The sequence below is a fragment of the Corynebacterium heidelbergense genome (assembly GCF_028609845.1).
GTDB classification, from domain to species: Bacteria; Actinomycetota; Actinomycetes; order Mycobacteriales; family Mycobacteriaceae; genus Corynebacterium; species Corynebacterium heidelbergense.
Window position 1 is genome coordinate 917,318 of sequence record NZ_CP063191.1, and the last position, 230,686, is coordinate 1,148,003.

198 protein-coding genes, 3 tRNA genes, 3 rRNA genes and 1 pseudogene (2 of these 205 cut by a window edge) are annotated in these 230,686 nt (G+C 65.7%); 117 read left to right on the forward strand and 88 right to left on the reverse strand.

Annotated features, from left to right (window positions below):
* The 5 genes from CHEID_RS04055 to CHEID_RS04075 form a co-directional block, all read left to right on the forward strand.
* Nucleotides 1-109, forward strand: the 3' end of a protein-coding gene (locus CHEID_RS04055; protein ID WP_112769439.1) for a DivIVA domain-containing protein. It extends 956 nt beyond the left edge of the window; only the last 109 of its 1,065 coding nucleotides appear in the window; its start codon lies off the left edge, out of view; it ends in the stop codon at nucleotides 107-109.
* A gap of 125 nt (nucleotides 110-234) precedes the next feature.
* Nucleotides 235-561 carry a hypothetical protein gene (locus CHEID_RS04060; protein ID WP_112769438.1) on the forward strand — a complete coding sequence of 109 codons (327 nt, stop codon included), beginning with the start codon at nucleotides 235-237 and terminating at the stop codon, nucleotides 559-561.
* Between the two features lie 190 nt (nucleotides 562-751).
* Complete coding sequence (ileS, locus tag CHEID_RS04065) at nucleotides 752-3,892, forward strand: isoleucine--tRNA ligase (RefSeq protein ID WP_112769437.1); 3,141 nt, start codon at nucleotides 752-754, stop codon at nucleotides 3,890-3,892.
* Between the two features lie 270 nt (nucleotides 3,893-4,162).
* Nucleotides 4,163-5,638, forward strand: coding sequence for an amino acid permease (locus CHEID_RS04070; RefSeq protein WP_112769436.1), 1,476 nt, complete (start codon nucleotides 4,163-4,165; stop codon nucleotides 5,636-5,638).
* Between the two features lie 28 nt (nucleotides 5,639-5,666).
* Nucleotides 5,667-7,106, forward strand: a complete 1,440-nt coding sequence (locus CHEID_RS04075; RefSeq protein ID WP_273661328.1) for a DNA polymerase IV — start codon at nucleotides 5,667-5,669, stop codon at nucleotides 7,104-7,106.
* Here CHEID_RS04075 and CHEID_RS04080 read toward each other — a convergent pair.
* Complete coding sequence (locus CHEID_RS04080) at nucleotides 7,103-8,008, reverse strand: asparaginase (protein WP_238599424.1); 906 nt, start codon at nucleotides 8,006-8,008, stop codon at nucleotides 7,103-7,105. The genes CHEID_RS04075 and CHEID_RS04080 overlap by 4 nt on opposite strands.
* A gap of 233 nt (nucleotides 8,009-8,241) precedes the next feature.
* Between CHEID_RS04080 and CHEID_RS04085 the strand changes: the two genes are divergently transcribed.
* Entirely contained in the window at nucleotides 8,242-8,898 is a 657-nt protein-coding gene (locus CHEID_RS04085) for a WKL family lipoprotein (protein ID WP_238599422.1), read from the forward strand.
* A gap of 112 nt (nucleotides 8,899-9,010) precedes the next feature.
* On the opposite strand, the gene CHEID_RS04090 is transcribed toward CHEID_RS04085, so the two are convergent.
* Nucleotides 9,011-9,982, reverse strand: a complete 972-nt coding sequence (locus CHEID_RS04090) for a DUF6263 family protein (protein WP_112770249.1) — start codon at nucleotides 9,980-9,982, stop codon at nucleotides 9,011-9,013.
* 90 nt (nucleotides 9,983-10,072) lie between these two features.
* Between CHEID_RS04090 and lspA the strand changes: the two genes are divergently transcribed.
* The 3 genes from lspA to CHEID_RS04105 are packed head-to-tail and all read left to right on the forward strand — an operon-like array spanning nucleotide 10,073 to nucleotide 12,361.
* The gene (gene lspA / locus CHEID_RS04095) at nucleotides 10,073-10,642 is read left to right on the forward strand and encodes a signal peptidase II (RefSeq protein ID WP_238599423.1); all 570 of its coding nucleotides are present in this window, start codon (nucleotides 10,073-10,075) and stop codon (nucleotides 10,640-10,642) included.
* Nucleotides 10,642-11,577: an RluA family pseudouridine synthase gene (locus CHEID_RS04100; protein WP_112770251.1), complete on the forward strand. Its 936-nt coding sequence runs from the start codon at nucleotides 10,642-10,644 to the stop codon at nucleotides 11,575-11,577. The genes lspA and CHEID_RS04100 overlap by 1 nt, the downstream gene beginning before the upstream one ends.
* Entirely contained in the window at nucleotides 11,570-12,361 is a 792-nt protein-coding gene (locus tag CHEID_RS04105) for a hypothetical protein (RefSeq protein ID WP_181645973.1), read from the forward strand. Before CHEID_RS04100 ends, CHEID_RS04105 begins: the two co-directional genes overlap by 8 nt.
* A gap of 31 nt (nucleotides 12,362-12,392) precedes the next feature.
* On the opposite strand, the gene CHEID_RS04110 is transcribed toward CHEID_RS04105, so the two are convergent.
* Nucleotides 12,393-13,751: a D-arabinono-1,4-lactone oxidase gene (locus CHEID_RS04110; RefSeq protein WP_273661334.1), complete on the reverse strand. Its 1,359-nt coding sequence runs from the start codon at nucleotides 13,749-13,751 to the stop codon at nucleotides 12,393-12,395.
* 65 nt (nucleotides 13,752-13,816) lie between these two features.
* Complete coding sequence (locus CHEID_RS04115) at nucleotides 13,817-15,100, reverse strand: alanine racemase (protein ID WP_273661336.1); 1,284 nt, start codon at nucleotides 15,098-15,100, stop codon at nucleotides 13,817-13,819.
* A 119-nt stretch (nucleotides 15,101-15,219) separates the two neighbouring features.
* On the opposite strand from CHEID_RS04115, the gene dnaE reads away from it, so the two are divergent.
* Complete coding sequence (gene dnaE, locus CHEID_RS04120) at nucleotides 15,220-18,786, forward strand: DNA polymerase III subunit alpha (RefSeq protein WP_112770048.1); 3,567 nt, start codon at nucleotides 15,220-15,222, stop codon at nucleotides 18,784-18,786.
* Between the two features lies 1 nt (nucleotide 18,787).
* On the opposite strand, the gene treZ is transcribed toward dnaE, so the two are convergent.
* Nucleotides 18,788-20,653, reverse strand: coding sequence for a malto-oligosyltrehalose trehalohydrolase (gene treZ, locus CHEID_RS04125; protein WP_112770047.1), 1,866 nt, complete (start codon nucleotides 20,651-20,653; stop codon nucleotides 18,788-18,790).
* 23 nt (nucleotides 20,654-20,676) lie between these two features.
* Between treZ and CHEID_RS04130 the strand changes: the two genes are divergently transcribed.
* Genes CHEID_RS04130 through CHEID_RS04140 form a run of 3 tightly spaced genes read left to right on the forward strand, consistent with a single transcriptional unit; the run spans nucleotide 20,677 to nucleotide 21,975 of the window.
* The gene (locus CHEID_RS04130; protein ID WP_112770046.1) at nucleotides 20,677-21,375 is read left to right on the forward strand and encodes an IMPACT family protein; all 699 of its coding nucleotides are present in this window, start codon (nucleotides 20,677-20,679) and stop codon (nucleotides 21,373-21,375) included.
* Nucleotides 21,376-21,378: 3 nt separating this feature from the next.
* The gene (locus CHEID_RS04135; RefSeq protein WP_112770045.1) at nucleotides 21,379-21,615 is read left to right on the forward strand and encodes a hypothetical protein; all 237 of its coding nucleotides are present in this window, start codon (nucleotides 21,379-21,381) and stop codon (nucleotides 21,613-21,615) included.
* Nucleotides 21,616-21,975, forward strand: a complete 360-nt coding sequence (locus CHEID_RS04140; RefSeq protein ID WP_112770044.1) for an RNA-binding S4 domain-containing protein — start codon at nucleotides 21,616-21,618, stop codon at nucleotides 21,973-21,975.
* Here CHEID_RS04140 and CHEID_RS04145 read toward each other — a convergent pair.
* The 4 genes from CHEID_RS04145 to glgX form a co-directional block, all read right to left on the reverse strand.
* On the reverse strand, nucleotides 21,972-22,967 hold the full coding sequence (locus tag CHEID_RS04145) for a GTP pyrophosphokinase (RefSeq protein WP_112770050.1): 996 nt from the start codon (nucleotides 22,965-22,967) through the stop codon (nucleotides 21,972-21,974). The genes CHEID_RS04140 and CHEID_RS04145 overlap by 4 nt on opposite strands.
* Nucleotides 22,968-23,053: 86 nt before the next feature.
* A complete protein-coding gene (treY, locus tag CHEID_RS04150; RefSeq protein WP_273661339.1) occupies nucleotides 23,054-25,429 on the reverse strand; it encodes a malto-oligosyltrehalose synthase in 2,376 nt (791 codons plus the stop codon).
* A 78-nt stretch (nucleotides 25,430-25,507) separates the two neighbouring features.
* On the reverse strand, nucleotides 25,508-26,383 hold the full coding sequence (locus CHEID_RS04155) for a BRCT domain-containing protein (RefSeq protein WP_238599336.1): 876 nt from the start codon (nucleotides 26,381-26,383) through the stop codon (nucleotides 25,508-25,510).
* Complete coding sequence (glgX, locus tag CHEID_RS04160) at nucleotides 26,380-28,584, reverse strand: glycogen debranching protein GlgX (protein ID WP_112769641.1); 2,205 nt, start codon at nucleotides 28,582-28,584, stop codon at nucleotides 26,380-26,382. The genes CHEID_RS04155 and glgX overlap by 4 nt, the downstream gene beginning before the upstream one ends.
* Before the next feature lie 114 nt (nucleotides 28,585-28,698).
* Between glgX and CHEID_RS04165 the strand changes: the two genes are divergently transcribed.
* From CHEID_RS04165 to CHEID_RS04190, 6 genes are all read left to right on the forward strand, one after another.
* Entirely contained in the window at nucleotides 28,699-29,337 is a 639-nt protein-coding gene (locus CHEID_RS04165) for an Rv0361 family membrane protein (protein WP_112769642.1), read from the forward strand.
* The gene (locus CHEID_RS04170; protein WP_112769643.1) at nucleotides 29,337-29,873 is read left to right on the forward strand and encodes a hypothetical protein; all 537 of its coding nucleotides are present in this window, start codon (nucleotides 29,337-29,339) and stop codon (nucleotides 29,871-29,873) included. The genes CHEID_RS04165 and CHEID_RS04170 overlap by 1 nt, the downstream gene beginning before the upstream one ends.
* A 221-nt stretch (nucleotides 29,874-30,094) precedes the next feature.
* Complete coding sequence (locus tag CHEID_RS04175) at nucleotides 30,095-30,931, forward strand: carbohydrate ABC transporter permease (protein WP_112769657.1); 837 nt, start codon at nucleotides 30,095-30,097, stop codon at nucleotides 30,929-30,931.
* Nucleotides 30,932-31,774 (forward strand): carbohydrate ABC transporter permease, encoded by an 843-nt coding sequence (locus CHEID_RS04180; protein ID WP_112769644.1) that lies wholly within the window; start codon nucleotides 30,932-30,934, stop codon nucleotides 31,772-31,774. It begins immediately after the preceding gene.
* A gap of 156 nt (nucleotides 31,775-31,930) precedes the next feature.
* Nucleotides 31,931-33,235, forward strand: a complete 1,305-nt coding sequence (locus CHEID_RS04185) for an ABC transporter substrate-binding protein (protein ID WP_112769645.1) — start codon at nucleotides 31,931-31,933, stop codon at nucleotides 33,233-33,235.
* Nucleotides 33,236-33,298: 63 nt separating this feature from the next.
* Nucleotides 33,299-34,384 (forward strand): ABC transporter ATP-binding protein, encoded by a 1,086-nt coding sequence (locus CHEID_RS04190; protein WP_112769646.1) that lies wholly within the window; start codon nucleotides 33,299-33,301, stop codon nucleotides 34,382-34,384.
* A 72-nt stretch (nucleotides 34,385-34,456) separates the two neighbouring features.
* Here CHEID_RS04190 and CHEID_RS04195 read toward each other — a convergent pair whose 3' ends face one another.
* Nucleotides 34,457-36,157 (reverse strand): hypothetical protein, encoded by a 1,701-nt coding sequence (locus CHEID_RS04195; protein WP_273661343.1) that lies wholly within the window; start codon nucleotides 36,155-36,157, stop codon nucleotides 34,457-34,459.
* A gap of 122 nt (nucleotides 36,158-36,279) precedes the next feature.
* On the opposite strand from CHEID_RS04195, the gene hisD reads away from it, so the two are divergent.
* The 15 genes from hisD (at nucleotide 36,280) to pyk (ending at nucleotide 50,868) form a co-directional block, all read left to right on the forward strand.
* Nucleotides 36,280-37,590, forward strand: a complete 1,311-nt coding sequence (gene hisD, locus CHEID_RS04200; protein ID WP_112769648.1) for a histidinol dehydrogenase — start codon at nucleotides 36,280-36,282, stop codon at nucleotides 37,588-37,590.
* 72 nt (nucleotides 37,591-37,662) lie between these two features.
* Entirely contained in the window at nucleotides 37,663-38,814 is a 1,152-nt protein-coding gene (locus CHEID_RS04205; protein WP_112769649.1) for a histidinol-phosphate transaminase, read from the forward strand.
* 88 nt (nucleotides 38,815-38,902) lie between these two features.
* On the forward strand, nucleotides 38,903-39,502 hold the full coding sequence (gene hisB, locus CHEID_RS04210) for an imidazoleglycerol-phosphate dehydratase HisB (protein WP_112769650.1): 600 nt from the start codon (nucleotides 38,903-38,905) through the stop codon (nucleotides 39,500-39,502).
* A 39-nt stretch (nucleotides 39,503-39,541) separates the two neighbouring features.
* Complete coding sequence (gene hisH, locus CHEID_RS04215) at nucleotides 39,542-40,222, forward strand: imidazole glycerol phosphate synthase subunit HisH (RefSeq protein ID WP_112769651.1); 681 nt, start codon at nucleotides 39,542-39,544, stop codon at nucleotides 40,220-40,222.
* A 39-nt stretch (nucleotides 40,223-40,261) separates the two neighbouring features.
* Nucleotides 40,262-41,011 (forward strand): bifunctional 1-(5-phosphoribosyl)-5-((5-phosphoribosylamino)methylideneamino)imidazole-4-carboxamide isomerase/phosphoribosylanthranilate isomerase PriA, encoded by a 750-nt coding sequence (priA, locus tag CHEID_RS04220; protein WP_112769652.1) that lies wholly within the window; start codon nucleotides 40,262-40,264, stop codon nucleotides 41,009-41,011.
* Nucleotides 41,008-41,955, forward strand: coding sequence for an inositol monophosphatase family protein (locus CHEID_RS04225; protein WP_112769653.1), 948 nt, complete (start codon nucleotides 41,008-41,010; stop codon nucleotides 41,953-41,955). Before priA ends, CHEID_RS04225 begins: the two co-directional genes overlap by 4 nt.
* Nucleotides 41,952-42,725, forward strand: a complete 774-nt coding sequence (hisF, locus tag CHEID_RS04230; RefSeq protein WP_112769654.1) for an imidazole glycerol phosphate synthase subunit HisF — start codon at nucleotides 41,952-41,954, stop codon at nucleotides 42,723-42,725. The genes CHEID_RS04225 and hisF overlap by 4 nt, the downstream gene beginning before the upstream one ends.
* Entirely contained in the window at nucleotides 42,725-43,087 is a 363-nt protein-coding gene (gene hisI / locus CHEID_RS04235; RefSeq protein WP_112769655.1) for a phosphoribosyl-AMP cyclohydrolase, read from the forward strand. Before hisF ends, hisI begins: the two co-directional genes overlap by 1 nt.
* 30 nt (nucleotides 43,088-43,117) lie before the next feature.
* Entirely contained in the window at nucleotides 43,118-44,731 is a 1,614-nt protein-coding gene (locus CHEID_RS04240; protein WP_273661349.1) for an anthranilate synthase component I, read from the forward strand.
* Nucleotides 44,728-45,417, forward strand: coding sequence for a TIGR02234 family membrane protein (locus CHEID_RS04245; RefSeq protein WP_112769955.1), 690 nt, complete (start codon nucleotides 44,728-44,730; stop codon nucleotides 45,415-45,417). Before CHEID_RS04240 ends, CHEID_RS04245 begins: the two co-directional genes overlap by 4 nt.
* A 133-nt stretch (nucleotides 45,418-45,550) precedes the next feature.
* Entirely contained in the window at nucleotides 45,551-46,360 is an 810-nt protein-coding gene (trpC, locus tag CHEID_RS04250; protein WP_112769954.1) for an indole-3-glycerol phosphate synthase TrpC, read from the forward strand.
* Nucleotides 46,361-46,387: 27 nt separating this feature from the next.
* Nucleotides 46,388-47,743, forward strand: coding sequence for a tryptophan synthase subunit beta (gene trpB / locus CHEID_RS04255; RefSeq protein ID WP_112769953.1), 1,356 nt, complete (start codon nucleotides 46,388-46,390; stop codon nucleotides 47,741-47,743).
* A complete protein-coding gene (trpA, locus tag CHEID_RS04260) occupies nucleotides 47,740-48,546 on the forward strand; it encodes a tryptophan synthase subunit alpha (protein ID WP_112769952.1) in 807 nt (268 codons plus the stop codon). The genes trpB and trpA overlap by 4 nt, the downstream gene beginning before the upstream one ends.
* Entirely contained in the window at nucleotides 48,543-49,394 is an 852-nt protein-coding gene (gene lgt / locus CHEID_RS04265) for a prolipoprotein diacylglyceryl transferase (protein ID WP_112769951.1), read from the forward strand. The genes trpA and lgt overlap by 4 nt, the downstream gene beginning before the upstream one ends.
* A gap of 34 nt (nucleotides 49,395-49,428) precedes the next feature.
* Nucleotides 49,429-50,868 carry a pyruvate kinase gene (pyk, locus tag CHEID_RS04270; protein ID WP_112769950.1) on the forward strand — a complete coding sequence of 480 codons (1,440 nt, stop codon included), beginning with the start codon at nucleotides 49,429-49,431 and terminating at the stop codon, nucleotides 50,866-50,868.
* Here the strand turns inward: pyk and CHEID_RS04275 are convergent.
* Together CHEID_RS04275 and CHEID_RS04280 are read right to left on the reverse strand one after the other, a co-directional pair.
* Nucleotides 50,865-52,115: an amidohydrolase gene (locus CHEID_RS04275; RefSeq protein WP_112769949.1), complete on the reverse strand. Its 1,251-nt coding sequence runs from the start codon at nucleotides 52,113-52,115 to the stop codon at nucleotides 50,865-50,867. The two genes, pyk and CHEID_RS04275, sit on opposite strands and share 4 nt — an antisense overlap.
* Nucleotides 52,112-53,557: a DUF4921 family protein gene (locus CHEID_RS04280; RefSeq protein WP_238599377.1), complete on the reverse strand. Its 1,446-nt coding sequence runs from the start codon at nucleotides 53,555-53,557 to the stop codon at nucleotides 52,112-52,114. Before CHEID_RS04280 ends, CHEID_RS04275 begins: the two co-directional genes overlap by 4 nt.
* A 79-nt stretch (nucleotides 53,558-53,636) precedes the next feature.
* Here CHEID_RS04280 and CHEID_RS04285 point away from each other — a divergent pair, with 79 nt between their 5' ends.
* Nucleotides 53,637-54,017 (forward strand): hypothetical protein, encoded by a 381-nt coding sequence (locus tag CHEID_RS04285; RefSeq protein WP_112769947.1) that lies wholly within the window; start codon nucleotides 53,637-53,639, stop codon nucleotides 54,015-54,017.
* Between the two features lie 55 nt (nucleotides 54,018-54,072).
* On the opposite strand, the gene ehuA is transcribed toward CHEID_RS04285, so the two are convergent.
* From ehuA to CHEID_RS04300, 3 genes are read right to left on the reverse strand one after another with little or no spacing between them, the layout of a single operon-like run.
* Nucleotides 54,073-54,864, reverse strand: coding sequence for an ectoine/hydroxyectoine ABC transporter ATP-binding protein EhuA (gene ehuA / locus CHEID_RS04290; RefSeq protein ID WP_112769946.1), 792 nt, complete (start codon nucleotides 54,862-54,864; stop codon nucleotides 54,073-54,075).
* Nucleotides 54,865-54,883: 19 nt separating this feature from the next.
* On the reverse strand, nucleotides 54,884-55,828 hold the full coding sequence (locus CHEID_RS04295) for an amino acid ABC transporter permease (RefSeq protein ID WP_112769945.1): 945 nt from the start codon (nucleotides 55,826-55,828) through the stop codon (nucleotides 54,884-54,886).
* A complete protein-coding gene (locus CHEID_RS04300; RefSeq protein WP_273661355.1) occupies nucleotides 55,828-56,775 on the reverse strand; it encodes an ABC transporter substrate-binding protein in 948 nt (315 codons plus the stop codon). The genes CHEID_RS04295 and CHEID_RS04300 overlap by 1 nt, the downstream gene beginning before the upstream one ends.
* 22 nt (nucleotides 56,776-56,797) lie before the next feature.
* On the opposite strand from CHEID_RS04300, the gene CHEID_RS04305 reads away from it, so the two are divergent.
* A complete protein-coding gene (locus CHEID_RS04305) occupies nucleotides 56,798-57,418 on the forward strand; it encodes a methylated-DNA--[protein]-cysteine S-methyltransferase (RefSeq protein ID WP_273661357.1) in 621 nt (206 codons plus the stop codon).
* 270 nt (nucleotides 57,419-57,688) lie between these two features.
* Nucleotides 57,689-59,059 (forward strand): glycosyltransferase 87 family protein, encoded by a 1,371-nt coding sequence (locus tag CHEID_RS04310; RefSeq protein WP_146743868.1) that lies wholly within the window; start codon nucleotides 57,689-57,691, stop codon nucleotides 59,057-59,059.
* A 904-nt stretch (nucleotides 59,060-59,963) separates the two neighbouring features.
* Here the strand turns inward: CHEID_RS04310 and CHEID_RS04315 are convergent.
* Nucleotides 59,964-60,037, reverse strand: a tRNA-Leu gene (locus tag CHEID_RS04315).
* Between the two features lie 99 nt (nucleotides 60,038-60,136).
* Here CHEID_RS04315 and polA point away from each other — a divergent pair.
* Nucleotides 60,137-62,770, forward strand: coding sequence for a DNA polymerase I (polA, locus tag CHEID_RS04320; protein WP_112769771.1), 2,634 nt, complete (start codon nucleotides 60,137-60,139; stop codon nucleotides 62,768-62,770).
* A 300-nt stretch (nucleotides 62,771-63,070) separates the two neighbouring features.
* Nucleotides 63,071-64,531, forward strand: coding sequence for a 30S ribosomal protein S1 (gene rpsA, locus CHEID_RS04325; RefSeq protein ID WP_112769770.1), 1,461 nt, complete (start codon nucleotides 63,071-63,073; stop codon nucleotides 64,529-64,531).
* Between the two features lie 208 nt (nucleotides 64,532-64,739).
* Here rpsA and CHEID_RS04330 read toward each other — a convergent pair whose 3' ends face one another.
* The 3 genes from CHEID_RS04330 to CHEID_RS04340 form a co-directional block, all read right to left on the reverse strand.
* Complete coding sequence (locus CHEID_RS04330; protein ID WP_112769769.1) at nucleotides 64,740-65,933, reverse strand: aminotransferase class I/II-fold pyridoxal phosphate-dependent enzyme; 1,194 nt, start codon at nucleotides 65,931-65,933, stop codon at nucleotides 64,740-64,742.
* Nucleotides 65,934-66,115: 182 nt separating this feature from the next.
* Nucleotides 66,116-66,991, reverse strand: coding sequence for a MaoC/PaaZ C-terminal domain-containing protein (locus CHEID_RS04335; RefSeq protein WP_238599353.1), 876 nt, complete (start codon nucleotides 66,989-66,991; stop codon nucleotides 66,116-66,118).
* 98 nt (nucleotides 66,992-67,089) lie between these two features.
* Nucleotides 67,090-68,439, reverse strand: coding sequence for a 3-oxoacyl-ACP reductase (locus tag CHEID_RS04340; RefSeq protein ID WP_112769767.1), 1,350 nt, complete (start codon nucleotides 68,437-68,439; stop codon nucleotides 67,090-67,092).
* 243 nt (nucleotides 68,440-68,682) lie between these two features.
* Here CHEID_RS04340 and CHEID_RS04345 point away from each other — a divergent pair, with 243 nt between their 5' ends.
* Genes CHEID_RS04345 through CHEID_RS04360 form a run of 4 tightly spaced genes read left to right on the forward strand, consistent with a single transcriptional unit; the run spans nucleotide 68,683 to nucleotide 73,184 of the window.
* The gene (locus CHEID_RS04345; RefSeq protein WP_112769766.1) at nucleotides 68,683-69,999 is read left to right on the forward strand and encodes an acetyl-CoA C-acetyltransferase; all 1,317 of its coding nucleotides are present in this window, start codon (nucleotides 68,683-68,685) and stop codon (nucleotides 69,997-69,999) included.
* The gene (gene coaE / locus CHEID_RS04350) at nucleotides 69,977-70,627 is read left to right on the forward strand and encodes a dephospho-CoA kinase (protein ID WP_112769765.1); all 651 of its coding nucleotides are present in this window, start codon (nucleotides 69,977-69,979) and stop codon (nucleotides 70,625-70,627) included. Before CHEID_RS04345 ends, coaE begins: the two co-directional genes overlap by 23 nt.
* Nucleotides 70,628-70,636: 9 nt before the next feature.
* Nucleotides 70,637-72,739: an excinuclease ABC subunit UvrB gene (gene uvrB / locus CHEID_RS04355; RefSeq protein ID WP_112769764.1), complete on the forward strand. Its 2,103-nt coding sequence runs from the start codon at nucleotides 70,637-70,639 to the stop codon at nucleotides 72,737-72,739.
* Between the two features lie 10 nt (nucleotides 72,740-72,749).
* Nucleotides 72,750-73,184: a universal stress protein gene (locus CHEID_RS04360; protein WP_420536383.1), complete on the forward strand. Its 435-nt coding sequence runs from the start codon at nucleotides 72,750-72,752 to the stop codon at nucleotides 73,182-73,184.
* Here the strand turns inward: CHEID_RS04360 and CHEID_RS04365 are convergent.
* The 3 genes from CHEID_RS04365 to CHEID_RS04375 all read right to left on the reverse strand — a co-directional run bounded on the left by CHEID_RS04365 (nucleotide 73,181) and on the right by CHEID_RS04375 (nucleotide 77,179).
* A complete protein-coding gene (locus CHEID_RS04365; protein ID WP_112769762.1) occupies nucleotides 73,181-75,481 on the reverse strand; it encodes a HelD family protein in 2,301 nt (766 codons plus the stop codon). The two genes, CHEID_RS04360 and CHEID_RS04365, sit on opposite strands and share 4 nt — an antisense overlap.
* A gap of 129 nt (nucleotides 75,482-75,610) precedes the next feature.
* Nucleotides 75,611-76,381: a DoxX family protein gene (locus CHEID_RS04370; RefSeq protein ID WP_112769493.1), complete on the reverse strand. Its 771-nt coding sequence runs from the start codon at nucleotides 76,379-76,381 to the stop codon at nucleotides 75,611-75,613.
* Nucleotides 76,382-76,495: 114 nt separating this feature from the next.
* Nucleotides 76,496-77,179 carry an MBL fold metallo-hydrolase gene (locus CHEID_RS04375; RefSeq protein WP_112769494.1) on the reverse strand — a complete coding sequence of 228 codons (684 nt, stop codon included), beginning with the start codon at nucleotides 77,177-77,179 and terminating at the stop codon, nucleotides 76,496-76,498.
* Nucleotides 77,180-77,400: 221 nt separating this feature from the next.
* Between CHEID_RS04375 and uvrA the strand changes: the two genes are divergently transcribed.
* Complete coding sequence (gene uvrA, locus CHEID_RS04380; RefSeq protein WP_112769492.1) at nucleotides 77,401-80,235, forward strand: excinuclease ABC subunit UvrA; 2,835 nt, start codon at nucleotides 77,401-77,403, stop codon at nucleotides 80,233-80,235.
* Here uvrA and CHEID_RS04385 read toward each other — a convergent pair.
* Together CHEID_RS04385 and CHEID_RS04390 are read right to left on the reverse strand one after the other, a co-directional pair.
* Nucleotides 80,211-80,735 carry a hypothetical protein gene (locus CHEID_RS04385; RefSeq protein WP_112769491.1) on the reverse strand — a complete coding sequence of 175 codons (525 nt, stop codon included), beginning with the start codon at nucleotides 80,733-80,735 and terminating at the stop codon, nucleotides 80,211-80,213. The genes uvrA and CHEID_RS04385 overlap by 25 nt on opposite strands.
* Nucleotides 80,699-82,054: a DUF2339 domain-containing protein gene (locus CHEID_RS04390; protein WP_112769490.1), complete on the reverse strand. Its 1,356-nt coding sequence runs from the start codon at nucleotides 82,052-82,054 to the stop codon at nucleotides 80,699-80,701. Before CHEID_RS04390 ends, CHEID_RS04385 begins: the two co-directional genes overlap by 37 nt.
* A gap of 427 nt (nucleotides 82,055-82,481) precedes the next feature.
* Between CHEID_RS04390 and infC the strand changes: the two genes are divergently transcribed.
* The 35 genes from infC (at nucleotide 82,482) to der (ending at nucleotide 122,841) form a co-directional block, all read left to right on the forward strand.
* Nucleotides 82,482-83,030 carry a translation initiation factor IF-3 gene (gene infC, locus CHEID_RS04395; protein ID WP_112769489.1) on the forward strand — a complete coding sequence of 183 codons (549 nt, stop codon included), beginning with the start codon at nucleotides 82,482-82,484 and terminating at the stop codon, nucleotides 83,028-83,030.
* Between the two features lie 54 nt (nucleotides 83,031-83,084).
* Nucleotides 83,085-83,279: a 50S ribosomal protein L35 gene (gene rpmI / locus CHEID_RS04400; RefSeq protein WP_112769488.1), complete on the forward strand. Its 195-nt coding sequence runs from the start codon at nucleotides 83,085-83,087 to the stop codon at nucleotides 83,277-83,279.
* 117 nt (nucleotides 83,280-83,396) lie between these two features.
* A complete protein-coding gene (gene rplT, locus CHEID_RS04405; protein WP_112769487.1) occupies nucleotides 83,397-83,780 on the forward strand; it encodes a 50S ribosomal protein L20 in 384 nt (127 codons plus the stop codon).
* 125 nt (nucleotides 83,781-83,905) lie between these two features.
* A complete protein-coding gene (locus CHEID_RS04410) occupies nucleotides 83,906-84,751 on the forward strand; it encodes a TrmH family RNA methyltransferase (RefSeq protein WP_112769486.1) in 846 nt (281 codons plus the stop codon).
* A gap of 108 nt (nucleotides 84,752-84,859) precedes the next feature.
* On the forward strand, nucleotides 84,860-85,909 hold the full coding sequence (gene pheS / locus CHEID_RS04415) for a phenylalanine--tRNA ligase subunit alpha (protein ID WP_112769485.1): 1,050 nt from the start codon (nucleotides 84,860-84,862) through the stop codon (nucleotides 85,907-85,909).
* Nucleotides 85,910-85,993: 84 nt separating this feature from the next.
* Nucleotides 85,994-88,603 (forward strand): phenylalanine--tRNA ligase subunit beta, encoded by a 2,610-nt coding sequence (gene pheT, locus CHEID_RS04420; RefSeq protein ID WP_112769484.1) that lies wholly within the window; start codon nucleotides 85,994-85,996, stop codon nucleotides 88,601-88,603.
* Nucleotides 88,604-88,730: 127 nt separating this feature from the next.
* Complete coding sequence (argC, locus tag CHEID_RS04425; RefSeq protein ID WP_112769483.1) at nucleotides 88,731-89,753, forward strand: N-acetyl-gamma-glutamyl-phosphate reductase; 1,023 nt, start codon at nucleotides 88,731-88,733, stop codon at nucleotides 89,751-89,753.
* Between the two features lie 6 nt (nucleotides 89,754-89,759).
* Entirely contained in the window at nucleotides 89,760-90,974 is a 1,215-nt protein-coding gene (argJ, locus tag CHEID_RS04430) for a bifunctional glutamate N-acetyltransferase/amino-acid acetyltransferase ArgJ (protein ID WP_112769482.1), read from the forward strand.
* Nucleotides 90,975-91,031: 57 nt separating this feature from the next.
* Nucleotides 91,032-91,964: an acetylglutamate kinase gene (gene argB, locus CHEID_RS04435; protein WP_112769481.1), complete on the forward strand. Its 933-nt coding sequence runs from the start codon at nucleotides 91,032-91,034 to the stop codon at nucleotides 91,962-91,964.
* Nucleotides 91,957-93,252, forward strand: coding sequence for an acetylornithine transaminase (locus CHEID_RS04440; protein ID WP_112769480.1), 1,296 nt, complete (start codon nucleotides 91,957-91,959; stop codon nucleotides 93,250-93,252). Before argB ends, CHEID_RS04440 begins: the two co-directional genes overlap by 8 nt.
* Before the next feature lie 21 nt (nucleotides 93,253-93,273).
* Nucleotides 93,274-94,200 (forward strand): ornithine carbamoyltransferase, encoded by a 927-nt coding sequence (gene argF, locus CHEID_RS04445; RefSeq protein ID WP_112769479.1) that lies wholly within the window; start codon nucleotides 93,274-93,276, stop codon nucleotides 94,198-94,200.
* On the forward strand, nucleotides 94,185-94,649 hold the full coding sequence (gene argR / locus CHEID_RS04450) for an arginine repressor (protein ID WP_112769478.1): 465 nt from the start codon (nucleotides 94,185-94,187) through the stop codon (nucleotides 94,647-94,649). Before argF ends, argR begins: the two co-directional genes overlap by 16 nt.
* Nucleotides 94,650-94,720: 71 nt before the next feature.
* A complete protein-coding gene (locus CHEID_RS04455) occupies nucleotides 94,721-95,917 on the forward strand; it encodes an argininosuccinate synthase (protein WP_112769477.1) in 1,197 nt (398 codons plus the stop codon).
* Nucleotides 95,917-97,362, forward strand: coding sequence for an argininosuccinate lyase (argH, locus tag CHEID_RS04460; RefSeq protein WP_112769476.1), 1,446 nt, complete (start codon nucleotides 95,917-95,919; stop codon nucleotides 97,360-97,362). The genes CHEID_RS04455 and argH overlap by 1 nt, the downstream gene beginning before the upstream one ends.
* Nucleotides 97,363-97,427: 65 nt before the next feature.
* Nucleotides 97,428-97,616: a Trm112 family protein gene (locus CHEID_RS04465; RefSeq protein WP_112769475.1), complete on the forward strand. Its 189-nt coding sequence runs from the start codon at nucleotides 97,428-97,430 to the stop codon at nucleotides 97,614-97,616.
* Nucleotides 97,617-97,838: 222 nt separating this feature from the next.
* A complete protein-coding gene (tyrS, locus tag CHEID_RS04470) occupies nucleotides 97,839-99,215 on the forward strand; it encodes a tyrosine--tRNA ligase (RefSeq protein WP_112769474.1) in 1,377 nt (458 codons plus the stop codon).
* A 499-nt stretch (nucleotides 99,216-99,714) separates the two neighbouring features.
* Nucleotides 99,715-101,245 (forward strand): 16S ribosomal RNA (locus CHEID_RS04475).
* Nucleotides 101,246-101,567: 322 nt separating this feature from the next.
* A 23S ribosomal RNA gene (locus tag CHEID_RS04480) occupies nucleotides 101,568-104,692 on the forward strand.
* Between the two features lie 262 nt (nucleotides 104,693-104,954).
* Nucleotides 104,955-105,073: ribosomal RNA gene (gene rrf / locus CHEID_RS04485) — 5S ribosomal RNA — on the forward strand.
* Together the 16S, 23S and 5S rRNA genes form the textbook arrangement of a ribosomal RNA operon.
* A gap of 310 nt (nucleotides 105,074-105,383) precedes the next feature.
* Nucleotides 105,384-106,346 carry a tetratricopeptide repeat protein gene (locus CHEID_RS04490; protein WP_112769155.1) on the forward strand — a complete coding sequence of 321 codons (963 nt, stop codon included), beginning with the start codon at nucleotides 105,384-105,386 and terminating at the stop codon, nucleotides 106,344-106,346.
* A 69-nt stretch (nucleotides 106,347-106,415) separates the two neighbouring features.
* A complete protein-coding gene (locus CHEID_RS04495) occupies nucleotides 106,416-107,444 on the forward strand; it encodes an HAD-IIA family hydrolase (RefSeq protein ID WP_112769156.1) in 1,029 nt (342 codons plus the stop codon).
* Entirely contained in the window at nucleotides 107,441-107,662 is a 222-nt protein-coding gene (locus CHEID_RS04500; protein ID WP_146743834.1) for a hypothetical protein, read from the forward strand. The genes CHEID_RS04495 and CHEID_RS04500 overlap by 4 nt, the downstream gene beginning before the upstream one ends.
* A 12-nt stretch (nucleotides 107,663-107,674) precedes the next feature.
* Nucleotides 107,675-108,511 carry a TlyA family RNA methyltransferase gene (locus tag CHEID_RS04505; RefSeq protein WP_112769158.1) on the forward strand — a complete coding sequence of 279 codons (837 nt, stop codon included), beginning with the start codon at nucleotides 107,675-107,677 and terminating at the stop codon, nucleotides 108,509-108,511.
* Nucleotides 108,508-109,452 (forward strand): NAD kinase, encoded by a 945-nt coding sequence (locus CHEID_RS04510; RefSeq protein WP_112769159.1) that lies wholly within the window; start codon nucleotides 108,508-108,510, stop codon nucleotides 109,450-109,452. The genes CHEID_RS04505 and CHEID_RS04510 overlap by 4 nt, the downstream gene beginning before the upstream one ends.
* A gap of 7 nt (nucleotides 109,453-109,459) precedes the next feature.
* Nucleotides 109,460-111,178 (forward strand): DNA repair protein RecN, encoded by a 1,719-nt coding sequence (gene recN, locus CHEID_RS04515; protein WP_112769160.1) that lies wholly within the window; start codon nucleotides 109,460-109,462, stop codon nucleotides 111,176-111,178.
* 74 nt (nucleotides 111,179-111,252) lie between these two features.
* A complete protein-coding gene (steA, locus tag CHEID_RS04520; protein ID WP_112769161.1) occupies nucleotides 111,253-112,443 on the forward strand; it encodes a putative cytokinetic ring protein SteA in 1,191 nt (396 codons plus the stop codon).
* Nucleotides 112,444-112,466: 23 nt separating this feature from the next.
* On the forward strand, nucleotides 112,467-113,435 hold the full coding sequence (locus CHEID_RS04525; protein ID WP_112769162.1) for a copper transporter: 969 nt from the start codon (nucleotides 112,467-112,469) through the stop codon (nucleotides 113,433-113,435).
* 87 nt (nucleotides 113,436-113,522) lie between these two features.
* Nucleotides 113,523-115,190, forward strand: a complete 1,668-nt coding sequence (locus CHEID_RS04530; RefSeq protein ID WP_112769163.1) for a CTP synthase — start codon at nucleotides 113,523-113,525, stop codon at nucleotides 115,188-115,190.
* The gene (locus CHEID_RS04535) at nucleotides 115,190-115,846 is read left to right on the forward strand and encodes an NUDIX domain-containing protein (protein ID WP_112769164.1); all 657 of its coding nucleotides are present in this window, start codon (nucleotides 115,190-115,192) and stop codon (nucleotides 115,844-115,846) included. The genes CHEID_RS04530 and CHEID_RS04535 overlap by 1 nt, the downstream gene beginning before the upstream one ends.
* Nucleotides 115,847-115,909: 63 nt before the next feature.
* Entirely contained in the window at nucleotides 115,910-116,824 is a 915-nt protein-coding gene (locus tag CHEID_RS04540; RefSeq protein ID WP_112769165.1) for a site-specific tyrosine recombinase XerD, read from the forward strand.
* Nucleotides 116,825-116,883: 59 nt separating this feature from the next.
* Nucleotides 116,884-117,810 carry a ParA family protein gene (locus CHEID_RS04545; RefSeq protein WP_112769166.1) on the forward strand — a complete coding sequence of 309 codons (927 nt, stop codon included), beginning with the start codon at nucleotides 116,884-116,886 and terminating at the stop codon, nucleotides 117,808-117,810.
* Entirely contained in the window at nucleotides 117,807-118,640 is an 834-nt protein-coding gene (locus CHEID_RS04550; protein ID WP_112769167.1) for a segregation and condensation protein A, read from the forward strand. The genes CHEID_RS04545 and CHEID_RS04550 overlap by 4 nt, the downstream gene beginning before the upstream one ends.
* Before the next feature lie 96 nt (nucleotides 118,641-118,736).
* Nucleotides 118,737-119,345, forward strand: coding sequence for an SMC-Scp complex subunit ScpB (gene scpB, locus CHEID_RS04555; RefSeq protein ID WP_112769178.1), 609 nt, complete (start codon nucleotides 118,737-118,739; stop codon nucleotides 119,343-119,345).
* Nucleotides 119,346-119,468: 123 nt separating this feature from the next.
* Nucleotides 119,469-120,377, forward strand: coding sequence for a pseudouridine synthase (locus tag CHEID_RS04560; RefSeq protein ID WP_112769168.1), 909 nt, complete (start codon nucleotides 119,469-119,471; stop codon nucleotides 120,375-120,377).
* A 73-nt stretch (nucleotides 120,378-120,450) separates the two neighbouring features.
* On the forward strand, nucleotides 120,451-122,841 hold the full coding sequence (der, locus tag CHEID_RS04565; RefSeq protein WP_112769169.1) for a bifunctional cytidylate kinase/GTPase Der: 2,391 nt from the start codon (nucleotides 120,451-120,453) through the stop codon (nucleotides 122,839-122,841).
* Nucleotides 122,842-122,879: 38 nt separating this feature from the next.
* Here der and CHEID_RS04570 read toward each other — a convergent pair whose 3' ends face one another.
* Nucleotides 122,880-123,650 (reverse strand): PAQR family membrane homeostasis protein, encoded by a 771-nt coding sequence (locus CHEID_RS04570; protein WP_112769170.1) that lies wholly within the window; start codon nucleotides 123,648-123,650, stop codon nucleotides 122,880-122,882.
* Nucleotides 123,651-123,692: 42 nt separating this feature from the next.
* Nucleotides 123,693-125,441: a formate--tetrahydrofolate ligase gene (locus CHEID_RS04575; protein ID WP_273661377.1), complete on the reverse strand. Its 1,749-nt coding sequence runs from the start codon at nucleotides 125,439-125,441 to the stop codon at nucleotides 123,693-123,695.
* An 88-nt stretch (nucleotides 125,442-125,529) separates the two neighbouring features.
* Here CHEID_RS04575 and CHEID_RS04580 point away from each other — a divergent pair, with 88 nt between their 5' ends.
* Nucleotides 125,530-125,967 (forward strand): cytochrome c-type biogenesis protein CcmH, encoded by a 438-nt coding sequence (locus CHEID_RS04580; protein WP_146743835.1) that lies wholly within the window; start codon nucleotides 125,530-125,532, stop codon nucleotides 125,965-125,967.
* Nucleotides 125,968-126,054: 87 nt separating this feature from the next.
* Here the strand turns inward: CHEID_RS04580 and CHEID_RS04585 are convergent, their stop codons facing one another.
* The 3 genes from CHEID_RS04585 to CHEID_RS04595 all read right to left on the reverse strand — a co-directional run bounded on the left by CHEID_RS04585 (nucleotide 126,055) and on the right by CHEID_RS04595 (nucleotide 129,223).
* Entirely contained in the window at nucleotides 126,055-126,318 is a 264-nt protein-coding gene (locus CHEID_RS04585; protein WP_146743836.1) for a hypothetical protein, read from the reverse strand.
* A gap of 387 nt (nucleotides 126,319-126,705) precedes the next feature.
* Nucleotides 126,706-127,431 (reverse strand): DUF5129 domain-containing protein, encoded by a 726-nt coding sequence (locus CHEID_RS04590; RefSeq protein ID WP_181645891.1) that lies wholly within the window; start codon nucleotides 127,429-127,431, stop codon nucleotides 126,706-126,708.
* Nucleotides 127,432-127,603: 172 nt separating this feature from the next.
* Nucleotides 127,604-129,223 (reverse strand): aspartate:alanine exchanger family transporter, encoded by a 1,620-nt coding sequence (locus CHEID_RS04595; protein ID WP_112769174.1) that lies wholly within the window; start codon nucleotides 129,221-129,223, stop codon nucleotides 127,604-127,606.
* A 252-nt stretch (nucleotides 129,224-129,475) separates the two neighbouring features.
* On the opposite strand from CHEID_RS04595, the gene CHEID_RS04600 reads away from it, so the two are divergent.
* Entirely contained in the window at nucleotides 129,476-130,120 is a 645-nt protein-coding gene (locus tag CHEID_RS04600) for a DedA family protein (protein ID WP_181645892.1), read from the forward strand.
* A gap of 66 nt (nucleotides 130,121-130,186) precedes the next feature.
* Here the strand turns inward: CHEID_RS04600 and CHEID_RS04605 are convergent.
* The 3 genes from CHEID_RS04605 to CHEID_RS04615 all read right to left on the reverse strand — a co-directional run bounded on the left by CHEID_RS04605 (nucleotide 130,187) and on the right by CHEID_RS04615 (nucleotide 131,899).
* Nucleotides 130,187-130,263: transfer RNA gene (locus CHEID_RS04605), tRNA-Pro, on the reverse strand.
* A 150-nt stretch (nucleotides 130,264-130,413) separates the two neighbouring features.
* Nucleotides 130,414-131,028 carry a ribonuclease E activity regulator RraA gene (gene rraA / locus CHEID_RS04610; RefSeq protein WP_238599274.1) on the reverse strand — a complete coding sequence of 205 codons (615 nt, stop codon included), beginning with the start codon at nucleotides 131,026-131,028 and terminating at the stop codon, nucleotides 130,414-130,416.
* A gap of 25 nt (nucleotides 131,029-131,053) precedes the next feature.
* Entirely contained in the window at nucleotides 131,054-131,899 is an 846-nt protein-coding gene (locus tag CHEID_RS04615; protein ID WP_112769175.1) for an alpha/beta hydrolase family protein, read from the reverse strand.
* Nucleotides 131,900-132,031: 132 nt separating this feature from the next.
* Here CHEID_RS04615 and secA2 point away from each other — a divergent pair, with 132 nt between their 5' ends.
* The 4 genes from secA2 (at nucleotide 132,032) to CHEID_RS04635 (ending at nucleotide 136,524) form a co-directional block, all read left to right on the forward strand.
* Entirely contained in the window at nucleotides 132,032-134,410 is a 2,379-nt protein-coding gene (gene secA2, locus CHEID_RS04620) for an accessory Sec system translocase SecA2 (protein WP_112769176.1), read from the forward strand.
* 97 nt (nucleotides 134,411-134,507) lie between these two features.
* The gene (gene odhI, locus CHEID_RS04625) at nucleotides 134,508-134,942 is read left to right on the forward strand and encodes an oxoglutarate dehydrogenase inhibitor Odhl (RefSeq protein ID WP_112769177.1); all 435 of its coding nucleotides are present in this window, start codon (nucleotides 134,508-134,510) and stop codon (nucleotides 134,940-134,942) included.
* Between the two features lie 5 nt (nucleotides 134,943-134,947).
* Nucleotides 134,948-135,682 carry a transcriptional regulator FtsR gene (gene ftsR, locus CHEID_RS04630; protein WP_181645893.1) on the forward strand — a complete coding sequence of 245 codons (735 nt, stop codon included), beginning with the start codon at nucleotides 134,948-134,950 and terminating at the stop codon, nucleotides 135,680-135,682.
* Nucleotides 135,683-135,987: 305 nt separating this feature from the next.
* On the forward strand, nucleotides 135,988-136,524 hold the full coding sequence (locus CHEID_RS04635) for a MerR family transcriptional regulator (protein WP_112769890.1): 537 nt from the start codon (nucleotides 135,988-135,990) through the stop codon (nucleotides 136,522-136,524).
* A gap of 48 nt (nucleotides 136,525-136,572) precedes the next feature.
* Here the strand turns inward: CHEID_RS04635 and CHEID_RS04640 are convergent, their stop codons facing one another.
* The 3 genes from CHEID_RS04640 to gndA all read right to left on the reverse strand — a co-directional run bounded on the left by CHEID_RS04640 (nucleotide 136,573) and on the right by gndA (nucleotide 140,823).
* Nucleotides 136,573-137,820 (reverse strand): vWA domain-containing protein, encoded by a 1,248-nt coding sequence (locus CHEID_RS04640; protein ID WP_112769891.1) that lies wholly within the window; start codon nucleotides 137,818-137,820, stop codon nucleotides 136,573-136,575.
* A gap of 135 nt (nucleotides 137,821-137,955) precedes the next feature.
* Nucleotides 137,956-139,050, reverse strand: a complete 1,095-nt coding sequence (locus CHEID_RS04645; RefSeq protein ID WP_112769898.1) for a DEAD/DEAH box helicase — start codon at nucleotides 139,048-139,050, stop codon at nucleotides 137,956-137,958.
* 276 nt (nucleotides 139,051-139,326) lie between these two features.
* A complete protein-coding gene (gene gndA / locus CHEID_RS04650) occupies nucleotides 139,327-140,823 on the reverse strand; it encodes an NADP-dependent phosphogluconate dehydrogenase (protein WP_112769892.1) in 1,497 nt (498 codons plus the stop codon).
* 130 nt (nucleotides 140,824-140,953) lie between these two features.
* Between gndA and CHEID_RS04655 the strand changes: the two genes are divergently transcribed.
* Nucleotides 140,954-141,472, forward strand: coding sequence for a PaaI family thioesterase (locus CHEID_RS04655; RefSeq protein ID WP_112769899.1), 519 nt, complete (start codon nucleotides 140,954-140,956; stop codon nucleotides 141,470-141,472).
* Between the two features lie 67 nt (nucleotides 141,473-141,539).
* On the opposite strand, the gene CHEID_RS04660 is transcribed toward CHEID_RS04655, so the two are convergent.
* Nucleotides 141,540-142,967, reverse strand: coding sequence for an NAD(P)/FAD-dependent oxidoreductase (locus CHEID_RS04660; RefSeq protein ID WP_112769893.1), 1,428 nt, complete (start codon nucleotides 142,965-142,967; stop codon nucleotides 141,540-141,542).
* 286 nt (nucleotides 142,968-143,253) lie between these two features.
* On the opposite strand from CHEID_RS04660, the gene CHEID_RS04665 reads away from it, so the two are divergent.
* Nucleotides 143,254-144,528, forward strand: coding sequence for a cyclopropane-fatty-acyl-phospholipid synthase family protein (locus tag CHEID_RS04665; protein WP_112769894.1), 1,275 nt, complete (start codon nucleotides 143,254-143,256; stop codon nucleotides 144,526-144,528).
* Between the two features lie 9 nt (nucleotides 144,529-144,537).
* Here CHEID_RS04665 and CHEID_RS04670 read toward each other — a convergent pair whose 3' ends face one another.
* A complete protein-coding gene (locus CHEID_RS04670; protein WP_112769895.1) occupies nucleotides 144,538-145,902 on the reverse strand; it encodes an MFS transporter in 1,365 nt (454 codons plus the stop codon).
* A 307-nt stretch (nucleotides 145,903-146,209) separates the two neighbouring features.
* Here CHEID_RS04670 and CHEID_RS04675 point away from each other — a divergent pair, with 307 nt between their 5' ends.
* The 3 genes and pseudogenes from CHEID_RS04675 to CHEID_RS04685 all read left to right on the forward strand — a co-directional run bounded on the left by CHEID_RS04675 (nucleotide 146,210) and on the right by CHEID_RS04685 (nucleotide 149,233).
* On the forward strand, nucleotides 146,210-146,350 hold the full coding sequence (locus CHEID_RS04675; RefSeq protein ID WP_181645934.1) for a hypothetical protein: 141 nt from the start codon (nucleotides 146,210-146,212) through the stop codon (nucleotides 146,348-146,350).
* A 29-nt stretch (nucleotides 146,351-146,379) separates the two neighbouring features.
* Nucleotides 146,380-147,844, forward strand: a pseudogene (locus CHEID_RS10550) (FAD-binding dehydrogenase); the annotation flags it as partial.
* Nucleotides 147,845-148,003: 159 nt separating this feature from the next.
* The gene (locus CHEID_RS04685) at nucleotides 148,004-149,233 is read left to right on the forward strand and encodes a YkvI family membrane protein (RefSeq protein WP_112769896.1); all 1,230 of its coding nucleotides are present in this window, start codon (nucleotides 148,004-148,006) and stop codon (nucleotides 149,231-149,233) included.
* On the opposite strand, the gene CHEID_RS04690 is transcribed toward CHEID_RS04685, so the two are convergent.
* Both CHEID_RS04690 and CHEID_RS04695 read right to left on the reverse strand, forming a co-directional pair.
* Nucleotides 149,230-149,724: a cytochrome P450 family protein gene (locus tag CHEID_RS04690; protein WP_112769897.1), complete on the reverse strand. Its 495-nt coding sequence runs from the start codon at nucleotides 149,722-149,724 to the stop codon at nucleotides 149,230-149,232. The genes CHEID_RS04685 and CHEID_RS04690 overlap by 4 nt on opposite strands.
* 30 nt (nucleotides 149,725-149,754) lie before the next feature.
* Nucleotides 149,755-149,916: a hypothetical protein gene (locus CHEID_RS04695; RefSeq protein WP_273661385.1), complete on the reverse strand. Its 162-nt coding sequence runs from the start codon at nucleotides 149,914-149,916 to the stop codon at nucleotides 149,755-149,757.
* A 555-nt stretch (nucleotides 149,917-150,471) separates the two neighbouring features.
* Between CHEID_RS04695 and CHEID_RS04700 the strand changes: the two genes are divergently transcribed.
* Entirely contained in the window at nucleotides 150,472-150,657 is a 186-nt protein-coding gene (locus tag CHEID_RS04700; protein WP_112770358.1) for a beta-class phenol-soluble modulin, read from the forward strand.
* A 132-nt stretch (nucleotides 150,658-150,789) separates the two neighbouring features.
* On the opposite strand, the gene CHEID_RS04705 is transcribed toward CHEID_RS04700, so the two are convergent.
* The 5 genes from CHEID_RS04705 to CHEID_RS04725 all read right to left on the reverse strand — a co-directional run bounded on the left by CHEID_RS04705 (nucleotide 150,790) and on the right by CHEID_RS04725 (nucleotide 157,365).
* Nucleotides 150,790-152,490 (reverse strand): ABC transporter family substrate-binding protein, encoded by a 1,701-nt coding sequence (locus CHEID_RS04705; RefSeq protein WP_112770357.1) that lies wholly within the window; start codon nucleotides 152,488-152,490, stop codon nucleotides 150,790-150,792.
* 159 nt (nucleotides 152,491-152,649) lie between these two features.
* Nucleotides 152,650-154,551, reverse strand: a complete 1,902-nt coding sequence (locus CHEID_RS04710; protein ID WP_112770311.1) for a dipeptide ABC transporter ATP-binding protein — start codon at nucleotides 154,549-154,551, stop codon at nucleotides 152,650-152,652.
* Nucleotides 154,551-155,522 (reverse strand): ABC transporter permease, encoded by a 972-nt coding sequence (locus tag CHEID_RS04715; RefSeq protein ID WP_112770312.1) that lies wholly within the window; start codon nucleotides 155,520-155,522, stop codon nucleotides 154,551-154,553. The genes CHEID_RS04710 and CHEID_RS04715 overlap by 1 nt, the downstream gene beginning before the upstream one ends.
* A gap of 1 nt (nucleotide 155,523) precedes the next feature.
* The gene (locus CHEID_RS04720; protein ID WP_112770313.1) at nucleotides 155,524-156,507 is read right to left on the reverse strand and encodes an ABC transporter permease; all 984 of its coding nucleotides are present in this window, start codon (nucleotides 156,505-156,507) and stop codon (nucleotides 155,524-155,526) included.
* A gap of 492 nt (nucleotides 156,508-156,999) precedes the next feature.
* Nucleotides 157,000-157,365, reverse strand: a complete 366-nt coding sequence (locus tag CHEID_RS04725; RefSeq protein WP_238599370.1) for an ArsR/SmtB family transcription factor — start codon at nucleotides 157,363-157,365, stop codon at nucleotides 157,000-157,002.
* Nucleotides 157,366-157,531: 166 nt separating this feature from the next.
* Here CHEID_RS04725 and arsB point away from each other — a divergent pair, with 166 nt between their 5' ends.
* Nucleotides 157,532-159,064 (forward strand): ACR3 family arsenite efflux transporter, encoded by a 1,533-nt coding sequence (arsB, locus tag CHEID_RS04730; protein WP_112769910.1) that lies wholly within the window; start codon nucleotides 157,532-157,534, stop codon nucleotides 159,062-159,064.
* Here arsB and CHEID_RS04735 read toward each other — a convergent pair.
* The 4 genes from CHEID_RS04735 to CHEID_RS04750 all read right to left on the reverse strand — a co-directional run bounded on the left by CHEID_RS04735 (nucleotide 159,061) and on the right by CHEID_RS04750 (nucleotide 163,682).
* Nucleotides 159,061-160,431, reverse strand: a complete 1,371-nt coding sequence (locus CHEID_RS04735) for a DUF2254 domain-containing protein (RefSeq protein WP_112769909.1) — start codon at nucleotides 160,429-160,431, stop codon at nucleotides 159,061-159,063. The genes arsB and CHEID_RS04735 overlap by 4 nt on opposite strands.
* Before the next feature lie 31 nt (nucleotides 160,432-160,462).
* Nucleotides 160,463-161,404, reverse strand: coding sequence for a polysaccharide deacetylase family protein (locus CHEID_RS04740; protein ID WP_146743878.1), 942 nt, complete (start codon nucleotides 161,402-161,404; stop codon nucleotides 160,463-160,465).
* A gap of 12 nt (nucleotides 161,405-161,416) precedes the next feature.
* Nucleotides 161,417-162,832 carry a magnesium transporter gene (mgtE, locus tag CHEID_RS04745; RefSeq protein WP_112769907.1) on the reverse strand — a complete coding sequence of 472 codons (1,416 nt, stop codon included), beginning with the start codon at nucleotides 162,830-162,832 and terminating at the stop codon, nucleotides 161,417-161,419.
* Between the two features lie 151 nt (nucleotides 162,833-162,983).
* A complete protein-coding gene (locus CHEID_RS04750) occupies nucleotides 162,984-163,682 on the reverse strand; it encodes a YceI family protein (protein WP_112769905.1) in 699 nt (232 codons plus the stop codon).
* 164 nt (nucleotides 163,683-163,846) lie between these two features.
* Between CHEID_RS04750 and CHEID_RS04755 the strand changes: the two genes are divergently transcribed.
* Nucleotides 163,847-164,230 carry an RNA polymerase-binding protein RbpA gene (locus CHEID_RS04755; RefSeq protein ID WP_112769904.1) on the forward strand — a complete coding sequence of 128 codons (384 nt, stop codon included), beginning with the start codon at nucleotides 163,847-163,849 and terminating at the stop codon, nucleotides 164,228-164,230.
* On the opposite strand, the gene CHEID_RS04760 is transcribed toward CHEID_RS04755, so the two are convergent.
* The 14 genes from CHEID_RS04760 to CHEID_RS04825 all read right to left on the reverse strand — a co-directional run bounded on the left by CHEID_RS04760 (nucleotide 164,227) and on the right by CHEID_RS04825 (nucleotide 180,056).
* Nucleotides 164,227-165,027 (reverse strand): polyprenol monophosphomannose synthase, encoded by an 801-nt coding sequence (locus CHEID_RS04760; protein WP_112769903.1) that lies wholly within the window; start codon nucleotides 165,025-165,027, stop codon nucleotides 164,227-164,229. The two genes, CHEID_RS04755 and CHEID_RS04760, sit on opposite strands and share 4 nt — an antisense overlap.
* Nucleotides 165,014-166,696, reverse strand: a complete 1,683-nt coding sequence (gene lnt / locus CHEID_RS04765; protein ID WP_273661392.1) for an apolipoprotein N-acyltransferase — start codon at nucleotides 166,694-166,696, stop codon at nucleotides 165,014-165,016. Before lnt ends, CHEID_RS04760 begins: the two co-directional genes overlap by 14 nt.
* The gene (locus tag CHEID_RS04770; RefSeq protein WP_112769902.1) at nucleotides 166,693-167,139 is read right to left on the reverse strand and encodes an FxsA family protein; all 447 of its coding nucleotides are present in this window, start codon (nucleotides 167,137-167,139) and stop codon (nucleotides 166,693-166,695) included. The genes lnt and CHEID_RS04770 overlap by 4 nt, the downstream gene beginning before the upstream one ends.
* An 82-nt stretch (nucleotides 167,140-167,221) precedes the next feature.
* Complete coding sequence (locus tag CHEID_RS04775; RefSeq protein WP_112769901.1) at nucleotides 167,222-167,986, reverse strand: SDR family NAD(P)-dependent oxidoreductase; 765 nt, start codon at nucleotides 167,984-167,986, stop codon at nucleotides 167,222-167,224.
* Nucleotides 167,979-170,699: a DEAD/DEAH box helicase gene (locus CHEID_RS04780; RefSeq protein ID WP_273661396.1), complete on the reverse strand. Its 2,721-nt coding sequence runs from the start codon at nucleotides 170,697-170,699 to the stop codon at nucleotides 167,979-167,981. Before CHEID_RS04780 ends, CHEID_RS04775 begins: the two co-directional genes overlap by 8 nt.
* A gap of 31 nt (nucleotides 170,700-170,730) precedes the next feature.
* A complete protein-coding gene (tatC, locus tag CHEID_RS04785; RefSeq protein WP_420536384.1) occupies nucleotides 170,731-171,777 on the reverse strand; it encodes a twin-arginine translocase subunit TatC in 1,047 nt (348 codons plus the stop codon).
* A gap of 46 nt (nucleotides 171,778-171,823) precedes the next feature.
* A complete protein-coding gene (gene tatA, locus CHEID_RS04790; RefSeq protein WP_112770107.1) occupies nucleotides 171,824-172,135 on the reverse strand; it encodes a Sec-independent protein translocase subunit TatA in 312 nt (103 codons plus the stop codon).
* Between the two features lie 42 nt (nucleotides 172,136-172,177).
* On the reverse strand, nucleotides 172,178-173,245 hold the full coding sequence (locus tag CHEID_RS04795) for a WYL domain-containing protein (protein ID WP_181645956.1): 1,068 nt from the start codon (nucleotides 173,243-173,245) through the stop codon (nucleotides 172,178-172,180).
* A gap of 2 nt (nucleotides 173,246-173,247) precedes the next feature.
* Nucleotides 173,248-174,309: a helix-turn-helix transcriptional regulator gene (locus tag CHEID_RS04800; protein ID WP_112770106.1), complete on the reverse strand. Its 1,062-nt coding sequence runs from the start codon at nucleotides 174,307-174,309 to the stop codon at nucleotides 173,248-173,250.
* 42 nt (nucleotides 174,310-174,351) lie between these two features.
* Complete coding sequence (gene pafA, locus CHEID_RS04805; protein WP_112770109.1) at nucleotides 174,352-175,761, reverse strand: Pup--protein ligase; 1,410 nt, start codon at nucleotides 175,759-175,761, stop codon at nucleotides 174,352-174,354.
* 29 nt (nucleotides 175,762-175,790) lie between these two features.
* On the reverse strand, nucleotides 175,791-175,988 hold the full coding sequence (locus tag CHEID_RS04810) for a ubiquitin-like protein Pup (protein WP_112770105.1): 198 nt from the start codon (nucleotides 175,986-175,988) through the stop codon (nucleotides 175,791-175,793).
* 86 nt (nucleotides 175,989-176,074) lie between these two features.
* A complete protein-coding gene (gene dop, locus CHEID_RS04815) occupies nucleotides 176,075-177,616 on the reverse strand; it encodes a depupylase/deamidase Dop (RefSeq protein ID WP_112770104.1) in 1,542 nt (513 codons plus the stop codon).
* Entirely contained in the window at nucleotides 177,613-179,190 is a 1,578-nt protein-coding gene (gene arc, locus CHEID_RS04820) for a proteasome ATPase (RefSeq protein WP_112770103.1), read from the reverse strand. The genes dop and arc overlap by 4 nt, the downstream gene beginning before the upstream one ends.
* 32 nt (nucleotides 179,191-179,222) lie before the next feature.
* On the reverse strand, nucleotides 179,223-180,056 hold the full coding sequence (locus CHEID_RS04825; RefSeq protein ID WP_112770102.1) for a tRNA (adenine-N1)-methyltransferase: 834 nt from the start codon (nucleotides 180,054-180,056) through the stop codon (nucleotides 179,223-179,225).
* A gap of 186 nt (nucleotides 180,057-180,242) precedes the next feature.
* Between CHEID_RS04825 and CHEID_RS04830 the strand changes: the two genes are divergently transcribed.
* The gene (locus CHEID_RS04830; protein ID WP_273661398.1) at nucleotides 180,243-180,920 is read left to right on the forward strand and encodes a YoaK family protein; all 678 of its coding nucleotides are present in this window, start codon (nucleotides 180,243-180,245) and stop codon (nucleotides 180,918-180,920) included.
* 108 nt (nucleotides 180,921-181,028) lie between these two features.
* Nucleotides 181,029-181,838, forward strand: coding sequence for a RecB family exonuclease (locus CHEID_RS04835; protein WP_112769728.1), 810 nt, complete (start codon nucleotides 181,029-181,031; stop codon nucleotides 181,836-181,838).
* On the opposite strand, the gene CHEID_RS04840 is transcribed toward CHEID_RS04835, so the two are convergent.
* From CHEID_RS04840 to CHEID_RS04870, 7 genes are all read right to left on the reverse strand, one after another.
* Complete coding sequence (locus tag CHEID_RS04840) at nucleotides 181,835-182,767, reverse strand: Sir2 family NAD-dependent protein deacetylase (protein ID WP_238599346.1); 933 nt, start codon at nucleotides 182,765-182,767, stop codon at nucleotides 181,835-181,837. The two genes, CHEID_RS04835 and CHEID_RS04840, sit on opposite strands and share 4 nt — an antisense overlap.
* A gap of 9 nt (nucleotides 182,768-182,776) precedes the next feature.
* Nucleotides 182,777-183,622 (reverse strand): ATP phosphoribosyltransferase, encoded by an 846-nt coding sequence (hisG, locus tag CHEID_RS04845; RefSeq protein ID WP_112769727.1) that lies wholly within the window; start codon nucleotides 183,620-183,622, stop codon nucleotides 182,777-182,779.
* A gap of 91 nt (nucleotides 183,623-183,713) precedes the next feature.
* Entirely contained in the window at nucleotides 183,714-183,995 is a 282-nt protein-coding gene (locus tag CHEID_RS04850; protein ID WP_238596973.1) for a phosphoribosyl-ATP diphosphatase, read from the reverse strand.
* 13 nt (nucleotides 183,996-184,008) lie between these two features.
* A complete protein-coding gene (locus CHEID_RS04855) occupies nucleotides 184,009-184,734 on the reverse strand; it encodes an HAD family hydrolase (protein WP_238599345.1) in 726 nt (241 codons plus the stop codon).
* A complete protein-coding gene (locus tag CHEID_RS04860; protein ID WP_112769724.1) occupies nucleotides 184,724-185,170 on the reverse strand; it encodes a hypothetical protein in 447 nt (148 codons plus the stop codon). The genes CHEID_RS04855 and CHEID_RS04860 overlap by 11 nt, the downstream gene beginning before the upstream one ends.
* Before the next feature lie 67 nt (nucleotides 185,171-185,237).
* The gene (gene mshC / locus CHEID_RS04865) at nucleotides 185,238-186,509 is read right to left on the reverse strand and encodes a cysteine--1-D-myo-inosityl 2-amino-2-deoxy-alpha-D-glucopyranoside ligase (protein ID WP_112769723.1); all 1,272 of its coding nucleotides are present in this window, start codon (nucleotides 186,507-186,509) and stop codon (nucleotides 185,238-185,240) included.
* Nucleotides 186,510-186,546: 37 nt separating this feature from the next.
* The gene (locus tag CHEID_RS04870; protein ID WP_112769722.1) at nucleotides 186,547-187,386 is read right to left on the reverse strand and encodes an undecaprenyl-diphosphate phosphatase; all 840 of its coding nucleotides are present in this window, start codon (nucleotides 187,384-187,386) and stop codon (nucleotides 186,547-186,549) included.
* Nucleotides 187,387-187,512: 126 nt separating this feature from the next.
* On the opposite strand from CHEID_RS04870, the gene CHEID_RS04875 reads away from it, so the two are divergent.
* A complete protein-coding gene (locus CHEID_RS04875; protein ID WP_146743863.1) occupies nucleotides 187,513-188,682 on the forward strand; it encodes a hypothetical protein in 1,170 nt (389 codons plus the stop codon).
* A gap of 64 nt (nucleotides 188,683-188,746) precedes the next feature.
* Nucleotides 188,747-189,883 (forward strand): quinone-dependent dihydroorotate dehydrogenase, encoded by a 1,137-nt coding sequence (locus tag CHEID_RS04880; protein WP_112769720.1) that lies wholly within the window; start codon nucleotides 188,747-188,749, stop codon nucleotides 189,881-189,883.
* A gap of 25 nt (nucleotides 189,884-189,908) precedes the next feature.
* Here CHEID_RS04880 and CHEID_RS04885 read toward each other — a convergent pair whose 3' ends face one another.
* Nucleotides 189,909-190,463 (reverse strand): YbhB/YbcL family Raf kinase inhibitor-like protein, encoded by a 555-nt coding sequence (locus CHEID_RS04885; protein WP_112769731.1) that lies wholly within the window; start codon nucleotides 190,461-190,463, stop codon nucleotides 189,909-189,911.
* Nucleotides 190,464-190,614: 151 nt separating this feature from the next.
* On the opposite strand from CHEID_RS04885, the gene CHEID_RS04890 reads away from it, so the two are divergent.
* The 3 genes from CHEID_RS04890 (at nucleotide 190,615) to CHEID_RS04900 (ending at nucleotide 192,075) form a co-directional block, all read left to right on the forward strand.
* Nucleotides 190,615-190,700: transfer RNA gene (locus tag CHEID_RS04890), tRNA-Leu, on the forward strand.
* 78 nt (nucleotides 190,701-190,778) lie between these two features.
* Nucleotides 190,779-191,441, forward strand: coding sequence for a TVP38/TMEM64 family protein (locus CHEID_RS04895; RefSeq protein WP_112769719.1), 663 nt, complete (start codon nucleotides 190,779-190,781; stop codon nucleotides 191,439-191,441).
* A gap of 10 nt (nucleotides 191,442-191,451) precedes the next feature.
* A complete protein-coding gene (locus CHEID_RS04900; RefSeq protein ID WP_112769718.1) occupies nucleotides 191,452-192,075 on the forward strand; it encodes a DNA-binding protein in 624 nt (207 codons plus the stop codon).
* Here the strand turns inward: CHEID_RS04900 and CHEID_RS04905 are convergent.
* The 3 genes from CHEID_RS04905 to CHEID_RS04915 are packed head-to-tail and all read right to left on the reverse strand — an operon-like array spanning nucleotide 191,978 to nucleotide 194,584.
* On the reverse strand, nucleotides 191,978-193,258 hold the full coding sequence (locus tag CHEID_RS04905) for an SPFH domain-containing protein (protein ID WP_112769717.1): 1,281 nt from the start codon (nucleotides 193,256-193,258) through the stop codon (nucleotides 191,978-191,980). The two genes, CHEID_RS04900 and CHEID_RS04905, sit on opposite strands and share 98 nt — an antisense overlap.
* Before the next feature lie 4 nt (nucleotides 193,259-193,262).
* Nucleotides 193,263-193,703: an NfeD family protein gene (locus tag CHEID_RS04910; RefSeq protein WP_112769730.1), complete on the reverse strand. Its 441-nt coding sequence runs from the start codon at nucleotides 193,701-193,703 to the stop codon at nucleotides 193,263-193,265.
* A 29-nt stretch (nucleotides 193,704-193,732) separates the two neighbouring features.
* On the reverse strand, nucleotides 193,733-194,584 hold the full coding sequence (locus CHEID_RS04915) for a DUF3097 domain-containing protein (protein ID WP_112769716.1): 852 nt from the start codon (nucleotides 194,582-194,584) through the stop codon (nucleotides 193,733-193,735).
* A 25-nt stretch (nucleotides 194,585-194,609) separates the two neighbouring features.
* Here CHEID_RS04915 and CHEID_RS04920 point away from each other — a divergent pair, with 25 nt between their 5' ends.
* Nucleotides 194,610-195,452 (forward strand): hypothetical protein, encoded by an 843-nt coding sequence (locus CHEID_RS04920; RefSeq protein WP_112769715.1) that lies wholly within the window; start codon nucleotides 194,610-194,612, stop codon nucleotides 195,450-195,452.
* Between the two features lie 4 nt (nucleotides 195,453-195,456).
* Here the strand turns inward: CHEID_RS04920 and CHEID_RS04925 are convergent, their stop codons facing one another.
* Nucleotides 195,457-197,202, reverse strand: a complete 1,746-nt coding sequence (locus CHEID_RS04925; protein ID WP_369126447.1) for a DIP1281 family NlpC/P60 protein — start codon at nucleotides 197,200-197,202, stop codon at nucleotides 195,457-195,459.
* A 424-nt stretch (nucleotides 197,203-197,626) separates the two neighbouring features.
* Nucleotides 197,627-198,151, reverse strand: coding sequence for an Rv1476 family membrane protein (locus CHEID_RS04930; RefSeq protein WP_112769714.1), 525 nt, complete (start codon nucleotides 198,149-198,151; stop codon nucleotides 197,627-197,629).
* 237 nt (nucleotides 198,152-198,388) lie between these two features.
* Between CHEID_RS04930 and CHEID_RS04935 the strand changes: the two genes are divergently transcribed.
* The 5 genes from CHEID_RS04935 (at nucleotide 198,389) to CHEID_RS04955 (ending at nucleotide 204,327) form a co-directional block, all read left to right on the forward strand.
* Nucleotides 198,389-201,199 (forward strand): aconitate hydratase, encoded by a 2,811-nt coding sequence (locus CHEID_RS04935; RefSeq protein WP_273661409.1) that lies wholly within the window; start codon nucleotides 198,389-198,391, stop codon nucleotides 201,197-201,199.
* 51 nt (nucleotides 201,200-201,250) lie between these two features.
* On the forward strand, nucleotides 201,251-201,814 hold the full coding sequence (locus tag CHEID_RS04940; protein WP_238599373.1) for a TetR/AcrR family transcriptional regulator: 564 nt from the start codon (nucleotides 201,251-201,253) through the stop codon (nucleotides 201,812-201,814).
* Nucleotides 201,815-201,825: 11 nt separating this feature from the next.
* Nucleotides 201,826-202,095, forward strand: a complete 270-nt coding sequence (locus tag CHEID_RS04945; RefSeq protein ID WP_112769924.1) for an ACT domain-containing protein — start codon at nucleotides 201,826-201,828, stop codon at nucleotides 202,093-202,095.
* A 67-nt stretch (nucleotides 202,096-202,162) separates the two neighbouring features.
* The gene (locus CHEID_RS04950) at nucleotides 202,163-203,566 is read left to right on the forward strand and encodes a PFL family protein (protein ID WP_112769925.1); all 1,404 of its coding nucleotides are present in this window, start codon (nucleotides 202,163-202,165) and stop codon (nucleotides 203,564-203,566) included.
* Nucleotides 203,567-203,598: 32 nt separating this feature from the next.
* A complete protein-coding gene (locus CHEID_RS04955; RefSeq protein ID WP_112769926.1) occupies nucleotides 203,599-204,327 on the forward strand; it encodes a glutamine amidotransferase in 729 nt (242 codons plus the stop codon).
* Here CHEID_RS04955 and CHEID_RS04960 read toward each other — a convergent pair.
* Nucleotides 204,324-205,955, reverse strand: a complete 1,632-nt coding sequence (locus CHEID_RS04960; RefSeq protein WP_112769927.1) for an ABC-F family ATP-binding cassette domain-containing protein — start codon at nucleotides 205,953-205,955, stop codon at nucleotides 204,324-204,326. The two genes, CHEID_RS04955 and CHEID_RS04960, sit on opposite strands and share 4 nt — an antisense overlap.
* Nucleotides 205,956-206,023: 68 nt before the next feature.
* Between CHEID_RS04960 and CHEID_RS04965 the strand changes: the two genes are divergently transcribed.
* A complete protein-coding gene (locus CHEID_RS04965; RefSeq protein ID WP_181645937.1) occupies nucleotides 206,024-207,211 on the forward strand; it encodes a lycopene cyclase family protein in 1,188 nt (395 codons plus the stop codon).
* On the opposite strand, the gene CHEID_RS04970 is transcribed toward CHEID_RS04965, so the two are convergent.
* From CHEID_RS04970 to CHEID_RS05000, 7 genes are read right to left on the reverse strand one after another with little or no spacing between them, the layout of a single operon-like run.
* Nucleotides 207,162-207,572, reverse strand: a complete 411-nt coding sequence (locus CHEID_RS04970; RefSeq protein WP_112769929.1) for a metal-sulfur cluster assembly factor — start codon at nucleotides 207,570-207,572, stop codon at nucleotides 207,162-207,164. The two genes, CHEID_RS04965 and CHEID_RS04970, sit on opposite strands and share 50 nt — an antisense overlap.
* A gap of 12 nt (nucleotides 207,573-207,584) precedes the next feature.
* Nucleotides 207,585-208,055, reverse strand: a complete 471-nt coding sequence (gene sufU / locus CHEID_RS04975; RefSeq protein ID WP_112769930.1) for a Fe-S cluster assembly sulfur transfer protein SufU — start codon at nucleotides 208,053-208,055, stop codon at nucleotides 207,585-207,587.
* Nucleotides 208,052-209,335 (reverse strand): cysteine desulfurase, encoded by a 1,284-nt coding sequence (locus CHEID_RS04980; RefSeq protein WP_112769931.1) that lies wholly within the window; start codon nucleotides 209,333-209,335, stop codon nucleotides 208,052-208,054. The genes sufU and CHEID_RS04980 overlap by 4 nt, the downstream gene beginning before the upstream one ends.
* A gap of 58 nt (nucleotides 209,336-209,393) precedes the next feature.
* On the reverse strand, nucleotides 209,394-210,152 hold the full coding sequence (sufC, locus tag CHEID_RS04985) for a Fe-S cluster assembly ATPase SufC (RefSeq protein WP_112769932.1): 759 nt from the start codon (nucleotides 210,150-210,152) through the stop codon (nucleotides 209,394-209,396).
* A gap of 56 nt (nucleotides 210,153-210,208) precedes the next feature.
* Nucleotides 210,209-211,441, reverse strand: a complete 1,233-nt coding sequence (sufD, locus tag CHEID_RS04990; protein ID WP_112769933.1) for a Fe-S cluster assembly protein SufD — start codon at nucleotides 211,439-211,441, stop codon at nucleotides 210,209-210,211.
* Between the two features lie 5 nt (nucleotides 211,442-211,446).
* On the reverse strand, nucleotides 211,447-212,880 hold the full coding sequence (gene sufB / locus CHEID_RS04995) for a Fe-S cluster assembly protein SufB (protein WP_112769934.1): 1,434 nt from the start codon (nucleotides 212,878-212,880) through the stop codon (nucleotides 211,447-211,449).
* Nucleotides 212,881-212,884: 4 nt separating this feature from the next.
* A complete protein-coding gene (locus CHEID_RS05000; protein WP_273661416.1) occupies nucleotides 212,885-213,604 on the reverse strand; it encodes a helix-turn-helix transcriptional regulator in 720 nt (239 codons plus the stop codon).
* Between the two features lie 136 nt (nucleotides 213,605-213,740).
* Between CHEID_RS05000 and mptB the strand changes: the two genes are divergently transcribed.
* The 5 genes from mptB (at nucleotide 213,741) to CHEID_RS05025 (ending at nucleotide 219,151) form a co-directional block, all read left to right on the forward strand.
* Nucleotides 213,741-215,312: a polyprenol phosphomannose-dependent alpha 1,6 mannosyltransferase MptB gene (mptB, locus tag CHEID_RS05005; RefSeq protein WP_273661418.1), complete on the forward strand. Its 1,572-nt coding sequence runs from the start codon at nucleotides 213,741-213,743 to the stop codon at nucleotides 215,310-215,312.
* Nucleotides 215,313-215,323: 11 nt separating this feature from the next.
* Nucleotides 215,324-216,310 (forward strand): ABC transporter ATP-binding protein, encoded by a 987-nt coding sequence (locus tag CHEID_RS05010; protein ID WP_112770331.1) that lies wholly within the window; start codon nucleotides 215,324-215,326, stop codon nucleotides 216,308-216,310.
* Nucleotides 216,303-217,142, forward strand: a complete 840-nt coding sequence (locus CHEID_RS05015; protein ID WP_273661420.1) for an ABC transporter permease — start codon at nucleotides 216,303-216,305, stop codon at nucleotides 217,140-217,142. Before CHEID_RS05010 ends, CHEID_RS05015 begins: the two co-directional genes overlap by 8 nt.
* A gap of 55 nt (nucleotides 217,143-217,197) precedes the next feature.
* Nucleotides 217,198-218,139, forward strand: coding sequence for a COX15/CtaA family protein (locus tag CHEID_RS05020; protein ID WP_238599436.1), 942 nt, complete (start codon nucleotides 217,198-217,200; stop codon nucleotides 218,137-218,139).
* A gap of 289 nt (nucleotides 218,140-218,428) precedes the next feature.
* Nucleotides 218,429-219,151, forward strand: a complete 723-nt coding sequence (locus CHEID_RS05025) for a hypothetical protein (RefSeq protein ID WP_273661422.1) — start codon at nucleotides 218,429-218,431, stop codon at nucleotides 219,149-219,151.
* Nucleotides 219,152-219,231: 80 nt separating this feature from the next.
* Here CHEID_RS05025 and CHEID_RS05030 read toward each other — a convergent pair whose 3' ends face one another.
* A complete protein-coding gene (locus tag CHEID_RS05030) occupies nucleotides 219,232-220,164 on the reverse strand; it encodes a heme o synthase (RefSeq protein WP_112770372.1) in 933 nt (310 codons plus the stop codon).
* Nucleotides 220,165-220,338: 174 nt separating this feature from the next.
* On the opposite strand from CHEID_RS05030, the gene tkt reads away from it, so the two are divergent.
* The 5 genes from tkt to pgl all read left to right on the forward strand — a co-directional run bounded on the left by tkt (nucleotide 220,339) and on the right by pgl (nucleotide 227,325).
* Nucleotides 220,339-222,432, forward strand: a complete 2,094-nt coding sequence (gene tkt / locus CHEID_RS05035) for a transketolase (protein ID WP_273661425.1) — start codon at nucleotides 220,339-220,341, stop codon at nucleotides 222,430-222,432.
* A 47-nt stretch (nucleotides 222,433-222,479) separates the two neighbouring features.
* On the forward strand, nucleotides 222,480-223,610 hold the full coding sequence (gene tal, locus CHEID_RS05040; protein ID WP_112769508.1) for a transaldolase: 1,131 nt from the start codon (nucleotides 222,480-222,482) through the stop codon (nucleotides 223,608-223,610).
* Nucleotides 223,611-223,656: 46 nt separating this feature from the next.
* The gene (zwf, locus tag CHEID_RS05045; RefSeq protein WP_112769507.1) at nucleotides 223,657-225,243 is read left to right on the forward strand and encodes a glucose-6-phosphate dehydrogenase; all 1,587 of its coding nucleotides are present in this window, start codon (nucleotides 223,657-223,659) and stop codon (nucleotides 225,241-225,243) included.
* 50 nt (nucleotides 225,244-225,293) lie between these two features.
* Nucleotides 225,294-226,322, forward strand: a complete 1,029-nt coding sequence (locus CHEID_RS05050) for a glucose-6-phosphate dehydrogenase assembly protein OpcA (RefSeq protein ID WP_112769506.1) — start codon at nucleotides 225,294-225,296, stop codon at nucleotides 226,320-226,322.
* Between the two features lie 94 nt (nucleotides 226,323-226,416).
* Nucleotides 226,417-227,325, forward strand: coding sequence for a 6-phosphogluconolactonase (pgl, locus tag CHEID_RS05055; RefSeq protein WP_420536386.1), 909 nt, complete (start codon nucleotides 226,417-226,419; stop codon nucleotides 227,323-227,325).
* 11 nt (nucleotides 227,326-227,336) lie between these two features.
* Here the strand turns inward: pgl and CHEID_RS05060 are convergent, their stop codons facing one another.
* The 4 genes from CHEID_RS05060 to ppc form a co-directional block, all read right to left on the reverse strand.
* Nucleotides 227,337-228,245 (reverse strand): serine hydrolase, encoded by a 909-nt coding sequence (locus CHEID_RS05060; protein ID WP_238599320.1) that lies wholly within the window; start codon nucleotides 228,243-228,245, stop codon nucleotides 227,337-227,339.
* The gene (locus tag CHEID_RS05065) at nucleotides 228,242-228,955 is read right to left on the reverse strand and encodes a hypothetical protein (protein WP_238599319.1); all 714 of its coding nucleotides are present in this window, start codon (nucleotides 228,953-228,955) and stop codon (nucleotides 228,242-228,244) included. Before CHEID_RS05065 ends, CHEID_RS05060 begins: the two co-directional genes overlap by 4 nt.
* A gap of 53 nt (nucleotides 228,956-229,008) precedes the next feature.
* On the reverse strand, nucleotides 229,009-229,245 hold the full coding sequence (secG, locus tag CHEID_RS05070) for a preprotein translocase subunit SecG (protein ID WP_112769505.1): 237 nt from the start codon (nucleotides 229,243-229,245) through the stop codon (nucleotides 229,009-229,011).
* An 83-nt stretch (nucleotides 229,246-229,328) separates the two neighbouring features.
* Nucleotides 229,329-230,686, reverse strand: the 3' portion of a protein-coding gene (gene ppc, locus CHEID_RS05075; RefSeq protein ID WP_273661485.1) for a phosphoenolpyruvate carboxylase. Its footprint extends 1,450 nt past the window's final position; the window shows 1,358 of its 2,808 coding nt (coding positions 1,451-2,808); its start codon lies off the right edge, out of view — the gene reads right to left on this strand; it ends in the stop codon at nucleotides 229,329-229,331.

Here is a 230,686-nt window from a genome sequence, read left to right on the forward strand (position 1 = left end):
GTACCGCACCCGCTTGAAGACGTTCCTGGAATCCCAGTTGGAGGAACTCAACAGCCGCGGGACCGCCGCGCCCACCGGGTCCATCGGATCCGAGGGCGGGCGCAACTAGCCGGAGACGGATTCGTGGCCAGGTCCCGCCTTATGCTCAACGAGAGCGCAGGCGGGGCCGCATGGCCCCTCGCGGGGCCAGCTTCTCCACGAATTCACCACACCGGAACGGTGGCCTAACCAGACATGTTGGCTCTATCCCTGGCCCTGGCAGTGCTCGGCTTCGTAGCACTGCTGGGGGCTTTGTATTTCGGGTCCACGGTGTGGGCCTGGGTGTGTGTGGCGGTAGCGGCCGCGGGCATAGCCCTCCTCATTGTGGAATGGCGCCAATCCCGGCGTAACCCCGGCCGAGCTTCCGGGGAGGGGCGTCCCAAAGCCAAACCACGGCCGATACGCACCACCGGGCCGAACCGCCCGGCGCAGGAGGAGGACAAGATCCCCACCAGCTCCGAGCGGCTCAAGGCCTACTCCAAGCGCTCCCGCGCCCAGGGCAGCCGCCGACGTTGGCGCTGAAACTTCCGCTCCCCACCGGGGTGCCGGGGGTTCCCCTCCCGAAGATCGCAGGAGAGGGCGGCCGGTAGGGGACTGCAACACTGCGGGGGGTTACCATGGCCCCGCTTGCATTCTTTTCCCCATTTTCCTCTATCCCGTATGTGCGAAAGAGGGCCAGACCTACGTTTTTCTAGAAAGAGGGTAGTTTTCCATGAACACGCCCGCAGGCGGGGCGTACCCGCGCGAGGACATGACCGGCGGTTCCAATTCCTTCCCCACCATGGAACAGGAGGTGCTGGCGTACTGGGCTGAGGATGAGACCTTCGCCCAGTCCATCGCGCAGCGCGAGGGCCAGCCGGAATATGTCTTCTACGACGGGCCCCCTTTCGCCAACGGTCTGCCGCACTACGGCCACCTGCTCACCGGATACGTCAAGGACATCGTGCCGCGCTATCAGACAATGCGCGGCAAGAAGGTCTCCCGCGTCTTCGGCTGGGACTGCCACGGCCTGCCCGCCGAGCTGGAGGCGGAAAAGCAGCTAGGGATCTCCGATCGCTCCCAGGTGGAGGAGATGGGGATGGCGGAGTTCAACAACTACTGTGCCTCCAGCGTCCTGCGTTACACCGACGAATGGAAGGCCTACGTTACTCGTCAGGCCCGGTGGGTGGACTTCGACAACGGCTACAAGACGATGGACCTGGACTTCATGGAGTCCGTCATGTGGGCCTTCAAAACCCTTTACGACAAGGGGTTGATCTACCAGGGCTTCCGCGTCCTGCCGTACTCCTGGGCCGAGCACACTCCGCTGTCCAACCAGGAGACCAAGCTCGACGATTCCTACAAGATGCGCCAGGATCCCACCCTGACGGTCACCTTCCCCATCACCGGGGTGCGCGAGGGCTCCCAGGCGGACCGGGACCTCGTGGGCGCCTACGCTCTGGCCTGGACTACAACCCCCTGGACCTTGCCGAGCCACCTGGCCCTAGCCGTCAACCCCAGCGTCACCTACGCCCTGGTCCGCTCCGGCGAGCAGCGCTACCTTCTGGCCAAGGACCTCGTCGGCTCCTATGCCAAGGAGCTGGGGGAGGACCACGAGATCCTGCGCGAGCTCCCGGGCAGCGAGCTTGTCGGCCTGACCTACACCCCGCCGTTTAGTTACTTCGCCGACCACCCCAACGCCTTCCAGATCCTCGCCGCGGATTACGTCACCGTGGAGGATGGCACCGGCATCGTCCACCAAGCCCCCGCCTTCGGTGAGGACGACATGGACACCTGCGCCCGGGCCGACATCGACCTCGTCATCCCCGTGGACACGGACGGCAAATTCACCGAACAGGTCCCTGATTACGCCGGCCAGCTCGTCTTTGATGCCAACAAGAACATCATCAGGGACCTCAAGCAGGCCGGGAGGGTCTTCCAGCACAAGACCATCGAGCACTCCTACCCGCACTCCTGGCGCTCCGGGGAGCCGCTGATCTACATGGCGCTGCCCTCCTGGTTCGTGGCCGTGACGAAGTTCCGGGACCGGATGGTCCAGCTCAACTACGAGGGGATCGAGTGGATCCCCGCCCACATGCGCGACGGCCAATTCGGCAAGTGGCTGGAGGGTGCCCGGGACTGGAACATTTCCCGCAACCGCTACTGGGGTTCCCCCATCCCAGTGTGGGTCTCCGACTCGGCCGAGTACCCCCGGGTGGATGTCTACGGCTCCCTCGCGGAGCTGGAGCGGGACTTCGGCGAGCGACCGGCCAGCCTGCACCGCCCGGACATCGACAAGCTGACCCGCCCCAACCCGGACGACCCCACCGGCCAGTCCACGATGCGGCGCGTACCGGAGGTGCTGGACTGCTGGTTTGAATCCGGCTCCATGCCGTTTGCCCAGAAGCACTACCCCTTCGAGAACAAGGAGTGGTTCGACACGCACTCCCCGGCGGACTTCATTGTGGAGTACTCGGGGCAATCCCGGGGCTGGTTCTACACACTGCACGTCCTGGCGACCGCTCTGTTCGACCGCCCGGCGTTTACCACGGTCGTGGCCCACGGCATCGTCCTTGGCGATGACGGCCTGAAGATGTCCAAGTCCAAGGGCAACTACCCGGACGTCAACGAGGTGTTCGACCGCGACGGCTCCGACGCGATGCGCTGGTTCCTCATGGGATCCCCCATCCTGCGCGGCGGCAACCTCATCGTCACGGAGCAGGGCATCCGCGAGGGCGTGCGCCAGGCCATGCTGCCGATGTGGAACGCCTACTCCTTCCTGAGGCTCTACGCCTCCACCCCCGCGCAGCGCAGCACTACCTCCGACAATGTGCTGGACCAATACATCCTGGCGAAGTTGCGCGAGGTGGTGGCGTCCATAACAGACCATATGGACCGGACGGACATCGCCGCAGCTACCGATGACATCCGGCAGTTCTGCGACGCCCTGACGAACTGGTACGTCCGCCGTTCCCGGGAGCGGTTCTGGGCCGGTGACCAGGTACATCCGGAGGCCTTTGCCACTCTCTACACGGTGCTGGAGACGCTGACGCGGATTACCGCCCCCTTGCTGCCGATGACGAGCGAGGTCATCTGGCGCGGGTTGACCGGCGGGCGCTCCGTGCACCTGACCGATTGGCCCAGCGCCACCGAACTGCCGGAGAATCCACAGTTGGTGGCCGCCATGGATAAGGTTCGCGCGATCAGCTCCGCCGCGTCCTCGCTGCGCAAGGCCCACAAGCTGCGGAACCGTTTGCCGTTGCCCATGCTCACGGTCGCTCTTCCGGACGCCAGGGACCTCGCGCAATTCCAGGACATCCTCGGCGACGAGGTTAACGTCCAGCGGGTGGAGCTGACCGAGGACGTCGCCGCGGTGGGACGTTACGACGTGGTGGTCAACGCCCGCGTCGCGGGACCGCGGCTGGGCCGAGACGTGCAGCGGGTCATCAAGGCGGTCAAGGCCGGAAACTACGAGGTGGACGCCGACGGGGCCGTGGTGGCGGACGGAATCGCCCTGACCGAGGGGGAGTACACCCGGCGGCTCGTAGCCACCGACCCGGACCACACCGCGGAGATCCCCGGCTACCCCGGCCTGGTGGTGCTGGATACCACCACCACCGAGGAGCTGGAGGCTAAGGGCTGGGCGGCGGATCGGGTGCGTGCCCTCCAGGACGCTCGCAAGGCCGCCGGACTGGAGGTGAGCGACCGGATCACGGTGACGATGAGCGTGCCTGAAAACATGCTGGCCTGGGCTGAGAGGCACCGGGAGTACATCGCCGGGGAGGTGCTGGCCACCGAGTTTAGCGTGAGCACGGACCAACAGCTGCCGGTGGACCTTGCCGATGGGTGCAGCGCGGAGATCTCGCGCAGCTAAGCGCGCGCCTCCCCGGGGGGTGTGGCGGCCGGGCGGTGGGGCCGTTGTAACATAATCTTCACTTAAGGCCGACTCGACGGGTGCGGGTGGGCCTTTCGTGCTGCTCAGGGGCATATTTGCAGCGGGTTAGGGGGTGGCAGGGGGGTGGACTTTCCCGATTGTTGGAAGTGCGCACTGTCGGCACCCCGGGCGTATAGTGACCGCAGCTAAAACTAGCGACCAGGCAAGACAGTCCTCTCCCTTTAAGGCACGAAAGGGGTTGTGGCACCCATGGCACAACCAGAATCGGCGCGGCACACCGCACCGCCGAACACCTCCAACGGTTCTTTCCTCACGGCAGACCAGGACGGATACCACAAGGGGCTCACCACCCGGCACATCCAGATGATCGCCATTGGTTCCGCTATCGGAACCGGGCTCTTCCTCGGCGCCGGTGGTCGGCTCGCATCTGCGGGCCCCTCCCTCATCCTCGCCTACCTCGTGTGCGGCTTTTTCGCCTTCCTCGTGCTCCGCGCGGTTGGCGAACTCGTCCTCCACCGGCCCAGTTCTGGGGCCGTGGTGAGCTACAGCCGCGAGTTCCTCGGGGAATCCCCGGCGTACTTTATCGGCTGGATCTATTTTCTGTGCTGGGCGTTGACCGGCATTGCGGATACCACCGCCATTGCAACGTACTTGCGATTCTGGCCGATCTTCCAATCGATCCCACAGTGGGTGCTGGCATTTGCCGCGCTGCTCGTTGTCCTGGCCCTCAACACCATTTCGGTGAAGGTCTTCGGCGAGATGGAGTTCTGGTTCTCCCTGTTGAAGGTCGTTGCGATCATCGCCTTCCTGTGCGTCGGCCTGTACTTCGTGCTGACCGGCCACGTCGTCGAAGGCCAGGCGGCTGGGCTGCACAACATCACGAGCCACGGCGGCTGGTTCCCCAATGGGTTGCTGCCCATGGCGTTCGTGACCTCCGGCGTGATCTTCGCCTACTACGGCATCGAGATCGTTGCCACGGCCGCCGGGGAAACCAAGGACGCTAAGCACGAGATGCCGCGCGCCGTGAACAACGTCGTCTGGCGCATCATCGTCTTCTACTGCGGCTCTGTGTTCCTGCTGTCCATGCTGCTGCCCTACACGGCATACTCCAGCGGCGAATCCCCGTTCGTCACGTTCTTCTCCAAGGTGGGCGTGTCCCAGATCGGGGACGTGATGAACTTCGTGGTCATCACCGCCGCCCTGTCCTCGCTCAACGCCGGGCTGTATTCGACGGGCCGCATCATCCGGACGATGGCCCACGCCGGTGCTGCGCCGGAACGTCTGGCCAAGATGAATTCGCACGGTGTGCCCTTCGGCGGGATCGTGCTGACGTCCGCCGTCATCGTCATCGGGGTGGTGATCAACTACCTCAACCCCGGCAAGGCCTTCGATATCGCCATGAATATGGTCGCGGTGACCATCGTGCTGGTTTGGTCCTTCCTGCTGATTTGCCAGATGCGGCTGAAGGCCGCTGCCGACAAAGGCCTGGTGGAGCGGCCGAGCTTCCGGATGCCGTTGTCCCCCTTCTCCAACTGGGTGACCCTGGCCTTCCTCGCCGCGGTGATGGTACTCATCGCCGTGGGCGACGACATCGGACGGTGGACCGTGATCGCGGCTGTACCGGTACTTGGGCTCATTGCCGCCGGGTGGTTTCTGGTGCGCAACCGCATCGACCGTCGGCGTTCCGAGCACGAAGCTGGCGAGCTGGAGCCCACTGCGGTGTAACTGCAACCACCGGCTAGCATCTTCAGCTATGCCTCGCTGGGTCGCCCACATCGACATGGATGCGTTCTACGCCTCCGTGGAGCAGTTGACCCGGCCCACTTTGCGCGGCCGCCCCGTCCTCGTCGGAGGATCGGGCGGCCGCGGTGTCGTTGCCGGCGCCTCCTACGAGGCCCGGGCCTACGGGGCCCGCAGTGCCATGCCCATGGGGCAGGCCATCCGCCTGTGCCGGTCGAAAGCCGTGGTGGTGCGCCCCCGCGCCGTCGTCTACGCGGCCGCCTCGGAGCGGATCTTCCAGGTGCTCCGGGAACACTCCGGTATCGTCGAACAGCTTTCGGTGGACGAGGGCTTCGCCGAACCGAAGGTGGAGACCGCAGAGCAGGCCCGGCGGTGGGCCGAACAGTTGCAGGGGGCGGTGGAGGAAGAAACGGGGCTGCCCTGTTCCATTGGTCTGGCGCACACCAAGATGGACGCCAAGATGGCCAGCGATATCGCCAAGCCCCACGGCATCACGGTGGTGACCGATCGAGAAGAGCTGTTCTACCCGCGACCAGTGGGGGAGGTGTGGGGGATTGGAAAGGTCGCGCAGTCCCGTCTGCGGGCTTTGGGGGTGCGCACTATCGGGCAGCTCGTCGCCATGGATCCCCGGGACGTGGAAGCCACCCTCGGGTCCGTGGGCCTGGAAATCCAGCGCATGGCCGCGGGGCACGACGAGCGGCCGGTGGCGCCCCGCGGGCGGGCCAAGCAGATCAGCGCGGAGCGCACCCTGGCCACGGATGCCCGCACCTACGCAGAGGCCGTGGACGTGCTGGAACAGACCGCACAGCATGCCCACCGGCGGTTGCTGAGGGACGGGCGGGCGGCGCGCACCGTCACAGTAAAGACCCGCTCGGCAGACTTCAGCCTGCACACAAAGTCCAGCACGCTCGGGGTGCCGACGGATAACTTGCCGGTCCTGCTGGCCGCCGCACGCCAGTTGCTGAGCCGACCGGAAGATACTGGCGCCATTCGCCTCGTCGGGGTGGGGTTCTCCGGCCTCGTGGACAATCGGCAGGAGGCTCTGTTTCCGGATTTGGGAACGGCGGGAGTGGCCGCGCCGGGCGGGGAGGGGGCGTTGGTGAGCGCAGTTACGCCGGGCGGGGAGGGCGAGTCGGTGAGCGCCCCGGAGCCACCCCCCATCGCGGTGCCAGGGGTTGCGGTGGATCCCCAACTCACCTCCGGAAGTCCCGCGAACTACTCCGGCACCCCCACACCCACGGTGAACCCGGCTGCATCACCGACGCGGTGGGAAGCCACCCGGGACGTCTACCACCCGGACTACGGCCATGGGTGGGTGCAGGGTTCTGGGGTGGGCCGCGTGACAGTGCGCTTTGAAACGCGGGCCACCGGGCCCGGCCGAATTGTCACCTTCCCGGTAGAGGACGAAAAGCTCCGCTTCGCGGATCCCCTGGACAGCTTGGCCTGGGGTTAGTGCGTCGGCGCGCCCGCCGACGAACGGTTTCTCTGTCGCTCCACGGCTAGCTCGCACAGCAACTTGATGCGAGCCTGAGCGGGGCGCAGGGTGCCCCCGGAGCGCACACCCGCTCGCTGCAGCTCGGCACCACCCCCCGGTCCCCCGTAGCGGAAGTGGACCCCTCCGGCGGGAACTCGGGAACACACAACGATAGGACCGGCAAAGCGGTCCAACGTCCCGCGCATCGCCGGGGGGATATTGCCGGAGCCCAGCGCGACGACGACGAGCCCATCGGCGGCCGGGTCCACGGCGGACCCGTCGGCACCTGCGTAGGCCGGCACGATATCCACGCGTAGCCCGGCTAGTGGTGCCAACTGCCCCAGTGGTGCCGGCGCGGGGCCCTCGATGCGGGGGTCGTAGGCACACCCGAAACCAGCGTCTGCGGTGGTGTGGTTCTTGGTCGCGCCGTAGGCGGGGACGATCTGGCCCCCGAAGCAGACCACCGGCCGAGTGTGCTTGCCCAGGGGGATGTCCAGGGCTGCCCGCAGATTCGCGGGCCCGTCGGGCGCACAGTCATCGGCGGGACGCTGTGCCCCGGTGAAGATCACGGGCGCGCCCGGTTGAAGTAACCGGTCGGCGGCCATTGCCGTTTCCTCCAAAGTGTCCGTTCCATGGGTCACAATCACCCGATCAGCACCCTGGTCACGGGCCCCGGCGATCGCCGCGAGGATGCGATCGATATCCGACAGGGTGAGTGCGGACGAGTCCAGTTGGGCCACGTCAACGACCCGGATCTCTTGGTGCTCTGAATTCGTATCTACCCCTGCATTTTTTAGGACGCCCCTCCCACCTAGTGTGGGCCGCAGATCCCCGTGGGAATCCTGTGTGCACGCGATGGTTCCGCCGGTTGCCAGGAGCACCGTGTAGCCCGGAGACCGCGTGGTCGGAGCAGTGGCCGGACCAGGGGCCGGACTGGTGGTCTGTCCAGTGGAATGACCGGTTGGGCGATCGGCGGCGGGGCCGGGCAAGGGTGATGGGGAAGTGGGCATAGCTTTGCAGGGTAGTTGCCAGCGGCGTTGCGATGTGTACCATCTGCACAGAAGAACCCGGGGGTACGTTGCGCCGGAAGTAGTCGAGCAAGAGGAGAACACACGTGAAAACCACACGGGCGATGGCCGTCATCGCCGGGTTGTCTCTGGCCCTGGTGGGCTGCGGCAACAACGAGGATTCTCAGCAGCAGACCACCGCCTCCAATGAGGCCACGGCTCCCAGTGCAAGTGAGTCCGCTCTGCCTTCTGCCGCACAACTGCAGGACATCTTGAACAAGGCGGCGGATCCCCAGGTGCCGACTGATCAGAAGGTTCAGACGGTTGTGGGCGGGGAGCAGGCTCCGGCGATCTTCGATGCGCTGACCGCCTCGCGCGAGCAGACAAAGGCGCAGCTTCAGGTCGTAGACCCGGTGCTACCGGGGATCCTGCCGAATACCGTCAGCGCCACTGTGAATCTGGTGCTGCCAGAGCGGGAACCGCAGGTCATCAGCGGAGTGGAGTTTGTTAACGACGGGGGGACGTGGAAGCTGGACCAGCGCTGGGCATGTTCCCTTGTGGAATCCGCCCTGCCGGATCAGGTCCCGCCGCTGTGTAAGGAGATTGCCAACCAGCGCCCGGCACCGGACGGGGGAGCCCCCGCACCGGCCCCTGCGCAGGAGGGCCAACCGGCTCCCGCCCCTGCCCCGGAGGGTCAGCCCGCGCCGGCTCCGGCTCCGGCACCGGAGGGTCAGCCTGCGCCGGCCCCAGCTCCGGCGCCCTAAGTCCGCCAGACACGGCTGCTCCGTGACTGCAGCACCGCCCCCGTGCCGAGGTCAGATGACTCGACGGGGGCCGCGGCGCCTTAGAGGCAGCAAGAATTCAATACCGCCCGCCCTAGGGCCGGGTGGGCTGCCACTGGGACTTCCCGGTGCTGGTCTGCACGACCCTTGTGGGGCTGCCTTGCTTGCCATAGGTCACGTCCGTAGTCACGGTGATGTGGCCCTGAGTCGGAAGCGCTCGGGTGAGGTCGAGGGTCACCTGCCCCGAAGAGGAACTGTGGACGTCTTGTACCTCTAGATCCGTCCCGGGCAGGCTCGCCACCGCAGGTTTGCGTTGAATGTCCACGTCCAGCGTGACGGTGGAACCCTGCCGCTCCAACAAGGTGTACGTGGTGGTCTGTTGCATGGAAACACCATCGTCTACCCGGCTCGAGACCTTCCACTGGGCCCCGCGGCCCACCGGTTCGGCGGGGAAGACCAGGGGAAGTTGGTTCATCTGCGTCAGGGATTCCTCCACCCCGGCCCGCGCACTGGTCGATGCAGACTCGGGGGCGGCGAAGGAGCGAGTTTGCGGGCGGCCGTCAACGGTGGACTGGGTGGTCATCACGAAGCCCTTGGCGGTAGCGATGTCGGCGTTGCGCTGCTCATTGTCGCCGGTGGGCGTGCCCACCGTCACCTTGGTGGTGCGTGTTTTCCCGTCGCTGTCCACGCTGGCGGTGAGCGGTAGCAGCATCGTGGTTTCCTGGTAGGGCACGGCGTCCACGCCCGGGGCCTGGGGACCGTTCGACGGTGTCGGTGACGCACTGCTGTTCTCGGAGCTCGAGCCCGACCTCGGATCAGAGCTCTCGGTGCGCTGGGCTAGGCCCTTGGTCGCGGAGAAAGTGACGGATTGTTCACCGTCGGAAGCAAACCACACCAGCGGTTCCGTGGGATCCTCGCCGGGGGAGATTAGCTGGACGTTCACGCCGTCCACCGGCGCGCTCACGGGCGCGGAGTCCTTACTTGGGTTATCCGAGCAGGCGGCGGCAAACCCCGACAGCGCCACAAGGGCGGCTGCGGCAATGCGCTTCGTGCGGGCTGCGTTCACACTGCAAGAGGGTAGCAGGCAGGGCGGATGGGTCCGTCAGCGCGCGGTGGGGAGATTGCCAGGGGCAGGTGGGGCATTAGACTCGATCGGGTGAAACACCGCCGCTGCACCGCCACCGCCCTGACGTTGATGTCTGCGGTGGTGTTGATCGACCAGGTCAGCAAACTGTGGGCCGTCCACGCTCTTACGCCGGACAAGCCCCTGCCGGTGCTCGGTGAGTGGTTCCGCCTCTACCTTGTGCGCAACCCTGGGGCGGCCTTCTCTATGGGCACTCAGGTCACGATCGTGTTCTCGCTCATCCAACTGGCAGCGGTCATCCTCTGCTTAGTGTTGTCGCTACGCAGCCGCTCGATGTGGTCCGCGTTGAGTATCGGTCTCATCGGTGGGGGAGCGGCGGGGAACCTGCTGGACCGCATCTTCCGCTCGCCGGGCGGAATGCATGGCCATGTGGTGGACTTCTTCAGCTTCTGGAGCTTTGCCGTCTTCAACGTCGCAGATTCCGCGATCACTGTGGGGGTGGCGGTGTACCTGCTCTACTCCCTCGTGGTGGAACCGGCCCGCACCCGCCAGGTGGCAGTGGCTGCCGAGGGGCACGGGGACCTGTCCGTCGAAGGGGGAGCGGCGGCGCCCGCCGGTGGGAAAAAGGAGGTGCACGGCTAATGCGGGAATCCAAGATGCTCCCCGTCCCCGACGGTTTGGCGGGCCTGCGGGTGGACGCGGGCCTATCCAAGCTACTGGGTCTGTCCCGAACCGTCACCGCCCAGTTGGCGGAGGCCGGGGAGGTCCGCCAGGACGGCGTGGTCGTCGGCAAGTCCGCCCGCCTGCTGCCCGGTTCCTGGCTGGACGTCCTCCTGCCCGAGCCGCAACGCGATCTCGCTGCGGAGCCGCCCAGGGAAGTGGAGGGCATGGACATCCTCTTCTCGGATGACGACGTCATCTGCGTGGACAAGCCCGTGGGCGTTGCGGCCCACCCCACCCTCGGCTGGGAGGGACCGACGGTGACCTCCGGTCTGGCCGCCGCGGGTTTTCGGATCTCCACCTCCGGCCCCCCGGAGCGCAAGGGAATCGTGCAACGACTGGATGTGGGAACCTCCGGGGTCATGATCGTGGCCGCCAGCGAGCGGGCCTATACCCAGCTCAAGCGTGCTTTTCGCAACCGGGAGGTCACCAAGACGTACCACGCCCTCGTCCAGGGGCATCCCGATCCTTCCGCGGGGACGATCGACGCCCCCATCGGCCGTCACCACTCCGCCGGTTGGCGCTTCGCGGTGCGGGAGGACGGTAAACACGCGGTGACCCACTACGAAACGCTAGAGGCCCATCGGCAGGCCAGCTTGTTGCGGGTGCGCCTGGAAACGGGCCGTACCCACCAGATCCGCGTGCACTTCGAGGCACTCCACCACCCGCTGTGCGGCGATCCGATGTATGGCTCGGACCCGGAGCTTAACGCCCTGCTGGGGTTGAACCGGCAGTGGTTGCACGCTGTGTCCCTGGGGTTTACTCATCCCAGCGGCCAGTGGATGACGGTAAAATCGCCCTACCCGGAGGATCTGGATCGGGCGCTTACCCGGTTGAGGGAGGCCAACGGTGGTTAAGCCAGCAGGGGATTCCGGCGGCTCTGCTGGCTCCCGTCGCCCGCCCGGCGCGGCTGCGGCATATCGGGCCAGGGCTTCCCAGGCGGTGGCGCGCGATACCCGCCGGAGCCGGCAGTTGGATTGGCAGGCCACCCGCCGCCCGGCGTGGGTCATGTGGGTCTCGGCGGTATGTACCGCCCTGCTGGTCCTCGCGGTGGTTGCGCTGAGTCAATCCGATCGAACCTCCCGGGTTCCGCTGCCGATGGGGGACCAGCTTGGCCCAATCGGGATGGAGGGGCGGGAGTACCAGCAGTTCGCTGACCGGCAGCTCGCGAGCATGCAGGGCGAGGAACCCCGCTGGGCGCTCGTCACCCCCGATGCGCCCTGGGACGCGGGCGGGCTCAAGGCGGCGTTGGGGGATGTGCCGGGGCGGGTGAGCACGCTGCTGGTGGGCCCCAATGTGCAGTGGGTGTTGCCGGAGCCGGTGGCGGGGCATACCCGCGCGGAGGTGTTCGACCGGGCCCTCGCGGATCTCTCGGCTAAGGCGGGTTTGCGCCCGGGTGATCCACGCCGGGTGGTCGTCAATGGCGTGCTCATCCGCGCCACGCCGGATGTTCTTCGGGGTGTCGACGCCAAGACGGGGGTTCGCCTCGTAGAGCCCGCCGATCCGGGGGCGATCTACGGGCGGATGGGGGTGCGGGCAGATGTCCCCCCGCAGGACGCGGCGCCGGACGTGGGAGGATCCGTGGACCTGGACGGGGTCTTGCGCACTGGTGGCCAGAACCAATACTCCGGGGCCCTGTAGGGGCACACGCAGATCCCGGTTCGTCGGCCGACTACAGCCCGAAGATCCGGTCCACTTCGCCGTTGCGGAAAACTCCGGTGGGATCCACCTGGGCCCGCAGCTCCGCCACGGCCGGCAGGTCTGCGTGGCGCTCCAGCAACTCCTCGTGGGTACAGGTGTGGATTTTGCCCCAGTGCGGCCTGCCACCGGCGGCTTTAAGAATGGGCTCGATGTGGCGGAACAGCGCCCGATAGTCGTCGCGGTGGAACCGGTGGACGGCGATGTAGCACGTTGTCCGCCCCTTGGCGGTGGACAGGGGCACGTCGTCCGCGGCGGCTGCGCGCACCTCGATGGGGAAGAGCACCCGTTGGTCGCAGGTGTTCATCGTGCGTTGCACTTCCGCTAGGACCTCGGGGGCGTCCTCGAGGTCGATGGCATACTCCATCTCGTTGAAGCGGACCCGCCGGGAGGAGACGAAGACGTCGTGTGCGAGGTCCGAGTACTCCCGCTGGGCGAGCGTCGCGGCCCCCAGCCGTGCGAGGGGTCCGGTGGTGCGGGGCAGGACGGTGGCGAGGTTGCACATGGCCCCGAAAACCACGTTGTTCAGCAACTCATCCTCGATCGCGGCCTTGAGGGGGGAGATGGGCTGGGTGGGGTGGTCGGCGGGATGCCGGGTGTTCGTTTTCACATGGGCCACATCGGTTCCCGGGAACCAGTAGAACTCCACGTGGTCTGCCGCGTGCACGCGGTTGGGGAAGTTCCGGGTAATGTCCGCCACGGGCTCGGCGTGTTCTCGGGCGGCGAGGACAAAGCTGGGGGCGACGTCCATGTCGACCTGGGTGACAATGCCCAAGGCCCCCAGCCCAATACGCCCGTAGTGGAACAAATCCCGGTCCAGCTTGTCCGGTGCATCGGGGTGGGCCTGGCGAATCTCCCCAGAGGCCAGGGCGATCCGGAAGCCGCGAACCAACCCGGCGAAACCCGTGTAGCCCACGCCGGTGCCATGGGTGCCGGTGTTGATTGCCCCGGTAATGGACTGGGGGTCCACATCGCCCTGGTTGGGCAGGGCCACCCCGTGGGGCCGCAGCAAGTTCGGGATCTTGCGCAGGCGGGTGCCGCCCGCAAGGGTTACCCGGCGCGCCGCAGGATCCACCCCCACTAGCCCCTGCATGCGATCGAGGTTCACAAGGACCCCTTCGGTGGCGGCCAGTGCCGTGAACGAATGTCCCGCCCCCACTGCCCGCACCCGCTCGGCGCTGCGGGCGGTGGTGGCCAACAGCTCGGCGAGTTGGGCCTCCCCGCGGGGTTGAACGATGTCTTGCGGGGTGGCGCGGACCACGCCGGACCAGTTGCGCCAGCGCCCCCGTCCCCTTCGCAAGGTGGTGTTGATCCCTGCTTGCAGCTCGCTCACGATGTGCTACTCACCCTTTCCCGGGAAATTTGTTGCGGTGCTCGCTATCGTTTTCCTTCTTCCCATTAGGAGAAGGCGTACCCCGCACCGCGGTACGTAGCCCAGCGGTCGACGATCCGACCGGCGCTAACGACCACTACATGGTTGTAGAATTCGCTGGCCTCCCCAGCCTTTGCGTGGCGGAACCACACGTGGTCGCCGAGGTTCAGCCCCGCTGCCGGCGCGCCGGTCAGGGGCGTCTGCACCTCTCCTGGCCCCTCCAGACGGGCATAGGACAGGCCCGGGGGGAAATCGACGGTGGGCAGACGATCCCGCCCCACCGGCCCCGAGGCCACCCGGCCGCCGCCGGCCACCGTGACCGTCCGCGGGTTGGGGCGGCGCACGACGGGCAGCACGAACCACAGGGCAGGGCGCGGGCGGAAGGACCGATAGTGGTCGAACAGACCCGGGCCGATGACCCCGGAACCAGCGCCGATCTCAGTGATGACCGCCTCCCGGTGGGTGGACTCGATGCTGCCGGTGCCGCCGCCGTTGACGAACTCCAGCTCGTCCCTGCCACCAGCGGCGGCGAGCGTTTGCTGAACCGCCCGGACCACCCGAGCCCGCCGGCGGCGCAATTCCGCCGCGGACACCCGCTTCATGGCACGGACGGCCCACCCAGTATCTGCCGTTCCCGCGATCTGCCCCTCGTAGGCCATCACACCTCGAAGGCGCAGCCCGTCGCGTCGCAGAATCTCCGCCGCGAGGTTAGCCACCTGGGCCGGCCGGCGCAGGGGGGAGCGCAACCCCCCGAGGCGTGCCGGGCCCACGGCAAGGCTGGCGTCCACGTCGATGCACACCTGAATATCCGGGCGGCCGCCGGGGGGACACGCTGCGTTCATGGCGTCCAGATGATCCATCGAATCGACCATGAGCGTGATCGCCGCCGCACGGCGCGGATCCGAAACCAGCGCGCGCAGGGCGGCTGCGTGCACAGTGGGGTAGGCCACTACGACATCGGTGGACATCGACGTATCCACTAGCCAGCAGGCCTCCGCGAGGGAGTACGCGAGGATCCCGCGGAAGCCCTCCTGGCGAAGAACCCGCCGCATCAGCTCCGGGATGCGGATGGACTTGCTGGCTAGGCGAATGGGCGTACCTGCAGCTCGAGCTGCCATGTCCCGGGCATTTGCGAGGGCGGCATCTACGTCGAGAACCGCAAAGGGGGCGTCCAGGTGGGCCACGGCAGCTCGGACCGACTCGGGCGGGTGGGGATCGGAGGGTTGCCTCTCGGATGTCTGCGTGGTTTTCCGGCCCCCGTCAGACGGGTTTCCCGGGTGGGAAGCACGGGTGGGGTCGGCCGAATTCATGCCCACCGATTCTAGATTTCCTTGCACTGCTATGTCCCCTACTTAGCCGCTGACGGGGAAAGATTGCGCCCGGAATGCGAGAAATTGGGTGTCCGGTGAGGCCGCTAAGATAGCGCAGCATGAGCGGCTCCTCCTTCGTCCACCTCCACAACCACACCGAGTACTCCATGCTGGACGGCATGGCCAAGGTGGACCTTCTGGCCGAAGAGGTCAAACGCCAGGGCATGCCCGCCGTGGGCATGACCGATCACGGCAACATGTTCGGAGCCGATGCCTTCTACCGGGCCATGACCGCCGCGGACATCAAGCCCATCATCGGCATCGAGGCCTACCTGGCCCCGGACTCCCGCTTCAACATGGATCGCGTGCGCTGGGGAAACCCGGAGCAGAAGAAGGACGACGTCTCCGCCTCCGGGGCCTACCTCCACCAGACCATGATTGCGGAGAACGCCACCGGTCTGCGCAACTTGTTCTACCTGTCCTCCATGGCCTCCTACGAAGGACAGTTGGGCAAGTGGCCCCGGATGGACGCCGAGCTCATCGCGGAGCGGGCGGAAGGAATCATCGGCACCACCGGGTGCCCCTCCGGGGACGTGCAGACGCGGCTGCGTCTCGGCCAGTTTGATAAGGCCCTCGAGGCCGCCGCGATGTGGCAGGACATCTATGGCAAGGACAACTTCTTTCTCGAGCTCATGGATCATGGGCTGGACATCGAAAAGCGGGTCCGCGACGACCTGCTAGAGATCGGCCGCAAGCTCGAGCTTCCCCCGCTGGTGACCAACGACTGCCACTACGTCCTGCAGCCCCAGCACAAGGCCCACGAGGTCATGCTGTGCGTGCAGACCGGGTGCACCATGAGCGAACCGACCGTGGACCAGGGCGGTAAGCGCTTTGCGTTCACGGGGGACAGCTACTACATTCGCTCGGCCGCGGATGTTCGGGCCCAGTGGGATCACATCGTGCCGGAGGGCTGTGACAACACACTGTGGATCGCGGAGCGGGTCGGGGACTATTCGGAGGTGTGGGCCGAGCACCCCCACGACCGGATGCCCATCGCCGACGTCCCCGAGGGGCACACGCCCACCTCCTGGCTGCGCCACGAGGTCCTCAGCGGACTGAGCGAGCGATTCAACGGTGGGGACGTTCCCCAGCACTACTTGGATCGGGCCGAGTACGAGATCAGCGTGATCGACATGAAGGGGTACCCCTCCTACTTCCTCATCGTCGCTGAGCTCATTAAGTACGCCCGCAGCGTGGGAATCCGGGTGGGCCCCGGGCGTGGTTCTGCCGCCGGGGCGCTGGTGGCCTACGCCCTGACGATCACCAACATCGACCCCATCGAGCACGACCTGCTTTTTGAGCGCTTCCTTAACCCGGAACGCCCGTCTGCGCCGGATATCGATATCGACTTCGACGACCGCCGCCGGGGCGAGATGATCCGGTACGCCTCCGATCGTTGGGGTGAGGACAAGATCGCCCAGGTCATCACCTTCGGCACGGTGAAGACCAAGCAGGCGATCAAGGATTCGGCCCGGGCCCACTTCGGTCAGCCGGGGTTCCAAATGGCGGATCGGATCACCAAGAAGCTGCCGCCCGCCATCATGGCCAAGGACATCCCCCTATCCGGCATCATGGATCCCCAGCACGAGCGCTACGCCGAGGCCGCCGAGGTGCGCGAGCTCATCGAGACGGACCCGGACGTGAAGAAGATCTACGACGACGCCCTCGGCTTGGAGGGCGTGATCCGGCAGGCGGGCGTGCACGCCTGTGCCGTCATCATGTCTTCCGTCCCCCTGCTGGACTGCATCCCCATGTGGAAGCGCAAGCAGGACGGAGCCCTCATCACCGGCTGGCCCTATCCCGCCTGCGAGGCCATCGGCCTGTTGAAGATGGACTTCCTGGGTCTGCGCAACCTTACGGTCATCGGCGATGCCATCGAAAACATCAAGGAAAACCGCGGGGAGGACCTGGACCTCGAAGCGCTAACAACCGAAGACGAACCCACCTACCAGCTACTCGCCCGGGGGGAGACCCTCGGCGTTTTCCAATTGGACTCCAGCGGCATGCAGGACCTGCTGAAGCGCATGGCCCCCACCGGGTTCAACGACATCGTCGCCGCCCTCGCGCTATACCGCCCGGGGCCGATGGGGGTAGGGGCGCACTGGGAGTACGCGGATCGCAAGAACGGCCGCAAGCCCATCGTGCCCATCCACCCGGAACTGGCCGAACCCCTCGAGGAGATCCTGGAGGAAACCTACGGGCTGATCGTCTACCAAGAGCAGATCATGCGTATCGCCCAGAAGGTGGCGAATTACACCGCCGGCCAGGCCGATGGCTTCCGCAAGGCCATGGGTAAGAAGAAGCCGGAGGTGCTGGAAAAGGAGTTCGTCGCCTTCGAAAAGGGCATGCAGGATAACGGCTACTCCGCGGCGGCGATCAAGACGCTGTGGGACACGATCCTCCCCTTCGCCGGATACGCGTTCAATAAGTCGCACGCCGCCGGCTACGGGCTGGTGAGCTTCTGGACGGCCTATCTCAAGGCCAACTACACCGCCGAGTACATGGCTGCGCTGCTCACCTCCGTGTCCGATAAGAAAGACAAGTCGGCGATCTACCTGGCGGACTGCCGCCACCTGGGCCTGCGGGTGCTCTCCCCGGACGTCAACGAGTCCAAGTACACCTTCCAGCCGGTGGGCTCGGATATCCGGTTCGGCCTGGGCGCAGTGCGCAATGTGGGCGAGGACGTCGTGGAATCCATCGTCCGGACCCGTGAGGACAAGGGGGAGTTCAAGGACTTCTCCGACTTCCTGGATAAGATCGAGGCCGCCGCCGCGTCCAAGCGCGTCATCGATTCGCTCATCAAGGCGGGGGCCTTCGATTCGCTCAACCACCCTCGGAAGGGCCTCGTGCTCATCCACGAGGATGCGGTTGATGCGGTGATCTCCACGAAGAAGGCCGCCGCGAGAGGGCAGTTCGACCTCTTCGCGGGGCTGGAGGAGGAGTCTGCCGGGGACGTGTTCCGCGTCAACGTCCCCGACCAAGAGTGGGAGCGGAAGCACAAGCTCGCGCTCGAGCGGGACATGCTGGGGCTCTACGTCTCCGGGCACCCCCTCGACGGTTTCGAAACGGCCCTGGAAGCCCAGGTAGATACGCCGCTGACCACCGTCCTGGCGGGGGAACTGCCGGACAACAAGGACATCAAGATCGGCGGGATCATCTCCTCCGTCGACCGCCGGGTGGACCGCAACGGTAGCCCCTGGGTCATCGCCACGGTGGAGGATCATCATGGCGCCCAGGTTGAGCTGCTCGTCTTCCCCCGCACCTACCAAATGGTGGCCCCCCACCTGGTGGAGGACAACATCATCCTCGCCAAGGCCAGCATCAAGTACCGCGACGACCGGATGAGTGTGTTCTGTCAGGACCTCAAGCCCGCGGAGCTGAGCACCGGAACGGGAACCGGCGTGCCGCTGCGCCTCAACATCAGGGTGGACCAGGTGACCAAGGACAATATCGACCGGCTGCGCCACGTCCTCCAGCGCAACCGAGGGGACTCGGATGTGTACCTCACCGTCGTGGACGGGGAAGAGGAAGTGCAGTACATGCTGGACCCCTCCATGCGGGTCAACAAGTGCGCAAACCTCATGGGGGATCTCAAGGCCAGCACGTGGGAGGGCATTTTTGCCTGAGTTAGTGGGACGCGGCCCAGAACAGCGTGCCCCACGGGCCCAGCCGCAACTGTCCGGCCGGGTCCAGGTGGCTGGCATCCACGCCCAGGTCCGCCCACGCGCTGTTGGGGGCGTCCGAAACAGGGATGGACACCGGATCCGCCGAGAGATTGGCCACGACAAACACCGTGCTCACCGGGGTCCGATACGTCAGTTCAATCCACCGGTCCGCGCCGTCGGAACTGGGGCCGAAATCGGCTTCGGGGCTGTGGCCGGTTTCCGTCCCGGACCCAGCGCTCGTGCGGACCTCCGGCAGGCCCGCCTGCGCCAGCCGGTTCTCCTTCCGGAACCGCAACAGTTCCCGGTACCCCGCCAAGATCGCTGCATGCGGTGGCTCCTGCAGCTCCCCCCACACCAGCATGGAACGCCGGAACGTCTCCGGGTCCTCCGGCGCGGGAACATCACTGGCCCGCCACCCGAGGGCCTCGAACTCCCGCAGGCGGCCCTCGCGGGTCAACCGGTTGAGCTCCGGATCCTCGTGATCGACGAAGAAGGCGAAGGGCGTGCTGGCGCCCCATTCCTCTCCCATGAACAGCATGGGGGTGAAGGGGCTGGTGAGCACGAGAACGGCCTTGAGCATTTGCTGGGCGGGGGAGAGGTTCATGCTCGGCCGATCCCCGCGAGCTCGGTTTCCGGTCTGGTCGTGGGTGGTCGTGTACACCACAAAGCGCCAGGGCTTCGGGACGGTCAGCGCGCGGCCGTGGGTGCGTCGGCGGAACGAGGAATACCGGCCGTCGTAGTAGAAGATCCGGCGGAACACCGCCGCTAGCGCCTCCACCGAGCCAAAGTCCGCGTAGTAGCCGTCCGTCTCCCCGCTCACCGCGGCGTGGATGGCGTGGTGAAGGTCGTCATTCCACTGGGCCAGGCCGAAACGCTCGGTGATCTTCGGGTCGTTCTGGTCGGATTCGGCGATGAGATAGCTGGGCGCGGCGGCCTGGCGCATCTGCTCCATGATGGAGACCGCTCCCGTGTCGTCGTAGGCGTGCACCGCGTCCAGGCGCAGCCCATCCACCCCGAACTCCTGGGTCCAGATGCGCACCGCGTCGAGGATGTAGCGACGGACCTCGTCGGAATCCGGTTGGTTGAGGTTGACCGTCTCCCCCCATCCCGTAGAACCCCCGGCGGTGTAGGGGCCGAAAATCCCCGTGTAGTTCCCGTCTGGCCCGAAGTGGTTGTAGACCACGTCCAGGATCACGGCCAGTTCCCGCTCGTGGGCGGCGGCGATGAACCGGGCCAGGCCGTCCGGGCCGCCGTAGCCCTCGTGCACGGCGTGCCAGCTAACCCCATCATAACCCCAGTTGCGCGCGCCACCGAACGGCTGGACGGGCATGAGCTCCACCGCGGTTACCCCGAGATTGCGTAGGTAATCCAGCTTGGCGATGGCCCCGTCGAAGGTGCCCTCCGGGGTGAAGGTGCCGATGTGCAGCTCGTAGAGGACCTCCCCGCGCAGGGGGCGCCCGAGGGGGCGGGGGCGCTGTGCGGTGTCGGCGTGCCGCTCGGACCGAGCGTGCTGCTCGCCGGTTGGGTCCGACGGCCGCAATGCCGGGTGTGTCCAGATTTGGGAGAGCCCGTGGATACTATCTGGCTGCCGCCGGGACCTGGGATCCGGGAACACCGGGGAGCCGTCGACGCTGTAGCCGTACCGCTGACCCTCCACCACCGGCTCTGCGGAGGTGAACCAACCCCCTTCGCTGGGCGTCATCGCAATGCGGCGCTCGCCCTCCGCGCAGTCGGCCCCCGAATCTCCCCCAGATCCCGTGCGCCCGAAGCCCGCGAGAACGAGGTCCACCTGATCGGCCTTGGGTGCCCAGACGGCATAAGAGTCCATGCCCGTAACCCTAAGATGGGGCAATGCCCGCTTCAACTCCGCAGACCGACCCGACTGGGCAGCACCTCACCCCCGGCGAGAGCTACCTGCGCCCCGCGGATGGGCAGTGGGAGGCCACGATCGAGGTGCGCCGATCCACCTTCATCGCCATCGCCCGCCGCGTGACCTCCGAGCAGGAGGCGCGGGCTCTCGTGGAGGAGGTCCGCAAGGCCTACCCGGACGCCCGTCACCACTGCAGCGCGTTCATCCTCCACACCCCTGGGGCCCAGCCGGTGGCACGCTCCAGCGACGACGGGGAACCGGCCGGCACCGCGGGCCAGCCGATGTTGGATATGCTGCGGGGCCTGCAGGATGTGGCCGTGGTCGTGGTCCGCTACTTCGGTGGGGTCCTTCTGGGCACCGGGGGGTTGGTGCGGGCCTATTCGGATGCGGCGCGGGAGGTGTTGCGGTTGGTGGATGTGGTACGACGCCAACCCGAGCGCCTCTTCCACTTCCGCCTGGACCATGCCGAGGCGGGGCGGGTGGAGGCAGAGCTGCGTTCCGCGGGAGAGGCCGGGGTGCGAGTAGTGGACGTGGAGTACGGGCGCGACGTGAAGTTCACCGTCGCCGGTCCGGGGGTGCCGGAGCTCGTGGCTCGGTTGTCGGGCGGGCGGGTGAGCGCGGACGCGGCTGGGATGGCGTGGGTGGAGGTGCCCGTGAGCCGTGGGGCGTTAAACTCTTGACCCATGAGCCTGAACCAATATCCGGGCAATAACCCCATTGCCCTGCGCAAAGCCGCTGTCCGCAAGCACAGCAGGGCGATTCAGATCGCGGTGGCCGGGGGAGCCGTGGGCCTCGTGGCCGGGTTGGTCTTCCAGTGGGCCATGTTCTTCACCCTGCTGTTTCCCCTGATCGCGGCCGTCGTGGTGGGGTATAATGCCTCGAAGATTCGCAAGATCGTCAACCACGTGGACCGGTGGTAGATGGTCCGCGTTGACGCCTGGGTGTGGGCGGTGCGGTTGTGTAAGACCCGCTCGCAGGCCGCCCAGGCATGCCGCGCCGGGCATGTGAAGGTCAATGGGGAGGCGGTCAAGCCGGCGCAGCCGGTGGTGGTTGGCGATCGGGTGCGGGTGTGGGTGAATCACCGGGAGCATGTGGTGGAAGTGCGGGAGCTCGTGGCTAAGCGGGTGGCCCCGGCGGTGGCGCGCCAGGCGTATGTGGATCATTCGCCGCCCCCGCCGCCGAAGGAGGTTCTCGCGTCCCTGCCGCAGCGGGATCGCGGGGCCGGACGGCCGACGAAGAAGGAGCGTCGCGAGCTGGAGCGTTTGCGGGGGCGCCGTTAGTCGGCGGACCGCTCTGCGGTTCGCTCGCTGCGGGTGCGCTGACCCAGCTTCTGCCAGCGGTTGCCCAGTCGCCCGGGGCGCGTTGCGGTGTTGTCGCCGATGCGCACGGTGCGCCGGATGTGGTCGCGCCCGTAGGTGAACAGCAGCATGTCGTCGAGGAAGCGCACCTGCCCGGGGCGGTAGGGGTACGCCATGACCGCATTGAGTTCCGCGATGGCCTCCGGTGCGAGCAGTTGGCACAGCTCCCCGTGTGTGGTAATGCCGTGCGCGGCCAGCATGTCCACGGCCCAGGTGTAGTAGTCCACGTTGGAGGTGGGGTACCCGGGCCCCAAGAGGCGGCTGAGTTCCCCGGGTAAGCCGGCGGCGGTGATCTCCGTCTCGGCTGCGCGTTCGCTCTCCTCCGCGGTGATCGCGGCGATCTTGTCGAATTGCTGGTCGGCCAGCTCAATGAGCCCGGCGGCGAGCGTAAAGGCCCGGTCCACTTCGGGGTTGGCCCCGGCCCCGCCGTTTTTGTACCGCACATCGTGTTCGAATTCGGCCCAGGCGTGCTGCAGTACGGTTCGTAGTTGGATCTCGACGAGGGCCCCGCCGAGCTTTTCGGAGCGGACGATGATGTGCTGGGAGGCGTAACCGAAGCCGCCGCTTTGCGCCGTCTGGGCGGTTTTGTCCTCCATGCGCTGGACCGGGAACATGCCGGTGATCACATCCACGAGCTGGGGGATAGCGGAGGAGTTATAGGTGGTGACCCGCACTCCCAGGATGTCGTGGGCGGTGTTGATGTCCTCGTAGTGGGGGTAATCCGGGTTTGCCAGCTTCGCCAGAAAGCTGGACCGGGCCTTCACCCGCACGGAGACCTGGTCATAGGCCAGGCCCGCGTCGTCTAGGGCATCCGTGATCTCCGACTGCAGCTCCCGCACGGCGTGGGGGTGCTGGTGGATCCACTGCTCGTAGGAGGCAAGGTGGTCCGTGCTGCGGTCTTTGCGGCGCTTCAAGTGGTGTTCCGTGTCCTTTCGGTGGGGCAGGGGATGGTAAAGGGTTGGGCCGTTGGGTGGGGCTGGGCGGTTGGGCGGGGCTGGGTTCAGTTGCTCGTGGTCATGCGGGTCAGCAGCGCCTGGCCCCGGGCGGAGAACAGGTCGTCCAGCCGCACCTGGCCCTCGTGAACCCGGCACCGGTTGAGCTGGTCCTCCCAAATGCCGGCGGGCAGGGCCACGGTGGTGTCCCCCCAGCCGCCGGCGTCCTTAAGCCCAATGGGTTGGCGGGTCACCAGGGCGATCATGTCCTCCCCGCGCATCATGCCCAGCATGTAGCGATCTTTCTCACCGGAGGCCATGACTGGCAGGTAGCTGGCCGCCGGGTCGATGTTCTTTCGGATGCGCAGCGCGGTGGAGATGATGTGCAGCTTTTCGTGGTCGGGGGAGTCGATGGCCCCGCGCCCAATCCGATCCAGGGCGGCCTGCCGGGCGGCGTAGTCCACTTTGCGCCGATTATCCGGGTCCACCAGGTAGTCGGTGTGAAACTCCGTGCCCTGGTAGATGTCCGGCACTCCGGGACCCAGCAACTGCAGAAGCTTCTTGCTGATGCCGATCTCCCGCCCAGCCCACGCGATACGGCGGACGAAAGAGGTGATGGCGGCATGGTACACGGGGGAATCGATGAGCTCGTCGATCCAGTCCTGGATGCTTCGTTCGAAGTCCTCGTCCGGGTCGAACCAGGTGCTGTGCAACCCGGCTTCCCGCATCGCTTTGGTGGCGTAGTCGTGCAGCCGGGTGCGCAGGGAATCGGAGACCGCGCCGTCCTCCGGCCACACGCCGATGATGTTCTGCAACAGGAAGTGGCCGGTGGTCCCGTCTGGGTAGTGGATGCCGTCGCACAGGGCCGCGAACTCCTCGGGTACCTCCGCAATGCAGGTGATCCGGGAGCGAACATCCTCGCCGCGTTTCGTGTCGTGGGTGCTCAGGCTTGTCATCGTCCGCGGCCACAACCGGGCCCGCTCCGCCTGCAGCAGGTGGAACTCCGCGGGGGAGACCCCGTAGCGCTGCGGGGCCCCGCCGACCTCCTGCAAGCTAACCAGGCGAGATCCCCGGTAGAAGGCGGTGTCCTCTACCCCCTTGGCCATGACCGCCCCGCAGACCTGGGCGAAGCGCACGTTCGCCTCGCGTCGGGAGATCAGGGCGGTGGCGATGAGGTCCAGGGCATCCGCGCAATGCGGCTTGTCGATGGCCATGTGGGCGATGGCGGTGGATGTGACGCGGGACAGCGATTCGTAGTCCGCACGGTAGACCGGCATGGAGGCCACGAGTTCGATGAGCGTATCCCGCAGCTCCTCCGCGCTGACGGCATCCCCGCTCGTCGACCAGTTGTCGTTGCGCACGGCCCGGGCCAGGCGGCGGATTTCGGCATCCAGTTCCTCGGCCGCCACCTCGGCCTTCAGATCGTGCTGGGCGGCCAGGAAGGCACTTCGGTTCCACCTGCTGCCGGTGTGCTTCTCCGCAATGTCCGATAGCGCCCGCATGGAGGGGCGGTGGATGAACACGCCGTCGAATTCCCGCAGCGCGTCATAGCCCGTGGTCCCGTCCACGTCCAGGCGGGGATCCAAGGGCTCCGAAACCCCCAGGATCTTCTCCACAATGAGCCAACGATCCGGCCCGATAAGGGCGCGCAGTTTCTGCAGGTACTTGAAGGGGTCCGCCAGGCCGTCGGGGTGATCCACCCGAATGCCGTCGATGAGGTCTGCGGCGACGAGCTGGTTGAGCACCCGGTGGGTGTGCTCGAAGACAATGGGGTCCTCCTGGCGCAACCCGGCCAGGTCGTTGACGCTGAAGAAGCGGCGGTAATCGATGATCCCGTCGCGCCAGTACATCAGCTTGTAATGCTGGCGGTCGTGGACCTGCTGGGGACTGTCCCCCTCCGTCGCGGTGCCCTCGGCAACGGGGAACTCGTGTTCGTAGTAGCGCAGGACCGTCTCGTCGCCCCCGGGGCCGCCGTCGGTGGCCAGGCTCAGCGCCGCCACGTCCTCGTGGGAGCCCAGCACGGGCATCCCCAGCCGTCCCTCCGCGCCGTTGTCCGGGGACCAGTCGATGTCGAAGTAGCTGGCGTATTCGGAGTCCTGGCCCCGCTTGAGCACATCCCACCACCACGCGTTGAGCTTGGGTGTGGCCACGCCCACGTGGTTCGGCACGATGTCCACTACGACCTTCAGCCCGGCCTCGCGGCAGGTCTCCACGAGCGCGCGGAAGCCCTCGATCCCGCCCAGCTCCGGGTTGACAGTGGTCGGGTCCGTCACGTCGTAATTGTGCGTGGACTCCGGGGCGGCGGTGAGGATGGGGGACAGGTAGAGGTGGGTGACCCCCAGCCGCTGGAAGTACGGCACCTGAGCGGCGGCGTCAGCAAAGGTGAACGCGTTGTCCGGGTCCGATGCGGGGCCGCGGAGCTGGACACGGTAGGTGGCAGACATGGTCCCCACTCTAGGTCACCGGCTTGCTGCCCACCGGGAGCCGGAGCTTGTCCCCCGTGGTCCACCGTGGGGCCGTCGCTAATCCCCCTTGCCCACCGCGTCCAGGAACTTCTCGAACGACCAGATCTCGATCTCCTGGCCCTTGTCCTGCAACTCCCGGGCGCGCTTTTCCTTCGTGGTGGTGGTAGCCCACTCGCCGATGATCAGCAGGGTGGTCTTCTTCGTGACATTCTTCGCCACCGTGCCCCCGGCGGAGGCGATCATTTGCCACACCTCGCCCTTGTCATAGGGCTCCACGTCCCCGGTGACGGTCACGTTCTGCCCGTAGATGGGGTTGGCCATGTCCGCGTTGGGGTCCGGTTCGGGCACCGTGTCGGGGGTCGCCACCTTATCCCACGGTGCCGGATGTGCCGCGGCCGTCTTTTTCTTTCTTGGGGACGCCCCGGTCACCTCAGCGCCGCGCGAAGCCTCCCCGATCTCCCACAGGGTCCCCTGCCGGGGCTCGGCCAGCCACTCCTCTTCGGAGACGGGCTCCCCAGTGCCCCCAGTGCCCCCGGGCGCGGGGTCGGATGCGGGGTCGGATGCGGCCTCGTGCTCGGCCGCGCCGGGAAGGCCATATCCGGCCTGCACGCTGGTCAGCGCCCGGTCCAGGGTGGCAAACGCCTCCGTCGCAGCCGGGGCAAAGCGCACCACCGCGGGGTTGGTGCGCCCCTCCACGTCGCTTCGGACTAGCGCGTTGGTTCTGGCGTCCATAAGAAGAAGATGGATCCACCCCGGTGCCGCGGGCGTGGGGGCCTGACGGCGCCACCCCAGCAACCGCGCCACATCCACCTCGAGGTCCGGAAATAGGGAGCTGGCCAGGGTCGAGCGGCGGAGTACCAGGGACTCCTCGGACAGCGTGACCTCCCCACCGCGGACCGGAATTCGCAGGCCAGCGTCGGCTACCCCGCTCACATTGCCACCTCGTTGAACGGGCGCTGCAGCAACACCGTGCTGCGCGGAGCCACAACCACCGTATCCCCAGGTGTGTAGGTGGTGGACTCCTCCGGAACCCCGGTGGGCAGATCCGTATCCACGGCCACGGTCCACACGTCCTCCTCCGCCGGCTCCACGTGCATGACGTTGTGGCGCTTGGGCAGGGTGAAGTTGATCGGCTCGTGGAAAGCGTTGAAGCAGAAGATGAAGGAATCATCCGAGATGTCCCGGCCCTGGGTGTCCGGCTCGTTGATCGCCTGGCCGTTGAGGTGAACCATGAGAGACCGGCCGAACTCCGTGTTCCAATCCTGATCCGTCATCACCCGGCCATCCGGGGTGAGCCACGCAATATCGCGCGCGGCAACATCCTTGCCCAACGGCCCGCCCTCTAAGAAGCGGCGGCGGCGGAATACCGGGTGCTGGCGGCGCAGGCGGACCAGGTAGCGGGTGAAATTGTGCAGGTCCGCCTGGGTTTCCAAATTCCGCCAGTCGATCCAGGACAGCTCGTTGTCTTGGCAGTAGACGTTATTGTTGCCCTCCTGGGTGCGGCCCAGCTCGTCGCCGTGGGAGATCATCGGCGTGCCCTGGCTGAGCATCAGGGTGGTCAGGAAGTTGCGGCGTTGCTTGGCGCGGAGCTTGCAGATCTCCTCGTCCTCGGTGGGGCCCTCCACGCCGCCGTTCCAGGAGCGATTGTGGGTTTCCCCGTCGCGGTTATCCTCCCCATTGTCCTGGTTGTGCTTCTCGTTGTAGCTGACCAGGTCGTTGAGGGTGAAGCCGTCGTGGGCGGTGATGAAGTTGATGGAGGCGGTGGGGCGGCGGCCGTTGTGCGCATAGAGGTCCGAGCTGCCGGTGAGGCGGGAGGCGAACTCGCCGAGGGTGGAGGGCTCCCCGCGCCAGAAGTCGCGGACGGTGTCGCGGTACTTTCCGTTCCATTCCTTCCACAGGCTGGGGAAGTTCCCCACCTGATAGCCGCCCTCGCCGACGTCCCACGGCTCGGCGATGAGCTTGACCTGGGAAACCACCGGGTCCTGCTGGACGAGGTCGAAGAAGGCCGAGAGGCGGTCCACGTCGTGGAACTCGCGGGCCAGGGTGGAGGCTAAGTCGAAGCGGAAGCCGTCGACGTGCATCTCCGAGACCCAGTAGCGCAGCGAGTCCATGATCAGTTGCAGGGTGTGCGGGTTGCGGACGTTGAGGGAGTTGCCCGTGCCCGTGTAGTCCATGTAGTGGTTCTCGTCGCCATCGACGAGGCGGTAGTAGGCCGCGTTGTCGATGCCGCGGAAGGAGTAGGTGGGGCCCATGTGGTTGCCCTCCGCGGTGTGGTTGTACACCACGTCCAGGATGACCTCGATGTCCGCATCGTGGAAGGATCGAACCATCTGCTTGAACTCCGCCACGGAACCCTCGGCGGAGTTGGAGGCGGCGTAGTCCCGGTGCGGCGCGAAGAAGCCCAGAGTGTTGTACCCCCAATAGTTGCGCTTGCCCATCTCCCGCAACCGGTCATCGTGAACGAACTGATGCACCGGCATGAGTTCGATCGCGGTGACGCCGAGGTCCGTGAGGTAGTCGATGACGCTGTGGTGGCCCAGGCCCGCGTATGTTCCCCGCAGGTGCTCCGGCACCCCGGGGTGGGTCATCGTCATGCCCTTGACGTGGGCTTCATAGATGACCGTGTGCTGGTCCAGGGTGTTCGGGCGGCGGTCGTGGGACCAGTCGAAGTAGGGGTTGATCACCACCGAGCGCATGGAGTGCTTGGCGGAATCGGCAGTGTTCGTTTGCCCCGGGTTGTTCAGGTCGTAACTGAAGAGGGAGGGATCCCCGTCGTAGGCGCCGTCAAAGACCTTGCCGTAGGGGTCCATCAGCAGTTTCGAGGGATCGCACCGCAGCCCCCGGCTGGGGTCCCAGGGGCCATGAACCCGGTAGCCATAGCGCTGTCCGGGCACGATGCCCGGAATGTAGACGTGCCAGATGTGGTGATCGACCTCGTCCAGGGGAATCCTGTTTTCGATATCCTCGCTGTCGAACAGACACAGCTCCACTTTTTCGGCACACTCGGAGAAGAGGGCGAAGTTCGTCCCGTTGCCGTCAAAGGTGGCGCCTAGAGGGTAGGGTTCACCCGGCCACACCAGCAGGGGGCCACCGGGGGGTCGTAAGCCACTTTTATCGGACAAGCCAGAAGACATAGGGACAATCTTATCGCTGTTGGCCCAAGATCAACGCTTCTGGGCGACGCGGCCAAGGCAGTACCCGGCGGACTTTTTGGTTCCACCGCCGAGGGACCTTGTACCCTTAGGAGCATGAAACTTGCCCCCCACACCGCCCGTACTGTGCTGATCAGCGCGGCTCTCGCCCTGCCTCTGGCCCTCGCGGGCTGTGGGTCGGACGAGGACTCGCAGCAGGCCGCGTCCTCCGCCTCGTCGGGTGTGTCCTCGGCTCGCGGGTCCAGTTCCGCCTCCTCCGAGACCACTGGAGTCGGGGAGAAGCAGCAGCGCCCCGACGGTCAGAAGCCCTCCGGGGAACCCTCGCCGGGCAACCCCGCGCCTCCCGCCGGGGCACCCAACGGCGGCGGGGGTGCCCCGGACCGGCCGGGGGCGGTGCCGGTGCAGGGGTCGGACCAGGACCAAATCCGCAGCATCGTCAACGGCTTAGGCAATACGGATCGCTCGGCGGCCGATTACCAGCTCTACATTGCGGACAACTCCTGTACCGCCTACCTGGACGCCAACGGGGGGATGGAGAATCTGCGCCAGAACGCTGAGGGCGCCCGCGACCGGCCGGCCTCGGAGGTCGCCCCGAGGATTACCGGTGTGGATCCGATCACCGTCAACGGGGAACGGGCCACCGCCACGGTCACGGTGGAGCAAAATGGTTCCCCGGCAACGCAGGACATGCAGTTTGCCAGGGAAAACGGACGGTGGACCATTTGCCCGTCCTAATGCCCCCGCGCCGCCGCGGTGGTTCTCCGCTAGTCCCCAAACCCTTGGGTGCGGGGGCCGTGGTCTTTCTCGTGGCGATGCTCAGCGCGTTGGTGCTGGGGTCCCTGTGGGGCTGGTTCCAACCCACGGGTGAGGTTGCCTTCGCTGCTACCCGGCAAGTCGAGCCGGTGCCCGGCTCCGAAGGGAACAGCTTCGCCGCGTTTGGGTGGCTCGTCGTCGTGTGTGCTCTGCTGGGCCTAGGCACGGCGGTAATCGCACTTCGCATGGGTGAGGGGCCCAGCCTCGGCATGTTGATGTGGGCTGCGGTATCCGCAACCGCGAGTGGGATGGTGTGCGGCACGATCGGCCACATGATCGTCACAGCCCGCTACGGCCGGGTGCCCGACCTGCACGGGAATTCGGAAACGGTCGTCCACGTGGTGGATCCGATCGCCGCCGGCAGTTGGTGGTTGATCGCCCCTGCTATCGCCCTTGGTGGATATTGGCTCGTAGCGCTCGTGCTGGCGCCGGTGGCGGGGGAGAGGCGCGGGCGCTAGCAAAAGATCACCGCACAAAAGCGGTGTTTACCAATAATTAAGTCGGCGTTCCTGATTGGTTTAGCGCTGCGATACTTTCGGGTTGAACCGGACCGATAGGTTAGCCCCTCGTGATCAATTCAGACGACGTTTCGCAGGGGGCCGCAACTGCCGTTCAGGCGCGTCCTCAGGGCAACAAGACGCGCAAGTGGGAGGCCAAAGAGGTCCTCACCGCCATCGCCATGCTGGCGCCGAACCTCATCCTGCTCGCCGTCTTTACCTACCGGCCCCTGCTGGACAACATCCGGCTATCCTTTTTCGACTGGAACATTTCCGCTCCCACCGCAACCTTCGTGGGATTGAAGAATTACCAGGAGTGGCTGACCCGCGCGGATACCCCCAAGATTCTGGGCAACACCCTCTTTTTCACCTTCTTCGCGGTCGCTGGCTCCATGCTCCTGGGCTTGGGCCTGGCCCTGTTGCTCGATCAGAAACTGGCCGGGCGAAACCTCGTCCGAGGTGTCGTTTTCGCGCCCTTCGTCATCTCCGGCGCCGCTGTGGGAATCGCGCTGCAGTTCGTCTTCGACCCCAACTTCGGCATGGTCAACGACATCCTGCGCCGGATGGGTACCAACGGGCCCGACTGGTATGGCGATCCACACTGGGCGCTCATCATGGTCACCTTCGCCTTCGTGTGGAAGAACATGGGCTACGCCTTCGTGATCTACCTGGCCGCACTCCAGGGGCTGTCAAAGGACCTTTCCGAGGCCGCTCAGATCGACGGGGCCAGCCGCTGGACGGCATTCCGGCGCGTCACCCTGCCGCAACTGCGCCCCACGACCTTCTTCCTGTCCATCACCACGCTGCTGAGCTCGGTGCAGGTCTTCGACATCATCAACGTCATGACCGGCGGCGGGCCCCGCGGCAACGGGACGACCACCCTGGTGTTCCAGGTGTATCAGGAAAGCTTCGTTAACTTCCGGGCCGGCTTCGGCGCCACTATCGCCACCATCTTGTTCCTCATCCTGCTGTTCATCACCGTGATCCAGGTACGCGTCATGGATAGGAAGACCACCTAAATGGCCACCTCCGCTAACACCCCCAGCAAAGCCCGGCTCATCTTCGGCTACCTCGGCATGCTGTTCGCACTGCTCCTCGTCGGTGCCGCCTTGTACTGGGCGCTGATCTCCTCGTTCAAACTCCGCGCGGATATCTACACCTCCCCGGCAACGTGGTGGCCCGCCAAGTGGGCCCCGCAAAACTACAAAGAGGCCGTGACGGCGGTGCCCTTTGGTCGGTACTTCATCAACTCCGTGATCATCACCAGTATTCTGTGCACCATCAAGATTGTGCTTGGGGTGCTGTCCGCCTACGCGCTGGCCATCCTGCGCTTCCCCGGGCGCAACTTTGTCTTCATCGTCGTCATCGCCGCTCTCATGGTGCCGCCGGAAGTCACGGTCATCTCCAACTACGCCCTCGTGTCCCAGTTGGGTTGGCGGAACACTTTCCAGGGCGTGATCATCCCCCTAGCCGGTATCGCTTTCGGTACCTTCCTCATGCGCAACCACTTCATGTCCATCCCGAAGGAAATCGTGGAGGCCGCCCGGATGGACGGCGCGGGCCCAGTCAAGCTGCTGTGGAAGGTTCTACTTCCCATTTCCCTTCCCACGCTCATTGCCTTCTCCATCATCACGGTGGTCAACGAATGGAACCAATACCTCTGGCCCTTCCTCATGGCTGACACGGAAAAGGTGGCCCCCCTGCCGGTGGGCCTAACCATGCTGCAAAACAGCGACGGGCTCACCAACTGGGGCCCGGTGATGGCAGCCACCCTGCTCAGCATGTTGCCCGTCCTCGTCCTGTTCATCGCCCTGCAGAAGTACATGATCAAGGGCCTGACCAGCGGGGCGGTGAAAGGCTGAGGTCAGCCGGCCTCCTTCGCCGCCCACCTCACAGGCACGAAAACGGGCACCGGGCGGACGGGGACCGGCCAACACCCGCGCAGCCCCACCCCGCGCCGACCTCGGCAACACCCACCATCTCGTTCGACCCACATCAACCAAGGAGCACACTTACTTATGGCTACGATGTCCCGCCGCCACTTCCTCGCCCTCGCCGGGCTCACCGGCGCCGGCCTGACCTTGTCCGCCTGTGCTGGCACCGGCGGCAACAAGCCCCAGGAGGGTGACCAGAACACCATCACCTGGTGGTCCTCTCACCCCGGCACGTCCAAGGACGTGGAGATGGAGCTGATCAAGCGCTACCAGGAAAAGAATCCGGACATGAAGGTCAACCTGGTAGACGCCGGCAAGAACTATGCCGAGACCGCCCAGAAGTTCAACGCCGCCCTGTCCGGTGGGGATCTGCCGGACGTTGTGCTGCTCTCCGATGTGTGGTGGTTCAACTTCGCCCTGAACAACCAGATCGCCGAGATTGGCTCCCTGGCCAAGGACAACGGCGCAGACACCTCCACCTTTGTCACGTCCCTCTACGACGACTACAAGTACAAGGGCGGCCACTACGCCATGCCGTTTGCGCGCTCGACCCCGCTGTTCTACTACAACAAGGACGCCTGGGCAGCAGCCGGCCTCCCGGACCGCGGCCCGCAGAGCTGGGAAGAAATGGCCGAGTGGGGTAAGAAGTTGCAGGGCAGCCTCGACGGTGGCAAGAAGGCCTTCGGCTGGGGCGACGCGGCCAACTACCTCTCCTGGTACTTCGAGGGCCCCATGTGGACCCTCGGCGGCTCCTACTCCAAGGAGTGGGACTTCACCCTCGCCTCCGATGAGACGGTCAAGGCTGCCCAGTTCCTGCGCAGCTCCGTCAAGGATGGCTGGGCAACCATCAGCAAGGACATTGCCAGCGACTTCTCCGCGGGCCTGCTCGCCGCCACCGTTGCCTCCACCGGCGACCTGTCTGGCGTGACCAAGAACTCCAAGTTCAACGTGGGCACCGCCTTCCTGCCGAACCCCACCGGGCAGGGCGGTTGCCCGACCGGCGGCTCTGGCCTGGCCGTCCCCTCCGGCATCACCAAGGAACGCCAGGTCAACGCCGTAAAGTTCATCGACTTTATCACTAGCGCCGAGAACACCGCCTACTGGTCCCAGCACGTCGGCTACATGCCCGTTCGTAAGACCGCCCTGGATCTGCCCGAGCAGAAGAAGTTTATGGAGGACAACCCCAACTACAGCACGGCGGCCCGGCAGCTCGAGACCACCCGCCCCCAGGACAACGCTCGCGTGTTCATCGGCGGCGGCGACCAGAAGATCGGTGCGGCCCTGGAGACCATTGCCACCACCGACAAGGACATCAAGGCCGAGCTCTCTCGCGTGAACGACGAGCTCAAGAACGACTACGAGCGCGACATCAAGCCGAAGCTCAAGTAGTCCCGCTTCCGCCTCCACCGTCCTCCCTCCTCACCCCACCCAAGCCCACGAAAGGAAGCCGCCGTGGCTTCAGTAACACTGGAATCTGCCACCCGCCGATACGATGTGCCCCGCCGGGGCCATGCCGCCACGGCGGTGGACTCTCTCAACCTCACGATCGAGGATGGCGAGTTTCTCGTCCTCGTGGGGCCCTCAGGCTGTGGCAAGTCCACTACCTTGCGGATGGTGGCCGGCCTGGAGCCGGTCAACGAGGGCCGGGTGCTCATCGGTGGAAAGGACGTTACCGGGGTGGCCCCGAAGGATCGGGACATCGCGATGGTCTTCCAGAACTACGCCCTGTACCCGAACATGAGCGTTGCGGAGAACATGTCCTTTGCTCTGCGCAACGCCGGGGTGTCCAAGTCCGCCGCTCGGGCTCGAGTGGAAGAGGTCGCGGAAATGCTGCAGCTAACACCGTACCTCGACCGCAAACCCTCCGCCCTGTCCGGTGGTCAGCGCCAGCGCGTGGCCATGGGGCGGGCCATCGTTCGCGAACCCGCCGTGTTCTGTATGGACGAGCCGCTCAGTAACTTGGACGCCGCACTGCGCCTATCCACCCGCGCCCAGATCGCCGATCTGCAGCGCCGTCTGAAGACCACCACCTTGTACGTCACCCACGACCAGGTGGAAGCCATGACAATGGGTGACCGTGTGTGCGTGTTGCGCGGCGGCGTTCTACAGCAGGTGGCCGCCCCCCAGGAGCTGTACCGGCGCCCGGCCAACGCGTTCGTGGCTGGCTTCATCGGTACCCCCGCAATGAATCTGGTCCGGCGCGGCGACGTCATTGTCGGCGCGCGGCCCGAGGATCTCCACATCTGCACTGATGGCAGCGCCACCCCGGGCCCCCGGGACGGCCGTCCCTTTTCCTCCGCGTTCCGCGCTGAGATTCAGCACGTGGAGGACCTGGGCAGCACGGTGCACGTGTTCGTGGCACCGGTCGATGTGCAGGGATGGGAACTGATCAACTCGGAGGGTGCGGCCACGCCCACCCAGCGGCTCACCGTGGAAGCCGCGCGCCACAGCTCCCCGCAGGTGGGGGATGTCGTGGTCGTGGAGGCCAACCAGCAGGCGCTGCACGTGTTCGACGCGGAAACCGGTAACCGGATCTAGCCCCACCGCGCGCCTGTCATCCGGCCGCGCCGTGCTAGCCCCTCCGCGCGCCTCTCACCCGGCCGCGCAGCGCTACCCGCACTGCGCGATGCGCTCGGCGACGAGGCGATAGTTGCGGGCCACGCCCGCGAGAACCTGGTGCTCGGGGGACTGCGAAGTCCACTCGGCGCCGGGTTCTTCTGCTGTCCACCGCCGCAACCCGGGCTCGGCGGACAGGGACCGTTCCAGGAAAACCGCCGCCTGCCCCGCATTGCCCGCCTCCACGTGCCGCTCGGCGAGAAGTATCCACGCCAGTGCCTCTGCGGCCCGGTCTCCCGTCTCGTGGAAGCCGGTCGCTGCGGTGTGCGCGTAGTCGATAGCGTCCGAAATGGAATCCCCCACATCCGCAAGGTGCCAATGCATCTGGGAGGACAGTTGCAGCCACCGGGTGCGATCGCGATGCGGATCGTTGTGGGCGGAGGCGTCCAGGGCCTCGCGCACCTCCGCGAGGATCTCGGGGTGGCCGGGGAAGGAGAGGTAGTGGGATAGCAGCAGATCGGCGATCTCCAGGTGGGCCCCTTGCTGCCGGTAGATCTCCGCGCGGCGCCGCTGCACTTCCAACACGTGAGCCTCCACCTCGCCGCCCAGCCGGGTCCCGGCCTCGGCGGCGACGGCCAGGGCGGACGCGGTGCGCTCCACGTCGGGGGTGAATTCGGACCAGGAGGCCACCGCCAGGCTCTTCTTCCAGGCCCGCCCCACCTCTCCCTCGGCGAGCAGCGACTGGGCGTGCACCGCCGCCAGATTCAGCAACGCGGGGCTGACGGGCGCCCCGCTGACGGCACCCAGCACCCGCTCGGTCAGCCGGACCGCCGCGCCCGTGTCCTCCGCCGCGTAGAGCACCCGCGCCGCCAGCTCGGCCATCTTGATCCCCATGATGGGGGCGTTCATGTCCATCGCCGCGCCCACGGCCTTGATCCAGTGCTCGACCGCCCGGGTTGCGGCGGGCGCGGTGAGGTCCGAGTCCTGCGTGATCTCCAGCATCGCGCAGGTGGCCAGCATTTCGTGGGCCTCGTAGTCGCTATCGGGGCCTTGGCCGAGGGCCTGCGTCGCGTAGTTCGCTGCCAGGGTGTGTTCCCCTTCGGCCCAGGCCAACTGCGCATTCCACAACAAGCGGTCCGCGGCGGAGGGGGCCACGGTGCCGAAGCGGCGGACGAAGGTGGCGAATAGCTGGGCCAGGTCCGTGTTCCGCAGGTTCGTTGCCACGGTGAAGGCCGTGGTGGCGGCAGCGGTCAGTGCCGCGGCATCGGCGGGGGTGACCAGCCGGTCTGTGGCGCTGCCCGCGCTGCCGATGGGGGGATGGTCCGGGGAGGGGCGGAACGTGGTCAGGCCCTCGGCGACCTGGCTGAGGGCCTCCGGGGCGGTAGGCAGGTCGTAGCCGGGGGCGTGGGCCCCGGTGTCTGCGGTATCGAGTGCGTGGTAGGCCAGTTGGGCCTGGGCCACGAGGGCAATGGCGTGGCGGTTGCGTTCCCGGCCCCAGTGGCGCAGTTCGGTGAGCGCGACCACTGCCTCCTCGTCCATAGCTAGGTGTTCGGCGGCGGCGGCGCGGAGGTGGTAGAACTCCCCGCGCAGTTCGTCGGGGACGTCGGTGGGTTCCGCGAGCCAGTGGTGGCAGGCGAAGGTGCTGGTGCTGCGGTGGTTGGCAATGATGTCGCGGCGCTCGGCGGCGGCGCGGCTGGCGGTGAGTAGTTGGGTCAGCGCGGGGGGCGGGCGGAGGTTCTCTTCGGTGTTGCGCATGTGTCCTCCGGGGGCGGTGGTTGGGGCTCTGGCGAGGTTGGTGCTGGGCAGTAGAATGGCCAAGTCTAGACAAGGGGCCGCGTTGATCGGCCCGCCGCAATCCCGTCGAGGAGTTTCCCCCTATGCTGACCCGCATCGATCTGCGCGGCTCTCGCCCGTCGACCGCCGAGCTGCGCCGTAGCCTGCCCCGAGGCAAGACCGATGTAGAGTCCGTGCTGCATGTGGTTGAGCCGGTGGTCGCGCAGGTGCGCCAGCGGGGGGTGGCGGCCGCGGTGGAATTTGGGCAGCGTTTTGATCGCTGCTCACCGCAGTCGATGGTCGTTCCCGATTCGGTTATGGACGCCAGTCTGCGGGCGCTAGACCCCACCGTTCGCGCCGCGTTGGAGGAGGCCATTGCCCGGGTGCGGGCGTTCCACTCCAGCCAGATGCCCATTGGCCACAGCCTGGAGGTGGCCCCGGGCGGCATTGTGCGGGAGCGCTTCGTCCCGGTGCGGCGCGTGGGGTTGTACGTGCCCGGGGGGAAGGCGGTGTACCCCTCCTCGGTGATCATGAATGTGGTGCCGGCGCTCGTTGCTGGCGTCCAATCCCTCGTTGTGGCTTCACCGCCGCAGGCCGACAATGACGGCTGGCCGCACCCCACAATCCTGGCTGCTTGCAAGCTGCTGGGAGTGGAGGAGGTGTGGGCCACTGGCGGCGCTCAGGCGGTGGCGTTGCTGGCCTACGGGGACGAGGGGGAGGGGTTGGAGCCGGTGGACCTCATCACCGGGCCGGGCAATATCTACGTCACCGCCGCGAAGCGCCTGTGCCGGACGGTGGTGGGTATCGATTCGGAGGCTGGCCCGACGGAGATTGCGGTTCTTGCCGATGGGGCCGCCGACGCCGTGGAGGTGGCGCTGGACCTCATTAGCCAGGCCGAGCACGACCCCATGGCCGCCAGCGTCCTCATCACGGACTCCCCGGAACTGGCGGAGGCCGTGGACCGCGAGGTGGAGCAGCGCTATCGGGTGACGCTCAACGCAGACCGGGTGGCCGAGGCTCTTCGCGGCCAGCAGTCCGGCATTGTGCTGGTGGATAGCGTGGAGGACGGCATCCGAGCCGCCGATGCCTACGCCGCCGAGCACCTGGAAATCCACACGGCCGATGCCGCCGACGTTGCCGGGCGGATCCACAATGCCGGGGCGATCTTCGTCGGGCGCTACAGTCCGGTGCCACTGGGGGATTACGCCGCCGGTTCCAACCACGTTCTGCCCACCTCCGGCACGGCGGCCTTCGCCTCCGGGCTGTCTACCCACACCTTCCTCAAGTCGGTGCACGTGGTGGAGTACTCCAAGGCGGCGCTGGAGCAGATCGCGCCGACGGTCATCGCGCTTGCCGATGAGGAGCGGTTGCCCGCCCATGGCGAGGCCGTTCGCGCACGATTCGAGTCCCACTAGGGCCCCTTCTTCCTTAGCGCGTGCCCTGCGTTTCCTGTCCTCTTTGACACCTAGCGAAAGACCCCCACTCCTATGGCCTCCAGTGACGTGACCCCCGGGACCCAGCCCGGTGACCAGCCCCAGCTTGCCGATCTGCCCCTGCGCGAGGAACTGCGCGGCCAGCACGCCTACGGCGCCCCCCAGTTGACCGTGGCCAACCAGCTCAACACCAACGAAAACCCCTACGCGCCTGCGGAGGTCATCATGACCGAGCTGGCGGATAAGGTCCGGCACCTCGACCCAAGCCTGAACCGGTACCCCGATCGGGACGCCACGCAACTGCGCGCGGATTTGGCGGCGTATGTGTCCCGCCAGACGGGAGTGGAGGTCGGCCCGGGGCAGGTGTGGGCTGCCAACGGGTCCAACGAGGTCCTGCAGCAGTTGCTGCAAGCCTTCGGAGGGCCCGGCCGCCGCGCGATGGGGTTTACCCCCAGCTACTCCATGCACCCCATCTTGTGCGCTGGGACGCAGACCGAGTTCCTCTCCGTCGCGCGCCGGGAAGAAGAAAATTTCCGGCTCGATGTAGCCGCAGCGCTGGCGGAGATGGAGCGGGCCCGCCCAGATATCGTCTTCGTGACCACCCCCAACAATCCCACCGGCAACGTGACCCCTCTGGATGATCTGCGCCAGATCATCCAGGCCGCCGCGGGGATTGTCATTGTGGACGAGGCCTATGCCGAGTTCACGGACTTCCCCAGTGCCTGCACGCTACTGGCGGAGTTCCCCACCAAGCTCGTGGTCTCCCGCACGATGAGTAAGGCCTTCGACTTCGCCGGTGGTCGCCTGGGCTACTTCGTGGCGTCCCAGGCCTTCGTGGAGGCCGTGATGCTCGTGCGCCTGCCCTATCACTTGTCCAGCCTGACGCAGACCGCCGCCCGGGTGGCCCTGCGTCACAGCGCGGAGACCCTCAAAACGGTTGACATCCTGCGTGGCGAGCGGGACCGGGTTCTCAGCGAGCTGCGCCGCCTGGGCTACCGGACCATTCAATCCCACGCTAACTTCATCTTCTTCGGGCGTTTCCAGGACAGCCCTGCGGTCTGGCAGGAATTCCTGGACCGCCAGGTTCTCATCCGGGACGTGGGGGTGCCCGGGTGGCTGCGAGCCAGCGTGGGCCTTCCGGCCGAAAACGACCACTTCATCCGAGCTGCAGGTGAGTTGCGTCGTACCGTGTTGACTGAACAATGACCGAGCAAGCAGCACCGGCAACCGCATCCACTGTGCTCGCCCCCCAGTTCCTAACCCCACCTGCACCACGAGAAACGAGGCCAACCCCATGAGCCGCAGCGCCCGCATCCACCGCGCTACCCGCGAATCAGACATCACCGTCGAGATTGACCTGGACGGCAGCGGACAGACCACCATCTCCACTGGCCTGCCCTTCTTCAACCACATGCTTACCGCTTTCGGCGCACACGGCTCTTTCGACCTGGTGGTGCAGGCCCAGGGCGATACTGAGATAGACGCCCACCACACGGTGGAGGACACGGCCATCGTCCTCGGCCAGGCCCTGGCGCAGGCCCTCGGCGACAAGAAGGGCATTCGCCGCTTCGGGGATGCCTACATCCCTATGGACGAGACCCTGGCCCACGCTGCAGCGGATGTCTCCGGGCGGCCCTACTACGTGGGTACGGGGGAGCCGGAGGCGCTGCTCACCACGATCATCGGCGGTCACTACGCCACCGTCATCAACCAGCACTTCTTTGAGACCCTGGCGCTCAACGCCCGCATCGCCCTGCACGTGCGCTGCCTCTACGGTCGGGACCCCCACCACATCACCGAGGCCGAGTACAAAGCGGTGGCCCGGGCCCTGCGCGCCGCCGTGGAGCCCGACCCCCGGGTCAGCGGGATCCCCTCCACCAAGGGCACCCTCTAGGCGCGCCGGAGGGTTAACGGGACCAGTACAGTGTGCAGCATGCCTTCTTCCTCCACCGATTCCCCCAGCGTCGCCCTGCTGGACTACGGCAGCGGCAACATCCGGTCCGCCCACCGCGCCCTCGAGCGGGCCGGGGCAGAGGTCACCGTGACGCGGGACCCGGGTACCGTCCTGGCCGCCGATGGCCTCGTCGTGCCCGGGGTGGGCGCCTTCGCCGCCTGCATGGCAGGACTGCGGGAGGTCAAGGGCGACCGCCTCATCGGGCAGCGCCTGGCCGGCGGGCGCCCCGTGCTGGGGATCTGCGTGGGCATGCAGATCATGTTCGAGGGGGGAGTGGAATACGCCGAGGGGACAGGTGCTACGGCAGCCCCGGGCGCGGGGGAGTGGCCCGGTACGGTGGAGCGCCTCGACGCGGACGTGCTGCCGCACATGGGGTGGAACACCGTGGACGTCGCCGAGGGCAGCGCGATGTTCGCCGGGGCCCCGGCGAACGAGCGGTACTACTTCGTGCACTCCTATGGGGTGCGCCGATGGGAGCTGGAGACCGACGGGCGCACCCAGGCCCCCCTGGTGCACTGGGCGGAGCACGGTCGCTCCCGCTTCATCGCCGCCGTGGAGAACGGCCCGCTGTGGGCCACGCAGTTCCACCCGGAGAAATCCGGGGATGCCGGGGCCCGGCTGCTGCGCAACTGGGTGGGCACGCTGCGCCCCTCACCCTGACGACAAGAGCTAACAACATGTGCTTATAGGATGGCCGGTATGACTGCCTCAGATCAGAATTTGACCCTCCTACCAGCGGTGGACGTAGCCGATGGCCAAGCGGTACGGCTGGTGCAGGGTGCCGCCGGGACGGAAACCGGCTACGGTCAGCCGCTGGAGGCTGCCCAGCAGTGGCAGGCGGCGGGGGCGGAATGGATTCACCTCGTGGACCTGGACGCCGCCTTCGGTCGGGGCAGCAACTTCGAGCTGCTGCGGGACGTGACGGGGGCCCTGGACGTCAAGGTGGAGCTCTCCGGGGGCATCCGGGACGACGAGTCCCTCGAGCGGGCCCTATCCACCGGCTGTGAGCGAGTGAACATCGGCACCGCCGCACTGGAAGATCCGCAGTGGTGCGAATCCGTGATCCGCCGCTACGGGGAGAAAATCGCCATCGGCCTGGATACCCGCCAGGTTGAGGGGCAGTGGCGCCTGCGCGGCCGGGGCTGGACCTCCGACGGCGGGGATCTGTGGGAGGTGTTGGAACGCCTCGACTCGCAGGGCGTATCTCGCCTCGTCGTGACGGATGTCAGCCGCGACGGTATGCTCAACGGCCCCAACGTGGACCTGCTGCGGGACGTAGCCGCGGCCACCGAGGCGCCCGTGGTGGCTTCCGGCGGCATCTCCAGCCTGGCGGACATCGCCGCGCTGGCAGCGATTGTCCCGGAGGGCGTGGACTCGGCGATCGTCGGCAAGGCCCTCTACGCCGGCAAGTTCACCCTACAAGAGGCTTTGGAGGTGGCTCGCCGATGAACGAACCCCTGGACACTCGCGCCCTGCTGGCGATCGCCGAGGCCGCGGTGGATGAGGCGGAAACGACATTCTCGGCGGCGGTCGGCGCGGAGCCGGAGGTCATGAAGTCCCCCGGCGATTTCGCCACGGAAGCCGACCTCACGGTGGAGCGCCAGCTTCGCACCCTGCTCACGCAGTACACCGGCCTGCCGGTGCACGGTGAGGAATACGGCACCGTCCTACCGGGGGAGTTCCCGGTGGAACACAACCCCAGTGACGAGATGGCCGATGGCCTCGATGGGCCCCGCCGCCGGGATCGCCGCCCCCACGAGGACGAGGAGATGCCGGAGACCTTCTGGGTGGTCGATCCCATCGACGGCACAGCCAACTACGCGGTGGGCAATCCGTTCTGCTGCATCCTCATCGCCCTGGTGCATCACAATGAAATCCAGTTGTCCGTCACCGAAATGCCCCTTTTGGGACGCCGCATCACGGCGCGCCGGGGCCACGGCCTCTTCGTCGATGGTCACCCCGCCCGTTCCATGCCCCCCTCCGACCCGGGAGTCACGCAGATCAGCTTCGGCTCCATCCTTTCGCAACGCCGGGGTAACCTGCCGATCTCCTACCGCCAGGACATGCTCAACGAGATCGGCAAGTCCTACCCGCGCATGCGGGTGACCGGTTCCGTGGGCATCGACTTGGCCTTTACCGCTGCCGGTGTGTTCGGCGGGACCGTCACGTTTAGCCCTAACCTGTGGGATAACGCTGCGGGCATTCTCGCGGTGCAGGAAAACGGGGGGATTGCTACGGACTTCGCCGGCAATCCCTGGCGCCCGGGTGTCTCCGGGCTCGTCGCCGGGGAACCGGAAGTTCACGAGGCCCTGTTGGAGCACATCCAAAACGTGCCCATCGGCACGGCGGCGCGCAACGCCCAGGACGTCATGGATCGAGGGGGCATCCGATGAGCGTCACAGTGCGGGTCATCCCCTGTTTGGATGTGGATGAGGGCCGCGTGGTCAAGGGCGTGAACTTTACCGGGCTACGGGATGCCGGTGATCCCGTGGAGCTGGCCGCCCAATACGACGCGCAGGGCGCGGACGAGCTGACCTTCTTGGACGTCTCCGCCTCCAAGCAGGGCCGGGGCACCATGCTGGAGGTCGTGCGGCGCACGGCGGAACAGGTGTTCATTCCCCTCACCGTCGGCGGGGGTGTGCGCAGCGCGGAGGACGTAGACGCTCTGCTGCGGGCGGGCGCGGACAAAGTCTCCGTGAACTCGGCTGCGGTGGCCCGCCCGGAGCTGCTCCGGGAGCTCTCCCAGCGCTTCGGGGCGCAGTGCATTGTGCTGTCTGTCGATGCCCGGCGGGTCCCCGAGGGCTCCGCGCAGCAGCCCAGCGGATACGAGGTGACCACGCACGGCGGGACCACGTCGGCGGGCATCGATGCGGTGGAATGGGCCCGGCGCGGCGAGGAGCTAGGGGTCGGCGAAATCCTGTTGAATTCTATGGACGCCGACGGCACCAAGCGCGGTTTCGACCTCGAGATGCTGCGCGACGTGCGGGCGCAGGTGAGCATCCCGGTGATCGCCTCCGGCGGTGCCGGCCGGGCAGAGCACTTCCCCCCGGCCGTGGCCGCAGGCGCGGACGCGGTGCTCGCCGCGTCCATTTTCCACTTCGGGGAAGTGGCGATCAGCGAGGTCAAAGCCGCCATGGCAGCGGCTGGCTGCGAGGTGCGGTGATGACCCCCGACGCGGAGATCCGAGAGTGCAACCTGGATCCCGCCATCGCCGCCCGGTTGAAGCGAACAAACGACGGGTTGGTGGCGTCCATAGTGCAAGATGCCGCCGACGGGACGGTGCTGATGATGGCCTGGATGGATGACCACGCACTGGCCTACACCCTGGCCACCCGCAAGGGCACCTACTGGTCGCGGTCCCGCGGGGCCTACTGGGTTAAGGGGGAGACCAGCGGGCACGTCCAGCACGTGCGCCAGGTCCGGTTGGACTGCGACGGGGATACCGTGCTGCTCACGGTGGACCAGACGGGGGCGGCTTGCCACACGGGAACGCGTAGCTGCTTCGACGGTGATCAGCTTCTCTAGCTCCGATGGCCGTAGGGCACAATGGTTCCTATGTCCGAATCCTTCCTGACTACTCGGGAGAACTTCCGCGTTCTCGCCACCCATCGCCGTGTCGTGCCGGTGGTGTGCAAGGTCCTGGCGGATAACGAGACCGCGCTATCCACCTACCGCAAGCTCGCGGACAACCGCCCCGGGACCTTCCTGCTGGAATCTGCGGCCCACGGCCAATCCTGGGATCGATACTCTTTCATCGGCACCGGGGCTCGCTGCGCGCTGACGGCGAAGAACGGGCACACCCGGTGGATTGGGGAACCACCCGTGGACCTGCCCTGCCCGGCGGACCCCCTCGACGCGGTCCGAGCCACCCTCGCCGCCCTGCACACGGATCCCATGCCGGACCTGCCCCCGCTGACCAGTGGACTGGTGGGGTACATGGGCTACGACATGATCCGCTACATCGAGGACGTCCCGGACACCTGCATCGACGACCTCAACGTGCCGGACATGGTGCAGATGCTGGTGGACACGATGGCCGTTGCGGATCACCACGAGGGCAGCATCTGGCTCATCGCGAACGCCGTGAACTGGGATAACTCGGACCAACGGGTGGACGCCGCCTACGACGATGCCGTCGGGCGCATCGATGCGATGCTCGAGGATCTCGCGGCACCCATCCCCACCCCACCCCAGCGCTACACTGCAAGCCCGCCGGATCCCCGCCGCCAGCGCACGGAGGCAGAACACGCCCAGCGCATCGCCGAGTGTAAGGAACACATCCGCGCAGGCGACGCCTTCCAGATCGTGCTCTCCCAGCGCTTCGAGCTGGACACCGACGTGGACGGGCTGGATGTCTACCGGATGCTGCGCGTCTCCAACCCGAGCCCATACATGTTCCTCGTGAACATTCCGGACGAGGCTTTCGCCAATACCGCTTTCCAAATCATCGGTTCCTCCCCAGAATCCCTCGTGCGGGTGCAGGACCGGCGGGTGAGCACGTATCCCATCGCCGGTTCCCGGCCGCGGGGGCGCGACTACGAGGAAGACCAGCTCATGGAGAAGGAACTCGTCGGCGACGAGAAGGAAAACAGCGAACACCTCATGCTGGTAGACCTCGGGCGCAACGACGTGGGGAGGGTGAGCTCCCCCGGCAGCGTGGAGGTCCACGACTTCCGGCACGTGGAACGCTACAGCGCGATCATGCACCTGGTCTCCGGGGTGACGGGCACGCTGGCTCCCGGTCGGACCGCCGTCGATGCCTTCGCCGCAACCTTCCCGGCCGGCACGCTCACCGGCGCGCCGAAACCGTCGGCGATGAGCATCATCGACCGGTTGGAGCAGACTCGCCGCGGGGTTTACGGCGGCACGGTGGGCTACTTCGACTTCTCCGGGAACACGGACCAGGCCATTGCCATCCGCACCGGGCTCTACCGGGACGGCACGATGGTTGTCCAGGCCGGGGGAGGGATCGTCGCCGATTCCGACCCGGCAGCAGAGGACTTAGAGAGCCGCAATAAGGCCGCCGCGGTGCTGCGCGCGGTTGCCGCTGCCGAGGGGCTGCGGGAAGCCGGGGCGCGCGCGGACGGGCCGGCTCGCGCTGAGGAGCCGACTTGCTCCGGCAGGTCAGAAGCAGCAGTGGCCGCACAACCGCAGGAGTCAAAGCGATGAAGCGAACCCGGAAAATCACCCCCCGCAACGCCGCGCTCTCACTCGTCGCCCTCTCCGCCGTGGGCCTGTGGGGGGCCGGGCGTTTGACATGGGTGAGCGCCCATGCCCGTGATGAGCTTGCGGGGGATTCCACCCACAAACTCGTGGGCGCCGTGTGGGACCCGGCCACCACCCCCCTGGCTCTGGCGTTGCTGGCCACAGTGGTCCTCAGCCTGGCGGTGGGGCCGCTGGTTCGGCGGATCCTGGGCACGGTGATCGTCGCGTTGTCCGCCATTGCGAGCTTCCGGGCGGTGATGCTGCTTACCACCGGAGCCGATTCAGAACGGGCCCGCCAACTGCTCACCTCCGGAGCGGCCACCCAGATGCAGTCCAAGCCCGTCCAGATCGCGGACTGGGCGGGGGTCACGAGCGTCGACGTTCACTACCTGCCCGTTGTTCTGGCGCTGCTGGCCGCGGCCGCTGGCGTGGTGGGGGGCGTGCTGCTGGCGATGTGGCCCGGGCGTCCAACCACCGGATCCACCAGGTTCGATACCCCCGAAACGCGGCGCCGAACCGCCGAAGAGGACCTGGCGGAGAACCCCGACGAGCACCGGGTCCTGTGGGATGCCCTGGACGCCGGGGTGGACCCCACCCAGGAAGGCGAGGGTGAATCGACGGAGGGGAAGGCGACGGAGAATCGGGGATGACGGCGTATCGGGGATGAAGCCATCCGGCTCGACCGGCTAATTTCGTTCGCGCCTGATCCCCGGGATACGCTGACAGCGCAAGAGGTCCCCTCCCACAATCTCCGTTCCGTTCGCCGATCCAGCAGGAAGACCAATGGCTACAGTGTTAGATCAGATCATCGCCGGTGTTCTCGAGGACCAGGCGGAGCGGGAAGCGCGCATCCCCTACCGGGAGATCAAGGCGATGAGCCTGGACGCGCCCCCGCCGCGCGATGCGTTCGCCGCCCTGTCCGGCCGCAACGTCAAAGTGATCGCGGAGGTCAAGCGGGCCAGCCCCTCCAAGGGCAACTTGGCGGAGATCCCGGAGCCCGCGGTGCTGGCCAAGGCCTACGGGGACAACGGTGCCAGCGTGATCAGTTGCCTGACCGAGCAGCGCCGGTTCAAGGGCTCCCTGGCGGACTTCGACGCGGTGCGCGCGGCCGTAGACGTGCCACTTTTGCGCAAGGATTTCACGGTCAACCCCTACCAGATCCACGAGGCCCGGGCCCACGGTGCCGACGTCATCCTACTCATCGTCGCCGCCCTGGATCAGGTGCGCTTGGAGGCCCTGTTAGATCGGACGGAATCCCTGGGCATGACGGCCCTCGTGGAGGTGCACACCGCCGAGGAGGCGGAGCGAGCCGTGGCCGCGGGCGCTTCCGTCATCGGGGTAAATGCGCGGAATTTAAAGACGTTAGAGGTGGATCCCGGCGTGTTTTCCACCATCGCCCCGGCCCTGCCGACGGAAGTGGTGAAGGTGGCCGAGTCCGGGGTACGGGACAAGTGCGATCTGCTGGCCTACGCCGGGGCCGGGGCGGATGCCGTGCTCGTGGGGGAGGGGCTGGTCACGGCAGGTAATCCCGGCCAGGCCTGCAAGTCCCTGGTGGCTGCGGGCCTGCACCCCTCCTGCCCGTCGAAGCGGTAGCTGCCCGGTAGGGTTGAGCGCGTGAGTATGCAGCGCGAGCAACCTTCGACCCAGTCCCCGGCGGGGAGCCTGCCCACGGTGGCAGAAGTAATTGGGAACCCATCGACGTATCACCAGCCCGATGAGCGGGGCCACTGGGGGGATTTTGGCGGCCGGTATATTCCGGAAGCGCTTATGGCAGTGGTGGAGGAGATCAGCGACTCCTGGGCCAAGGCCAAGGCTGACCCGGATTACCTCGCGGAGCTTGATCATCTGCATCGCACGTATTCCGGCCGCCCCTCCCCGCTGTATTATGCGGGCCGTTTCTCGGCGGACATCGGTGCGAAGGTCTACCTGAAGCGGGAGGATCTCAACCACACCGGGTCCCACAAGATCAACAATGTGCTGGGGCAGGTGTTGCTGGCCAAGCGAATGGGCAAGCGCCATGTCATTGCGGAGACCGGTGCGGGTCAGCACGGTGTGGCGACTGCGACGGCCTGCGCTCTGCTGGATTTGAGTTGCCGCATTTATATGGGTGAGGTCGATGCCAACCGCCAGGCCCTGAATATCGCGCGGATGCGTCTGCTCGGTGCGGAGGTGGAGGTGGTCACCGTTGGTTCTCGAACCCTTAAGGACGCCATTAACGAGGCGATGCGTTATTGGGTCTCGCACGCGGATGATACGTATTACTGCTTCGGCACCGCCGCGGGACCGCACCCCTTCCCGGAGATGGTGCGCGACCTGCAACGGATTATCGGCGCGGAGGCTCGGGAGCAGATTCTGCAGGCCGAGGGCCGTTTGCCCGATGCCGCCATCGCCTGCGTGGGCGGAGGGTCCAATGCCATCGGCCTGTTCCACCCCTTCCTCCAGGACGAGCAGGTTCGCCTCATCGGGGCAGAAGCCGGCGGCACCGGGGTGGATTCCGGCAAGCACGCCGCCCCCATCACGGTAGGTTCCCGTGGTGTATTCCAGGGGGCTTACTCCGACCTGATGCAAAACGAGGACGGGCAGATCATCGAGTCTCATTCCATCTCCGCAGGGTTGGATTATCCCGGGGTGGGGCCGGAGCATTCCGCCCTGCATGAGGCCGGGCGCACGGAATACGTGGCCATCACCGATTCGGAGGCGATGGAAGGGTTCAAGATTATGTGCGAGAAGGAGGGCATCATTCCGGCGATCGAATCCTCCCATGCGATTGCGGCGGCTATCAAGTTTGCAGCGGTCCAAAGGGAAGCGAACGGGGATACGGAAAAGGCCCCGCTGTTGCTCATCAACATGTCGGGTCGGGGGGATAAGGATGTCAACACCGCGGCCCAATGGTTTGGCCTGCCGGATAAGAACACGGTCGTCACCCCCGAGAACGATGAAGTGACGTCCACCGAGGCCGAGGAGCAGGAGAAGTGAGCACACACAGCGCCGAGGGGCAGGGGAACACTGACCGGTTAGCGCAGGTGTTCCGGGCGGCTAAGGAAGAAGGGCGCGCGGTGTTCGTGGGCTACTTGCCCGCGGGGTATCCCACCGTTGCCGAGTCCGTCGAAAACATGGTTGCCCTGGCCCGCCACGCGGACCTGATCGAGGTGGGCATCCCCTTCACCGATCCCATGATGGACGGGCCCACGATTCAGGTGGCGGCGGATACCGCCCTGGCGCACGGCTTTCGGGTAGAGGACACCATCGCGGTGGTTCGAGACGTGGTCGCCGCCGGGGGCAACTGCGTGGTGATGAGCTACTGGAACCCTATCCTGCAGTACGGGCCGGAGAAGTTCGCCGCGGAGCTCGCCGCCGCGGGCGGGTTGGGGAGCATCATCCCGGACCTATTGCCGGATGAGGCCGGGCGCTGGAGCGCTGCTTGCAAGGCAGAGGGCCTGTCCCCGGTGTACCTCGTGGCCCCCTCCACCACGGAGGAGCGGCTGGCCATCACGTGCTCTGCCGCGAAGGGCTTCGTCTACGCCGCGTCGCACATGGGCATCACCGGTGCCCAGGAGCAGGTTGCCAGCAGTGCCGCCGAGTTGGTGCGTCGCACCCGGGAGCACACTGATCTTCCCGTTGCCGTCGGGTTGGGCGTCCGCAATGGACAACAGGCCCGAGACATCGCCGAGTTCGCCGATGGCGTGATTGTGGGCTCCGCCCTCATCCAAGCGGTGGAGGAAGGCACGCTGCCGGACCTCGCCGCAGAACTGGCCGCCGGGGTACGAGGGCGCGCATGATTCTCGCGGCGATTCCCTCCCCGCCGCAAGGCGTGTGGCACGTCGGCCCGGTGCCCATCCGTGCCTATGCGCTATGCATCCTTTTCGGCGTGATCCTTGCCTTCCTGTGGACCCGTCGGCGCTACGCGGCCCGAGGAGGTGATGCGGACCTCACGGTAGATGCCCTGCTCGTCGCGGTGCCCGCAGGGATCATTGGGGGCCGGGCCTATCACGTGCTCACCGACCACCAGCGCTATCTCGGCCCGGGCAAGAACTGGGTGGACATCTTCAAGATCACCAACGGCGGCCTGGGAATCTGGGGAGCCATCACCCTGGGCACCCTCGCCGTGTGGTTGCTCTTTCGCGTGAAGAAGGTGCCGCTGGCGCCGTTCGCCGATGCCGCCGCCCCCGCAATCGTGGTGGCCCAGGCGATTGGACGGCTGGGCAACTGGTTCAACCAGGAACTGTACGGCGGTCCCTCCACCAGCCCGTGGGCCCTGGAAATCTACCGCCGGGTGGATGAGACCGGCATGCCCGATCCCGTGCGCGGACACTCCACCGGGGAGGTGCTGGCCACGGTGCAGCCGACTTTCCTCTACGAGCTGCTGTGGAACCTGGCAGTCGCGGCCGTGTTGGTGTGGGCCGAACGCCGGTTCCGGATGGGGGCGGGGCGCGTGTTCATGCTCTATATCGCGGGCTACACGCTGGGCCGGTTCTTCATCGAACTGATTCGCTCGGACCCAGCGACGATGGTCTTCGGGAACATCCGCATCAACGTCGTGGTGGCCGCAGTGGTCTTTGCGCTGGCCGTCCTCGCGCTCATCGTGACCCGGGGACGGGATCGGCGCGGGGAGACCGCCTTGCGGTAGCGGAGTTCTCGGGGCCACGGCTATCCTCTGTGGAGTGAACAGAAGAACCAAGATCGTGTGCACCCTCGGCCCCGCCGTGGCCTCCCTCGAAAAGATCCGCGGTCTGGTGGACGCGGGTATGGACGTGGCTCGCCTGAACTTCTCCCACGGCGAGCACGCCGACCACGAGCGCAACTACCTGTGGGTACGGCAGGCCTCGGATGAGTCCGGCCGGGCGGTGGGGGTTCTTGCCGACCTGCAGGGCCCCAAAATCCGCCTGGGCCGGTTCACCGAAGGTGCGACGGTGTGGGCCACGGGGGAGACGGTCCGCATCACCGTGGAGGACGTGCAAGGTACTCACGACCGCGTCTCCACCACGTACAAGGGGCTGGCCAACGACGCCCGCCCGGGGGATCGCCTGCTGGTGGACGACGGCAAGGTCGCCCTCGTGTGCAAGGAGGTGGACGGCAACGACGTGGTCTGCGAGGTCACGGAGGGTGGCCCCGTCTCCAACAACAAGGGGGTTTCCCTGCCGGGGATGAACATTTCCGTCCCCGCCCTGTCCGAGAAGGACCGGGAGGACTTGCGCTTCGCCCTGAAGCTGGGGGTGGACTTCATCGCGCTGTCCTTCGTGCGCTCCCCGGCGGACGTGGAGCTGGTGCACGAGGTCATGGATGAGGTGGGCCGCCGGATCCCGGTGATCGCCAAGCTGGAGAAGCCGGAGGCAGTGGACGCGCTGGAGCCGATCATCCTGGCCTTCGACGCGGTCATGGTGGCCCGCGGGGACCTCGGTGTGGAGGTGCCCCTGGAGGACGTGCCGCTGGTGCAGAAGCGCGCGATCCAGATCGCCCGCGAGAATGCAAAGCCGGTGATCGTGGCCACCCAAATGCTGGACTCCATGATTGATAACTCCCGGCCAACCCGCGCGGAGGCCTCGGACGTAGCCAACGCCGTGCTGGACGGTGCGGATGCGGTGATGCTGTCCGGGGAGACCTCGGTGGGCAAGCACCCCCTGACCACGGTGGAGACGATGGCCCGTATTGTCACGGCGGCGGAGATTGATGGCGATGTTCCGCCGTTGACGCACCTGCCCCGGACCCGGCGCGGCGTTATCTCGTATGCCGCGAAGGACATCGGCGAGCGGCTCAATGCCCGGGCCCTGGTGGCCTTTACGTCCTCCGGAGATACGGCGAAGCGGGTCGCGCGCCTGCGTTCCCGGCTGCCGTTGCTGGTGTTCACCCCGTTCCAGGCCGTGCGCTCCCAGCTTGCGCTGACGTGGGGAGCGGAGACCTTCCTATCCGACCGCGTGCAGAGCACGGACGACATGATCTCCGCGGTGGACGAAGCCCTGCTCACGATGGAGGAGTACCAGTACGACGACATGATGATCATCGTCGCCGGTTCTCCCCCGGGGATTTCCGGGAACACCAACATGATTCAGGTGCACTTGCTGGGCCAGGAGCACGGCTCTCACAGCCAGTACACCGGCCGCTAAACCCCCAGGTAGGCCAGGACCCCGCACGCGGCGGCCCGGATGCCCGCCTCCACCGAGCCGGGGGCGGGAGCGAAGTCGCCGGAGTGGTTCCCGGGGACATCCGCCCCGGAGCCCCATAGATCCTGGTCGGTGATGCCCACGGTCCAGAACAGGTAGGGCACGCCGAAGTGCCGGGGGATTTCGGAGAAGTCCTCACTGGCGGTCCACCGCTCCGCGTCAACGGATTCCGAGCCGAAGACCGCATCAAAGGTCGGCCGGACTCGCGCGAAAACACCCTCGTCGTTGTCGGTGAGTTCCCCGTGGGCGGAGTACTCGATCTCGGGATCGGCGCTCACCCCGGAGGCCACGCATTCCCCGCGGACGACGCGCTCGATGGCCCGATAGACCCGGTCCCGCTGATCGGTGTTATAGAAGCGGCAGTTCAGCACGAGGGTGGCGGTCTGCGGGATGGTGTTGTTCGTATGCCCGGCGGAGAGCGTGCCCACGGTGATCACCGCGAACTCGTCCGGGGGCACCTCACGCCCCACGATTCCCTGCAGCCGGACGACGATCATCGCGGCGAGGTAGGTGGGGTCAATGGACTCGTGCGGTGCCGAGCCGTGGGCGGACTTGCCGTGCAGGGTGATCGTAATGGTGTCGCAGGCGGCGAGGACCGGCCCCGGCGCGGAAAAGACGCGTCCGACCGGCCCGGGCACGATGTGCTGGCCCAGGCAGACCTCGGGGGTGGGGATTTTCGCGGCGAGCCCGTCGTTGACCATGGCCTGGGCTCCGGCGGTGATCTCCTCGGCGGGCTGAAACAGGGCGATGAACGTTCCGGCCCACGCGCTGCGGTGGGCGTCCATAATGGCGCATAATCCCAGCAAGCTGGCGGTGTGCACATCGTGGCCGCAGGCGTGCATGACCCCCTCTACGGTGGAGGTGTAGCTCAGCCCCGTGGTTTCCGTCACGGGGAGGGCATCGAAGTCCGCCCGCATGAGCACGGTGGGACCCTCCCCGTTGCGGAAGACGGCGGTGATGCCGTGGCCCCCGATGCCGGTGGTTACTTCGCAGTCGAACTGCGCTAGTTTCTCCGCGATGGCTGCGGCGGTGTTTTCCTCGGCCCCGGAGAGCTCTGGGTGGGCGTGCATCCACTCCCGAAACTCCTCCACCCACTCCAGGCCGACCAGCCAGCTATCCTCGGCGCCCGGGCGCAGGTGGTCGGCGAAAGACGGGGTGGTGGCCTGCGGATTCTGTTCGGGGCTGCTCATCGTCTCTCCTCCGGTGCTGGCTGTTCAGCCCCTCCCTGCTGCTCCTCCTGGTCCGGCTGCGCAGGGTGCGGCCCGGGAGGTGTCGGCCTGATGGCGGGGTTGTACAGCAAAGTGTTCGGGGTGGATCCGCATTCCTCGCCGAGCCGGATACCGGAGGCCAGGGTGCCTTCCTCCCGGGCTTTCTCCAGCACCGCCAGCACCCGCCGCTGGAGGTCCTGGGGGGAGATGGTGTTGATGTAAATCTTCGTGCCGCCCTCGAACCCGGCCAGGGTGGACACTCGCCACTTGATGACGATCCGCCACGGCATCGGCACGTCCACGTCCAGGGGTCGGTACAGCCATTCTTCGTTGCAGGGGATCGTGGGCCCCGCCGCGACGTGGCAGGCGTGGACGAGGTCCGCGACAGCATCCCGCTCGGCATCCGGCATGAGCCAGGGCTCCGTCGTCGCGGACTTACTGAATACCTCCAGCGTGGGCCAGCGGTGCCCGAACCCGGCGAAGGCCACGGCGTGGTCGTTCTCCGCGATGATGAGGTTGTGACGCATGGCGTAGTCCACGGCCCACTCGTTGTACATGTTGGGGTTGGAGCGCACCTGGGCGATCTCCACCTCGTTTTGCAGCCCGTGCTCGTCGATCGCCACGAGCTGCTTGTGGAGGTGTTCGAAGCTGGCCCCGGCGGGTGCCAGCCAGTTCTGGAACACGGCCACGTAGCGCACGTAACGGTTTGCCCGGTAGAGCTGGTCCATGCTGTCGATGGTGAACTGGATGAACAGGCGGTGATCGCGCCAGTCCAGGGTGCCGCTGGCCGCCAACTGGTCGGTGTGTTCGGCGCCGGGAATGTAGTGGTCCCGGGCGATGATGACGTCGTGCCCCCCGGCGAATAGGGCCGCGCCCCGCTCCCGCAGGGTCTCCATGCGCCGGTCGGGCTCGAAGAGTTCGTTCAGTTCCTCCTCGCTGGTCCCGGCGGCGCGCAGCTTGACCCGCAGGATCTTCTCGACGTGCTCCTGCCCGGCTTCCTCGGAGAGGTAGTCCGTCATGTGCATCGCCGCAGCCGGGTTCATGTGATACCCGTAGTTGAGGTTCCAGTAGTCGTACGTGAGGATCTCGAAGAGGTTGGCTACCCGGCGGAATAGCGGTGTGGTCGCATCCAGTTCGCTGGTCCGCAGGCCCCGCAGGATCCGCGCGTGGTCATCGGCGTCCCGAATCATCCGGGACTTCTCCGGGGGAGTGTCGAGTTTGCGCTCAAGGCCAAAGGCCGTGACCGTATCCCGCTCGCCGATGGGCTTGCGCTCGGGTTCATAGTGGGCCAGGGGGCGGTTGCCGCGGCCTGGGACGGTCCACACTTCCGTGCCGGAGAAGGGGTTGACCTGCTTGATCGTGCCGTCCGGGAGTGTGGTGAGCGGGGGGACGGGGGCCGGTGAATGCGCGGGTTTTCCAATCACTCTTGCGATCCTAGCCGGTGGTTGGGACATTTCCTGGGCACGTCTCACGCGGCCGCCGGGATGTGGGACACTGCTTGGTATGCCAAAGATTGTTTTCCGTGTGCTGGCCTCCGCCGAGCAGCTCGAGGAGATCAGTGAGGATTTCCGGCGTCTGTTTGCCGCTATGGGGGAGGCTGTGGACGCCACCTTCACCCAGCGCACGAACCTCACCCCCGACCCGCAATTGCTGGCGACGTGGGTGGAGGTGTTTGGAACCACCCCGGCCGAGGCCCACGCGGAGGGCGCGGAACTGGTGGTGGAGGTGCGCCGGTACGACATTGGCAGCATCTCCGGCCTGTGCATGCACTTGGCGGAGCTGCTGACGACGCGCGACAAGCCCCCGGCCGAGCCCTTGCTACGGCAGGTGGCCGACGATTCGGGCCGCCCCCGGGTGCCGTGGCACGTAGAGGTCAGCCCGTAGCTTTAAGCCCGACAGCGGGTGGAGTCACGTTCGCCGGCGACCGGCTGCGGGCCCCCTAGAGCAGGCTGGACAGGAAGCCCTGGGTGCGCTCGTGTTGGGGGTTGGTGATGACGTCCCGGGCGGGCCCGTGTTCCACGACCACGCCCCCGTCCATGAAGGCCACTTGGTCGGCGACTTCCCGGGCAAAACCCATTTCGTGGGTCACGACGAGCATCGTCATCCCCTCCTCGGCGAGGTGACGCATGACGTTGAGGACCTCGCTGACCAGCTCGGGGTCCAGTGCGGAGGTGGGCTCGTCAAAGAGCATGAGCTTGGGCCGCATCGCCAATGCCCGGGCGATGGCCACGCGCTGCTGTTGCCCGCCGGAGAGCTGCACCGGGTAGGCCTTGGCCTTCGCGGCCAGCCCCACCTGGTCCAGCAGATCCAAGGCGCGTTTTTCGGCTTCGGCACGGGACTCGCCCTTGACCTGCACCGGGGCTTCCACAATGTTGTCCAACACGGTGCGGTGGGGAAACAGGTTGAAGTGCTGAAAGACCATGCCGATGTCCCGGCGCTGCTTGGCGGCATCCCGCTCTGAAATTTTGTAGAGGGTGCCGTTCTTCTCCCGGTAGCCGATGAGCTCCCCGTCGACCTCGATGCGCCCGGCGGTGACCTGCTCTAGGTGGTTTATGCAGCGCAGGAGGGTGGATTTGCCGGAGCCGGAGGGGCCGATGAGGCAGGTCACGCTACTGCGGGGGACTTCCAGGTTGATCCCCTTGAGGACGTCGAGGCGGCCGTAGCTTTTCCACACGTCCTTGACGGCGATCATGGGGCTTGTGCTGTTGGGTGCAGGTTGTGCGGTAGCCATGATGTTTCGCTGCGTTCCTCTAGTTCGATTCGGCGGTGTCGGCGACGGTGACGTTGCGGGGCAGGGCGCCTTCGGCATCGGCCAGGGCCGCGAGCTGGCGGGTGGTGACGGTGCGGCTGGAGCCGCGGGAGTAGTACTTCTCCAGGTAGAACTGGCCGACCATGAGCACGCTGGTGATGACCAGGTACCAGGTGGCCGCGACGAGCAGCAGCGGCACGGGCTTGAAGATGCTGTTGGAGATGTCCGTGGCACGGCCGAACAGCTCGGCGGCGTAGGGGACAACGACGACGAGGGAGGTGGTCTTCAGCAGGCTGATGAACTCGTTGCCCGTCGGCGGGATGATGATCCGCATGGCTTGCGGCAGCACGGTGCGGCGCATGTTTTGGCTCCAGGTCATCCCCAGCGCCTTGGAGGCCTCCGATTGTCCTTCGGGCACGGCCTGGATCCCGGCTCGCACGATCTCCGCCATGTAGGCCGCTTCGTTGAGCCCGAGGCCCACGACGGCCAGCAGGAACATGTTGGACAGCGCCTGCTGCAGGTCGATGTGGACGAACCCGGCGTTGATGCCCTGGTAGATGCTGCCCAGCAGCCCCCAGAACATGAGCTGGACGTAGACGGGGGTTCCGCGGAACACCCACAGGAACAGCCAGCTGACCCCCTGCAGCACAGGGTTGGGGGACATGCGCATCACGGCGATGAGGGCGCCGAGGATCACGCCCAGGGCCATCGCGAGGATGGTCATGAGGATGGTGTGCCCGGCGGCCGCGAGGATGCGGGTGTCGAAGAGGTATTGCCCGAAGGTGCCCCACTCGTAGGCGCTATTGCCGGCGGCGGAGATGATGAACCAGGCCAGCAAGCCCAGGACGATCGCCGCGGCAATCCACCGGCCGGGGTGGCGCAGGGGAACGGCTTTGTTGTCCTCCGGGCGGGAGGTGGTTTGGCTTTCCGTTGTGGGAGCGCTCATCACTGCGTTCTCCTGTCTGTCGTGGCGTTGTCCGGGCGGCGGTCGGGCACCGGTTCAAGGTTGAAGGTGATGGAATCCACGGCGCCCTTTTCCAGGCCCCACGGCTTGAGGATCTTGCGGTAGGTGCCGTCCGCGAGCATCTGCTGGAGGGCCGCGATGAGGGCGGTGCTCAGGGGAGAGCCCTTTTGCACGGCCCAGCCGAAGGGGGCCGTGTCGAAGGGTTCCCCGATGGGAGCTAGTTTCCCCTCGGCTCGTTTCGCGGCGAAGGCAATGACGGGCGAATCGGAGCTGTAGGCCTGGGCCCGTCCCAGCACGGTGGCGGTCGCTGCGGCATCGGCGGAGGGGTACACCAATTTGGTGATCTCCGGCTTGCCCGCGCCGGTGCATTTGTCGTTTTTGGCGGGCAGCTCGTCCGTGTCCGAGTAGGTGCCTTTCTGAACGGCGACGGTCAAGCCGCAACCATTGTCCGGGTCGATGGACTTTTCGGACCCGGGCTGGGTGGCCCATTGGGTTCCTGCCCTGTAAAAGTCGACGAAGTCGTAGGTTTGTTCGCGTTCTTCTGTGTCCGTGAACGAGGATGCACCTACGTCCACGGTGCCGGCGCTAATGGCGGGGAGGATGAGGTTGAAGTCCATCTGCCGCACGTCCACTTCTAGGCCCAGGAGGGAACCGGCGGCTTTGATGAGGTCCACCTCGTAACCGATGATCTTGCCGTTGGAATCCTTGAATTGGGCCGGGGCGTAGGGGGTGTTGGAGCCGACGGTGAGGTGCCCCTTTTGTCGAATGTCGGCGGGGACGAGTTTGGCCAATGCCGGGTTTGCGGCCGGGCTGATTTTCTTCCACCCGTCTGGGTTGCCCACCTCTCCATTGGTCACGCATGCGGACAGCGCCGTAGCTGTGACAACGGCGAGTACGGCAGCGCCGATCTTGCGGTTGCCAATAATCATGCGCGTCACTATATCTGACGGGGTGTCCGCTTCTACCCCCGCCGAAACCTTCCCGCATACCTACGTTTGCGAGTTCCCGACCCCGGTGGGGCCCGTTGCCGCGCGCGCTGCTGTGGGCGTCCCCAAGAAAAATGGGAGAGCATCCGATGGCAATGGTGACGCTGATTCGGCGGCATTGATCGGAATGTGGTTTGTGGATCCGGCCGATCCCAGCTCGGTTCCGGGGGACGCGGTGGCGGTCGAATCGATTGGGGACGCCAGAGCCCGGCGCCTTCTGGAGGATCTGCAGGCTGCCCTCACCGATTTGTTCGCTGGGCGGGATGTGCACTTCGATTGGCCTATCGAGCTGCGCGGCACCGAGTTGCAGAAAGCCGTGTGGGAACAATTGCGGGGCATTCCGTTTGGGCAGACGCGTACGTATGGTCAGTTGGCCGCGGCCATTGGGCGGCCCACTGCGGCGCGCGCGGTCGGGCAGGCGGTGGGGAAGAACCCCATCTGCCTGCTGCTGCCTTGCCACCGCGTCGTGGGGGCGGGCGGGAAGCTCACGGGATTCGCCGGTGGCTTGCAGCGGAAGCGGGCGTTGCTGGAGTTGGAGCGCACCATCGGGGAAAACGGGGCCGGGGTAAGGGCCGCGGCAGAGTAGCAGGGGGCCCGGGATCTAACACAGCCTTAACCTCCCGAAAGCTCTTCAGCACCCCCGGAACACGCCTGGCGCAAAATCCTGGCGGCGTGCCGTAGGGTAAGAATGTTTTGAAGCCCTAAAAGGGGTGAGCAAAGGGAGAGGCGAATAGTGCGCTGGCAGGGGAAGACGACGTGGCTTTTGGCCTTGGCCGCATTCCTATGGTGGCTGTTCAATGCGGAAGCGGCGGCTCCGGGTAACGATGTCTGGGGGGCACGGCCTCCGCTGGATTTCGTGATTTACCACAAGGCGGGTCTCGGAGTGGCCCAGGGGCATGACCTCTACGACGGGCCGGTTCTTCGGCATCTGCCCTTCACCTATCCACCGTTCGCCGGTGCGTTGTTCTCCCTGATGTCCCGGTGGCCCGTGGTGACGGCCGCTGCGCTGTGGCAGATGTTCAGTTTCTTGGCGCTGGTGGGCGTGGTTTTCGCTGTGCTGGTGGAGCGGAGGGTGAAGCTCAACGCACCCGTGGTGGCGATCGGCTTGGGGTTGTCCTTGGCGGCGCTGGCATTGGATGCCGTGCGGGGCACCTTCTACTTTGGGCAGATCAACCTGTTCCTGATGCTGCTGGTGGCAGTCGATCTGCTGCCGAAGTGGAGGCCGTGGGCCGGGGTGGGGGTTGGTTTGGCGGCCGGGATTAAGCTGACCCCGGCATTTATGGGCGTGAACTTCCTCATCGAACGCAATTGGCGGGCCGCGGTGGTGAGCGTGCTGACGTTCCTGGGGACGGTGTGGATTGGGTTCCAGTTCGTGCCGGATGCGAAGCGTTTTTGGACCGAATCCGTGTTCCAATCGCAGCGGATTGGGGAGGAATCCAATCCGGGGGCGCAGTCCATCAAGGCGGTGCTATTCCGTGAGTTCGGTGGGGTATCCACCTTGACGTGGCTGCTGATTGTCGTGGTTCTCGTGGCGCTGTGTATCGCGGGGCTGCTGCGCAGCATGAGGCTGGGGAACCGCTCCTTTGCCATGGTGCTGTCTGGGATGACGGCGGCGATTGTCTCCCCCTTCAGCTGGTTTCACCACTGGGTGTGGTTAGTGCCACTGGGGGTGTGCATCGTGTGTTTCGTCAACGAGAAGTGTGGGCAATTCCGGGAGCGTAGGAACCTTCACGGGGTGAGGGGCTGGGTGGTCTCGCAGCTCGGCGCGCTGCTGGCCATTGTGAATCTCGGCGTGCTGATGATCCCGTATTACAGCAAGGAGCTGTACGGCAAGATCGGCTGGACGCACCAGTCCATGAGCACCAACTCGTGGTGGCGGCAGAGCTTCATACTGGGCGGGTTGGTGCTGGTGATTGGGTACGGGCTGTGGTCTCTGGGGTGGTTCGCCCGGGATCGCAGGGCAGCGCGGAGGTCCTCGGCGGGCGCTTGGGGTACAGCGGCGGGGGAGAAGGCCGCTGGAAATGAGGGAGAGAAGGGCGCTGAGAAGCGTGATAAGGCTGGGCGTGGCAGGGTTGGTGCGGAATCGGTCGGTGATGTTGAAGGGGGACCGGAGGCGAGCGCAGTTAAGACCGCAGGGTCGGCCGTGGCAGCCAAAACGCGGATGAAGAAGCAGGGCTTAGGCCAAAGTGAAGACGACCAGAAGGGGAACACAGCGTTGGAGAAGTGAGGAGCGTCAGCCGGGGGAATTGGGGGCTGGCACTGGGGCTGACCTCGGGGCTGACACCGGGGAATGTCGAAGGACGGGAGTCAGCCGATGGAATCGCCCTGGTTAGGGGCCCACGCTGAGCCTAGGATGCTGCTCGCAGTTGCGAGTAGAGGGCTCCGAAGGCGACACCAATGACGGTCACGATGATGATCCCGGCTAGAAGATAAACCACAAGGTATCGGAGGAAAGCGGAGCGGTTTTCAAGTGCCCACAACCCAGGGGAAATAAGTGCTCCGGCACGTGCTAGCGCAAAGATCGACGTAACAGAGGTGGCGACGAAAACAGTCGGCCAGACCCACCACGGATAATCCGCAAGAAGGCCAAAGAATCCCCAGGAGATGGAAGTGAAACCGGCGCCAAGCACAGTGGCGAATAGCGGTACAGGGCAGGTCGTGCCCGAGGGGAGGCGTACCTCTGACCTGGGGCCAGGTAGGCGGTTAGACATGAGAGGGGATTCTCCCGGCAAAAGCGACAGGTTGCGGTGGGTCGCATCCACTGTACGGGTCTAACGGGTGCCGGGGGCGGCTCAGTTTTGCCGGGCTCAGGTGTCCGCTCTGGGTCTCGCGCGGTGGCGCCTATTGACGGTTCTTCCTTTCCCCTTGGATCTGAAACTTCAGACGTAGATGACCCCAGTCATCGGCACTCTCCTTACCAGCGGAGGGTCAACGGCTGGCGTCGATACCCGCAACCCCAATCGTGCGGTGCCCGTGGGTCAACCGGAAAGGCCGAGTGGACGAACTTCCCACGCGGAGGTCACAGACTAAACTCCCCGGGGACCGTTACAAGCCAGGGCGATTGAATGGACACTTCTTGGACACTTTGCCTGTCTTGGTCCGGCCGTGTTCACTGTCTCTGCTGGTCGTTGTGCCCCAGGTGAGACTCGAACTCACACTGGACGGGTTTTGAATCCGTTGCCTCTGCCAATTGGGCTACTGGGGCGCGAGTTGGAATCTTAGCCGACCATCGTTACCGCCCAAAAACCACCTGCCCATACGCGGCCGATGGGGCCTGTTCCACCCGTGAACTACACTCGCACCCATGACTCCGGCGGACGCGAACGACAAGCCCACGCTACTGCTCCTCGATGGCCACTCCCTGGCGTTCCGTGCCTTCTACGCCCTTCCAGCAGCCAACTTCTCCACGACCGGTGGCCAGCACACCAATGCGGTCTACGGTTTCCTGGGGATGTTCCTGGGGTTGATGGATAACGAGCACCCCACCCACGTCGCCGCCGCTTTCGACCTGTCCGGGCCTACGTTCCGGGAGGAGAAGTTCCCCGAGTATAAGGCGCAGCGCCCGGCCCCGCCGCAGGAATTCCGCGGCCAGGTCGATCTCATCCGGGAAGCCCTGCAGAGTCTGGGCATCGCCACGCTGGATTACGAGGCCCACGAGGCCGACGATGTCATCGCCTCCCTGGCCACCCAGGCGCAGCGGGCCGGAATGCGCACCCTCATCTGCACGGGGGACCGGGACTCGCTGCAGTTGGTCAGTCAGGACGTCACCGTCTTGTACACCCTCAAAGGCGTGTCCGATCTGCACCGGTTTACGCCCGAAGCCGTGGAGGAGAAGTATGGGGTGGCCCCCGCCGCCTACCCGGACCTGGCCGCCTTGCGGGGGGACACTAGCGATAACATGCCGGGGGTTCCTGGCGTCGGGCCTAAAACGGCGCAGAAATGGATCAACGAGTACGGCAGCCTGCAAGGGGTGATCGACCACATCGACGAATTCAAAGGCAAAGTGGGCACCAGCCTCCGTGAGCACATTGACGAGGTCACCCTCGCCCGCGAGATCACCGAAATGGTGCGCGACCTGCAGTTAGTGGATTCCCTGGAGGATCTGCGCCCCAAACCGGTCGACGCGGGGCAGACGCTGCAGTTCTTCGAACGCTTGCAGTTCGGCTCCAACCTTCGCAACCGGGCCTTCCGCATCATGGGCGTGGAATACGAGGACACCACCGTGCGCCCCATCACCGTGGACACCCCCGACCGCGGAAAACTGGCCTCGTGGCTGTCCAAGAACCTGGGTTACCGCCCCAAGGGCACCACCGCACCGGGTCCTGCCGCCGTGTGGGTCGCCGGGGAGCAGCTCGCCATCGTAGGTGGGGAAAACCACGGCGTGCTGCTGGACCTCGCGGATTCCGCGGAAAAGGACGAGGGCGCCGTCCGTCATTGGCTCGCGGATCCCGGTTCGCCGAAATGGGTGCACGACGCCAAAAGCAGCGCGCACCAGCTACACGCGCAAGGGCTGCACCTGGACGGCGTGGAGCACGATGCCGCCATCGCTGCGTATCTACTGCGTCCCGACCTGCGCACCGGGGAGCTGGCAGATGTGCTGCAGCGTTACGCCGGACGCGACCTGCCCGGCAACGCCAGCCCCCTGGACTGCGCCCAGGCCGTCGCCGAGCTCACCGGGATCCTCGCCGCCGAGCTCAACAACAACGACTTGGCCGAACTCTACTTCGACCTTGAGCTCCCCCTGACCATGATCCTCGCCCGCATGGAAACCGCCGGCATTGCGGTAGACCGGGAGGCCCTGGAGGACCTCTCCTCCGACTACGGGGCCAAGATCGACGAGGAGGTCACCGCCGCGCGCCAGGAGGTAGATCGGCCGAAGCTCAACCTCGGCAGCCCCAAGCAACTACAGGAGGTGCTGTTCGAGGACCTCGACCTGCCCAAAACCAAGAAGACGAAGACGGGTTACTCCACCGCCGCGGGGGAACTGGAGAAACTAGCCGCGCACACCGACCACCCCTTCCTGCGGCACCTCATGGCTCACCGCGAGTACCAAAAGATGAAGACAACCATCGACGGGCTTATCGAGGCCATCGCCGAGGACGGTCGGATTCACACCACCTTCAACCAACGCGGTGCCGCGACGGGGCGGTTATCCTCCGTGGAACCCAACCTGCAGAACATTCCGGTGCGCACGGACGCCGGACGGCGTATCCGAGAGGCCTTCAAAGTGGGGGAGGGATACGAAACCCTGCTCACCGCCGATTACTCCCAGATCGAGATGCGGGTCATGGCCCATTTATCTGAGGACGCCGGACTCATCGAGGCCTATACCCGCGGCGAGGACCTCCACAACTTCGTGGGCTCCAGGGTTTTCGACGTCCCCGTGGATGCGGTAACTCCCGAACTGCGGCGGCGGGTGAAAGCCCTCAGTTACGGGCTGGTGTACGGTCTGTCCGCATTTGGGTTATCGCAGCAGTTGAAGATCTCCGGCGGCGAGGCCAAACGCATCATGGAGAACTACTTCGAACGGTTCGGCGGGGTGAAGCGATACCTGGACCAAGTTGTGGAACAAGCCCGGGAGGATGGCTACACCCACACCCTCTACGGGCGGCGCCGGTACCTGCCGGAGCTAACCTCCGCCAACCGAGTGGCCCGGGAGAATGCCGAGCGAGCCGCGCTGAACGCACCTATCCAGGGCACCGCGGCAGACATCATCAAGCTCGCCATGATCCGGGTGGACCGCAGCCTGCGGGAAGCCGGGCTGAAAACTCGCGTGCTGCTCCAGGTGCATGACGAGCTAGTCCTGGAAGTGGCACCCGGGGAGCTGGAGCGGGCGAAGGAGTTGCTCGTGGAGCAGATGGACAATGCCGCGAGCCTGCGGGTGCCGCTGGACGTGTCCGCGGGGGATGGGGAGAACTGGGATTTGGCGGCGCACTAGGTTTGGGGGCCCTCAACCCGCAATCTTCGGGTCGCCTGACGCCTGCAACTCAGCGCTACAGCCTCACCTGCGGCAAGTACATTTGATGGCGTTTGCACAGCTCACCCCCAGGCGTGTAGCCTGTAATCCGTTGTGCGCCTTGACTGGCTGCAAGCTCGGGGGTAACGGCTACCGAACAGCCCAGACACCGTGGTTAGGGCTGTTCCCACCTTGCCCCCTTCAGCAGCCAGGCGATCATCGCGCCGCATGCAATCTAACTGTCCATTTCGAGTTTCAATCCGTTTCGGAGATCCCTTCCATATGCCAACCACTAACGCCCCTCAGGTCGCCGTCAATGACATCGGCTCCGCTGAGGACTTTCTTGCCGCCATCGACGCCACCATCAAGTACTTCAACGATGGTGACATTGTCGAAGGCACCGTCGTAAAGGTCGACCACGACGAAGTCCTGCTGGACATCGGATACAAGACCGAGGGCGTGATCCTCTCCCGCGAGCTGTCCATCAAGCACGACGTGGACCCGGGCGAAGTGGTTGAGGTCGGCGACGTCATCGACGCCCTCGTCCTCACCAAGGAGGACAAGGAAGGGCGCCTTATGCTCTCCAAGAAGCGCGCCCAGTACGAGCGCGCATGGGGGGCCATCGAGGAGCTCAAGGAGAAGGACGAGCCTGTCACCGGCACCGTCATCGAGGTCGTCAAGGGTGGCCTCATCCTGGACATCGGCCTCCGCGGCTTCCTGCCCGCCTCCCTGGTGGAAATGCGCCGCGTTCGCGACCTGCAGCCGTACATTGGCCAGCAGATCGAGGCCAAGATCATCGAACTGGACAAGCACCGTAACAACGTCGTGCTGTCCCGCCGGGCTTGGCTCGAGCAGACCCAGTCCGAGGTCCGTTCCGAGTTCCTCCACCAACTCCAAAAGGGCCAGGTCCGCAAGGGTGTTGTGTCCTCCATCGTGAACTTCGGCGCCTTCGTCGATCTCGGCGGTGTCGACGGCCTGGTGCACGTCTCCGAGCTGTCCTGGAAGCACATCGACCACCCCTCCGAGGTTGTCACCGTCGGCGACGAGGTCACCGTGGAGGTCCTAGATGTGGACCTCGACCGCGAGCGCGTCTCCCTCTCCCTGAAGGCGACCCAGGAAGACCCGTGGCGCGTCTTCGCCCGTACCCACGCGATCGGCCAGATCGTACCGGGCAAAGTCACCAAGCTCGTGCCCTTCGGCGCATTCGTGCGTGTGGAAGAGGGCATCGAGGGCCTCGTGCACATCTCCGAGCTCGCCGAGCGCCACGTGGAAGTTCCCGACCAGGTCGTCGGCGTTGGCCAGGACGCCATGGTCAAGGTCATCGACATCGACCTCGAACGTCGCCGCATCTCCCTGTCCCTCAAGCAGGCCGATGAGGACTACACCGAGGAATTCGACCCCTCCAAGTACGGCATGGCCGATTCCTACGACGAGCAGGGCAACTACGTCTTCCCCGAGGGCTTCGACCCCGAGACGAACGAGTGGCTTGAGGGTTACGACGAGCAGCGTCAGGAATGGGAGGCTCGCTACGCCGAGTCCGAGCGCCGTCACCGCCTGCACACCGCTCAGATCGAGCGCAACCGTGCTGCTGCGGCTGAGGCCGGTGCCGAGAACGAGGGCAGCTACTCCTCCGATTCCCGCTCCGAGTCCAGCCAGTCCTCCTCCAGCGAGGACACCGGAACGCTGGCATCCGACGAGCAGCTGGCCGCCCTTCGCGAAAAGCTGGCCGGTGGCGCAGAGTAATAACTCCGCACCATCCGGGCGGGTGGTCTGCCACCGCCCATGAAACAACTTAAGGCCCCGCACACGATAGCGGGGCCTTTCTCATGCACATCGGCGAAACCGCCCAGGTAGCCTTCGAGTCCCTACAGCCATGTTCACTGCGGGCGTCGTTGCTTGTCCCAGGCGGGAAAATTGGCCGCGCTCTGCAAGCACTCTCTTTACTTCTCAGTTACCGCCGCAAATATGCGTCCAGTCGTCGCAGGGCCTCCTCTACCGCCCCACGGTCCTTACAGAAGCTGAACCGCACCAGCGAAGAGAAGATCGGGTTGCCAGGATCGTCGACGAACGCCGTCACCGGGATTCCAACCACCCCCGCTTCATACGCCAGAGTATGTACTGCTTGTGGTGCGTCTCCAAGATTCCACGAGGACACATCCGCCACCGCGAAATACCCGGCGTGGGGATCGCACACCTCGGCCCCCAGATCTCGCAACCCGTTGACGAGGGCATCCCGATTGAGCTGTAGAGTATCGCGCAACCGTCCGACCCCGCCATCGCATTCGTTGAGCCCAACAGTAACCGCAGGCTGCATAGGGGCCGCTCCGGCGTAGGTCATGAACTGCTTAGCTCGCAGAATGGCCTCGATGAGCGGTTCTGGAGCCAATGCCCACCCAGTTTTCCACCCGGTAATGTTGAAGGTCTTGCCTGCGGAGGAGGCGACGATAGTGCGCTCCCGCATTCCCGCGCTTTCCGAGATCGAATGGTGTGACGCGCCGTCGAAAACGAGTCGCTCGTAAACCTCGTCCGAAAGCACCAGCGCACCAGCATCCCGGGCAGCCGCGGCGATGGCTGACAGTTCCTCTGCGCTGAGAATGGCTCCGGTCGGATTATGCGGAGAGTTGATGATGATCATTGCGGCCCGATCGTCCTCCCCGCGCCCCATAATTGCGTTCCGGATCTCGGTTGGGTCTAGACGCCAATTGCCGCGCGCATCCGGGCGTAGCGCCACGGTGGTTCGCCGCGCCCCCGCCAGGGAGATCGCAGCCTCGTAGGAATCGTAGTAGGGCTCCACGATGACCACCCGTTCCCCGGGCTCGACAAGTCCGATCACCGCAGCGGCGATGGCCTCCGTAGCACCGACGGTGACCAAACACTCCGTCCGGGGATCGAAGTGTTGGCCAGTCCGCCGGGCTCGCTCATCCGTAATGGCCGAGCGCAGTTCCATCGTGCCGCGCCCGGGAGCATACTGGTTGTTCCCGATAGCGATCTGGTGTTGCGCTTCCTCCAGTACAACCCGCGGCGCGGGAAAATCCGGAGCACCTTGTCCTAGGTTGATGCTGCCGGTTTCTGCTGCGAGGGCAGACATGGTGGCGAAGATCGTCTCACCGTAGTGCCGGAGGCGGTTGACTCCGCGGTTGTGCATGGGATGCTCCGTCTGAGATCGGGAAAGGGTGTGGGAGGGCTGCCCCGAAGGCAGCCCTCCCACACTAGCGAACTGTTTACTGTCGCCTGAGAAAGGTTCCCGGTCAACCGAGCAGAATTCTGGGTCGACGTCACTAACTTCTTCGCCGGTTCCGTACAGAGAGGATATCCAGATCCCCGTCGCTACAAGTTTAGACTCTCGATCGCTCCCGTGGCATGCAGGGTCTCCAGCTTGGAGGCCTTGCGCAACTGGATCTGCCACCCCTTCTGGGCGGACCCGTCGGTGAATACGGCCACGGTGCCGGGCAACGTTACGGGCTTCGCGAACTCCACGCTAAACCGTGCCGCCGGGGGAATCTGACCCTCAAGCACCGCCAGCATCGTCGCCGCAGACCACATCCCGTGCGCGATCACGCTGGGGAAGCCGAAGGCCTTGGCTCCCACGCCGGACACGTGGATCGGGTTCTTGTCCCCGGACGCGTTGGCGTACACCTTGATGTCCGCTGGGGTGACGCGAACCGTGGAGGTGGGGGTGGGGTCGGCGGGTAATTGCGCAGCCGGAAGGATGCGCCCGTCGGTCTTTTCCTTGCCTCCCAGGGTGGAAGAGCTCGACAGCTTCGCACCCTTGGAAAGGAACCCGCTGGTCTGCTTCCACACCACGTCACCGTCCACGGAGACGGTGGTAACGAGGTCGATCAGCAACCCCTTCGTGTGCTCCCGCAAGTTCTCCGCGTGGACGGAGAAGTCCACGACATCGTCCACCGTGAGCGGGCGGGTCTGCTCGATCACGTTGGTCAGGTGCACCACGCCCACTGCCGCAAAGGGAAAGTCCTTCGCGGTGAGCACCTTCATGACGATTGGGAAGGACAGCACGTAGGGGTAGGTCAGCGGCAGCTCGTTGTTCAGGCGCAGGCCCGTAGAACTGGTGTATGCCGCCAGGTGGGACACGTCCACCTTCACGCCGGTGACTTGGTAAGCCGTCTTCGGGTTTGCCTTGGCAGAGCGCTTGGTCCCCACCACCGGAAGCATGTCCTTAACGGCGCTGCGGTATTCCTCCATCAGCACCGGGATGTTCTTGAGCTCCTGGTAGGTGACGTGAGCACCCTGGGTCGGCTTTTGTTGTGCACTCACTTGAAAACTCATCTCCTCTAGGGTCTCTACGCGCCCAGCAGGGATTGACCGCACACGCGCACAACGTTGCCCGTCACTGCGGAGGAGGCGGGGGCGGCGAAGTAGGCGATGGCCTCCGCAACGTCAATGGTCTGCCCGCCCTGCTGCATGGAGTTCATCCGGCGTCCGGCCTCGCGGGTGGCAAACGGGATGGCGGCGGTCATCTGGGTCTCGATGAAGCCCGGGGCCACAGCGTTGACGGTGATGTTCTTCTCGGCCAGCTTCTCGGAGAGGGCCTCCACCATGCCGATGACAGAAGCCTTGGTCAGCCCGTAGTTGGTCTGCCCGCGGTTACCGGCGATACCGGCGATGGAGGATACGCCGATGACGCGTCCGCCCTCAGCCAGGCCGCCATTGTTGACCAGCCCCTCGGTGATCCGCACCGGGGCGATGATGTTCACGGCCATGACGGAGTTCCACCGGCCGTCGTCCATGTTGGCCAGCAGCTTGTCCCGGGTGATCCCGGCGTTGTGGACGATGATGTCGATCTTGCCGCCGTGGCGCTGCTCCGCATGCTCCTTGAGCCTGTCGGCAGCGTCGGGGGCGGTCACGTCCAGCGGCAGGGCAGTACCGCCGACCTTGTTGGCGGTAGCGGTCAGGCCGTCGCCGGCAGCGGGGATGTCCACGCAGATCACCTTGGCGCCATCGCGGCCCAGGATCTCTGCAATGGTCGCGCCGATACCGCGGGCAGCGCCGGTAACCACGGCGATCTTGCCCTCGGAGGGGCGGTTCCAATCGGCGGGCGCGGTGGCGGCGTCCTTACCAATACGGATGACCTGCGCATCGACATAGGCGGACTTGCCGGACAGAAGGAACCGGACGGTGGATTCCGCACCGGAGAGATCCTCTGCAGCATCGGGGGCCACGTACACGAGCTGGGCGGTGGCGCCACGGCGCAGCTCCTTGGCCACGGAGCGGGTGAAGCCCTCCAGGCCGCGCTGGACGATGTGCTCGTCGGCGTTGTCGATGAGCTCCGGGGTGGTGCCCAGCACCACGACGCGGCCGGAGGGGGCGATCTTGCGCATCAGCGGGTTGAAGAACTCGTAGATCTTGCGCAGATCCTCCGGGCGGGTGATCCCGGTGGCGTCGAACACAATGCCGGCCACCTTATCGTCGCCCGCGGCGTTGACTACCTGGTAGTCGGTGCCCAGCATCTCCTTCAGCCGGTTGACCAGGCGACCTTCACCACCGATCAGAACCCGGCCGTCCAGGGCGGGCTTGCCGGCTTCGTAGCGGTGGAGCTCCTCCGGCTGAGGCAGGCCCAGCTTAGGGGCCAGAAACTTCCCTGCACCCGACTTGATGAATTGGGAGTAGAGATCTTGGTTGGAGGACGACACGTAATTCTCCTTAGTGAAGTAGCATTCTGAGATAGGGCTGCATACCAGGTTAGGCGATTTTCGCGCGGCACATCGCGGCAACCAGCCACGTACCCGCCGTGGGCCTAACAATGTATGTTCGCAGCTGTAACCTTACGGTGTGACCTAGCGCACCGGTGCCTGCGGCGCGCTCGACGCCGCAGGCGGGACATTACCTAGGCGCTAACGAACACTCGACCAACTTCTTCGGAGTGAATAAAGAACATGACGAACGGAACCCCCCGCAAGGTCGCCATCCTCGGCGGTAACCGCATCCCCTTCGCCCGGTCCAACAAGGAATACGCCAACGCCTCCAACCAGGACATGCTCACGGCGGCCATCGACGGCCTGGTCGCGCGCTACGGCCTGCAGAACGAGCGCCTGGGCCTCGTGTCGGCCGGCGCGGTGCTGAAGCACTCCCGGGACTTCAACCTCACCCGCGAGGTCGTCATGGGTTCCGCTCTGAGCTCCCAGACCCCCGCCAATGACGTCCAGATGGCCTGCGGCACCGGCCTGGATGCTGCCGTGCAGGTGGGCGATGCCATTGCCATGGGCCGCATCGAGGTCGGTATCGCCGGTGGCGTGGACACCACCTCCGATGCCCCGCTGGCCGTCAATGATGAGCTGCGCAAGACCCTCATCAAGCTGAACAACGCCAAGACCACCGGCGCCCGCCTGAAGCTGGTCGGCTCCATCCGCCCGGGTCAGTTGGCCCCGGAGCAGCCAAACAACGGTGAACCCCGCACCGGCCTGTCCATGGGTGAGCACGCAGCGATCACCGCCCGCGAGATGAACATCAGCCGCGAGGCTCAGGACAAGCTGGCCATGGAGTCCCACAAGAACCTCGCCGCCGCCTACGACGAGAACTTCTTCGAGGACCTGATGACCCCCTTCCTCGGCGTGCAGCGGGACACCAACCTGCGCCCCGATTCCTCCATGGAAAAGCTGGGCAAGCTCAAGCCGGTCTTCGGCAAGCGCGACGCGGAGAAGCACGGCACCGAGGCCACGATGACCGCCGGTAACTCCACCCCGCTGACCGATGGTGCCTCCGCCGTCCTCCTGGCCAGCGAGGACTGGGCCAAGGAGCACAACATCCCAGTGCGCGCCTACCTGGTGGATTCCGAGGTCGCCGCCGTCGACTTCATTCACGGGCACGATGGCTTGACCCCCGACGGCCTGCTCATGAGCCCCACCTACGCCGTCCCGCGCCTCCTGGCCCGCAACGGCCTGAAGCTGCAGGACTTCGACTACTACGAGATCCACGAGGCCTTCGCTTCCCAGACGCTGGCCACCCTGGAGGCATGGGAGTGCGAGGAGTACTGCCGCGAGCGCCTCGGCCTGGACGCCCCCCTGGGTACCATCGACCGCAGCAAGCTCAACGTCAAGGGCTCCTCCTTGGCCGCGGGTCACCCCTTCGCCGCCACCGGTGGTCGCATCATCGCTACCGCCGCGAAGGTGCTGGAGCAAAACGGCGGCGGCCGGACCCTCGTGTCCGTCTGCGCCGCTGGTGGTCAGGGCATTGTCGCCATCATCGAGCGCTAAGCCCTTCATCGTTGGGCTCACGGGCGGCATCGGTTCGGGAAAATCCACCGTTGCCGCCCGGTTGGTCGAGCGCGGTTGTTTTCTTATCGACGCCGACAACATAGCGCGGGAAATCGTGGAACCCGGCCAGCCTGCACTCGCCGAGCTGGCGGAGAAGTTCCAGGGCATCCTCAACGCGGACGGCACCCTCAACCGCGCAGAGCTCGCCCGCCAAGCCTTCGCCACGCCGGAGGCCACCGCAGCCCTCAACGCGGCGACCCACCCGCGCATCCGCGCCCGCACCGACGAACTGTTCCAGCAGGCGGAGCGGGAGGGCGCGAGGGTAGTTGTCTACGACATGCCGCTGCTCATCGAAAACGGCGAGACCCACCGCGTGGACCATGTGCTCGTGGTGGATACCCCTGACGACCTCCGGGTCGAACGGCTGGTGCAGCACAGGGGGCTTGATGAGGAGGACGCTCGCCGTCGGATCGCCGCCCAGATCGGGCGCGCGGAGCGCCTCGCCGCCGCGGACACGGTGCTATCCAACGCGGGTTCCAAGGGCGCGCTGTTAGGTGGCGTCGATAGATTCTTCGACGACATCCTGGCACGGGCCCACCCCGGCGCAGGAACGGAACACCGCACCTAAACTGGCCGCATGGCATTTGCAGCGGAGAAACCGGAACTGTCCTACTCGGAGTTCCGCCCGGTTGGGGACATCAAGCGCAGCGGCGCGAAATTCAAGGTGGAAAGCGAGTACCAACCCGCCGGGGACCAGCCCGCCGCCATCGCCGAGCTGACGGAGCGGCTCAACCGGGGGGAGCGGGACGTGGTGCTGCTGGGGGCCACCGGTACCGGTAAATCCGCGACGGCCGCCTGGCTCATCGAACAGGTCCAGCGCCCCACCCTGGTCATGGCGCCCAACAAGACCCTCGCCGCCCAGTTGGCCAACGAACTGCGCAGCCTGCTGCCGAACAACGCCGTGGAGTACTTCGTCTCCTACTACGACTACTACCAACCCGAGGCTTACATCGCGCAGTCCGATACGTACATCGAGAAGGACAGCTCCATCAACGAAGATGTTGAGCGCCTGCGCCACTCCGCTACCTCCGCGCTGCTGTCCCGCCGGGATGTCGTGGTGGTCTCTAGCGTGTCCTGCATCTACGGCCTCGGCACGCCGCAGTCCTACCTGGACCGCTCCGCCGTGCTGGAGGTGGGCCAGGAGGTGGACCGCGACGAGTTCCTGCGGCTGCTTGTAGACATCCAATACTCCCGCAACGACATTGCCTTCACCCGCGGAACATTCCGGGTGAAGGGGGACACCGTGGACGTCATCCCCGCCTATGAGGAGTTGGCCGTCCGGGTGGAGTTCTTCGGCGACGAGATCGACGCGCTGTACTACATCCACCCCCTCACCGGGGAGGTCATCCGGCAGGTGGAGGATCTGCGGATCTTCCCCGCGACCCACTACGTGGCCGGGCCGGAGCGGATGGAGAAAGCCATCGAGGGCATCCGCGCCGAGCTGGAGCAGCGCCTCGCCGAGCTGGAAAACCGCGGCAAGCTCCTGGAGGCTCAGCGGCTGCGGATGCGCACGGAATACGACCTGGAGATGATCCAGCAGGTCGGTTTCACCAGCGGGATCGAGAACTATTCCCGGCACATCGACGGCCGCCCCGCCGGTTCGGCACCCGCCACGCTCATCGACTACTTCCCGGAGGACTTCCTCACGATCATCGACGAGTCCCACGTCACCGTGCCGCAGATCGGGGGCATGTTCGAAGGCGACATGTCGCGCAAGCGCAACCTCGTGGAGCACGGGTTCCGCCTGCCGAGTGCGCTGGATAACCGGCCGCTGACCTGGGAGGAGTTCGACGACCGGAAGGGACAGTGCGTCTACATGTCCGCCACGCCCGGGGACTACGAGATTGCCGCCGCCCAGGGTGAGTACGTGGAGCAGGTGATCCGCCCCACCGGGCTGGTGGACCCGAAGATCGAGGTGCGGCCCACCAAGGGGCAGATCGACGACCTCATCGAGCAGATCCGCCGCCGCACGGACAAGGACGAGCGGGTGCTCGTAACCACCCTCACCAAGCGGATGGCCGAGGACCTCACCGACTACCTGCTGGAGCACGGCGTACGCGTGCGCTACATGCACTCCGATATCGACACGCTCAAGCGGGTGGAGCTGCTGCGCCAGTTGCGGCTGGGGGAGTACGACGTGCTCGTCGGCATCAACCTGCTGCGCGAGGGCCTGGACTTGCCGGAGGTGTCTCTCGTGGCCATCCTGGACGCCGACAAGGAGGGCTTCCTGCGCTCCAACCGCTCGCTGATCCAGACGGTGGGCCGCGCGGCCCGCAACGTGTCCGGTGAGGTGATCATGTACGCGGACAAGGTCACCGAATCCATGCAATACGCCATCGACGAGACAGAACGCCGCCGGGAGAAGCAGATCGCCTACAACACCGAGCATGGGATCGATCCGCAGCCGTTGCGCAAGAAGATTGCGGACATTCTGGATCAGGTTGCGGCCTTTGGGGAGGGGGAGGACGCCACCTCCCCGAGCGCGGATCTCGCAGCCGCTTCGGGCCACGCGGGCGCGGGTTCCATGGCTCGGCCCGAGCTGGAGAAACTCATCGCGGACCTCACGGACCAGATGAAGTCCGCCGCACGGGAGCTGAAGTTCGAGCTGGCCGGCCGGCTCCGCGACGAGATTGCGGACCTGAAGAAGGAGCTGCGCGGCATGGTGGAGGCTGGTTTGTAGAATGGCCGCCATGTACACAACGATCGTGGTCGGCACTGATGGCACCGAGTCCTCGCACCTCGCGGTGCGGCGGGCGGCGGGCATCGCCGCTGCGGTCGGCTCGGAGCTCGTCCTCGCCTCCGCCTACTTCGCCGGGGCCCGGGACGCCGCCGCATGCCAGCGGGTGGACTCCACCCCGGTGGTGGGCGATGAGACGGCGGAGCACATTCTCGCGTCTGCAATTGCCGTTGCCCGCGAGGTGGGGGCGGAGGACGTGCGGGCCGTGATGATGGAGGGCAACCCCGTGGAGGCCCTCATGAAAATCGTCCACAAGGAGGACGCGGACCTGTTGGTGGTGGGAAACCGGGGCATCAACTCGCTGACCGGGCGACTGCTGGGCAGTGTCCCGGCCGACGTGGCCCGTCAATCCCGCTGTGACGTGATGATCGTGCACACCGTGGACTAGCTTTCGGGCCAGGGCAGGGGGGAATCGTGGACCACGCTGAGGCCCTGGGTTGCCCGGGTCAAGGCGACGTAGAGGTCCTGGTAGCCCTGGGGGGACGCTGCGGCAATGTCGGCGGGTTCGACGAGGACGACCTCGTCGAACTCCAGGCCCTTGGCTCCCGTGACATCCGCGATGACCAGTCGATCAGAATCGACATCGAGCCCGGCGGCAGCGAGCTCCCGCAGAATTGCTTCGCGGTCCACCGTGAGCACGCCGACGAGCCCCTGGCCGGCGAGTTCCGCCGCCGCCGCGACGGCCGCAGCGAGCTGGCTCCGCCGGGAGTAGCGCACCCCCGTTCCTGTGCGCCGCAGGGTAACCGCCGGGCGTTGATCGGGGGCGACGAGGGGGAGCAGACGTCCGGCTAGCTGCGCGATGTCCTCCGGCGTGCGGTAGTTAACCGTGAGCTCGTGCAGCTCCCAGCGGTCCTGAACGGCGGGGGAGAGGGCCTCCCCCCAGTCCTCCACGCCGCTGGGGTTACCCGTCTGCGCCGGATCCCCCACCAATGTCATCCACCGGTTGGGGCAGCGCCGGAAGATCATCCGCCAGGCCATGGCGGAGAGCTCCTGGGCCTCATCCACGATGACGTGGCCGAAGGCCCACCTGGCATCCGCGCGGGCCCGCTGGGCCGTGGATCGGGTATCCCGAACCCGCTGCCGGGCCGCGAGGGCCTCGGCATCCACCACGTCATAGGCCATGAGGATCTCCGGCGCGAAGCCGTCGTCCAGGTCCTGAGACGCGGAACCGGCGAGGATATCCAGCGCCTCCTGGGCCTCCGTGATCGTCTCTAACCACTCCGCCCGCTCTGCAGCGGCAGCCTCTTCGTCATCGACGAATCCCAGCAGATCGGCGAGTTCATCGAGCAGGGGGGTATCTGCATCGGTCCACCCGGTGACCTCCGGTGCCCGCCGCAGACCCTCCCACGTCTCCTCGTCGTACTCCGCCGCTGCCCGCTCGGGATGTGCATAGAGTTCCGTCAGCACATCCTCGGGGCCAAGGAGGGGCCAGCATTCCTCCAGGGCGCCGGCGATGTCCGGATCCTCCCGCAGCTCCTCCCGGAGCTGGGCCACGTCCGTGGAGCTGAGCAAGTTGTCCCCGCCCAGGGGATCCTCGCCCAGCCGATCGGCCATCTGACGCGCCAGTTGCTCCACGGCGGCATCCACAAAGACGGGGCGGGCGGCATTATGGCTGCGCCGCGAGCGCCGGGCTCGGGTTCGCGCCGAGCGTACGATCTGGGGCGTGAGATCCACGTCCACCCCATCCACTCGAAAGCGACGGGGCTGTTCCGGCACCCGCTGGAACAAGCGCACGGCCGAGCGCAGGATGGGCACCATCTCGATAGAACCCTTCACCTCTCGGGACAGCGGAGAGTGCTCCGGGCGCGCCTGCATTCCCGGCACGAGAGTCCCTGGCGTCGCCAAGACAACCCCGGTTTCCCCCAAAGACGGCAGAACCTGGGAGATATAGCGCAAGAACCGATCATTGGGCCCCACAATCAAAACACCGGTGCGGGCCAACTGCTCGCGCCAGGTGTACAGCAGATACGCGGCGCGGTGGAGGGCCACTGCGGTCTTCCCCGTACCCGGAGCCCCCTGGACCACCAGCACACCCCGGTGGGGGGAGCGGATGATGCTATCCTGCTCGGCCGCAATGGTTTCCACGATGTCCCGCATCACCGGGGTGCGAGCCCGGGTGACGGCCTCGACCAGCGCTGCCTCCTTGCCCACGTCTGTCGGTGCGGAGGGGGAGGCGCCCTCGGCCGCGAGAGCTTCGTCGGTGACCCCCACGACCGCGCGGCCCCGGGTTCGGATGTGCCGGCGGCGGTGTACCCCTTCCGGGTTCAACGTGGTGGCCAGGTAGAAGGGACGGGCCTGCGGAGCGCGCCAGTCCATGAGCAGCGTGCGCATGGTCTCGTCGTTGTCGTGCAGCCCGATCCGGCCGATATAGCGGCGGTCCAGGGCTACCGATTCCCCGTCTTCAGCCCCCGATTGCTCGCCTGCCACCGGGTTTTCCGGTTCTGGATCCTCCACGTCGATCCGGCCGAACATCAACCCCACCTCGGCGGCCGAGAAGTTCTCCAACCGCAGAGCAATCTCCTGGGCCTCTCTGTCTCGCATCATGAGGCCCTGGGGGTCATCGATATCGGCCTCGCGGCGGACTTCTTTAAGTCGGTTGATCAACCGTGCGCGGGCTTCGTCGACCAGAGCGAGTAACTCGTCGAGGTAGCTCTGCTCCGCGCTGATGGGGGTAGTTTCAGGCAAGGGGAGGGGGGACTTTCAGGTGGGGGTGGTGGGGAGGAAGGGGAGTGTGGGGGTAAGTGAGCAAACCCCCGACCCTTCTGAGGGGCGGGGGCTGTATGCGGGAAGCTGGAACGGGAGGGGAAGGAAAACCTACTTCAGCTTCTTGGCCTGCTTCTTCGCAGCCTTGCGGGCCTGCTTACGGGCTTTCGCCGTCTGCTTGCTGGCCTCGCCGTAGTACTCCTTAGCCACACCGGAAGCCTGCTCGGCGTAGTCCTGCGCGACATCGCTGGCCTGCGCGGCGTAGACCTTCGCCTTGTCCGTGAGACCCGCAGCGGTGGACTTCCACTCGTCGGAGTGATCGTCCACGTAGGAGGCAACTGCGGTGGAAGCCTGGTTGGCGCCGTCCTTGGCCTTGTGGAACAGCTCTTGAGCCTGCTCCTGGGCATTGGCAACCATCTTCTCCTGCTCGGTCTTGCCCGGCAGGGCCTTTTGGACGCGCCACGCAAGTCCCGGCTTGCCCTGGGTATCGGCCGTGGTGATGGCGAGCGCACCCAGCAGGGCCATGTCGGCCACAGCACCACGCTGCATTTCCTTCTTCTGGCGGGAATCCGTCGCGGTCCAGAAGGCGTGACGAGCCACCGTGGTGGGCAACTGGATGGCGGCGAGGGTCGCCGCAGCCAGGCGGGGCTTCTTACCCGTAGCGAGCATTGCAGAAGCGACGAGCTTGGTGGTGGCGATGATGCGAACGTTCTTCTCCGGGTCCTTCGGGATAGCCGTGGCCACGTTCGGGGGGAGGACGCCACGCAACGTGCCCACCACAGCCTTCGCATTATCGGTGTACTCGCTGCTGTTGGTCAGCATCTGCGCACCATCAAGGGCGAACGCGGATGCCAACAGGGGGCGGGCTAGGGTGCGGATCATAGGGTGCGGCTCCTTGGAAAGCTCAGTTCATCTTGCGGACTGTCGGTGCGCCGCAGTGCCCGAGGGGCAGTGACGGCGCGGGGGTATGCACACAACCTTAGCGAAAACCGGCCGCTACCAACCCCGGGAACGCCATTGTTCCACCTTGTCGGCTTCCTCCCCCACGGTCGTGCTATCGCCGTGGCCGGGGTGGATACGGGTGCCCGCGGGCAGGGAGAAGATGCGGCCCTCCACGTCGTCCAGGAGCTGGCAGAAGTCCTCCGTGGAGCTGGTCTTGCCCACCCCACCCGGGAAAACACTGTCCCCCACGAAAGCGCGGGGAGCATCCTCCGGCAGTTCCGCGATGACCGCCAGGCCGCCAGGGGTGTGTCCCCGCAGCTCCACGACGCGCAGGCCCAGTTCGCTAACGTTCCCCTTCAAGCGCAGGGCCTCCTGGGAGCCGTCGTCCTTGCCGTAGGTCTCGTCTGCTGGAACCGGCAGATCCGCAGCATCGAGGCGAGGGGCATGGTGGCGCGCCGATGTGGCGTCCACAATGTCCCGAAGGGCCCGGACATGATCGAAGTGCTGGTGGGTGGTGAGCACATCGGTGATCCGCACCTTTAGCGTGTCGGCAAGCGCCAAGAGGTGTTTTGCATCGTCGGCAGCATCGATGAGCAGCGCATCGCCGCCGGAGCACAGCAGGTAGCAGTTGTTGTCCATGGAGCCGACGGTGGTGACCGCAAGAGTGGTGGAATCCTCGACGATGACCTGGACATCGCGCGGATTTTCCAGGTGGCCAAACTCCGTGACGTTGGTGATATTCATGGTTACCTAACGTAGTGGCACTGGCTGGCAGCTCGGTGGGTGGTGAATGTGCGCATGGTGAGTAAGTTGAGGGAGGGGCCGCGACGGGCGGGGGATAGCCGATTGCGACTGTGCCGTACACTAGGTGCGGTAAAAATGTGAACCTGTGTTCGAGACCGGGGCCCAATGGTCACGGACCAGAGTCCCCCTGAAGGGGGTGAGTTCAGGAGTATGTAGTGGCTGACCAGCTAATTGTCCGGGGTGCCCGGGAGCACAACCTCAAGGGCGTGGACATCGACCTGCCCCGCGACAAAATGATCGTGTTCACGGGGCTGTCCGGGTCTGGCAAATCCTCCCTGGCCTTCGACACGATCTTCGCGGAGGGTCAGCGGCGCTACGTGGAATCGCTGAGCTCCTATGCGCGCATGTTCCTGGGCCGCCTGGACAAACCCGACGTGGACTTCATCGAGGGCCTCTCCCCGGCGGTATCCATCGATCAAAAGTCCACCAACCGCAACCCCCGGTCCACCGTGGGCACGGTCACCGAGATCTTTGACTACCTTCGCCTGCTCTATGCCCGTACCGGCACTCCGCACTGCCCCGTGTGCGGGGAGGTAATTCAACGCCAAACCCCCCAGGAGATCGTGGACCAGATTTTGGCCTACGAGTCCGGCACGAAGTTCCAGGTGCTCGCTCCCGTCGTGCGCACCCGCAAGGGAGAGTTCCAGGATCTCTTTGCCGAGCTGGCCGCCGGGGGTTACAGCCGCGTGCTCGTGGACGGGGAGATGCACCAGCTATCGCAGCCGCCGAAGCTGGAGAAGCAGATCAAACACGATATTGACGTCATCGTCGACCGCCTGCAGGTCAAGGAATCGCAGAAGCAGCGGCTCACGGACTCGGTGGAGACGGCCCTGCGGCTGGCCGACGGGCTCGTGGTGATCGACTTCGTGGCACAAAAAGAGCAGCGCCGTTTCTCCGAAAAGATGGCCTGCCCGAACGGCCACCCCGTAGTCATGGAGGAGATGGAGCCCCGGAGCTTCTCCTTCAACTCCCCCTATGGAGCCTGCCCCGAATGCGATGGTCTGGGTACCCGGCTGGAGGTGGACGAGAAACTCGTCGTGCCCGACGAGGACGCGCCCCTCGTCGGGGCCATTGCACCGTGGAGCTCCAGCCCGAACTCGAAATACTTCGACAAGTTGCTCACCGCCCTGGCCCGCGAGCTGGACGTGGACCCCAAGACCCCCTGGAAATCGCTGACCGCGAAGCAGCGTAAGGCCGTGCTGAACGGGCATCACGCCCAGATCAACGTGAGTTACAAGAACCGCTATGGCCGGGGGCGGCACTACTCTGCGCCGTTCGAGGGGGTCATGCCCTTCTTGAAGCGCAAGATGGATCAGACGGATTCGGATTGGTCCAAAGACCGCTACCGCAGCTACATGCGGGAGGTGCCCTGCCCCACCTGTCGCGGCACTCGACTAAAGCCCGGGGTGCTGGCGGTGACCATCGCCGCGAAGGGCAAGGAGCTATCCATCGCGGACGTGGCGAACCTCTCCATTTCCGAAGCCAGCGAGTTCCTCAGCAACCTCACCTTGGGCAAGCGGGAGGAGATGATTGCCGGGGCGGTGCTACGAGAGATCCAGGCGAGGCTCAAGTTCCTGCTGGACGTGGGCCTAAACTATCTGTCCATGTCCCGATCGGCCGGCACCCTGTCTGGTGGGGAGGCGCAGCGCATTCGATTGGCCACCCAGATTGGTTCCGGACTGGCAGGAGTGCTGTACGTCCTGGACGAGCCGTCAATTGGTTTGCACCAGCGGGACAACGAGAAACTGATCTCTACGCTCGCCCACCTGCGAGACCTGGGGAACACCCTCATCGTCGTCGAGCACGACGAGGACACCATTCGTACCGCCGACTGGCTGGTGGACATCGGCCCCAGGGCCGGTGAATACGGTGGGGAAGTGGTCTACCAGGGGCAACCGGGGGGCATCACCGACGTTCCCGAATCCCTGACCGGGGCTTACCTATCCGGTGAGCGCATCTTGGCCGTCCCGGAGAACCGCCGCCGCATCGACCGCACCCGCATGGTGACGGTGCTGGGTGCCCAAGAAAACAACCTGCGCAATGTGACAGTGAGCATGCCCCTGGGGGTCCTCACCTGCGTGACGGGCGTTTCCGGATCCGGCAAATCCTCCCTGGTCAACGGCATCCTGGCGAAGTCCCTGGCCAACGAACTCAACGGTGCGCGTCTCGTTCCCGGTCGGCACAAGCGGGTGACTGGCCTGGAACACTTGGACAAGCTGGTGCAGGTGGATCAGAGCCCAATTGGCCGCACGCCGCGGTCGAATCCGGCAACGTACACTGGAGTCTTCGACAAGATCCGCAAGCTGTTTGCGGAGACCACGGAAGCAAAGGTGCGTGGCTATGGGGCCGGGCGCTTCTCCTTCAACGTTAAGGGGGGCCGGTGCGAGGCGTGTTCGGGCGACGGGACACTGAAGATTGAGATGAACTTCTTGCCCGACGTGTACGTGCCCTGCGAGGTGTGCCACGGGGCCCGGTACAACCGGGAGACCTTGGAAATCCACTACAAGGGCAAGACCATTGCAGAGGTCCTGGATATGCCCATCACGGAGGCGGCGGAGTTCTTCGCGCCCGTGACGAGCATCTCCCGGTACCTAGACACCCTCGTGGACGTCGGCTTAGGCTACGTGCGGTTGGGGCAGTCCGCCACCACGTTGTCCGGCGGCGAAGCGCAGCGCGTGAAGCTGGCGGCGGAGTTGCAGAAGCGCTCCAACGGCCGGACCATCTACATCCTGGACGAACCCACCACGGGCCTGCACTTTGAGGACATTCGCAAGCTTATGTTGGTTATCCAGGGCCTGGTGGACAAGGGCAACACCGTCCTTGTCATCGAGCACAACCTGGATGTGATCAAGGCCGCGGACTGGATCGTGGACATGGGCCCGGAGGGCGGATCCGGTGGGGGGACCGTCGTGGCGGAGGGGACCCCGGAGCAAGTGGCGCAGGTGGAGAAGTCCCACACGGGCCACTACCTGCGAAAATTGCTGGGCTGACGCGAGTTGTCGGCCTGAGGCGGTTCGCCGGGCTGAGGCGGTTCGCCCAGCCTGGGCCGGCGCTCGCGGAAGGCGGCACCGCCCAGCAGCAGGAGGCCGCAGAGCATGAAGGCCACCATCTTGATGATCCCCGATAGCGCCGAGAGGTCGTAGAGGACGAGTTTGAGGGAAGCCATGACCGCAAGGAACACCCCCAACGAGGTCCGCCCTTGGTGTAGTACGCCCACCCCGAGGATGATCCACAGCACGGAGATGACGACGTGCGACACGTTGAAGGAGGTCCGCCCCTCCACCACAAATTGAGACAGCGCCGGAATCGCGGAGGAACCGACGATCAGGCAGATCAGCGCACCGATCTGAAACACCCAGCCGTAGCTCCGGGCGGTGGCGGGGGAATGCACGTAGATGGTCCGCCCCACGCTGGCGACGGTGAGGGCCAGGTCCGTTCCGCATAGCAGGACGGTCAGGGAAAGCGGCTTTTCAAGGCGGGGGTAGTCCACCCAGGAGTAGGCGAGGTGGGGAACAGGCAAAGCACTCCCACGGTGGTGGTCACGATGGGCACGAACCGCTCCAGCCTCCGGGCGAAGAACGCGATCCCGGTGGCTAGAACCACAGCGGGAACGGCGAACCACCCGGAAGCCGTGCCTCGCTGCGCCAGTGCGAGGACGAGGAGCACCAGGCTGGTGTTGGCCAGGACCACGTAGGCATCCGCAACGGTGGGCTGGTCCGTGTTGGGACTGAACTTCAGGGCCGGGCCACCCAGGGCAGACCCCGCACCCAAGCTGGTCATCGCGGCGCCGAGACCGATCAACGTGATAGTGCCGATGACACGGACCCCAAACCACCATTGAGCCGGGGCCAGGGCAATGAGTGTGGGGGCGAGAATCGCATACGTCTCCAGGTGAAGCTGGGTTCTGCTGGGACGCGGCAGCGTTCGCGCCAGGCCCAGCAGCACCAGCGCACCCACACTGCCGACCAGCAGAACGGGCAGCGGCCGAACGGTCAGCAGGAGTCCGATCGCCAAAACGGCTGCTCCCGTGCCGCTGAGGGCGAACCAGCGGCGGCGGTAACGTGCCGCCAGGGCCAGGGCGCCCAAAAATCCGACGCATACGCGCATCCCGCCCTCGTAGTCGCGGCCGGTGAGTTCGGAGACGGCGACGGGGAAGATGAACAGGGGTGCGAGCAGTGTGAACGAGATTGCCAGCGGCTGGTTTTGCCACCGATAGGCGATGCCCATTGTTGCGGCACGCAGCGCAACCGTCAGCGCGGCCCCGGCGAGCTCGGGGAACAGATCGAGCAGAAACACGGCGACCCACGTCGTGGCTAAGCCGCAGAGAGTGCCCGTGAGCAGAAGGGATGGAGCAACCGCTCCCTTCGGGAACTTGCCGTGCATGGGCAGGGCCGCGGCGAAAAGCACCGCAGAGAGCCCCGCAGCCAGGGCCGTGCCGCTGCGCGGTCCCAGCAGCCCGGAAGAAAAGGCGAAGAGCGCGAGGAAAGTCAGGCCCATGACCGTGATCACTCCGCCCAACACCGCGAGGATTCGAGTGGGCCCGGCCTCCCCTTCCCACCAGTGGGGGTGAGTTTCGCCGAGCCCTGGGTTCTGGGGTGGCCGCGGCTGCTGAAAGCCCTGCGGGTAGGGGAGCCGTTGCGGGGTGGGGGCCTGTTCTTGCGGCGCTGCGCTATCGGCGTCGGTAATCCGAATGAGTTCCTGCTGCGCCTGCTGAGCGCGCTCGGCCGCAGCACGCACGTCCGCGATGGATGGTGTCGGCCGCTGTCTCCGCTGAATTCCGCCCCCCTGGGCGATGTGGTGATCGTCCATGTATCTCAACCTAAACCTTTGCGGCGGATTTCATCTTGGGATAGCGAGATGCTAGTCTTGTCGGCACTACCGTCTGTGTCGGTTGCGGTTCGGGGTAAGTTTCGGTCCTTTTGCTTAAGGACGCCACCAACCCAGCGCAGCTAACGCGTTCCCCTTCATCGCTGAAGGTGCGGCCGCCGGGCACAGACTGCAAGTGGAGTTCCCTAGTAGAACCTCCCACCTGAGACCGTCCATTCGATTGGGCTCGGGTCATAGCCACAGCCGACTAGGTGCTGGGGGCAACTGCCGGATGTGTCCGGGAGCCATGCTCACTGCGTCACCCGGCTGGGGGTGTGATTCCGGGGTGTCCCTTGGGGGGAAGTACTAGCGAAAGCGGCTCTGACGAGTCGTCCGGGGGAGCTTCCACGAGCAGGAGAAACGGTATTCGATTACCACTGCTACTGGAGGAGTTCACATTAGCGCTGAAGCTCGCATAAACGACCGTATTCGAGTCCCAGAGGTCCGGCTCGTCGGTCCCAGCGGAGAACAGGTCGGCATCGTCAAGACCGATGATGCGCGCAAGCTGGCCTATGACGCCGACCTCGACCTCGTCGAGGTGGCACCGAACGCCAAGCCGCCCGTGGCGAAGATCATGGACTACGGCAAGTTCAAGTACGAGCAGGCCCAGAAGGCCCGTGAGTCTCGGAAGAACCAGCAGCAGACCGTGGTGAAGGAACAAAAGTTCCGCCCGAAGATCGATGATCACGACTACGAGACGAAGAAGTCCAACGTGATTCGGTTCCTGGAAAAGGGTTCCAAGGTCAAGGTGACCATCATGTTCCGCGGGCGGGAGCAATCCCGACCGGAGCTGGGTTTCCGCCTGTTGGAACGGTTGTCCAACGACGTCGCCGAGTTCGGCGTAGTGGAGACCCGGGCCAAGCAGGACGGCCGGAACATGACGATGGTCCTGGGACCTATCCGCAAGGGCAAGAAGTAAAGCCAACACCCGTTTGGCTCTTGCACGCCAACCACAGTTCAAAGGATTTCGAGAATGAAGCAAAAGACCCACAAGGGAACTGCCAAGCGCATCAAGGTCACCGGCTCCGGCAAGCTGCGCCGTGAGCAGGCCAACCGCCGGCACCTGCTGGAGGGCAAGCCTTCCAAGCGGACCCGCCGCCTGAAGGGCACCGAGGCCGTGGCACCCGCAGATACCAAGCGCGTCAAGCGCCTGCTGGGCAAGGGCTGAGCCACCTAGCTAACCCAGGTATCAGCTTTTCCCTTCCCCCTGCACTCGAAAGACTGCAACCATTAAGCGCACCGCCTTCCGGCAGGTAGCACAAAAGAAGCAAAGGACGTATTCACCGTGGCACGTGTCAAGCGCTCAGTGAACGCACAGAAAAAGCGTCGCGAAATACTCAACTCCGCGAAGGGCTACCGTGGTCAGCGCTCCCGCCTGTACCGCAAGGCCAAGGAGCAGATGCTCCACTCCAAGACCTACGCCTTCCGGGACCGTCGCGCCCGCAAGAATGAGTTCCGCAAGCTGTGGATTCAGCGCATCAACGCAGCAGCCCGGATGAACGACATGACCTACAACCGTCTGATCCAGGGCCTGCGCCTCGCCGAGATCGAGGTGGACCGCAAGAACCTCGCCGAGCTCGCCGTGAACGACTTCGCTGCTTTCTCCACCCTCTGCGATGCAGCCAAGGCCGCTCTGCCGGAGGACGTTAACGCTCCCGCTGCCTCCTAAGGCCGCAAGTTTCCCCGGTACAACCCCGGTACTCCCCTTCGCCCTAGATAGCGGCGCGGGCGGGATGCACCGGGGTTTCGCCGTCTTTTCCCCTCCTAGTGGAAGTGACTCTTTGTCCCCCAGCCATGGATATTCCCCACACCCCCGAACTCTTCACCGAGCGCACACCCCGGATCGTCGCCGCAGCGAAGCTGCACCGGGCCGCCGCGCGGCGCAAGGCTCAGCGTTTTCTCGCCGAAGGGGAAAACGCGGTCTCCGCGGCGCTGAGCTATGGATCGGTGGTGGAGGTTTTCGCGACTCCCGCCGCTGCAGAACGCTTCGGCAACGTGCTCCGAGGCAGTGACGTTCCGCTGAGCCTGATCACCGATCGGGCCGTCGAGCGGTTGAGCGAGACGGTGCACAGTACCGGGCTGTTCGCCCTGTGCCGGTTCCAGCTACGTCCGGCTGGCGACATTCTCCCCGGATCGCGGCTACTGAGCATCGCCGTGGAAACGGCGGAACCCGGCAACGCGGGGACCCTCATTCGCGTATCCGATGCGTGCGGGGCCAACGGCGTGATCTTCACCGGCAGCAGCGTGGACCCGCTGGGTGGGAAGGCCGTGCGCGCTAGTGCTGGGTCCGTCTTTCACCTTCCGGTGGCTCGGGAGGACGATGTCGCGGAGACCATCGCCCAGCTCAAGCAGGAGGGCCTCGTGGTATTGGCGACTGCCATGCGCGGAGATTGCAGCCTGGACGAGTTGAGCCGGGAAGCTGGGCGCGAGGGCGTATCCCGCCCGCTGCTCACGCAACGCACCGCCTGGCTCTTCGGCAATGAAGCCCATGGTCTAGGGGATTGGTTGGATCTCGCCGACGTTCGCGTCAGCATTCCCATGTACGGGCGGGCGGAATCCCTCAACCTCGCTACTGCGGCGAGCATCTGCCTGTACGAATCGGCCAAGGCGCACCACCGCGCCCCCTCAGCTGGCGACTAGGCCCACCCCCGTTGCTAAAATACTCGCGTCAAGACGCTGCTCACCAGCCCAGCCCGCAGGTGTCCGGTCACCACGCCGGAACCGCACTAACAACCGCCGAGGTGTACCTTGCCTGATTCCCCCTGCGCCGCCGACCTATCCCAGGAGGCCCTCGCGGCCGCTGCGGAGGCTGCCGAGAGCGCGTTCTCCGTGGCGTCCAACCTGGATGAGCTGGCCGAGGCACGCCGGGCGCACCTGGGTGAGGAAGCCCCCATACCGCAGGCGCGACGGGCCCTGGGCAGCATCCCCAAAGATCAGCGCAAGGACGCCGGGCGACGCGTCAACATGGCCCGTGGCCAGGCGGAAAAGGCCTACGCCGCAGCCAAGACCGAGCTGGAGGAAAAGCGCAACCAAGAGGTGCTGCGGGCGGAACGCATGGACGTCACCGAACCCACCACGCGCGGACAACTTGGCGCCCAGCATCCCATCACCATCCTCTCCGAACAGATCGCGGACATCTTCGTGGCAATGGGCTGGGAGATCGCGGAAGGGCCGGAGGTAGAGGCCGAGTACTTCAACTTCGATGCCCTGAACTTCATCCCGGACCACCCCGCCCGTACTTTGCAGGACACGTTCCACATCGCCCCCGAGGGTTCCGGTCAAGTCCTGCGCACCCATACCTCCCCGGTGCAGATGCGCACCATGCTGGAGCGGGAAGTGCCGATCTATATCGCCTGCCCGGGCCGCGTCTTCCGCACCGACGAGCTGGATGCCACCCACACGCCGGTGTTCCACCAGGTAGAGGGCCTTGCTGTGGACCGAGGGCTAACCCTCGCCCACCTCAAGGGAGCCCTGGATCACCTGGCCAAAACGCTGTTCGGCCCGGACACGAAGACCCGCATCCGGCCGAACTATTTCCCCTTCACCGAACCCTCCGCTGAGGTGGACGTGTGGTTTCCGAACAAGAAGGGCGGAGCGGGCTGGATCGAGTGGGGTGGCTGCGGCATGGTCAACCCCAACGTTTTGACCGCCGCGGGCATCGATCCGGAGGAGTTCAGCGGGTTCGCCTTCGGAATGGGCATCGAACGCACCCTGCAGTTCCGCAATGGACTGCCGGACATGCGGGACATGGTCGAAGGGGACGTGCGCTTCACCCTGCCCTTCGGCGTGCGGGGATAGCGTCGCATGGTGCGCGTCCCCCGTCAGTCCACCCTGGTAGCTCCCCGCCGAACAGAACTCCAAGGAAACGAGAAGTAGACACCGATGCTGATTTCCCAAGCCTGGCTCACCCGCATCCTGCGCACCGCCAACCCCAGTTGGTCGGTGAGCGCGGAGGACTTCGATGCTGGCTTCGTGCGGGTCGGCTTTGAGACCGAAGGCTATGAAGCCATCCCGGAGACCACTGGGCCCCTCGTGCTCGGCCGAGTGGAGCACATCGAGGAACTAGAGGGGTTCAAAAAGCCCATCCGCTACTGCGGCGTGAACGTGGGGCAGGCCAATGGCACCGGGGAACTGCAGCAGATTGTGTGTGGGGCCCGGAACTTCGCCGAGGGCGATTACGTGGTTGTCAGCCTGCCCGGGGCCGTGCTGCCCGGGGATTTCCGTATCTCCGCGCGCAAGACGTACGGGAAGGTCTCGGAGGGGATGATCTGCTCGGCCATGGAGGTTGGGCTGGCGAAGGTGCAGAACCCCGGGATTATGACCTTCGGAGCCGAAGACCTGGAGGAGGCGGGGGTTGGCGTGGGCGACGACGCCCGCGGCCTGCTGGGCCTGGAGGACACGGTCTTCGACGTCAATGTCACCCCCGATCGCGGCTACGCCCTGTCCGCTCGCGGCTTGGCCCGCGAGCTGGCGCACTCCTTCGAATTGCAGTTCCGGGATCCCTCCACGGATCCGGCGGCCGCGGCGCTGCCGGACGCCCTCATCGCTGGCCTGCCCAGTGCAGATGCGGGGGAGGTGCATGACCTCAGCGTGGCGGAAGAAGCGAAGTGTGCCATCTTCGGGCTGCGCAAAGTGGAGGGTATCGATCCCACGGCCCAGTCGCCCTTCTGGCTGCAGCGCGAGCTCATGCTGTGCGGCCAGCGGCCGATCAATGCGGCGACGGACGTGACAAACTACGTCATGTTCCTGCTGGGCCAGCCGATGCACGCCTTCGATGCGGACAAAATCACCGGGCCCTTGCGGGTACACCGGGCCGAGGGCGGGGAGAAGCTGGTCACCTTGGACGGGGTCGAGCGCACCCTCGACGCGGAGGATGTGGTGATCTCCGACGACAGCGGCATCCAATCCCTGGCCGGGGTGATGGGCGGATCCACCTCCGAGGTCTCGGAGGAGACCACCACAGTGCTGTTCGAGGCGGCCCATTGGGATCAGATCACTGTGGCTCGCACGTGCCGGCGGCACAAGCTGTCCTCCGAGGCCTCCCGGCGCTTCGAGCGGGGCACGGACCCGGCGCTCGTCGCCGAGGCCCTGGACTTGGCCGTGGCATTGCTGAGCCGGATTGCCGGCGGCCGGGTCGTGGCCGGTTCCACGGTGGTCGGTTTGGTGCCGCCGATGCCGACGATCACCATGCACACTTCCCGTCCGGGCAAGACTGCGGGAATGGTGTATCCGGATGGTACGACCATCGGGCGGCTGCGCGAGATCGGCTGCATCGTGCGCGAAACGGGTCGTCGGGATGCCAATGGGGCCCGCGAGATTCAGGTGACCCCGCCCTCGTGGCGCCCGGACCTCAATACCCCCGCTGACTGCGTGGAGGAGGTGCTGCGCCTGCAGGGGCTGGAGAACATCCCCTCCATCGTTCCGACGGCCCCGGCGGGCCGTGGCCTAAGCCCCCGGCAGCGGATGCGCCGGAGCGTGGGGCATGCCCTGGCCTGGGCCGGATACGCGGAAATCCTGCCCAGCCCCTTCATCGCCAACGATGTCTTTGACGTCTGGGGCCTGGATCCGGAAGATCCCCGCCGGAGCGCAGTGCGGGTACTCAATCCTCTGGAGAACGATTACGCCACCATCGGGACCACGTTGCTGCCGTCCATGATCGACTCACTGCGGCGCAATGTGGCCCGGGGGCAACGGGACGTCGCCCTGTACGGCGTGGAGCAGGTGTGCCTGCCGGATGCCGCCAAGCGGGCCGAGGAGCGGATCTCCCCGATGCTGGATGTCACCCGCCGCCCGGAACTCGAGGAGTTGTCCGGGCTGCTGGCTTCCCTGCCGGCCCAGCCGCTGCACGTGGCGGTCATCACCTCTGGGTCTCGGCAGTTGCAGGGAACCTGGGGCCCGGCGATCCCGTTTGCCGCAGCAGATGCCATCGAGGCTGCCCGGACAGTCGGCCGCGCGGCGGGGGTGACTCTCCAGTTCCGCAACGCCGATGATTACCTGCCGTGGCACCCGGGCCGCTGCGCGGAGGTGCTCGCGCCTGTGCCCACCTCCGGTGATACCGAGGAGTGGGTCACGGTGGGCCACGCCGGTGAGCTGCATCCGCAGGTGTGCGAGCGGGCGGACATTCCGGCCCGCACGTGCGCGGTGGAGATGGACCTCAGCGCGCTGCACATCGAGGAGTCGTTCCCGCGGCCGTTGTTGTCCCCGTTCCCGGCAGTGCTGCAGGACGTCGCAGTCGTGGTGGACGCCACCACCCCAGCGGCTGCCGTGACGGAGGCGCTGCGGGGCGGGGCCGGTCCGCTCCTCGAAGACATTCGGCTGTTCGATGTTTACACCGCCGAGTCGTTGGGGGAGGGCAAGCGCTCCCTGACGTTCTCCCTGCGGTTCCGCGCGCTGGACCGCACCTTGACGGAGGAGGAAGCTTCCGCCGCCCGGGAGGCTGCGGTCGCCGCCGCGGAAAGCGAGGTGGGGGCCACCCTGAGAGCGGTGTCCTAATCCCGCGGCTGACGAGTACGCCCAGAACAAGCGTGTCTAGAACCAGTGTGCCCAGAATCAACCTGCATAATTTACATGAGTCTGAATAGTTTGCACTGAGCAGTCCCGTAGGGCAAGATGGGGACCCATGAAACGCATCGCAGTTGCAGGAGCCAGCGGATACGCCGGCGGCGAGGCCCTACGCCTTCTGCTCAACCACCCCGGTTACAACCGGGACTTCACCATCGGAGCGCTCACCGGTGGCTCCAACGCCGGTGCCCGCTTCGGGGACCTGGTACCCGCGCTGCCGGCCCTGGCGTCCAAACGCCTGGAGGAGACCACGCCGAAGATCCTGGGCGAGCATGACGCGGTGATCCTCGCCCTGCCCCACGGCGTTTCTGCCGCCCTGGCCAAGGATCTCCCCGAGCACGTGAGCATCATCGACTGCGGCGCCGATTTCCGGTTAAAGAACACCTCCGCGTGGGAGCGGTACTACGGGACGGAACACGCCGGGACCTGGGTGTACGGCATTCCGGAGCTGCCCGGCAACCGGGAGGCCATCGCCCGCGCCCGCACTGTAGCCGCACCGGGGTGCTATCCCACCGGCGCCACGTTGGCTGCCGCCCCGGGCATCGTCGGGAGGGTCATGGCTCCGCAGGTCAGTGTCGTCTCTGTCACTGGCGTATCCGGGGCTGGGAAGAAACCCGCCGTCAACCTCCTTGGTGCCGAGACGATGGCCAATCTGCGGGCCTACTCCGTCGGCTCTCACCGGCACACCCCGGAGATCAAGCAGAACCTGGAGCAACTGGTGGAGGATACCGACGGTGTGCACGTCACCTTCACCCCCATCCTGGCCCCCCTCACGCGGGGTATCCTCAGCACCGTCACCGCCCCCGCCCGCGGGAGCGCCAGCGATGTGCGCCACGCCTACGAGAGCTTCTGTGCCGACGAACCCTTCCTCCACCTCCTGCCGGAGGGGCAGCAGCCGGAGACCCGTCACGTCATGGGTTCCAACATGGTTCACCTCCAGGTGGAGGTCACCGACGGGATGATCGTCGCCACCAGCGCCATCGACAACCTCACCAAGGGCACCGCCGGTGCCGCCGTCCAATGCCTCAACCTCATGCAGGGCTGGCCGGAGATCGCGGGCCTCCCGCAGACAGGACTGTAAAACGACATGGATCACGGCTCGTCCAGCTCCTCGAATCCCACCAGCCACGCCGCCCCGCAGCTCTGCGGCGTCACCGTGCCCAGGGGCTTCACCGCGGCAGCGACCACGGCGGGAATTAAGCCCAGCGGCAAGCCCGACATGGCCCTGCTGGTCAACGAGGGGCCGCTGTACACCGCCGCGGCGATGTTTACCAAGAACCGGGTGGTGGCGTCCCCAGTAAAGGTGACCCGCCAGAACAACAACGGCACCTTCCGCGCCGTGGTCATCAACGCCGGCAACGCCAATGCCTGCAATGGGGCACAGGGGGACCGGGACGCCACCGCCACGGCCGAGCACGTCGCCGAGTCGCTGTCCATATCCCCGCAGGACGTGGCGGTATGCTCCACCGGGCTGATCGGTGATCTTCTGCCGATGGACAAGGTGCACGCGGGTGTGAAGGCCCTCGTGCCCTCGCTCTCCTCGGAACCGGAAGCCGGCCACGCCGCTGCGCGTGCCATTATGACGACGGACACGGTGGACAAGCAGGCGGTCTACCACGGGGACGGCTGGTCTATCGGTGCCATGGGCAAGGGGGTGGGCATGATGGCCCCCTCTCTGGCGACGATGCTGGTGTTCCTCACCACAGATGCCGTTATGTCGGACGCCTCCGACCTCGCGCGGGCCCTGAGCGCCAGCACGGCCAGCACATTCGACTGCATCGACGTGGACGGCTCCACCTCCACTAACGACACGGTGATCCTCATGGCCAGCGGGGCCTCCGGGGTGACCCCAGACGCGGAGGAGTTCGCCCGGGCCGTGCACCAGGTCTGCCTGGACCTCACCATGCAGCTCCAGTCGGACGCGGAGGGGGTGACGAAGCGGGTGGCCATCACCGTGCGGGGAGCCGCCGACGATGACCAGGCCAAGATCGCCGCACGGGTGATCGGGCGGGACAACCTGTTCAAGTGCGCAATGTTCGGGTCCGACCCCAACTGGGGCAGAGTTCTGGCCGCAGTCGGCATGGCTCCGGTGGACATGGACCCGGAGGCGATCGACGTGTCCTTCAACGGCAACCCCGTGTGCGTGAACTCCACGGGGGCGCCAGGGGCCCGGCAGGTGGATTTGAGTGGGGTGGATATTTCCGTGGACGTGGACCTCGGGGTGGGTAGGGGACAGGCCACAGTGTGGACCACGGACCTGTCCCACAGCTACGTGGAGATCAACTCCGCCTACTCGAGCTAACCCCACTCCAGCTAACCCAATTCGAGCTGACCCCAACTGAAACGAAAGCAACGATTTATGAGTCCCATTTTTGGACATTCAACCTTCGCGGGCACCGCTGGTCTGACCCCGGAACAGCGTTCGCATGTCCTCGCGGAGGCATTGCCGTGGCTATTGCACTTCCGGGACAAGATCGTGGTGGTGAAGTACGGCGGAAACGCTATGGTGGACGAGGAGCTCAAGCGCGCCTTCGCCGCGGACATGGTGTTCCTCCGCGCGGTGGGAGCACGCCCCGTCGTGGTGCACGGCGGTGGGCCCCAGATCAACGCGATGCTGGACCGCGTGGGGCTCAAGGGCGAATTTCGCGGCGGTTTTCGGGTGACCACCCCGGAGGTCATGGAGTACGTGCGCATGGTGCTGTTCGGCAAGGTGGGACGCGAGCTGGTGGGGCTGATCAACGAGCACGGGCCCTACGCCGTGGGGACCTCCGGGGAGGACGCCGGCCTGTTCACCGCCCGCAAGCGGCTGGTGGAAGTGGACGGGGAGATGGTGGATATCGGGCGGGTGGGGGACATTGCCCATGTTCACGCGGAGTCCCTGTTCGACCTCATCGAGGCCGGCCGGATACCGGTGGTCTCCACGATCGGTCCGGATGTCAACGGGGAGATCTATAACATCAATGCGGACACCGCCGCAGGGGCACTGGCCGGGGCACTGGGCGCCGAGCGCCTCGTGATGCTGACCAACGTGGCTGGCCTGTACACGGATTGGCCCGACCAGGCCTCGCTGGTTAGCCGTTTGACGCCGACGGAGCTCGCACAGCTTCTGCCCACCTTGGATACGGGCATGATTCCGAAGATGGAGGCCTGCCTCGGCGCGCTGCGCACCGGTGTGGCCGCCGCGCATGTCATCGACGGGTGCACCCCGCACTCCGTGTTGCTGGAGTTAATGACGGAAGGTGGCATCGGCACGATGGTCACCGATGAAGATTGGGAGGACATCCATGCCTGAGGACAACGCAGGAATCACCGCCACTGCAATGGATAGCTGGCAGCAGCGGTGGGATACGGCGGTCATGGGCAACTACGGCACGCCCCAGGTTGAGCTGGTCCGGGGCCAGGGTTCCTATGTTTGGGACGCCAACAGCAAGCGCTACCTGGACTTCCTCTCCGGAATCGCCGTCAACGCCCTGGGCCACGGGCACCCGGCGATCACAGAGGCCGTGACCACCCAGATGCACACCCTGGGCCACACCTCCAACATCTTCGCCCACCCGGGTGTGATCGCGGTGGCCGAGAAGCTGGTCGGTTTGGTGGGGGAGCAGGACCCCACAGGCCGTTCCCACGGCTCCACCGTGTTTTTCTGCAACTCCGGAGCGGAGGCCAACGAGGCGGCCTTCAAAATCGCGCGGGCCACGGGCCGGACCAAGATCTTCGCCGCAGAGCGGGGCTTTCACGGCCGCACCATGGGTGCGCTGGCGCTCACTGGGCAACCGGACAAGCGCGCCCCCTTTGCACCGATGCCCGCAGGCGTGGAGTTCTTCCCTTTCGGGGACATTGCCGCTGTCCGGGACATGGCAGACGAGGACACTGCGGCCATCTTCGTGGAGTCCATACAGGGCGAGACCGGCATCATCCCCGCGCCGCCGGGCTTTCTAACCCAGCTTCGGGAACTGTGCGATGAGCTGGGCATCCTCCTGGTGGTGGACGAGGTTCAGGCCGGAATGGGCCGAACCGGGCAGTGGTTCGGGTTCCAGGCCGAAGGCATTGTGCCCGACGTGATCACCATGGCCAAGGGGCTAGGCGGTGGGCTGCCCATTGGTGCCTGCCTGGCCACCCCTCGCGCCCAGTTGCTGGCCAAGGGGATGCATGGCACCACGTTCGGGGGCAACCCCGTGGTCTGCGCGGCCGCCAACGCTGTCATCGACACGCTGAGGAATGAGAAGGTGCTGGACAACGTCCAGCGCGTTGGCGGGTACATCGCCGAAGCGCTCAGCGGCAACCCGCATGTGGTGGAGGTCCGCGGGCGCGGACTGATGCTGGGCGTTGTGCTCCGGGGCCCCCTGACCGTGGACCCCCTAGATTACGGCCTGCTGCTCAACCGCCCCGCCCCCGATGTTCTTCGCATCGTGCCGCCGCTGAACCTCAGCTTGGCGGAAGCAGAGGAGGGGGTGCGGGCCATCGAGGCGATGCTGCGGGACACGTTCGGCGTGGCGTCCGCACCACATCACCACGGTGATGGCAGCAACGGCGAGATGGGCGATCACGCCGCAGATTCCAACGAACCAGACCACAGCTGATCAGGCTGGAGAAAGGCAAGAATGCGCCACTTTTTGACTGACGCGGACCTGACCCCGGCCGAACAGGCCGAGGTATTGCAGCTCGCGGCGGAATTGAAAGATAACCGCTACAACAACGAATACCGGACCCTGCTGGAGCGGCGCACCGTCGCCCTTCTGCTGGACAAGACGTCCACCCGGACTCGCTTTTCCTTCAGCGCCGGGGTGACCGAGCTGGGCGGAAACGTGGTCACGGCGGATTCCAAGAGCTCCCAGATGGGGAAGGGGGAGACGTACCAGGACACTGGGGCGGTGCTCTCCCGCTACGCCGCGGCCATCCTGTGGCGAACCGGGGCGCAGGCGAACCTAGAGGCCATGGTGGAAACCGCCACGGTGCCGGTGATCAACGCGCTCTCCGACGACTTCCACCCCTGCCAAATTCTCGCGGACCTGCAGACGGTGGCGGAGAACAAGGGTGGGCAGGGTAACGGACCGCTGGGCATTGGCGGGCTGAACGCGGTGTACCTCGGCGACGGCGCCAACAATATGGCCAACAGCTACATGCTGGGATTCGCTACCGCGGGGGTCAACATCACCATCTGCGCGCCGGAAGGCTTCCAACCGGAGCAGCAGTTTGTGGAGAAGGCTCGGGACCGTGCGCAGGAGACCGGGGCACGCGTCACCGTGACCGAGGACATCGACGTTAGCGGCGCGGATGTGGTGATCACCGATACGTGGCTGTCCATGGGGCAGGATCCCTCGGAGGACCGGTCCGTGCTGCGCGACTATCAGGTCAATGAGGAGCTCATGGCCACCGCGCCCGAGGCCATCTTCCTGCACTGCCTACCGGCCTACCGGGACTCCGAGGTGACCCCCGGGGTCATCGACGGCCCCCAGTCCCGGGTGTTCGACGAGGCCGAAAATCGGCTGCACGCCCAGAAGGCGCTGCTGGTATGGCTGCTGCGCTGACCCGTTCCGCACGGCAGGGCAAGGTGGCTACGCTGCTGCAAGCCAGGAAGTTCACCAGCCAGCGCGAGCTCCTGGAGGGCCTGCAGGCCGAAGGGGTGGAGATCACCCAGGCCACGTTGTCGCGAGACCTCGTGGACCTCGGGGCCCGCAAGGTGCGCGCCGACGGCCAGGCCTACTACGCGCTGCGCGAGGAGCTGCGGGCCGATGGGCCGGAGGGTCTGCGCCGCGTGTTGTCCGAACTGCTCGTCGGCACGGACCACTCCGCGAACATGGCCGTGCTGCGCACCCCGCCGGGCGCCGCCCAGTACCTCGCTAGCTGCGTTGATCGGGCCGCACTACCGCAGGTGGTGGCCACGATCGCCGGGGACGATACGATCTTCGCCCTGCCGCGCGAACCCCTAACTGGCGCTGAGCTTGCCGAACACTTCCACGGTTTAGCGCTGCACTAAACTCTTTCCAACGAACGCTTACAACCGGTGCCCAACCCCCTTTTCTGGCGCCGATGAAAGGAACTTGTCACATGAAGGACCGCGTCGTACTCGCCTACTCCGGCGGATTGGACACCACCGTCGCCATCAGCTGGATTGCCAAGGAACGCAATGCCGAGGTCGTGGCGGTATCCATAGATCTGGGGCAGGGGGGCGAGGACATGGAGACCGTACGCCAGCGCGCCCTGGGTGCCGGTGCGGTCGAATCCATTGTTGTGGACGCCAAGGACGAGTTCGCCGAGGACTACTGCCTGCCCGCGATCAAGGCCAACGGGTTGTACATGAAGGAGTACCCCCTGGTCTCCGCTTTGTCGCGCCCGTTGATTGTCAAGCACCTCAGCGATGCGGCCCGGGAGCATAACGGCACCGCCGTGGCCCACGGTTGCACGGGCAAGGGCAACGACCAGGTGCGCTTCGAGGTCGGATTCGCCAACACCGCTCCCGACCTGGACATCATTGCGCCCGTGCGCGACTACGCCTGGACGCGTGAGAAGGCCATCGCCTTCGCCGAGGACAACGGCATCCCCATCGAGCAATCCAAGAAGTCCCCGTTCTCCATCGACCAGAACGTATGGGGCCGTGCCGTGGAGACCGGGTTCCTGGAGGACCTGTGGAATGCCCCCACCAAGGACGTGTACGCCTACACCGAGGATCCCGGCCTGGGGCAGGCTCCGGATGAACTGATCATCTCCTTCGAGAGCGGCAAGCCCGTGGCGATCGACGGCCGCAAGGTCAGCGTGCTGGAGGCCATCGAGGAGCTCAACCGGCGGGCCGGTGCCCAGGGCGTGGGCCGCCTGGACATGGTGGAGGACCGCCTGGTGGGCATCAAGTCCCGCGAAGTCTACGAGGCCCCGGGAGCCATGACCCTCATCCGCGCGCACGAGGCCCTGGAGGCCGTGACCGTGGAGCGCGAACTGGCCCGCTACAAGCGGCAGGTGGATGCGGAGTGGTCCAACCAGGTTTACGACGGCCTATGGTTCGCCCCGCTCAAGCGGAGCCTGGATGCCTTCATCGAATCCACCCAGACTCACGTCACGGGCGACATTCGGCTGCAACTTCACGCGGGCACCATCACCGTCAACGGGCGCCGTTCCGGGAAGTCCCTCTACGACTTCAACCTGGCCACCTACGACGAGGGGGATTCCTTCGACCAGTCCATGGCCCGCGGCTTCGTGGAGCTGCACGGACTGTCCTCCAAGATCGCCTCCAAGCGGGACCTGGCCAACTGATGGGCGCGACATCCACCACCAACGAGGGCGCTCTGTGGGGCGGTCGGTTCGCGGGCGGGCCCGCGGACGCGATGGCTGCGTTAAGCAAGTCCACCCACTTCGACTGGGTCCTGGCCCCATATGACGTGCTGGCTTCCAAGGCCCACGCCAAGGTACTGCACCGTGCCGGACTGCTGTCGGACGCGGATCTGGACACCATGCTGGATGGATTGGAGCGCCTTGGTCGTGGCGTCCACAATGGATCATTCGGTCCGGAACCCCGCGATGAAGACGTTCACGGTGCCATGGAGCGCGGCCTGATCGAGTTGGTGGGCCCGGAAGTTGGCGGGCGGCTGCGGGCGGGACGCTCCCGGAATGACCAGGTGGCAACGCTGTTCCGGATGTGGCTGCGCGACGCGATTCGCGAGGTGGCCGCGGGCGCTGCAGACGTAATCGGGGCGCTGGTGGCGCAGGCCGAGCGGCATCCCGAGGCGATCATGCCGGGCAAGACACACTTTCAGGCGGCCCAGCCGGTGTTGCTTGCACATCAGCTCCTCGCGCACGCCCACCCGCTGCTCCGAGACATCAACCGGATGCGGGACCTGGACGCTCGGCTGGCCATTTCCCCCTATGGGTCCGGAGCCCTGGCCGGTTCCTCTCTTGCCCTGGACCCGGAAGCGATCGCCGAAGAGCTTGGCTTCGCGGATGCGGCCGACAATTCGATTGATGCCACGAGCTCCCGGGATTTCGCCGCCGAGGCAGCCTACGTGCTTGCGCAGTTGGCGGTGGACCTCTCCCGCTTCGCCGAGGAGATCATCGCCTGGTCCACGCCGGAATTCGGCTACGTGACCCTAGCCGACGCATGGTCCACCGGATCCTCCATCATGCCGCAGAAGAAGAATCCGGACGTCGCAGAGCTCATGCGGGGCAAGACGGGGCGGCTGATCGGCAACCTGGCCGGCCTAATGACAACGCTCAAGGCCCAGCCGCTGGCCTACAACCGCGACCTCCAAGAGGACAAGGAGCCCGTTATCGATTCCGTGGCCCAACTGCGCCTGCTGTTGCCGGCCATGGCGGGGTTGGTGGGGACCCTGGAGTTTCACCCCCAGCGGATGCGGGAACTGGCGCCCGCCGGGTTCACGCTGGCCACCGACCTGGCCGAGTGGATGGTGCGCCAGGGCGTGCCCTTCCGCGAGGCACACGAGGCCTCCGGTGCTTGCGTCCGCATGGCCGAAGAGCGCGGGTGCGATCTGTATGACCTCAGTGACGAGGACTACCGGTCTGTGCATCCGGCCCTGACGGGGGAGGTGCGGGAGGTGCTGACCATAGATGGAGCCGTGGCTTCCCGTTCCACCCGAGGTGGCACCGCTGGTGCGCGCGTGCAGGAACAGCTACGCGGGGTCGCTGAGAAGATGGGCGAAGCGCAAAAGTGGGCGGAGCAAACCATCATTGGCCGACGACAATGAGCCGACGGGACATAGGGTCGGCAGGAGGGAACGGCACGCGGCCGATAGGAGGAAACAGGGAGACAATGGTTGGAGGCGAGAACGCGGTGGACGAGAAGCTGCTAGAGCTCGTGGTGTGCCCCCGGGACAAGGGGCCACTTGAAAGGCATGGCGACAGCTTGGTCAACCCTCGATTGGCCGTGGCCTATCCGGTGCGCGACGGAATCCCGGTACTTCTGCCGGATGCAGCTACCCCGTGGACGCCCGAACGCTAGCGCGGGTGCTCCTGCCCGCCGAGGCGGCCGGGGTCTTAGGCGGTCTACCGACCGCCGACGCAGCCTGGGCTGCGGCGTAGCACCGGTGGTGTTGACTGCGGGTTATCGGTCGTGATGACTGCGGGTTAGCGGTCTGGGTAACCGCGAATTGCCAACCCGGGTGTGTCCGGGAGCGACGACACTCGACATCGACAATTACAAGAACCAGCGAGACGAGAAGCAATGAGCAAGGCAGATGGCAGTGCGGACCATAGCGGCATCATCGAGGATCTGCAGTGGCGGGGTTTGATTGCCCAGTCCACGGACATTGGCGCGCTGAGGGAGCAGCTTAGAACCCCGACCGCCCTGTACGCGGGCTTCGATCCCACGGGTGAATCCCTCCATGCCGGGCACCTCGTTCCCCTGCTCATGCTGCGCCGCTTCCAGCTCGCCGGGCATCGTCCGTTTGCCTTGGCCGGGGGAGCCACGGGGATGATCGGGGATCCCCGAGATGTGGGGGAGCGGTCGATGCTTAGCGACGAGCAGGTCCAGCGGAACCTGGAGCGGATTCGGGGACAGTTGGCCACCTTCATCGACTTGGAACCTGCAACGGGTGAGGGAGGTTCCAACGGGGATCGGACTGATGCAGCCATTGGCGTAAGGGAGACCACCGGTACTGGTGCCCGGCTGGTGAACAATGCCGACTGGACAGGCAAGATGTCCGTCATCGACTTCCTGCGGGATCTGGGGAAGAATTTCTCGCTTAACACCATGCTGTCGCGGGACACCGTTAAGCGCCGGCTTGCCGGGGACGGCATCTCCTACACGGAGTTTTCGTACATGTTGCTGCAAGCCAATGACTACGTTCACCTGCGGCGCAACCACGATGTCCGGCTACAGATCGGTGGCTCGGATCAGTGGGGGAACATCATCTCCGGAGTGGATCTCAACCGCCGGTTGGATGGGGAGAGCGTGCACGCCCTGACGGTGCCATTGGTTACGGACTCGGAAGGCAACAAATTCGGTAAGTCTACGGGTGGGGGCCGACTCTGGCTAGATCCAGAGCTGACCAGCCCCTACACCTGGTACCAGTATTTCTTCAATACCGCTGATGCCGATGTGCTGCGGTACCTCAAGTGGTTCACCTTCCTCTCCCGGGAGGAAATCGAACGCTTGGCGGAGGAAGTGGAACACCGGCCTTTCAAGCGGGAGGCACAGCGGACCCTGGCGCGAGAAATGACCAAATTGGTGCACGGCGAGTCTGCGGTGGAGCAGGCAGAGCTCGCCGCCCAAGCGCTGTTCGGCAAGGCCGAGCTAACCGCGCTGGACCGCAACACCCTGGAAGCGGCCCTGGGTGAGGCGGGTCTCAGTGTTGTCGAGGCGAACGCCACCGCTGTGGACCTCTTGGTTGCTGCGGGTCTGGAACCCTCCAACGGCGCCGCCCGGCGCACGATCGGGGAAGGCGGCGCCTACGCCAACAATGAACGCATCGGCGAGATCGATTGGGTGCCGGGTCCCGAAGATCTGCTATTCGGCGAGTTCCTCGTGCTGCGCAAGGGTAAGAAGCGGTTTGCCGGAGTGCAGGTGCGGGCCGACCAGGGCGGGATCCAGCCGGCTTAGGACGGCGCCTGACCAGGCGATTTGTCAGCGTTTTGGATGGTGTGTACATTAGCTCCAGTCACCGCGACGGCAAGTCGCCTGGTGCGGGGCTTCCGCCGAGGCCCCTGAGAACAAGAACCTCGTTTTGCTTTAAGCGGGCGTTGGTGTTTAAACTCGGTTTTCTGCGCAATACGCCGTCCTGGATCCTAGGGCGCGTGCGGTTGTGCGTGTGGTGTTTGAGAACTCAATAGCGTTGACGATGCATTTTTTGTTTGTTTGGCATTGCTGTGCGTGTGCTCTTTTTGTGGGTGTGCGTGTGGTGGTGTGTGGTCTGCACTGGCTGCTGCTTGCGTGTTGTAGGTGGTGGTTGTGGTGTGGTCTGGTTGCGTGGTGCCTGCCAGCGCGGCGCTGTTGATGGTCTTCTTCCTTGTGTGGAGGGGGTTGTTGGTGGTGTGAAGTGGTGGGTGGCTAGTTTTTTGTTGTGCCATGGTTTGGGCTTTTCATGGGCCTGTTTGTGGTTTTTATGGAGAGTTTGATCCTGGCTCAGGACGAACGCTGGCGGCGTGCTTAACACATGCAAGTCGAACGGAAAGGCCGAAGCTTGCTTCGGTACTCGAGTGGCGAACGGGTGAGTAACACGTGGGTGATCTGCCTCGTACTTCAGGATAAGCCTGGGAAACTGGGTCTAATACTGGATAGGACCATGTTTTAGTGTGCATGGTGGAAAGTTTTGTCGGTATGAGATGAGCCCGCGGCCTATCAGCTTGTTGGTGGGGTAATGGCCTACCAAGGCGACGACGGGTAGCCGGCCTGAGAGGGTGGACGGCCACATTGGGACTGAGACACGGCCCAAACTCCTACGGGAGGCAGCAGTGGGGAATCTTGCACAATGGGCGCAAGCCTGATGCAGCGACGCCGCGTGGGGGATGACGGCCTTCGGGTTGTAAACCCCTTTCGCTAGGGAAGAAGCCACTCTTTGTGGGTGGTGACGGTACCTGGATAAGAAGCACCGGCTAACTACGTGCCAGCAGCCGCGGTAATACGTAGGGTGCGAGCGTTGTCCGGAATTACTGGGCGTAAAGAGCTCGTAGGTGGTTTGTCGCGTCGTCTGTGAAATCCCGGTGCTTAACGCTGGGCGGGCAGGCGATACGGGCATAACTGGAGTGCTGTAGGGGAGACTGGAATTCCTGGTGTAGCGGTGGAATGCGCAGATATCAGGAGGAACACCGATGGCGAAGGCAGGTCTCTGGGCAGTAACTGACGCTGAGGAGCGAAAGCATGGGTAGCGAACAGGATTAGATACCCTGGTAGTCCATGCTGTAAACGGTGGGCGCTAGGTGTGGGGGTTTTTCACGATTCCCGTGCCGTAGCTAACGCATTAAGCGCCCCGCCTGGGGAGTACGGTCGCAAGGCTAAAACTCAAAGGAATTGACGGGGGCCCGCACAAGCGGCGGAGCATGTGGATTAATTCGATGCAACGCGAAGAACCTTACCTGGGCTTGACATATGCAGGATCGCCGCAGAGATGTGGTTTCCCTTGTGGTCTGTATACAGGTGGTGCATGGTTGTCGTCAGCTCGTGTCGTGAGATGTTGGGTTAAGTCCCGCAACGAGCGCAACCCTTGTCTTGTGTTGCCAGCACGTGGTGGTGGGGACTTGCAAGAGACTGCCGGGGTTAACTCGGAGGAAGGTGGGGACGACGTCAAATCATCATGCCCCTTATGTCCAGGGCTTCACACATGCTACAATGGTTGGTACAGTGAGCAGCGATCCCGTGAGGGGGAGCGAATCTCTTGAAAGCCAGCCTCAGTTCGGATTGGAGTCTGCAACTCGACTCCATGAAGTCGGAGTCGCTAGTAATCGCAGATCAGCAACGCTGCGGTGAATACGTTCCCGGGCCTTGTACACACCGCCCGTCACGTCATGAAAGTTGGTAACACCCGAAGCCAGTGGCCCAAACTCGTTAGGGAGCTGTCGAAGGTGGGATCGGCGATTGGGACGAAGTCGTAACAAGGTAGCCGTACCGGAAGGTGCGGCTGGATCACCTCCTTTCTAAGGAGTTTTTAATATTTTTGGTTGAAATCCAGTGTGAACATGTCACGGCACGCCCCTTCGGTGGGGTGTGTGGGTGTGAGCCGGTTGAAGCAGGCAAGTGGGTGTGTCGTTGATTGCTGTTGGGTGTCTGGAACGCTGACACGTGTGTGTGGTGTTCTTGTGGCTGCGCTTTGTGCGCGCGCGCTGGTTGTGCGTGTGTGTGGGGTGTGGTTGTGGTGTGTGAGAACTGTATAGTGGACGCGAGTAATCTTCTTTATTCTTGTTGTGTGCATCGCATCCCTGCTGTGTGTGGGGGTGTGTTGTGTGTCTTAGTGTTGTGTGTGTTGTTTTTGAGGCACACGGTGGATGCCTGGGTACATCAAGCCGATGAAGGACGTGTCAGGCTGCGTTAAGCCTCGGGGAGTTGCCAAGAAAGCGTTGATCCGAGGGTGTCCGAATGGGGAAACCCGGCCGTGGTTGTGTGCGGTCACCCGCTGCTGAATGAAATAGGTGGTGTGGAGGGTACGCGGGGAAGTGAAACATCTTAGTACCCGTAGGAGAAGAAAATAATAATGATTCTGCTAGTAGCGGCGAGCGAACGTGGATTGTTGGCTAAACCATGCGCGTGTGATACTTGGTAGGGGTTGCGTGTGTGGTGTTGTGGGGTGTGTGTTGTTCGTGGTTCTACCAGGCTGCGGCGTGATGTGTGGGTGTTAGCGGAAGTGGTTTGGAATGGCCTGCCGTAGACGGTGAGAGTCCGGTACGTGAAAGCACCTGTCGTGTTGCGTGGATGTGCGCCCCGAGTAGCAGCGGGCTCGTGGAATCTGCTGTGAATCTGCCGGGACCACCCGGTAAGCCTGAATACTTGATGTGACCGATAGCGGATTAGTACCGTGAGGGAATGGTGAAAAGTACCCCGGGAGGGGAGTGAAAGAGTACCTGAAACCGTGTGCTGACAAGCCGTCAGAGCCCTGTGGGGTGATGGCGTGCCTTTTGAAGAATGAGCCTGCGAGTCAGCGGCATGTCGCGAGGTTAACCCTGTGGTGGGGTAGTCGTAGCGAAAGCGAATACTAACGAGTGTGTTTAGTGGCATGTCCTGGACCCGAAGCGGGGTGATCTACCCATGGCCAGTGTGAAGCAGCTGTAAGAGGTTGTGGAGGCGCGAACCCACTTAGGTTGAAAACTGAGGGGATGAGTTGTGGGTAGGGGTGAAAGGCCAATCAAACTCCGTGATAGCTGGTTCTCCCCGAAATGCATTTAGGTGCAGCGTTGTGTGTTTCTTCCTGGAGGTAGAGCTACTGGTTGGTTTAGCGGGACTATCATCTTAGCGACATCAGCCAAACTCCGAATGCCGGTGAAGGTTTAGAGCATGGCAGTGAGACTGCGGGGGATAAGCTTCGTAGTCGAGAGGGAAACAGCCCAGATCGCCGGTTAAGGCCCCTAAGAGTGTGCTAAGTGGAAAAGGATGTGGGATCGCGAAGACAGCCAGGAGGTTGGCTTAGAAGCAGCCATCCTTGAAAGAGTGCGTAATAGCTCACTGGTCGAGTGGTTCTGCGCCGACAATGTAGTGGGGCTTAAGCACACCGCCGAAACCGCGGAGCCTGCCCTGTTGTGGGGTGGGTTGGTAGGGGAGCGTCGTGCGTTGGTGGAAGCTGCCGGGTGACCGTGTGGTGGACGGCGTGCGAGTGAGAATGCAGGCATGAGTAGCGAATGATGAGTGGGAAACTCATCCGCCGGATGACTAAGGGTTCCTGGGTCAAGCTAATCTTCCCAGGGTGAGTCGGGGCCTAAGGCGAGGCCGACAGGCGTAGTCGATGGATAACGGGTTGATATTCCCGTACCCGTGTGTATGCGACCAATGGTGAAACGCGGAGACTAACACGCGTATCATGCGCATGCTGCTGTTATGGCTGCCTGCCTCCTTGTGGGGTGGGTGGTTGGTGGTGTGTGTGGGTGTGTGTGGACCTGATGTGGTAGTAGCTAAGCGATGGGGTGACGCAGGAAGGTAGCCACGCCGTGTGGTGGATGTTCACGGTGTAAGCGTGTGGCCCGCGTGGTTGGTAAATCCGCCGCGCATGATGGGTGAGGCGTGATGCGTACCCTACTTTTGTGGGGGATGGTGGTGATCCTATGCTGTCGAGAAAAGCCTCTAGTGAGTGTGCGCACGGCCCGTACCGTAAACCGACACAGGTGGTCAGGTAGAGAATACTAAGGCGATCGGGTGAACTGTGGTTAAGGAACTCGGCAAATTACCCCCGTAACTTCGGGAGAAGGGGGGCCACTGCTGGTGACAGACTGGTTTTGAGCTGGTGGTGGTCGCAGAGAATAGAGGGAAGCGACTGTTTACTAAAAACACAGGTCCGTGCGAAGACGGTGAAGTCGATGTATACGGACTGACGCCTGCCCGGTGCTGGAAGGTTAAGAGGACCTGTTAGAGCCCCTTTGTTGGGTTCGACGCGGAGAATTTAAGCCCCAGTAAACGGCGGTGGTAACTATAACCATCCTAAGGTAGCGAAATTCCTTGTCGGGTAAGTTCCGACCTGCACGAATGGCGTAACGACTTCCCTGCTGTCTCAACCACAGGCCCGGCGAAATTGCAGTACGAGTAAAGATGCTCGTTACGCGCGGCAGGACGAAAAGACCCCGGGACCTTCACTATAGCTTGGTATTGGTGTCTGGTTCGGTTTGTGTAGGATAGGTGGGAGACGTTGAAGCGGCCACGCTAGTGGTTGTGGAGTCGTTGGTGAAATACCACTCTGATCGGATTGGGCATCTTCAACCTCGGCCCATGATCTGGGTTAGGGACAGTGCCTGGTGGGTAGTTTAACTGGGGCGGTTGCCTCCTAAAGAGTAACGGAGGCGCCCAAAGGTTCCCTCAGCCTGGGTGGCAATCAGGTGGTGAGTGTAAGTGCACAAGGGAGCTTGACTGTGAGACTGACAGGTCGAGCAGGTACGAAAGTAGGGACTAGTGATCCGGCACCGGCTTGTGGAAGCGGTGTCGCTCAACGGATAAAAGGTACCCCGGGGATAACAGGCTGATCTTCCCCAAGAGTCCATATCGACGGGATGGTTTGGCACCTCGATGTCGGCTCGTCGCATCCTGGGGCTGGAGTAGGTCCCAAGGGTTGGGCTGTTCGCCCATTAAAGCGGCACGCGAGCTGGGTTTAGAACGTCGTGAGACAGTTCGGTCTCTATCCGCCGCGCGCGTGGAAACTTGAAGAAGGCTGTCCCTAGTACGAGAGGACCGGGACGGACATACCTCTGGTGGGCCAGTTGTCACGCCCGTGGCATGGCTGGTTGGCTACGTATGGGAGGGATAACCGCTGAAAGCATCTAAGCGGGAAGCCTGTTTTGAGATGAGGTTTCTGTTGAGGTTCCCTAAAGATGATGGGGTTGATAGGCCGGATCTGGACGCACCGTGAGGTGTGGAGGTGACCGGTACTAATGAACCGACGACAACACAAAACATGCACCACCCCGGGGTGATACCGGGGGTTGGTGTGCCGCGCATCCCCGTGTGGTGGTGCGTGGTGAGTACTGAAGACGAACAAGAGGATGATGGTGTGCTGTGTGCTGCCGTGACCGCCGTGGTGGTGGTGTGGTGGTGTGTGGTGGGTTGCTCGCGTTGACTGTGCAGTGTCTGGCATGCCACAGCAGCCCTCGTGGTGCCCCGCCTTTTTGTGTGGGGTGCGTGGGGGTTGGCATGTTAACAAAGAAAATTGAGTGTGTCGGTGGTTGTTAGCGGCGGGGGTCACGCCCGGTCCCGTTCCGAACCCGGAAGCTAAGCCTGCCAGCGCCGATGGTACTGCACCTGGGAGGGTGTGGGAGAGTAGGTCACTGCCGGCCAAAACTTTGAAATGGTGAGGATACAAACAAGGGGTCAAACCCACGCATTAGCGTGTGGGTGGATGCCCGGTTTGTGTCCTCACCATTTCTTCGTACCCAGATACTTGGAAACTTAGATACTTAAATACCTAAACTCTTTAGGGGCGGGCGCGGCTGGGGCCGGTTATTTACCCTGGGGCGAGGCTATTTGTCTTAAACCTTTGCAGTCCCCCTAGCTGCGACCGCTCAGCCGGGGTGGGGCGACAATGGCGGCTGACCCAGCAACCACTACAATCGCCGGAGTACTAGCGCATAGTGGAAGGCAATCACGGTGGACTCCCGAAACAGAGGATATGAATCCAGCGAGAACGGGGCATCCCGCGGGAGGCGTGGGGCTCCTCGTAACCACCGGCACACGGGCGAGCGCCGGGGTAGTCGCGACCGGGAGGAACGCGGTATCCGCAGCGGTGGAGGCCGCGACCACCGGGATCGCGACCGCGATTGGCGCGGAGAAGGCCGGGGCGGGGACAAGCCCGCCCGCCCGCGCAACGACCGGAATCAGCGCGATTCCTTTGTCGGGCCTCAACGTCACGGATACCGCGAGGAACGGATCAATCGCCGAGTCAACGAACCCGCGATTCCCGCAGATGTGGACCCACGGGAGCTGGACCCCACCGTCCGGCAGGAGCTGCGCAGCCTTGCCAAGGACAACGCCGACATGACGGCTAAGCACCTTATTATGGCAGCCTCCCTCCTGGACGAAGACCCACAGAAGGCCCTCGCCCACGCCCGTGCCGCCAAGGACCGCGCAGGCCGGGTTCCCGTCGCGCGCGAAACTAATGGCATCGCTGCCTACCACGCCGGCGAGTGGAAGGAAGCTATCGCCGAGCTCCGGGCAGCACGGCGGATGTCCGGCGGCCCGGGCCTGGTGGCTGTACTCGCAGACGCTGAACGCGGGTTGGGCCGTCCGGCTAAGGCGCTGGAGGTGGCGTCCGAAATCGACGGACAAGACCTCGAACCGGAAACCCGGGCGGAATTGGCCATCGTCGTCGCAGGCGCCCATCTCGACCTCCAGCAACCGGACGATGCGGTCCTCGCGCTCGAACCGGAAACGGGCAAAACCGATGCCCCCGAAGTCACCCGAATGCGCCTCATGTACGCCTACGGTGACGTCCTGGAGCACGTCGGCCGCACCGAGGAGGCGGTGGAATGGTTCCGTCGCGCCGCCGAGATGGATACCGAAGAGGTGTTGGACGCCAGCGACCGCATCGCGGCCCTCACCGCCGAGGAGTAGAACTGGATACCTGACCTCGGTTCCCAAAGACTCCGCTGCACTGAGGAGAAAGGCCCCGCTAACAGGACCATGGCACTACACCTGCTAGATCACTACGACGCGATCCTCGCCGACCTGGACGGCACCGTTTTCGAAGGGGGCCGACCCGTCCCCGGGGCCGCAGAGGGCCTGAGCGGCCGGAGGGTGGTGTACGTGACGAACAATGCCTCCCGCTCCCCGGAACAGGTGGCCGAGCACCTCAACCAACTCGGTTTCCCGGCGGACGCCGATAGCGTGCTGACCTCCGCACAGGCCGCGTGCACCCTCGCTTCCCGGGAATTGGAGCAGCGCGGGATTAGCCCGCAGGGGGCAAAGGCCTTCGTGATCGGGGCGGAATCCTTCAAGGAGTTGGCGCGACGGGAGAGCTTCCGCGTCGTCGAATCCGCAGACGACGAACCGGCCATCGTGCTGCAGGGGCACAGCCCCGACAACGACTGGGCCCGGCTGTCCGAGGGGGCACTAGCCATCCGACGGGGTGCCGTGTACGTCGCGAGCAACCTGGACACGACTCTGCCGTCCGAGCGGGGCTTGCTGGTGGGCAATGGTTCCATGGTTGCCGCCGTGTCCACCGCCACCGGGCAGCGCCCTGTCAGCGCCGGGAAGCCGGGGCCCGCGATGTTCCACGTCGCCGCGCAACGCCTGGGCTCCACCCACCCCCTGGTTGTCGGGGACCGGCTAGATACCGACATCGCCGGCGGGAACGCAGCCGGCTTCGACACCCTGTGCACGGTCACGGGGGTATCCGGCCACTGGGACGTGCTCTACTCCAGCGGGCTGAACCGCCCGAACTTCATCGCGGCGAACATGCGCGATCACCTGCCGGGCTGGAGCGCGGCGGTCTCCGAGCACGGGGCGGCCGATGGCACGGACGGGCTGCAGGTGACCGTGAGGGCCGGCGAGGAAGGTCCGGTGGACGTCATGGCCGCTGAGGCCCTGGCCGCAGCGGCACCCCTGGTGTGGAAGCACCTGGACGCTTCCGGTAGCACCGATTCCCGGCCGGAGGTGGCCGTGGTCGGCGGGGATGACCTAGCCCGCCGGGCCGTGGAGGCATGGCGATGACTACCCCGCACGATGAAACCCGCCGCCCGCCCACCCCGGGCGACATGGCCGCGCAAGACCCTGCGCATCACACCGCGCACCCCACCCCGTCCGCGGACCCCGCCGACGTCGGCGCCCGCGTGGCCGAATTGCTGTCGCAAGATGCCGAGGGGTTCCAGGAGGCGGAGTTGCTGGAACGAGCACAGCGCATCGTCGCCGATGCCCTGGAGCGGGGTTAGCGAGGCAGCCCCATGGCAGGACGAAAAGGTGGCGGTCTGCAGCGCCTCGACGCTGAGCTCGTGCGGCGCAAGATTGCCCGCTCCCGCGAGCAGGCACAGGAGATGATTCGGGCCGGGCGGGTGCAGGTCAACGGTATGAAAGCCGAAAAACCGGCCACCGGGGTCAGCGCCGAGGCCTCTATCCGCGTAGCCGAATCGGAGGAGGACCGGTGGGCCTCCCGAGGCGCGCACAAGCTCCTTGGGGCCCTAGCCGCCTTCGAACCCCAGGGGTTCCAGCTCGCGGGCCACTCAGTGCTGGACGCAGGTGCCTCCACTGGGGGGTTCACGGACGTGTGTCTACAGCGCGGCGCGGAACGAGTCTATGCGGTGGATGTGGGCTATGGCCAGCTCGTCTGGCGCCTGCAGCAGGACCCGAGGGTCACCGTGCTGGATCGGACGAACGTCCGGGCTCTGCAGCCGGCGGACGTGGGCAGTGGCGTGGACCGCATGGTCGGCGATCTGTCGTTCATCTCCGTCGCCCTTGTTTTGCCGGCCATTGCTGCTTGCATTCGCCCGGGCGGGCACCTGCTTCCCATGGTGAAACCCCAGTTCGAGGTGGGTAAGGAGCGCCTGGGCCGCGGGGGAGTGGTGCGCAGTCCGGAGCTGCGGGCGGAAGTGACACTCGCGGTTGCCCGGGAGGCGATGAAGTATGGTTTAACAACGAAGGGTGTGGCTGCCTCCCCATTGCCGGGGCCCAGCGGGAATGTCGAGTATTTCCTGTGGTTGGTCAAGGACGGGGCCGAAGCGGCACCCAGCGACGTTCAGTTGGAATCCATGGTTGCCACAGCGGTGAAGGAGGGCCCCCAGTGACCGACGCCCACGACGGCACATCGGCGAAGACCGGCGAGAAACGCGAGGTGCTGTTGGTGGCGCACACCGGGGTCCACGAGAACCTGGGCCTGGCCGCGGAGGCCGCCTCCACCCTGCAAGAAGGCGGGATCAACGTCCGCGTCATGGCGACGGCGGACCCCGCCCCGGTGGCCCGCCACGAGGTGCTGGGGCGCTTCAAGCGCTTCGGTCACACCCGGGAGGCAGCCACGGGCGTGGAGATGGTCCTCGTCCTCGGTGGCGACGGCACCTTCCTCCGCGCCGCAGACATCGCCCACTCCGCGGATGTCCCGGTGCTCGGGATCAACATGGGCCACATCGGATTCCTCGCCGAGTGGGAGCAGGAGTCGCTGCAGGAGGCCATTGACCGGGTCATCAGTCGGGACTACCGCGTGGAGGACCGGATGACCCTCTCCATCACCGTGCGGGATCTCGACGGCCGCGTTCTGGGCACGGGGTGGGCCCTCAATGAGTGCTCGGTGGAGAACCTCAACCGGCAGGGTGTGTTGGACACCATCTTGGAAGTGGATCAACGCCCCGTCAGCTCCTTCGGCTGCGACGGCGTGCTCGTGTCCACCCCCACCGGATCCACGGCCTACGCTTTTTCTGCGGGCGGCCCGGTTTTGTGGCCGGAGCTGGATGCCATCCTCGTGGTTCCCTCCAACGCGCACACCCTATTCTCCCGCCCGTTGGTGGTCTCCCCGGATTCCTCGGTGGCGGTGGAGACGAACCCCACCACATCCCCGGCGACGGCGGTGATGGACGGCTTCCGCCAGATCCACATGCCCCCCGGCGCCCGCGTGGAGATGCGCCGTGGCCCCCAGCCGGTGCGTTGGGTCCGCCTGGATTTTGCGCCCTTTGCCGACCGTTTGGTGCACAAGTTCCGCCTGCCCATCACGGGTTGGCGCGGCCCCCGGCACTAGAGGCAGCATGCTCAACGACATCCACATCCGCAACCTCGGCGTGATCGAGGAGGCCACCGCAGAGTTCTCCACCGGCCTCACGGTTGTCACCGGCGAAACCGGTGCCGGGAAGACGATGGTGGTCACCAGCCTGCGCCTGCTATCCGGGCATCGCGCGGAGGCCTCGCGCGTCCGGGCGGGGGCGGACAAAGCGGTGGTGGAGGGCATCTTCGCCACGACGTCCGCTAAGGTCGCCGATCTGGTGGAGGAGATCGGGGGGTTTATGGACGCCACGGAGGGGGCGCCCGCAGAAGTCATCGCCTCCCGCACAGTCACCGCCGCCGGACGCTCCCGGGCACATCTCGCCGGCAAGGCGGTGGCCGCGGCGGTGCTCGGGCAGTTCGCCGGTCACGTCATCACGATCCATGGGCAAAACGACCAGCTCCGGTTGCTGGATCCCGCCCGCCAGTTGCGGGCCCTCGATACGTACGCCGGACTGCGCGGGGAGGTGGCGTCCTATAGAGAAAAGCGGCGGGTCTGGCAGGAGCTGGACCGGGACCTGCGGCGCCGCACCGAAGCGCGCCGCGAATTGGCGCTGGAGACGGAGACGCTGCAGCGGGCGCTGGAGACCATCGACGAGATCGATCCCCAGCCGGGCGAGGACGAGCAACTCAAGGCGGACATCACCCGGTTGCAGGATGCCGACGAGGAGCGGGCCAGCCTCGGCGCGGCGCTCAGTGCCCTGGACGGGTCTGCGGACGTGGGCGGTGGGGAGCTTGGCGGGGACGCGGCGGATCTCGGGGCGGCCAGCGCCAGCGATCTCATTGGGCAGGCGCAGGCACAACTCACCGGACCGGACCCGAAGGTCCAGGAGCTAGCGCAGCGCCTCGGGGAGGTGGCCGGCCAGATCAGCGACATCGCCATGGAGTTGGGGGAAGTGCTCCTGGATATCCCGGACCCGGACGCGCTGGAGGGCATGCTGCAGCGGCAGGCGGAGCTGCGCGAGCTGCGCAAGTTCGCCGTAGACGTGGACGGCGCTATCCAGTGGCGCGACCGGGCCCGCCAACGGCTCGAACAGATCGACGTCAGTGGAGACGCGCTGGACAGGCTGGCCGAACAGGTCGAGCGAGCCCGGGCGGAGATGATGGACATCGGCAGACGCCTATCCACCCAGCGGGCCAACGCTGCAAAGGCCTTCGCGAAAGACGTGACCCGGGAGATCCGGGGGCTGCACATGTCCGCCGCGGTGGAGGTGGAGATCAACAGCACCGCCGAACCCGGGCCGGAGGGGCTGGATGAGGTGGAATTTCAACTGGTCCAGGGCGGGCACCGGACGGCGCTGGCCGCCAGCGCCTCCGGGGGTGAGCTATCCCGGGTGATGCTGGCGCTGGAGGTAATTATGGCGGGCAGCGGCCGCACCATGGTCTTCGACGAGGTGGACGCCGGGGTGGGCGGTAAAGCCGCCGTAGAGATCGGGCGGCGGCTCGCGGCGCTGGCGACAAAGAACCAGGTGATCGTCGTGACGCACCTGCCGCAAGTTGCGGCCTTCGCCGACGCGCACCTCTACGTTGCCAAGGCCGCCAGCGATGCGACCGTCAGCTCGAGTGTGCGCACCCTCAGCGAAGAGGAGCGGGTGGAGGAGCTGTCCCGGATGCTCGCCGGGCTCGAATCGGATACCGGCCGGGCCCATGCGGAGGAGCTGGTGGCCATGGCCACCGATGCCAAGAGGAGGCTGGACGAGGGCTAAAACCGCGCTACCAGCGGGACGCTGGCCCGACGGATCGGCGCGCCTCACCCACCTGGCGGCCCCTAAGCACCACAATGGTGGCCATGATTTTCTCCCGCTCCGATTTGCCCGGCATCCAGGGTTCCACCCGGAACCTCACCGGACCGAAAAGCATGGCCAAAGCCAAGCTTTCCGACGGGGACATTGTGGTGATCTCGGCTCCCGATCTCAGCCGCTCCATGGCCCAGAAGCTCATCGACTCGGGCGTGGCCGCCGTGGTCAACACCGATCAATTTACTACTGGGCGGATGCCCAACTTCGGGCCCCAAATGCTACTGGACAACGGCGTGACCTTGGTGGAAAACACCGGCCCGGAACTCGCCGCCAAAGCCAAGAGCGGCAAGAAGGTGCGCCTGCACGAGGGCAAGCTCTACTACGGTGAGCGCTCCATCGGGGGCGGGGAAATCCTCGACGAGGAAACCTCCATGCAGCGCTTCGACGATGCGCGCGACGCCCTCGGGGATCACATGGAGGCCCTGTCCGGCAACACCGCCGAGTTCGTCCGCTCCGAAGCCCCGCTGCTCATCGACGGCGTGGGCATCCCGGATGTGGATGTGGACATGGAGGACCGGAAAGTCCTGGTGGTCAGCCCGGATGAGCAGCTCAAGCCGAAGCTACGGGAGCTGCGGTACTTCTTGCGGGAGTACGACCCGGTCATCATCGCGGTGGACTCTGCGGCCGATGAGCTGCTGGCGGCGGGCCACCGACCGAAGCTGATTGTCGGGGATCCGGAGGGCATCGGCACCGAAGCGCTGCGCTCCGGGGCGACGGTCATCCTGCCCGCCGAGCCGGACGGCTTCGCCCACGGCCTGGAGCGGATTCAGGATCTTGGGGTGGGGGCCATGACCTTCCCGGCCGCGACCTCCAACTCGCGGGACTTGGCTTTCTTGCTGGCCCATTATCACGGGGCCTCCATGGTGGTGAACCTGGGGGAGGTGGTGGATATTGACCGGTTGTTCCACGACGCCAATTCACCGGATACCCCCTCCGCCCTGTTGTCCCAGCTCCGCGTGGGACCCCGGTTGGTGGATTCCACGGCAGTCGCCGAGCTCTACCGCGTGCAGAAGGCCGGGGGCGGCTGGCTGTGGGCGCTGCTCGGCATCCTGCTGGCCCTGCTGGCGATCGTCCTCATCGCCGGCCTGTCCGGTGATGGCAGCTTCGTGGAAAACCTCATCAATTCGTGGAACAACCTGGCCATCAGCTTCCAGAACCTGTTCCGAAACTAGGCGGAGAAGGGAGTCCACGGATCATGAGCACTGGCCGTATCATCGCGGGTCTCGGCGCGGGCATCGCCCTAGGGACCCTGTTCGGGTTCTATGCCCTGGCCCCGAATGTCGAGGGTGGCCCCGGCGGGGGTTCCGCCAGCGCGCAGCACCAGTTGGAGCAGGAGCGCAGCGCCAGGCAATCGGCCGAGGCGGATGCCAATACCGCAGATCGAATTATCGATGCCCAGGCCCAAACGCTGCTGGCAGATGACCTTAAGGGCCGAACGGTGGCCCTGGTTGGGATGCCGGGGGCCCCGGCCCAAGCCGTGGACCGGATCGCGGCAATGGTGGGGGATGCCGGCGGGGAGGTGAGTGCCCGCGTGACGCTAACGGAGGAGGCAGTGAACCCGGACAAGGGGGATGAACTGAAATCGTTGGCCGCCAACTCTCTGCCGGCGGGGGCGAAACTCTCTGAGAAGAACCTCAACCCGGGGATGCACACCGGTCAGATCTTGGGGGCCGCCCTGTCCTCCGGGCGCGGGCCGGGTGCGGGCAAGTCGGCTTCGGAATCGGATCGGTCCATTGTGTTCGGCGCACTGCGAAACCAGGGCTTCGTGGACAAGGCGGACCAGCAGGTCAAGCCGGCCGATCTGGCAATCGTGGTTACCGGTTCCGGGGCCCAAAGCACCGCGGGCAAGAAGGAGGAGAACCGGAAAGATGGCGGCCCGGCCGGCGGTGGCTACGCCGCACAGTTCACCGCGGACGTGGCGGCGGGACTGGATAGCACGATGGCCGGCACGGTGCTGGCCGGGGATGCGGGCTCAGCGGCTGACGGCGGGGCCATCGCGATTGTCCGTAAGAGTCCGGAGCTGGTGAAATCGGTGTCTACGGTGGATGATGCGCAGCGGGCGGCGGGGGCCCTCACAGTGATCAAGGCGGCCAAGCAGCAGTTGGAGAAGGCCGCTGGTCAATACGGCTCGGGGCCCGGTGCGACGGCCGCGACCGTCGGGTAACCCGAGGGTGTTATGCTGAAGCCCCGTAGGTATTCACCTGCGGGGTTTTGTTTTTCTGCGGCCCCGCACCACTGACCGGGAGATCATTTGTCTAGCACCCGCGCCGATCGCAAAACCAAGTTCATCTTCGTCACCGGCGGTGTTGCCTCCTCCTTGGGTAAGGGTTTGACCGCCGCCAGTTTGGGGCAGTTGCTCTCCGCGCGTGGGCTGAAGGTGACGATGCAGAAGCTGGATCCATACCTCAACGTCGATCCGGGCACGATGAATCCCTTCGAGCACGGGGAGGTTTTTGTCACTGACGATGGCGCGGAGACTGACCTGGATCTGGGCCACTACGAGCGTTTCTTGGACCGCAATCTGTCCGCGGCAGGGAATGTGACCACCGGCAAGGTCTACTCCAACGTCATTGCCAAGGAGCGGCGGGGGGAGTACCTGGGCAAGACGGTGCAGGTGATCCCGCACATTACGGACGAGATCAAGCGCTCCGTGCTGGCGATGGGCGAGCCGGATTCCGAGGGCAACCGCCCGGATGTGGTGATCTCCGAAATCGGTGGCACGGTGGGGGATATCGAATCGCAGCCCTTCTTGGAGGCAGCCCGTCAGGTCCGCCACGAGGTGGACCGGGAAAACATCGTGTTCATCCACGTCTCCCTGGTGCCCTACCTGGCCCCGTCCGGGGAGTTAAAGACGAAGCCCACCCAGCACTCCGTGGCGGCGCTGCGGAGCATCGGTATCGTGCCGGACGCGGTTGTGCTCCGGGCCGACCGGGATGTGCCACAACCCATGAAGGACAAGATCGCCCTCATGTGTGACGTGGATGAAGAGGGCGTGGTCTCCTGCCCAGATGCCCCCTCCATCTACGACATCCCCAAGGTCCTCTACAACCAACACCTGGACGCGTACGTCATCCGTCGGCTCAACCTGCCGTTCCGGGACGTGGACTGGACCACCTGGGGCGGGTTGCTGGACAGCGTGCACAACCCCACGGGGGAAGTCACCGTTGCCATCGTGGGCAAGTACATCGACTTGCCGGATGCCTACCTCTCGGTCGCCGAGGCCATCCGGGCCGCCGGTTTCGGACGCAAGATCAAGGCGCATGTGCGCTGGATCGCCTCCGATGGAATGGAGGATGCGCAGTATGCCGCTGAACAGCTCGCCGGGGTAGATGCCATCGTGATCCCCGGGGGCTTCGGCATTCGCGGCATCGAGGGCAAGATCGGGGCGCTGAACTACGCCAAGCGCTCCGGGATCCCCGCGCTGGGCATCTGCCTGGGCCTGCAGTGCATGGTCATCGCCGCAGCCCGCGAGGCGGGGTTGGCGGACGCGTCCTCCACGGAATTCGACCCGTCCACCCCGGTGCCCGTCATCTCCACGATGGAGGAGCAGAAGGCGGCAGTGGCGGGGGAGGCCGACCTGGGTGGGTCCATGCGCCTGGGCTCCTATCCGGCAACGTTGGCGGAGGGCTCCGTGGTTGCGGATCTGTATGGTACGACGCAGGTCACCGAGCGTCACCGGCACCGCTATGAAGTGAACAACGAGTACCGGGAGCAGATCAGCGCCGGTAGCGACCTACGCTTCAGCGGGACTTCCCCGGACGGTGGGCTCGTGGAATTCGTGGAGTACGACCGCGCAGACCATCCCTTCTTCGTGGGCACCCAGGCCCACCCGGAGTACAAATCCCGGCCCACCCGTCCGCATCCCCTGTTTGCGGGCCTGGTCGATGCAGCGATCGACCGCGCATCGGAGCAGCGCTGATGCCGAAGTTATACGAGGTAAACTCGTCCGAGATCCTGTTCGACGGTCCCATCTTTGCCGTGCGCCGCGACGAGATCGCAACGGCAACCGGGCAGGCCACGCGAGACATCGTGGAGAACTTCAGCGCGGTGGCCATGGTGCCGGTCCACGAGGGGCGCGTCCTGCTCATTCGGCAGTATCGCCACAGCGTGGGCCGCTACCAGTGGGAGATCCCCGCCGGGCTGCTGGACAAAGTCGACGAGCAACCGTTGGCGGCAGCCCGCCGGGAGCTCGCAGAGGAAGCGGGCGTTGCCGCTGAGACGTGGCACTTGCTGGCGGACGTCGTGACCTCCCCCGGTTTCTCCCAGGAGATGTGCCGGATCTACCTGGCGGAGGGCATCCGGGAGCTCGATGAGGCCGAGGAGGACTCCGAGGTGGACGCTCCCGCCGACGAGGAGGCCGACCTGGAGCGCCGGTGGGTGCCCGTGGAGGAGGCCGTGCGGTGGGTGCAGGAGGGGATCGTGGAGAATGCGATTGCCACGGCAGGATTGCTGCACTTGGCGGTCGGCACGAAGCGAGACGCCAACACCGCCTTTGACTACACCTCTGGCCTGGCGCAGCGACGTTCCGCCAGCGCACAGGCGGCGCCCGGGGCGGATATGAAGGGTCTGCGCTAGGGGGGTCGCGGCGCGGGCGCGGGGTTTGGTGGCGTCCCCAAGAACAAAAACAACGAGGGAAACATGGCCGAGCAGGAAACAGAGAACGCGGGGAACGAGAAGATCGTCGCCGCGTGGCTGCGGTACCTGCGGGTGGAGGTCAACGTCTCCGCCAACACGCTGGAAAACTACCGGCGCGATGTTAACCGCTATCTCCGCTGGCTCGGGCCCCGCCCCCTGGCCGAGGTTCAGACGCGGGAAATCGAGGACTTCATCGCTCACCTCAGCGGGGATCTGAATCTGGCCCGGGCCAGCGTTTCCCGATCCCTCGCCGCGATTCGGGGACTCCACAAGTTCGCGGTGCAAGAGCGGATGCTCCACGCCGATGCCGCCGATGCGGTGACTCGGCCGGCCATGCCCGCGCACATTCCCAAAGCCCTCTCCGTGACCCAGGTGGAACGGCTGCTGGAGGCGTGCCCGAACGGGGAGGGCGCTACCCACATCAACCTCCGGGACCGGGCCATGGTGGAGCTGCTTTACTCTACCGGCGCCCGCATCAGTGAGGTGCTCGGGCTGGACGTGGACGACCTCAACCGGGCCGAACGCTGCGTGCTACTGCGCGGCAAGGGCGGCAAGGAACGAATCGTGCCTCTCGGGGGTCCCGCCCTCCAGGCCGTGGACCAGTATCTGGTTCGCGGCCGGCCCCAGTTGAACACGCGGGGCAACCCGGCGCTATTCCTCAACCGGAGGGGGGCCCGGATGCAGCGGCAATCCGGGTTCAACGTTGTGCGGGACGCGGCCCACCGGGCCCAACTGTCAGAGGTATCACCGCACAGCCTGCGGCATACCTTCGCGACCCACCTGCTGCAGGGCGGCGCGGACGTGCGGGTGGTGCAGGAGCTGCTGGGTCACTCTAATGTGGCGACCACGCAGATTTACACGAAGGTCTCCCCAGAGCTGCTACGGGAGATGTGGGCGCAGGCGCACCCCCGGCGCTGACGGCTGTTAATCTGAAAGTTGTAATTCACCGATCACCAGACAAGGAAAGGGGCTTGACCGTGGCCGAATCCACGTCAGATGCGCCAACGCCACACGGCGGGACGCGGTCTGGCTCCGGCGCTCTGTTCGATAAGCAGGAGTATCAGGTGGGCCTCACCGGCAGACCCGTGCGCCCCATTCCGCAGCCCCAGCCGCTAAATACCCACGGGCCTGCGACCATCGTGGCCATGTGTAACCAGAAGGGTGGGGTGGGAAAAACGACCTCCACCATCAACATGGGTGCGGCCCTTGCGCAATACGGCCGCCGCGTGCTGCTGGTGGACCTGGACCCGCAGGGGGCCCTGTCCGCCGGGTTGGGAATCAGCCACGACGAATTGGACGTCACCGTCCACAACCTCATCGTCGATTCCTCCACCAGCATCCTGGACGCGATCCACGGCACCTCCGTGGACGGGCTGGACGTGGTGCCCGCCAATATCGATCTGTCCGCCGCCGAGATCCAACTGGTCAACGAAGTGGGCCGAGAGCAGGCGCTGGCGCGGGCCCTGCGGCCAGTCATGCGGGATTACGACTTCATCGTCATCGACTGCCAGCCCTCCCTGGGCCTGCTAACCGTCAATGCGTTGTCCTGCGCGGATTCGGTCATCATCCCCGTGGAATCCGAGTACTTCTCGCTGCGCGGGCTGGCCCTACTCATGGACACCGTGGAGAAGGTGCGTGACCGGCTGAACTTCAAGCTGGAGGTGCTGGGGATCCTCGTGACGATGTTTGACCGGCGGACCCTGCACTCCCGGGAGGTCATGGCCAGGCTCGTGGAGGCTTTCGAAGGGAAGGTTTTTGACACAGTGATCACTCGCACTGTGCGGTTCCCGGAGACCTCCGTGGCCGGGGAACCCATTACGACCTGGGCGCCGACGTCCGCCGGGGCGCAGCAGTATCGAGACGTTGCAGCAGAAGTTATCGAGCGGGTAGCCCAGTTACCGTGACCGCCGCGGAACAGCCGGAGATCACGGGCTTCCGCGTAGCCCTGGCTAACTTCGACGGACCCTTTGACCTGCTGCTCCAGCTCATCAGCTCGCGCAAATTGGACATCACCGAGGTGGCGCTGGCGGAGGTGACGGACGAGTTCATCGCCTACACCCGCAGCCTGAGCGTCTCCGTGAAGCACCGGACCGGGCCTGATCAAGCCCGGGCCCTGGACGAAATCACCGAGTTCCTGGTGGTCGCGGCCACCCTCGTGGACCTCAAGGCCGCCCGCCTTATCCCCCGCGGGGAGGTGGAGGACGAAGAGGACCTCGCGTTGCTGGAAAGCCGCGACCTGTTGTTTGCCCGATTGCTCCAGTACCGGGCCTACAAGTCCGTGGCGAACGTCTTCGCCCAGTGGCGCCGGGAGGCCGCGCGACGATTTCCCCCTGGGCTATCCCTGGAGCCCCAACACGCTAACCTGCTGCCACCCGTGCAGCTTGGGCACACACCGCAGAGCTTCGCGGAGCTCGCCGCGTCTGTGTTTCGGCCCCGGCCCACCGAAGTGGACACCGGCCACGTTCACCGGCCCGCCGTCTCCGTGCCCGAACAAGCTGGTCACATCCTCAACACTCTCAAGGTCGCCGGGGAAAACCGCTGGGTCAGCTTCGCTTCCCTTATCAGCGATACCGGGGTGTCCATGATTATCGTCGGCCGCTTCCTCGCGCTCTTGGAGCTCTACAAGGCGCGGGCCATCGGGATCGAACAATCCGAACCCCTGGAGGACATGAGTATCGCGTGGACTGGGCTGGACGTGGACCCTGCTGTCGTCGCCTCCGCAAACTGGAACTAACGGCAACCATCGCTAGGCTGACAGATCATGGACCAGACCACGGACACGACGGACTCATCCGCCCAGCCGGACTCACCGGACTCGGCTGCGGGGAGTATGGGAACCGGCGCGGGTATCACCGCAGGTGCGAGCGCGGGTATCACCGCGGAACAGCCGTTGCCCATGATCTCCGTGGCCCGTAGCAGGATCGAGTCCCTGCTGCTGGTATGCGATGAGCCGGTCCCGCCGGCGCACTTTGCCTCAGCCCTGGACATCACCGCGCAGGAGGCGGAGGACATCCTCCGCGAAATCGCCGAGGAATTCGATGTGCGCGGCTCCGGCCTGGAGGTGCGCGAGCGCGATGGCATGTGGCGGCTCTACACCCGGCAGGCCAACTCCGAGACCGTGGAGGCCCTGCTGCTGGACGGGGCCCAGCAGAAACTGAGCCGCGCGGCCCTGGAAACCCTGGCCGTGGTGGCCTACCGGCAACCCTGCACGAGGTCACAGGTGGCTGCCGTCCGCGGGGTGAACTGTGATGGGGTTATGCGCACCCTCGCGCTACGGGGGCTCATTGCCGAGGACGGCGAGACGGGGGGTGCCCACCTGTACTCCACGACCGATCTGTTCCTCGAGCAGTTAGGCATCGAGTCCCTCGCCGAGCTCCCGGACTTGGCCCCCCTCCTGCCGGAGGTGGAGACCATCGAGGCCGAGGGGGATTGGGGCTAAACCGAGGGGCCCCTGGGTGCGGGTAGGCGTCGGTTAGACTGAGGGAGGCCCCCACTTCAGCTCAGTTGCTGCCCACCAACGATGGGGGATTTCACGCACCCTTGGCCGTAAAGGACGATTCGCATGACCCCCTCCGCTCGCCGCGATGGCACACCGGGACACAACCCATCCAGCCCAACCCATCCCGCTGAGGGGGATGAGGCGCCGCACCTCGGACGGGATGTGGACACCTTCGTGCCCCAGCCCCACCGGGCCCGCCAGCAGCATGTGACGGAAACGGACCGGGCAAAAGAGCCGCAACGTGAGGTCCGTCTGCAGAAAGTGCTGGCCGGCGCCGGGGTGGCCAGTCGCCGGATGAGCGAGAAGCTCATCTCCGCCGGACGGGTGGAGGTCAACGGGGAAGTGGTCACCCAGATGGGTCTGCGGATCGACCCCGAGGTGGACGTGGTGCGCGTGGATGGAGTGCGCATCCAGGTCAACGAGAAGATGGTCTACTTCGTCCTCAACAAGCCCCGGGGTGTGCATTCCACCATGCACGACGAGCTGGGTCGGCCCAGCGTGGGAGACCTGGTGGATCAGAAGTTCACTCAGGGGCAGGGGCTATTCCACGTCGGCCGCCTCGACGCGGCCACCGAGGGCCTGCTGCTGTTGACGAACGACGGTGAGCTGGCCAACCGGCTCATGCACCCGTCCTACGAGGTGACCAAGACCTACATGGCCACGGTGCTGGGGGAAGCGGACCGCAAGTTCATCCAGAAGTGCAAAAACGGCATTCAACTGGACGATGGCCTCGCCAAGGCGGACAGCGTGCAGATCGTGGACGTGTGGCAGGGAAAATCCCTCATCAAGATCACCCTCCACGAGGGCCGGAAGCATATTGTGCGCCGCATGCTCAAAGAAGCCGGCTACCCGGTCCAGGCGCTCGTCCGCACCAAGCTGCACACGGTCCAATTGGGGGAGCAGAAGCCGGGAACCATTCGGGCCCTCAACCGCAGCGAATTGGCCAGTCTGTACAAGGCCGTCGGTCTCTAGCCCACCGCAAGCCCAACCGGCAGGACACTTTGCCGTTTGCCCCCTCCACCCACAAGGAGCTGAAACCCCCCTCATGACGGATTCCACCCCCTCCTCCGCCGCACAACCGGCCGACCCCGCGAACTCGCACCCGGCAGCCCCGAGCCCAGCCGACCATGTCTCCGGCCCGGACATCGGCTCGCTCGACCTCCTGCCCGCTGTCGCCAATACCCCCCAGGGGGGGTTCATCGTCGCGGTGGACGGTCCTAGCGGCACCGGCAAGTCCACCGTGTGCCGCCGGTTGGCCGCCCTGGCCGGGGCGAAGTACTTGGACACCGGGGCCATGTACCGCGTGGCCACCCTGCACGTCCTGCGCCAGGGAATTGACCCCACCGACCCCGAGTCCACCGAGCAGATCATCGCGGCGACCCAAGCCCTGCCGCTCAACATCAATGAAGATCCCGCCAGCACGGAGGTACTGCTCGGCGGGGAGGACGTCTCCGGTGAGATCCGGGGCCCGCGGGTCACGCAGAATGTCTCCGCCGTCTCCACTATTCCTGAAGTCCGCCACAACCTGGTAGTCCTCCAGCGCAGCCTGGCTGAGGGGTCGGGGCGCTGCGTGGTGGAGGGCCGCGACATCGGTACCGTAGTGCTGCCCGAGGCTCCGGTGAAGGTCTTCCTCACCGCCAGCGCGGAAGTTCGGGCTCGGCGCCGCTACGAGCAGGACGTGGCGGCGGGTCGATCCGCCGATTACGACGCCGTCCTCGCCGATGTGCAGCGCCGGGATGAGGCCGATTCGACCCGTTCCGTCTCGCCCCTGCGCCCCGCCGAGGATGCCCAGGTGGTGGACACCGGAGACATGAGCATCGACGAGGTGCTCGAGTTCCTGGCCGGCCTAGCCGTGTCGTCCCAGGTGGAAGCACCAGATTCGGAGTCGGACCCGGAGAAGCCGGTATTCCGCACCACCAGCGGGGAGATCATCGATTTTGATGCTCCCGAGGAACGCGAGGTTCCCGGCGTCCACAAGACAATCGAACCGGAACACACGCTGGACGGCACCTTCGACGCCGACGAGTTCGACCTGCTCACCTCCGACGGGGACAGCACCGACTGGGAGGCCGTGGAAGAGGCGTTCGGGGTCTTCGGTGACGAGGATCTCGACGAGGAGGAACTGTGCACGGTGGCCATTGTCGGCCGCCCCAACGTCGGTAAATCCACACTGGTCAACCGGTTTATCGGACGGCGCGAAGCCGTAGTGGAGGACTTCCCCGGCGTAACCCGCGACCGCATCTCCTACCTGGGGGACTGGGGCGGGCGCCGCTTCTGGGTGCAGGACACCGGCGGCTGGGACCCGGACGCGAAGGGCATGCACGCGGCCATCGCGCGGCAGGCCGAGACCGCCATGGCCACGGCGGACGTCATCGTGTTCGTCGTAGACACGAAGGTTGGCATCACCGCCCCGGATGAGCTCATCGCCCGCCGCCTACAACGCAGCGAGGTGCCCGTGATCCTCGTGGCCAACAAGTTCGACTCGGATTCGCAGTACGGAGACATGGCGGAGTTCTGGTCCCTGGGGCTGGACAACCCCTACCCGGTGTCCGCCCAGCACGGCAGGGGAGCGGCAGACGTCCTGGATTCGGTGCTGGCCGCCTTTCCCGACAAGCCCCGGCAGAGCTCAATCGTCGCCGGTCCGCGCCGGGTGGCCCTGGTGGGGCGGCCCAACGTGGGCAAATCCAGCCTGCTGAACAAGATCACCGGGGAGGAGCGCTCCGTGGTGCACGACGTGGCGGGCACGACGGTGGATCCGGTGGACTCCATCGTGGAGCTGGAGGAACGCACGTGGCGCTTCGTGGATACCGCCGGGATACGGCGCAAGACGAAGACGGCCAGGGGTCACGAGTTCTATGCCTCCCTGCGAACCCGCTCGGCCATCGATGCGGCGGAGGTGGTCATTTTTCTTGTCGACGCCTCCGAACCGATCGCCGAACAAGACCAGCGCGTGCTGCGAATGGTGCTCGATTCCGGACGTGCCCTGGTAGTGGCCTACAACAAGTGGGACCTTGTGGATGAGGACCGGCGGGACCGACTGGAGCGGGAAATCGAGCTGCAGTTGGCGCACGTGCCGTGGGCACGGCGGGTGAACATTTCCGCGAGGACCGGCCGGGCCCTCCAGCGTTTGGAACCCGCGATGTTGGAGGCCCTGGCCAGTTGGGACCAGCGGATCTCCACTGGACAGCTCAACACGTGGTTGCGGGCCGTGATCGCCGAAACGCCTCCGCCGATGCGCGGGGGCCGGTTGCCCAGGGTTCTGTTTGCCACCCAGGCCTCTACGAAGCCGCCGGTGATCGTGCTGTTCACCACGGGCTTTTTGGAGCACGGCTACCGGCGCTTCCTGGAGCGCAAACTGCGCGAATCCTTCGGCTTTGCCGGCTCCCCGGTGCGCATTGCCGTGCGGGTGCGGGAGAAGCGCGGCAAGAAGAGTTAGGCCGCCTGCTCCGCCCGGGGGCCCTGCTGACGGTGGGCCTAGTCCAGTACGACCAACCAGATGGCGATGTGGTGCAATCCAGCGGCGAGGATGGTGGCGGCGTGGAAGAGTTCGTGGAAGCCGAACCAGCGCTCGGAGGGGTTCGGCCACTTCTTGCCGTAGACGATCGCGCCGAGGGAGTAGACCACCCCGCCGAGCAGGATGAGTAGGGAGGGGGCGAGCCCCAGCGCGTGGTAGAAGGCCGCGACACCGAACACTGCCATCCACCCCAAGACCATGTAGACGGTCACGGCTAGCCACCGGGGGTGGGTGATCCAAAAGAGGTTCAGCACCACGGCCCCCGCCGCGGCGAGCCAGCCAACCAAGAGCAGCCAAGACCCGCCCCAGCCCATGAAGCCGCCCAGGGCGTCGATGCCCCCGCGGCGGACAAACCACTGCGCCCCGAAGGCCGCGGCGGTGATGGGGCCATAGGTGGCGACGATGAAGATGGCGATCATTGCGTGGTCGGCGCGGCGCCAATGCTGGATCGTCGATTCCGAGCGCCACGGAACGCGGTGGTATAGCGCGGAGACCGTGAGCATACCCACGAGGCACATGGCGTAGACCGCAGTGGTGAGGGTGAGGAAGAAGGAGCCGGAGTGCGCTGCGGCAACGGCTGTGAGGGCGGTGCTGGACCCCCCGAAGAACCAGGCGGCAGAGGCGTGCAAGCGCCCCCGGAAGTAGGGGCGCGGCCCGCGATCGACGGCGCGCCGTGCCCGCTCCCCGAGATTTCTGCGTTCTGTGTGCAGTTCTGCGGTCTGTGACGACATGAGCCACACTTTACAAGCCCTCCTATGTGCTGCGCCGGTTGCTCAGAACAAACCCGATATCACCCCATCTTCATCGACATCGATTCGCTGCGCAGCCGGGGCCTTGGGCAATCCCGGCATCGTCATGACATCCCCCGTGAGCGCCACGACGAAACCCGCCCCTACGCGCGGGAGGAGCCGACGAACGTGCAGGGTATGGCCCTCGGGCGCGCCCAAGGCCGAGGGGTCCTCGGAGAAGGAGTACTGCGTCTTAGATACGCACACCGGCAGGCGATCCCAGCCGTTATCGGCCAGGAACGCGAGGTCGCGCCGCGCCACTGTGTCCAGTCTCACGTCCGCCGCCCCGTAAATCTCCCGGGCGATCGTGTCCAGAGCGGCCTCGATGCCAAGGGCCGGGTTGTACAGGGGGTGCGAGGAGGCGGGATCGTCGCCGTCCAGGACCTCGCCCACGGCCTGTGCCAGCTCCCGTGCCCCGGCCCCGCCGTTGGCCCACACGGTTGCCTCGGCCATTCGCACGCCGCAGTCCGCAGCCCAGGCCCGCATGGCCTCCCGCTCCTGGGCGGTATCGGAGGTAAACACGTTCAGCGCCACCACGGGCTTCACCCCAAACTTGCGCACCCCACGGATGTGGCGGGTCAGGTTCGACAGCCCCTCCTGCAGCGCCGCCACGTTCTCCCGGTGCAGGTCCTCCCGCGCCACCCCGCCGTTGAACTTCAGCGATCGGATGGTCGCGACCACCACCACAGCGCTGGCCCGCACTCCACCGGCCCGGGCGGCGATGTCAAAGAACTTCTCGGCGCCCAGGTCAGCTCCAAATCCCGCTTCCGTCAGCACCACGTCCGCCAGTTTCTGCGCGGTCGTTGTAGCTATCAGCGAATTGCATCCGTGCGCGATGTTGGCGAAGGGCCCGCCATGGACCAGTGCGGGAGTCCCTCCGAGGGTTTGGACGAGGTTGGGCAGGGTGGCGTCCTTAAGAAGGGCGGCCATGGCCCCCTGCGCTCCCAGATCGTCGGCCGTGATGGGGGAGCGGTCGAACGTCTGCCCGATCACGATGCGCCCCAGGCGTTCGCGCAGGTCCCGGTGGTCTCTGGCGAGGCAGAGGATGGCCATGATCTCGCTGGCGGCGGTTATGTCGAAACCGGACTCGCCCGGCAGTCCCTGGCCGGGACCGCCCAGCCCGGTGACGATGTGCCGGAGGTTGCGATCGTTGACGTCCAGACAGCGCCGCCAAGTGATTCGGCGGGGGTCGATGCCGAGCGCGTTGCCATGGTGGATGTGATTGTCGATGAGCGCCGCGAGGGTGTTGTTAGCCGCCGTGATGGCGTGCATGTCCCCGGTGAAGTGGAGGTTGATATCCTCCATCGGCACGACCTGCGAATAACCGCCGCCCGCCGCTCCGCCCTTCATTCCCAGCACGGGGCCGAGGGAGGGCTCCCGCAGGGTAACGATCGTTCGACGTCCGGCAGCGCGTAGGGCGTCCGCCAGCCCGATGAGAGTGGTCGACTTTCCCTCGCCCGCCGGGGTGGGGGACATGGCGGTGACCAGCACGAGGCGTCCGGTGCCCATCCGGCTCTGCGGCGGGGTGGGGTCAGCGGGGTTGTGATTGGGGACGCCAACACCAGCGCGCTCGAGTACGCCGACATCCACCTTCGCCTTATTCCGCCCGTAGGGGATGAGGGCTTCTGCGGGTATCCCCGCCCGCTCGGCAATGGTTTCCATGGGCTCCACGTGGTGAGCTTGGGCAATCTGGACGTCTGAGGGTTGGGTGTGCGCGGCCGTGGTGGTTGTCATGCCCCCAGCCTAAACCGGGGGCGGGACAGATCAATTTGGGAGTTCTGCGGATTAGCGCTGTGGGGGACGTGTATTTTCGAACTCGAAAATGCCTACGGGAGTAGGCCGACCACCCCGACGCGACGAGGAGAAGCAGACGTTGAAGATTCCGGACAGGATGTCGTGGGCCCGGTTGGGCATCCTCGCGCTCGTTTTCTTTCTTAGCCCGCTGGTCATGAAGGGGATCGACGAAGTTGGCAGTGTCATCAACATCTACGTCGTGTGGCCGACAGTGGGCTTCGGTATCGCCTATTGGCAGGGGCGCCGTGTGGGGATGAGTTGGCTGTGGGTGGTCCTCATTGTCCTCCTGGCGCTCGTCGCAATGTTCACGTGGTACCGGCAGGTGGATATCCCCTTCGCTTTCGGCATCCTCCTGGTCATCATCGGCGGCTGCGTGATCGGCGCGATTATGCGGCGGCGGCATCTGCGCAGAATGGGGTTGGCCCCCGAGCAGAGGGCTCGTCACGCCGCCGTGGACGGCTCCTAGTAGCTGGAGGGAACCTCCGCCCAAATTGCTGCTCGAGGAGCTGGAGGAATCGGAGCTGCTGAACGAACTTATGCTGCCGGAGGAATCCTAAGAATTGGGGGACCTGTCCTTGGCATGCCAGCGTTCGAGGACAGAGAAGGTGACGAAACCACCGAAGGCACCGGATCCCACATGCCAATTCTCGCTACCTAGGCCGGGGGGAACATGCCGGTTCAGCCGGAGGGAGCGCATCCGCTGGGCTACGAGCTGCAGGGCCTCCCAGTACTTTTCGAGAGTCCCCGCGAGAAGGTGCAGGAATATCTCGTCATCGGGGTGGTCGGTCCCGCAGCCAGTCCAACCTGGCCTACACATCGGCTAGATGATGGCGCGCAGGGTGGGAATAGTCGGATACGCGCGCCCTTTCCACATCCGTCCGAAACCCAAAAATTGGCCCCAGGCGCGCATTGGGATTGCCCGTTTCCAAACCAGACAACAGTGCGATCTGGCGTTCGGCCCGATCGGCTACGGTGACGGCGTCATACAATTCTTTGATCTCGCGACGCCTCCGCCGGAGATTTCCGCGAGAGGGCTGGTCGCCCAGCCCCAAGGCGGTGATCGGTAGTAGCCCCAGAAGCCCTGGCCTGGATGTCCTGCCAGCTCTGGTGGTACGCCGGGTCCACGAGGGGCCCGGAGAGAGACCGCAACTGGCTGGTGGCCGTGGGCAGTCTGGGCTCCACTGCGGGGGTTAGAACGCGGAGTTCAGCAACGCTGCTGCGGAGGTTCTCCGGTTTGTCCGCGCCAGAATGTGTGAGCAATCTGACGATCTGGACGACGATGATGATCCACACCAACCCGATGAAAAAGGGGCACCAGGATGAAGAGGCCGACAACCAGACTGAAAAAATGATTGGGTCCGAAGAAGGATGAGCCCTGGTCGCTGGATGGTACAAGGGCCGCCCGGGCGCCGCCCACGAGCCCCTCGACGTAGTTCTGGTCCCTCAGGCAAGGCGTCCCGGCTTCCAGGCTTTCGGTGAGGTGTGCGGAGTTGTTCAGCCCGAGAGCGGAGCAGACGTCCGTACCGCAAAAAATCCCATTGTGTCGAGAGGACGGCTCCAAGGCGATGATGAGGGCACCGCTGGCCCACTTCGTGCTGCTGTTAGTCCCGGCGGCAAAAACACTGGGGTCTAATTGCTGCGCCCAGGATAAGAGGTGGGCCTCTAGTTCCTCCTGGCTCGGCGCTAGAATGACGTAAGTCACGGAGGTCACCGAACTGGGGAAGGATAGCGCAGCCGTTTTATCCACCAGGTCCCAGTAACCCCCGATGCCCAGCGCCAAGGCTTCGTCCTGCACGTGGACGCGCGCGGGGTCGAAGTGGCCGCTCGCCGAGTCTGCGGTGGCCGTAGAGCCCGGGGCTGTCGTCGCGGCGGACGCCGTAGAACCGCCCGGCAGATCGGGCGTGGCACCGTAGAGGACCGGCCCGGCCACGGCTGTCAACAATGCAAAACAAGAACCCAGGGAGACCGCTCTAGTAGTGTGGAACCGACGGCGTTTAGGCTGTGGGGTCTTGGACACAAGGGTTACCCCTAGCGCATCCGGGGTGGTTTCGCCGGTCACATTGGGGCGGCATGAAATATCGGCGAAGGGTTCCTTGGCGCGCCTACATGAGCAGGACGACAAGCGCCTGGCAGAGCAGGATTTTGCCAATCATGGCGATGGGATACACCGTGGCATACCCGCGAGCTGCCAGCTCCGTGCCGGTCTGATTGTTGAGGTATCCCAGCACCGCAGGGTTGGTCGTCATCCCCGCCGCCATACCCATCGACTCATCCCACCGCAGCTTCAAAACAGTCATTCCCACCACACCACAGGCCAGCGCACTGGTGACTGTGATGATGAAGCCCATGGCGATGTACTTCAGCGACGCGGGATCCGTCATGGCATTGCGGAAGCCCGGACCCGCCACTGTTCCCACTCCCGCCAAAAACAGGGCCAGGCCGAACGTCGTGAAGACCCGGTTGGCGTGATAGGGAAGGTGCCACTGAACAGGGCCGGTATGGCTGAAGGCGCCAAAGAGGAGACCCACAACGATGGGACCGCCACCGAACCCCAACGACAAGGAGGTGCCGCCGGGCAACGGGATGGGAATGGCCCCGAGCAGCAAGCCCAGCAGCAGACCGATCGCAAAGGGCAGGAGGTCCACGTTGGCCAGGGAGTTTTCGGAGTCGCCCAGCAGCCGCCGCACCGCCGGAAACTGTTCCTTGGGGGCCACGACCCGCAAGCTATCGGAGAGCTCGAGCATGTCCGATTCGTGGGCTACGACCTCCTCGTCCCCGCGGCGCAGGCGGGCGATGATGAAGCCGTGGGAGATGGGATCGAGGTCCCGGATCGTCCGCCCGGCCACGGCGGGATTGGACACGATGACGCGGCCGTAGCTCATCTCCAACATGTCTACGTCCACGGCGGCGGGGGCACCGAGATGGGAAATGGCCGTATCCAGGTCCGCTTCGGTGCCGTGGATGACCAGCAGCAGCCCGGGAGTGAGCGGCGTGTTGGGGACGGCCAGCTCCTGCGGGGCATGACCGCCGTGCTCGTCGGGCAGGGACATCCGGGTCACGATGATGTCCGCCTGGGCGATGCGCGGAACGTCGCTGATGTGCCCGGAAACCCCCTCGCCGATCTCCACTGTCCGCCACCGAAGGCGGGAGTGAATGAGGCCCTCGCGGGTGGCGTCCTCAATATGATTGACCTTCAGAATTCCCGCCCCGATGGCAGCCACCGCAATCGCCCCCAACACGCCGCCGGGGTAGGCCAGGGAATACCCGACAACCGGGTGGGCAGCTAGATCCGGGTTGGTGCCCTTGATCAGCTCCACGATCGCGGCCATACCGGGGGTAGTGGTCAACGAGCCGGCGAACGTTCCGGAAGCGGTCGTGGGATCCAAACCGAAAAGTTTGGCAAGTCCGGCCGCCAGCGCCATGAGGACCAGCAGCATCACCCCACCGAAGACATTGACCCGCCACCCCTTGGACACGAAGGAGGCGAAGAACTCGCGGCCCGCGGCCAATCCGATGGAGTAAACAAACAGGGCTAATCCCAGTTGATAAATCAATGGTGGGAAGGTGATGTGGGAATCGAGCGCTGAAAGGAGAATGGCCACGAAAAGGATGGCTGCGGCACCCAGGGACATGCCAAAGATGCGCAACCGCCCGATGGCCAGGCCCGCGGCCAGGATGACAACGAGGGCTATGAGGGAGTGGTCTGCAAGAAAGGCGAGCACGTTGTGAGTTTGCCACAGTGTTAACCAGCCCGCCCCCTCCAGCTCAAGGATGTAGTGGTGCGGGGGGGTGACTGGAAAGTGAGGGTTGGTGTACCCCAGGCTGCAATTACGCTGTGAACTTTCCCAGCCGCCGCACCGCCCCGTTGTAGACCTGAGTAAACCTTCCCCCGATAAGATCGTCCCCTGCGCGTATCTCACGCGCAATCGCTTCCCCACTGAGCTTCATCTCCGTTACGAAAGGCCCACCCCACCTTGAGCTTCCTAGACCACCTTCACCAGCTGACCGACCCCGAGGCCCTTTTGCAGGGGTTTGGGCCGTGGGTGCTGGTGGGCCTGGCCGTGATCGTCTTCATCGAATCCGGCGTGCTTTTCCCCTTCTTGCCCGGCGATTCCCTTCTGGTCACCGCGGCTATACTGCGCGACACCCTGGAGACGAACGTGTGGGCCATCATCACGGTCGCCATCACTGCCGCGGTGCTGGGTGATCAGGTCGGGTTCTTCCTTGGCCGTCGGTTCGGTCGTCGCCTGTTTAAGCCGAATGCCCGAATCCTCAAGCTGCGGCACTTGGAAGAAGCTGAGGAGTTTTTCGCCAAATACGGCCCGTTAGCCCTCGTGCTGGGCCGTTTCGTTCCCATCGTGCGGACCTATGTACCACTGGCAGCCGGAACCGCAGCGATGTCCTACCGCCGGTTTGTGGTGTGGAACATCAGCGGGGCCGTGTTCTGGGTGTTGTCTATGGTGGCCATTGGCGTGTTGCTCGGCGGGATCCCGGGAATCGCGCACTCCATCGACCTCATCATGCTCGTCGTCATCGTGATGTCCGTGTTACCCATGATCATCGCCGGGGTGCAGCGGCACCGGAAGCAAAAGCGCCTGGACCGAACGCCGTCCGCCTAAGCGGAGGCCGTCGCACACCGGCGACCACGCAAAAAAGGGGCCCCGAATTGGGGCCCCTTTTTCCTTTGGTCGGACTGACAGGATTTGAACCTGCGACCCCCACACCCCCAGTGTGGTGCGCTACCAAACTGCGCCACAGCCCGCCGCTATCGATCGACCCACCGGCGAAAACTCTTGGTTTCTGCCCGGCCCTGCCCTCGAAGCGCTTTAAAGACTACAACACGGGGATTCATCGCCCCTAATCGCCTGGCCACGCCGCAGAAATACAACTAGGTGCGCGTCCGCGCCCGCGGTTAACCCTGCTGCACCGGCTCCTCAGTCACAACGATCCCATCGCTATCGCAGTAGGCGATGTGCCTCGGGATGAAGTCCACCCCGCCGAAGCTCACCGTGATGTCACGCTCCCCGGACCCGGTCTTGCCGGACTTGCGGGGGTTGGTGCCGAGGGCCTTGCACCCGAAGGCCATGGTGCCGATTTCCTTGGCATCCCGGATGGCCCCGTTAACGATGACCCCAGCCCAGCCGTGGTCGCGGCCGAGCCCGGCGATGATGTCCCCCACCAGGGCGGTGTGCACGGAGGCTTCCCCGTCGATGACCAGCACGCCACCGGGGTTGTTTTCCCCTAGGACGCTCTTGAGCAGCGCGTTGTCCTGGAAGCACTTGACCGTGGTGATCGGCCCGCAGAATTCGATTTTGCCGCCGAGGTTGCGAAACTGCGTGTCGCAGGAGCGCACATCCTCACCGATGATGTCCACCAGGTCCGCGGTGGGGATGAACACGCAGGGGTTGTTGGCCGCCGGTGGGGTGCTACCCTCCGTGGCTTCCTGCTGGGCCTGTGGGTCCGGGACGGGGTTGAGCCCCATGCCGGGGGTGGAGGGGGCCGTGTGGTCTGTTCCGCTATTGCTCATATTTCCCAAGTCTAAACAGCTAGGGCTACAGGAGGGGCTCGGCCCACGTCGCGATGAGATCACCCACGCGCCGCCCGGCTTTCCGTCCGGTGAGAAGGTGATCCACCTCCGGCAAGGAGATCAGGGAAGCGGGCTGGTAGGCGGCGTCCCAAAGCCTCCGAGCGTCCCGGAAGGGCACGATGAGATCTTTCGGCGAGTGCAGCAACAGCAGATTGACCCCCCGCTCCCCAAGCTGCCGCAGGACCTCGGGGGAGTTATGCCGAGGCAGATCCTCCAACAGAGCCCGGCCGATTTTCACACCGCGACCGGGGAGCTGGACGGCCTGAATGTTCGGGTTGCGGACCATGATTCCCACGATGTCCGCGATGGTCACCGCAGCATGGGAGGGATCGAAGGGCGCTCCGATCGTCGCCACAGTTGTTATGGACGCCAATTCCATCGCGGCGCGCATCACCGCACTGCCCCCGAGGGAGTGGCCGATCAGCAGGCGCGGGGGCCGGTAGTTGGCCTCCAACCACCGCGCGGCGCTGACGATGTTCGCCGCATTCGAGCTCAGCGTGGTGCGGTGAAACTCACCCCCGGAATCGCCGAGGCCCGGGAAGTCGACCCGCAGGCACGCGATACCCCGTTCGGCCAGCGCGGTGGAGATCCGGGCCACCCCCGGGGAACGGCGGTTGCAGGTGAAGCAGTGAGCCGCGATGGCGATGGGGGGAGTGGGCCCGGAAAGATGCCGGGGAACGCCCGGGGGGATATCCAGGGTTCCCACCATGTCCACCGTTGGGCCCTCCGGGTCGGCCGGGTCTAGCACGGGGATGCGCACGTTCACGCTGCGGCGGCGGGGAACATGTGAGCTCGGTGTGGAATCGGCCATGTGCGGCGGGGCCTTCTTCGGGGTTGGGCTAACGTAGGTGGCTGATCAGATTCTCTTTAGCACCTTAGATGTACCCCACCCGGCATCACCGGGGCCACAGTGGGTGCAGGTGAAAGGACGGGTAGCGCAGCGATGGCAGCATTCGACTGGTTCTGGCGGGCAATGGGATCTTCCCCCACAAAGAATCAGAAGCAGAGCCGAGCCATCGTCGCCGGAGCCGGGGCCGAGCGTTACCGGGACGCGGAGGATGCCGAGTTGCGGGCGGCCGCGGCCGAGGCCGTGGACCAGCGGGAGATCGTCGATGGCGAGGTTGAGCGCGACGGCGGGATAGCGGATGCCCCCCAACTACTGGCGGCTCTGCGGGAGATCGCTCGGCGCAGCATCGACTTGGACCCCTTCGATGTGCAATTGCAGGGGACGGTGCGGTTGCTGGCCGGGGATGTCATCGAGATGGCCACCGGCGAGGGCAAGACGCTGTCCGGGGCGATGGCCGCGGCGGGCTTTGCGCTGCAGGGCAAGCGGGTGCACATCGTCACGGTCAACAGCTATCTGGCCCGGCGCGACGATGTCTGGATGGGGCCGATGTTCGACTTCCTGGGGCTATCCCACGGTGCTATCCACGAAGACCTGACGCCCGAGCAGCGCCGGGACGTCTACCGGCGCGACATTATTTTCGGCGCGATCAACGAAATTGGGTTCGACGTGCTGCGCGATCACCTCATCATCCGCCGGGAGGACGAGGTGCGCTCGCCGGCGGACGTAGCCATCATCGACGAGGCGGACTCCGTCATGGTGGACGAGGCCCTCGTGCCCCTCGTCCTCGCCGGGTCCGAGCCGGGGCCCGCCCCCATGAGCCGGATCACGGCACTGGTGAAATCGATGACCGAGGGGGTCCACTTCACCGTCTCCCCGGATCACCGCAGCGTCTTCCTTACCGACGACGGGGCCCATTTCGTCGAGCGGCATCTCGGGCTGGACTCGCTCTATGGCATAGCGGAGGAGCAGGGGGGACCCACGGGGAAGCAGAAGGCGGACGAAGGGGAGCAGCAGCCCGCGGGCCAGGTGCTGGTGCAGGTGAACGTCGCCTTGCATGCCGAGCACTTGCTGCAGCGCGATGTTCACTACATCGTCAGGGAGGGCAAGGTCGCTCTCATCGACAGCTCCCGGGGGCGCGTCGCCGATCTCCAGCGCTGGCCTGATGGCCTGCAGGCCGCGGTCGAGGCCAAGGAGGGCCTGCAGGTCACCGAGGGCGGGCGCATCCTCGACCAGATCACCATCCAGGCGCTGGTGGGCATGTATCCCGAGGTCTGCGGCATGACCGGCACGGCCCTAGCCGCCGGGGATCAGCTACGACAGTTCTACAACCTGTACGTCTCCGTCATTGAACCGAACGTGCCCACTCAACGCGAGGATGAACCGGACCGCGTGTACGCCACGGGGGAGGAGCGGGACCGAGCCGTCATCGAGCACATCGTGGAGGTGCAGGCCAGCGGGCAGCCCGTGCTGGTGGGAACCCAGGACGTTGCGGAGTCCGAGCGGATCGCCGACGATCTCACCCAAGCCGGGGTGGAGTGCGCGGTCCTCAACGCCAAGAATCACGATGCGGAGGCGAGGGTCATCGCCGAGGCCGGGCGGCCCGGCCGGGTCACCGTGTCCACCCAGATGGCCGGGCGCGGCACGGACATCAAACTTGGCGGCGCAGACGAATCCGAGCGCCGGGACGTGCTGGATCACGGGGGCCTGCGGGTCGTGGGAGTGGGTCGATTCCGCTCCCAGCGCCTGGATAACCAGTTGCGGGGACGCGCCGGGCGCCAGGGGGATCCCGGCTCCAGTGTGTTCTTTGTCTCCCTGGAGGACGACATGGTGGCCGTGGGCGGGGCCGGAAGCGAGCTGCGGGCCCAGCCCGAGGAGGACGGACTCATGCCCCACAAGCGGGTCCTGCAGTTCGTCGACCACTGCCAGCGGGTGACGGAGGGCCAGATGCTCGATATCCACGCCACTACCTGGAAATACAACAAGCTGATCACCGACCAGCGGGCCATCATTAACGAGCGCAGGCGCGTCCTGCTGGATACCGATGCCGCCTGGCAGGACCTCAGTTATCACGATGTGGATAAGGCCAAGGAACTCGAGGGTGATGGCGTCCCCGAAGATGTCTTGGAACAGGCGGCCAGAGAGATCATGCTCTACCACCTCGATCAGCACTGGAGCGACCACCTGGCCTACCTCGACGACATCCGGGAATCCATTCACCTGCGGGCCATTGCCCGGGAGTCCCCCGTCGACGAGTTCCACCGACTGTCCATCGCGGCTTTCGGGGAGCTGGCCGAGGCGGCCGTGCGGGATGCCCGGGAGACCTTCACTGCCGCGACCATCGACCACGGCGGTGCTCACCTGGATGGGCTGGGACTGAAGAAACCGTCTGCCACCTGGACATACATGGTCAACGACAACCCCCTCGCCGGAAGCGGGGGATCGGTGGTGGGATCCATCGCCCAGATGTTCCGGTAACAATCCGCCACCCCAGGACGTTGTCAGCGTTGCCCATGGCCCGGGGTAGTATGGTGTTCCAGTAATAACTTCTGACCGCCCTAGAGAGGACACTCACATGAGCGACAACGCCGGAACCCCGGAAGCCTCTGTTGAAACCACCTCGGTTTTTCGTGCAGACCTGCTGAAGGAGATGGAGTCCAGCGCACAGGCTGAAGCCTCCCCGTCCGGTGTGGAGGGCCTACCCGATGGCTCCGCACTGCTCGTTGTGAAGCGAGGACCGAATGCTGGATCCCGCTTTCTGCTCGACCAGGAGACGACCGCTGCGGGCCGCCACCCGGATAGCGACATTTTCCTGGATGATGTGACCGTGTCCCGTCGGCACGCCGAATTCCGCCGTAACGGCGAGGAGTACGAAGTGGTGGATGTGGGCAGCCTTAATGGCACCTACGTCAACCGGGAACCAACCAACAGCAGCACCTTGAGCAATGGGGACGAGATCCAGATCGGCAAGTTCCGCCTCGTCTTCCTGAACGGCGCTAAGGAAGCTTAAGCCCAGTGGCAGCGCAGGATAACGCGGCCCGGAAGAAGCCTATCCGGTCAGAAGTGGCGGGGACGGTGCTCCCCACGGCCTCCATTGGTGTCGTGCTCAAGCAACTGAAGGCGGACTTTCCGGATGTCACCGTGTCCAAGATCCGGTTCCTCGAATCGGAGGGGTTGATTTCGCCCCGGCGCAGCGATTCCGGGTACCGGCGGTTCTCGCGGGACGATATTTCCCGCCTGCGCTATATCCTTACGCTGCAGCGCGACAACTACCTGCCGCTCAAGGTCATTCGCGAGCAGCTTGAGGCCATCGATTCGGGGAAGGTTACCCCGGTGACCGCGAAGCAGCCGGTGGACGGTGCTCCCAGCCCCGATCAACTGCGGGCTAATGAGGTTCGACGGCTTACCCGCGCGGATGTGGGGGCTCGGGCTTCGGTGGCGGATTCTTTCGTGGGGACGTGCATCCGCATGGGCTTGATTGCCGCAGATCCCGCGGGCTTCTTCTCCATCGATGACGTTGCGGTGGTGCAGGTCTCCCATCGATTGACCGAATATGGCCTCGACGCCCGTCACCTCAAGTCGCTGATGACCATCGCCCATCGGCAGATGGACATGGTCGCCCGAGTTTCGGATCCTCTGGCTCATGCCAAGGATGAGAATGCCCGGCAGCGCGCGGACGAAACGGCCCGGGAAGTGAGTTCCCTGATCCTGACTCTCAACGCGGCGCTGGTGAAGGGCAATTTGAGCTAGCCGTTGCTCCGCGGCGGGGACCGGGGCAGGGGTGCATCCCCGGGGGGGGGGCTGCTTCGCGGACATTCTGTTAGCTTTCCGGTAAATCCCACGCGTGTTGTTACATATGTGTTCTTTGTGGCTGGTGATAAGGTTCAACCTGAACTTGAGGTTGACCGCTGCCGCGGTGAACCACAGGCCAGTTAAGCCAGTCAGTGGATGCCCGGCTTCGGGCCGTCTACTCTGGACGGAGTAAATAACAGGCGTGCCACTTTACGCAGCGGCCTCACGCGGCTAGCGCGCCCGGCATGGAGGAGACGGACCTCATGAAGACCCCCAGCAGCGAGCCTCAACAGGACGCGTTATTCGACGTGCACGGCCCGGATGATGAAGTGGGCTACCGAGTGCCCATCGCCTGCCAGGTTGCCGGTATCACTTATCGGCAGTTGGACTATTGGGCTCGCACCAACCTGGTGCAGCCGACTATCCGGGACGCTGCGGGGTCCGGTTCGCAGCGACTCTACTCCTTCCGGGACATCCTTGTTCTCAAGATCGTGAAGGGGCTGCTGGATACCGGCATCTCTCTGCAGAACATTCGCAAGGCCGTGGAAAAGCTGGAGAACCTGGGGGTGGACGATCTGTCCGGCATCACCCTCGTTTCTGACGGGACCACCGTGTACGAATGCCGCTCCGCCGAGGAAGTCATCGACTTGCTGAACGGGGGACAAGGCGTCTTCGGCATTGCAGTGCCGGGGTTGATGAAGGAGCTCACCGGCACGATTACGGCGTTTCCCGCGGAGAAGGTTAACCCTGACCCGGCCATCGACGAGCTGGCTGCACGGCGTCGGCGCCGAGCGGTGTAGCTACGGCGCCGCTGCCAATGCGGCCCACTAAGCCCCAACTGCGCCCGGCTAGGCGAGTGCCGCCGCCAGCCCCTCCTGCACATGCGGTGCGGCGGTATCCGGAACGGGATGGACAGCGCCGCCCGCGGCCCCGGCGAGTTGCTCGAGGGCGGGTCCATCCACCTGGTTGCCTACGGCCACCACGTCGAGCCGAACCGGGGCATCCCCGTGCATACGCTGCAGTTCAGCCACCGCGTTGGGCAGGTCTACTGTGCCGCCATCGTTGGGGCCATCGGTGATCAGCACAACTCGCTGCGCAGTTCCGTGGGCCTTGGCCTCTGCCACAGCGGCGTTATATGAGGCCAGGACGGATTGATAGGTGTGCGTCGCGCCGCCGACACCCAATTGTTTGAGAACCTCCGCGGAAGTGGACCCGTTGTCCCCCACGGAAATGTCCACGTTGTCCCGGAAGGGGGTCCGCGCCGAGCGGGAGAGCGGGGAGGAGTAGTTCCACAGCCCGACTGTGCCCCCGGCGCGGCCCACCGCAGTCATTTGCTGGGCCAGGGGTCCGCGCACATTGTCTAGGCGGGTGGCCGCCGGGTTGCCCTCCATGAGACCCATGGACCCTGAGGTATCCAGCAGGTAGGTCACCCCCGTGCGGGGCGCGAGTGCAAGCGGGCGCCCCGGATCGGCCGCAGGGGGTGTGGCGGCGGGCGCTGGGTTGGGGGCGTCCGGAAGAGGAACAACGCCTAAATCGGTGAGCGGGACGGTCTTCGCGCCCTGCCGGGACCCCGCGAACTGGGCGAAATCGGCGGCGGAGCGGGTGGCCTGCTCCGGGGCCTGACTGGCGGACCCGAGCAGCAGCAAGGGCGCGTCCTGACCGCTCACCTGGCCCAGGACCGGGGCATTCTGGCCATTGATGGCGATGGCGGAACCCTGAGCTGCGGCGACGGCGGCACGCGGGTCGGCCGGGACCCATGCGGGTGCCTTGACCCCCTGGTCCTCAAGGGTACGCATGGCTTCTTCGTCGGCGATGGGGGTGATGTGGGCGTTAACGCACTTGTCCTGCACCACCGGGCCCGTGCGGTTGTACTCGTTGGCCATTGTGCGGGCAGAATCGGCGAGTTGTGGCGCGGACCAGACCTCCAGGTCGTAGGAGCCTTCCGGGCAGGAGGTGGCGGCGAGGTCCTGGTCATTGCGGTGGGACACGATCGTCCAGGCGGCAAGGATTGCGCACAACACGAGGAAGGCAAGCAGGGCGAACCATACCCAAGGCGCTACTGCCTGTCGCCGCTTACCGGTGGCGTGCCGTCCCATCGGACCTCCCAAGAAACATGTGTCACACTAGCGGTCACCAGTGTAGTTCAGTGCCGTGCGCCACAGGCGAGGCAGCCAGAAGCGGGGGGGGGGAGCAGTAGCGCGACACCCCGGATAGAGGGCCGGGCCCACTTCCTAGGCCCGCTCGATGCGCGCCAGCAGATCCTTCGCGCTCACCCTCGCTGCCTGCGCCCCGGCCTTGTCGATGAGCTTTTGGGTCTCGGCCTCATTGTCCGGGTAACACAGCGTGACCACCACCCCGCTGGCCCCGGCGCGGGCGGTCCGGCCGGCGCGGTGCACATAGGCCTTGTGCTCGGCCGGCGGGTCCACATGGACGACGAGGTCCACGCCGGAGATGTCGATGCCCCGCGCGGCGATATCCGTGGCCACGAGGACGGTGGCCTCCCCGCTTGTGAAGGAATCCACCGCCCGCGTACGCGAACCCTGTCCCTTGTCCCCGTGCAGCGCGACGGCGGAGATTCCGGCGCGGACTAGTTTCTTGGCCTGCCGGTCCACCGCATGCTTCGTGCGCAGAAACATGATGACCTTCCCGGGTTGCCGGCCGAGCTGCAGCACCATGTCGTTGCGCTCGTCGCGGTCGGCCATCACCCCGAGCAGGTGGGTCATCGTGCCCACGTGTGCGGTCGGTTGCCCCGTGGAGTGGGTGACCGGATCGGTGAGGAAGCGCTTGACCAATACCTGCACGTCCCCGTCGAGCGTGGCGGAGAACAGCAGGTGCTGGGCCTTTGTGGGCACTCGCCTCAGCAGATCGGTCACCTGCGGTAGGAAGCCCATATCGGACATGTGGTCGGCCTCATCCACCGCGGAGATCTCCACCGCCCCGAGGTCCAGCGCGCGTTGTTGGATGAGATCGATGGCCCGTCCCGGGGTGGCCACGAGGATGTCGATGGGGCGATTCAGCAAATCCAGGTGCCGTTTGATTTTGACGCCACCAACAACAGCGCAGACCCGTTGCCCCATCGCCCCAGCCACCGGATCCAGTCGGTCGGCAATCTGCTGGGCCAATTCGCGGGTGGGAGCCAGGACTAAGCCCCGCGGCCGGTGGGCAACGCTAGCTCCCCCGGCAAGCCGCGCGATCATCGGCAGACCAAAGGTGAACGTCTTGCCGGAGCCGGTGGGTCCCCGGCCCAGGATGTCCCGCCCGGCCAGGGCGTCCGGTATGGCCGCGGCCTGAATGGGCAGAGCGCGCGTGATGCCCTGGGCCGCCAGTTCGTGGACGACGGGAACGGGGAGTTTGAGCTCGCCGAAGGTCGGCCCGGTCGGCGTGGGTTTCGTTGTTGCGGGCCGAGCGGCTGGGGAATTGTCGCGCCGAGGGGACGGGGCCTGCCGACGCGCGGAGGGGGCGGAACCCCCCGAGCGCTGCTGCTGCCCCCGGTTCGTCCCGCCGCGGCGGGGGGAGTTGCGCCGACGGGAGGAACCCCCGCGCTGGGAAGGTCCGCCGCTGCCAGGGGTGCCCTTGCCCCGGCCTTGGGGTGCCCGTGCCACTTAAGCCTCAACCTCGGTGCGATCGCCAGACCACAGCGTGTGGAAGGCCCCGGGCCGGTCTACGCGGCCATAGGTGTGGGCGCCGAAGTAATCCCGCTGGCCCTGGATAAGTGCAGCGGGCAACCGCTGGGCCCGCAGGGAGTCGTAGTAGGACAAGCTGGAGGAGAACACCGGGACGGGGTGGCCCTGCTGGGTTGCGGCGACGACGATGCGGCGCCAGGAGTCCATGAGGCCCTCCAGCTCGGAGTTGAAGTAAGGATCTAGCAGCAGAGATTCGAGCTTCGGGTTGGCGTGGTAGGCCTCTGCGATGCGGTTAAGGAACTTGGCGCGGATGATGCAGCCGCCGCGCCAGATGGTGGCCATGTCCTTCGGGTCGAGGTCCCACCCGTATTCGGCACTACCAGCCAGAATCTCGTCGAAGCCCTGGGCATAGGCCACCAGCTTGGAGGCGTAGAGGGCGCGCCGGACATCTTCGACGAAGGCCTCGCGATCCTCTCGGGCCACTGCGGGGGACAGTTGGCCGGAGGGAAGCTGGCCCTGTGCCGCTTGGCGCTGGGAGGTGGCACTCGACAGGGCTCGGGCGAACACGGCCTCGCCAATGCCGGTGACGGGGACTCCCAGATCCAGGGCGGCCTTCACAGTCCACCGGCCGGTGCCTTTCTGCCCCGCAGCGTCAACGATGAGGTCCACAAGGGGAGCATTGGTATCCGCATCCACCTGGGCGAGGACCTCGGCGGTGATTTCCACGAGGTAGCTTTCCAGGTCGCCCTTGTTCCATTCCCGGAATACCGCTGCGATATCCGCCGGGCTCATCCCTGCGCCGTAGCGCAGCAGTTGGTAGGCCTCGCCGATGACCTGCATGTCGGCGTATTCGATGCCGTTGTGCACCATCTTGACGAAGTGTCCCGCCCCGTCGGGGCCGATGTGGGTGCAGCAGGGGGTGCCGTCCACCTTGGCGGAGATGGATTCCAGCAGGGGGCCCAGGGATTCATAGGATTCGGCGGGGCCGCCGGGCATGATCGCGGGCCCGTTGAGGGCACCCTCCTCGCCGCCGGAGATACCCGCGCCCACGAAGTGGAGCCCGCGTGCGCGGATGTCCGTTTCGCGGCGGATCGTATCGGTGTAAAGAGCGTTGCCGCCATCGATAATGATGTCCCCCGGCTCCATGGCATCCGCAAGCTGGTTGATCACCGCATCTGTCCCGGCACCGGCCTGAACCATGATGAGAGCGCGGCGCGGGCGTTCCAGGGAGGCGACAAAGTCCTGGATGGTCTCGGCGGGGACGAAGGAGCCGGTCTGGCCGAAGTCCGCCATGAACTTCTCGGTCTTCGCGGCGGTGCGGTTGTATACGGCGACGGTGTGGCCGTGGTTAGCAAAGTTGCGGGCGATGTTGGAGCCCATGACGGCGAGTCCCACAACCCCGATCTGCGCCGTGGCTTCATTGGTGGTGGCGGAAGGGCTGGGATCGGCAGCAGAGGCTGCGGGGGTCTTAGTCATGGTTTTCCATTCTACAAAAGGGGGGTTTGGCTAGGCTGAGGTCTCAGAAGACCCGCGGGATGGGCCAGAGAGCTGCCAATCGCGCGAGCTTAAGGAGACGAGCAGAAGAAAGGGATCGGTGGGCACCTTCATGTCGACAACATCAGACAACGCCACCGCTGACGATTCCGAGCGGGGCGCAGAGATCGTGCTGCAGTTCCTCGAGCTGGGCCGGACCGCCACCGAGCGGCCGCTATCCGAGGAAGAATTGGGCACCGTCAATGAATTCCTCCGGTTGCACCCGTCCCTGGACCGCAGCCTGGGCGTGACATACCTGGCGGTGGAGCCGCAGCGGATGGTCATCCGCCTGGAGGTGACAGAGGCCCACCAGCAACCATGGGGGGTGACGAATGGCGGCGTTTATGCCTGCCTGGGGGAAACCGCCGCATCAATGGCGAGTTTCGTGGCCGCCGGTGCGCAGACCCCGGTGATGGGGACGAGCAATAAGACGGATTTCCTGCGCCCGACCCGCCCAGGGGACGTCATCGTCTCCACGGCCACGCCGGAGCACGTGGGGCGCACCAGCCATCTGTGGCGCGTGGAGCACCGCGCGGAGGCCACTGGCAAGTTGTGTGCCTTGACCTACCTCAAAACCACGGTCCAGGGGTAGCTCCCACCCGTACAGTCGCGGCGAGCCCCCGGGCGCGGTGGTGCTCTTCAGGTCGCGGCTGGGGGGCCTAGTCAGCGATCGCCCGGGTATCTCGGCCCTCGCCGAAGCGGAGGTTGTCGCGCACCTCGATGGAGCGTACGCCTTCCGAATCCTCCATCGCCTGCAGCTTCTTCAGGGCGTTGCGCGCGTGCAACTGCTGGCGGGTGGCCACGAGCTGCCACCGGCGCCGCGAGAGCACGTTCAGCCCCCAGCTGAACGCCGCGACGAGCCGGTTGCGGAACCCAACAAGGTACAGCAGATGCAGCACGAGCCACATGAGCCAGCCCATGAACCCGGAGACTTCGGCCCTGTTGAGCTTGACCACTCCGGAGAAGCGGGAAACGATGGCCATCGAACCCTTGTCGAAGTAGTCAAAGGGGGCGCGTGCCTCCGGGCTGGCACCGTTTTCCACCTCGTCCCGGATGACCTTGGCGGCGTACTGGCCGCCCTGTATGGCCACCTGGGCCACGCCCGGCAACCCGTCCAGGTTGATCATGTCCCCGACCACGAAGACGTTGCGGTGCTCGCCGACCGTAAGGTCCTTGTTCACCTTCACCCGGCCCGCGCGGTCCACTTCCGCACCAGCCTGTTCCGCGATGTGCTTGCCCAGCGGGGACGCGGCAACGCCGGCAGACCAGATCTTGGCGTAGGAGGGGATGAAGGTCTCCTCCTCGGTCTTCATGTCCTTGTAGGTCACGCCGTTCTTATCCACGTTGGTGACCATGGAGTTGAGCACAACCTCCACGCCCAGCTCCTCGAGCCGCTGAGCGGCGCGGCGACCGAGGCGCTTGCCGAAGGGCATGAGCACCTGGGGTCCGCCGTCGATGAGGATGATGCGCGCGTCGTTGGTGCTGATCTCGCGGAATTCTTCCTTCAGCGTGCGGTGGGCCATTTCGGCAAGCTGGCCGGCGAGCTCCACGCCGGTGGGGCCGGCGCCCACGACAACGAGGTTGAGTAGACGGCGGCGTTCTTCCGGATCGTCGGTGATCTCAGCGCGTTCAAAGGCGCCGGTGACGCGGGCTCGGATCTCCAACGCATCGTCCACGGTCTTCATACCGGGGGCGAACTCCGCAAAGTGCTCATTGCCGAAGTAGGACTGACCCGCCCCGGCTGCGACGATCAGAGAGTCGTAGACCAGCACCTCATCCTTGCCGCCGAGGTCTGCGGTGACGGTCTGCTGGGCGACGTCGATGTTGCGTACTTCGCCCTTGACAACGCGGATGTTCTCCTGGTCCGCGACGATCTGGCGGATGGCGGGGGCGATTTCGCCCTCGGAGAGGATGCCGGTGGCTACCTGGTACAGCAGGGGCTGGAAGAGATGGTGGTTGGTGCGATCCACGATAGTGACCGCAACGTCGGAGCCCTTGAACTTCTTGGCCGCAAACAGGCCGCCGAAGCCGGCGCCGATGATAACTACGTGGTGGCGACCGTTTGCAGGACGGTATGGGGTGGTCATGCGGGGGTGCTCCTTGAAAGTCGTTCGTCGGTACTGCGCGTCGGTGGGCAGCTGGCGCAATGCTGTCCCATGTTAGTTCCCGGTGGGCGGCTCCACATCTTGCAGGGGGGTTAGGCGCCCTATGTAAGCGCGAATTGCCGTGGTCTTGCAGCCTTTTCGGCGCTGCCTGCCGAGTCTTCGGGGCGGCGGCGGGTAGGTTGGGGGCGCTGAATGCAAGCCCGCCTGGCTGGGAGGGGGCGGCGGGCGGCAGTTATGTCCACGCAACGAGTAGTTGGCAGGAGCCGCGATGGCTGATCGTTACATTGACGCTGATCGGTGGCCAGGGTTGTGCGCCCCCGTGCGTTCGCGGTTTCAGACCCGGCGGGCGCGCGAGGTCACCCAGCGCTTGGAGGATTTGCTGGGTTCCCACGGCATCGGCGTGGACCCCGGCCAGGTGCCCTTCTTTGATGTGCGCGATGGCCAGGCGTTAGATCGGGTCACTGCGGCGGGTTGGTTGGGCCTGGCGGAGGGGTATATGGCGGGGGAGTGGGCTGCCGAGCCGCTGCCGGATGTTCTGGCGGCCATTGTGGACCAACCTCTGCAGACCCGGAGGTCCGAGGTCCTTGGGGGGGTGGCCTCTCGGCGGAAGCGCCAGGAATTTGGGACGCCCACGCCCGGAGAACTGCCCGAAGGATTAGTGGAGCTCTATGCCGGGGATACCCGCGCAACGGGGGGAGCGGTTTTCGCCTCCGGTGCTCACACCACAGAGACGCAAGTGGTCCGCGTGGGGGAGGACTCCTATCCAGTGGACGTGACCTGGCACGGCACCCCGGATCCGGTGGAGCGGCGGGACCTCGATGACGCGCAGCGGCGGCGGATTGAGCTGATGCTCGACGATGCCGGGGTCCGCCCGGGCGATCGGGTTCTTGAGTTGCCCAGCAGTGGGGGCATGCTGGCCATTCAGGCGGCCCGGCGGGGTGCTTCCGTGGACGTCATCACGGGCGACGAGGAGCATGCGCAAGCTGTTGTTTCCCGGATAAACGCCGCCGGAGTCGCCGGGGGTGTGCGGGTGGAAGTGATCGACGCAGTGGTGCCTTCGCCGCGTCAGTGGTCTGGGCGCTACGAGGCCATTTTCGCGGTGGAGCGGGTTGAGACCATGGGAGACCAGGGGGTGCGGCGCTACCTGCGGGCCGTGGACAGAATGCTCACGGGCCAGGGGCGGGCGGTAGTGCAGATGCTGGTGCTCACTGAGGATGCGCCTGAGTACGTTAGCGAAACCCTCGACGTGATGCGGGCCTACGTGTGGCCGGGACTGCACTATCCCACTGTGGCGGAGGTGCGGGAGACGGCTGTGAAGTACACCGGGTTGAGGGTGGGGGCGCAGCGCCACCTCGGGGCCCACTACCGGGCCACTGTCCCGTTGTGGCGCGCCAACTTCGCGGCAGCCGGCAGGCAAGCCGCAGCCGCCGGGTTCGACGCAGTATTCCGGCGGCTGTGGGACTATCAGTTGGCCTTCCACGAGGCCTTGGTCCAGCGGGGCTTTGTGGATTGCGTGGAGTTTACGTTTCTGCCGCGGGAGTAGACCCCGGGACTAGACCTCGTGCATGTCGACGTGTCGCGTTTCCGGCATGCAGACGATGGCCACGAGGCTGATGAGCGTGACAACGGCGAGGTAGGCGCCCACGCTGCCCACGCCCACCGTGGACACAAGGGCGGTGGCGATGAAGGGGGCCACCGCCGCGCCGAGGATGGAGGCGAGGTTGTAGGAGATGCCCGAGCCGGTGTAGCGCACGTTGGTGGGGAACATCTCCGGAAGGACTGCGGACATGGGGCCGAACATGAGCCCCATGATGAACATCCCGATCGCCAGCCAGATGCCCACTCCCAGCTGGGTGGCCACGTCCTGGTTCAGTGCGAAACCGAAGGACAGGGAGTACAGCAGCATCAACGCGGAGATGATGATGAGGTAGCGCTTGCGCCCGATGCGGTCGGCGAGGCGACCGGAGATGGGCACACCAATAGCGAAGAATACGACCGTGATCAACTGGATCTGCAGGAAGTCCACATAGGGGATGCCCAGCCCGCGCGTTTTTCCGGGATTGGCCAGTGCATAGGACAGGATCCACGTGGTGACTAGGTAGAACAGCGTGTAGCAGGAGATCATCACGAAGGTGCCCAGCACTAGCGGGCGCCAGGCGTTCGCAACCACCTTGAACAGCGGTACTTCTACCTTTTTGCCTTGGTCTACGGCGCGCTGGAAGACGGGCGTCTCCTCCAATTTGAAGCGCGCATACAAGCCGACCGCCACCATGATGGCGGAGAGCAAGAAGGGAATCCGCCAGCCCCATTCCATGAAAGAACCGGTGGTCTGACCGTTCTTGTGCCCCAGGGCCAGCACGAGGATAAGGAAGAGCCCGTTGGCGAGGATGAACCCGAAGGGGGCGCCCAACTGGGGCCACATGGCGGCCCGGGCGCGCTTGCCCGGCGCGGCGTTCTCGGTCGCAAGCAGCGCGGCCCCGGACCACTCCCCGCCGAGGCCGAGCCCCTGCGCGAAGCGCATGAGTGCCAGCAGAGCGGGGGCGATAATGCCCACGGCCCCGTAGGTGGGTAGCAGGCCGATGAGGAAGGTCGCGATACCCATGGTCAGAAGGGAGGCGACGAGGGTCACCTTGCGGCCCAACCGGTCCCCGTAGTGGCCGAAGAGAATGGAACCCAAGGGGCGGGCGATGAAGGCCAGCCCGAAGGTGGCGAAGGAGGCCAGGAGGTTAACGGTGGGGTCCTCGTTCTTCGGGAAGAACAGGAACGGGAACACAGTCACCGCAGCGGCGGCGTAGGCGTAGAAATCGAAGAATTCGATGGTCGTTCCGACGGTGGATGCCCAGATGACGCGGCGTCGGGTTTGCTTGTCATCGAGGGGCACGGCCGCGGGGGCATTAGCGGGGAGGTCAAGGGTCATAGCCGTAGAAACAACGTCCTCTCGGGCAGTCAATCCAGCCGGGATTGTCTCACAATGTGAAATGAGCGTCCCAACAGTTAGCACAATCGCGTCAACCATAGGCGAGTGCCCGCTCTGATGACAATCAGTGTCCGCCCATCGACGAGGGGTGGGGGTGTTGAGGAGTCCCGCAGCGATTGCGCGGGGCAGACGGGGGAATTTTCGGAAACGGTACCCACGTGCCACTCAGGTGGGCTTGGGTGGGTGCCACAGCCGCCGACGACAGCGCGACGCCGCCGACCACTGCCAAAGGAGGGCACCCCAGCTCATGAGCCCGCACTCCCCAGCCAGCCTCGGTAATCCAGCCAGCCGCGTTAACCCCACCAGCCCACACAGCTCCGCGGGCACGACAGGTCCGGGCGGTTTCCACCCGGACGTCATTGTGATCGGGCGGGCCTGGCGGGACTGATGCAATAGCGCCAACTTCGACACCGGCCCCGGGAGTACGTTCGCTTCGCCGCCCACGATAAGCGCCGGTACCTGCGCAACCTCGGGCTGCGGGTTTTGCCCACTGTCGGGTGGGCAGAGCGCGGCAGTGGGCAGGCCTCCGGCCACGGTAATTCCGTGTCAAGGTTCCACCTGACCTGGGGGACGGGCCCGGAGGTGGTCCGCGTCTTCGCCGAACCCCTGGCCACCGCTGAACAGGCGGGTACGGTCCGTTACGCCTTCCGCCACCGGGTGGACGAGGTGATCACGGAGGTACACGACGGTCAGGCGAGGGTGGTGGGCGTGTGCGGAGCGCGTCTGGAGGAGTGCGGCAGCGCCCGGGGCCAGCGCAGCTCCCGCCGTCAAGTGGGGCAGTTCGAGTACCGCGCCGCGGCGACAGTGGTGGACAGCGGGGGCGTGGGTGGGAATCTGGACCTGGTTCGCCGGTTTTGGCCTACGCAGCGATGGGGCCAGCCCCCGCAAGACATGGTGTGCGGGGTGCCGGCCCACGTGGATGGGCGGATGTTGGAGATCGCGGAGTGTTCGGGGGCGAGCCTCCTCAACACCGATCGGATGTGGCACTACCCGGAGGGCATGCTCAATTGAGATTCCATCTGGCCCATGCATGGGATTCGGATTCTTCCCGGTCCCTCGTCTTTTTGGGTGGACGCCACCGGCCAGCGCCTGCCGAGCCACATCATTCCCGGGGGAGACAACCTGTGGCGGGTTTGGCCCATGTGGGACGCAGCGGCCATGGCTACAGTTGGTTCATTTCGAACCAAACCATCGCGGATCAGGAGTTCATGTTCTCCGGTTCGGAGCAAAATCCGGACCTCACTGACAAGAGTTTGCGCGAACTGGCCGGAAAACTCGGCAAGCAAACCCACGTTTCCGTGCGCAATTTCATGGATCACGGCGCCGACTGGGTGATCGCCCACGATTTAGGCGCTTCGGTGGAGGGGATGAATGACCTCGTCCGGCGGGATGGGGCGAGCCATTCGGCCGATGATCCCGGGGGGGCTCAGGGGTGCTTATCGACGCCGCTAACCTCCGACGCCAGATGGAGGACCGAGATAGCCAAATAGACAATCGGTTCGCCAAGGATTACCAGGTCAACTACATCCGCATGGCGCGCGGATTTCTGGGGGATAGGATCGTGCGCTGCGCCCCGCCCCACAAATTGCTGGACCCGGCCCACGGGCCTCTCATACACGGGCCTCCCATAGCGGTGCGTATCCGCATCCTCACCCGCAAAACGTTGGGGGGCTTGCAGACGGATCTTGCCGGCCGGTGCCTCACGGCAGAGGGTCGAGTGCTCCCCGGGTTGTACGCCGCCGGGGAGGTTAGCGGTTTCGGCGGTGGCGGTATGCACGGACACAACGCCCTAGAAGGTACCTTCCTTGGGGGGCGCATTCATTCCGGCAAGCGGGTCGGGGAGGTCCTCGGGTTGCATGTGGGCAAGGGTTCCGTGTTGTGATTCTGCACTGCTTCCGTAACCTATAAACAGCGAGCCGCCGTTAGCCAGAGCTTCCGGACGCTGTAGAGAATCGTTTCGCCCGGTGGAGCATTTCGTCCGGCGGCGCTTGATTCCCCCTGACCGCTGCCGACCCCTGGAAAGAGACGGCTTTTAGCCATCATGTCCTTTAGCAGAACGCTTAAGATATCCCTGTCCTTCGTGGGCTTGCTCGTGGGAGCGGGTTTCGCCACTGGCCAGGAGGTGGTGCAATACTTCATCTCCTTTGGCATGTGGGGCATAGTCGGCGCGGTCGTGGCCGGTGTGGTGATGACGCTCACCGGCGCAGTGATTTTGCAGCTAGGTAGCTACTTTCTGGCGGATGAACACAACATGGTGTTCCGCAATGTCTCCCACCCCGTCGTCTCGCGCATTCTCGATATCTCCGTGAGCATCACCCTGTTCGCTATCGGGTTTGTCATGTTCGCCGGCGCCGGGGCTAACTTGCACCAGCAGTACGGGCTCCCCACGTGGATCGGGGCGGGCATCATGCTGGGGCTCGTCATGGTCACGGGGCTTATGAACGTGGACAAGGTTTCCCGGGTCATCAGCTCGGTAACGCCGCTGATCATCCTTGCCGTGATCTTCGCTTTTGCGTACACCATGTTCCACCTGCCGGAGAATTTCTCGCAGCTCTCCGACCTCGCCGCTGGCCAGCAATCCCCGGTAAGCCCCTGGCTGCTGTCTGCCTTCAACTACAACGGGCTGGCTCTCATGCTCGGTGTCTCCATGTGCCTTGTCATCGGGGGAAACCACGCCAACCCCAAGGAGGCCCTCCTCGGGGGCCTCAGCGGCGGGATCCTTTACACCGTCATGCTCATCATGGCGGCCGTGACTTTGCTGTTGAATTTCGATACGGTGCAGGATTCCAAGGTGCCGATGCTGCAACTGTTCGCCAGCATCCACCCAATCCTGGGCCACGTCATGGTGTGGATCATCTTCCTCATGATCTACAACACCGCCATTGGCATGTTCTACGCCCTGGGCCAGCGGCTCGCGGTGAACAAGCGCAATCGCTACGTGCCCATCTTCCTCATCACGTGCCTCCTGGGGTACGCGGTGAGCTTCCTGGGCTTCGAGAAGCTCATGGAGGTTGTCTACCCGATCCTCGGTTACCTCGGCCTGTTCCTCGTCGCCGTGCTGGTCATCTGGTGGGTGCGCTCCCGCGGCGAGATCAAGGAGGAGACCTCGCGGCGCCAACGCCTGTTCCATCTGGAGTACAAGCGCCAGAACCCCCAGGAGGAGTTTGGCGCTGAGGAGAAGCGCGAGGTGGACAAGATCGCCGAGGAGTCCAACGTGGACAACGAAGAGCTCACCGATGCGGTCAGCTCCGAGGTGGACCCGAAGGCCTAGTCGGCTACGTACTCCACGCGTACTCCCGTGCTGGGGCGGGTGAGCATGGTCGTCCACGTGAAGGTCGTGTCCTCTGCGTCAGGCGAAATCCGGATGCGCGGGTCAGAAAGTAAGGCCTCCGGAATGTCGTGGAGCTGGCCACCGGCGTTGTCCACTGCGGCGTGGATGTGCTGGGCCCACTGCGGGTGCTCCACGAGGGCCGCGGCAGCGAATGCCGCGAAGCGAGCCACGGCCACGGTGGGGCGGGTCAGGTTCTGCAGTTCGATACCCGCGGTCTTGGCATCGACGACGTGCTCGTGCTCGTCGCGAAGATCCGCCATGTTCTGGACCACGGAGTCCTGGTCCACGTTGAACGAGCCAGTGCGCACCCCTTCGATGAGCGCGGTTGCCCAGCGGTCCAGGCTGAACCGGTCCCACCATGCGGAGGGGTTGGTGGAGGGCTGCCCGAAGGCGTCCAGCAGGTGGCTCATCTGGCGGGCACGGCGGTCCATATCCGCAGCGCTGATGGGGAGACCTGCCCATCAAAAGGCCGCTCGACCGAACGCTAGGGAGGTGGTGTCGTACACATTGGTGGGCATGGCGGGATTGGCAACGGACCAGGCGCGGACCATCGTGAGCACCTCCTCGGCGACGATGCCCTTGAACGCGGCGACGTGGGAGTCCTCGTAGGCCATGTCCGCCATCTGGGCCTTGCGGGTGCGGGAGGCGAAGAGGTACCCATCCTTAAGGAGGTTCGCCGCGCGCTCGAGGGAAAGGCGCGGTGTGGGGTGGGTGGGGGTGTGAACATGGGGGAGAGTCTCGATCCGATAGGTGGTGGGTATCTGCGGTGAATTTTGCCTACAGGGTGGCGTTCTATAGGCCCCCCACACATAGGGGATGCAGTGTGGTTCAGGTCATAGGAGATGGTGCCCGCTTGAAAAGCCCAATATTTGCCAGGTGGAAAGTATTGGAAAACAAAGTAGGGTCCGGTTGCTTTCTCTGCTTCAGGGGAAATACCCCCGGAAAGGGGTGGTTCAAGAAAAAGTTTGCTGAACCTGTAACACCGATGAATTCGCAGTTCAGTAGGCATTTTCAGGGGGCATGGGTCGGGTCTGGGCAGAAACTGACCGCCTCTACCTGTTGCCGGCCCACATGGGCCTCCATAAGCTTTCCCTTCGGACGGCAGCGCTAGAACACGTGATTGCCTGACTGCACATATCCTGCGTCTAAAAGGCGCCTGTTGAGAGGAAATTCCAACAATGATCGACGCTCTTGTGAACCTGGGTGGATCCATCGTGGACATCGTGAAGTCTGCAATTGAGGGCGACTGGGGTGCGCTGGCCAAGGCCATCCTCGGCACCGTGGGCAACACCGTGGAGCTCGGCTCCTCCGCCATCGATGGCTCCTCCGCTGGTGGCGACGCTGCCGCAGCGGCTGGCGAGTAAGCCATCCGCGTAGTCATCTGAAACCCGCTGTCAGGACTCTGACAGCGGGTTTTTGCTATGCCCCCGGAGAGGGCGACCGCTGACGGTCGCCTAGGACCCTTCCCCCAGGGCGACGTAAGGGTCAGCCAGTCGCTACTTCTGCCAACCGATGTCCTCGATCGGAACGACGGTGAAGCCGGCCGCCCCGGAGTTAGCTAGAGCGGGCTTCGTGGCCATGATGGTGGGGCCGTTGAAGGTGGGCATGAGCCCGTAGGCGCGCAGCGCTTCGCGCTCGGCTTCGTTGGCCTTCTTGATCTGCTCTTCCGGGTTGCCGATCTTGCTGATCTCCGCGGCCTTGCGGTCCATCTCCGCCGTGTCCGTACCGGAGAGGTTCAGCCCGCCATTTGTGCCGTAGAGCTGGGCAAAGTAGGCGACGCCGAAGGGATCGCCCAGATTGAAGCCCATGGGGAAGATGTCGAAATCCCGCTGCTTCGTGATCTTGGAGAAGTCGCTGGTGGGCCGCTGGTCGATCTGCATGTCCACCCCGATATCCCGCATCATCTTCTGTGTGGCGGAGGCTTCTGCCTTGAGCTGGGGATCGTCGCCCTGTAGCACGTAGCGGGGGGCTAGCTTTTGGCCGTCCTTCTCCCGGATGCCGTCCGGGCCCGGCTTCCAGCCTGCCTTATCCAGGGTCTCTTTCGCCTTGCCCTGGTCGTAGGACATGACGGCCCCGAAGTTGTCCTCGTAGCCCTTCTGGTTTTGGAGCAGCAGGAAGGACCCGGGCAGTTTCTCCGAGTAATCCAGCCCGTTGAAGCGGATCTTGGCAAGTTGCGAGCGGTCGATCCCCTGCATGATGCCCTCCCGGACAGCGGGATCCTTGAGCAGGGGGGACTTGGCGTTGAGCGTGATGAGGAAGTTGGAGGGGCGCAGGGCCGTGCGGATGTCCGCCTTATCCTCGCCCATGCCCCGGGCGGTTGCCAGGCGGTCCTTCGTGGCCACGCCGACCGCGTCAATCTCGCCGGCCTGGAAGGCGTTCATGCTGGCTTGATCCTCTAGCTGGCGGTAGGTCACCTTGTCCAGCTTGGCTTGGTCTCCCCACCACTTCTCGTTGCGCACAAAAGTGGCCCGGCCGCCATTGAAGTCCACGTTCTCCACCTTGAAGGGGCCCGCGCCCCACCCTGGGTGCACCTGCTTGAGGTAGGCGTTGTTGAAGGTCTCGGCATCCTTGACCTGCGGCGGCACGAGGGTGTCGAACAGGCTCTTCCACCAGGGGAATTCCTGCTTGTAGGTGACCACGGCCTGCTTGTCGTTGGCACCCGGCTTCACCGACTCGATGAGGATGTACCCGTCGGTGGAGGAGACCTTGTAGTCCGGGTTGGACCCGTTGTTGGCCTTCCAGGTGTTTTCGAAGGCGCGCCAATCGATCGGGGTTCCGTCGTTGTACTGGGCTTTGTCGTTGATGGTGTAGGTTACGACAGTCTTGCCATCCTTGTCCTCCGACTTAACGTCCGTGAGGTAGTCCGGATTCGGCTTGTAGTCCTCATTCTCGAACAGGCTCATCTGGGGGTTGTACATCCGCCACAGTTGCCGGGTGTACAGGTTGCCGTCGGCGTGGAAGATGTTCTGCTGCTCCGCGATCTCCTCGAGGGCGAGGTTCAGGTCGCCCCCGTCCTTGATCTCATCCCGGGACTTGGGGTTGATGTCGGAGGCCGCCACCGACTTGGCGTCGATGGCATCGCCCTTGCCGGAGTCGCCGCCGCAGGCAGTGAGGCTGAGAAGTGCAGCGGCCGTGAGGGCCACGGCGCTGCGGGAGCGCCAGCGGCGGGCGTGCGGGGAAGTGGATGGGATCTTCATGGGAATGTACCTCCTGAAAGAGGGGGGGGAGAGGAAGGATGAGGTGGGGAAACGGGGAAAGAGGGAGGGAGAACGAGTGGGGCAGCGACTCGCCAGGACGAATGCCGCCGCCGACCACCCCTGAGGTCGGCGGTGCCCGTCCCTCGGTCGCGGGCGAGATCACGCGTCCTCCTGCACGGTGAGCCCGCGCCGTTGGCGCTCGATGGTGGGATCCGGGATGGGGATGGCTTCCAGGAGCTTCTTGGTATAGGGGTGCTGCGGGTTGTCGAAGATGTCGGACACGGTTCCCTGCTCCACGAAATCCCCGTGGTACATCACGGCTACCCGGTCGGAGAGGTGCCGGATGACAGCGAGGTCGTGTGCGACAAAGAGGTAGGACAAGCCCAGGCGGCGCTTGAGGTCCTTGAGAAGGTTCAGCACACCCGCCTGAATGGAGACGTCCAGGGCGGAGACCGGCTCATCCAGCACGATGAGTTTCGGATTGGTCGCCAGGGCCCGGGCTAGCCCAATGCGCTGGCGTTGCCCCCCGGAGAACTGCCCGGGGAAGCGGTCCACGTGGTCCGCGTTGAGGCCGACGAGGTCCATGAGCTCGCGAACGCGGTCGTCCACGTTGCCGTCATAGCCCAGGGAGTGCAGGGGCTCGGCGATGATTTCGCGAATCGTTAGCCGGGGGTCCAGGGAGCTCATGGGATCTTGAAACACGATCTGAATGTCCCGGCGGGCGTGCAGTCGCTGGCGGGCGGTCATGCCCGCGGTGTCTCGGCCGGCGAGGACGATCTTGGCCTCACCGGTGGGTTGCAGGTCCATGACCTCCAGCAGGGTGGTGGTTTTCCCGGAACCGGATTCCCCGACGATGGCCATGCATTCCCCGGCGTGGATATCGAAGGACACGTCCTTCACGGCCTCCACCACACCCACTTTGCGCTTGAGTAGGGCGCCCTTGAGCAGCGGGAATTCCTTCGATAGGTGGCTTACTTCCAGGATCTGTTCCCGCTCGGACCGGGGTACATCTGCGTACATATCCGGGCTCAGCTCGGGCACCGGGAACAATTCCTTGCCGTCGATGTGGCCACCGTTGATCTGACCGGAACGGATGCACGCGGCGCTGTGTTCGCCGTCTGCAATCTTCACCAGCTTGGGTTCGGAGTTGTGGCATTCCTCCACCGCGATGGGGCAGCGTGGGGCAAAAGCGCAGGCGTCGGGGAGGTCCATGAGGGCCGGCGGGGAACCGACGATGGGGGTTAGGGCCCTCGCCGCGGGCCGGTCGACTCGGGGCGTGGATCCCAGCAAACCCACGGTGTAGGGCATGCGTGGGTTCTGAAAGAGCTCGTGGACCTCCGCGTTCTCCACGGGGCGCCCGGCGTACATAACCATGACGTCGTCCGCAGTTCCGGCAATCACCCCCATGTCGTGGGTGATCATGATGGTCGCCGCGGCCGTTTCGCGCTGCGCGAGGCGGATGACGTCCAAAACCTGTGCCTGGACCGTGACATCCAGCGCGGTGGTGGGTTCGTCCGCAATGAGGACGCGGGGATTATTGGCAATCGCGATGGCAATGACGGCGCGCTGGCGCATGCCCCCGGAAAACTCGTGGGGAAAGGACTTCACGCGCTTGTCCGGTTGGGGGATTCCGACGAGGTCCAGCAGCTCCACGGCTTGTTTCCAGGCGGCGGCCTTGGTGACGTTCTGGTGGCAGCGGATGGCCTCCACGAGCTGATCGCCGATGGAGAACACCGGGGTAAGGGCGCTCAAGGGGTCCTGGAAAATCATCCCGATGCCGTTGCCGCGGATGGCGGACATTTGGGCGTCGCTTTTTCCGATGAGCTCTTCTTCGCCGAAACGGACGGATCCCGTGACCTTCGCGTATTGGGGCAGCAGCCCCATGATGGCCATGGACGTCACCGATTTTCCGGATCCCGATTCACCGACGATTCCCAGGGTGCGGCCGGGGTAGAGATCGAAATCGACGCCCCTGACCGCGCGCACGGTGCCGGCTTCCGAAGGAAAGGAAACGTTGAGATCGCGAACAGAGAGGACTGGGGTGTTCTTCGAAACAGACATCAGGCGCGGCCTCCTGCAGAGGAGTTCGGGTCGAGGGCGTCGCGGACACCGTCAGAGATAAAGGCGATAGAGATCGTGAGCAGCGTGAGGGTTAACGCGGGGAACCAGAACTGCCACGGGGCCGCCTTTGTGGATCCCGCACCAACGGCCAGGAGGGTGCCCAGGCTCACGTCGGGCAGCTTCACACCGAGCCCAAGGAAGGATAGGGCTGTCTCGTTAGTGATGGTGGCGACAATGCCAAGGGTGAACTGAATGATGAGGAGGGAGCCGATATTGGGGATGATGTGCCGAATAATGGTGCGGAATTTGCTGACACCCATGTATCGAGCTGCGCGAACGTAGTCGTTTTCCCGCACGGACATGGACATGGACCAGATGACGCGGGCTGTCATCATCCAGCCGAAGAGGATGAGCACCAAAGTCAGCATCCGCCAGTCCCCACCCGAGTCGGCCACAATGAGCGCGATGAGTAGGAAGGAGGGGATGGCTAGGAGGAAGTGGATGAGCCCGAGGATGACGCTTTCCACGCGTCCCCCGTAGAGGGCTGCCCCGGCACCGAGCAGGGCCGAGATGATGGTGGTGCCGATGGCTACGGTAACGGCGATCATGAGGGACCGGCCGAGCCCGTGGGTGGTCTGGGCGAACAGATCGTTGCCGCCGTCGGTCGTGCCAAACCAGTGCTCTGGGGAGGGCGGCGCGGACAGGCTGAGGAAGTCTGGTTCGTCATAACCCCACTGGGACAGGGCGGGGCCGATGATGGCGAGGAGAACGAGAACCGCGAAGAGGACGCTGCCGAGCAGGGCGAGCTTGTTGCGCCGGAATCGGCGGGCGTACAGGGCGAATTTGGAGCGGCTGCGTTTCGGGGTGGTGCCAAGGGCCTTGCCGGTCTCTATGGCGGTTTCCGGAGCAGAGGTGCCCTGGACGGCGGCGTCCAGGCGGGTGGCGTCCGAAAGATTCTGTGGGATGCTCATGCTAATTCACCCGCACTCGGGGATCGAGGATGACGATGAGGATGTCGGCGAGGATCGCAGACAGGCCGGTCATGAGAGCACCGAAGGCGCCCACGGCCACGGCGCCGTGCACATCGTTTTTGGAAATCGTTTGGACGAAATATTGCCCCATACCGTTCCACCCGAAAATCTGTTCCGTCATCACGGCGCCGGTGAAAATTCCCGGAATGGAGAAGGCGACGCTGGTGGCGATGGGGATCACGGAGGTGCGCAGGGCGTGTTTGCGGATGGCCTGGGGGCGGGTAAGGCCCTTTGCCCTGGCGGTACGCACGTAGTCTGCGCCGAGGTTGTCCAGCAGCAGGCTGCGTTGGGTCATGTGATAACCCGCGTAGGAGATCACCACGAGGGCAATGGTGGGCAACAGCAGGTGCTGCAGAAGGTCGACGAGATGGGGAAAGAACCCGTGCACATCAGGGTTGGCGGATCCGGTGACGTAAAAGATGCGCTTGCCGGTGGTGTCGTTGATCATGCGCCCGAAGAAAACCACCGCAATGGAAACGACAACGACGTGGAGGTTGAGCGCGACGATGGATATGCCCTGAAAGACTCGGTCACCCAGCTGATATTGGCGGGAGGCCGTGTACACGCCAATAGCGACGCCAAGAACGATGGAGATGATGGTTGCCAGGAGTAACAGCTCTGCGGAAACCCAGATGCGGTAGGACACCTGACTGTTGACGCTGTCGCCAACGGGGGAGGTTCCCCAATCCCAGTGCAGGAGAATGCCGGTGAACCAGTGCCACCAGCGCTCCCATAGCGGGGTGGAAGTACTGAGGTTGAGCGGGGTAAGAATCCGGTCGATTTGTTCTTCCGACAGCGGTGGACGCCGTCCGAGGTAGTTCGAGCTGGGATCGAGGAAGGTCGAGGCTATCAGGTAGGTGAGATTGGTAGCCAGGAAAATAACGATCAGCCACGAAAGTGACTTCCGGAGGACGTATCTGAGCATGCGTTGGCGAGAACTTTCAACTGGCCCGACGCGAAAGGTCCGGAGGGCTTTCCGGGGAATCATTCGCGGCAGTCCACTGTGGTGTGCGGTCCGAAACGAATGCGTCTGCGCCGAGCATGTGGGCAGCGTTGGTTAGCTCAGTCTATAACCTGGCAAAAGCCTGGAGTATCAATCGAATGAAAGATTTGTTTCCGCTGTGTTGCGTGAATGTGGATTGGCCGACTGTGCCGGGTTTGGAGAAGGTGAGAATGGGTCGCCGGTAGGAATCGCGCGGGCCGAGTCGCGGTGGTTTTTCTCACGGCGGGGGTATGGCGTGGGGGTGAAGGATGGGGGTTCGGGCAATGGGTGCGGGGAGGGGATGAGGCGAGCAGGCTGGCAAGGTGGCCCCGAAGTGGGCGGGCCCCGTACCGGGGAAGAGTCCCGTAACGCCAAAGTGTCATAATGTATATTATCGGCGTTTTGCCGATAGGGATCCGTGGCCTGGTAACGGCCTTAGCCTAGCTCCAGGGCCTGCCGCAGTGCCTGGAACGCCTGTGGATTCACGGCATACATAATGTTGCGCCCCGAGCGCTCTCGGCGCAGGAGCCCGGCCTCCGCCAACACCTTGAGGTGATGACTCACCGTTGGCTGAGCAACGCCTAGTATCCCCACCGCGTCACACGCGCGCACCGGGCGGCAGCCCTCTGCGGCGATAAAGGAGACCAACCGCAGCCTCGTGGGATCTGACAGCGTGTGAAACAACCCCGCAAGCTGCTTGGCCTCTGCAGGCTCGAAGGGCCCCTTGGCTAACTCACAGCAACGCACGTCGCCCGAGTATGCACTGCCCGGGCTCGCGGCGGCTGTCTTAGAGTCAGTCAAGTTGGCCGTGCGCTGTATGATGGCGCCCCTTTCGCGTTGGGGGTAAGAACCCGTTTCCTCGGCCGCAGCAGTTGCTCGAATCGGCCGAGGATTGATTCCCATCAATATAAGGCGTACCTTCGGTGTCAAGCAATATATAGATCAAGGGCTATATCGATAGGTTAGTATGCACACGTCCTCTGCCACTCCGCCGACCCCAGCGCCCACACCAGCGCGCACCCTGTCCTTCCTGGACCGCTGGCTGCCCCTGTGGATCATCGCGGCCATGGCCCTCGGCCTCGCCCTGGGCCGCCTGACCCCCGCCGTTCCCCGTGCCCTGCTCTCCCTGGAATACGCGGGTATCTCCCTGCCCATCGCCGTGGGACTGCTCGTCATGATGTACCCGCCCCTGGCCAAGGTCCGTTATGACAAAACGCGGGCAATCCTCGCAGACAAATCCCTCATGGTCCTCTCCGTCCTCCTTAACTGGGTCTTGGGGCCGCTGCTCATGTTCACCCTGGCTTGGCTGTTCCTGCCCGGCCAGCCGGAGCTGCGCACCGGGTTGATCATCGTCGGACTGGCCCGGTGTATCGCCATGGTGCTCATCTGGAACGACCTGGCCTGCGGTGATCACGAGGCCGCCGCGGTCCTCGTCGCCGTGAATTCGGTGTTCCAAATCCTGGTCTTCGGTCTGCTTGGATGGTTCTACCTGCAGATTTTCCCGGCTTGGCTGGGTCTGGAGACCACATCTGCCACCTTCTCTTTCTGGGCCATCGTCGCGTCCGTCCTCGTCTTCCTCGGGGTGCCTTTGGTCGCGGGAGCGGCGTCCCGAATAATCGGCGAGCGCCGACGGGGACGGCAATGGTACGAGCAAACCTTCCTGCCCCGCATCTCCCCCCTCGCTCTCATCGGCCTGCTGTTCACCATCGTGCTGCTGTTCAGCATCCAGGGCGATCGGATCCTCGACCAGCCGCTCACCGTGGCCACGGTGGCCTTGCCCCTCGTCGCCTACTTCGGCCTCATGTTCGCCCTCGCGCTGCTGGCGGCAAAGATGGCCCACATGAGCTATGCAACGGCCACGACCGTCGCGTTCACGGCCGCCGGCAACAACTTCGAGCTGGCCATTGCCGTCGCAGTCGGTACCTTCGGGGCCACCTCCGCCCAAGCGCTGGCCGGCACCATTGGGCCGCTCATCGAGGTGCCCGTCCTCGTCGCACTCGTTTTCCTCATGCGCTGGCTCGGCCCCCGGATGTTCCCGTCCGCCCCGGCAGCCCCAGCAGCAACCCGCCCGCTCCTCGTGTTCATCTGCGTGCGCAACGCCGGAAAATCGCAGATGGCCGCCGCGCTGGCCAAGAAGATAGCGGGCGATCGCGCCGATATTTACTCCGCCGGAACCCACCCGCGCGGCACTCTCAATTCGGAATCCGTCGCCGCTGTCGCCGAGGTGGGCGCCACCATGGACGGGGCCCCGAAGCCCATAGACCCCGCACTGCTGCGAAGGGCCACGCGCATCATCGTCATCGGGCGAAAAGCCCAGTCACCTGACCTGGACTCCGACAACCCCGAGCCGACGCCACCCGTTGAACGGTGGGACACCATCGAGCCCAGCGAGCAGGGAATCGAGGGCATAGAACGCATGCGCCTCATCCGGGACGACATCGACCGGCGGGTCCGCGCCCTCCTGGAAAGCCTCGGCATTCCCACCGCCCCCACCACCTAAAGGTCGCTGCTGCCCGGCTCGCTCTCCCCCGCCTTCGCATCGCGGCGCTCCACGCGCTGGCGCACCCGGTGTAGGTGTTCCTGGTACTCGGGGGCAGCCACGCTGAGCAGGTCGTCCACCATCGTTTTCATCCGTCGCGGGACTTGAATGGTGCCCGCACCCCACCAGGAGATCTCGTCGGTCGCCAACTCGAGGACCTGGTGGACCGTCTGCGGTCGAAAGACCAAGCGTACGTGCCCGCGTGCATCGCTGACCTGCCCCTGCGGGGTTCGGCGCTGGACCAGGGGGCGCAGCAGCCCGTGGAGCGCGTCCAGGCATTGCACCGCCGTTGTGGGATCGTTAATACCCGGGGATAGCGCCCGCTCCGCGATGTCCACGATCTGGCGCACCCCAAACATCACGTCCTGGCGCATCGACCGCTCCTGTGCGCACGTCAGGCAGCCCAGCATGTCCTCGGCCGCCTGGCGCAGCGGCGTTTCCTGGCTCCCGGCCGGTACTGCCGTTCCCGGGGCGGAGGGCCCCGGCACCCGTTCATCCGGTATGCCGTAGATGGCCAACACCGCCCTGCCCCTCGGCACATAGGCCCCGACCTGCGGCAAGAGGTTGACGGTGAGATTGTTTTCGGACGCCACCTCTACCAAGCGCCGGTAGTCCACATCCGTGAGGCGGCCCCCGCGTTTGCGCCAGCGAACCTCCCACGGCTCATCCCCGGGTGGTGGGGTCCACTGCCCCGCTTCTCCCCCATCCTCCTCGGGCTGCAAACCCGCGGGGATCATCCGTTCCCCGGTGGCGACCGTCTTCGCGCGGATCTCTTCTACGACGTTCGCGATGCGGATGGAGGAGATGATGTGGTCGATGAAGGCTAGGAAGAACCCCACGCTGGCAATGACCAGCAGGAAGCAAAAAGTGGTGGCGACCTGGGGGACGAAGGCGGATTCCGCGGTGGCCTGATCCCGGATGGAGCGCAGCACCGTGAGGGAGTACATGAAGGTACCGGTGAACACCCCCAGGGTGGCCTGCGTGATTCTGCTCCCGAGGAAGCCGCCGAGGACCCGCTGGGAGAACTGGCTACTCGCCAACTGCACAAGCACCATCGTGATGGAGAAGACCAATCCCGTCACGGAGATCATCGCGGAGGTAATGGTGGACAACACCGTGCGGGCTCCGTCGGGGCCGCCGTGGAAGACAACGGGCACCCAGTCCGAGGCCAGGGAGTCCACCTGCGGCAACACGATGCCGAGTAGGACGGACACCGCCACGCAGGCCATGGGCAGCATCCAGAAGGGATCCCACAGCCGGATGTACCAGGCCCTCGGCCGGGCGGTGGGCACCCACGACATGGCCCCGTGGGCCGGTGAATGGCTCATGGGCCCCAAGTGTGGCACACCCGGCCTGGCGCTAGCCCAGTTTGGCGAAGGAGGTCTTGCGGTCCAGCAGCTCCGGCAGGGCGCGGCGTAGGCCCGCAGCGGTTCCCGAGCCCGGGTGATTCATGTGGGCGATGCAGATGTCTCCGGCATCGGCGCCCAGCAGGGCGCGCCGGACGTCCGCGGCGCTGGCCGTGGCTCCGCTATCGACGTTCGTCCCGAAACCCGCCACGCGGTGGCCCAGCGCCCGGCAGATGCTTACAGCCACATCGTCGTAATGGGCGGTCCCGGAGCGGAACCAGGAGATGTTGTGGTTGAAGGCCTCCCGGAGACTGCGTTCGTTGCCGCGGATCTCCTCTACGGCCGCGTCGAAGTTTGCGATGCCCTCGATGCCGTAGGCGGACCGGCCGTTAACGCTGAGGGGGCGGTGGGAGGTGCCATGGTTTTCCACCTGGAACAGCGGATCGGCGATGAGCTTGCGGGTGAACTCCGGGTTAGCTGTCACCCAGCGGCTGTTGAGAAACAGCGTGGCTGGTACTGCGTGCTCGCGCAGGACATCGATGAGTTCCGCGTCGTAATCGCTGCCGGAGGGCCCGCCGCAGGCATCACGGGTAAGGTACAGGGTTGCGGCGGGCCGACCCGAGTCCAGCCGTCGGGTAACGTCGGCCAGCGCCGTCCCCCACTGGGTCGGTTGTTGCTGGCGCAGGGGGGCCAGCGTGCGTTGGATCTCCGCCTCGGCATCCGGCTGAGGCGAACCGGAGGGCGCATCCGGTGCGGACGAACCGGACGACGGTGGGCCCGGCTGCGCCGTGGTCGTGGCTGTCGGGGTGCCCCGCCCCTCCCCCTGCGTGCTGCAGCCCTGGAGCACGGCGCTTCCGCCGACGAGTCCCGCCGCGCCCAGCACTCCCAGCCCCAGCAGCTCCCGGCGGCTGAGCCGCCGATCCACCGGGGTGCCCCCTTGCCTCGTGTGGGCCACGGCAGTCGATCCCTATCCCGCCCCGCTAACCGCGGCGATCTGCTGGGCCATGATCGTATTGGCCACAGTGAAGTAGATGATGAGGCCGGTAGCGTCCACCAGGGTCGCGACCACGGGCGTCGAAAAGACGGCCGGATCAACCCCGATCTTCTTGGCTACGAGCGGCAACACGCCGCCGACAATACAGGCCCAAGAGCAGATGCAGATGACCGTTGTGGCCACCGTGACGGCCACCCGCGGTTCGTACAAAAAGCCCAGGATGGGGATGATCATGCTGGCGAGGAAAACGCCCAGCATGAAGCCCACCCGCACCTCGCGCCAGACGATGCGCAGCAGGTCTGCCGGGCGAACCTCGTTCACGGCAAGCGCGCGGATGACTGCCGCGGCCGCCTGGGAACCTGCGTTGCCGCCGGTGCCGATGATCATGGGCACGAAGGTGGCCAGCACCACGACGGCCTCTAGGGTGTCCTGGAACACGTGCATGACGTTGATCGTCAGGAAGGCCGCGAGGATCAGCACGGCCAGCCACACCCCGCGCTTCCTGGCCAGCGTCACCACCGTCGCGGAGAGGTACGGCTCCCCCAGCGGCTCGGCACCGGAAGCGCGGTAGGTATCCTCCGTCACCTCGCGTTCGAGGACCTCCATCGCGTCGTCCACGGTGATCACGCCGAGCAGTCGCTGTTCCGCATCGACCACGGGTAGGGCCAGCAGGTCCGCCTCCTGGATGAGGCGCGCGGCCGTCTCCTGGTCCTCCGCCGCCCGGATCTCGTGGTGCTCGAGGTGCAGGAGGTCCTCCACCTTCGTCCCCGAGGCGCAGCCAATGAGGTCGGAGAGGTTGACCATGCCGATGAGCACCCGATCGTCGGTGGTCACGGGCACGACCGCAATTGCGTTGCGGCGGTGGGAGGAACGACCCGACACGCCCCATCGCTGCTGCAGCTTGTCCAGGGCAGCATCCCGGTCCAGGTCCGGGCTCAGCACGGTGGGGGTGGGCACCATGAGGCGGCCGGCGGACTCCGCAGGGTAACCGAGCAGGGCGGACGTTGCGCGGCGCTGCTGCGGGGTCAGTCCGTCCAACATGCGGGCGGCGACCTTGGCGGGCATCTCGTGCAGCAGGCGGGCCTGGTCGTCGGCCGCCATGCGCCGGAAGATGTCCGCGACGTGGTCATCGCGCAGGGAATCGAGCAGCTCCGCCTGGTGGGAGGGGTCCAGGAACTCGAAGACCTGGAGGGCTCGGTTCTTATCCAGCAGCCGGAAAGCCACGGCCTGCGTCTCCGGGTCCAGCCAGCCGACTTCCTCGGCGATCTCCACGGAGGATCGGGCACCGAGCCATAGGCTCGCGGCATCTAACCGGTCGTGCTCGATGAGTTCCCGGAGGTCCTGATCGGCGAACTCGGCTACCTCTTGGTGTCCTGGTGCGTACTCCACAGCTGAAAGACTGTCAGAACCAGGAAGACTCCACAAACGGCAGCAAACAGAATCCTGACACCGTGCGGATCGGAAAGTAACCAACCGATGAAAACGACGAGGACAACCAACCGCATCCAGCGGGAAGCCTCTACGAGCTGGGGGTCCATGGTTACTGCTTCTTCTCCATCACCAGCAGGAGATCCACGGTGCCGTTCTCGGCGATTTTGGACGCCACGAACTGCGGCGAATTGATGCCATAATCCTTACGGGCGAAGGGGACCTTGCCTTCAATGATGACGTGCTTGCCCGTGCGCAGGACCTTCAGCGTGGTGGTCACGGAGTTAGTCTTGCCGCGAAGGGTGAGGTCCCCGGTCACGCTAATCTCCCCGGGCTTGCCGTCGCTGGGTAGGGAGGAGATATCCACCGGCTTGGTGAGCGTGAACTTGGCGTGGGGGTATTCCTTGGTGTTGAGAATGTGGTTGCGCACGTTGATGTCCCGCTTCTCCACATCGGAGGTGATGCCGTCCACGAGGACGTCCACGCTGCCTTCCTTGACCACATTGTTCTCCACCGTGAGACCGCCGGTGATGTTGGTGTTCTTCTCGTTATCCGCCCGGCCGGAGGTGGATTTGCGCTGGCCCGGGAGGACCTCGTCGAAGGTGTAGCCAGCCTGGGTGCGGTTGGTGCCCGCGCCCTTGACGATTTCCCAGGTGCCGTTCATGTCCGTGGAGGCGGGCTCCCCGCCGGAGGAGATAGAGGCAGTCTGCAGTCCGCGGTCCGAGAAGAACTGGAATGCAAGGGGGCCCAGAGTGGTCATTGCCAGGGCGATAACGGCGATGATCCCCAGGGTGATGATTCCTTTGCGCATGGTTCTTAGCCTAGCGGGTGGTAGGCAGAAGACCTATCCGCTCGAAGGGGAACAAACGCCCGCCCGCAGGCGTTAAGCGTGGGGGTACACAACACCACATCGGCGTGCACTAAAGTGTCCACGCGGAGCACAGACCGTTTGATGAAAGGCACGGTGTTTTTAGCATGGCAGATCGGGTTCTACGCGGAAGCCGGATGGGCGCTGTCTCTTACGAGACGGATCGGGACCACGACTTGGCCCCCCGCCGCACCGTGAAGTATCAGACCGAATCGGGGGAAGTGTTCGACGTCCCCTTCGCCGACGATGCCGAAATCCCCAACGAGTGGATGTGCAAGAACGGCCAGTTGGGCACCCTCATGGAGGGTGACGGCCAGGAGTCCAAGCCGGTCAAGCCCCCCCGGACTCACTGGGACATGCTCTGCGAGCGCCGCACGATGGAGGAGCTGGACGTCCTCCTGGATGAGCGCATCGAGATTCTGCGCAAGCGCCGCCGCAACGCGGTGAAGCTCATGAAGGAGCAGGAAAAGGCCAAGGAGAAGAAGAGTTAGCGCTGGTAAACGGCGCGCTTGACCATCTCCACCCCAAGGTTGCCGAACTCCTTGACCAGGGTGGAGACCTGGGTCACCCGGTGGGTGGCCCCCCACTTCGTTACCTGCAGCATCGCCTCGGAGACGATGTTGCCGCTCATCTTGGACTCCCCGATCTCGCGCTCGGTGAAGGTGATGGGGACCTCTCGCACATCGAAGCCCTCGTGGACTGCGCGCCAGGCTAGGTCCACCTGGAAGACGTAGCCTGCGGAATCGACCGTATCCAGGTGAATTGCCTCCAGGACCTCCCGGCGGTAGGCCCGGTAGCCGCCGGTGATATCGGATAACCCGGCGCCCAGTGCGAGCGCCACGTAGATGTTGCCCCCGCGGCTGAGCAACTGTCGGCTGGTCGGCCAGTTCACGGTCTTGCCGCCCTTGACGTAGCGCGAGCCGATAACGAGATCCGCTCCGGCGTCCACGCGGTCCAGCAGCAGGTGCAACTGCTCCGGGGCGTGGGAGCCATCCGCATCCATTTCGCACAGGACATCGTACCCGCGGTCGAGCCCCCAGTGGAACCCGGCGATGTAGGCGCCGCCGAGGCCACCCTTGCCCTCTCGGTGGAGGACCTGGATGCGCTCGTCCTTGGCGGCGAGCTGATCGGCCACCTCCCCGGTACCATCCGGGCTGGAATCGTCCACAACCAGAACGTGGACCCGCTGTGGCTCGGCATCCAGAAGGCGCTTGACGATGAGCGGAAGGTTCTCCCGCTCGTTGAACGTCGGGATGATGACCAGGGTGTGGTCACTAATTTTTGCCATGTGATCGGCCTTCCTGCCTTCTCGTTGATCTAGTGCCTGAAGTTTCCTTGCGCGGCCCGTTGCGGCGGCGCGCCAAAGTATATAGCGCCGCGATCGCCACGGCGACCCCTCCCAGGGTAGCCAACGCGGCTTCCACCCCCGGTCCGACACGGGCTGAGATTGTCCGAGTATCCCGCAGCCCCACCTCCCCCTGCAATACGGCCGGGGTGAAGATCTGCGATCGGCTCTCCACTGAGCCGTCCGGCCGGACGAGGGCGGACACCCCGGAGGTGGCCGGGACAACGACGGCGCGGTCGTATTCGATGGCCCGCATCCGGCTCATGGCCAACTGCTGATAGGTCATGTCCGTGAAGCCAAAGGTCGCGTTGTTTGTGGGACTCACCAGCACCTGCGCACCGGAGCGCACCGCATCGCGAAAGGCCCCATCGAAAGCCACCTCATAACACGTGGCTACACCCAAAGCCACCGGTCGCCCCTGCCGCGTTGGCACGTGGATGACCCCATTGCCGGTACCCGGCACGAAGGAACCTGCTCGGTCTACGTAGGAGCTCACATGCCGCAGCAACCCGCGCAGCGGCATGTACTCCCCAAAGGGCTGGAGGAAGCGCTTTTCGTGGCGCTCCCCCGGCCCCAGCCGATCCCCCTGCGGCACCCAGGCCACCATGACATTGTGATCCACGCTCGTACCCGGGTCCCCCGGCACCGGGTCGGAAGAAACGGTGCCCAGCACGATGGGAGCGCCCACCGCGCGGACCGCCCATTCGATCTCCGCCCGCGCATCGCTGTTGCTAAAGGGGCTGATGTCCGAGGCATTCTCCGGCCACAGGACCACATCCGGCGGCGGGGCGGTGCCCGCAGCGACCTGTCGGCCCAGCGCACCGGTCTCGTGCACGTGGTTGTCCAGCACCGCGCGGCGCTGCGAGTTGAAATCCAGACCCAGCCGGGGGACATTGCCCTGTACTGCGGCCACGCGCAGGTGATTGGCGTCCCCACCATAATCTGCCGCAGGCCGCACGACCGCCGCATGATAACCGACCGCCGCCAGGGACAGGACCACTGCGGCTCCGGCGCTGACCAACCGCGGCCGCACATGCCCCCGCGCACCATCCCAGGCCGGCCGCAGGGCCCACCCCACGGCCAGGCCGATGAACACAACCGCCCACGTGACCACAGCCGGGCCACCCAACCGAATAAGCCCGGCCATGGGCCCACCGACCTGGCCCCAGGCCAGCCTCCCCCACCCAAACCCGCCGAACGGCCAGCGCGAGCGAACCCATTCCACGGCGACGAACCACGCCGGCACTGTCACGAAGAGCCCACCGCGCCGCCCAGCGGCCCATCCCAGCAACACCTTCAGGCCCAGGCCGAAGGCCAGGGAGTACATCGACTGCACCACCGCCAAGGCAATCCACGCCGACGCGCCGACGAACTCCCCCACCCACGGCAGCAGCAGCGCGTAGAGCGTCAGGCCCGACAGCCACGACAGCACCGCCGCGCGCCGCCGGGTCACCGTCGCAAAGAACAGCGCCATGCCCACCGGCGCGGCCCACCACAACCCCGTCGGCTGATAGGAGGCATACACCAACACCCCCGAGAACACGGCAGCTACGGCGCGCCCGAAAAACCGCAGCGCGCCGGGGAGCCGACGGCCGGAAGCGGCAGCGATCACGGCAGGTCGCGGTGATCGATCACATCACCCCAGCCTTTGATATCCCGGGTGCCCGGCGCCCCATAGCGGGAAGCCGTGATGAAGGAGGATCCACCCATCTTGATGATGAACCGCTCCGCCGCGCCCTTGAGCACCTTGCGCAGCAGCGCACGGGTGGGCGGCAGCAGCATGAGGATGCCCAGGAAGGTCGCGACCAGCCCCGGCAGGGCCACGAGGAAAGCACCAAAGGCCGTGAAGGCCATGTCCGCGGTCAACTTGCCGGGGTTTTCCGTCTGATTCTGGGCCCGGCGGGCCAGCGCCCGCATCTGCCAGGCCGCGAGGGCCACGCCGAGGACGAACAGGACGAACAGCACCAGCAGGGCCCAGCCGAAGCCGATGAGCAGGCCCAGCAGAACGAAGGCGATGATCTCCACCAGGAGGTAGGCGGCCGAAAACAAGGTCATGTGGGGAGGCTCTTTCTCTTGCGTGCCGACGCCGCTTACCCGAGCGCCGGATCAACGTCCCCTAGATTACCGCCCCCGCTTCTTATCGCGGTGCCCGCCGCCACAGCCAGCGCGGAACGAGCGGGAGGATCCTGGCGAGCACACCCAACTTGCGCGGGATCCACACATCCGTGGCATCCGAGCTGATCGCCGCGACCGTGGCCCGCGCGACGGTCTCCGGGGTGGACGACATGGGTGCCGGGGACATGCCCTCCGTCATGCGCCCGATGACGAAGCCCGGGCGGACGACGAGCAGGCGCAGACCTGTGGGGGCCAGCGCGTCCTGCATTCCCTGGCAGAAGCCGTCCAGCCCGGCCTTGGCGGAGCCGTAGACGTAGTTCGGCCGACGCACGCGAGCCCCGGCGATGGAGGAGAAGGCCACGATGGTGCCCCGGTCTCTCGGCTCCATGGCGCGGGCCAGCTCTGTGAGCAAAACGGCCTGGGCGGTGAAGTCCGTGTGGAGGACACGGTAGACCTCCTCGCCATCGCGCTCCGCGGCGGCCTGATCGCCGAGTACCCCGAACATCGCCAGGGCGATATCGATGGGGCCGCCCGTCTGGATCTGTGCGATGAGGTCGCGCTGGGCGGCGGTGTCCGTGGCCTCGAAGAAAACCACCTCCACATCATCGGCGCCCGCAGAGCGGAGCTCGGCGGCGGTGGTCTGAAGCGCCTCCACCCGCCGGCCGGCCAGGACCATGGTGTTCCCCGGGGCCAGCAAGCGGGCGACGTGCTCGCCAATCTCGCTGGTCGCCCCGAAAACGGCGATGCGCTGGCCCCGTGGGGTCCGCAACTGTTCTGGCTTAGGCATCGATTGCCACTACTCCTCGCTTCATGGCCGCGACCGCCTTGCGGGCCGCCGCGCGCACCTCATCGGAATAACCCGTTTGCTTGATCTGGTCCAGCAGATCCATGACCCGCCGACACCAGCGCACGAAGTCCCCGGGGGTGAGCTGAGCCCCGGAGGCCTCCGCCGCCTGCAAGCAGTATTCCAGGGGTGCCCCGGCGGTCCACTGGTGGGCGGCGGTGGCAAAGGACAAAACCGGCTCCCTGGTCTCAGTCAACCGGTGGCGCTCCTCATCCCGGCGCAACTCCTCGTGGATGCGCAGGGTCTGGTTGATGGCCTCCTCCAACGCGTCCGTCGGCGGGTGCAGCTCTCCCCCAGTCTCGCGGCGGTTCTCGAAGACGCACGTGCTGACCACTCCCGCGAGCTCCGCGGGGTCCAACCCATCCCACACGCCCCGGCGCAGACACTGAGCGACGAGGAGATCGGACTCGTGGTGGACCCGGGCCAGCCGCTCGCCCTCCATGGTGACCTCCGCCGTGGGGTCCCCGGAGGGGGACGTGCCCATCTGCACATAGTCCAGCTCGGCCAGCAGCGCCAGAATGCGGTCGAACGTGCCCACCAGGGTGTGCCCCGTGTCCGCGGACTCCCGCTGGTGGAACTCCAGCCGACGTTCGGCCTTGAGGTACAACTCCCCCGCCCGGCACAGTTCCTCCCGCCGCGGCCAGGAATGCACCGGGTGGGCCTGGACTACCGAGCGCAACTCCCCGGAGGCTGAGGAGCCGCCGCGCGCCCGGGGCTTGAGCTTGGCCGGCTTGTCCACGTGCATCCGCCGCAGGTTCGCGGCAACCGGGCGGGCTTGGCGCTTCGGGTTGCGCTCCACCCCCCGGTGCAGGCGCATGTGCCCGACCACCACCGGCGTGTTGCCGAACATGTCCGGGGCCACTCGCTCCGCCCAGCCGTCCTCGGTGATGATCGTGGGGCGTGGGTTGCGCGGATCCCCGTCCGCTCGCGCGACAACTGCGGTCATGGGGTTTCGTCCCGTGGGCAGGGCGATGATGTCCCCCACCGCAAGCGAGCGCAACAGGGCGGCGACCTCCACCTGCCGGTCCTCCAGGGCCTCCCGCTTGGCCCGGCGCTCCTCGTGGGCCAACTTCCGTCGCAGCCCCGCGTACTCCACCACCGCCTGAAAATCCTCCGTGCTGCCCTGAACCAACTGCTCCAGGGCCCGGCGCTGCTCGCGCAGGTCGAGTCGGCGCTTCTGGGTCAGTTCTGCCCGCTCCACGACCGCGCCGTTGGACTGATATTGGGCGAAGGACCTCTCCAGCAGGCGGTGGGATTGCTCCAGTCCCTTTGTGGCGATGAGGTTCACCGCCATGTTGTAGCCCGGCCGGAAGGTCGAATCCAGCGGATAGGTCCGGGTAGAGGCGAGATCCGCGACCGCGTGGATATCGATGCCGTGGCTCCACAGCACCACCGCGTTGCCCACCACGTCAATACCCCGCCGCCCCGCGCGGCCTGTGAGCTGGGTGTATTGCCCCGGCGTGAGATCCACGTGGGCTTCGCCGTTGAACTTCACCAGCTTCTCCAGCACCACGGATCTAGCGGGCATGTTAATCCCTAGCGCCAGGGTCTCTGTGGCGAAGCACACCTTGAGCAACCCCCGGCTGAACAGTTGCTCTACGATGTGCCGAAAAGCTGGCAGCATCCCGGCGTGGTGCGCAGCGAATCCCCGCGATAGGGCCCGTCGAAAGTGGCTGAAACCTAGCACCTCGAGGTCCTGTTGGCTGAGCGCGCCGACCCCGGCGTCCACAATGGAGCAAATCTCCTCCCGCTCCGCTTCGGTGACCAGATCCACCCGATCCACCAATAGCTGGCGTACGGCGGTATCGCAGCCCACCCGGGAGAAGATGAAGTAGATCGCCGGCAGCATGCCCGCCTCCAGCATGTTCCCCACCACCTCGGTGCGCTTGGGCCCCTTGCGGCGACCCAGCTCCTCGGCCCGCTGCGCGGCCAACAACACCTGGCGGTTTACCGCGCCCACGTGCTGATCGGCCGGGTTCTGCGCCGCCTTGGAGAACATCGGCAAAATGCGGGACCCCACCATAACGAACTGGCGCAGCGGCACGGGGCGGCGCTCCGTGATGACGACGTCCGTATCGCCCCGCACGGTGCGCAACCATCCCCCGAACTCCTCCACATTGCTCACGGTGGCGGATAGGGAAACCAGGATCACCCGCGGATCCAGGTTGAGGATGGCCTCCTCCCACACTGGGCCGCGGGAGGGATCGGCGAGGAAGTGCACCTCGTCCATGACCACGTGAGTGAGGGTGCGCAGCCGCTCGGAGTCCGCGTAGATCATGTTGCGCAGCACCTCCGTGGTCATGACCACGATCGGCGCATCCCCGTTGATCGTCACATCCCCCGTGAGCAGGCCGACGTTGAGCTGGCCGTAGCGCTCCACGAGGTCCCGGTACTTCTGGTTGCTCAGGGCCTTGATGGGGGTGGTGTAGAAGCAGGTGCCGCCGCTGTAGAAGGCCGCGTGCACCGCGAACTCCCCGACAACGGTCTTGCCTGCACCCGTGGGGGCACCGACCAAGACACCGCGGCCAGCGGAGATGGCGGCGGCTGCGGTGAGCTGGAACTCGTCGAGGGGGAAGGGATATCCGGCGCGGAAGGCCTCCACTTCCGGGGGGTAGGCGGCGCTATCGGGGACGCTGGGTGCGGGGTGGGACCTCATAACCCTTGCGACTCTACGCGGGCCCGCCCGGCTAGAGCACGTCCTCGAAGAAGGAGTCGCTGGAGCTGAGGTCGCCGAGGCCCTCGCGGCGGCCCAGGGGCTCCTGGCGGGGACGCGCGGAGCTCACGCTCGTGGGGGCGGGGGTCGGCTCTGGGGTAGGTGCCGGTTCCGGGGTGGGTGCGGCGACCGGGGCGGCGGATTCGATGGAGGTCGCGGTTTCGTCCTGCGCATCCAGCCACCCCGGGCGCTGCCGCTTGCGGCGCCGGTCGTTGAACCGGGCGATCTGCGTGGCGATTTCCATCATGAAGCACAGCGCCAGGGCCAGGCAGACCATAGAGACTGGGTCCTGCCCCGGGGTCGCGAAGGCGGCGAAGATGAACAGGACGACGATGATGTAGCGCCGCTTCTCCTTGAGCTGCTGGTAGCTGATCACGCCCGCGAGGTTGAGCAGAACGGTGAGCAGCGGCACCTCGAAGCTGACCCCAAAGATGACGAGCAGGCCGATCGCGAAGCTGAAGTACCGCTCGCCGTTGAGCGCGGCGATCTGGGCCTCGTCGCCGATGGACATGAGGAACTCCAGGCCCTGGGAGAGCACGAAGTACGCGAGAACGGCGCCGAGGACGAACAGGGCCCCCGCGGCGCCGCCCACCCCCAGGGTCCAGCGCTTCTCGTTCTTCTTCAGCCCCGGCGTGATGTAACCCCAGATTTGCCCGAGCCACACCGGGGAGGAGAAGACGAGGCCCGCGAGACCGCCGACCTTCAACCGGAGTACGAACATCTCAAAGGGGCCGGTGGCCAGCAGCCGACAGTCCCCCGTGCTGGAGCCAAACCGCGATTCCGGGGGCAGGGAGCAGTAGGGGGCCTTGAGGATATCCCCCAGGCTGGGAATGGGCCCAACCCGGGTGCCGTACCACAGGTAGCCGACGATGGTGCCGAGGAGGATGGCCGCTAGGGCCACGAGAAGCCGACGGCGCAGCTCCTGGATGTGCTGGACCAGGGTCATCGTGCCGTCGGCGTTTTTGGGGGCGCGATGGGACCGCCGGGTCTTAGCGCGCCGAGTGCTGGGGGTGGAGGCCATGTGCTCTATCGCGTGGGGGAAAAAGGGGCGAGGGCGGGTGGAGGCGCTAGTTCTGCCCGTTGTCGATGCGCGGCTGCTGGGCCTGCGGTTGCGCTTGGGGCTGGGCCTGCTGCTGGGCCTGGAGGCGGTGCATGGACTGCTCCGGGGTCTCCCCGGCGGCGGGCTGCTGGGCGATCTGCGCGGGCTGGGCGGCATCTGCCTGCCCGCGGTTGCCGTCCTGCTTCATCTCATCCATCTCGGATTTGAAGATGCGCATGGAACGCCCGAGGGAACGCGCCGCGTTAGGAAGCCGGGTTGCTCCGAACAACAGGAAGATGACCAGAACAATGAGGGCGATTTCCCACGGTCCGAGGGACATAAGTTTTGCCTTTCCGCTATCTACTTGAGTGCGCGCCCAACTCTACCCCCACGAGCGGGTCTCGTATACCGCTAGCGCCGTGCTGGTGCGCTCGTGAATTCGCGCCGCGACCTCTGCGGAGTGCACCCCGGCGAGCTCCTGGCAGTAGGCCACCACGAACCTGTCCAGCCACTCCCCGGTGTCTGGGATGTAAACGGGTATGTCTCCCTCCTCGTCCGTTTGGATGCTGCCATCTTCCCGATCGTCCTCGTCGACGAACAGCGGGAAGTACTCGAGCATCCAGGCCGCAGTTCGGTGCAGGCTTAGCTCCGCCCAGTTCTCCGTGCTGCCCAGGGCGAAGGGATCGTCCGGATCGACGTCCGGTTCTTGGCGCTCCGGCGCGCTTCCCGGCTCCCCCAGTTGCACCCCTTCCAAGCGGGCGAGGGCGAAGGTGCGGTGGGTTTCAAAGACACGACCGGACGGGTCCACCTCGCGGGCGAAGAGGTAGGTGTTGCCGTCGATCACGCTGAGCAGATCGGGGATGAGAACGCGCTGTCCCACCCGGTCGGAGGACAGGGAGTGATAGATTCCCGTCACGGTCCGGCGTTGGGCGATGGCCTGGCGCAGTGCGGCGATGTTCCTTGCCTGTGCCGGCGGGGTGTCGGTGGTGGGGTTCCGGCGTGTTGTTCTTGGGGACGCCACCTGCCCGGAATCCGCGCTGGTCAGCCCCCGCAGGTGGCGATCCACCTGCTCCCGGGAGTTCTGCAACACCGTGTGGATCTTCCCCATGACGCTGTCGATGCTGGCCTGCTGGGCGGGCTCGGCGATCGCGCGGAGGGATTGCAAACTCAGCAGCAACACGCCCGCCTCCACCGTGGTGAGGATGGGGGCTCCGTCCAAGCCGGCGGTGAACTCCACGCTGGCCCCGGTCTGGCCAATGGCGACTTCCACAAGCGAACCCGGGTAGTGCCCCGGCAGGCCGCACAGGGATAGTTGCCGCAGCTCGTGCCGGATCTGGGCCACGGAGGTGCCCAGATCCGCGGCTGCCTGCATGAGGGTTCCCTCCGGGTGGGCCCGGAACCAGTTGAGCACGCTCCAGGTGTGTAGGAACCGTGCGGTGGTATCGGCCATCCTTAGCTCTCCTCTTCCCCGGTGGGGGCAGTCAGCCGGTGGGCGCGGCGCAACAAAACAAGGACGTCTTCCACCACATCCGCCGGGGCCTCCACGATGGCCGTGGGGGCGTAGGCGGCGGCGGTGCGCACCAGCCATTCCCGGTCGACGGGTTGGGTGTCAATCGTGCACTCCGCGCCCTCGTGGTGGGCGGGGCCCTGCTCGGGGACGGCGATGCGGCGCAGCTCGCCCGCCCCGGGCCCGGTGAAGCGAATGCGGGCGCTCACCCGGACCCGGGCAGTGCGTAGCCCGCGCTCGATGAGTTCTTGATCCGGCAGTTCCGGGGTCCCCGCCCGGGCAAAGGCGGGTAGGACCCGGACGCTGGTCACTCGGCTGAGGCGGAAGGTGCGCTGGGCGCCCCGGTCCACGTCGTAGCCGGTGACATACATGCGCCCGTCGATGGCCCCATAGGCCCACGGCTCCAGTACGCGGGTCTGTTCCTCATCCAGCACGCTGGGCCGATAGGTTAACTCAACCTGGAGCTGGCGATCGAGGGCCCGGAAGATGGCGTCCACGCTTTCCGGGGACAGCTCGGTGCCCTCCGGGACGTTCATCACCGTGGTGTCCCCCGCACTGCGGCGCACCCCCGCCCCGGCGAGCTTGAGATAGGCGGAATCAGCCGCATCCGCGAGCTCCCCCTCGTGGCGCCACCGGGTCGCGGCGGCCAGCACGCTCAACTCGTCCTCGGAGAACTCGATGGCGGGGAGGAAGGCATCCTCGGCGCTGAGGGACCACAGGTGCCCCTCCTCCGGGTCTACGGAGCGGCGACCATCGGAGTGCTCCACGATGTAGATTCCCATGCGTTGGAGCGTGGCTCGGTCCCGGGCCAACTTCTTTCGGCTGCTTTCCGGGTTACCCGCATAACCCTCCACGTGGTCGCGGATCCAGGACAGGGACCTGGGCCCGGGCTCGTTGATCAGTGCGATGACGAGGTTAAACAGGCGGGAGGCCCCCGCCGCCCAGGTGACGGAACCGGGTTCGTTGCGCCCCGCGCGGGGCGATGGGGACTGGCCATGTGCAGCCAATTGGGGGTGATCCTCTCTGCCGAAGATGCTTCTCTAGCCGGTTTAAGCGGTGCCTTCGCTCAACAGGGCAACCATGCGATCCACTGTCTCATTGTGCGCCGCGAAGGGATCGGGCAGCACGACTTCCAAGGGGGATTCCCCGTTAATCTTCATCCGCATCCAATCCACTGTGACTTCCCGGCCTCCCGCTCGCGCCGCCGAGAGGAAGGCGCCCCGCAGCGCCGCCCGCGTCGTCTGTGGGGGCGTACTCCGGGCCATGGCGATGTCCTCTGGGCGCAGCAGGTCAGCGGCCAGGCCCCGCTGCTGCAAGCGGTGGAAGAGGCCGCGCCGGGGGTTGATCTCGTGATACATCAGATCCACCTGGGCCAGTTTGGGGCTTGTGATGCTCAGCCCGTCGCGCGCGGCGAGCCGTTCTATCAGCTTGCGCTTGATCACCCAGTCGATGTGCTGATCTACGGGGGAAAAGTCCTGGGTGTGGAAGCAGTCGACCACCTTGCGCCACAGGTCAACTACCGGCCGCAGTTGCTCCCGGGGAGTGCCCAGCCAGTCGGACGGTCCACGCTCCGGCTCGGGGCGCACAGCCAACCACCGGTCGGCGGCGTCCACAAGAGTTTCCTGGACCTCCAACGCCGTGGTGAAGGCTCCCGAGCGCCGCAACCGCAGCGGGGCCGTACCGGTGATATCCCGGGCGATGTCCCGGATCGAGCGGATCTCGTTGGCCATCTCGAAGTCCGGTAGGGCCACCCCGGCCTCGATCATCTCCAACACCAGGAGGGTGGCCCCGACCTTCAGCGCCGTGGTCACCTCCGACATGTTGGAATCCCCAACGATGATGTGGAGGCGCCGATAGCGCGAGGAGTCCGCGTGCGGTTCGTCCCGCGTATTGATGATCGGCCGGGAGCGGGTCGTTGCGCTAGAAACGCCCTCCCACACGTGATCGGCCCGCTGGCTCATGACGAACCCGGGCCCGAAGTTCTCGTTGGGCGCGCCCGGCTGGGGAACGGACACCTTTCCCGCCCCGCAGATGAGCTGGCGGGTGACCAAGAAGGGCAGCAGTTGAGCGGACAGGGCCCGCAGCGGCATTTCCCGCCCCACAAGGTAATTTTCGTGGCAGCCATAGGAGTTGCCCACGAAGTCCGTGTTGTTCTTGAACACGTGTACCTGGCCCCCGCTGGCCAGCGAGGCCTCTGCGGCCTCCGCAAGGGCCTGGACCTCGGCGTCGCCGGCGCGGTCATAGGTCACGAGCTGATGGAGGCTGTCGCACTCCGCCGTGGCCACCTCCGGATGGGCCCCTACGTCCAGGTACAGGCGAGAACCGTTGGTGGTGTAGATGTTGGAGCTGCGAAACTCCTCCACCACCGGGGCGAAGAGCTGGCGGGCGACTTCGTCTGGGCCGAGGCGGCGGACGGCATCGCGGACGTTGGCTACGCCGTACTCCGTCTCCAGCCCCATGATGCGCCGCACCAGTGGCTCGGCAGCGCTCACTGGCCGCCCTTTTGCACGTAGGAGCGCACGAACTCCTCGGCGTTGTTCTCCAGCAGACCGTCGATCTCGTCCAAGAGGTCATCCGTCCCCTGCACGCCGATCTGCTGGCTGCCGCTGGCCGCCTCTGCGGGCGCGGCCCCCGTGTCCTCCCCCCGATCGCGCCCGCCGTGGGCCTGAGTGAAACCGCCGGTCATGTGGATCATCCTTCCGCCGTCCGAATGGAACTAGGTGCTCCACTCTAGCGCCGACGACCCCAGCTCCCGGGGGACCAAAACGGCCGTTAGCCGACGCCGTCCACCGCATCCGGGCGAATCTGCCGCAGGGCGGCGACGAGATCCGGCAGCTCGACGGAGCCATCGAGCGGCACGTCCCCCAGCTCGGCAGCGGTAAAACTCAGCGGTTCCGGCATCCGAATCACCGTCGCCGGGCGACCCGCACAGGGGCAATCCAGCACGATCTGGTCCCAGTTCACGGCGAGCACATGATCGGCGTAGGCGGCGACGACCGCGCCGCGCACATGCGCCCGGGTGTCCACCGGGGCACAGTTCACCGCACGGGCCACATCCTCGGGGTCCACGAGCGTGCGCATCCGCCCCTTGCGGACGAGGGCCTGGTTAAGGCTGCGCTGCGGATCGATATCGGAGTACTGGATATCCACGACCGCCAACCGCGGATCCGTCCACTCCAAACCCCGTTGGCGGTACCCGTTGAGCAGGGCCAACTTGGCGGTCCAATCCAACCGGTCCGCCGTGGACAGCGGATCCCGCTCCAGGTCCGCCAGCAACTGCCCCCACAGGGCCAGGACCTGCTGGTCGTCGGCGGTGCGCGCGCATCCCGCGGCCGCCACCCGCGCCCGGATCTCTCGCTGGATCTCGATCGCGGTCATCTCCACCTGCCCGTACAACCGCAGCGGCCGGGTGCAGCTCAGGTCGCGGGAGACCGCCTGAACCCCCGCCACCGGGTCCACCAGGGTCAGATCGGAGAAGTCCACCCCTTTTCCCGCGGCGGCGAGTACCAGGGCGGTTGTGCCGAACTTCAGGTAGGAGGCGAATTCGCTGAGGTTGGCATCCCCAATGATGACGTGCAGGCGGCGCCACCGATCCGCCGTAGCGTGGGGTTCATCCCGCGTGTTGATGATCCCGCGGTTGAGCGTGGTTTCCAGCGAGACTTCCGTCTCGATGTAGTCCGCGCGCTGAGAGATTTGGAACCCGGCCTCCGCCCCGGTGGGCCCCAGTCCCACCCGGCCGGCGCCGATAAGTACCTGGCGGGTGACGAAGTGTGGGATGAGCGCGGCGTGAACTGCCTCCGTATCCCACTGCCGCGGGTACAGGTAGTTCTCGTGGGCCCCATAGGAGGCCCCTTTGCCATCCACATTGTTCTTGTAGATCTTCAAACTCGGCTGGCCCTCCACGGACCCGGCGGCCTGTGCGGCGCGGTGCATCACCACATCCCCGGCCCTATCCCACACCACCGCGTCGTAAGCGGAGGTGGTCTCCGGTGCCGAGTACTCCGGGTGCGCGTGATCTACATAGAAGCGCGCGCCGGAGGGGGTGATCACGTTGGCCGCGCCCAGCGCGTTGGGCTCCAACACGGGGGCCGCATCGCTGCGGTAACGCCGCAGGTCGAAGCCCCGGGCATCCCGCAGCGGGGACTCGTGGCCATAGTCCCACCGGGTGCGCCGGTTGATGGACTGCCCGGAAAGCTCCGCATAGGCCACCACCGCCTGGGTGGACGTGACAATGGGGCTGATCTGCGGGTCCTCGCCCACCGCGACGATGCCGTACTCCGTCTCCGAACCGTAGATGCGGGGATACTCGCTCATCGCTGCACCACCGAGATGTCCACCACGCGCCGGCCGGAGTGCCCGGAGACGCGGGCCCACTCCGCCGGGTTCGTCGTATCCGGCAGGTCCTCGTTATCCCGCACCTCCGCCGCGACCGCGGCATCCACGTGCTCCGCGCTGATCCCGCCACCGGTCGGGGAATTCGCATCCCGCAGAGAATCTTTGATGGCCAATGTTTTGGCGCGGTCCACGATGTTGTTCAACATTGCGCCGGACACAAAGTCGGACCAATAGAGATCTTGGGTGCTCCCATCCACAAAGTGCAGGGTGACATAGCGGTGGGTGGCGTCGTCCGCAAAAAGATCATCGACAATCCGGGCGCGCAAGGATTCCGCCGAATCGGCGAGGGGGATATCGTCCGTGAGGTGTTTGGCGAGAATATCCAGTGCAGCCTCGCGGTCGGGGCGTTCCACCCGGATCTTCACATCCAGCCGACCGGGGCGCAGAATGGCGGGATCGATGAGCTCCTCCCGGTTGGAGGCGCCAATAACGATGACGTTCTCCAACCCCTCCACGCCGTCGATCTCCGACAGCAACTGGGGCACCACTGTGGATTCGATATCGCTGGACACCCCCGTGCCCCGGGTGCGGAAGATGGCCTCCATTTCGTCGAAGAAGACAATCACCGGTTTTCCGGAGCTCGCTATGCGCCGGGCTCGCTCGAAGATCTGTCGGATTTGCCGCTCGGTCTCGCCGACAAACTTATTCAACAGCTCCGGGCCCTTGACGTTGAGGAAGTAGGACTCGGCGGAAGAATCATCGCCCGAACCCATCTTCTGCGCCAAGGAATTGGCCACCGCCTTGGCAATGAGGGTCTTGCCATTACCCGGGGGACCATAGAGCAAAACTCCCTTCGGGGGCCGCAGCCCGTAGGCCCGGTACACCTCCGGGTGGAGGAAGGGCAGCTCCACCGCATCCCGGATTTGCTCAATCTGCCGCTCCAGGCCGCCAATGTCGGCATAGCTGACATCCGGCACCTCCTCCAGCACCAAGCTGGTGACCTCCGAGCGGGCAATGGCCTCGAAAGCCCAACCGCTGCGCCGGTCCACGATCACCGAATCCCCCGCAGTAATCTCCCGGGCCAAAACCGCCTGCCGCAAATCCCCGGCGGCGCGCACCACCGTCTCCTCCCCCAGCTTGTCCGCAACGATGAGCCGCTCCCCCAGCGTCTCGATGACCGCAGCCACGTCCCCGCTATCCTCCACGCCGGTGACCTCCACCACCTGCTGCCCCTCCCCCAGTCGCACCGTGCTCCCCGGGTGCAGCGCAGCCCGATCCACCAAGGGGGAAACGGCCAGGCGCATCCGCCGACCGGCGGTGAACACCTCCGCGGTCCAGCCCTTCGGGTTGACCGCCAACAACGTGCCATAGGTGCTTGGCGGTTCGGATAGGGCCTGCAGGCGCTGGTTCAGCTCGTCCAACTTCTGCCGCGAGGCGGAGAGCAAATCCACCAGCTTGGCATTGCGGGCCCCCAAGGTACGGTTGGCCTGCTGCAACTCCCGCAGGGATTGCGGGCCGGAGGAATCGGTGGAGGTAGAACCTGGAGAAGTCATAACCGCCAGTCTACGCAGCGGCAATGTCCCGATTACTTGCGCGCACGACGCTGCGGGCGGGGTGCGACAACGCCATCGGCGAGGCGGCGGGTCCACACGAGGAAGGCGGTGTGGGCATTCATCCGGTGCTCCGGACGGGTGGCCAACCCCTCGACCTTCCACTCCCGCACCAGGGACTCCCAGGCCCGCGGCTCGGTGAAGCAGCCTTGCTCCCTAATGCCCTCCATGACCTTCATCAACTGCGGGACGGTCGCAACGTAGGTCATGAAAACCCCGCCGGGGATCAGCACATCCCGGACGGTCTCCAGCATCTCCCAGGGCTCCAGCATGTCCAGGATCACCCGGTCCACCTCACCCGTGTCCCCCCGCCGCACGCTGCGAAAATCCCCCAGCCGCAAATCCCAGTTCGCCGGGTGCCCGCCCATGATGGTGGCCACGTTATCCCGGGCGTAATCGATGTGGTCCTCGCGCACCTCGTAGCTGATCACCCGGCCGCGCTCGCCCACCGCGCGCAGCAGCCAGCTAGAGAGGGCCCCGCTGCCCGCACCGGCTTCCAGCACCGTGGCCCCGGGGAAGATGTCCCCCTCGATGAGGATCTGCGCGGCGTCCTTCGGGTAGATCACCGCAGCCCCGCGTGGCATGGACAAAACGTGATCCACCAGCAGGTGCCGGAAGCACAGGTACTCTCCCCCGGCGGAACTGCGCACGACCGTGCCCTCGTCCTGCCCGATGATGTCCGAGTGGCGGATCTCCCCTTTGTGGGTGAAGAAGCTCTCCCCCTCCAGCAGCGTGATGGTGAAGTGGCGGCGCTTCGCGTCCGTCAATTGCACGCGATCCCCCGCCTGAAACGGTCCGGAATAAGCCATGGGCCCTCGCCACACACCTTTCTGCACAACTCTGTCGATCCCTTACCGCACCCTAGTGGGCGGTGCCCGGTGACGTGAAAAGCGTCACGTCACAGGGGTAAAACCCCTCTTCAATTTGCCCGCCCTATCCCCCACCCCGTACATCTTGGCGCGGACACACTGCCGAGCACTGGAGCTGAAACGACCGTGTATGACTATCGCCTCGGGGAGCGCTACCTCGCCGCCGCCTTCGCCTTCGTGGCGGGGTTCGTCGATTCGATCGGATTCCTATACCTCGGGGGCGTTTTCGTCTCCTTCATGTCCGGCAACACCACGCGCTCGGCGACCGCCCTCGTCGAATCCAACTGGGGGCTGGCGACCCTGGCGGGGTCCTGTATCTTGCTCTTCCTCCTGGGGGTGATGAACGGGGCGTTGACTCAGCGCCTCGCCACCAGGCGCTGGGGGCTGTACCGGGCGCGGGAGGCCGTGCTGCTCAATGTCACGCTCATGTTCCTCATCAGCAGCGCGCTGGTGCTGCTGGAGTGGGAACGCGCGGCCATGCTGGTCATCTCCATCGGGGTGGGGACAATGAACAGCATCTTCGAGCGCAAGGGGGAGGTCGCGATCCCGCTGACGTATATGACGGGGACCCTGGTAAAGATGGGCCAGCGGTTCGTGGAGGCCTTCTTCGACGGCAAGCACATCGTGTGGATTCTGCACCTTGCCCTGTGGGTCTCCCTGTCGGCGGGATCCATCGTGGGGGCGTTGATCTTCCACCGGCTGCAGCTAGAGGCCGTGTTTATCGTTACGGGGTTGGTCTTCCTGGCTACGGTGGTCACTATCGCGGTTCGTTCTTATCGACGCCACCACGGTCTGCCGCTCTAACAGGCCCCATATCCCCTTCCTCTCCCCCTCTCCCCACCCCGCGGTCCGCGTCTTGAGGTCCGCGCCGAAGGAGGAGAAGAGCCACAGAAAGGAGCGCAGCTTCCCCCGATGGCAGCTCCGCAGAAACTCTCCCTCGCCCTGTCCCCCAGCCGCGCCGGGGACTACCAGCAGTGCCCGTTGCTCTACCGTTTTCGCGCAATCGACCGCCTGCCGGAGCCGAAGACGCGGGCGCAGGTGCTGGGCACCCTCGTGCACGCGGTTTTGGAGCAGATGCACGGCCTGCCCGCCCAGGAGCGGACCTACCCGGCTGCGGTGAAGCTGATCAAGCCGACATGGGCGGATCTGCTGTCCCGGGATCGGGAGGAGTTGGAGGGGGTCATTCCGCCGGAGGAGACCATGGACTTCTTCGTGGAGGCCCGGGAGCTAGTGAAGGGGTACTTCCGCATGGAGAACCCCACGGGTTTTTCGGCCGAGGAGTGCGAGAAGTACGTCAACACCACCTTGCCCAACGGGGTGCCGGTCCGCGGCTTCATCGACCGGGTGGATATCGCCCCGGGCGGCCAGGTGCGCGTGGTGGACTACAAGACGGGTAAGAAGCCGCAGCCCAAGTATTCCGACCAGGCCCGGTTTCAAATGAAGTTCTACGCCCTGGTGTGGTGGCGGCTGACGGGGACGGTGCCGGCCCAGTTGCGCTTGATGTACCTCAAGGTGGCGCAGGACCTGGTGTTGCGGCCCAGCCCCGCGGAGCTGACATATTTCGAGCGGGACCTAGGCGAGCTGTGGTCGCGCATCCTGGCTGACGTGGAGAGCGGGGATTTCCGCCCCCGGACCTCCAAGCTGTGCGGGTGGTGCCACTTCCAGGAGATTTGTCCGGCCTTCGGGGGCACGCCGCCGGAGTATCCGTTGCTGCGGGGTTAGAGATCTAGTTCGTCGAGGAGGCGGTGGAAGGCCGGGATCACCGGGGTGCGCCACAGGACGTCTACCCGGTCGTCTGCCCGGCCGGGGCCGCCGTTGATGACGGCCACGGGTTTTTCGGCCTTTTGGGCGTCCAGCACCATTCGAAACCCGCTCATGACAGCGAGCGAGGAGCCCACGACGAGAAGGGCGCGGGCTCGGAGCAGTTGGTCGGCCGCGGCTTGTTTGCGCTCCGGGGGTACGGGCTCCCCGAAGTACACGACGTCCGGTTTGAGGAGGACCGAGCCGCATTCCCGGCATCCCACCATGCGAAACCGCTGGACGGAGCTGTCCCGCAGGCTCACGTCCCCGTCTGGGTTGAGCTGGCTGGGGTCCAGACGAATGGAGTCCACGTAACCGGGGTTGGCCCGCTCCAGCCGGGTGTCCAAGTCCCGTCGTTGTTCACGGTGGCCGCAGGCCAAACACATGACCGTTGCGAGGTCCCCGTGGAGCGCCAGGACGTTCCGGCTACCCGCGGCCCGATGCAGCCCGTCCACGTTCTGGGTAATGACCCCCTGGATGGCCCCGTGGGCCTCGAGCTCAGCGAGGGCGAAGTGGGCTTGATTGGGAAGCGCCGCGGCCATGTGCCGCCACCCCACGAAGGAGCGGGCCCAGTAGCGGTGGGAGGCCGCCGGGTCGTACCGAAACTCCTGACACGTCATGGGTCGATGGCGGGTGAGGGAGCCGCCCGGCCCGCGGTAGTCGGGGATTCCGGAATCCGTGGAAACCCCGGCTCCGGTAAGCACGAGGACGCCCTGGCCGCGCAGCAGGTTCGCAATGTCCCGGGCGGCCCCTTCCGGCTCGCTGGGTTCCGCGGTGGCGGTGACGACGCGCGCGATAGAGCGCAGCGCGGATTGGTGGGCTAAGTGAACGGGGTCCAGGCGTCGGCGCACATCCCCACTTTAGATGCGCGCGATGCGAATGTCGGTGGCGAGAATCGCCTCTGCCCCCACGGCGGAAAGCTCGTCCATGACGGAGTTGGCCTCCTTGCGGGGGACCATGGCCCGCACGGCCACCCAGTTGTCATCGGCGAGCGGGGACACAGTGGGCGCCGACAACCCCGGCGTGATTGCCTTCACCTGTGCCAGGGCCGTGCGGGGCACGTTGTAGTCCAGCATGACGTAGTTGTGGGCGTGCAGGATCCCCTCGATGCGCTTGATGAGGACCTGCTGTTCCTCGCTGACGGGCTCCCCGACCCGCCCGACGAGGATCGCCTCGGACACGCACAGGGGCTCCCCGAAGGGCTCCAGCCCCTGTTGACGCAGGGTGCGACCCGTGGAGACCACGTCCCCGATGGCGTCCGCCACCCCCAGCCGGATGGAGATCTCCACTGCCCCGTCCAGGCGGATGACCTGGGCATCGATCCCGCGTTTGTTGAGGTCGCGGCGGACCAGGTTGGGGTAACTCGTAGCGATTCGCTTGCCGGCCAGCCGCTCCACGGTCCACCCCTCCCCCGCGGGCGCCGCGTAGCGGAAGGTGGAGCCGCCGAATCCCATCGGCAACAGCTCGGCGACCTCCTCGCGCGTGTCGGCGGCGAGGTCCCGGCCGGTGATCCCCAGGTCGAGGTGACCAGAGGCGATGTAGATGGCGATGTCTTTCGGCCGCAGGAAGTAGAACTGCACGCCGTTGTCCTGGTCCACGACGGTGAGGGCCTTGGAGTCCCCGCGGGTGGCGTAACCGGCCTCCCTGAGGATTTCGGTGGCGGCTTCTGAGAGGGATCCTTTATTGGGAACGGCGACGCGAAGCATGCGGGGGTGACTCATCCTTTGTTCTCGGCGGCGGTGAAGAGGGGAAGTCTTGGGGAGAGGAAGCGGTGGAGAAGGGTAAGAGACCGTGGTGCTACAGGTGCTTGTACACGTCCTCGGGGTTGAGCCCCCGGCCCACCATGACCACCTGCAGCCAGTAGATGAGCTGGGAAATCTCCTCGGCCAGCTCCTCGTCCGATTGATACTCGGCGGCCAACCACACTTCCCCGGCCTCCTCAATGACCTTTTTGCCCTGGAAGTGCACTCCCGAGTCGAGGGCGGCCACCGTTGCCGAGCCCTCGGGTCGTTCCGCTGCCCGCTGCTGGAGCTGCTGGAAGAGAGTGTCAAACGTTTTCGGCGATTCTTGCTGGCTCACGCGGGTCATTGTCTCACACACTTGAGTGCGGTCGGCCGTGCAGTTGCCGGTAGGCCCGGTGGAGGTCTGCGGCGGTGATATTGCCCAGGTCGGTTTGTCCCGCGAAGAGCTCGCCCAGTGCGGTGATGCCCTCCTGCGTTTGGACGCCCGGCTCCACGGGGACGCCAATGACCCGCGCGCCGGCGTAAGTAGCCGCTGCCATTCCCGCCGGGGAGTCCTCCAGGGCAAGGCACTGCTCCGGTTTTAGCCCGAGAGCCCGGGCGGCGGCGAGGTAAACATCCGGGGCCGGTTTGCCGTGCTCCACCTCGTCGGCGCACACGGACACGGCGAAGTACTCCGGGCCGATCGTCGCCAGGCTGATGTCCGTCAGTTGGCGGGCGGTGTTGGTGACCAGCGCCATGGGGATCTCGGTCGCTCGCAGCTCCGCCAGCAGCCGCTGAACTCCGGGGCGGAACTCGATCCCCGTGGCGAAGAGTTTGCCCACCTCTGCGAACATCCACTGCACCCAGCGCTGCTCGTCTTCCGGGCTGAGCCGGATTCCCGCGTTCTCGGCGCACACGCGGACGGTGTTGATCGTGGTGCCGCCGACCGTGCGAGCTCGTGCCTCCGCGGTGAGCTTACGGCCCATGGATTCGGCCATGCGGAAGGTGGCTTTGCCCCACAGGGGTTCGGTGTCCACGAGGGTGCCGTCCATATCCCACAGGACAGCCCGCATCCCCGGGTCGGCGCTACTCGTCATCGAGCACCTGGGTGGCGTGCGCTAACACGGCGGCGGGATCCGCACCGGCTTCCTTGGCAGCGCTGGCAAGAACGTCCATGAGGTCCGACTGCTCCTCGCAATCCAGGACGGCATCTTCGTGCTCCGCCGAGAGGGCCTTCAGCCGAGCTAGGTCCGGGTCGACGATGGCGCAGATCGCGATAGTCAGCGGATCCGGGCCCCCGTCGGACTGTTCGGCGGGCAGCTCGACGAGCTCCCGTAGCTGCTCGGGGCTGTGCTGCCCCACTGAGGCGATCGCCGCAATGAGGTGATCGACAATCGCGGTCGCTTCACGGACGACCGACTGCGGGTACGGCGGTTCCCAGAATTCCCGATCGGCCGGGCGCAAGTAGCTGCCCGTGGCCATGGCGGTGAGGTTGTCGATGAAGGCGCTGCGGGCCGCTTGGGTCGTGGTCACAGTGGGGAGCTAACCTTTCGCGTCGAGGATGAGAGCGGGCGGTCTGGGGGTAAGACCAGCCCCCAGCTTAACGGCGTAGCCGGACACCCAGCAGCGCGTCCACCGCCGCGTGCACGACCTCGGCCCCCTCGCCTGAACCGTCTGCCCCCGGGCGGGCCGACCGCGCCCAGTCGTCGAGAACCTCCAGTGCCCCGGGGGTATCCAAGTCCTGGGACAGGGGGGTGGCCACGCGCACCACGAGCTCCTTGGCCTCTTCCGCGGTCATGTCTGCGCTGTCGGCCAGTGCCCGGCGCCAACGGCTGAGGCGCTCCTCCGCGTCGCGGAGCACCGCCGCAGACCAGTCGCGATCCGAGCGATAATGCTGGCTGAACACCCCGAGCCGGATCGCCGCAGGTTCATGGCCGGCCGCGGTGAGCTTGGACACGAAGACGAGATTGCCCAAGGACTTGCTCATCTTCGTGCCATCCAGGCCGATCATGCCCGCGTGCACATAGTGGCTGGCCATGCGGTCCACCTGGTGGGCGGCCTCCGCATGGGCCGCGGAGTACTCGTGGTGGGGGAAGCGCAGGTCCACTCCCCCGCCCTGGATGGCGAAGGAGGCCCCCAGCCGGTTCGTGGCGATCGCGGAGCATTCGATGTGCCATCCCGGGCGACCCGCACCGAAAGGGGCCTCCCACCGGGGCTCCCCCGGCCGGTGCGCCCGCCACACGAGCGCGTCCAAGGGGTGCCGCTTGCCGGGGCGCTGCGGATCCCCGCCCCGTTCGGCGAAGAGCTCGGCCATGGTGGCCGGGTCGTAGCGCGATTCATAGCCGAATTGCGGGGTGAAGGAATAGTCGGCGTAGATATCCGGGTATTCGTCGTCCACCTGATAGGCCGCGCCCCGGTCCAATAGCCGTTGGACCATGGCGATCGCCTCCCCCACGCTCTCGATGGCGCCGATAAAATCGCGGGGTGGGATTACCGAAAGGTTCGTCATGTCCGACCGGAACAGATCGGTCTGCGCGTCCCCGAGGTGGCGCCAATCCACGCCGTCCCGTTCGGCTCGTTCGAACAGCGGATCGTCCACGTCCGTGACGTTCTGCACGTAGTGCACCCCGTGCCCGCAGGCGCGCAAGTAGCGATTAATCGTGTCGAACGTCAGGTACGTCGCCGCGTGCCCGAGGTGCGTGGAATCGTAGGGAGTGATGCCGCAGACGTACATCCCGACCTCCGCCTGATCGGAGGGCGCTGGGGAGGAACCGACAACGGGCTTGATGGCGTCATCCGCCGTGTCGTAGAGCCGGAGGGCGGGAAGGTCCACCGGTACCGGTGAGATAGCGGGGTGCGGCCAGGACTGCATGGTTGCCCATTCTAAGCGGCCCCACGAGCAGGTCCGCCTACTGGGCGGGCAGAACCCCCACGGCCAGCAGCGCCATCACGGCCAAGCCCAGCGGCACCCGCCACAGCGCGAACCACGCGAAGGAGTGGTGAGCCACGAAACGCAGCAACCAGGCGATAGAGGCATAACCCACGACGAAGGCAATGGCAGTACCGACGAGCAGTTGAGCCCCCGAGGCGGCTTCGCCAGCCGCGGGGCTAAAGGCGTCCGGAAGAGAAAAGAGCCCGGCCGCCAGGACCGCCGGAATGGCGAGCAGGAAGGAGAATCGCGTGGCGACCTCCCGATCGAGATCGCGGAACAACCCGGCGGAGACGGTGCCGCCGGACCGAGAGACGCCCGGGATGAGGGCCAAGCACTGGGCAAAACCCATCCACACCGCATCCTTCACGTTCAGTTCCCGGTAGGTGCGGCGCTTGCGGCCAAGCCGCTCAGCGGCCACGAAGAAGAAGGAGAAGGCTATGAGCATCGCCGCCGTAATCCACAGGTTCCGCAGAGCCTCCCGGATGTAGTCCTGGGCCAAGAACCCGATGATGCTGATCGGCAGAGTGCCGACGATGACCATCCAACCCATGCGATAGTCGAACCCCCGCCGGGACTTATCGAACAGCCCCACCAGCCAGCCCCGGGCGATGGAGAAGATGTCCTTGGCGAAGTACACCAGCACGGCGGCCTCCGTGCCCAACTGAATGACGGCCGTGAAGGAAGCCCCGGCGTCCTTGCCCCACAACAGCGTTGACACGATGCGCAAATGGCCGGATGAGGACACCGGAAGAAACTCGGTGAGCCCCTGGACGATGGAAAGGACGATCGTCTGCGCCCACGTAATGCTGCTATCCATGGAGGGTCAGGCTACACAACGCAACTGGCAGCAGCCCTGCAGTGTCGCTGCCAACCCCCTTGAGGCACCGGGTGGGGAACCTGCGTGAGGAAAGTGTCGGTATTCGCCGCTGGTAGCGTAGTGACCGTGAAAGCCCATGTAAGGTCGTCCGCCGGTCTCGCAACCGCTGCGCTTCTCGTCGCCGCTGGCCTGTTGGCCGGATGCGCATCCGACGACGCTGAGCAGCTACCGAGCGAGGACACCGCAGCACAATCGGCCCCGGCCAATGTGGCCAAGGACCAAACCCCGATCGGGGAACCCGCCGTGCCTCTGAAATCGCAGGATCCAAAGGGGGAGGTCCCCGGCAAAACCACCCCGGGGGATCCCATGGACCAGCTCGTGCGCGTCGGAGCCCGGGCCACCGCGCCGGATCAAGCCCCGGTCTACGCCGCCCGCCACGCGGGCAAGCTGACGATGGGCACACTGCCCCAGCTCGCCAGCGGAGAGGGCACCCGCGAGGAAGACCTTGGCGCCAACTGCACGAACTTGGCCAGCTCCGACCGAGGGGTGGTCGCCACGTGCGGGACGGAGGTCAAGGAAGTGGATGCGACGGGGGCCACCGTAGGCACCATCCACGTGGATAAAGCCGCCACCGCCGCCACCCGCAACCACGACGGGACCTGGGCCGTGGGGTTAGACGGAGAGGACCGGGTCTACTTCTACAGCGCCGATGGGGTCCAAAGCGGCCAGGCCACGGTCAGCCGACACATCGACGACATGCAATTGATGTACCCCCAAGACGGTGCCAGCCGCCTAGCCGTGATCGATCGGCATCAAACCACGGTCTCTGACCTCAGCTTTGGGGAGAAAGAACCCAACGGCACCCTGCGAATTGGTACGGGCGTGGGCGGCTTCTCCGCCGGTGACGGGCGCTCGTCCATTTTGGCAACATCGGATACCCGCGGCGGGCAGATGATCTTCTACAGCATGGACGACCTCGTGCGCCACCACGAGACCGTGCCCACCGGGCCGTCCCCCTGGAGCGTCCACTGGGACGCCGGACGTGGGATCGTGTGGGTGTCCACCACCGTGGACCACACCCTCACGGGGTACCGAGTGGACTCGGGAACCCCCGTGCCCGTCGCCAAGATCAACACCATCGGTAGTGTGCGCCACACCGTCGGTAACCCCCAGGGGGACCTACTGCTCGTGGACTCCACCGGCACCCGACAATTGCTGAGCTCGGCAGATGTCAACGCCGCCGTGCAGCGGGGAGTACCCGATGCCCCCACGTTCCCCGCTACCTCCGTGGACTGAAATACCCTACGCACACCATCGACCAGGTCCCCCAACCGGCCCTGAGGAGGATGAGGCCCCCGCCATGAGCACCCCACAGCCAGCAACCACCGGAGCCCCCAGAACGCGCGGCTTTCGCCGCAGTGCCTACAACGCCGCCCTCCACGCCATGTTCCGCCTGCCCCCGGAGCGCATCCACCACTACATGACCCGCGCCCTGACCGGGCTGTCCGCCTCCCCCGCCATCTGTACTGCCCTGCGTCGCCTCACCGCGATCGACGAGCCCGGCCTCGCCCAGGACATCGCGGGACTTCACTTCCCCCGGCCCCTGGGGTTGGCCGCCGGCTTCGACAAGGATGCCACGGAGGTGGATGCCTGGGGGGCCCTGGGTTTTGGGTACGCGGAAGTGGGCACGCTCACATCCCTGGCGCAGCCCGGGAACCCCACCCCCAGGCTGTTTCGACTCCCGAAAGATCGGGCGATCCTCAACCGGATGGGATTCAACAACTTCGGTGTGGATGGGGCCGCCCGCCGCCTGAGTGCGCGCCGGTGCCCGGAGCCGGTGGGGGTCAACCTGGGGAAGTCGAAGATCACCCCGGCGCAGCTAGCCCCGGGCGATTACCGGATGTCCGCCCGCGCCGTGGAGGCCGTGGCGGACTACCTCGTGATCAATGTTTCTTCCCCCAATACGCCGGGCCTACGCGACCTTCAAGCTGTCGACAGCCTGCGGGCCATCGTCGCGGCCGTGCGGAAGGAATCCAGCCGCCCGTTGTTCGTGAAGATCGCGCCGGATTTGAGCGATGAGGACGTTCTGGCGATCACGGATGCCGCCTGCGAGATGCAGCTCACCGGGATTATCGCTACGAACACCACCATCGGGCGGGAGGGCCTGGCAGCGGACGCCTCTTATGTTCGAGCGCTGGGGGCTGGCGGGATTTCCGGGGCGCCCCTGGCCCGCCGGGCCCAGCAGGTCCTCGAACTCGTCGCGGATCGGGCCCGGGGGCGGCTCGTCCTCATTGCGGTGGGCGGAATTGAGACCCCGCAGCAGGCCTGGGAGCGCATCGCCGCCGGGGCCCACCTGCTCCAGGGCTATACCGGCCTCATCTATGGGGGGCCGGATTGGATTCGGGATATCCACCTGGGACTGGCCCAGCAGCTACGCCGTCAGGGGCTGACGCACCTCAGCCAGGCGGTCGGCTGCCGGCGGGAGTGGATCGACTAGCCGAGCCCCCCTGCCCCCTCGGGCTTTAGGAGTCCTCCGTCCAACCCCACAGCAGGCCCCGAGCGGTGGCCTTGAAGTTGAGGTTGAAGCCCAGCACGGTGGGAGTCTGGTGATCGTCGAGGTCCAGCTCCTCCCCCACGGCATGCACCGCGTAGATGTAGCGGTGGGGTCCGTGGCCCGCCGGGGGGTTCGCGCCGTAATACCCGTAGGACCGGCTGTCCCCGCGCAGGGAAACGGCCCCATCCGGCAGGTTCTGCAGGCTCTCGTCCCCGGCGTTGGCCGGCAGGCTCGTGACGCTGGCGGGGATGTTGAACACGGCCCAGTGCCAGTAGCCGCTGGCGGTGGGGGCATCCGGGTCGAAGCAAGTAACCGCGTAGGTCTTCGTGCCCTCCGGCCCGGGCGTCCACGACAACTGCGGGGAGACCGCATCGCTGCCGCATTGCTCGGCCGGGAGCTTGTCGCCGTCCGCGAAGTCCGCAGAGGTGACCTCCAGCGGGGGAAGATCGCTCAACGGGGCATAGGGATCCGGGCCGGGAAAGCGGTCCGAGAGATAGGTGGGATTGTGTTTGCTATCAGCCATGAAACCAACCGTAGCGAAAATGTCCCCGGCCGGATAGGGGCCGGCATCGGGCGCATAACCAGCCAGTTTGTCTTTAAACCGCCGGATCAATAGAGTGTGTGCAGTGCAACGGGGGAAGGCCCTGGTTTCATACCGGCCCGCCCCTCACCCAGTCCGGGTGGCGGAATGGCAGACGCGCTAGCTTGAGGTGCTAGTGTCCTATTAACGGACGTGGGGGTTCAAGTCCCCCTCCGGACACACTGATCGTCAACGGGGCCCCATGTGCGGGCCCCTTCGTCGTGTCCAGCACCTACTGCCCTTGATCCCCCTCACCTCATGTTCCCTTCCCTGCCCCGTTTCCAGCCGCCGCATCTGGTCGCTCTCGGCGCGCTAGCCCTGTTGGCTATCGTGGCGTGGTTTCTTCCGGTCCCGGGCGTGGAGAGCATTCGCTCCTGGGTCACCCGGGCCGGTTGGTGGGCACCGGCGGCGTACGTGGGGTTGATGGTCGCCTTCACCCAGCTCCCGGTCCCCCGGACCTTGTGGACGATCGCGGCCGGGCTGCTCTTCGGCAGCGTGTGGGGCAGCGCCCTGGCCCTCACGGGGTTGCTGTGCAGCGCGGCCCTGTCGCTTACCGGCCTGCGTTTGGTGGCCAACCGCGTTATCCGCTCTGGGGCGTCCGCCCGCGGCCGGTGGGAGAGCGTGCAGCAGATGGTCGCGGAGCGCGGTTGGATCGCGGTACTCGGGCTGCGGATGGTCCCCGCCGTTCCCTTCTCCATCCTCAACTACGCCTGTGCCGCCAGCCGGATCCCGCTGGGGCCCTTCCTCGTCGCCACCCTGATCGGCTCCGCCCCGAACACCATCGCCACGGTGGTGGCCACCGATACCGTCACCACCGGCGGGGATCCTTGGGTGCTTCTGCTCACGGCGGCGTTGGCCATCGTGGGCGCCAACCTCGCCGGCCGGGAGTTCCTCCACTGGCGGCGCGCGACTGCCGGGTAGCTTTGGCATCATGTTTGCGATCCACGCGTCCTACCGCGGCCGGGCCCGCCGACGGGCGGAGTTTGTGCGCAACGTCGCGGCAGCTCTAGCCGAATCCCCCGTCGCCGAGTCGGTGCGCCAGGAGGGGATCACTGATATCAGTTGCGTGGCTATCGGCCCGGAGAACGCCGGCGGGGTGATTCTGGCCCTCCTCCAGGTCGGGGATTTCGCCCTGGGCCTCGGCAGCCTGAGCGCGACTGACCTGGAGGGGGGTGCCGAAGAGGCGGGCACCGAGGATGTGGAGGCCGCCGCCCGACGCGCCTGCCCGCCCAGCCAGCGGGCGGGAAGTGTGGGGGTGCGCATCGAGCGCGCCGATCTGCCGGGCACGCTCATGCCGGGAAGGGCGGCGGACATCGCTGAGGATATCGCTGCGGCCTTCACGTTGCTGTCCTACGTGTTATCCCGCCGTACCGAGGAAGGACGCCAGGCCACCGCGCTCCTTCGCGCTGGGCTGAGCCAGAGCGAGGCCGCCCGGGAGGCGGGGATTAGTAAGCAGGCTATGAGTCAGCGCCTGGCTGCGGCGGGTTGGCATGCCGAGCAGGCGGGGTGGTCCCTGGCCATCCGTATGCTTGCTCGGGCGGATGAGGTGCGGTGAAGTTCTGCGGCGGCAGCGGTTGCTCCGGCGCGCCGGTTGGGGGCGTCGAGCCAGATGCTGCGGGACCGGGACGCTCCGGTACCGGATCCTCATCGACGGGCCGATTGGCCACCGCGTTTGCCGCCGCAACGGCCTCCGCAATCTCCGGAGCGGACGCGGTGGAGAACCAATCGTCGGAGCTGGTCTCGTTGGCGATTTCGCGGACATCCTCGTCCACCGGGGCCGGTTCGTAGCGGAACACGCCCTCGTCGTCTTTCCGGGCGAGCGCCTTGGCGAACTGCTCCAGGGAGTCCCCGAACTGCATGGGGATCATCCAGGTCTTGTTTGCGCTGCCCTGGGCCATCTCCGGCAGCTTCTCCAGGTACTGGTAGGCCAGCACTTCCGGGGTGACCTGGGCGGCCTTGATCGCAGCGTTGACCTTCTGGATGGCCTTGGCTTGGCCCTGGGCTTCCAGGTACTTCGCGGCGCGCTGGCCCTCGGCCCGCAGGATCGTGGCCTGTCGCTCGGCCTCGGCGGCGAGGATCTGGGCGTGCTTCTCGCCTTCAGCGCCGAGGATGCGGGCCTGCTTCTCACCTTCGGCGGTCTTGATATCGGCCTCCCGCTGACCCTCGGCGGTAAGGATCATGGCCCGCTTCTCGCGGTCCGCCTTCATCTGCTTTTCCATGGACTGCTGGATGGACGGCGGCGGGTCGATGGCCTTGAGCTCAACGCGGCTGATCCGCAGGCCCCACTTGTTCGTCGCCGCGTCCAGTTCCCCGCGCAGCCGACGGTTGATCACTTCCCGGGAGGTCAGGGTTTCCTCCAGGGTCATGCCACCCACGACGTCACGCAGGGTGGCCACGGAGATCTGCTCCACGCCGACGATGTAGTTGTTCACCCCGTAGATCGCGCGGGAGGCATCGTTGATCTGGAAGGTCACCACGGTATCGATGGCCACGGTCAGGTTGTCCTGGGTGATGACCGCCTGCGGGGGGAAGCTAACCACCTGTTCGCGGGTATCCACCTTCTGGCGAACCCGGTCGATGAATGGGACCAGCAGGGTAATTCCACCGCTGACGGTCCGGGTGTATCGGCCCAGCCGCTCAATCACCGCCGCCTCCCCCTGGGGGATCAGGGCAATGGACTTCATCACGATGACAATGAGCAATAGGACCAGGATGACTATGGCTATGAGCCCTGTCATGCGCCTACTTCTCCTTCCACACCACTGCGGTGGTGCCGTCGATTTCCAAGACCTGGACTGAATCCCCTTCGGCGAAGTGGTCCCCCGGGTGGGCAGCGCGAGCGCTCCACAGTTCCCCGGCAACCCGTACCTGGCCCAAGTTCGCGTCTGAGCTGTCCACTGGTGACACCACGACGGCCGGGCGCCCTTCCAATTCCCGGGCCGTGAACTGGTTATCCAGTGTGGCGGTGAGCAGCCGCCGCCGCAGCACCGGTCGCACCAGCAGCACGGAGATCGCCGAGGATACGGCGAACACCAGTACTTCCGCCCACAGGGGGATTCCAGCGACAGCCACACCAGCCGTGACTAGCGCGGCGGCGGCCAGCATCAGCAAGGAGAAATCCATGACGGCGAATTCGGCGAGCGCCAGAACAGCAGCGGCGATTAGCCAGACGACGGGACCCATGGGCCCCACAATAGGCCAAGGGCGGCGACCTAGGGGCCCTCTCCCACGGTGACGAAGTCGATCAGGCGCTCGACCGCCCCCAGGAGGGTGGAATCGACGTCCCGGTAGGTGCGCACCCCCGCGTATACCCGCCGCCACCCATCCTGGGGGCTGCCCCACCCGAGGCGTCGGCATACCCCGGTCTTCCAGTCCTCGCCGCGGGGCACCTTCGGCCAGGCGCGGATCCCGACGCTCGCGGGTTTCACAGCCTCCCAGATGTCCACGTAGGGGTGGCCGGTGACCATGACGTGGGGGCCAACCGAGCGGGTCAGTTGCGTCTCCTTGGACCCGGTGACGAGGTGGTCGGCCAGCACACCCACGCGTCGTTGGGCGGTCGGGCCGAACTCCGCCAGCCGCTCGGGGAGGTTGTCCAGGCCCTCCAGGTACTCCACGACAACGCCCTCCACCCGAAGGTCGTGGCCCCAGACGCGTTCCACGATTGCGGCGTCGTGGATCCCCTCCACCCAGATGCGGGAGGGGGCAGCCACCTTCGCCCGAAGCCCCTCTACCCGGCGGGATCCGGAGTTGGATCGTTGCGCGCCGCGGCCGGTCGGGGTGCTTCGCGGATCTACGTAGCGGGTGAGGGTGACCCGTCGGCCCTCCAGCAGAAAGGCCCCGGGCCGTAGGGGGAACAGCCGAGAGCGACCGTGGCGGTCCTCCAGCCGCACGAAATCCCCGTCGATGGTGCGTTCGCAGGCCAGGATCTCGCCGACGAAATCATCGCTGATCACTTCCACTACGAGCCCCGGTTGTGCCGGGTGGCTGGGGTAGTTCTGTGGCCGGTTGCGGTGATGTCCAGAGAGGATATCCCCCGCGTAGGGATCACGATCGTTGAAGCTCATGGGCCTAGAGCTTAGGCTAGGGCGAATGTCTCATCCTCAGCCCGCCCTCCTGGCCGAGCAGTTGTGGAGCCCCGTGCAGAACTCGGCGCTGTGGCTGGCGTGGTGGCTGCACGGGTTAGTGGCCACCGATGCGGTCATCGATGCCGTCAATGCCACGCAGTCTTCCGGAGCTGAGCACCAGATTGTTTTTCCGGACGCCAGGGAGGACCTAGCGCGCGCCCGTAGCCTCCACACCGGCGTGACGGAGGTGCTGCGTGCGGCTCGGGCCGCAACGGCGCAGGCCCCTACCGGTGTGGCCGAGCAGCCGTTGGTGTCCCTGGTCCTGGCCGGGCCGGGTCAGGTGCCTCCCCTGCCGGCAAACACCCCCGCCAGCCGCGCCGTCAGCCGCCGGGGGGCGGGTCTGCTGTTGGCGGGCGGGGATTCGCAACGCCATCACGTGGTCGTGCCCTCCGCGTCGGAAGGGCTGGTGACGTGGGAGTGGTTCCAGGTGGAGGGGCCGCTTCCGGCGGTCGTGGCGCATTCCCCGGGAGAGGCCGAGGAGTTGCTGCGCCAGGCTGTGGAGCAGGCAGCCAGCCAGGTGTCGGCGGCTGGGGTGGGCCGCGTGGGCGGCATGGGCGGCGGGGGCGATACCAGGCTGGCCGTGGGGACCCTCGCCGACGCCTTTGGGCTGCCCGGTTTGCCGCCGGGGGTGCCCCCTCGAGCGGAGCGACTAATGGCTCGGGCGGACATGGTCGCGGCGATCGTTGCAGTCGCGCGCCGCAGTGAGGTGGGGGCCGGCGCGGACCCCTATGTGCTTCCGCTGCTGCGGGCTGTGCGCACCGCCCGGATGGTAGCGGTGGACTACGCCCAGCGGGAGATCGTGCGTTAGAGCGCTACTCGATCATCCGCACCGCGTAGGGGGCCATGCCGCCGTAGCGCACCGGGGAGATGCTCACGACACTGCCGGACTGCGGGGCCTCCAGCATTTGCCCGTCGCCCAGGTAGAGGGCCACGTGCTCTTCGCCACTGGCGCCCCAGAAAAGCATGTCCCCTCGCTTGGCCTCGGAGGCGGGGACCTGGCGCCCGGCGGTGTACTGGTAACCGGAGTAGTGGTCGAGGTAGATTCCGGCGGCCGCGAAGGCGTACACCATGAGACCGGAGCAGTCGAAGCCGACCTTCTCATAGTCCCCGAAACTGTCGGCCACGCCGCCGTCCCGGATGCCGAGGGTGGGGCCCACGGCGTTGCCGCCGCCCCAGGCGTACGGCATCCCAAGCTGGGAGGAGCCGCGGTTGATGACCCGCTCGATCTTCTCGGCGGCGGTGCCGGAGGTGTCCTCGGAAGGGGTCTGCGTCCCCGGGTTGGTCACGCCCGGCAGCGTGGGGGCCACGGTGCCCTCACCCGCGTTGGGGTCCACACCGTCCGGGGCCCCCGGGGTGTTCTGGCTGACGCCCATCGCCGCGTCGTACTCGCGGCCGGCCGTGTCTCGGCCGGCCTGGGCTGCGGCGTTGAGCGCATCCTGTGGGGAACCGCCGTTGGCAGCGGCGGCAAATCCGGCCATAGCGGCGGACTGTCCCGCCGCCAGCAGACCGTTGATGGCGCGCTGGCGCTGGTCATCCCCAGTGGAGGAGGCCTCGAATTCGGTGGGGATATTCTCCACCGAACCCAACGGAGCGGAGCTCTCCGTCGAAGTTGCCGGCGCTTCGGACTCGGCGGCCTTCTTGTCAGGTTCCTGGGCTTGACTCTGGGGTGCCTGTGCCTGAGCTTGAGGGGCTTGTGCCTGAGCCTGCGTCTTCTGCGGTGCTGGGGCCGGTGCGGCCGGCGGATTCGCCTCTACTCGGGCCACGGCGGCCTCTGCAGCGCGACGCTTGTCGAAGGAGCTCGCACTGGCGCTCTGCTTGTCCACGGCCGCGCGGGCTACGCGAACCTTGGCCTGGGCCTCGCGCATCTGCCGCTGGGCCGAAGCGATCTGGTCGCGCTGGGCGGCGAGTTCGCGCTGCGCTTGGCTGAGGGCGTCGTTGGCTGACTTATGGGCATCGACGGCGGCCTGCACCGCATTGTTGGCGGCATTCCGGGAGGCCCGGAGACCGGATTCTTCGTTGGCTGTCTGCGTGCGGGCGAGGTCCAGTCGATCGACGACCCCCCGCTGGCGCTGGGAGGCGGCCTGCAGGTAGCTGTTGCGATCGAGCGTGTCCCCGACGGCGTCGGAACCGGCGGCCAGGGACACGGGGGCTGCGTCTCCCCCGGTGGCGTAGGCAGAGCGGGCGAGCTCATCCAACTTCTGCTGGGCCTGGGCGACCTGCTGGTCCGCCTTGCCCAGGCGGCCTTTGGCGTCCGTAACTCCACTCTGGGCCTTTTGGGCCTGAGCCTGGGCGCGGGAAAGATCCACGCGTGCCTTATTGGCCCGCTCGCGCAGACCGCCGACGCTGTTTTCCACGTCCGCTAGCTTGCGCTGGGACGAGGACGCATCGCTGACGAGACCCGCCAGGTAGCCCTCGGCGGTCTGGGGCGATTCCTGCGCGGAGGCAACGGGCCCTGCCGCGAAGGCGGTTCCGGCGGTGAGCGATACAACTAGCAGAGCGCGGCTGGACCGGGCGACATGAGCCGCAGCGCGGCCGCGGCGTTTCGGACGGTTAAGCACGATGGTGTTCTCCTGCAACAAGCTCGGCACTGTAACGAGCTGGTCTCGCCGGTGTGGCGGATAGGGGGACAAAAAGGGGTAAACCGCATCGGCCGGACTATTGCGCACTTCCCCATGCCAATAGATTCCGTCCCGGAGTGGCCGCAATGATTCCTCCCCGTCCATGGGTTCTTGGCGGGAGAGTCACATTGCTATCAACTCGCTACATGTGTTGACAGGTGAACCCTAAGCCACTTTGGCAACGGTTACGAACTCTTATCACGGTGGCCCCACTCGTCACATTGGACACAGAAGTCACGCGCCGTGGCTTGACCAGCGCGAATAATGCGCCAATCCCCGCTTGTGAGTTGTGTCACAATTTAGTAGGAATCGGCGCGTCGGATTGAAGGAGTTGCAGCAACTCTCTAGTGCGGGACAACAAACGTCAATGCTGAGAACTTGACTCCTTGAGAGGAGGCCGGGAGAACAGCCGGGCGCACACGGCGGCTACTCCCGCGGCACCGGCGGTTCCTAGCAAGATGAGTGAACCGATGAGACCCATGGGCACGTGTGTCCCGTGCATGGCCTGGACAAACGACTCCGTCGCCGCGGGATCGACGGAACCAGCCAGAAGATGCTGATGGGTTTCGAGCTCGAATCGAGAGAAGTGATCCGACACCACCGCAGCCGGCCCGGGCGTTTGCACGATGACGGTGTTCGCACCGGTGTCGTTCTTGATCGCCTGAGCGACGTCCCGGCAGTCCGCCCCGGTGAAATCCCCATCAGTCAAGACTACAACCTTGACCGTTCCGAAATCATCGCTTCGGGAACCATGCTCGGCGCTATCCACCGCGGCGTGGAAGCGGGCGGGTGGCGGCAGATGTGGGCCATCCTGGCTCCCCTGCTCGGCGACATCGGCGGAACGGAGCGCCCCGCTGAGGGAGGAGACATCCACGGACTTCGGAATCATGGCCTTGGTTCTACCAGGGCCCCCGAAGGCTGCCGAGCGCTGACACGCAAACGCCGGGGAAATGGGATAACAGAACATTCGTACTGTTAGGCTAGGAAAGTGATGGGACGTCTATTTTTGCCACACAATTGGAAATAAGTCCCTGCTTCCTGCCGCTTCCGGCGCGGGACTGACGACGTATGCGCGGGGGACTCGCGGATACGTATGACTCGAGAGAAGAGAAACAAAGGAGTGACCGTGAGCGAAAGCACCAACTCGTTCGACGCCAAGGGCACACTGCAGGTCGGTGAGAAGTCGTATGACATCTACCGCCTCTCGGCGGTGCCCGGCATGGATAAGCTGCCGTACTCGCTAAAGGTTCTGGGCGAGAACCTGCTGCGCAACGAGGACGGCAAGAACGTTACCCGGGACCACATTGAGGCTATTGCCAACTGGGATCCCACCGCCGAGCCGAGCATCGAGATTCAGTTCACTCCCGCTCGAGTTATCATGCAGGACTTCACGGGCGTGGCCTGCATTGTCGACCTCGCCACCATTCGGGATGCCGTGGTTTCCCTCGGCGGCCGGGCGGATCAGGTGAATCCCCTGAACCCCGCAGAGATGGTCATCGACCACTCCGTGATCATCGAGGCCTTCGGTGACTCGGACGCCTTCGATAAGAACGTGGAGATCGAGTACCAGCGCAACGACGAGCGTTACAAGTTCCTCCGCTGGGGCACCGGCGCCTTCAACAATTTCCGCGTCGTTCCCCCGGGAACCGGCATTGTTCACCAGGTCAACATCGAGTACCTGGCCCGCTCCGTCTTCGAGAAGGACGGCGTGGCCTACCCCGATACCTGTGTTGGTACGGACTCCCACACCACCATGGAAAACGGCCTGGGCATTCTCGGCTGGGGCGTCGGCGGCATCGAGGCTGAGGCTGCCATGCTCGGCCAGCCCATTTCGATGCTCATCCCCCGCGTGGTTGGCTTCAAGCTCACCGGTGAAATGAACCCCGGCGTGACCGCCACGGACGTAGTGCTCACCATCACCGACATGCTCCGCCAGCACGGCGTGGTCGGTAAGTTCGTCGAGTTCTACGGCGCCGGCGTGGGCGAGCTGCCCCTGGCTAACCGCGCCACCATCGGCAACATGTCCCCCGAGTTCGGCTCCACCGCTGCGATCTTCCCGATCGACGAAGAGACGGTGAAGTACCTCGAGCTCACCGGCCGCGACCAGGAGACCCTGGATCGTGTGGAGGTCTACGCCAAGGAACAGGGCATGTGGCTGGATCCCAGCAAGGAGGTCGAATACTCTGAGTACCTCGAGCTGGACCTGTCCACGGTCGTGCCGTCCATCGCCGGGCCGAAGCGCCCGCAGGATCGCATCGAGCTGACGGACTCTAAGTCCCAGTTCCGCAAGGATCTGCACAACTACGCTTCCGGGGACACCGGCGCTACCTCCACCGGCAGCTTTGACGCAGAGGGCCCCACCACGGAGACAACCTCCGAGCAACAGGCCACCCCCGCCCCCGCCGCAGACGCGAAGGGCAACATGCCCTCCGCGGCAGCCGGCGCCGATGGGCGTCCCTCCAACCCCACCCCGGTCCACTACAACGGCCAGGACATGGAGCTGGACCACGGCATGGTGGCCATCGCTTCCATCACCTCCTGCACCAACACCTCCAACCCCTCCGTCATGGTGGGCGCCGGCCTGCTCGCCCGCAACGCGGCGGCCAAGGGCCTCAAGCCCGCCCCGTGGGTAAAGACCTCCATGGCCCCCGGCTCCCAGGTCGTCACCGGTTACTACGAGGCCGCAGGTCTGTGGAAGGACCTGGAGGCCATGGGCTTCTACCTGGTCGGCTACGGCTGCACCACGTGTATCGGTAACTCCGGCCCGCTGCCCGCCGAGATCTCGGCAGGCATCAACGAGGGCGACCTCGCCGCTACCGCCGTGCTCTCCGGTAACCGCAACTTCGAGGGTCGCATCAACCCGGATGTCAAGATGAACTACCTGGCATCCCCGATCCTCGTTATTGCCTATGCCATCGCGGGCACGATGGACTTCGACTTTGAAACCCAGCCGCTCGGCACCGACAACGAGGGCAACGACGTCTTCCTGCGCGACATCTGGCCCTCCACCGAGGAGATCGAGGACGTCATCGCGTCCAGCATCACCAAGGAGCTGTACTCCGCCGACTACGCGGACGTCTTCAAGGGCGACGAGCGCTGGCAGAACCTGGACGTCCCCACCGGCGAGACCTTCGCCTGGGACGAGGACTCCACCTACATCCGCCGCGCCCCCTACTTCGACGGCATGAGCCGCGAGCCGGAGGCCGTCAGCGACGTGTCCGGCGCCCGCGTGCTGGCACTGCTGGGAGATTCCGTCACCACGGACCACATCTCCCCCGCTTCCACGATCAAGCCCGGCTCCCCCGCCGCCCAGTACCTGGACTCCCACGGTGTGGAGCGCAAGGACTACAACTCCCTCGGTGCCCGTCGCGGCAACCACGAGGTCATGGTCCGCGGCACCTTCGCCAACATCCGCCTGCAGAACCAGCTTCTGGACGGGGTATCCGGCGGTTACACCCGGGACTTCACCCAGGAGGGCGGCCCCCAGGCGTACATCTACGACGCCGCCATGAACTACAAGGAGGCCGGCACGCCGCTGGTCGTCCTCGGCGGCAAGGAGTACGGCACCGGATCCTCCCGCGACTGGGCCGCTAAAGGCACCCTGCTGCTGGGCGTGAAGGCTGTCATCGCTGAGTCCTTCGAGCGAATCCACCGCTCCAACCTCATCGGCATGGGCGTGGTTCCGCTGCAGTTCCCCGACGGCGAATCCTGGAAGTCTCTGGGCCTCGACGGCACCGAGACCTTCGACATTTCCGGAATCGAGGAGCTCAACAACGGCTCCACCCCGAAGACGGTCCACGTCACCGCCAGGAAGGAAGGCGGCGAAACCATCGAGTTCGACGCGGTCACCCGCATCGACACACCCGGTGAGGCCGACTACTACCGCCACGGTGGCATCCTGCAGTACGTGCTGCGCAACATGATGGCGCAGCAGTAAAGAGGAGCATGCGGCGCGCCCGATAGCGAGGAACTCGAACCCATGCCCCGGATGAGTGAAGAGAACCTGGCCTCCGTGCGCGCCGAGATCCTCCGCGGAGCTCGGGAGTGCTTCATCACCTATGGCTACAAGGATGCGACGGTCGCCCGCTTGGAGGCCAGCATCGGCAAGTCCCGGGGCGCTATCTTCCACCACTTCCGCAACAAGGACACGCTGTTCCTGGAGGTCGCCCACGACGACATGGCCCGGATGACCCAGGCCGCCCGGGAACACGGCATGATCGGCATGATCCGCATGGTCCTGCACTCCCCGGAGCGGGCCGGTTGGTGGGCGATGCGGATGGAGATTCTGCGCCGTGTGCGCACCGACCCGTGTTTCCGGGCGAAGTGGGAGCTGGACCAGTTGGCGCTGCAGGAGGTGGTCACCGACCGGCTGCGGGAGAACGCCGCCCGCGGCCGGATCCGTGGCGACGTGGACGTGGTCAGCATGTACCACCTACTGGACCTGGTGCTGGAGGGCGTGATGGCGAAGCTGCCGGCGGCCGCGGGCACCGAAGATATGCAGCGGGCCCTCCAGCTGGTGGAGCTCGCCATGCGCCAAGAGCCACAGTTGTAGCATTAACCCCCATGATCGCCATCATGACCGTTACCGGCCTGGACCACACCGGCATTATCGCCGCCGTGTCCACGGAGCTGGCCCGCCGGGATGTGAACATCCTTAACGTCTCCCAAACCATCATGGATCAGTTCTTCACCATGATCCTGCACGTCGAATTCGACGATGATGCCCTGGGCATCGGGGAGTTGCAGCAGCACATGGCCGCCGTCGCCGAGGAGCAGAAGCTCGTCATCCGGGTGCAGTCGGAGGACATCTTCACCGCCATGCACAGCGTCTAATTCACCACAGCGTCTGACTAAACCCAGTCCCCCACCCCCCCCAAGCCCAAGGACACCCTCCGCCCGCATGACTGACTTCGCCGACCTCGATCCCGCAGCTTTCGGCCGCCTCCACGGCCAGGCCAGCCACAATATCCTCGAAACCATTACCATGATCGAGCGATACCGGCTGGATATTCGCACTGTCACGATGGGCATCAGTCTGCTGTCCTGCATTCGCCCCACGGTGGAGGACACGGCCACCGCGATCTACGACAAGATCGTCCGCTACGCCCGGAACCTGGTGCCCGTGTGCGAGGGCATCGAGCAGGAGTTGGGCATCCCCATCGTCAATAAGCGCATTTCGGTGACCCCCATCGGTTTCCTCGCTACGGCTTTGGACGCCAATCCCCTAGCGCTCGCCAAAGCCCTCGATCGAGCCGCAAAGGAGGTGGGCGTGAACTTCATCGGGGGGTACTCCGCGCTCGTGGACAAGGGAGCCACCCCCGGGGAACGCAAGCTCATCAACTCAATCCCGGAGGCCCTGAGCACCACGGAGGTGGTCTGCGGTTCGATCAACGTGGGGTCTTCCCGCGCAGGGATCAACATGAACGCCGTGAAGCGGGCGGGGCACATCGTCAAGGAATGCGCGGAGGCCAGCGCCGAGGATAATGCGATGGCCTGCGCGAAACTGGTCATCTTCGCCAACTCCGTTGGGGATAATCCCTTCATGGCCGGTGCCTACCACGGGGTGGAAGAGGCGGATGTCGTCATCAACGTCGGGGTATCCGGCCCGGGAGTAGTGGATCGGGGTGTGGGCAGCCTAGAGGGCGCCACCTGCAACGACATCGCCGAGGCCGTCAAGCGGGCGGCCTTCAAGATCACCCGCAGCGGGCAGTTGGTCGGGGCCATGGCCTCGCAACGCCTCGGGGTGCCCTTCGGCATCGTCGATCTCTCCCTCGCGCCGACCGCAGAACTCGGTGATTCCGTGGCCCACATCCTGGAGCACATGGGGCTCGAGCAGGTCGGTACCCACGGGACGACGGCCGCCCTGGCGCTGCTCAACGATGCCGTGAAGAAGGGGGGTCTCATGGCCTGCTCCCGGGTCGGCGGACTCAGCGGCAGCTTCATCCCCGTCTCGGAGGACCGGGGGATGATCGACGCGGTCCAGTCGCAGGGGCTGTCGATCGACAAGCTGGAGGCGATGACGGCCATCTGTTCCGTGGGCCTCGACATGCTGGCGATCCCCGGGGACACCCCGGCGGAGACCATCTCCGGCATCATCGCGGATGAAGCTGCCATCGGTGTGATGAACCACAAAACCACCGCCGTCCGCATCATTCCGGTTCCGGGGGCTCAGGTTGGCGATACCGTGGACTTCGGCGGTCTGCTGGGTTACGCCCCGATCATGCCGGTGCACGAAGCATCCAGCGCCGCCTTCGTCAATCGCGGCGGATATATCCCGGCGCCGGTCCACGGTTTCCGCAACTAACCCACCATCACTTATCCAAAGGAACAACTGCCGTGACATTCGTGCTCATCAGCCCCCGGCAGGGTCAACAGGTCACTGCGGCGGAGCACCGCGACTTTCTCGCCTTCACCGGCCTGCGGGCGCAGGAGCTGGATCACCGCATTCTGGACCGTCCGGACAGCCAGATCGGCCCAGTGGACGGAGCGGAGGGGGTCTTCATTGGCGGCTCCCCCTTCACCATCACGGACCCGGAGGACCCGGAGCTGCAGGAGGCGATCAGCCAGACCTTGGTGCGCTTTGTCCGGCAGCAGTTGGACCGAGGGGAACTACCCATCTTCGCCACCTGCTTCGGGGCGGGCCTGCTGGCCCACTACTTCGGTGGGAAAGTCAGCCAGAGGTATGCGGAGGCCGCCGGGGAGACCCAAGTGGAGCTGACCGCTGAAGCTCAGGGGGACCCCATGTGCCAGGGCCTGCCGCCGTCCTTTCCCGCCCTGTGCGGCCACAAGGACTCGGTGGAGCGCCTGCCCACCGGAGCCACCCTGCTAGCCCGCAGCGAGCACTGCCCGGTACAGATGTACCGCATGGGTACCAACGTCTGGGTCAGCCAGTTCCACCCGGAGCTGGACGCCGCAGCCATCACCGCCCGGCTGAAGTTCTACGTGGGTCACGGTTACATGGCCGATGGCGAGGAGGAGAAGACGTACGCGGCGGTCGCCGGGGTCCGCACGGCAGAGGCCAACACCATCCTGCGCAACTTCGTGGACTACGCCAGGGCCCGCTAGGCCAGCTCCACGATCTCCATGTATTCATCGCCCCACAGGTCTTCCGTCCCGTCGGGCAAGACGATCACCCGCTCCGGCTGCAGGGCGCGAACCGCCCCGGGGTCGTGGGTGACGAGCACCACGGCCCCCTCGTAGGTCTGCAGGGCCTGGAGCACCTGTTCCCGGGATTGCGGGTCCAGGTTGTTCGTCGGCTCGTCAAGCAGCAGCACGTTCGCCCGGGAGCTCACGAGGGTGGCCAGGGCCAGCCGGGTCTTCTCACCGCCGGAAAGCGTCCCAGCCGGTTGATTCAACTGGTCCCCGGAGAACATGAAGGCCCCCAGCAGCCCTCGAAGGTCCTGCTCCCCCGCATCCGGGCAGGCCCCCACAGCGTTCTCCCATACGGAGCGGGAGCCATCGATCGTGTCGTGCTCCTGGGCAAAGTAGCCGATCTTCAGGCCGTGGCCGGTGACGATGCCCCCCTCCCCATCGGTACGTTCCACCCCGGCGAGAAGCTTGAGCAGGGTGGTCTTCCCCGCGCCGTTGAAGCCCAGGACAACCACCCGGCTGCCGCGGTCGATCGCCAGGTCCACCCCGGCGAAGACCTCCAGGGACCCGTACATCTTGGTCAACCCCGTGGCGTTGAGCGGGGTCTTGCCGCAGGGTGCGGGCTCGGGGAAGCGGATGTGGGCCATGCGGTCTTCCACCGGTACCTCGTCGAGGGACCCGAGCATGCGTTCGGCGCGGGCCACCATCTGCTTAGCGGCCCGGGCTTTGGTGGCCTTGGCCCCCAGCTTCTCCGCCTGCTGGCGCAGAGCGGAGGCTTTCTTCTCGGCGTTCGCCCGTTCCCGGCGACGGCGCGCCTCATCGGTGGCCCGGGCATCCTTGTACTTGCTCCAGCCCATGTTGTAAACGTCCGCCTCGGCCCGGACGGCGTCCAAAAACCAGATCTTGTTGCAGACCGCATCCAGCAGCTCCACGTCGTGGGAGATCATGACCAGCCCCCCGTCGTGTTTGGCCAGGAAACCCCGCAGCCAGGTAATCGAGTCGGCGTCCAGGTGGTTGGTCGGCTCGTCCAGCAGCAAGGTGGTGGCGGAGCGGCCGGACCCGTTGGTCGCCGCAAACAGGATGTGGGCCAGCTCCACCCGGCGGCGCTGCCCCCCGGAGAGGGTCTTTAGCTGCTGGTCCAACACCCGTTCGGGCAGCCCGAGGGCGTCGCAGATGCGCGCGGCTTCGCTATCGGCCTCGTATCCCCCGAGTGCTTGGAACCGCTCCTCCATGCGGCTGTACTTCCGGATCGCCGCGTCCCGCTCGGAGTCGGAGTTCGTCATCTCCATAATCTCTTGTTGGCGTTCCATGGTTCGGCGCATGGCATCCAGGCCGCGGGCGGAGAGCACCCGGTCCCGCGCGCTCTGTTCGATATCCCCCTCCTTGGAGTCCTGGGGCAGGTAGCCCAGGTCCCCGGAGCGGGTGACGCTGCCCCCATAGGGCTCGCTCTCCCCCGCCAGGATGCGCATGGTCGTCGTCTTGCCGGCACCGTTGCGCCCGACGAGTCCGATCCGGTCACCCGGCTGGACCCGCAAGTGCTGGCCGGGGGCATTCAGCAGCGTGCGCGCCCCGACACGGACCTCGAAATCTTGGGTGACAATCACGAGTGGGCAGTTTAGCCGCCGTAGGTAACATGCATCTCACCGCCCGCCCCCAACAGAGGATCGTTGAGTTGAGAATTGCAGTCATTATCGGCCTGGGCCCAGCCGGGGCCATTGCGGCGCTCCGGGCCCGCGCGCGGGGGATGGGCGTCCTTGCTCTCGATCACCGCCTGGAGGAAAACCCCACCGAACTACCGGAATGGCCAGCCACCTACGGCCTCGTCGACGCGGAGGTGCCCGGCTGGGCCGAGGAATTCGTCCGGCCTGCCCACGAGATCAGGGTCGTCACCACGGCCCGGCGCACCCCGGACTTCGGGTATCGGATGTTGGACAGCTCCGCGCTGCGGCAGGCCGTGGTGGACGCCGGGGTGACCCTCATACGCGGAACCGAACGGCACGTGCCGGAGGTGCTCGGGCAGGTGCGGCGGGACAATCCTGGGGCGGAGGTGCTGCTCATCGACTGTCGTGGGGCCCGGCCAGACGGTCGGGAGCTGTGGCAGGTGGCTTACGGGATGGTGCTGCGGGGGCGGTCGGCGCAGGTGCAGCCCACCTTCATGGACTGGCGCCCCGTGGAGGCGCGAGTGGCCCCGGCCAGTTTTCTCTACATCCAGCCAGTGGATGGGGGCATGCTCTGGGAGGAGACGGTGCTGGCGACCGACCAACGCCCGGAGGACCTTCGCGAGTTGCTGGCGGACCGCCTCCGCCAGCGCCTGCGTTCAGCGGGGGTGGCGGGCGACGTGGAGACGGTCGATACGGAATTTGTGGCCATCCCCATGGGCCTGCGGGAGGGTAGCTGGGCTCGGCGGCGGCGAATTCTTGTGGACGCCAACCCACCGCGCGCCGTGGAATACGTCCCCTTCGGGTCTCGCGGCGGCCTGGTCCACCCGGCCAGCGGCTACTCGGTGGGGGCTGCAATGCAGGCCGTCGACGAGGTCCTTGCTGGAACCACTCGGCGCCGGGCCCTAGGGGTAGATATGGCCTTCTACCTGCGCCTCGTGGGCGCGCGGCTCATCGCCCGCGCCAGCCCGGAGACCCTGCAGGACTTCTTCGATGCCTTCTTCCGGATGTCGCGGGAGTGCCAACTGGCCTATCTCACCGGCCACCACCCCCTGGCGGTCGCGGCGACCATGTGGCAGCTACGCGCCTACACGGGGTTTTGGCACCCCTTCCTGCGCCCCCTCGTCACGCACCCGCGCGCCGTATTGGGGCTTAGACGGAGAAGCCGAGGTAGCGCAACTGCTCGCGACCCTCTTCGTTGATCATCTGGGGGCCCCAGGCCGGCGACCAGACCCAGTTGATCCGCAGGTCGCTGATCTCCGGCAGGGTGCCGACAACACTGCTGTGGGCCTGATCCTCGATCATGTCCGTCAGGGGGCAGGCGGGGGAGGTCAGGGTCATGTTGGCAACTGCCGTGGACCCTTCCACCCAGACGTCGTAAACCAGCCCCAGGTCCACCACGTTGATGCCCAGCTCCGGGTCGATGACGTCCATGAGGCACTCCTCGACCTGGCCGGCCAGCTTCTCCTGCTCCGGGGTGAGGTCGGCGGGGCGCTGGGGCACCTCCGTCACGGGATTGGGGTCCATCTGCGGTGCCGAGGGATTGTGCGGCGGTTCAGTCATGTCTCGTGTCCTCTACTTAGTGTTCGGGTCGGCGGGTTGTTGGCGGGCCCCGGCGTCGTAGGCGGCGGCCTCGAAGGCTTTCCAGCCCAACAGGGCGCACTTCACGCGGGCGGGGTACTTCGCCACTCCGGCGAAGGCCACCCCATCGCCGATGAGCTCGTCGTCACCGGGGTGCTTGCCGCGGGACGTGACCATCTTTTCGAACTCGGCGAGCTTGGCGAAGGCCTCCTCCACGGGGCGGCCGATGATCTCCTCCGCCATGATGGAGGTGGAAGCCTGGCTGATGGAGCACCCGATCGCGTCATAGGACACGTCCTCCACCGTGCGGCCGTCTTCGCTTAAGGCCACGCGGAGGGTTAGCTCGTCCCCGCAGGAGGTGTTGACATGGTGTACCTCCGCGCCGAAGGGCTCGCGTAGGCCTGCGTGCTGGGGATGCTTGTAGTGGTCCAGGATGACCTCCTGGTACATCGATTCGAGCCTCATGAATCCTCCCTCGAAGGCTGTTGCTCTGCGGTGCCGAAGAACACCTGAGCTTGGCGGATACCCGCCGCGAGTGCGTCGATCTCCGCCGTGGTGTTGTAGACGTAAAAGCTGGCCCGCGCCGTGGCCTGCACGCCCATGCACGTGTGAACCGGCCATGCGCAGTGGTGGCCCACGCGAATGGATATGCCCTGGTCGTCCAGCACCTGGCCCAGATCATGGGGGTGGATTCCCTCCACCACGAAGCTGATCGCGCTGCCGCGATTGAACACCTCCGTGGGGCCGATGATCTGCAGTCCCGGGATTTGCTGTAGTAGGTCCAGGCAGTAGCGGGTGAGCTGATCCTCGTGGGCGGCCACGTTCTCCATGCCCAGCTTGGAGAGGTAACGCACGGCGGCGGCGAGGCCGACCACCTGGGAGGTCATCTGGGTTCCCGCCTCGTAGCGCTGCGGTGCTTGGGTGTAGGTGGAGCCGGTCATCGTGACCTTCTCGATCATGGACCCACCGGTGAGGAACGGGGGCAAGTCCGCTAGTAGCTCCTCTTTGCCCCACAGCACGCCCACGCCGTTGGGGCCCAGCATTTTGTGTCCGGAAAACGCGGCGAAATCGGCGTCCAGATCCCGAAAATTCACCGGCATGTGCGGCACGGACTGGCAGGCATCGAGGACGAACACGGCGCCGACCTCGTGGGCCCTGCGGGCGGCCTCTCCGGCATCGAGCACTGCCCCAGTGACGTTGGACTGGTGGGTGAGCGCCACCACCTTTGTGCGCTCGCTGAGCTGCAGGCTATCCAGGTCGATCCGACCATCTGGGGTCAGGCTGTACCACCGCAGGGTGGCTCCGGTGCGGCGGGCCAGCTCCTGCCAGGGGACGAGGTTGGCGTGGTGCTCGATCTCGGAGACCACGATCTCGTCGCCCTCCCCCACCGCCAGCGACCCGGAGCGGGTATCCCCGAGGATGTAGGCGATCTCGTTGAGGGCTTCCGTGGCGTTCTTTGTGAACAGGATCTCGTCGAAGGTCCCGCCGACGAAGGCCGCGATGGTCTCCCGGGCATCCTCGTAGGCCTCCGTGGCTTCCTCCGCCAGCTCGTAGGCCCCCCGGTGAACCGGGGCGTTGGTGTGGGTGAGGAAGTGCCGTTCCGCATCCAAAACCTGCACCGGGCGCTGTGACGTCGCCCCCGAGTCCAGGTAGATCAGCGGCCGTCCATCGCGTACCGTGCGCCCCAAGATGGGGAAATCCGCGCGGATGGCGGGCACATCCAGGCCCCTTTCGGTTTCAGCCATGTCAGACCTCGAACAATCAGACCGTGTATATCGCGTCGAATCTAGCGTGGGTTGTCAGCTACTTGATGAACTGCTCGTAGCCCTCGGCCTCCAACTGGGTGGCCAGCTCCGGGCCCCCGGACTTGACCACGCGCCCGCCGGCGAAGACGTGCACGTGATCGGGCTTCACGTAGTTGAGGATGCGCTGGTAGTGGGTAATCAGCAGCACGCCGCCGTTCTCCCGCTCCCGGTAGTTGTTGATGCCCTCCGATACGATGCGCAGGGCATCCACGTCCAGGCCGGAGTCCGTCTCGTCGAGGACAGCGAACTTCGGCTTGAGCAGCCCCAACTGCAGCACCTCGTGGCGCTTCTTCTCACCGCCGGAGAAGCCCTCGTTGACGCTGCGCTCGGAGAAGGAGGGGTCGATGTGCAGCTCTTCCATGGCGCCACGGGCCTCCTTGACCCAGTCGCGGATCTTCGGGGCCTCCCCGCGCACGGCCGTGGCCGCGGAGCGCAGGAAGTTGGCCATGGAAACGCCGGGCACCTCGGTGGGGTACTGCATCGCCAGGAACAGGCCTGCCCGGGCCCGCTCGTCGACTTCCATGTCCAGCAGATTCTCCCCGTCCAGAAGGACCTCCCCCTCGGTGATCTCGTAGCGGGGGTGGCCGGCGATGGCGTAGGACAAGGTGGACTTACCCGAGCCATTCGGGCCCATGATGGCGTGGGTCTCGCCAGAGTTCAGGGTCAAGTTGACCCCGTGCAGGATGGGCTTGGGATCCTCGTTCTCGTCCGCGGGGACAACCTGCGCGTGCAGGTTCTTGATCTCCAGGGTGCTCATGATTGCTGTGTTGATCCTTTACGTCTGTTCGTCGGTGAAGTGGGGGTTCCTGGTGCTTACAGGACCGTGTCGTGCAGCTCTTGCTCGATCTTCTGCTCGAGTTGCTCGCGGACGCTGGCCAGCGGGATCCGGCGGATCACGTCGGTGAAGAAGCCGCGCACGATGAGCATCTTCGCCGTGGTTTCCGGGATGCCACGCGAGCGCAGGTAGAACATCTGCTCGTCATCAAAGCGGCCCACCGTGGCGGCGTGCCCGGCACCGGTGATCTCCCCGGTCTGGATCTCTAGGTTCGGCACCGAGTCGGCGCGAGCCCCGGGGGTGAGCAGCAGGTTGTTGTTCTTTTCGTAAGTATCCGTACCGGTGGCATCCGGGCGGATGAGCACATCCCCGATCCAGGCCGTGCGGGCATCCGGGGTCCGCTTGTCCGTGGAACCGGCGGTGATCTCCCCCTGCAGCGCCCCCTTGTACAGCACGTTGGAGCGACAGTTCTTCTCGGAGTGGTCCACCAACAGCCGCTGCTCGAAGTACTGGCCCGCGTCGGCGAAGTACAACCCCAGCAGTTCGGCATCCCCGCCGGGAGCGGTGAACCGCACGTGCGGCACGGCGCGGACGACCTCCCCGCCGAAGGCGGCGTAGGTGTGCCGCACGGTAGCGTCCCGGCCGACCTGAATGTGGGAGTTGGACAGGTGGATCGCGTCACGGTTCCAGTCCTCCAGCACCACGCAGGTCAGACGGGCCCCGTCGCCGACGACAAACTCCACGTTGTCCGAGTGCTTACCACTGCCCTCGTAGCGCAGCACCACGACGGCCTCGGCCTGCTCTTCCAGCTCCACGACCAGGGTGGAATAGCTGGCGACACCCTCACCGGCGCCGGCGACGGTGATCCGCACCGGCTCATCGAGCGCGGCACCGCGCGCCACCCGGACGTAGTTCGCGCTGCTGGTTTGAGACCAGGCGTACGCAGCCGCGTAATCCACCGGGGCACCGGCGCGTCCCAGGCGCTCGTCGTCGGTGGCCAGCTCCTCGGCGAACACGCGCTTGGTGGCGGAGCTGGCGTCGTCCCCCGAAAAATTAACTTGAACCGAAGCCCGGCCGGTGGATTCGACGGAACCGTCCTGCAGCCCACCCAGGCGCCGCAGGGGGGTGAAACGCCAGTCCTCGTCCTTGCTCACGGGCGGGTGGAAGTCGGCCGGGTCGAAGGAGGTAAACCGGTCCCCCTTCGTCTGGTGGTCCGTGCCTGCGGGCACGGGGGTCAGGCTGGGTTCAGTTTCGGTAAGTGGGGCGGTCATTGGTTTTAACCCACCGATCCTTCCATTTGCAGTTCGATGAGGCGGTTGAGCTCGAGGGCGTATTCCATCGGCAACTCCTTGGCGATGGGCTCCACGAAGCCGCGGACGATCATGGCCATGGCCTCGTCCTCCTCGATGCCTCGGCTCATGAGGTAGAACAGTTGGTCCTCGGAGACCTGCGAGACCGTGGCCTCGTGGCCGAGGGTCACGTGGTCATTGCGGATGTCGTTGTAGGGGTAGGTGTCCGACCGGGAAATCGAGTCCACCAACAGGGCATCGCATTCCACGTTGGAGGTGGAGTGGTGGGCGTTGTTGTGGATCTGCACCAGGCCGCGGTAGGCCGCGCGTCCGCCGCCGCGGGCAACGGACTTGGAGACGATGTTGGAGCTGGTGTATGGGGCCATGTGGGTCATCTTGGCGCCCGTGTCCTGGAACTGGCCCTCCCCGGCGAAGGCGACGGAGAGCACCTCGCCCTTGGCGTAGGGGCCGGTCATCCACACGGCCGGGTACTTCATGGTGACCTTGGAGCCGATGTTGCCGTCCACCCATTCCATGGTTCCGCCCTCGTCCACCTTGGTGCGCTTGGTCACCAGGTTGTAGACGTTGTTGGACCAGTTCTGGATGGTGGTGTAGCGGCAGCGCCCGCCCTTCTTCACGACGATTTCCACCACCGCGGAGTGCAGCGAGTCCGTCTTGTAGATCGGCGCGGTGCAGCCCTCTACGTAGTGGACGTAGGCATCCTCGTCCACGATGATGAGGGTGCGCTCGAACTGGCCCATGTTCTCCGTGTTGATGCGGAAGTAGGCCTGCAGCGGGATGTCCACGTGGACGCCCTTGGGCACGTAGATGAAGGAGCCGCCGGACCACACTGCGGTGTTCAGCGCGGAGAACTTGTTGTCTCCGGCGGGGATGACGGTGCCGAAGTACTCCTCGAACAGCTCGGGGTAATCCCGCAGGCCCGTGTCGGTGTCCACGAAGATCACGCCCTGGCTCTCCAGGTCCTCGCGGATCTGGTGGTAGACCACTTCCGATTCATATTGGGCGGCGACGCCAGCAACCAAGCGCTGGCGTTCGGCCTCGGGGATGCCCAACTTGTCGTAGGTGTTCTTGATGTCCTCCGGCAGATCTTCCCAGGTGGTGGCCTGCTTCTCGGTGGAGCGCACGAAGTATTTGATCTGGTCAAAGTCGATGCCGGAGAGGTCCGCACCCCAAGTGGGCATGGGCTTCTTGTCGAAGATCTCGAGGGCCTTCAGGCGGCGCTGGAGCATCCACTCCGGTTCGGACTTCTTGGCGGAGATGTCGCGGACGACATCCTCGTTGAGGCCGCGGCGGGCGGAGGCCCCGGCGGCGTCCGAATCGTGCCAGCCGTAGCCGTACGCACCGATGGAGTTGATGATCTCCTCGTCGGTCTGGGGGGTCTTCTGAGCTGCTTGAGTCATACCTTTAGGTTTCCTTCGAAGTGGAAGGGTCAGTGGTGGAGGGGTCGATGATCGTCAGGGGAATGTGAGTGGTGCAAATCCCATTGCCGTCGGCGATGGTGGCCAACGGTTGGATGTGCTGCCCCAGCAATTCCGCTACGGCGCGGTGTTCGGCCGCGCAGAGCTCTGGGAATTCCTGGGCCACGTCCTGTATCGGGCAGTGGTGGCGACAGATCTGCACGCCGGTCCCCGCTTTGTCCACGGAGGCGGCGTAGCCGCGATCGCTGAGGGCTTGGGCGATAGCCCGAGCCTTTTGCACTACAGCGTCTTCATTAGTTTTACCTTTTTTCGGATCGTTTGTCCGCCGGTCCTCCGGCACGTCCGAAAGCAGTTGGTGAACGCGCTGCGTGGCGAAATCCTCCACGGCGGCAGAACCGCCCGCCTGGCGCAGGGCGCGGAGGGCGAGCAGTGCCAGGGTGTCGTAATCATGGCCGAACTGGGCCCGGCCGGCATCGGTGAGGCGGTAGAGCTTCGCCGGTCGGCCCCGGTTTCCGGACTTGGGGGCGGTGACGATCTCGGCGAGGCCACCGTCCACAATGCTGTCCAGGTGCCTTCGCACGCCGGCTGCGGTGAGCCCCAGCTCGGAGCTGATGTCACCGGCGCTGACCGGGCCATGGCGCAGGACCTGAAGCAAAATACGGTGACGAGTGGTCGACTCCGACGCCTGCACGTGTGTGTCGCCCATCCTCTCACTCATCCTTCCGTGATCTGGCACGGCCGCACGTTCGATACAGCCACATGATTAGACAACACGAGTGTGTCCTAAATGATTCCCCCTGTCCACTAAGGCATGCCTTGCCCAGGGGATAAGATGGCCCACTATGACCAGCCTGCGTAGCCAACTTCCCCACCTCGGGTTTGCTGGATCGCGCTCGGCGCAACTCCACGAGGACCTCAAGCCCTCCGCTCCGCCGACCATCCCCCCCGGAGCCCCGCAACAGCTCCGGGCCACGATCTGGCTGGGCACCTTCGGCACCGTGCTGATGGCCATCGGCGGCTTGGGGGCCGGGGCCCTGCCCGTGGTGAACAACCCCCTGTGGGGGGTGCCGGGGCTCAACGTGCTCGCCCAGATGCTGCACACCACAACCGTCATCACGTTCCTCGGCATCGGCTTCCTGGTCCTCGCCTGGGTCCGACTGGAGAAGTTCGCCACCTCCGCGCTGCCCCTGCGCACACTGTGGCGCACCCTCCTGCTGTGGATCTTCCCGCTCCTGTTCACCGCCCCGCTGTTCACGCAGGATATCTACAGTTACCTGGCCCAGGGTTCCATCGCCGCGCACGGCATGGACCCCTATGCCGCCGGGCCCGTGGACCTGCTGGGAATCAACAATCCCCTGGCCCGGTCCGTGCCGCTGCTGTGGGCCCACTCCCCCTCCCCCTATGGTCCGGTGGCCCTCGCCGTCGGCGCCGGCATCTCCTTACTCACCGGGGACAACATCGCCCTCGCCGTCTGCGCCCACCGAGCGATCAGCGTCGCCGGTGTACTGCTGGCGGGTTGGGCCCTGGTGCGATTGGCCCGGCGGTGCCACGTCACCGCCGCCCGCGCCCTGTGGCTGGGCGTCCTTAATCCCCTCACCCTCCTGCACCTCGTCGGCGGGATCCACAACGAGGCCATCATGCTCGGCCTCCTCCTCGCCGGCCTGGAGCTCGTCCTGCGCGGCACCGATGAGATCCCCCGCCCCCGCCCGACCCGCTGGTTCCTCACCATCACCGGCCTCGCGTTGATCACCTCCGCGGGCATGGTGAAGGTCACGGCCCTTGCGGCGCTGGGCTTCGCCGGGGTGGTGCTGGCTCGGCGGTGGGGTGGGACGGCCCTGGACCTACTGCGAGCCGCCGTTGCCTGCGCGCTGTGTGCCGCCGTGGTGGCCAGCGCCTGGTCCTTCGGCACCGGCGTGGGTTTCGGGTGGATCTTCGCCCAGGGCGGGGCCACGGAGATCACTTCCTGGATGTCCATGACCACCCTCACGGGTCTGGCCTCCGCGACTCTCGGCAGCGTACTGGGCCTGGGGGATCACACCCAGACTTCCCTGACTATCTTCCGGGCGCTCGGGGCCGCCTTCGGGATGTTCTGGCTGCTGCGCATGTTGCTGGCCGCCTTCCGTGGGCGCATCCACCCGGTGGGCGGCTTTGGGGTGGCGATGTTCTTCCTCGTCATCTTCTTCCCCGTCGTGCACCCCTGGTACCTCCTGTGGGCCATCGTCCCGCTTGCCGCGTGGGCCAATACCCGCGGCTTCCGCCTCGCCGTCATCGGCTACTCCGTGGCGTTCAGCTTCTTCGTCCTGCCCAGGGGGCTCAGCTTGCCGCCCGCCACCGTCGGGTACATGTACGTCATGGCGGCCGGCATCTTCGCCTTGCTGCTGCTCGGCGGTCGGCGCGCCTTCCAAACGGACTAAGCTGTTCTTTCGTGACTACAGCAGGTTCAACACCGCTTCTGGACGTCCGCTCCGTCGTCCGCCGCTTCGGCAAAACCATCGCCGTGGACGGCCTGGACTTTCACGTGGATCGCAGCGAGGTCGTCTGCGTCCTCGGCCCCAACGGGGCCGGCAAGACCACCACCATCGAGATGTGCGAGGGCTTCCAGCGCCCAGACAGCGGCAGCGTGCGCGTATTTGGCATGGATCCCTTCGCCGACAGCGATAAGGTTCGCGAGCGCATCGGCGTGATGCTCCAGGGGGGTGGGGCCTACCCTGGGATCCGCGTGGGGGAAATGCTCCGGTTGGTGGCGTCCTACAGCGCCCATCCCCTGGACACCGAATGGCTGCTGCACACCGTCGGCCTGGAACGGCAGCGCAAAACGACGTTTCGGCGCCTGTCCGGGGGGCAGCAGCAGCGGCTCGCCCTGGCCTGCGCCCTGGTCGGCCGGCCTGAGCTGGTTTTCCTGGACGAGCCCACCGCCGGCCTAGACGCCCAATCCCGCCTACTGGTGTGGGACCTCATCTCCTCCCTTCGGCGCGACGGGGTTTCCGTGGTCCTGACCACCCACCTGCTCGACGAGGCGGAGGCTCTCTCCGATCGCGTGGTCATCATCGACCGCGGCACCGTGGTGGCCCAGGGCAGCCCGGCGGAGCTGACCACCTCCCTGGCCACCGCCACCTCCGGGTCGCGCATCGTGCTGCAGCTGGATGGGGTGATCGACGTTCCATCCTTTGTGGACGCCACCTGCCAGCGCGCCGGTCTGGGCGTCCCCACGGACGATGACCGGGGCCTGACCATGGTGCGCATCCGCCCTGGCAGCTACGCCCTCAACGGCCCCCACCCCACCCCCGGGCTGCTCACCGCCGTGACTCAGGCCGCCGCGGACCAGGGGGTGCTCATCACCTCCCTCGACATGAACAAGACATCCCTGGAGGACGTGTTCCTCTCCATCACGGGAAGGCAGATGCGTGGATAACAATTACACCACCACAGACCGGCACGATGCCACACCAGACCGGCAAGACACCGCCGAGCGCTTCCCCGTCGGGCAGTTCCGCCCCGATCCCCGCCGTTCCAGCGCGAAGACGATGCTGCTGGCTCAGGCAAAGATCGAGTCCCTCCTGTTCCTGCGCCACGGCGAGCAGCAGTTGATCTCCCTGATCATTCCGATTGGGCTGCTTGTGGGCTTCTCCCTGCTGCCATTCGTACCCCTGGATCACCCCGTGTACCGGGTGTTCCCTATGGCCCTGGCGGTTGCGATCATGGGCGCCGGTTTCACCGGGCAGGCCATTGCCGTGGCCTTCGACCGGAAGTACGGAGCGCTGAAGCGGATTGGGGCCTCCGGGGTGCCCACCTGGGCGCTGATTGGCGGGAAGATCGTTGCCGTGGGGGCGGTGGTGGTTGTGCAACTGACGGTGCTGACGGTGGTGGCGCTGCTGCTGGGTTGGCGGCCGGAGGGGGCTGGGGTCTTCTCCGCGATCATTTTCGTGGTGCTCGGCGTGGCGGCGTTCACCAGCCTGGGGTTGGCCCTGGGCGGGACGCTGTCTTCGGAGATGACGCTGGCAATCGGGAACACTATTTGGTTCGTTTTCCTGGGGGCGGCGGCCTTCGCCACTATCTCCCCGAACGCCTCCGAGGGAACCCGGGCCCTGCTGCACCTGTTTCCTTCGGTGGCTTTGACGGAGGGGTTGCGCGGGGCGGCCGGGGGAAGTTTCAACGCCCTAGCCGCGGTGGTGCTGGCGGTGTGGGCGGTGTTGGGGTCCGTTTTGGTCGTGCGCTTTTTCAGCTTCACCACCAGAGACGATTAAGGTTGGAGGGGTGAAAACCTCGCTCTCCCCCGGCACCGCACCTGCCGAATCAACGTTGTCCGGCAAGCCCGAGTGGGCCCGTCAGCGGTTGCTGGCGATCATCCTGCTGATCTGCCAGACGGGGATTACCTTTACCGGATCCTTGGTGCGCGTCACCGGTTCCGGGTTGGGCTGCAATACGTGGCCGCAGTGCCATCCCGGGTCCTTCGTGCCGGTCCCGGGTGCGGCGCCGTGGATCCATCAGATGATTGAGTTCGGCAACCGCTTGCTGACGTTCGTCCTGGCCATTGCGGCACTGGCGACGTTCATCGCGGTGTGGCGGGCCGGGCGGCGCAGTGCGGTGAAGTGGCTGGCTTTCATTCAGGGGATCGGGATCATCGTGCAGGCCGTGCTGGGTGGGATCTCGGTGCGCCTGGATTTGGCGTGGTGGAGCGTGGGGCTGCACTTCTTGCCCTCCATGGTGCTGGTGTTCTTCGCGGCGGTGTTGGTGACCCGTATCGGCGAGCCGGATGAGGCCCCCGTTCGGCATAACGAGCCGCCGTCGCTGGAGATCCTCACGCACCTCTCCGCTGGTCTACTGGCGCTGACGCTAATCACGGGAGTGATGGTGACCGGGTCCGGGCCGCACGCCGGGGACGCCGCCATCAAGCCCGAGAACCGCTTGCAGCTGCCTTTGGTGGAGATTGCCCACATTCACGCCCACTCCATGTATCTGTACCTCGGCGTGACTATCGGCCTGTTGGCCGGGTTGCTCGCCGTTCGGGTGCCGCGCAACATCAAGCGCGCGACGCTGCTGCTGATCGTGGGCATCATCCTTCAGGCCTTCGTGGGCATCATCCAGTACTGGATGGGCGTCCCCCGGTGGACCGTGCCCCTGCACGTGGTCGGGTCCGGGATCGTGACGGCCGCGACCGGGTTTCTGTGGTCTCTCATGGTGCGGCGCCAAATCGCGCCAGGCTGGGGCCCGGTGTCCAGCCAGAAGGCGGTGGAGCGCTAGCTCCTGGTTTCTCTTCGGTCTCTTCTCCCGGACGCCAACAGCGCCGCCACATCCCACCGGCTGGGTAATCGAAACACTATCCGATCGAACACCCGCACCAACCCACCTGCGACCCCACCCCACCCAGCCGTTTTTACCGCCCCCATGCCACCCAACCCCCCAACCCCCGACACCACACCGGTAAAAACCCCACACCACACACCAACCACCACCAGCACACCAACCACCACCATTACCGGGGCCGTCGTGGCGGGTTTGTGATCCCACCGACGCGTTCAGCGTGCACGCGGTGACCGGCAACCGCCAGCACCTCGCCACCGCCCAGGTGTGCGCCCCGGACGACCCGGAGGTGGTCATCAGCGATATCGCCACCCGCCTAGCCGACGACCTCCTCGCCGTGCCACCTGCCCACCGCCAACAGGTGGACACCACCATCGCCACCAAGGTGCTCACCCCCACCCGGGCATGCCAAGCCGTACCCGCCGTGCGGTGTGTCCACAGGCGGGTGCAGGCCATCATCGCCGAGATCTGCCCCCCCCCAGCCCGGCCCACCGACACCGACGAGGTCCCCACCCCACCACCTTCGGCGGGGACCTTGTCGATCGACACCCGCGACGAGAACACCACCACATTCCACCTGAGCGTGGATAAACCCGACGCCGCTGAACTCACCGCCGCGATCACCACCACCGCCGCCCGCGGTGACCTCACCACCGCCGAGGCGCTTATCGCCCTGATCCGCGGGCAGGTGGCCACCTCGGTGACCGGGAACCTGCCATGCCTCTGCGCGTTCCACCACCGGGTGAAAACCTCCGGCCACTGGGACGTCACCATGGCCGGTGACGGCACCCAAGCATGGACCAGCCACGGCGACGGGGACGTTATCATCACCGAACCCGGCGGGCCGCTACGCCGAGCATCGTTCACCCACCGGGCCACCAACCGCGCGAGAATACTCACCGAACGCAACAACCAACTCAAACCCCCACCCGACGACGAACCCCCCTTCTAACCCCCACACCACCCACACCCACCCACACCCACCACTCAGGGCACGCGGGCTACCCACCCACGCCCACACCCCGGGGCTACCTAGAACAGGCCCCCGATGGTCTGCAGGCCCAGTACGGCGTCGACGGACAGCGCAACGAACAGGATGGACAGGTAATTGTTCGATAGGAAGAACAGTTGCATGGGTTTGACGGGCGTCCCCGCCTTCACGCCCCGGTGAAGCGCGTGTGCCTTCCACACAAACCACGCCCCGGACAGCACCGCCACGACGGCGTACACCCAGCCGGCGGCGGGAAGCAGCACGAGGGAGGTCAGCACGGTCGCCCACGTATAGGCCAAGATCTGCCGAGTCACCTCCAGCGGCGGCTTGACCACGGGCATCATCGGCACGCCGGCGGCCTCATAGTCCTCGCGGTAGCGCATGCCCAGCGCCCAGGTGTGGGGTGGCGTCCAGAAGAAGATGATGAGGAACAACACCAGTGCCTGACCCCAAGACAGCCAACCGGCTTGGAAGGCACCCCCATTGTTATCGGTGACCGCAGCCCACCCCACGATGACCGGCATACATCCCGCAGCGCCGCCCCAAATGACGTTCTGCCACGTCCGCCGCTTCAGCCACTTTGTATAGACGTAGATGTAGAACCAGATCGTCAACAGGACGAATCCAGCCGCCAACCAGGACCCCACCAGCAACCCCAGCCACAGCGTGCTGGCGACCATCAGCACCCACGCGAACACCCTCGCCTGGGAGACCGAAACCGTGTGCCGAGCCAGCGGCCGCCGCCGGGTACGCCGCATCAACTGGTCGATGTCGTGGTCCGCCACCATATTGAACGTGTTGGCGGCCGCGGCCCCCATCCACCCGCCCGCAAGGGTGAGCAGAATCAACCCGAGACTGACGTGACCCCGCTCCGCCTGCAGCATCGCCGGAATAGTAGCGACGAGAAGCAGCTCGATGACCCGGGGCTTCGTCAGGGCGACGTAGCCCTTTACGGTCTCCGCGATTCTTTCCACCGGGTCGATTGCCTCCGCTGTCGATAAGGGTTATCCGCGTCTACGCTACCCCAGCGGCGCACAGACCTGAAAAGAGGTCATCCCCACGTGCCGCCCCGAAAGTAGCCGTTATGCTCTAGGGAGTACGAGCCCCATGAACCAAGGCACTAGCGTGCAAGAAAGGTGTCCCCCGCTGTGACTCTCTCCCCAGAACTCCAGGCGCTGACCGTGCGCAAATACCCCGCGCAGTGGTCGGACCTCGATACCCGGGCCATCGACATGACTCGCGTTCTGGCGGTTGACGCGGTGGAAAACTGCGGCTCCGGCCACCCCGGCACGGCCATGAGCCTGGCCCCCCTCGCCTACACCCTGTACCAGCGAGTCCTGCGCCACAACCCCAAGGACACCGGCTGGATCGGCCGCGACCGCTTCGTCCTGTCCTGCGGCCACACCTCCCTCACCCAGTACCTTCAGCTCTACCTCGGCGGTTTCGGCCTGGAGATCGAGGACATCAAGAAGCTCCGCACCTGGGATTCCCTGACCCCCGGCCACCCGGAATACGCCCACACCCGCGGCGTGGAGATCACCACCGGCCCGCTCGGCCAGGGCCTCGCCTCCGCCGTGGGCATGGCAATGGCCGCCCGCCGCGAACGTGCCCTCTTCGATCCCTCCGCCCCCGCAGGCCAGTCCCCCTTCGACCACCACATCTTCGTCATCGCCTCCGACGGGGACATCGAAGAGGGCGTCACTGCGGAAGCCAGCTCCCTGGCGGGTACCCAGCAACTCGATAATCTCATCGTGTTCTGGGACGACAACGGTATTTCGATTGAGGACGACACCACCATTGCGTTCACCGAAGACGTCGTGGCGCGCTACGCCGCCTACGGGTGGCAGACCCTAGATGTCACCGGCGAAGACGTGGAGGGCATCATGGCCGCCGTGGAAACAGCGAAGGCGGAGACCACCCGCCCCACCTTCATCCGGATGCGCTCCGTCATCGCCAACCCCGCCCCCCACGCCATGAACACGGGCGCCTCTCACGGCGCGGCCCTCGGCGCGGCTGAGGTGGAAGCGATCAAGCAGGAGCTGGACTTCCCCAACGAGCCCTTCCCGGTCGACGAGAATGCCCTGCGCCACGCCCGTCAGCACCTCGCCGCCCGCGGCGAGCAACTGCAGGCCGAATGGACGGAAAGCTTCGACAAGTGGGCTGCGGAGAACCCCGAGAAGAAAGAGCTTTTCGACCGCCTCTTCTCCCGCACCCTCCCCCGTGACTACGCCGCGGACCTCCCCGTGTGGGAGCCGGGAGATTCCCTGGCGACCCGTAAGGCCTCCGAGGCCGTGCTGCAGGTGCTGGGCAAGACACTTCCGGAGCTGTGGGGCGGGTCCGCCGACCTGGCCGGGTCCACCAACACCATCATCAAGGGAGAGGACTCGTTCGGCCCCGAATCCATCTCCACCAGCACCTTCAAGGCCTCTCCCCTGGGCCGCAACCTCCACTTCGGCATCCGCGAGCACGCCATGGGCGCGATCCTCAACGGCATCGCCCTGCACGGCCCCACCCGCCCCTACGGCGCGACGTTCCTCCAGTTCGCCGACTACATGCGCCCCTCCGTCCGCCTCGGCGCGCTGATGGGCGTGGACACGTACCTGGTGTGGACCCACGATTCCATCGCCCTCGGGGAGGATGGACCGACTCACCAGCCAGTGGAACACCTTGCGGCACTGCGGGCCATCCCGGATCTGGCCGTCCTGCGCCCCGCTGATGCCAACGAAACCGCCGCCGCCTGGGTCGCCGCCCTCGAAGCGGACCCGGCTCCCAAGGCCTTCGCCTTCACCCGGCAGAACGTCCCCGTACTGGAGGGGACGAAGGAGAAGGCGCGGGAGGGGATCCGGCGCGGCGCATACACCCTCGTGGAGGCCTCCACCGGCACCCCCGAGCTGATCCTCATCGCCACGGGTTCCGAGGTGCAGATCGCCGTGGAGGCTGCGCAGATCATGGAGGACCGGGGCACCCCCACCCGCGTCGTATCCATGCCCGTCATGGAGTGGTTCCTGCAGCAGGACCGGGCCTACCGGGACGAGATCCTGCCCCCCAGCGTCACCGCCCGAGTGTCCATCGAGGCGGGCATCGCCATGCCGTGGCACCAGTTCACCGGCTTCGCGGGGCGTAACGTGTCCATCGAACGCTTCGGCGCTTCGGCGGACTACCACACGCTCTACGAGAAGTTCGGGATGACTACCGAGCGGGTCATCGCCATCATCGATGACATGATGGCCGCCGAGGCTTAAGGCCTCCCCTCCCCCTTCCCCCATTGACACGAAGAGGCGATCAGAACATGACAGCCCCCATCACCGCGCTGGCCCAGGCCGGCACGTCCGTATGGCTCGACGACCTATCCCGGCAGCGCCTGCGCAGCGGCAACCTGGCCGAGGTCATCCGCACGAAGGGGGTGGTGGGGGTAACCACGAACCCCGCCATCTTCAAGCAGGCCATGTCCGTCGGCACCGCCTACGACGAGCAGATCGCCCAGTTGGCGCAGCAGGGTGTTCCCGCCGAATCCGCCGTCTTCGCCATGGCCACAGACGATGTCCGGGACGCCTGCGACCTCTTCCGGGAGATCCACCGGGACACCGATGGCAAGGACGGCTGGGTTTCCCTGGAAGTTGATCCTCGGCTCGCCAACGACCGGGACGCCACCGTCACCCAGGCTCGGGAACTCGCGGAGACCGTGGACCGCGACAACATCATGATCAAGATCCCGGCCACAGAGGACTGCCTACCCGCCATCACCGGTGTCCTGGGCGCCGGGATTTCCGTCAACGTCACCCTCATCTTCTCCGTTGCCCGGTACAACCAGGTCGTTCAAGCCTTCATTGACGGCATCGCGGAAGCCCGCCACAACGGTCACGACATTTCCAAGATTAGGTCGGTGGCGTCCTTCTTCATCTCCCGGGTTGACACGGAGATCGACGCTCGCCTGGATACCGCCACCGCCGCCGCCGAGGCCGCGGGCGAAAGGAAGGATTTTTCGGACCTCAAGGGCAAGGCGGGCATCGCCAATGCCCGTTTGGCTTATGACGCCTTTAGCCGCGCGTTCGGCGACAGCCCCGTATGGCAGGAGCTGGCGCAGGCCGGGGCGCATGTGCAGCGCCCCCTGTGGGCCTCCACCTCAGTGAAGAACGCGGCCTACCCGGACACCCTGTACGTTACGGAACTGGCCGGTCCGGACACGGTCAACACCATGCCGGAGGACACTCTGGATGCCACGATCGACCACGCGGAGGTCACCGGGGACACCCTCACCGGCACCGCGGATGATGCCCGGCAGGTGTTCGAGAAGCTGGCGGCCGCGGGCATCGACCTGGCGGATGTGTGGGAAGTCCTGGAGGCCCAGGGCGTGGACAAGTTCGTCAGCTCCTGGGAGGAGTTGCTGGGCACCCTCGATCAGCAGCTCACCAAGGCCTGAAGCTCAGTAATCCCCCCGTTTCGTTCCCCAGCACCAGAAGGGTGATATGACCACGCCCGCAGACAGTTCCCCCAGCGGCGATCCGGATTTCCGCGATCTCAACGATCTCCAGCGGCCCAACCCGCTGCGCGACGAATTCGATAAGCGACTCCCCCGCATCGCCGGCCCCTGCGGCCTCGTCATCTTCGGGGTGACCGGGGACCTCGCCCGCAAAAAGCTGCTGCCCGCCATCTACGACCTGGCCAACCGCGGCCTGCTGCCGCCCAGCTTCAGCCTTATCGGCTACGGTCGGCGGCCCTGGTCCAAAGCGGAGTTCGAACAGCAGGTGCTCTCCGCCGTGCGGGAGAAGGCGCGAACCCCCTGGCGGCAGGGCGTTTGGGATCGCCTGGCGGAGGGCATCCACTTCGTCACGGGGGATTTCACCAACGACGACGCCTTCGATCGGCTCGCGGAACTGACCCGCACCCTGGACCGGGAGCGCGGCACCGCCGGTAACTGGGCCTACTACCTTTCGGTCCCGCCCGAGCACTTCCCCAGCGTCTGCCACCAACTGGAGCGCTCCGGGCTCGCGGATTCCCCCCGCTCCGGCGGCTGGCGGCGCGTCGTCATCGAGAAGCCCTTCGGCCACGACGAGCGCTCCGCCCGCGAGCTCAACGCCATCGTCAACAAGGTCTTCCCGGAATCCAGCGTCTTCCGCATCGACCACTACCTGGGTAAGGAGACCGTTCAAAACATCCTGGCCCTGCGGTTTGCCAACCAGCTCTTCGACCCGCTGTTCAACTCCCACTACGTGGATCACGTGCAGATCACCATGGCGGAGGACATCGGCCTCGGCGGACGCGCCGGTTACTACGACGGCATCGGCGCCGCACGCGACGTGATCCAAAACCACCTGCTGCAGCTCCTGGCGCTCATCGCGATGGAGGAGCCCGTCGCCTTCAACCCGGCCGAGCTGCAGGCGGAGAAGGTCAAGGTCCTCCGCGCCACCCGCCCCGTGGGCCCCTTCCTCAAGACCACCGCTCGGGGCCAGTACACCTCCGGCTGGCAGGGCAGCCAGCGCGTCAAGGGCCTGCGCCAGGAGGAAGGCTTCGACCCGGAGTCCACGACGGAAACCTTCGCGGCGGCCACCTTCGAGATCAGCTCCCGCCGCTGGGCGGGCGTGCCCTTCTATTTGCGCACAGGGAAGAGGCTGGGTCGGCGCGTCACCGAAATTGCGTTGGTCTTCAAGGACGCCCCCCACCTCCCCTTCGGCCAGGGTCAAACCGCGGCCCAGGGCAACAACATGCTGGTCATCCGAGTGCAACCGGACGAGGGCATGCTCATGCGCTTCGGCTCGAAGGTGCCCGGATCCGGCATGGAGGTGCGGGACGTGAACATGGACTTCTCCTACTCGGAGGCTTTTACCGAGGAATCCCCGGAGGCCTACGAACGCCTCATCTTGGACGCCCTCCTGGATGAGGCCAGCCTCTTCCCCACTAACGAGGAGGTGGAGCTGTCCTGGCGCATCCTGGACCCCATCCTCACCCAGTGGGCGGAACACGGTCGGCCCGACGACTATCCCGCCGGGACGTGGGGCCCCGCCAGTGCCCGCGAGATGCTCGCCCGAGACGGGCGGGAGTGGCGCCGGCCCTAGGGCTGGTGGCGTCCGGAAGAAAACCAACGACCGAACAGGAAAACTGGCCCATGATCATCGACCTGCCCAACTGCACCACCCAAAACATCCTCCGGCGCCTCCGTGAGGTGCGCGAGGAGCGGGGGGAGGTGGCCACCGGGCGCGTCCTGACGTTCGTCGTCGCCGCCCAGGGTAAGGACGACCTGGACACCATCACCCGCATCATCCACGACGCCTCCCGGGAACACCCCGCTCGCGTGGTGGTGCTTGTCAGCCACGAGGAACCCGGGGAGCCCGTGCTCGACGCGCAGCTACGGCTGGGCGGAGATGCGGGGGCCTCGGAGGTCATCATCATGCACCTCAAGGGCGAGCTGTCCAAGCATAGGGCGAGCGTGGTGACCCCCCTGCTGCTGCCCGATACCCCCGTGGTGGTGTGGTGGCCGTCTGCCGCGCCGCGCAATCCTGCGGCCGATCCGATCGGGGCTCTGGCCACCCGGCGCATCGTCGATTCTTTCTTCGACGCCGACTCCGACGGGCTGTACCGCCGGCGCATGACCTACTCCCCCGGCGACTCGGATCTTGTGTGGTCCCGCCTGACGCTGTGGCGCGGGCAGCTCGCCAGCGCACTGGACCATCCCCCGTTGGAGGACGTGCTCAGCGTAGATCTCTACGGGCCCGCCGAGGACCCCGCCGTGGACATCGCCGCGGGCTGGCTGGCCAATCGGCTGGACGTCCCGGTCACACGGCATTCCTCCGGCTCGCCGAAAACTCCCCTCGACGATCAGGGGCGGGCGGTCACTCCGGTGGAGAAGACCGTCCTGCACCGGCCCACTGCGGATATCACCTTGGAGGTGGTGGACGCCAACACCGTGCGCACCTGTGTGGGGGACAGCGAGTCTCTCGTGGCCTTGGGTCGGAGGGCCCCGGGCGATTGCATCGCGGAGGAGCTGCGGCATCTCGATCCGGATCAGGCTTTCGGGTTGGCGCTGCGGGGGCTGGTGCGCGTCAACAGGCCCGACCGCGGGGGGCGCGGGGTCTACCGCAGCGGGCACACCGTGCCGGAACGCGACGGCGGTTTCCAGGAGGAATCCCAGCGGTGAGGGGATGCCGCGCGGCCGACAAGTGAGTACTTTGGGGTACAACAGTGAACCCAACCCGGCCAGGAAACTTTTCCACTGGAAGGAAGATTCAGACATGCCGAGGTTTGACGACATGTTCGCGAACGTGTTCAAGGAGCCGACGGAGCACACCACGCACCGGCGGAAGTTCGGGCTGCGGCATGACCACCCCACGACCGACGAGGACGAAAGTACCGCGGTGAGCCTCAGCAGCCACGCCGACGCGGACCACATGGCCCGGACCGTGGCCCGGGAGCTGGTGCAGCTCATCTCCGGGTTGCAGGCCAGCGGCGGCACGGTGACCCGAGACGGTTTCGTGCGCGTGGTCCTGACCGGGGGGACGGCGGGCATCGAAGTGTGCCGCCAACTTGCCGAGCTAGACAGCGCCGCGCGCTCCACCGCGGAGAGTTTCCCGATGGCCGACGCGATCGACTGGTCTCGGGTTTACATCTTCTTCGGCGACGAGCGGTTTGTGCCCGAAGGCCACCCTGACCGTAACGACGAACAGGCCCGCCAGGCCCTCCTGGACCACGTGGCGATCCCGCCGGAGAACATCATGCGCTATCCCGCGCAGCCGGAGGGCCAACAGGCCGACGGCCCCGCGTTGGACGCCGCCGCCCGAGAGTACGAGACACTGATCAACCGCCACGCGCCGGACGGGTTCGATATCCACCTGCTGGGGATGGGCCCGGAAGGCCACATCAACTCGCTGTTCCCGAACACCGACGAGCTGCTCCACGCCTCCGGGTCCGTTGTTGCGGTGCGTCGCTGCCCCAAGCCCCCGGCGGAACGAGTCAGCTTGACGATCTCCGCCGTTAACCGCTCCCGGCGGGTGTGGCTACTCGTCGCCGGGGCCGCCAAGCGGGAGGCCGCCGGGCACGTCCTCGACGGGGATAACGGGGCCCAGTGGCCGGCGGCACTGGCGACGGGAACGCTGGACACGGTGCTGTGGGTAGATCGGGAAGCAGACCCCACCGCTAAGTAGCCGACCGCCGACTAGCAGTGTGCGGCGGGGAGCGAATCTAGCTGGGTTTGCTGCAGCTCCCGGGCGAGCGCCGTGAGCATGGCCTGGCCGTCCGCGTAGCTACCCGACGGGGCCTTCGCGGCGATGGCCACTGCGATGTCCCCCTGGGCGCCGTGGACGAGGCCGAACTGGCGCACAAGGTACGCCCCGGACTCGTCCGGGCCCCAGCCGCCCTTGAATCGCGCCTCCGGCAAGCTGCCCAGCCCGTAGGCCTGATCCGATTCCACCTGACCCATGTTCTCCAGCACGGGCTGGGCCCCTTGGATGCACGGCAGGTGCGCGGCGAAGCGGGCCTGATCCGTCACCTTCCACTGCGTCTGCCCGTAGGCGGAGAAGCCCGGGCGGGTGACCTGAGCATTCACCACGGTGTTGTCCCCGACCCCTTGCAGAACCTGCCCCACTTGGGTGGCGGCCTGCTGACCGGAGCCCAGTTGCTGCCACAATTGATCGGCGGCTGCATTGTCCGAGCTGCGGATGGCGCGGGTGACGAGTCCCGAGGCCCCTGGTCCACCGGCGTTGAGCGCAGCGATGGACAGCGGGACCTTAGAGGTGGACCACGCCGGGCCGTCCAGCAGCTCCCCGCCGTAGGTGGCACCGTTGCCGTCGGACACCGCGATGCCCGCTGATCCGCCCATCTTGCCGGTGATCTTTGCGACGGCCGCCGCTAGGGCGGGGTTCTCTTGACCGGAGGGTGTGGTTGGCGACGACGGAGCCGGTGGTTGTGCGGGGACGGAGGTCCCCTGAACGGTGGGTGAGGGTTCTGCGGAGGCCGTCGGTTTCGTCGCGGAAGGGGCACCCTCATCCGTCGGGATGGTGCAGCTCGTGAGGGCGAAGACGCTGGCTAGCGCCACGCTGGCCGTAGTTCTGTGGTGCTGTCTCACGCGATATACACCACCGCGTCATTGCCGCCGCGGCACGTGACCCACTGGCCATTGTCCCGGCAGTCCATTGTGTAGTTCAGGTGGGTGACGGGGCTGTACGCGTTGATGACGGCGTTGTACTGCTTAGTTTGCAGGAAGTTGCGCGCGTAGGCCTCGCGGACGTTGTTCGCGAACTCCGCAGAAGTGGGCCCCGAGAGGTAGACGTTGTTGAAGTTACCCGCTGGCTGGCCGCTGATGGCCGCGTCGTTGACCGGTGAGGCTCCGGCCGGGAGGTTCGGCTGGGCGGGTCGGGCTGCCGGGGCGGAAGAAGGAGCGCTACTGGGGCTGCTGCTCGTGGTCGCCGGAGCGCTTGTGGTGGGCGGGGCCGCGATGTCCTGGGTGCCCTGGTCGTCCTTGTCGAATGCTCCGAAGGCCCAGGCGAGCAAAGCGATCGCACCGATGACTGCCAGGGTGCCCACGACGCTGCCGATGACGAGCCCGGAGGAACCGCTGCGCCCTCCGGTGGGCTCCGGTGCCGGTGGCTGGGCGAAGGACCCGTATTGCGGTTCGGGCTTGGGCGGCGGCGAGCTGACGTTATCGGTGCGCCAGGGATTGGCGGCCGGCCCCTCGGTCTGGGGGCGGATGATCTTCGTCTCGGGTCCCCACGAGTCTGGCCGTGGGGGCTTGGGACCGTTGGGGGAACCCCATCCGCCGTTACCTGGGTTACTCATGGTGCTCGGCTCCTTTAGCTCGGCGAGAGATCGCGGCGCCGCCGGTCGCCTCCTTAGAGATTGAAACGCAAAACGAGATTCAGGGCAATGAGAGCGACCAACCACAACACGGTTGTGATGATGGTGAGCCGGTCCAAGTTTTTCTCGGCCACGGTGGATCCGGAGAGATTGGATTGCATACCCCCGCCGAAGAGGCTGGAGAGGCCACCGCCCTTGCCCTTGTGCAGCAGCACGGAGAGGCCCATCAGCAGGCTCAGAACGACGATGGCGATCTGCAAAGCGAGGATCACAGGCGAGGAACTTTCTTATCGGATGGTGGACATGTGGGCACTGACGTGCCCCGTTGACACGGTTTAAACTTACACGCTCGAAGCTAGCCAGAGTTGCGCAACCCCGTGGCGAGGCCATTCATCGTCAGCAGGATACCGCTGCGCACGGCCTCGGAGTCATCGCCAGCGCGGTAGCGGCGCAGCAGTTCCACCTGGAGGACGTTCAATGGCAGCAGGTAGGGGAAGCGGCTGCGCACGGAGACCGCCAGCTCGGGGTTATCGGACAGCAGCGAGCTGCGGTTAGTGACCTTGCGGAACATCTCCACCGTAAGGGCGTACTCGGAGCGGATCGCGCCGAGAATGCGCTGGGCCACCGCGGAATCCTCCACAAGCTGCGAATACATCTCCGTCACACCCATGTCCGCCTTGGCCATCACCTGGGCCATGTTGGACAGTACGGTGGCGAAGAAGGGCCACCGGCGGTGCAGCTCGCACAGGTAGGTGGTGCGCTGCTCGGGGGTCAGGTCGGCCGTCACGGGATCCTCCAGCACCTCGGACCCGCCGGTCTCGATCCACTGCTGCAGCGCGGTTCCCACGCCGAACCACCCAGGCACCATCGTCCGGGATTGGGACCAGGACAGCACCCAGGGGATGGCCCGGAGGTCCGCGATCTCCTTGGTCTGCTTGCGGGAGGAGGGACGCGATCCAATGTTCAAGCTCCCGATCTCCCCGAGCGGGGTGGAGCTGGTGAAGTATTCGATGAAGCCATCGTCCTCGTGCATGAGCTTGGCGTAGGCGGTTCGGCTGAGCTGCGAGATCTCCCGCATGATCGCGTAGGCGCGCTCCGGGTCCTCGATGGAGCCCAGGGGCAACAGGCTCGCCTCGAGGGTTGCCGCGACCAGGGCCTCCAGGTTGCGCCGGGCGCTGTGGGCCTCCCCGTACTTGGCGGAGATGATCTCCCCCTGTTCGGTGATCCGCACCCGCCCCTGAACGGCACCATCGGGCTGCGCCAGGATCGCGTCATAGGAGGGGCCGCCACCGCGGCCGACCGTGCCACCTCGCCCGTGGAACAACCGCAGCCCCACGCCCGCGTCCCGGGCGGCGGCAACGAGCGCCAGCTCTGCATCGAAGAGGGCCCAGTTCGCCGCGAAGTACCCGCCGTCCTTATTGGAATCGGAGTACCCCAGCATGATTTCCTGCACGTTGTCCCGCTGGGCCAGGTAGTGCCGGTAGAAGGGCAGATCCCAGAGCTGCCGCATGACGCGGGCTCCCCCAGCCAGGTCGTCGATCGTCTCGAACAGGGGGATAACGTCCACGCTGCCGTGGGGTTCCCCACCCTCGGCGGCGAAGAGGCCGACCTCCTTGAGCAGGATCATCGGCTCCAGCACGTCCGAGACGCTGGTGGCCATGGAAATGATGCAGTGCGGAATCACGTCCGGGCCGAACTTCTCCACCGCGTCCG

Bases quoted from the DNA above. Each gene is read 5' to 3' on its own strand.
- CHEID_RS04715 (WP_112770312.1), bottom strand. From the start codon at position 155,522: ATGAGCATCCCACAGAATCTTTCGGACGCCACCCGCCTGGACGCCGCC.
- CHEID_RS04370 (WP_112769493.1), bottom strand. From the start codon at position 76,381: ATGATCCGCACCCTAGCCCGCCCCCTGTTGGCATCCGCGTTCGCCCTT.
- arc (WP_112770103.1), bottom strand. From the start codon at position 179,190: ATGACTTCTCCAGGTTCTACCTCCACCGATTCCTCCGGCCCGCAATCC.
- CHEID_RS04870 (WP_112769722.1), bottom strand. From the start codon at position 187,386: ATGGATAGCAGCATTACGTGGGCGCAGACGATCGTCCTTTCCATCGTC.
- CHEID_RS04390 (WP_112769490.1), bottom strand. From the start codon at position 82,054: ATGGACGATCACCACATCGCCCAGGGGGGCGGAATTCAGCGGAGACAG.
- CHEID_RS04070 (WP_112769436.1), top strand. From the start codon at position 4,163: ATGGCACAACCAGAATCGGCGCGGCACACCGCACCGCCGAACACCTCC.
- CHEID_RS04685 (WP_112769896.1), top strand. From the start codon at position 148,004: ATGTCCTTTAGCAGAACGCTTAAGATATCCCTGTCCTTCGTGGGCTTG.
- CHEID_RS04825 (WP_112770102.1), bottom strand. From the start codon at position 180,056: ATGGCTTATTCCGGACCGTTTCAGGCGGGGGATCGCGTGCAATTGACG.
- CHEID_RS04300 (WP_273661355.1), bottom strand. From the start codon at position 56,775: ATGATTATTGGCAACCGCAAGATCGGCGCTGCCGTACTCGCCGTTGTC.
- der (WP_112769169.1), top strand. From the start codon at position 120,451: ATGACGGATTCCACCCCCTCCTCCGCCGCACAACCGGCCGACCCCGCG.
- argC (WP_112769483.1), top strand. From the start codon at position 88,731: ATGAAACGCATCGCAGTTGCAGGAGCCAGCGGATACGCCGGCGGCGAG.
- CHEID_RS04275 (WP_112769949.1), bottom strand. From the start codon at position 52,115: ATGAGCAGCCCCGAACAGAATCCGCAGGCCACCACCCCGTCTTTCGCC.
- CHEID_RS04575 (WP_273661377.1), bottom strand. From the start codon at position 125,441: ATGACAACCACCACGGCCGCGCACACCCAACCCTCAGACGTCCAGATT.
- CHEID_RS04915 (WP_112769716.1), bottom strand. From the start codon at position 194,584: ATGAGCTTCAACGATCGTGATCCCTACGCGGGGGATATCCTCTCTGGA.
- polA (WP_112769771.1), top strand. From the start codon at position 60,137: ATGACTCCGGCGGACGCGAACGACAAGCCCACGCTACTGCTCCTCGAT.
- rpmI (WP_112769488.1), top strand. From the start codon at position 83,085: ATGAAGCAAAAGACCCACAAGGGAACTGCCAAGCGCATCAAGGTCACC.
- hisB (WP_112769650.1), top strand. From the start codon at position 38,903: ATGAGCCGCAGCGCCCGCATCCACCGCGCTACCCGCGAATCAGACATC.
- lgt (WP_112769951.1), top strand. From the start codon at position 48,543: ATGATTCTCGCGGCGATTCCCTCCCCGCCGCAAGGCGTGTGGCACGTC.
- glgX (WP_112769641.1), bottom strand. From the start codon at position 28,584: ATGTCTTCTGGCTTGTCCGATAAAAGTGGCTTACGACCCCCCGGTGGC.
- CHEID_RS04140 (WP_112770044.1), top strand. From the start codon at position 21,616: ATGGTCCGCGTTGACGCCTGGGTGTGGGCGGTGCGGTTGTGTAAGACC.
- mshC (WP_112769723.1), bottom strand. From the start codon at position 186,509: ATGCAGTCCTGGCCGCACCCCGCTATCTCACCGGTACCGGTGGACCTT.
- CHEID_RS04115 (WP_273661336.1), bottom strand. From the start codon at position 15,100: ATGAATTCGGCCGACCCCACCCGTGCTTCCCACCCGGGAAACCCGTCT.
- CHEID_RS04635 (WP_112769890.1), top strand. From the start codon at position 135,988: ATGAAGACCCCCAGCAGCGAGCCTCAACAGGACGCGTTATTCGACGTG.
- CHEID_RS04285 (WP_112769947.1), top strand. From the start codon at position 53,637: ATGCCAAAGATTGTTTTCCGTGTGCTGGCCTCCGCCGAGCAGCTCGAG.
- CHEID_RS04535 (WP_112769164.1), top strand. From the start codon at position 115,190: ATGCCGAAGTTATACGAGGTAAACTCGTCCGAGATCCTGTTCGACGGT.
- argH (WP_112769476.1), top strand. From the start codon at position 95,917: ATGGGCGCGACATCCACCACCAACGAGGGCGCTCTGTGGGGCGGTCGG.
- trpB (WP_112769953.1), top strand. From the start codon at position 46,388: ATGCAGCGCGAGCAACCTTCGACCCAGTCCCCGGCGGGGAGCCTGCCC.
- secA2 (WP_112769176.1), top strand. From the start codon at position 132,032: ATGGCAGCATTCGACTGGTTCTGGCGGGCAATGGGATCTTCCCCCACA.
- CHEID_RS04945 (WP_112769924.1), top strand. From the start codon at position 201,826: ATGATCGCCATCATGACCGTTACCGGCCTGGACCACACCGGCATTATC.
- CHEID_RS04410 (WP_112769486.1), top strand. From the start codon at position 83,906: ATGGATATTCCCCACACCCCCGAACTCTTCACCGAGCGCACACCCCGG.
- CHEID_RS04170 (WP_112769643.1), top strand. From the start codon at position 29,337: ATGCCCCCGCGCCGCCGCGGTGGTTCTCCGCTAGTCCCCAAACCCTTG.
- priA (WP_112769652.1), top strand. From the start codon at position 40,262: ATGACTGCCTCAGATCAGAATTTGACCCTCCTACCAGCGGTGGACGTA.
- pafA (WP_112770109.1), bottom strand. From the start codon at position 175,761: ATGGGGCTGGAGACGGAGTACGGCGTAGCCAACGTCCGCGATGCCGTC.
- tatA (WP_112770107.1), bottom strand. From the start codon at position 172,135: ATGTCCCTCGGACCGTGGGAAATCGCCCTCATTGTTCTGGTCATCTTC.
- CHEID_RS04775 (WP_112769901.1), bottom strand. From the start codon at position 167,986: ATGCCTAAGCCAGAACAGTTGCGGACCCCACGGGGCCAGCGCATCGCC.
- CHEID_RS04495 (WP_112769156.1), top strand. From the start codon at position 106,416: ATGGCACTACACCTGCTAGATCACTACGACGCGATCCTCGCCGACCTG.
- dop (WP_112770104.1), bottom strand. From the start codon at position 177,616: ATGAGCGAGTATCCCCGCATCTACGGTTCGGAGACGGAGTACGGCATC.
- CHEID_RS04710 (WP_112770311.1), bottom strand. From the start codon at position 154,551: ATGTCTGTTTCGAAGAACACCCCAGTCCTCTCTGTTCGCGATCTCAAC.
- CHEID_RS04165 (WP_112769642.1), top strand. From the start codon at position 28,699: ATGAAACTTGCCCCCCACACCGCCCGTACTGTGCTGATCAGCGCGGCT.
- pheT (WP_112769484.1), top strand. From the start codon at position 85,994: ATGCTGATTTCCCAAGCCTGGCTCACCCGCATCCTGCGCACCGCCAAC.
- CHEID_RS04205 (WP_112769649.1), top strand. From the start codon at position 37,663: ATGGCCTCCAGTGACGTGACCCCCGGGACCCAGCCCGGTGACCAGCCC.
- CHEID_RS04895 (WP_112769719.1), top strand. From the start codon at position 190,779: ATGTTCCCTTCCCTGCCCCGTTTCCAGCCGCCGCATCTGGTCGCTCTC.
- CHEID_RS04910 (WP_112769730.1), bottom strand. From the start codon at position 193,703: ATGGGTCCCGTCGTCTGGCTAATCGCCGCTGCTGTTCTGGCGCTCGCC.
- CHEID_RS04330 (WP_112769769.1), bottom strand. From the start codon at position 65,933: ATGCACAACCGCGGAGTCAACCGCCTCCGGCACTACGGTGAGACGATC.
- trpC (WP_112769954.1), top strand. From the start codon at position 45,551: ATGGCTACAGTGTTAGATCAGATCATCGCCGGTGTTCTCGAGGACCAG.
- CHEID_RS04880 (WP_112769720.1), top strand. From the start codon at position 188,747: ATGAGCACCCCACAGCCAGCAACCACCGGAGCCCCCAGAACGCGCGGC.
- CHEID_RS04750 (WP_112769905.1), bottom strand. From the start codon at position 163,682: ATGCGCAAAGGAATCATCACCCTGGGGATCATCGCCGTTATCGCCCTG.
- hisI (WP_112769655.1), top strand. From the start codon at position 42,725: ATGACCCCCGACGCGGAGATCCGAGAGTGCAACCTGGATCCCGCCATC.
- CHEID_RS04900 (WP_112769718.1), top strand. From the start codon at position 191,452: ATGTTTGCGATCCACGCGTCCTACCGCGGCCGGGCCCGCCGACGGGCG.
- CHEID_RS04675 (WP_181645934.1), top strand. From the start codon at position 146,210: ATGAGCCCGCACTCCCCAGCCAGCCTCGGTAATCCAGCCAGCCGCGTT.
- scpB (WP_112769178.1), top strand. From the start codon at position 118,737: ATGGGAACCGGCGCGGGTATCACCGCAGGTGCGAGCGCGGGTATCACC.
- CHEID_RS04345 (WP_112769766.1), top strand. From the start codon at position 68,683: ATGACGAACGGAACCCCCCGCAAGGTCGCCATCCTCGGCGGTAACCGC.
- rraA (WP_238599274.1), bottom strand. From the start codon at position 131,028: ATGAGCAATAGCGGAACAGACCACACGGCCCCCTCCACCCCCGGCATG.
- arsB (WP_112769910.1), top strand. From the start codon at position 157,532: ATGCACACGTCCTCTGCCACTCCGCCGACCCCAGCGCCCACACCAGCG.
- CHEID_RS04705 (WP_112770357.1), bottom strand. From the start codon at position 152,490: ATGAAGATCCCATCCACTTCCCCGCACGCCCGCCGCTGGCGCTCCCGC.
- CHEID_RS04920 (WP_112769715.1), top strand. From the start codon at position 194,610: ATGTCTCATCCTCAGCCCGCCCTCCTGGCCGAGCAGTTGTGGAGCCCC.
- argF (WP_112769479.1), top strand. From the start codon at position 93,274: ATGCGCCACTTTTTGACTGACGCGGACCTGACCCCGGCCGAACAGGCC.
- tyrS (WP_112769474.1), top strand. From the start codon at position 97,839: ATGAGCAAGGCAGATGGCAGTGCGGACCATAGCGGCATCATCGAGGAT.
- hisH (WP_112769651.1), top strand. From the start codon at position 39,542: ATGCCTTCTTCCTCCACCGATTCCCCCAGCGTCGCCCTGCTGGACTAC.
- CHEID_RS04885 (WP_112769731.1), bottom strand. From the start codon at position 190,463: ATGGCTGATAGCAAACACAATCCCACCTATCTCTCGGACCGCTTTCCC.
- uvrB (WP_112769764.1), top strand. From the start codon at position 70,637: ATGGCATTTGCAGCGGAGAAACCGGAACTGTCCTACTCGGAGTTCCGC.
- sufD (WP_112769933.1), bottom strand. From the start codon at position 211,441: ATGACCGCCCCACTTACCGAAACTGAACCCAGCCTGACCCCCGTGCCC.
- sufU (WP_112769930.1), bottom strand. From the start codon at position 208,055: ATGAGGCTCGAATCGATGTACCAGGAGGTCATCCTGGACCACTACAAG.
- CHEID_RS04335 (WP_238599353.1), bottom strand. From the start codon at position 66,991: ATGGAGGAATACCGCAGCGCCGTTAAGGACATGCTTCCGGTGGTGGGG.
- gndA (WP_112769892.1), bottom strand. From the start codon at position 140,823: ATGACTAAGACCCCCGCAGCCTCTGCTGCCGATCCCAGCCCTTCCGCC.
- CHEID_RS04295 (WP_112769945.1), bottom strand. From the start codon at position 55,828: ATGAGCGCTCCCACAACGGAAAGCCAAACCACCTCCCGCCCGGAGGAC.
- tal (WP_112769508.1), top strand. From the start codon at position 222,480: ATGACAGCCCCCATCACCGCGCTGGCCCAGGCCGGCACGTCCGTATGG.
- CHEID_RS04950 (WP_112769925.1), top strand. From the start codon at position 202,163: ATGACTGACTTCGCCGACCTCGATCCCGCAGCTTTCGGCCGCCTCCAC.
- CHEID_RS04760 (WP_112769903.1), bottom strand. From the start codon at position 165,027: ATGGCAAAAATTAGTGACCACACCCTGGTCATCATCCCGACGTTCAAC.
- CHEID_RS04180 (WP_112769644.1), top strand. From the start codon at position 30,932: ATGGCCACCTCCGCTAACACCCCCAGCAAAGCCCGGCTCATCTTCGGC.
- CHEID_RS04060 (WP_112769438.1), top strand. From the start codon at position 235: ATGTTGGCTCTATCCCTGGCCCTGGCAGTGCTCGGCTTCGTAGCACTG.
- CHEID_RS04980 (WP_112769931.1), bottom strand. From the start codon at position 209,335: ATGGCTGAAACCGAAAGGGGCCTGGATGTGCCCGCCATCCGCGCGGAT.
- argJ (WP_112769482.1), top strand. From the start codon at position 89,760: ATGGATCACGGCTCGTCCAGCTCCTCGAATCCCACCAGCCACGCCGCC.
- tatC (WP_420536384.1), bottom strand. From the start codon at position 171,777: ATGGCCTCCACCCCCAGCACTCGGCGCGCTAAGACCCGGCGGTCCCAT.
- CHEID_RS04465 (WP_112769475.1), top strand. From the start codon at position 97,428: ATGGTTGGAGGCGAGAACGCGGTGGACGAGAAGCTGCTAGAGCTCGTG.
- zwf (WP_112769507.1), top strand. From the start codon at position 223,657: ATGACCACGCCCGCAGACAGTTCCCCCAGCGGCGATCCGGATTTCCGC.
- CHEID_RS04195 (WP_273661343.1), bottom strand. From the start codon at position 36,157: ATGCGCAACACCGAAGAGAACCTCCGCCCGCCCCCCGCGCTGACCCAA.
- CHEID_RS04660 (WP_112769893.1), bottom strand. From the start codon at position 142,967: ATGACCACCCCATACCGTCCTGCAAACGGTCGCCACCACGTAGTTATC.
- CHEID_RS04500 (WP_146743834.1), top strand. From the start codon at position 107,441: ATGACTACCCCGCACGATGAAACCCGCCGCCCGCCCACCCCGGGCGAC.
- CHEID_RS04440 (WP_112769480.1), top strand. From the start codon at position 91,957: ATGCCTGAGGACAACGCAGGAATCACCGCCACTGCAATGGATAGCTGG.
- CHEID_RS04560 (WP_112769168.1), top strand. From the start codon at position 119,469: ATGACCCCCTCCGCTCGCCGCGATGGCACACCGGGACACAACCCATCC.
- CHEID_RS04570 (WP_112769170.1), bottom strand. From the start codon at position 123,650: ATGTCGTCACAGACCGCAGAACTGCACACAGAACGCAGAAATCTCGGG.
- ehuA (WP_112769946.1), bottom strand. From the start codon at position 54,864: ATGGCTACCGCACAACCTGCACCCAACAGCACAAGCCCCATGATCGCC.
- CHEID_RS04770 (WP_112769902.1), bottom strand. From the start codon at position 167,139: ATGACCTTGTTTTCGGCCGCCTACCTCCTGGTGGAGATCATCGCCTTC.
- CHEID_RS04240 (WP_273661349.1), top strand. From the start codon at position 43,118: ATGTCCGAATCCTTCCTGACTACTCGGGAGAACTTCCGCGTTCTCGCC.
- CHEID_RS04640 (WP_112769891.1), bottom strand. From the start codon at position 137,820: ATGGGACGGCACGCCACCGGTAAGCGGCGACAGGCAGTAGCGCCTTGG.
- CHEID_RS04690 (WP_112769897.1), bottom strand. From the start codon at position 149,724: ATGGACCGCCGTGCCCGCCAGATGAGCCACCTGCTGGACGCCTTCGGG.
- hisG (WP_112769727.1), bottom strand. From the start codon at position 183,622: ATGCTTCGCGTCGCCGTTCCCAATAAAGGATCCCTCTCAGAAGCCGCC.
- ileS (WP_112769437.1), top strand. From the start codon at position 752: ATGAACACGCCCGCAGGCGGGGCGTACCCGCGCGAGGACATGACCGGC.
- CHEID_RS04245 (WP_112769955.1), top strand. From the start codon at position 44,728: ATGAAGCGAACCCGGAAAATCACCCCCCGCAACGCCGCGCTCTCACTC.
- treZ (WP_112770047.1), bottom strand. From the start codon at position 20,653: ATGGACTCTTATGCCGTCTGGGCACCCAAGGCCGATCAGGTGGACCTC.
- CHEID_RS04735 (WP_112769909.1), bottom strand. From the start codon at position 160,431: ATGAGCCATTCACCGGCCCACGGGGCCATGTCGTGGGTGCCCACCGCC.
- CHEID_RS04670 (WP_112769895.1), bottom strand. From the start codon at position 145,902: ATGACCCTTGACCTCCCCGCTAATGCCCCCGCGGCCGTGCCCCTCGAT.
- dnaE (WP_112770048.1), top strand. From the start codon at position 15,220: ATGAGCGGCTCCTCCTTCGTCCACCTCCACAACCACACCGAGTACTCC.
- CHEID_RS04525 (WP_112769162.1), top strand. From the start codon at position 112,467: ATGAGCACTGGCCGTATCATCGCGGGTCTCGGCGCGGGCATCGCCCTA.
- CHEID_RS04615 (WP_112769175.1), bottom strand. From the start codon at position 131,899: ATGGCCGATTCCACACCGAGCTCACATGTTCCCCGCCGCCGCAGCGTG.
- CHEID_RS04700 (WP_112770358.1), top strand. From the start codon at position 150,472: ATGATCGACGCTCTTGTGAACCTGGGTGGATCCATCGTGGACATCGTG.
- CHEID_RS04360 (WP_420536383.1), top strand. From the start codon at position 72,750: ATGTACACAACGATCGTGGTCGGCACTGATGGCACCGAGTCCTCGCAC.
- CHEID_RS04130 (WP_112770046.1), top strand. From the start codon at position 20,677: ATGCCCGCTTCAACTCCGCAGACCGACCCGACTGGGCAGCACCTCACC.
- CHEID_RS04185 (WP_112769645.1), top strand. From the start codon at position 31,931: ATGGCTACGATGTCCCGCCGCCACTTCCTCGCCCTCGCCGGGCTCACC.
- argB (WP_112769481.1), top strand. From the start codon at position 91,032: ATGAGTCCCATTTTTGGACATTCAACCTTCGCGGGCACCGCTGGTCTG.
- recN (WP_112769160.1), top strand. From the start codon at position 109,460: ATGCTCAACGACATCCACATCCGCAACCTCGGCGTGATCGAGGAGGCC.
- CHEID_RS04755 (WP_112769904.1), top strand. From the start codon at position 163,847: ATGGCAGATCGGGTTCTACGCGGAAGCCGGATGGGCGCTGTCTCTTAC.
- rpsA (WP_112769770.1), top strand. From the start codon at position 63,071: ATGCCAACCACTAACGCCCCTCAGGTCGCCGTCAATGACATCGGCTCC.
- CHEID_RS04655 (WP_112769899.1), top strand. From the start codon at position 140,954: ATGTCGACAACATCAGACAACGCCACCGCTGACGATTCCGAGCGGGGC.
- CHEID_RS04135 (WP_112770045.1), top strand. From the start codon at position 21,379: ATGAGCCTGAACCAATATCCGGGCAATAACCCCATTGCCCTGCGCAAA.
- CHEID_RS04835 (WP_112769728.1), top strand. From the start codon at position 181,029: ATGGCAGCTCCGCAGAAACTCTCCCTCGCCCTGTCCCCCAGCCGCGCC.
- odhI (WP_112769177.1), top strand. From the start codon at position 134,508: ATGAGCGACAACGCCGGAACCCCGGAAGCCTCTGTTGAAACCACCTCG.
- CHEID_RS04100 (WP_112770251.1), top strand. From the start codon at position 10,642: ATGCGGGAATCCAAGATGCTCCCCGTCCCCGACGGTTTGGCGGGCCTG.
- argR (WP_112769478.1), top strand. From the start codon at position 94,185: ATGGCTGCTGCGCTGACCCGTTCCGCACGGCAGGGCAAGGTGGCTACG.
- CHEID_RS04175 (WP_112769657.1), top strand. From the start codon at position 30,095: ATGCTGGCGCCGAACCTCATCCTGCTCGCCGTCTTTACCTACCGGCCC.
- CHEID_RS04810 (WP_112770105.1), bottom strand. From the start codon at position 175,988: ATGACCGGCGGTTTCACTCAGGCCCACGGCGGGCGCGATCGGGGGGAG.
- treY (WP_273661339.1), bottom strand. From the start codon at position 25,429: ATGTCTGCCACCTACCGTGTCCAGCTCCGCGGCCCCGCATCGGACCCG.
- CHEID_RS04585 (WP_146743836.1), bottom strand. From the start codon at position 126,318: ATGTGTAGGCCAGGTTGGACTGGCTGCGGGACCGACCACCCCGATGAC.
- sufB (WP_112769934.1), bottom strand. From the start codon at position 212,880: ATGACTCAAGCAGCTCAGAAGACCCCCCAGACCGACGAGGAGATCATC.
- CHEID_RS04455 (WP_112769477.1), top strand. From the start codon at position 94,721: ATGAAGGACCGCGTCGTACTCGCCTACTCCGGCGGATTGGACACCACC.
- CHEID_RS04780 (WP_273661396.1), bottom strand. From the start codon at position 170,699: ATGAGGTCCCACCCCGCACCCAGCGTCCCCGATAGCGCCGCCTACCCC.
- CHEID_RS04720 (WP_112770313.1), bottom strand. From the start codon at position 156,507: ATGCTCAGATACGTCCTCCGGAAGTCACTTTCGTGGCTGATCGTTATT.
- CHEID_RS04970 (WP_112769929.1), bottom strand. From the start codon at position 207,572: ATGACTGAACCGCCGCACAATCCCTCGGCACCGCAGATGGACCCCAAT.
- hisD (WP_112769648.1), top strand. From the start codon at position 36,280: ATGCTGACCCGCATCGATCTGCGCGGCTCTCGCCCGTCGACCGCCGAG.
- CHEID_RS04695 (WP_273661385.1), bottom strand. From the start codon at position 149,916: ATGGCGGACATGGCCTACGAGGACTCCCACGTCGCCGCGTTCAAGGGC.
- CHEID_RS04665 (WP_112769894.1), top strand. From the start codon at position 143,254: ATGGCTGATCGTTACATTGACGCTGATCGGTGGCCAGGGTTGTGCGCC.
- CHEID_RS04075 (WP_273661328.1), top strand. From the start codon at position 5,667: ATGCCTCGCTGGGTCGCCCACATCGACATGGATGCGTTCTACGCCTCC.
- mptB (WP_273661418.1), top strand. From the start codon at position 213,741: ATGACCAGCCTGCGTAGCCAACTTCCCCACCTCGGGTTTGCTGGATCG.
- steA (WP_112769161.1), top strand. From the start codon at position 111,253: ATGGTGGCCATGATTTTCTCCCGCTCCGATTTGCCCGGCATCCAGGGT.
- CHEID_RS05000 (WP_273661416.1), bottom strand. From the start codon at position 213,604: ATGGGCGACACACACGTGCAGGCGTCGGAGTCGACCACTCGTCACCGT.
- CHEID_RS04905 (WP_112769717.1), bottom strand. From the start codon at position 193,258: ATGACAGGGCTCATAGCCATAGTCATCCTGGTCCTATTGCTCATTGTC.
- CHEID_RS04795 (WP_181645956.1), bottom strand. From the start codon at position 173,245: ATGGCCGATACCACCGCACGGTTCCTACACACCTGGAGCGTGCTCAAC.
- CHEID_RS05065 (WP_238599319.1), bottom strand. From the start codon at position 228,955: ATGAGTAACCCAGGTAACGGCGGATGGGGTTCCCCCAACGGTCCCAAG.
- CHEID_RS04940 (WP_238599373.1), top strand. From the start codon at position 201,251: ATGAGTGAAGAGAACCTGGCCTCCGTGCGCGCCGAGATCCTCCGCGGA.
- CHEID_RS04580 (WP_146743835.1), top strand. From the start codon at position 125,530: ATGCCTACGGGAGTAGGCCGACCACCCCGACGCGACGAGGAGAAGCAG.
- hisF (WP_112769654.1), top strand. From the start codon at position 41,952: ATGAGCGTCACAGTGCGGGTCATCCCCTGTTTGGATGTGGATGAGGGC.
- CHEID_RS04225 (WP_112769653.1), top strand. From the start codon at position 41,008: ATGAACGAACCCCTGGACACTCGCGCCCTGCTGGCGATCGCCGAGGCC.
- CHEID_RS05050 (WP_112769506.1), top strand. From the start codon at position 225,294: ATGATCATCGACCTGCCCAACTGCACCACCCAAAACATCCTCCGGCGC.
- CHEID_RS04505 (WP_112769158.1), top strand. From the start codon at position 107,675: ATGGCAGGACGAAAAGGTGGCGGTCTGCAGCGCCTCGACGCTGAGCTC.
- CHEID_RS04540 (WP_112769165.1), top strand. From the start codon at position 115,910: ATGGCCGAGCAGGAAACAGAGAACGCGGGGAACGAGAAGATCGTCGCC.
- CHEID_RS04930 (WP_112769714.1), bottom strand. From the start codon at position 198,151: ATGATTCCGAAGTCCGTGGATGTCTCCTCCCTCAGCGGGGCGCTCCGT.
- pgl (WP_420536386.1), top strand. From the start codon at position 226,417: ATGCCGAGGTTTGACGACATGTTCGCGAACGTGTTCAAGGAGCCGACG.
- CHEID_RS04855 (WP_238599345.1), bottom strand. From the start codon at position 184,734: ATGACGAGTAGCGCCGACCCGGGGATGCGGGCTGTCCTGTGGGATATG.
- sufC (WP_112769932.1), bottom strand. From the start codon at position 210,152: ATGAGCACCCTGGAGATCAAGAACCTGCACGCGCAGGTTGTCCCCGCG.